At 66.2% G+C, this 217,671-nt stretch carries 168 protein-coding genes, 1 tRNA gene and 1 pseudogene (1 of these 170 running past the window's edge); 82 read left to right on the top strand and 88 right to left on the bottom strand.

Features of this window, described 5'->3' with window-relative positions:
- Window positions 1-131, top strand: a pseudogene (locus ACFFJK_RS16495) (IS481 family transposase); the annotation flags it as partial.
- A gap of 102 nt (window positions 132-233) precedes the next feature.
- On the opposite strand, the gene ACFFJK_RS16490 reads toward ACFFJK_RS16495, so the two are convergent.
- Both ACFFJK_RS16490 and ACFFJK_RS16485 read right to left on the bottom strand, forming a co-directional pair.
- Window positions 234-1,466 (bottom strand): Ea47 family protein, encoded by a 1,233-nt coding sequence (locus tag ACFFJK_RS16490; RefSeq protein WP_379680557.1) that lies wholly within the window; start codon window positions 1,464-1,466, stop codon window positions 234-236.
- 62 nt (window positions 1,467-1,528) lie between these two features.
- Entirely contained in the window at window positions 1,529-2,197 is a 669-nt protein-coding gene (locus ACFFJK_RS16485; RefSeq protein ID WP_379680555.1) for a hypothetical protein, read from the bottom strand.
- A 695-nt stretch (window positions 2,198-2,892) separates the two neighbouring features.
- Here ACFFJK_RS16485 and ACFFJK_RS16480 point away from each other — a divergent pair.
- Complete coding sequence (locus tag ACFFJK_RS16480) at window positions 2,893-3,780, top strand: hypothetical protein (protein ID WP_379680554.1); 888 nt, start codon at window positions 2,893-2,895, stop codon at window positions 3,778-3,780.
- Between the two features lie 136 nt (window positions 3,781-3,916).
- Here the strand turns inward: ACFFJK_RS16480 and ACFFJK_RS16475 are convergent, their stop codons facing one another.
- The 13 genes from ACFFJK_RS16475 to ACFFJK_RS16415 all read right to left on the bottom strand — a co-directional run bounded on the left by ACFFJK_RS16475 (window position 3,917) and on the right by ACFFJK_RS16415 (window position 20,167).
- Window positions 3,917-4,579, bottom strand: coding sequence for a hypothetical protein (locus ACFFJK_RS16475; protein WP_379680553.1), 663 nt, complete (start codon window positions 4,577-4,579; stop codon window positions 3,917-3,919).
- Window positions 4,580-4,590: 11 nt separating this feature from the next.
- A complete protein-coding gene (locus tag ACFFJK_RS16470; RefSeq protein ID WP_379680552.1) occupies window positions 4,591-5,076 on the bottom strand; it encodes a hypothetical protein in 486 nt (161 codons plus the stop codon).
- Window positions 5,073-6,047 (bottom strand): 3D domain-containing protein, encoded by a 975-nt coding sequence (locus ACFFJK_RS16465; RefSeq protein WP_379680551.1) that lies wholly within the window; start codon window positions 6,045-6,047, stop codon window positions 5,073-5,075. The genes ACFFJK_RS16470 and ACFFJK_RS16465 overlap by 4 nt, the downstream gene beginning before the upstream one ends.
- Before the next feature lie 9 nt (window positions 6,048-6,056).
- The gene (locus tag ACFFJK_RS16460; RefSeq protein ID WP_379680550.1) at window positions 6,057-6,608 is read right to left on the bottom strand and encodes a PAAR domain-containing protein; all 552 of its coding nucleotides are present in this window, start codon (window positions 6,606-6,608) and stop codon (window positions 6,057-6,059) included.
- A gap of 225 nt (window positions 6,609-6,833) precedes the next feature.
- Window positions 6,834-7,946 (bottom strand): HAF repeat-containing protein, encoded by a 1,113-nt coding sequence (locus tag ACFFJK_RS16455; RefSeq protein ID WP_379680549.1) that lies wholly within the window; start codon window positions 7,944-7,946, stop codon window positions 6,834-6,836.
- Between the two features lie 272 nt (window positions 7,947-8,218).
- Window positions 8,219-9,292 carry an HAF repeat-containing protein gene (locus ACFFJK_RS16450; RefSeq protein ID WP_379680547.1) on the bottom strand — a complete coding sequence of 358 codons (1,074 nt, stop codon included), beginning with the start codon at window positions 9,290-9,292 and terminating at the stop codon, window positions 8,219-8,221.
- Between the two features lie 196 nt (window positions 9,293-9,488).
- Window positions 9,489-10,646, bottom strand: coding sequence for an HAF repeat-containing protein (locus ACFFJK_RS16445; RefSeq protein WP_379680546.1), 1,158 nt, complete (start codon window positions 10,644-10,646; stop codon window positions 9,489-9,491).
- A 557-nt stretch (window positions 10,647-11,203) separates the two neighbouring features.
- Entirely contained in the window at window positions 11,204-11,515 is a 312-nt protein-coding gene (locus tag ACFFJK_RS16440; protein ID WP_379680545.1) for a hypothetical protein, read from the bottom strand.
- Window positions 11,479-12,498, bottom strand: coding sequence for a ribonuclease Z (locus ACFFJK_RS16435; RefSeq protein WP_379680544.1), 1,020 nt, complete (start codon window positions 12,496-12,498; stop codon window positions 11,479-11,481). The genes ACFFJK_RS16440 and ACFFJK_RS16435 overlap by 37 nt, the downstream gene beginning before the upstream one ends.
- Before the next feature lie 101 nt (window positions 12,499-12,599).
- A complete protein-coding gene (locus ACFFJK_RS16430; RefSeq protein ID WP_379680543.1) occupies window positions 12,600-15,548 on the bottom strand; it encodes a TonB-dependent receptor in 2,949 nt (982 codons plus the stop codon).
- A gap of 158 nt (window positions 15,549-15,706) precedes the next feature.
- The gene (locus ACFFJK_RS16425; protein WP_379680541.1) at window positions 15,707-17,515 is read right to left on the bottom strand and encodes a glycoside hydrolase family 28 protein; all 1,809 of its coding nucleotides are present in this window, start codon (window positions 17,513-17,515) and stop codon (window positions 15,707-15,709) included.
- Window positions 17,516-17,525: 10 nt separating this feature from the next.
- Window positions 17,526-18,728 (bottom strand): BT3233 family polysaccharide utilization protein, encoded by a 1,203-nt coding sequence (locus tag ACFFJK_RS16420; RefSeq protein ID WP_379680539.1) that lies wholly within the window; start codon window positions 18,726-18,728, stop codon window positions 17,526-17,528.
- A gap of 23 nt (window positions 18,729-18,751) precedes the next feature.
- Entirely contained in the window at window positions 18,752-20,167 is a 1,416-nt protein-coding gene (locus tag ACFFJK_RS16415; RefSeq protein WP_379680538.1) for a glycoside hydrolase family 88/105 protein, read from the bottom strand.
- Between the two features lie 176 nt (window positions 20,168-20,343).
- On the opposite strand from ACFFJK_RS16415, the gene garD reads away from it, so the two are divergent.
- From garD to ACFFJK_RS16375, 8 genes are all read left to right on the top strand, one after another.
- A complete protein-coding gene (gene garD / locus ACFFJK_RS16410; RefSeq protein ID WP_379680536.1) occupies window positions 20,344-21,885 on the top strand; it encodes a galactarate dehydratase in 1,542 nt (513 codons plus the stop codon).
- Window positions 21,886-21,983: 98 nt separating this feature from the next.
- Window positions 21,984-22,802 (top strand): NAD-dependent epimerase/dehydratase family protein, encoded by an 819-nt coding sequence (locus ACFFJK_RS16405; protein ID WP_379680535.1) that lies wholly within the window; start codon window positions 21,984-21,986, stop codon window positions 22,800-22,802.
- A gap of 24 nt (window positions 22,803-22,826) precedes the next feature.
- Window positions 22,827-23,702, top strand: a complete 876-nt coding sequence (locus ACFFJK_RS16400) for an aldose 1-epimerase (RefSeq protein WP_379680534.1) — start codon at window positions 22,827-22,829, stop codon at window positions 23,700-23,702.
- Entirely contained in the window at window positions 23,699-26,131 is a 2,433-nt protein-coding gene (locus ACFFJK_RS16395) for a family 43 glycosylhydrolase (protein ID WP_379680533.1), read from the top strand. The genes ACFFJK_RS16400 and ACFFJK_RS16395 overlap by 4 nt, the downstream gene beginning before the upstream one ends.
- Window positions 26,132-26,288: 157 nt before the next feature.
- A complete protein-coding gene (locus ACFFJK_RS16390) occupies window positions 26,289-27,323 on the top strand; it encodes a Kelch repeat-containing protein (protein ID WP_379680532.1) in 1,035 nt (344 codons plus the stop codon).
- Window positions 27,324-27,839: 516 nt separating this feature from the next.
- Entirely contained in the window at window positions 27,840-28,280 is a 441-nt protein-coding gene (locus ACFFJK_RS16385; RefSeq protein WP_379680530.1) for a hypothetical protein, read from the top strand.
- 610 nt (window positions 28,281-28,890) lie between these two features.
- On the top strand, window positions 28,891-29,124 hold the full coding sequence (locus ACFFJK_RS16380) for a hypothetical protein (protein WP_379680529.1): 234 nt from the start codon (window positions 28,891-28,893) through the stop codon (window positions 29,122-29,124).
- Window positions 29,125-29,349: 225 nt separating this feature from the next.
- Window positions 29,350-29,796, top strand: a complete 447-nt coding sequence (locus tag ACFFJK_RS16375) for a hypothetical protein (protein ID WP_379680527.1) — start codon at window positions 29,350-29,352, stop codon at window positions 29,794-29,796.
- Between the two features lie 113 nt (window positions 29,797-29,909).
- Here ACFFJK_RS16375 and ACFFJK_RS16370 read toward each other — a convergent pair whose 3' ends face one another.
- Window positions 29,910-30,350, bottom strand: a complete 441-nt coding sequence (locus tag ACFFJK_RS16370; protein WP_379680526.1) for an ASCH domain-containing protein — start codon at window positions 30,348-30,350, stop codon at window positions 29,910-29,912.
- A 35-nt stretch (window positions 30,351-30,385) separates the two neighbouring features.
- Here ACFFJK_RS16370 and ACFFJK_RS16365 point away from each other — a divergent pair, with 35 nt between their 5' ends.
- Window positions 30,386-31,318, top strand: coding sequence for an SMP-30/gluconolactonase/LRE family protein (locus ACFFJK_RS16365; protein ID WP_379680524.1), 933 nt, complete (start codon window positions 30,386-30,388; stop codon window positions 31,316-31,318).
- 33 nt (window positions 31,319-31,351) lie between these two features.
- Here the strand turns inward: ACFFJK_RS16365 and ACFFJK_RS16360 are convergent, their stop codons facing one another.
- From ACFFJK_RS16360 to ACFFJK_RS16330, 7 genes are all read right to left on the bottom strand, one after another.
- Window positions 31,352-33,199: a glycoside hydrolase family 28 protein gene (locus tag ACFFJK_RS16360; RefSeq protein WP_379680523.1), complete on the bottom strand. Its 1,848-nt coding sequence runs from the start codon at window positions 33,197-33,199 to the stop codon at window positions 31,352-31,354.
- A gap of 12 nt (window positions 33,200-33,211) precedes the next feature.
- Window positions 33,212-34,375: a pectate lyase family protein gene (locus tag ACFFJK_RS16355; protein WP_379680522.1), complete on the bottom strand. Its 1,164-nt coding sequence runs from the start codon at window positions 34,373-34,375 to the stop codon at window positions 33,212-33,214.
- A 116-nt stretch (window positions 34,376-34,491) separates the two neighbouring features.
- Window positions 34,492-37,317 carry a TonB-dependent receptor plug domain-containing protein gene (locus ACFFJK_RS16350; protein WP_379680521.1) on the bottom strand — a complete coding sequence of 942 codons (2,826 nt, stop codon included), beginning with the start codon at window positions 37,315-37,317 and terminating at the stop codon, window positions 34,492-34,494.
- Window positions 37,318-37,700: 383 nt separating this feature from the next.
- The gene (locus ACFFJK_RS16345) at window positions 37,701-38,399 is read right to left on the bottom strand and encodes a FadR/GntR family transcriptional regulator (protein WP_379680519.1); all 699 of its coding nucleotides are present in this window, start codon (window positions 38,397-38,399) and stop codon (window positions 37,701-37,703) included.
- 221 nt (window positions 38,400-38,620) lie between these two features.
- Window positions 38,621-39,046: a BlaI/MecI/CopY family transcriptional regulator gene (locus ACFFJK_RS16340; RefSeq protein WP_379680518.1), complete on the bottom strand. Its 426-nt coding sequence runs from the start codon at window positions 39,044-39,046 to the stop codon at window positions 38,621-38,623.
- Between the two features lie 105 nt (window positions 39,047-39,151).
- Entirely contained in the window at window positions 39,152-42,325 is a 3,174-nt protein-coding gene (locus tag ACFFJK_RS16335; protein WP_379680517.1) for a pectinesterase family protein, read from the bottom strand.
- Window positions 42,322-43,053 carry a rhamnogalacturonan acetylesterase gene (locus tag ACFFJK_RS16330; RefSeq protein WP_379680515.1) on the bottom strand — a complete coding sequence of 244 codons (732 nt, stop codon included), beginning with the start codon at window positions 43,051-43,053 and terminating at the stop codon, window positions 42,322-42,324. The genes ACFFJK_RS16335 and ACFFJK_RS16330 overlap by 4 nt, the downstream gene beginning before the upstream one ends.
- Window positions 43,054-43,281: 228 nt before the next feature.
- Between ACFFJK_RS16330 and ACFFJK_RS16325 the strand changes: the two genes are divergently transcribed.
- The 6 genes from ACFFJK_RS16325 (at window position 43,282) to ACFFJK_RS16300 (ending at window position 49,687) form a co-directional block, all read left to right on the top strand.
- On the top strand, window positions 43,282-44,010 hold the full coding sequence (locus tag ACFFJK_RS16325; RefSeq protein ID WP_379680513.1) for a FadR/GntR family transcriptional regulator: 729 nt from the start codon (window positions 43,282-43,284) through the stop codon (window positions 44,008-44,010).
- A 151-nt stretch (window positions 44,011-44,161) separates the two neighbouring features.
- Window positions 44,162-45,079, top strand: coding sequence for a 5-dehydro-4-deoxyglucarate dehydratase (gene kdgD, locus ACFFJK_RS16320; protein ID WP_379680512.1), 918 nt, complete (start codon window positions 44,162-44,164; stop codon window positions 45,077-45,079).
- A 3-nt stretch (window positions 45,080-45,082) separates the two neighbouring features.
- Complete coding sequence (locus tag ACFFJK_RS16315; RefSeq protein WP_379680511.1) at window positions 45,083-46,660, top strand: aldehyde dehydrogenase (NADP(+)); 1,578 nt, start codon at window positions 45,083-45,085, stop codon at window positions 46,658-46,660.
- A 99-nt stretch (window positions 46,661-46,759) separates the two neighbouring features.
- Window positions 46,760-48,187: an MFS transporter gene (locus ACFFJK_RS16310; protein ID WP_379680509.1), complete on the top strand. Its 1,428-nt coding sequence runs from the start codon at window positions 46,760-46,762 to the stop codon at window positions 48,185-48,187.
- A gap of 5 nt (window positions 48,188-48,192) precedes the next feature.
- Window positions 48,193-49,071, top strand: a complete 879-nt coding sequence (locus ACFFJK_RS16305; RefSeq protein ID WP_379680507.1) for an SMP-30/gluconolactonase/LRE family protein — start codon at window positions 48,193-48,195, stop codon at window positions 49,069-49,071.
- Between the two features lie 202 nt (window positions 49,072-49,273).
- Complete coding sequence (locus ACFFJK_RS16300; protein ID WP_379680505.1) at window positions 49,274-49,687, top strand: hypothetical protein; 414 nt, start codon at window positions 49,274-49,276, stop codon at window positions 49,685-49,687.
- A gap of 50 nt (window positions 49,688-49,737) precedes the next feature.
- Here ACFFJK_RS16300 and ACFFJK_RS16295 read toward each other — a convergent pair whose 3' ends face one another.
- Window positions 49,738-50,121 (bottom strand): YbaN family protein, encoded by a 384-nt coding sequence (locus tag ACFFJK_RS16295; RefSeq protein ID WP_379680503.1) that lies wholly within the window; start codon window positions 50,119-50,121, stop codon window positions 49,738-49,740.
- Between the two features lie 209 nt (window positions 50,122-50,330).
- Here ACFFJK_RS16295 and ACFFJK_RS16290 point away from each other — a divergent pair, with 209 nt between their 5' ends.
- Entirely contained in the window at window positions 50,331-50,819 is a 489-nt protein-coding gene (locus ACFFJK_RS16290; protein WP_379680501.1) for a hypothetical protein, read from the top strand.
- Window positions 50,820-50,837: 18 nt separating this feature from the next.
- Here the strand turns inward: ACFFJK_RS16290 and ACFFJK_RS16285 are convergent, their stop codons facing one another.
- Both ACFFJK_RS16285 and ACFFJK_RS16280 read right to left on the bottom strand, forming a co-directional pair.
- Window positions 50,838-52,127 (bottom strand): cytochrome P450, encoded by a 1,290-nt coding sequence (locus tag ACFFJK_RS16285; RefSeq protein ID WP_379680500.1) that lies wholly within the window; start codon window positions 52,125-52,127, stop codon window positions 50,838-50,840.
- A gap of 90 nt (window positions 52,128-52,217) precedes the next feature.
- Complete coding sequence (locus ACFFJK_RS16280; RefSeq protein ID WP_379680498.1) at window positions 52,218-54,533, bottom strand: CHASE domain-containing protein; 2,316 nt, start codon at window positions 54,531-54,533, stop codon at window positions 52,218-52,220.
- A gap of 194 nt (window positions 54,534-54,727) precedes the next feature.
- Here ACFFJK_RS16280 and ACFFJK_RS16275 point away from each other — a divergent pair, with 194 nt between their 5' ends.
- The 4 genes from ACFFJK_RS16275 (at window position 54,728) to ACFFJK_RS16260 (ending at window position 58,558) form a co-directional block, all read left to right on the top strand.
- Window positions 54,728-55,162, top strand: coding sequence for a hypothetical protein (locus ACFFJK_RS16275; RefSeq protein ID WP_379680496.1), 435 nt, complete (start codon window positions 54,728-54,730; stop codon window positions 55,160-55,162).
- Between the two features lie 76 nt (window positions 55,163-55,238).
- Window positions 55,239-55,859 (top strand): LON peptidase substrate-binding domain-containing protein, encoded by a 621-nt coding sequence (locus ACFFJK_RS16270; protein ID WP_379680494.1) that lies wholly within the window; start codon window positions 55,239-55,241, stop codon window positions 55,857-55,859.
- Window positions 55,860-55,891: 32 nt separating this feature from the next.
- On the top strand, window positions 55,892-56,653 hold the full coding sequence (locus ACFFJK_RS16265) for an anti-sigma factor family protein (RefSeq protein WP_379680493.1): 762 nt from the start codon (window positions 55,892-55,894) through the stop codon (window positions 56,651-56,653).
- Window positions 56,654-56,980: 327 nt separating this feature from the next.
- Entirely contained in the window at window positions 56,981-58,558 is a 1,578-nt protein-coding gene (locus tag ACFFJK_RS16260; RefSeq protein WP_379680492.1) for a DEAD/DEAH box helicase, read from the top strand.
- A gap of 127 nt (window positions 58,559-58,685) precedes the next feature.
- Here the strand turns inward: ACFFJK_RS16260 and ACFFJK_RS16255 are convergent, their stop codons facing one another.
- The 14 genes from ACFFJK_RS16255 to ACFFJK_RS16190 form a co-directional block, all read right to left on the bottom strand.
- The gene (locus tag ACFFJK_RS16255) at window positions 58,686-60,371 is read right to left on the bottom strand and encodes a response regulator (protein ID WP_379680490.1); all 1,686 of its coding nucleotides are present in this window, start codon (window positions 60,369-60,371) and stop codon (window positions 58,686-58,688) included.
- Window positions 60,372-60,532: 161 nt separating this feature from the next.
- Window positions 60,533-62,635: a DUF7024 domain-containing protein gene (locus tag ACFFJK_RS16250; protein WP_379680488.1), complete on the bottom strand. Its 2,103-nt coding sequence runs from the start codon at window positions 62,633-62,635 to the stop codon at window positions 60,533-60,535.
- A 28-nt stretch (window positions 62,636-62,663) separates the two neighbouring features.
- Window positions 62,664-63,041, bottom strand: a complete 378-nt coding sequence (locus tag ACFFJK_RS16245) for a GtrA family protein (protein ID WP_379680486.1) — start codon at window positions 63,039-63,041, stop codon at window positions 62,664-62,666.
- 4 nt (window positions 63,042-63,045) lie between these two features.
- A complete protein-coding gene (locus tag ACFFJK_RS16240) occupies window positions 63,046-64,086 on the bottom strand; it encodes a glycosyltransferase family 2 protein (RefSeq protein WP_379680485.1) in 1,041 nt (346 codons plus the stop codon).
- Window positions 64,083-66,008 (bottom strand): hypothetical protein, encoded by a 1,926-nt coding sequence (locus ACFFJK_RS16235; protein ID WP_379680484.1) that lies wholly within the window; start codon window positions 66,006-66,008, stop codon window positions 64,083-64,085. Before ACFFJK_RS16235 ends, ACFFJK_RS16240 begins: the two co-directional genes overlap by 4 nt.
- 7 nt (window positions 66,009-66,015) lie before the next feature.
- Window positions 66,016-67,503, bottom strand: coding sequence for a UbiA family prenyltransferase (locus ACFFJK_RS16230; RefSeq protein WP_379680482.1), 1,488 nt, complete (start codon window positions 67,501-67,503; stop codon window positions 66,016-66,018).
- A complete protein-coding gene (locus tag ACFFJK_RS16225; protein WP_379680481.1) occupies window positions 67,497-71,819 on the bottom strand; it encodes a glycosyltransferase in 4,323 nt (1,440 codons plus the stop codon). Before ACFFJK_RS16225 ends, ACFFJK_RS16230 begins: the two co-directional genes overlap by 7 nt.
- Window positions 71,820-71,821: 2 nt before the next feature.
- On the bottom strand, window positions 71,822-73,102 hold the full coding sequence (locus ACFFJK_RS16220; protein WP_379680480.1) for an FkbM family methyltransferase: 1,281 nt from the start codon (window positions 73,100-73,102) through the stop codon (window positions 71,822-71,824).
- Complete coding sequence (locus ACFFJK_RS16215) at window positions 73,099-74,334, bottom strand: ABC transporter ATP-binding protein (RefSeq protein WP_379680479.1); 1,236 nt, start codon at window positions 74,332-74,334, stop codon at window positions 73,099-73,101. Before ACFFJK_RS16215 ends, ACFFJK_RS16220 begins: the two co-directional genes overlap by 4 nt.
- Window positions 74,334-75,134, bottom strand: coding sequence for an ABC transporter permease (locus ACFFJK_RS16210; RefSeq protein WP_379680477.1), 801 nt, complete (start codon window positions 75,132-75,134; stop codon window positions 74,334-74,336). Before ACFFJK_RS16210 ends, ACFFJK_RS16215 begins: the two co-directional genes overlap by 1 nt.
- 228 nt (window positions 75,135-75,362) lie before the next feature.
- Window positions 75,363-76,115, bottom strand: a complete 753-nt coding sequence (locus ACFFJK_RS16205; protein WP_379680476.1) for a Crp/Fnr family transcriptional regulator — start codon at window positions 76,113-76,115, stop codon at window positions 75,363-75,365.
- 18 nt (window positions 76,116-76,133) lie between these two features.
- Window positions 76,134-76,460, bottom strand: coding sequence for a VanZ family protein (locus ACFFJK_RS16200; RefSeq protein ID WP_379680475.1), 327 nt, complete (start codon window positions 76,458-76,460; stop codon window positions 76,134-76,136).
- Between the two features lie 45 nt (window positions 76,461-76,505).
- Window positions 76,506-77,771, bottom strand: a complete 1,266-nt coding sequence (locus ACFFJK_RS16195; RefSeq protein ID WP_379680474.1) for a tetratricopeptide repeat protein — start codon at window positions 77,769-77,771, stop codon at window positions 76,506-76,508.
- Window positions 77,768-79,639 carry a CHASE2 domain-containing protein gene (locus ACFFJK_RS16190; RefSeq protein WP_379680473.1) on the bottom strand — a complete coding sequence of 624 codons (1,872 nt, stop codon included), beginning with the start codon at window positions 79,637-79,639 and terminating at the stop codon, window positions 77,768-77,770. The genes ACFFJK_RS16195 and ACFFJK_RS16190 overlap by 4 nt, the downstream gene beginning before the upstream one ends.
- A gap of 337 nt (window positions 79,640-79,976) precedes the next feature.
- Between ACFFJK_RS16190 and ACFFJK_RS16185 the strand changes: the two genes are divergently transcribed.
- The 6 genes from ACFFJK_RS16185 to ACFFJK_RS16160 all read left to right on the top strand — a co-directional run bounded on the left by ACFFJK_RS16185 (window position 79,977) and on the right by ACFFJK_RS16160 (window position 89,152).
- Window positions 79,977-81,296 carry a FecR family protein gene (locus tag ACFFJK_RS16185; protein ID WP_379680472.1) on the top strand — a complete coding sequence of 440 codons (1,320 nt, stop codon included), beginning with the start codon at window positions 79,977-79,979 and terminating at the stop codon, window positions 81,294-81,296.
- Between the two features lie 369 nt (window positions 81,297-81,665).
- Window positions 81,666-83,645 (top strand): DUF4214 domain-containing protein, encoded by a 1,980-nt coding sequence (locus tag ACFFJK_RS16180; protein ID WP_379680471.1) that lies wholly within the window; start codon window positions 81,666-81,668, stop codon window positions 83,643-83,645.
- Window positions 83,646-83,880: 235 nt separating this feature from the next.
- Window positions 83,881-85,680, top strand: coding sequence for a type I secretion system permease/ATPase (locus ACFFJK_RS16175; protein ID WP_379680469.1), 1,800 nt, complete (start codon window positions 83,881-83,883; stop codon window positions 85,678-85,680).
- A complete protein-coding gene (locus tag ACFFJK_RS16170) occupies window positions 85,680-87,032 on the top strand; it encodes an HlyD family type I secretion periplasmic adaptor subunit (protein ID WP_379680468.1) in 1,353 nt (450 codons plus the stop codon). Before ACFFJK_RS16175 ends, ACFFJK_RS16170 begins: the two co-directional genes overlap by 1 nt.
- A 1-nt stretch (window position 87,033) precedes the next feature.
- Window positions 87,034-88,389: a TolC family outer membrane protein gene (locus ACFFJK_RS16165; protein ID WP_379680467.1), complete on the top strand. Its 1,356-nt coding sequence runs from the start codon at window positions 87,034-87,036 to the stop codon at window positions 88,387-88,389.
- A gap of 184 nt (window positions 88,390-88,573) precedes the next feature.
- Window positions 88,574-89,152 carry a DUF4214 domain-containing protein gene (locus tag ACFFJK_RS16160; RefSeq protein ID WP_379680465.1) on the top strand — a complete coding sequence of 193 codons (579 nt, stop codon included), beginning with the start codon at window positions 88,574-88,576 and terminating at the stop codon, window positions 89,150-89,152.
- Window positions 89,153-89,225: 73 nt separating this feature from the next.
- Here ACFFJK_RS16160 and ACFFJK_RS16155 read toward each other — a convergent pair whose 3' ends face one another.
- Entirely contained in the window at window positions 89,226-90,143 is a 918-nt protein-coding gene (locus ACFFJK_RS16155) for a sulfurtransferase (RefSeq protein ID WP_379680464.1), read from the bottom strand.
- Between the two features lie 132 nt (window positions 90,144-90,275).
- On the opposite strand from ACFFJK_RS16155, the gene ACFFJK_RS16150 reads away from it, so the two are divergent.
- From ACFFJK_RS16150 to dnaE, 3 genes are all read left to right on the top strand, one after another.
- Window positions 90,276-91,397, top strand: a complete 1,122-nt coding sequence (locus ACFFJK_RS16150) for an acyltransferase family protein (protein ID WP_379680462.1) — start codon at window positions 90,276-90,278, stop codon at window positions 91,395-91,397.
- A 224-nt stretch (window positions 91,398-91,621) separates the two neighbouring features.
- On the top strand, window positions 91,622-92,467 hold the full coding sequence (locus tag ACFFJK_RS16145; RefSeq protein WP_379680461.1) for a PEP-CTERM sorting domain-containing protein: 846 nt from the start codon (window positions 91,622-91,624) through the stop codon (window positions 92,465-92,467).
- A gap of 123 nt (window positions 92,468-92,590) precedes the next feature.
- Window positions 92,591-96,088 (top strand): DNA polymerase III subunit alpha, encoded by a 3,498-nt coding sequence (gene dnaE, locus ACFFJK_RS16140; protein ID WP_379680460.1) that lies wholly within the window; start codon window positions 92,591-92,593, stop codon window positions 96,086-96,088.
- 242 nt (window positions 96,089-96,330) lie between these two features.
- On the opposite strand, the gene ACFFJK_RS16135 is transcribed toward dnaE, so the two are convergent.
- The gene (locus ACFFJK_RS16135; protein ID WP_379680459.1) at window positions 96,331-97,413 is read right to left on the bottom strand and encodes a DUF5694 domain-containing protein; all 1,083 of its coding nucleotides are present in this window, start codon (window positions 97,411-97,413) and stop codon (window positions 96,331-96,333) included.
- 176 nt (window positions 97,414-97,589) lie between these two features.
- Between ACFFJK_RS16135 and ACFFJK_RS16130 the strand changes: the two genes are divergently transcribed.
- A complete protein-coding gene (locus ACFFJK_RS16130) occupies window positions 97,590-98,159 on the top strand; it encodes a DUF7010 family protein (protein ID WP_379680457.1) in 570 nt (189 codons plus the stop codon).
- A 36-nt stretch (window positions 98,160-98,195) separates the two neighbouring features.
- Here the strand turns inward: ACFFJK_RS16130 and ACFFJK_RS16125 are convergent, their stop codons facing one another.
- Complete coding sequence (locus ACFFJK_RS16125) at window positions 98,196-99,047, bottom strand: glycosyltransferase family 2 protein (RefSeq protein ID WP_379680456.1); 852 nt, start codon at window positions 99,045-99,047, stop codon at window positions 98,196-98,198.
- A gap of 121 nt (window positions 99,048-99,168) precedes the next feature.
- Between ACFFJK_RS16125 and ACFFJK_RS16120 the strand changes: the two genes are divergently transcribed.
- Together ACFFJK_RS16120 and msbA are read left to right on the top strand one after the other, a co-directional pair.
- Entirely contained in the window at window positions 99,169-100,479 is a 1,311-nt protein-coding gene (locus ACFFJK_RS16120) for an O-antigen ligase family protein (RefSeq protein WP_379680455.1), read from the top strand.
- Complete coding sequence (gene msbA, locus ACFFJK_RS16115) at window positions 100,439-102,196, top strand: lipid A export permease/ATP-binding protein MsbA (protein WP_379680454.1); 1,758 nt, start codon at window positions 100,439-100,441, stop codon at window positions 102,194-102,196. Before ACFFJK_RS16120 ends, msbA begins: the two co-directional genes overlap by 41 nt.
- A 192-nt stretch (window positions 102,197-102,388) precedes the next feature.
- Here msbA and ACFFJK_RS16110 read toward each other — a convergent pair whose 3' ends face one another.
- Window positions 102,389-104,644: an SDR family oxidoreductase gene (locus ACFFJK_RS16110; RefSeq protein ID WP_379680453.1), complete on the bottom strand. Its 2,256-nt coding sequence runs from the start codon at window positions 104,642-104,644 to the stop codon at window positions 102,389-102,391.
- A gap of 250 nt (window positions 104,645-104,894) precedes the next feature.
- On the opposite strand from ACFFJK_RS16110, the gene ACFFJK_RS16105 reads away from it, so the two are divergent.
- The 9 genes from ACFFJK_RS16105 to mnhG all read left to right on the top strand — a co-directional run bounded on the left by ACFFJK_RS16105 (window position 104,895) and on the right by mnhG (window position 111,866).
- Window positions 104,895-105,131 carry a hypothetical protein gene (locus ACFFJK_RS16105; protein WP_379680452.1) on the top strand — a complete coding sequence of 79 codons (237 nt, stop codon included), beginning with the start codon at window positions 104,895-104,897 and terminating at the stop codon, window positions 105,129-105,131.
- 203 nt (window positions 105,132-105,334) lie between these two features.
- Complete coding sequence (locus tag ACFFJK_RS16100; protein ID WP_379680451.1) at window positions 105,335-106,411, top strand: calcium/sodium antiporter; 1,077 nt, start codon at window positions 105,335-105,337, stop codon at window positions 106,409-106,411.
- A 31-nt stretch (window positions 106,412-106,442) separates the two neighbouring features.
- A complete protein-coding gene (gene mbhE / locus ACFFJK_RS16095; RefSeq protein WP_379680450.1) occupies window positions 106,443-108,692 on the top strand; it encodes a hydrogen gas-evolving membrane-bound hydrogenase subunit E in 2,250 nt (749 codons plus the stop codon).
- Entirely contained in the window at window positions 108,689-109,114 is a 426-nt protein-coding gene (locus tag ACFFJK_RS16090; protein WP_379680449.1) for an MnhB domain-containing protein, read from the top strand. The genes mbhE and ACFFJK_RS16090 overlap by 4 nt, the downstream gene beginning before the upstream one ends.
- Window positions 109,111-109,497 (top strand): sodium:proton antiporter, encoded by a 387-nt coding sequence (locus tag ACFFJK_RS16085; protein WP_379680448.1) that lies wholly within the window; start codon window positions 109,111-109,113, stop codon window positions 109,495-109,497. The genes ACFFJK_RS16090 and ACFFJK_RS16085 overlap by 4 nt, the downstream gene beginning before the upstream one ends.
- Window positions 109,494-110,990: a complex I subunit 5 family protein gene (locus ACFFJK_RS16080; RefSeq protein WP_379680447.1), complete on the top strand. Its 1,497-nt coding sequence runs from the start codon at window positions 109,494-109,496 to the stop codon at window positions 110,988-110,990. Before ACFFJK_RS16085 ends, ACFFJK_RS16080 begins: the two co-directional genes overlap by 4 nt.
- On the top strand, window positions 110,987-111,328 hold the full coding sequence (locus ACFFJK_RS16075; RefSeq protein ID WP_379680446.1) for a Na+/H+ antiporter subunit E: 342 nt from the start codon (window positions 110,987-110,989) through the stop codon (window positions 111,326-111,328). Before ACFFJK_RS16080 ends, ACFFJK_RS16075 begins: the two co-directional genes overlap by 4 nt.
- Window positions 111,325-111,591, top strand: coding sequence for an MrpF/PhaF family protein (locus tag ACFFJK_RS16070; RefSeq protein ID WP_379680445.1), 267 nt, complete (start codon window positions 111,325-111,327; stop codon window positions 111,589-111,591). Before ACFFJK_RS16075 ends, ACFFJK_RS16070 begins: the two co-directional genes overlap by 4 nt.
- Window positions 111,588-111,866, top strand: coding sequence for a monovalent cation/H(+) antiporter subunit G (gene mnhG, locus ACFFJK_RS16065; RefSeq protein ID WP_379680444.1), 279 nt, complete (start codon window positions 111,588-111,590; stop codon window positions 111,864-111,866). Before ACFFJK_RS16070 ends, mnhG begins: the two co-directional genes overlap by 4 nt.
- Here the strand turns inward: mnhG and ACFFJK_RS16060 are convergent.
- Together ACFFJK_RS16060 and ACFFJK_RS16055 are read right to left on the bottom strand one after the other, a co-directional pair.
- Window positions 111,863-113,380: a class I adenylate-forming enzyme family protein gene (locus tag ACFFJK_RS16060; RefSeq protein ID WP_379680443.1), complete on the bottom strand. Its 1,518-nt coding sequence runs from the start codon at window positions 113,378-113,380 to the stop codon at window positions 111,863-111,865. The genes mnhG and ACFFJK_RS16060 overlap by 4 nt on opposite strands.
- Before the next feature lie 10 nt (window positions 113,381-113,390).
- Window positions 113,391-114,491 carry a substrate-binding domain-containing protein gene (locus ACFFJK_RS16055; RefSeq protein WP_379680442.1) on the bottom strand — a complete coding sequence of 367 codons (1,101 nt, stop codon included), beginning with the start codon at window positions 114,489-114,491 and terminating at the stop codon, window positions 113,391-113,393.
- A gap of 122 nt (window positions 114,492-114,613) precedes the next feature.
- Here ACFFJK_RS16055 and ACFFJK_RS16050 point away from each other — a divergent pair, with 122 nt between their 5' ends.
- The 7 genes from ACFFJK_RS16050 (at window position 114,614) to ACFFJK_RS16020 (ending at window position 123,969) form a co-directional block, all read left to right on the top strand.
- Window positions 114,614-116,257: an OFA family MFS transporter gene (locus tag ACFFJK_RS16050; protein ID WP_379680441.1), complete on the top strand. Its 1,644-nt coding sequence runs from the start codon at window positions 114,614-114,616 to the stop codon at window positions 116,255-116,257.
- A gap of 115 nt (window positions 116,258-116,372) precedes the next feature.
- Window positions 116,373-118,088: an NAD(P)H-dependent oxidoreductase subunit E gene (locus ACFFJK_RS16045; RefSeq protein WP_379680440.1), complete on the top strand. Its 1,716-nt coding sequence runs from the start codon at window positions 116,373-116,375 to the stop codon at window positions 118,086-118,088.
- Complete coding sequence (fdhF, locus tag ACFFJK_RS16040) at window positions 118,085-120,886, top strand: formate dehydrogenase subunit alpha (protein WP_379680439.1); 2,802 nt, start codon at window positions 118,085-118,087, stop codon at window positions 120,884-120,886. The genes ACFFJK_RS16045 and fdhF overlap by 4 nt, the downstream gene beginning before the upstream one ends.
- Window positions 120,883-121,770, top strand: a complete 888-nt coding sequence (locus ACFFJK_RS16035) for a formate dehydrogenase accessory sulfurtransferase FdhD (RefSeq protein ID WP_379680438.1) — start codon at window positions 120,883-120,885, stop codon at window positions 121,768-121,770. The genes fdhF and ACFFJK_RS16035 overlap by 4 nt, the downstream gene beginning before the upstream one ends.
- Entirely contained in the window at window positions 121,771-122,478 is a 708-nt protein-coding gene (locus ACFFJK_RS16030) for an ABC transporter permease (RefSeq protein ID WP_379680437.1), read from the top strand.
- Window positions 122,475-123,128, top strand: coding sequence for an energy-coupling factor ABC transporter ATP-binding protein (locus tag ACFFJK_RS16025; protein ID WP_379680436.1), 654 nt, complete (start codon window positions 122,475-122,477; stop codon window positions 123,126-123,128). Before ACFFJK_RS16030 ends, ACFFJK_RS16025 begins: the two co-directional genes overlap by 4 nt.
- A gap of 16 nt (window positions 123,129-123,144) precedes the next feature.
- A complete protein-coding gene (locus ACFFJK_RS16020; protein ID WP_379680435.1) occupies window positions 123,145-123,969 on the top strand; it encodes an ABC transporter substrate-binding protein in 825 nt (274 codons plus the stop codon).
- A gap of 23 nt (window positions 123,970-123,992) precedes the next feature.
- Here ACFFJK_RS16020 and ACFFJK_RS16015 read toward each other — a convergent pair whose 3' ends face one another.
- The 18 genes from ACFFJK_RS16015 to ACFFJK_RS15930 form a co-directional block, all read right to left on the bottom strand.
- On the bottom strand, window positions 123,993-124,631 hold the full coding sequence (locus tag ACFFJK_RS16015; protein ID WP_379680434.1) for a DsbA family oxidoreductase: 639 nt from the start codon (window positions 124,629-124,631) through the stop codon (window positions 123,993-123,995).
- A gap of 229 nt (window positions 124,632-124,860) precedes the next feature.
- Window positions 124,861-125,937, bottom strand: coding sequence for a glycoside hydrolase family 43 protein (locus ACFFJK_RS16010; RefSeq protein ID WP_379680433.1), 1,077 nt, complete (start codon window positions 125,935-125,937; stop codon window positions 124,861-124,863).
- 98 nt (window positions 125,938-126,035) lie between these two features.
- Entirely contained in the window at window positions 126,036-127,496 is a 1,461-nt protein-coding gene (locus ACFFJK_RS16005; RefSeq protein ID WP_379680432.1) for a DUF7125 family protein, read from the bottom strand.
- Between the two features lie 16 nt (window positions 127,497-127,512).
- Window positions 127,513-127,881, bottom strand: coding sequence for a hypothetical protein (locus ACFFJK_RS16000; protein WP_379680431.1), 369 nt, complete (start codon window positions 127,879-127,881; stop codon window positions 127,513-127,515).
- A gap of 111 nt (window positions 127,882-127,992) precedes the next feature.
- Window positions 127,993-128,865, bottom strand: a complete 873-nt coding sequence (locus ACFFJK_RS15995; protein WP_379680430.1) for a sensor histidine kinase — start codon at window positions 128,863-128,865, stop codon at window positions 127,993-127,995.
- Between the two features lie 191 nt (window positions 128,866-129,056).
- On the bottom strand, window positions 129,057-129,302 hold the full coding sequence (locus ACFFJK_RS15990; RefSeq protein ID WP_379680429.1) for a hypothetical protein: 246 nt from the start codon (window positions 129,300-129,302) through the stop codon (window positions 129,057-129,059).
- An 8-nt stretch (window positions 129,303-129,310) separates the two neighbouring features.
- Window positions 129,311-130,270, bottom strand: coding sequence for a CHAD domain-containing protein (locus ACFFJK_RS15985; RefSeq protein ID WP_379680427.1), 960 nt, complete (start codon window positions 130,268-130,270; stop codon window positions 129,311-129,313).
- Between the two features lie 117 nt (window positions 130,271-130,387).
- Window positions 130,388-131,125 carry a DUF8692 domain-containing protein gene (locus ACFFJK_RS15980; RefSeq protein WP_379680426.1) on the bottom strand — a complete coding sequence of 246 codons (738 nt, stop codon included), beginning with the start codon at window positions 131,123-131,125 and terminating at the stop codon, window positions 130,388-130,390.
- A gap of 172 nt (window positions 131,126-131,297) precedes the next feature.
- Window positions 131,298-132,770: a ribonuclease G gene (gene rng, locus ACFFJK_RS15975; protein ID WP_379680425.1), complete on the bottom strand. Its 1,473-nt coding sequence runs from the start codon at window positions 132,768-132,770 to the stop codon at window positions 131,298-131,300.
- A 180-nt stretch (window positions 132,771-132,950) separates the two neighbouring features.
- Window positions 132,951-133,568: a Maf family protein gene (locus ACFFJK_RS15970; RefSeq protein WP_379680424.1), complete on the bottom strand. Its 618-nt coding sequence runs from the start codon at window positions 133,566-133,568 to the stop codon at window positions 132,951-132,953.
- A 15-nt stretch (window positions 133,569-133,583) separates the two neighbouring features.
- Window positions 133,584-134,054 (bottom strand): 23S rRNA (pseudouridine(1915)-N(3))-methyltransferase RlmH, encoded by a 471-nt coding sequence (gene rlmH, locus ACFFJK_RS15965; protein ID WP_379680423.1) that lies wholly within the window; start codon window positions 134,052-134,054, stop codon window positions 133,584-133,586.
- 18 nt (window positions 134,055-134,072) lie between these two features.
- Complete coding sequence (gene rsfS / locus ACFFJK_RS15960; RefSeq protein WP_379680422.1) at window positions 134,073-134,759, bottom strand: ribosome silencing factor; 687 nt, start codon at window positions 134,757-134,759, stop codon at window positions 134,073-134,075.
- Window positions 134,759-135,454 (bottom strand): nicotinate (nicotinamide) nucleotide adenylyltransferase, encoded by a 696-nt coding sequence (nadD, locus tag ACFFJK_RS15955; protein WP_379680421.1) that lies wholly within the window; start codon window positions 135,452-135,454, stop codon window positions 134,759-134,761. The genes rsfS and nadD overlap by 1 nt, the downstream gene beginning before the upstream one ends.
- Window positions 135,451-136,362, bottom strand: coding sequence for an oxygen-dependent coproporphyrinogen oxidase (gene hemF, locus ACFFJK_RS15950; RefSeq protein ID WP_379680419.1), 912 nt, complete (start codon window positions 136,360-136,362; stop codon window positions 135,451-135,453). Before hemF ends, nadD begins: the two co-directional genes overlap by 4 nt.
- Before the next feature lie 153 nt (window positions 136,363-136,515).
- Complete coding sequence (purD, locus tag ACFFJK_RS15945) at window positions 136,516-137,781, bottom strand: phosphoribosylamine--glycine ligase (RefSeq protein ID WP_379680418.1); 1,266 nt, start codon at window positions 137,779-137,781, stop codon at window positions 136,516-136,518.
- 88 nt (window positions 137,782-137,869) lie between these two features.
- Window positions 137,870-138,595 carry a YebC/PmpR family DNA-binding transcriptional regulator gene (locus tag ACFFJK_RS15940; RefSeq protein WP_379680417.1) on the bottom strand — a complete coding sequence of 242 codons (726 nt, stop codon included), beginning with the start codon at window positions 138,593-138,595 and terminating at the stop codon, window positions 137,870-137,872.
- Between the two features lie 160 nt (window positions 138,596-138,755).
- On the bottom strand, window positions 138,756-139,544 hold the full coding sequence (locus ACFFJK_RS15935; RefSeq protein ID WP_379680416.1) for a copper chaperone: 789 nt from the start codon (window positions 139,542-139,544) through the stop codon (window positions 138,756-138,758).
- Entirely contained in the window at window positions 139,541-139,663 is a 123-nt protein-coding gene (locus ACFFJK_RS15930; protein WP_379680415.1) for a hypothetical protein, read from the bottom strand. Before ACFFJK_RS15930 ends, ACFFJK_RS15935 begins: the two co-directional genes overlap by 4 nt.
- A gap of 116 nt (window positions 139,664-139,779) precedes the next feature.
- On the opposite strand from ACFFJK_RS15930, the gene ACFFJK_RS15925 reads away from it, so the two are divergent.
- From ACFFJK_RS15925 to ACFFJK_RS15910, 4 genes are read left to right on the top strand one after another with little or no spacing between them, the layout of a single operon-like run.
- On the top strand, window positions 139,780-140,700 hold the full coding sequence (locus ACFFJK_RS15925; RefSeq protein ID WP_379680414.1) for a DMT family transporter: 921 nt from the start codon (window positions 139,780-139,782) through the stop codon (window positions 140,698-140,700).
- A complete protein-coding gene (locus ACFFJK_RS15920; RefSeq protein WP_379680413.1) occupies window positions 140,697-141,110 on the top strand; it encodes a methylglyoxal synthase in 414 nt (137 codons plus the stop codon). The genes ACFFJK_RS15925 and ACFFJK_RS15920 overlap by 4 nt, the downstream gene beginning before the upstream one ends.
- A 26-nt stretch (window positions 141,111-141,136) precedes the next feature.
- A complete protein-coding gene (locus tag ACFFJK_RS15915; protein WP_379680569.1) occupies window positions 141,137-142,111 on the top strand; it encodes a quinone oxidoreductase family protein in 975 nt (324 codons plus the stop codon).
- Complete coding sequence (locus ACFFJK_RS15910; protein WP_379680412.1) at window positions 142,108-142,263, top strand: hypothetical protein; 156 nt, start codon at window positions 142,108-142,110, stop codon at window positions 142,261-142,263. The genes ACFFJK_RS15915 and ACFFJK_RS15910 overlap by 4 nt, the downstream gene beginning before the upstream one ends.
- A 69-nt stretch (window positions 142,264-142,332) precedes the next feature.
- Here the strand turns inward: ACFFJK_RS15910 and ACFFJK_RS15905 are convergent, their stop codons facing one another.
- Entirely contained in the window at window positions 142,333-143,001 is a 669-nt protein-coding gene (locus ACFFJK_RS15905) for a DUF4136 domain-containing protein (RefSeq protein WP_379680411.1), read from the bottom strand.
- Window positions 143,002-143,222: 221 nt separating this feature from the next.
- Here ACFFJK_RS15905 and pepN point away from each other — a divergent pair, with 221 nt between their 5' ends.
- From pepN to ACFFJK_RS15890, 3 genes are all read left to right on the top strand, one after another.
- Window positions 143,223-145,871, top strand: coding sequence for an aminopeptidase N (gene pepN / locus ACFFJK_RS15900; RefSeq protein WP_379680410.1), 2,649 nt, complete (start codon window positions 143,223-143,225; stop codon window positions 145,869-145,871).
- A 29-nt stretch (window positions 145,872-145,900) separates the two neighbouring features.
- A complete protein-coding gene (locus tag ACFFJK_RS15895) occupies window positions 145,901-146,902 on the top strand; it encodes a class 1 fructose-bisphosphatase (protein ID WP_379680409.1) in 1,002 nt (333 codons plus the stop codon).
- A 100-nt stretch (window positions 146,903-147,002) separates the two neighbouring features.
- Window positions 147,003-147,078: transfer RNA gene (locus ACFFJK_RS15890), tRNA-Thr, on the top strand.
- Window positions 147,079-147,148: 70 nt separating this feature from the next.
- Here the strand turns inward: ACFFJK_RS15890 and ACFFJK_RS15885 are convergent.
- Window positions 147,149-148,357, bottom strand: a complete 1,209-nt coding sequence (locus tag ACFFJK_RS15885; RefSeq protein ID WP_379680408.1) for a DUF2325 domain-containing protein — start codon at window positions 148,355-148,357, stop codon at window positions 147,149-147,151.
- 484 nt (window positions 148,358-148,841) lie between these two features.
- Between ACFFJK_RS15885 and ACFFJK_RS15880 the strand changes: the two genes are divergently transcribed.
- Entirely contained in the window at window positions 148,842-149,732 is an 891-nt protein-coding gene (locus tag ACFFJK_RS15880; protein ID WP_379680407.1) for an ElaB/YgaM/YqjD family protein, read from the top strand.
- 180 nt (window positions 149,733-149,912) lie between these two features.
- Here ACFFJK_RS15880 and ACFFJK_RS15875 read toward each other — a convergent pair whose 3' ends face one another.
- Together ACFFJK_RS15875 and ACFFJK_RS15870 are read right to left on the bottom strand one after the other, a co-directional pair.
- Complete coding sequence (locus ACFFJK_RS15875; RefSeq protein ID WP_379680406.1) at window positions 149,913-153,035, bottom strand: efflux RND transporter permease subunit; 3,123 nt, start codon at window positions 153,033-153,035, stop codon at window positions 149,913-149,915.
- A gap of 13 nt (window positions 153,036-153,048) precedes the next feature.
- The gene (locus ACFFJK_RS15870) at window positions 153,049-154,212 is read right to left on the bottom strand and encodes an efflux RND transporter periplasmic adaptor subunit (protein ID WP_379680404.1); all 1,164 of its coding nucleotides are present in this window, start codon (window positions 154,210-154,212) and stop codon (window positions 153,049-153,051) included.
- A 272-nt stretch (window positions 154,213-154,484) separates the two neighbouring features.
- Between ACFFJK_RS15870 and ACFFJK_RS15865 the strand changes: the two genes are divergently transcribed.
- Complete coding sequence (locus ACFFJK_RS15865; protein ID WP_379680403.1) at window positions 154,485-155,582, top strand: DUF1800 family protein; 1,098 nt, start codon at window positions 154,485-154,487, stop codon at window positions 155,580-155,582.
- Between the two features lie 219 nt (window positions 155,583-155,801).
- Here the strand turns inward: ACFFJK_RS15865 and ACFFJK_RS15860 are convergent, their stop codons facing one another.
- From ACFFJK_RS15860 to ACFFJK_RS15815, 10 genes are all read right to left on the bottom strand, one after another.
- Window positions 155,802-156,557 (bottom strand): 2OG-Fe dioxygenase family protein, encoded by a 756-nt coding sequence (locus ACFFJK_RS15860; protein ID WP_379680402.1) that lies wholly within the window; start codon window positions 156,555-156,557, stop codon window positions 155,802-155,804.
- Window positions 156,558-156,607: 50 nt separating this feature from the next.
- Window positions 156,608-158,668: a TonB-dependent receptor gene (locus ACFFJK_RS15855; protein ID WP_379680401.1), complete on the bottom strand. Its 2,061-nt coding sequence runs from the start codon at window positions 158,666-158,668 to the stop codon at window positions 156,608-156,610.
- Complete coding sequence (locus tag ACFFJK_RS15850) at window positions 158,665-159,195, bottom strand: DUF6702 family protein (RefSeq protein WP_379680400.1); 531 nt, start codon at window positions 159,193-159,195, stop codon at window positions 158,665-158,667. The genes ACFFJK_RS15855 and ACFFJK_RS15850 overlap by 4 nt, the downstream gene beginning before the upstream one ends.
- Window positions 159,195-161,567: a M1 family metallopeptidase gene (locus tag ACFFJK_RS15845; RefSeq protein WP_379680398.1), complete on the bottom strand. Its 2,373-nt coding sequence runs from the start codon at window positions 161,565-161,567 to the stop codon at window positions 159,195-159,197. Before ACFFJK_RS15845 ends, ACFFJK_RS15850 begins: the two co-directional genes overlap by 1 nt.
- 121 nt (window positions 161,568-161,688) lie before the next feature.
- Window positions 161,689-162,282, bottom strand: a complete 594-nt coding sequence (locus ACFFJK_RS15840) for a helix-turn-helix transcriptional regulator (protein WP_379680397.1) — start codon at window positions 162,280-162,282, stop codon at window positions 161,689-161,691.
- Between the two features lie 2 nt (window positions 162,283-162,284).
- Window positions 162,285-163,565 (bottom strand): type II toxin-antitoxin system HipA family toxin, encoded by a 1,281-nt coding sequence (locus ACFFJK_RS15835; protein ID WP_379680396.1) that lies wholly within the window; start codon window positions 163,563-163,565, stop codon window positions 162,285-162,287.
- A gap of 120 nt (window positions 163,566-163,685) precedes the next feature.
- A complete protein-coding gene (locus ACFFJK_RS15830) occupies window positions 163,686-164,525 on the bottom strand; it encodes a phytanoyl-CoA dioxygenase family protein (protein ID WP_379680395.1) in 840 nt (279 codons plus the stop codon).
- A gap of 69 nt (window positions 164,526-164,594) precedes the next feature.
- Window positions 164,595-165,773: a GAF domain-containing sensor histidine kinase gene (locus ACFFJK_RS15825; protein WP_379680394.1), complete on the bottom strand. Its 1,179-nt coding sequence runs from the start codon at window positions 165,771-165,773 to the stop codon at window positions 164,595-164,597.
- 246 nt (window positions 165,774-166,019) lie between these two features.
- Window positions 166,020-166,442, bottom strand: coding sequence for a hypothetical protein (locus ACFFJK_RS15820; RefSeq protein ID WP_379680393.1), 423 nt, complete (start codon window positions 166,440-166,442; stop codon window positions 166,020-166,022).
- A 157-nt stretch (window positions 166,443-166,599) separates the two neighbouring features.
- Window positions 166,600-167,691, bottom strand: coding sequence for a hypothetical protein (locus ACFFJK_RS15815; protein ID WP_379680392.1), 1,092 nt, complete (start codon window positions 167,689-167,691; stop codon window positions 166,600-166,602).
- A gap of 201 nt (window positions 167,692-167,892) precedes the next feature.
- On the opposite strand from ACFFJK_RS15815, the gene ACFFJK_RS15810 reads away from it, so the two are divergent.
- From ACFFJK_RS15810 to ACFFJK_RS15785, 6 genes are all read left to right on the top strand, one after another.
- Window positions 167,893-169,416 carry a hypothetical protein gene (locus ACFFJK_RS15810; protein ID WP_379680391.1) on the top strand — a complete coding sequence of 508 codons (1,524 nt, stop codon included), beginning with the start codon at window positions 167,893-167,895 and terminating at the stop codon, window positions 169,414-169,416.
- 8 nt (window positions 169,417-169,424) lie between these two features.
- On the top strand, window positions 169,425-170,912 hold the full coding sequence (locus tag ACFFJK_RS15805) for a hypothetical protein (RefSeq protein ID WP_379680389.1): 1,488 nt from the start codon (window positions 169,425-169,427) through the stop codon (window positions 170,910-170,912).
- Between the two features lie 47 nt (window positions 170,913-170,959).
- The gene (locus ACFFJK_RS15800; RefSeq protein ID WP_379680388.1) at window positions 170,960-171,418 is read left to right on the top strand and encodes a hypothetical protein; all 459 of its coding nucleotides are present in this window, start codon (window positions 170,960-170,962) and stop codon (window positions 171,416-171,418) included.
- A 21-nt stretch (window positions 171,419-171,439) separates the two neighbouring features.
- On the top strand, window positions 171,440-175,114 hold the full coding sequence (locus ACFFJK_RS15795) for a tubulin-like doman-containing protein (protein ID WP_379680387.1): 3,675 nt from the start codon (window positions 171,440-171,442) through the stop codon (window positions 175,112-175,114).
- A complete protein-coding gene (locus ACFFJK_RS15790) occupies window positions 175,111-176,064 on the top strand; it encodes a hypothetical protein (RefSeq protein ID WP_379680386.1) in 954 nt (317 codons plus the stop codon). The genes ACFFJK_RS15795 and ACFFJK_RS15790 overlap by 4 nt, the downstream gene beginning before the upstream one ends.
- Window positions 176,065-176,144: 80 nt before the next feature.
- Entirely contained in the window at window positions 176,145-176,441 is a 297-nt protein-coding gene (locus ACFFJK_RS15785; protein ID WP_379680384.1) for a hypothetical protein, read from the top strand.
- A 70-nt stretch (window positions 176,442-176,511) separates the two neighbouring features.
- On the opposite strand, the gene ACFFJK_RS15780 is transcribed toward ACFFJK_RS15785, so the two are convergent.
- Window positions 176,512-178,548, bottom strand: coding sequence for a tetratricopeptide repeat-containing diguanylate cyclase (locus tag ACFFJK_RS15780; protein ID WP_379680383.1), 2,037 nt, complete (start codon window positions 178,546-178,548; stop codon window positions 176,512-176,514).
- 268 nt (window positions 178,549-178,816) lie between these two features.
- On the opposite strand from ACFFJK_RS15780, the gene ACFFJK_RS15775 reads away from it, so the two are divergent.
- Both ACFFJK_RS15775 and ACFFJK_RS15770 read left to right on the top strand, forming a co-directional pair.
- Window positions 178,817-179,569, top strand: coding sequence for a DUF2243 domain-containing protein (locus tag ACFFJK_RS15775; RefSeq protein WP_379680382.1), 753 nt, complete (start codon window positions 178,817-178,819; stop codon window positions 179,567-179,569).
- Between the two features lie 59 nt (window positions 179,570-179,628).
- Window positions 179,629-180,519 (top strand): hypothetical protein, encoded by an 891-nt coding sequence (locus tag ACFFJK_RS15770; protein ID WP_379680381.1) that lies wholly within the window; start codon window positions 179,629-179,631, stop codon window positions 180,517-180,519.
- 4 nt (window positions 180,520-180,523) lie between these two features.
- On the opposite strand, the gene ACFFJK_RS15765 is transcribed toward ACFFJK_RS15770, so the two are convergent.
- The 3 genes from ACFFJK_RS15765 to ACFFJK_RS15755 form a co-directional block, all read right to left on the bottom strand.
- A complete protein-coding gene (locus tag ACFFJK_RS15765) occupies window positions 180,524-182,314 on the bottom strand; it encodes an ABC transporter ATP-binding protein (RefSeq protein WP_379680380.1) in 1,791 nt (596 codons plus the stop codon).
- Window positions 182,304-184,055 (bottom strand): ABC transporter ATP-binding protein, encoded by a 1,752-nt coding sequence (locus ACFFJK_RS15760; protein WP_379680379.1) that lies wholly within the window; start codon window positions 184,053-184,055, stop codon window positions 182,304-182,306. Before ACFFJK_RS15760 ends, ACFFJK_RS15765 begins: the two co-directional genes overlap by 11 nt.
- Window positions 184,056-184,158: 103 nt before the next feature.
- Complete coding sequence (locus ACFFJK_RS15755; protein ID WP_379680377.1) at window positions 184,159-184,941, bottom strand: phasin family protein; 783 nt, start codon at window positions 184,939-184,941, stop codon at window positions 184,159-184,161.
- Window positions 184,942-185,151: 210 nt separating this feature from the next.
- Between ACFFJK_RS15755 and ACFFJK_RS15750 the strand changes: the two genes are divergently transcribed.
- From ACFFJK_RS15750 to ACFFJK_RS15735, 4 genes are all read left to right on the top strand, one after another.
- Window positions 185,152-186,444, top strand: coding sequence for an amidohydrolase family protein (locus ACFFJK_RS15750; protein WP_379680376.1), 1,293 nt, complete (start codon window positions 185,152-185,154; stop codon window positions 186,442-186,444).
- A gap of 63 nt (window positions 186,445-186,507) precedes the next feature.
- Complete coding sequence (locus ACFFJK_RS15745) at window positions 186,508-187,035, top strand: GNAT family N-acetyltransferase (RefSeq protein WP_379680374.1); 528 nt, start codon at window positions 186,508-186,510, stop codon at window positions 187,033-187,035.
- On the top strand, window positions 187,032-187,601 hold the full coding sequence (locus ACFFJK_RS15740; protein WP_379680373.1) for a GNAT family N-acetyltransferase: 570 nt from the start codon (window positions 187,032-187,034) through the stop codon (window positions 187,599-187,601). Before ACFFJK_RS15745 ends, ACFFJK_RS15740 begins: the two co-directional genes overlap by 4 nt.
- A gap of 94 nt (window positions 187,602-187,695) precedes the next feature.
- Window positions 187,696-188,685 carry a diacylglycerol/lipid kinase family protein gene (locus ACFFJK_RS15735; protein ID WP_379680372.1) on the top strand — a complete coding sequence of 330 codons (990 nt, stop codon included), beginning with the start codon at window positions 187,696-187,698 and terminating at the stop codon, window positions 188,683-188,685.
- 15 nt (window positions 188,686-188,700) lie between these two features.
- Here the strand turns inward: ACFFJK_RS15735 and ACFFJK_RS15730 are convergent, their stop codons facing one another.
- Both ACFFJK_RS15730 and ACFFJK_RS15725 read right to left on the bottom strand, forming a co-directional pair.
- On the bottom strand, window positions 188,701-191,604 hold the full coding sequence (locus ACFFJK_RS15730) for an MGH1-like glycoside hydrolase domain-containing protein (RefSeq protein ID WP_379680370.1): 2,904 nt from the start codon (window positions 191,602-191,604) through the stop codon (window positions 188,701-188,703).
- Window positions 191,601-193,520 (bottom strand): glycoside hydrolase family 13 protein, encoded by a 1,920-nt coding sequence (locus ACFFJK_RS15725; protein WP_379680369.1) that lies wholly within the window; start codon window positions 193,518-193,520, stop codon window positions 191,601-191,603. Before ACFFJK_RS15725 ends, ACFFJK_RS15730 begins: the two co-directional genes overlap by 4 nt.
- Before the next feature lie 540 nt (window positions 193,521-194,060).
- On the opposite strand from ACFFJK_RS15725, the gene ACFFJK_RS15720 reads away from it, so the two are divergent.
- Both ACFFJK_RS15720 and ACFFJK_RS15715 read left to right on the top strand, forming a co-directional pair.
- Window positions 194,061-196,739 (top strand): TonB-dependent receptor, encoded by a 2,679-nt coding sequence (locus ACFFJK_RS15720; protein ID WP_379680368.1) that lies wholly within the window; start codon window positions 194,061-194,063, stop codon window positions 196,737-196,739.
- 164 nt (window positions 196,740-196,903) lie between these two features.
- A complete protein-coding gene (locus ACFFJK_RS15715) occupies window positions 196,904-198,715 on the top strand; it encodes a DEAD/DEAH box helicase (protein WP_379680366.1) in 1,812 nt (603 codons plus the stop codon).
- A 218-nt stretch (window positions 198,716-198,933) separates the two neighbouring features.
- On the opposite strand, the gene ACFFJK_RS15710 is transcribed toward ACFFJK_RS15715, so the two are convergent.
- On the bottom strand, window positions 198,934-199,824 hold the full coding sequence (locus ACFFJK_RS15710) for an alpha/beta hydrolase (RefSeq protein WP_379680364.1): 891 nt from the start codon (window positions 199,822-199,824) through the stop codon (window positions 198,934-198,936).
- Window positions 199,825-200,056: 232 nt separating this feature from the next.
- On the opposite strand from ACFFJK_RS15710, the gene ACFFJK_RS15705 reads away from it, so the two are divergent.
- The 7 genes from ACFFJK_RS15705 (at window position 200,057) to ACFFJK_RS15675 (ending at window position 209,187) form a co-directional block, all read left to right on the top strand.
- The gene (locus ACFFJK_RS15705) at window positions 200,057-201,406 is read left to right on the top strand and encodes an MFS transporter (RefSeq protein WP_379680362.1); all 1,350 of its coding nucleotides are present in this window, start codon (window positions 200,057-200,059) and stop codon (window positions 201,404-201,406) included.
- Between the two features lie 99 nt (window positions 201,407-201,505).
- A complete protein-coding gene (locus tag ACFFJK_RS15700) occupies window positions 201,506-203,149 on the top strand; it encodes an alpha-D-glucose phosphate-specific phosphoglucomutase (RefSeq protein WP_379680360.1) in 1,644 nt (547 codons plus the stop codon).
- A gap of 29 nt (window positions 203,150-203,178) precedes the next feature.
- Window positions 203,179-204,891: an alpha-amylase family glycosyl hydrolase gene (locus ACFFJK_RS15695; RefSeq protein ID WP_379680359.1), complete on the top strand. Its 1,713-nt coding sequence runs from the start codon at window positions 203,179-203,181 to the stop codon at window positions 204,889-204,891.
- A gap of 174 nt (window positions 204,892-205,065) precedes the next feature.
- A complete protein-coding gene (locus ACFFJK_RS15690; protein ID WP_379680358.1) occupies window positions 205,066-206,097 on the top strand; it encodes an alpha/beta fold hydrolase in 1,032 nt (343 codons plus the stop codon).
- Window positions 206,098-206,227: 130 nt separating this feature from the next.
- Entirely contained in the window at window positions 206,228-208,093 is a 1,866-nt protein-coding gene (locus tag ACFFJK_RS15685) for a glucokinase (RefSeq protein WP_379680356.1), read from the top strand.
- Window positions 208,094-208,213: 120 nt separating this feature from the next.
- The gene (locus ACFFJK_RS15680; RefSeq protein ID WP_379680355.1) at window positions 208,214-208,771 is read left to right on the top strand and encodes a hypothetical protein; all 558 of its coding nucleotides are present in this window, start codon (window positions 208,214-208,216) and stop codon (window positions 208,769-208,771) included.
- A 101-nt stretch (window positions 208,772-208,872) separates the two neighbouring features.
- Window positions 208,873-209,187 carry a YciI family protein gene (locus ACFFJK_RS15675; protein ID WP_379680354.1) on the top strand — a complete coding sequence of 105 codons (315 nt, stop codon included), beginning with the start codon at window positions 208,873-208,875 and terminating at the stop codon, window positions 209,185-209,187.
- Between the two features lie 9 nt (window positions 209,188-209,196).
- Here ACFFJK_RS15675 and ACFFJK_RS15670 read toward each other — a convergent pair whose 3' ends face one another.
- Window positions 209,197-211,920, bottom strand: coding sequence for an alpha-1,6-glucosidase domain-containing protein (locus ACFFJK_RS15670; RefSeq protein WP_379680352.1), 2,724 nt, complete (start codon window positions 211,918-211,920; stop codon window positions 209,197-209,199).
- Window positions 211,921-212,069: 149 nt separating this feature from the next.
- Entirely contained in the window at window positions 212,070-213,653 is a 1,584-nt protein-coding gene (locus ACFFJK_RS15665; RefSeq protein WP_379680351.1) for a POT-type proton-dependent oligopeptide transporter, read from the bottom strand.
- Window positions 213,654-213,925: 272 nt separating this feature from the next.
- Between ACFFJK_RS15665 and ACFFJK_RS15660 the strand changes: the two genes are divergently transcribed.
- Together ACFFJK_RS15660 and ACFFJK_RS15655 are read left to right on the top strand one after the other, a co-directional pair.
- Entirely contained in the window at window positions 213,926-215,569 is a 1,644-nt protein-coding gene (locus ACFFJK_RS15660) for an alpha-glucosidase (RefSeq protein ID WP_379680350.1), read from the top strand.
- Complete coding sequence (locus tag ACFFJK_RS15655; RefSeq protein WP_379680349.1) at window positions 215,569-217,473, top strand: glucokinase; 1,905 nt, start codon at window positions 215,569-215,571, stop codon at window positions 217,471-217,473. The genes ACFFJK_RS15660 and ACFFJK_RS15655 overlap by 1 nt, the downstream gene beginning before the upstream one ends.
- Before the next feature lie 154 nt (window positions 217,474-217,627).
- Here ACFFJK_RS15655 and ACFFJK_RS15650 read toward each other — a convergent pair whose 3' ends face one another.
- Window positions 217,628-217,671 carry the 3' portion of an alpha/beta fold hydrolase gene (locus ACFFJK_RS15650; protein ID WP_379680348.1) on the bottom strand. The gene runs 856 nt beyond the window's last position, so the window shows 44 of its 900 coding nt (coding positions 857-900); its start codon lies off the right edge, out of view — the gene reads right to left on this strand; the stop codon is at window positions 217,628-217,630.

The following is a 217,671-nucleotide window of genomic DNA, read 5'->3' as shown; positions in this document are numbered from 1 at the left end:
TGTACAACCACCACATTCCGCAGCGCGCACTCGACGCGAAAACACCCATCCTCGCGCTCAAGGAATGGCAGCAGAAACGACCAGAATTATTCGTTAAACGCGTTTACGATCAAACGGGACTCGACAGCTAGTAAGTAGACGACGACACCTGATAATATTGCGCCAAAGCTGAATGTGGCCAGCTGTTTGAATATCCAGTCAATCTCTAATGGCATTGCTTTCCTATTCTGTATTTATGATTTAGGTCTCACAGACTTCATCGCTTCAATTAGCGGTGCGACAAAGAAGATCCTGCAAACATCGTCGTCATCCTTTTGAGTGCTTGATAAACTCAGCGCAGGCTTTTCGCTTTGATCTGAGCGAACAATATCCCAGTCCACTGCTTTAAGTTTTCCTGTGAAGTCCCCTGCAATCAACTGTAGTTGTTCACCAATTATGGGAAGGTCACGGATAGGTTTGTTTCCAGAATAATCTATCGATCTCACCCAAGATTCGGACACAAAGACGAAGGCAGCAGCTTTCATATATGCTGCACGTCTAGCTATATTGCGGGCAAAAATGAACTTGTCAGCTTGGTCGGCAAACTCGGTAGTTACAAAGTCAATCTGGTTCCAGCTGTCATCGAAAAGGAATAACATTGGCACATGATAGCCGTCATGGCTAAACGTGAAGTATGCCATTTTCGCTGCCTTTTCGACCAACGCATCTAACGATGTTGTCGTTGGCATAGACGCGATCTCATCTTTTAACGCATACAAGCTTGGAGATGGCTGAAAGTTAGCATCACTTTTCACTCGTACAGTCTGAAACTTCCCTATGTTGGGTTTTCCTATCTTTATGTATCGCGCACGTGATACATCGTTTGACATTGGATCAAGTAAAGACGGGTGGGGTATCGAAGCGTCTAGCTTGTCGTTAAGATTCGAAGCTAGCTTCTCGCACACTCGATATTGACTATTGTAGATAAAGGTCAAGGCTGATATCAACTCGTGCTCGGGGAGGCAGTTAGCTACCCAACGTCGTTCAATTTTCAAAACAGTCGCATCAAGTGTTCCTGGTGGCAGCGAGCTTTTAGCTAATTTCGCAATAGCGTTAATGTCGGCTTGCAGAAGAAACGGTCGGGGCGTCTCAATTTCTATGTCCTCATGAGCTAAGTGGGAGTAGATGACCGCAACATCCAAGCGGCTATACATGTCAAGATCACCCTCCTTCTCGATAGTGTTCCTCGCATCCTTAGCCCACTTCATTATCTCATCGTTCCCCCATGCGGTTACGACATGATCTTTGTACCAAGTTTCATATTCCGGTATATCAGCTTTATTCTTCTGGATAATAAACGTAACCGTTCTAGAGGTTTGTAGAAACTGGTTTGTATTCTGCCTGAAAAGGTCGGGTGAGAAATAAGTTTCACCACAATTCTGCAGTAGTCTCGCTAAGTCGCGAAGGCGGCGCTCCCATGGTCGCATTTTACTTCCTTACATGTTAACTTTGAGGAATGCCTGTAGTTGCAAGCAATTATTCTGCACTACTATCGTGTCAGACGATTGAGTTCATTTCCAATGCGGAAGATTGCGATCCCTTGACGATCATATTCATTAATCAAAAAGGTTTTGACCTCTTTAGGGCCATACACTCGGCCTTTGTGCTCAAACGCAACGAAGTCGTAACGGTTCCGTTCGCCCCCGGTTAGGTCAGCTTGAAATCGTGGCTGAACCACTGTCCGATGTTTTGACCGATTCGTCAGGTCTGCCAAATAAATAAATGACGCGTTTCCATTTAGCTCATCTATCAGAGGCGCCAAGCTCAAGTGTGGCGCTGACAATTTGATATCGTGAAAATAACCTTTCCATGACACTCCATTATTCAGCGAGAGCATGATTGCTGACCCAAGAATGTCAGATAACGAATGAAGAGCTTGGACTGCTCCCAGTGCATGTGCAGTAGCTTTGACGGAGATTTCGCTTATTCGAGTTTCATGGAAGCGGAAGATCTCCTTGGCTATCTCAATGGAGCTTCGACCTGAAACCACTTCGTCCTCTAACCGCTCAAACTCTTCGATATGGAATCTGGCATGCTTTAGGCGGAAGAAAATTGACTGTAAAATTTCCCAAAGCTCTAGTTCCTGCTTCTCCCCATAGCGCTGCCCTACATTAGTGCGCAACTCGCGTAAGTCCCAAGTATCGTTAGACACAGTCACTACTTGACCTCCCTATAAAATCTGTTGTTTGTTAGACCTGCGTTGCGAGTACCTACTCGAAGTGTTGAGCAGTCACCCGCTCAGCCCCTACATGGTTGGAGTGCAAGAGCAACGCTCTCCAGTGGATGCTTGTCTATCGGTTACTCGACAGGAGGAGTATAAAAGTTAATGCAGTCGGGAATGTCATAATTTTTGTGAGATATTTTTGAGGCCAAATGCACCGACAGGGAGGTAGGGGGCATCCCCGGGGGCGGGGGCCGACGAGCGAGCTCAACGCCTGCTCAATCGATGCTCAAGTAGAGAACTACGAACCTAGTTGCCTCAAGTGGCACTGCCAGCGTAAACTGTTGATCTGAAAGGGAAAGAGCAGCGGGAGCAAGGTGGCGCAAAGCGCTAACGACGCACTCATAATCCGTTGGTGCCCGGTTCGACTCCGGGAAGGCCTACCAATAAGATCATATACTTACGCTTGATTTGTGAGCTAGAGTAGTTCCGCAAAACGGCGTAAGTTCCGCAAACGTCCGTCGCTGCATCGGCCGCCATATCGTTGGCATGACCGGACTCGCGCCTCCTTCGTTCCTTTGTGCGTCCGAGCATTCAGTCCGCGGTAGTTGCCATTTGCCAATTGTGTGCTTAAATTCGATTAGCATGCTGGTCATGCGCATAGGACGGACAACATTCCAAGGGCAATCCAAATGACGTTTGCAGAGGCTAACAGCGTTACCACGATTATTGAGCGCGTCGCAAGCACGATCATACGCGGCTTAAAATGTTGGAAGGCCAGGCCGGTGACATCTGTTTCCCAGCGGTTCATCGTGTTATTCGAAGCCCATGGGGTACGTCGCAACCAAATCCCGCGCGTCCTTGGGCACGACCTGGCGCTGAGCGATCTCGTGGATGACGCCTCGCTTCTCGCGAAACTGACCGAGCCTGTGCTTGAATCGGCGTGTTCGCTATTCGGGGTACGGCGTGAATGGCTCGACGGGGAGGGGGAGGAGCCTTATGCCCGTCATGTCTTCTATAAGTATCCGGCCGACTTTCAGCAGTTTATTAAGGGATTGAAGGCCGCGCGCCCAAACGCGGAACTGACCGGCTACCTGGTCGTGCCCGAGAAGGGCGTTCCGGGAGACCAGGCGTTTTTGATACTGGCCGAAGCGGTCGCGGCGTCGGGAGATGTGCCGATTTATCGTTACCACGTCTGTGACACTTGGATCTTTGATTATTGGAAGTCCCGCGCTTATCTGACTGCTTGCGTCGCGATCGCCTGGAAGAACGACGTGTATGTCACTGGAAGATACGCGAACAAGCGCGAGCTTTCCATTCTAGCCGGAAGAGGGAGTCTGCCCGCGCCCGTGCTCGAACGGCTTGCGTCGCGCGGGAGGCGCTGGTACGCGGAGGACCTCGCTCTTCGCCCCGATCTTTATTTGCGCGGTCTGGATGCGGAAAGCAACGGATTCGGGGCGGCGTCGGCGCTCCGCCTGTGGCTGGAGCTGGACAACGAGGGATGGATGGACATAGGTATTGCAGGAAACGCGCGCTCCGCATTCGAAGCCGAGCTTGGGACATGCCGAGCCATCGAATAACTGGAGCGTCGTATAGGCTTCTGGAACGTAAAACCTCAGATGAGTTAGTAGGCGAAGGAAAAAAGGCCTGCTAGATATGTGCGCGACGCTCATGGAGTCACGCTAAAGCACTTTATTATCGGAAGCTTACCTATTTCTAAATCGTCAGCGCTTGATCATCGGCGGACCTTGTCTGGTAAACTGCGATCTCGAGTGATTGAAGTAAATCGCCCGGGAAAATCAAGTTATTACCTCGAGTGCCATATTTTTCCCAAAAAATTTCTTCGTCTAGATAGCATTCAAATGCTGCCAGTTCGACAGGCAATGGTGCAAGATATAGCCCTACACCATGCTTAGCTTTAACGAGCGCTCTTAAGTTAACAAGTGGGTCGGCTTGTATTTCGTGTATTGCTCGAAAGTATCCTGTCGGACGTCCACGCTCGTGTATGGCTAAATTATCGGGTTTTATGTCGAAGTATTTTAGAAGGGTATTGCTTCCAAGGCAGAAATAAAGTAAGCGATTGATAAACGAATCACGCACCAAATTAAAGCTTTGCGATATGTTGTCTAGGCGTTCAGCAGTGTAAGAGTTTAGCTGTACATTGATCTGTGATGTACCGAATTGCTTGAGTGAGCGTGCAATAAAGCGTTTTGCTGAGACCGACAGGCGCCTGCCATCCAACTCACGCTCCAAATAGGGAAGCTCACGATCGATGAGGTGGTTAAGAAACGAGTCCCTTTTCATGTGCAGAGTATCGAGTTGGGATTCGAACTCATGAAGAAGCGGAGTGAAAACCTTCAGAGTGACCTTCCGTCGCATTGGTAGCGCTCCTAGTCGTGATCGCTCGACCAATCCGGGCGTTTATCAAGCGGAACATTGGCCTGATCAAAGCTGGCAAGTTCCTTCAAGGTTGTAGCATCGTAGAGAATCTCCCGGCCTGCAAAACGCCTGCCGCCGCAGTCAATGGCAATTTGCTTGCCTCCCGCCCAGAACCAATAATCTCTTATGAAAGGCGTGCATTTAATGGAAATTTGCTTTCCCTTCCGGTAGATAGCGAGCTCTTCTGAGCCTGGTATATCGTCTCCATCTGCCTTCCATGCGTTCAACACGAGCCAAGCTACTGTTTCATTGTCGGGTGCTAGCTTAAGCAAGGCAGCGTTTCCTTTTGTTGTAACTTGCTGGCGTTTGCCTTCCCTAGTTATCAAATGAACGTTGTTCTTCTGGTCAAGATACACTTTTTTAAAAGCTTCAGCATCAGCTTGGACGGTGACGGTGGCAAGCAGGATAAAAAGTATGAGTTGATAGGTGGTTTTCATTTGGCGATTCCTAGATATTTGACGCGCCGTTGTGTGCCATTAATTCCGCCTCTTAGCCACGCTGTAACTACCGCTTTGCCTGAGCCGAGAAAATTATCTATATGGTATAGTTTGATTCCGCCGCCGGAGTCGTCCGCTACACGCTCGCCTAAACCATCGATTTCTACTCTGGCTTTCTTGGGAATTATTTTTCTGTCTACTGCGATCGAATAGTTTTCCTTGAGGTCGGCGTATGTTCCATGGATGCCTTTAGCATATGCGAATATAGCAGCGGATGGGTTTGCTAAACGTACAGGGCTACCTTTAGGGCTTTTCTCCCAGCCTCCAGGCTTATTGGCAAGGCGAATATACTTGCCTTCCGTAGTCGTTCCGGTTCCTTGCATGGCTACCCCAGCAGCCCCATAAAGGAAGTCTTCCTTATGCTTCTCCTTTAGGCCTTTTCCCTCGACCAACTGCCCGGAAAAATCGTTCTCATTGCAAACGTTATAGCCTGTGATGTGGAAGGGTGACTCGAACCATGCTTCCTGCAGCTTTAGACGAAAGTTGTTCATTGTTACGCCAGCAGTTGCAGCACTTAACTCAAGTTCGCCCGGCTCTCGCGTGACCAGAACGAAGGTAATCTCTCCTTGGCTGTTCGTTTTCCCGTTCGAATTGACTTTGTCGACATGTCGATTTGACTTGAGGGAAAATCTTTGTTCAGGCATAGGCTTCCCGTCCGACTTGCGAGTGAGCGTGGCCCTGATCTTGTGGTGGTACAGGACCTTGTTGTCTTCCGTGCGGGAGTTAGTCGTGATGATTGGCAGGGTGTCGCCGAACTCGTTTTTTTCCAAAGCGAGTGTGCAAACGCAGTTGTCGAGAGCCGGCGAAATGTGAACAGTTTTCTCTTCGCTCTGTTCTTGGGGTGTCGTGATCGCTGCTGTCCGAAGCAGCAGGGTTTTACCAGATGGCGATGTAATTGTGTCCGTGGCCATGTTGCGTCTCTACACGAAGATTTCGATTTGCTCGGCAGTTGCGGTCGCCGAGAGTAGATGGGTCCTGCCTTCAGCATCGGAAACGCCATGTTCTATCTCGCCAGATGCTCGACGGATTGCGTACTCGGTGTGAGCAATTGGCCTGCCAGTCTCGGCGTCCTGCAAGATGAACCTGTCGTCGAATTGCGGGGCCGTAGAGCTGGCTTCACTGGAATCTTGGTTACTAGTGGCGATCATTGGCGTAACGGCGGTTTCGCTCTTGCGCTGGGCCGCACCGCGCGCAGCTGAGCCACCGCCACCGTATTCCACAACATCGGTAAATTGGCTCGCGATGAGCACAGCGCCACACGCCGTTTTCATGCCAGCCAGGGCCACGCCCTTGCCGTAGAACGTTGTCGTGAGTGCGCCCTCGACAATCGGGAAGACCCCTTTGCATTTCGGACACTGGACCTTGTGTCCCATGTAAGCGATCGGCTTGCCCATGCAGATGTCGAAGGGTGAGCCTTCGATCACTTTGCCGCCGTGACTGGTCGAGTCCCCCATACGAATAATTTCGGGCATGCGATCCTCATTTGCTATTTATATTTCCTTCAAGAATAGATTGTTGAGAGGAATGGGAAACGGTTTTCCAATGGCGGTTGACATATGTCAAGCATTCTTCGCGACGGCAGGCAGTAGTGTTGGCGACCTTGCTTGCGCTTGAGCGACGGCACGATGAACCCGTTGCCTTGGGGGGCGAATGGCGCGACGCACTACCTTGCCATCGCGCCAGCCGACCTCACTGCTTCACTTCGTCTCACCCCCTGCATCGGCAGCCACTTCCGCCTCATCTTCAGCCTCGATATACGGCGTCCCCAACGCATGCGGACGAATCAGATCCAGCCGCACCGCGTACTCCACGCCGTTGCGCACGCCGCGCGCGGCGATCTGCCCGGCATCGTTGATCGCCACCGGGAAGCTGACGTTCCAGCCCGTGCGGCGGTCGATGAGGGCATTCAGGCTTTCCATCCGCCTGCCGCGATAGATGAAGCTGCCCAGGTGGTTGCTGTCGCCGACGACATGGCCATGGTTGTTGATGGCACGGCCGTTGCTGTACCGGTCCGCGCTGGGCGGGCTCCGGTCGATGTCGATCAGGCGGCCGTTGCTGTACAGGGTGGCCACCCGGTTGTGGAGGCCGGGCACCGACGAAGTGCCGGCGCCCTGGCCGCGATCGTTGATGGCATAACCATAATTCGGCGTGTAGCCGAAGTCGTCCAGCTGGCGCATCACGCCACGGGTCCAGATAAAGGCGTAGTACGGGATTTCCGGAAGGATGAACGTTGCGGACTGGCCGGTGATCTGGTTCCGGTTGTTGAGCGCCTCGGCGTTGGTGATGGCGTTCTCGAACGGCAGCGTGCCGATGTTCCGGTAGCTGCCGTTGGGAGCGCGCAGGTAGGAGAGCAGGCCGTCCCCGCTCGGGAGCCTGCCATGCGCGAGGATATATCCGGCATTGTTGATGTCCACGAAGCTGGTGGTGCGGCCGGGGATGGGATCGGGCAGGCGGAAGCTGCCCCGATAATAGACATAGCCGCGGACCTGGCCGGCGCCGGTCCTGTAGTTGCCGACCACCTCGCCCCTGTCGTTGATGGCTGTCGCCAGGCTGGACGTCGTGCCCGGCAGGATCAGGTTCCGTACACCGTTTCCGTAGTTGACGAAGCTGCGGGAGGTGGTGTCGCTGGTCGGGGTAAAGCCGACGACGGCGCCGGCCTGGTTCATGTCCGTGGGCTGGCTGCCCGCCGGGCCGACGATGGTCACCCGGTATTCGGGGTAGGCGGGGGCGGCGTTGGCCGCACCCAGTGTGAGCGAGAGCAGGAGCAGGGGAATGCGTGAAATGCGTGAACTACGATGGTGTGTTTGCATGACAACCTCCACAAATCGGCGGCAACTGGGCAAGCCGATGGCCGCCCGACGTCAGACGGAGCCCGCCGCCGAGGCTTCTTCCTACAACAACCTCCGACGCGCGCACGTGGCGACAGCGTCTGACACACTCAGACCAAGTCTCACACATTGCGTTCGATCTTTTGTTCCTGTGCTTGCCGTCCCCTGGCTCGCAGCTGCAGCAGGCCGGTCGAGCAGGCCGATCGGTTGGCGCGCGCATGCTCGCCCTCTGCGCGCCAACCGGTTTCACCGCTTCACTGCGTTTCACCCTCCACCATGGCAGCCGAATTCGCCGCATCGTCCGCCTCGATGTGCGGCGCCCCCAGGGCATGCGGACGGATCAGGTCCAGCCGTACCGTGTACGTCACGCCGTTGCGGGTGCCCGATGCCGCGATCTGCCCGGCATCGTTGATCGCCCGCGGGAAGGTGATGTTCCAGCCCGACCTGCGGTCGATCAGCGCGTTCAGGCTCTCCATCCGCCTGCCGCGGTAGACGAATGCGCCGAGCTGGTTGGCGCTGCCGACGGCATGGCCATGGTTGTTGATGGACTGGGCCGTGCTGTACCGGTAGTTGCCTGCCGGGCGCGTGTCGATGAGGGTCGGGCGGCCGTGGGTCCAGATGGTGGCCAGCGCCTCGCGGAAGGTTTCCGTGGACGTGTAGCCGGCGACCTGGCCGCGGTCGTTGATGTCCAGGCCATAGCTGGGCGTGTAGCCGAAGTCGCCCAGCTGGCGCATCACGCCGCGGGTCCAGACAAACGCGTAGAAGGGCGGTTCCGGCGAGATGAACGAGCCGGATTCGCCGGTAACCTGGTTCCGGTTGTTGAGCGCCTCGGCCTGGGTGACCGGGTTCTCGTACGGCAGCGCGCCGAGGTTCCGGTAGCTGCCGTTCGGCGCGCGCAGGTGGTTCGACGTCAGGATATACCCGGCATTGTTGATGTCCACGAAGCGGGTAGCTTGCCCGCCGACACCGGCGATCTGGCGGAAGCTGCCCCGGTGATACACATAGCCGCGCAGCTGGCCGCTCCTGGTCGTCCAGTTGCCGAGCACCTCGCCCCTGTCGTTGATGGCCACCGCCTGGTTCGAGGTGCCGCCCAGCAGGCCCAGGTCGACGGCGCCCCGGCCGTAGTTGACGAAGCTGCGGTAGGTGTCAATGCCGGTCGAGGTGATGCCGACGACGGCGCCGGCCTGGTTCATGTCGGTAGGCTGGCTGCCTGCCGGACCGACGATCGTCACCCGGTACTCGGCGTAGTTCGGGGCCGCATGGGCCAAGCCCAGCGTGAGCGACAGCAGGAACAGGGGAATGTGTGAAATACACTTGCGCGCTTGCATGACAACCTCCACAAATGGATGGCGACCGGGCAAGGCGATGGCTGCCGGTCGGCGGATTGCGCCCGCCATCAGGGCTTGTTTCGTACGACACCAGGCACGTGCGTCCCCGGCAACGGCGCCTGGCCTACTCAGACGCGGTATCGCGCCTTGCGTTCGGGCTTTCGGCCTTTCGGCGTTGCCGGGATTGCTCACCGCATCATTCCTGCGGTACCGGCTGCACCACCTCGCGTTCCTGCGCCTCGGCTTCCGCTGCCGCTGGCGCCGCCTGCCCGGCGAGCGCGGCATCTTCGTCGTCCGTCTCCAGCAGCGGCGCCGACAGCATGCTTGGGCGGATCAGGTCCAGCCGCACCGCGTACTGTACGCCCCTGCGGTAGGCCGTGGCCGCGATCTGGCCGGCATCGTTGATGGCGGCAGGGCGCCAGATGTCCCAGCCCAGCTTCGGGTCGATCAGCGCATTCAGGCTCTGCATCCGCCTGCCGCGGTAGATGAAGCCCGACAGGTGGTCGCTGGCACCCACGATATGGCCGTGGTTGTTGATGCCGAGACCCGTGCTGGAACGCTCCACGGTGTCGGGGCGCCCGTCGATGTTGACGAGGCGGCCGTTGTGGTACAGGAAGGCCACCCGGTTGCGAAAGCCCGTCGGCAGCGACATATAGCCGGTGATCTGGCCCCGGTCGTTGATGGCCAGCCCGCCGTTGGGCGTGAAGCCCAGGTCGCCGAGGTCGCGCATCACGCCCCTGCTCCAGACGAAGGCGCGCAGCGGCTGGTCCGGAAAGACCAGCGGGCCGGATTCGCCGGTGACCTGATTGCGATTGTTGAGCGCCAGGGCATGGTTCAGCGTCGGCTCGTCGAAGCGCAGGTTGCCGATGTCGGTGAACCTGCCCTTCGGGTCGCGCAGGAAGCTGCGCGACCCGTCGATGCTCAGCGCATCGCCGATCGCCGTGGCGTAGCCGTGGTTGTTGATGTCGGTGTACCGGGTATGCCTGCCGGGAATCACGCCGATGTCGCGCTGCTTGCCGGCGTAATGGATGAAGCCGCGCTGCTGGCCGGCCCTGGTGGTCCAGTGGCCGAGCACCTCGCCCTTGTCGTTGATGGCCACGGCCTCGCTGGCCCTGCCGCCCAGCGCGCCCAGGTCCACCAGGCCCTTGCCCCGGTTCAGGAAGCCACGCTGGCCGGCCCGGGACGGATAGATGCCGACCACCACGCCGGCCTTGTTGATATCGACGGCCGTGCTGTTGGCAGGGCCCATCACCGTTACCCGGTATTCGGCGTAGGGCGCGGCCGCCGCGGCCGCCGACATGGTGAACGACAGCAAGAGTAAGGAAAGACGCGAAACATGATCAAGCGCTTGCATGACACTCTCCACAAGACAGAAGCAGAAGACGGTTGGGCACGACGATGGCATCCCACCACCAGACAGACCCGCCACCACGGACTTTCCCTTGTACAGCGCGACAACACCTGCGAACACGGCGGCGGCAGGACGGCCCTGCAGGCCGCCGTCTGACGGCGTGCTTGTTCATTGCGCCTCGGCTTCGGTATCGGCGCCGGCCTGGCGGTAGATCGGGTCCGGCCGCACCGCGAAGCCGCATGCTGGGTTTTGCCGCATTGGCAGCGCAGAACGCCGATGTCATCAGGACAAGGGCTGAACTTTTTCGCATCCACATGGCAATCTCCTTGATGAAAAGGCTTGCGCCGGTGAGCGCGAGCCCATCGATCAAGGTACGCCGTCGATGCCCCGCTGGTTTGGCACCGCACAATGCAGATTGGGTGAAGCGGGCAGCGCATGCCGATTCGATCAGCATGCGGGCCGAATGTCAGGGCGGAAAGCGCGCCCGCGCGAGGGAGGTTCGGACGGTTGGCAATATCCTTGCTGCCGCCATCGTCGGCGGGTTCAGGTCCGCCGGCAAGCTATTGGCTTCGGCCGGCCTTGCGGCTCCTCAGCCAATCCCGCCCACCCGCATCCAGCGCCTTGGCGATCACCTCCGGCGGCAGGCTGTACACCGTCGCCCAAGTGGCGCGCCCGTCCGCGCTATTGGACGGAAAACTCACGGTCTCGATCGGCCAGTGGTACTTGCGCTTGAGCGCGCGGATGATGGCGGCCAGCGTGATGCGTCCGCGCATCGGCTCGGCGCCGGCCTGGTCTTCGTTGGAGAGCAGCACGGCCAGCACCGCGCCGCGCGCGGTCATGGGGCCGGGGAAGAGGGGGGATCGTTTTGCCATGGCCCGATTGTAGCCGGACGCGACTGGATGAGACGCAGCTTGCCTTCGCGGTCGAGCTGGTGGACGTCGAAATCGCGCGCCAGCACCAGGTTGCCTTCGTACTGCCCACGCGCTTCCCGGGCGATGTCGTCCAGGGTCAGCCCATTGCCGCGGTCCAGGTAGCGCGGGCTGAAATGCGTCAGCACCAGGTTCGGCACCCCCGCATCCTGCGCCACGCGCGCCACCATGGCCGCCGAGCTGTGCTGCGGCCCCGGCCCCACCTTCTGCAGGATTGCTTCCGTATAGGTCGCTTCATGCACCAGCACGTCAGCGGTCGCCGCCTCCGCGCCCAGCAGTTCCGGCGTGTCGTTGTCGCCGGCGATGACCACCTTGCGCGCGCGGCGCGGCGGCAGCAGGAAGGATTCGGCCAGCACCACCGTCCCATCCGGCAGCACGGCATCGCGCCCCTGCTGCAGTTCGCGCCAGGCCGGCCCGGAAGGCAGGCCGCTGGCGCGCAGCTTGCCGATGTCCAGCTTGCGCTCGACCGCCGCCTCCGTGAAGCTGTAGGCGTAGGATTCGATGCGGTGCGAGAGCGCCGTCGCGTGCACGGTAAAGTCCGGCAGCACCTGCGTCTGCGCCAGCCGCTCCAGTGGCACCCATTCGATCGGGTAGGGCAACTCGAGCTGGGTCGCCTCCATGATGCATTCGATCATGCCGCGCAGCGGCGCCGGGCCGACGATGGCCATGGGTTCGGTGCGGTTGAGCATGCCCGCGCTGGCCAGCAGGCCCGGCAGGCCGTAGCAGTGGTCCCCGTGCAGGTGGGTGATGAAGATGGCGCGCAGCGACATCGGCGAGAGCCGGGTACGCAGGATGCGGTGCTGGGTGCCTTCGGCGCAGTCGACCAGCGCCCAGTGCCGCGCGCCTTGCGTGCGGATCGCGGTGGCGGACATGTTGCGCGAGCGGGTGGGGACGCCGGACGAGGTGCCGAGAAAGTGGATCTCCATGGGTGTGCTGTCGCAGTCGAGGTGGGACCATTATCCCCAAAAAAGAAAAAAGCCCGCGCGAACGCGGGCTGAAGACCACAGGAGAGTAGAACAGGAAAAGATCAGAACTTGTAGCGCAGGCCGGCCAGGAACTCGCGGCCGGTGACGTTGTTCACCACCACGCTGTTGCGCGCGCGGCTGATGAACTGGTCGCTGGCTTCGTTGGTCAGGTTGATGCCTTCCAGGGTGAACTCCAGCTGGTCGCTCCACTTGTACGAGATCGACAGGTCGACGTTGAAGGTTTCGTTCTTGCCTTCGACGTCGTTGTTGTTCTGGCCCGGCACGCGGGTCAGGAAGGACGAGCGCTTGGCGCCCGAGACACGCGCGCTGAACTTGCCGTCGTCGTAGTACAGGGTGGCGTTCCACGACTTGGGCGACAGGTTCAGCAGGTCGTCGACGATGCGGTCGGTGCTGGTCGGCGAGATCGCGTATTCGATCTTCGAGCTTACCTTGGTGTAGTTCAGCACCGTGCCGAAGTTCTTGCCCCAGCCCGGCAGGAAGGTGAACGGCTGCTGGTAGTTCAGCTCGAAGCCCTTCAGCTTGCCGCCGTCGGTGTTGATCGGCGCCGTCACCGCGAAGATTTCCTCGCCGTTGAAGTTCGACGGCAGCAGCGACAGCGGCAGGCCGGTGTCGCGGAACGCCACGTTGTTGCGCAGGCTCTGGATGTAGGTGTCGATGTTCTTCTGGAACAGGCCCAGGCCCACGAAGGCGTTCTTGCCGAAGTAGTACTCGAAGCTGGAGTCGAAGGTCTTGGCGCGGAACGGCTTGAGCAGCGGGTTGCCGGTGTTGATCGTCAGCGTGCCGGTGGTGGCGATGGTGCCGCCCGGCGACAGGAAGCCCAGCTGCGGACGGGTCATCACCTTGGCCGCGCCGAAGCGGACGATGAAGTCGCGGGTCAGGTTGGCCGCGACGTTAAACGAGGGCAGGGTGTCCTTGTACTCGTGGTTCACCTTGACGGCGGTGCCGCCGCCGGCGGCCTGGTAGCCGATCGCTTCCAGCTCGGTCTTCACGTGGCGCACGCCGAAGTTGCCGCGCACCGGGATGTCCCACAGGTCGACCTTGAATTCGCCCATCAGGTAGAAGCCGGTGTCGCGCTCGGTGACGGTGCGGTTGTTGCCGCGCGCGTTGCCGTTGGTGATCGAGCTGAGGGTGAAGTCGCCCGGGCCGCCGGCGGGGCCGGCCTTGATGCAGTTGCAGTAGATGTCGTAGGCGCTGGCGATGGCGCCCAGGTTCGGGATCACCCAGCCGGTCACGTTACCGGCCGGCATATCGAGGCCCTTGCCGAAGCCGGTGATGGTGCTGGTCAGGTTGCTGCCAGCCGGCGGGGCGAAGATCGTGTCGCTCTGGTTGATGCGGCGGAACTCGTAGGTGTCCGACTCGTACTTCTTCTTGTTCAAGCCACCCTTGAAGGTGAGGTTGTCGCTGGCTTCCCAGGCCAGGTCGAACTGGCCGACGTCGTTGATGTTGGTCGCGCCTTGCGGACGGATGCGGATCTCGCTGGTGGTGGTGTTCGGCACCGTGGTCGGCTGGGCGCCGCTGGCCACCTGGGGCACGCCGATGATGCCGAGCGCGCCGTTGCTGGCCATCGGGTCGAACGGGTAGCCGATGATCGCCATGCGGTCGTTCTGGCGGAAGTCCAGGGTGTAGCCGTTGACGTTCAGGGCGTCGAGCGTGACGGTGGTCTGGACCGGGTTGCGGAACTTGGAATGGGCGCGGCCCACCTTGGCGCTCATGCTCCAGGTGTCGCTGATCTTGTGTTCCAGCGTCAGGGTCGGCTGGGTGAAGGTGGTGTTCAGTTCGTCGAAGCGCGATTCCGAGCGCACGTCCACGCCGTTGTAGCGGCCGTACAGCAGCGCCCCGTTCGGCGCGTACTGCGCCTCGAGCACGCTGATCTGCGGCTTGCCGCCCTGCGTGGCGCTGCGGCTGAACGAGATCGCTTCCAGGTAGTCTTCCTGGCGGGTCGCGTCCAGCTTCGAGTACAGCATGTCGAAGGTGAGCAGGGTGCCGCGCTGCGGGCGCCATTGCACCGAGGCGGTCAGGCCCAGGCGGTCCTGGTCATGGGTCAGGCGGCCATAGCGCGGCAGGCGCGGATGGAAGTTGGCCGGGTTGCTGGCCGCGTTGTAGGCGGCGACGTTCTCCGGGGTGTTCGGCAGGCGCGCCACGCCTTGCGCGGCCGGGCCGCAGGTGGTGGCGGTGGAGGTGGACGGGTTGGCGGCCATGCCTTGCGGCGCGCACCAGCCGCCCGACGAGGGGCCGTTATCCCAGCGCACCGTGCTGAAGCCGTCTTCCAGCACGCGGCGCTTCGAGAACGCGCCCGAGATCAAGACGCCCAGGGTGCGGTCCATGAAGGTGTTCGACAGCATGAAGGCCACGCGCGGGTCGATCTTTTCCGAGCCGTCGTTGTACTTGCCCTTGGCCGCGATGGTGGCGTTGAAGCCTTTCAGGTCGAACGGACGCAGGGTCTGCAGGTCGACGGTGGCGCCGAGCGAGCCTTCGTCGACGTCGGCCGAGGAGCTCTTGCGCACCGTGAGGGAGCTGAACAGCTCGGAGGCGAACACGTTGAAGTCGAAGCCGCGGCCGCGGTTGGTGCCGCCCGAGCTGTCGGTGCCGCCGGTGGTGGCCAGGCCTTCGATGCCGTTGATGCGCACCCGCGTAAAATCCTGGCCCAGGCCGCGCACCGTGATGTTGCGGCCTTCGCCGGCGTCGCGGTCGATCACCACGCCCGGCACGCGCTGCAGCGATTCGGCCAGGTTCGTGTCCGGGAACTTGCCCATGTCTTCGGACTTGATGACATCGACGATGCCGTTGTCTTCGCGCTTGGCGTTCAGCGCGCTCTCGAGCGAGGCGCGCAGGCCGGTCACCTGGACCGTCTGGATCTGCTGCGTTTCGGCCGGCGGCTGGGCCCCGGCCTGGGCATATGCCATGCCGATCGACAGGGCGGACACCGATGCGGTGCCGAGCAGGCATTTGGTGAGTTGACGTAAGGCGGCACGTTGCGTGTGTTGGTTCATGCTGTCTCCATGCGTTTTTATCCAGCGGCTGTTATAGGTGGACCTAGTTGAACTGGTCAGGCCGGTGCTGGAATTCTACGTCAATACGCATGGTTTTGGTCAGGCCAATTCAAATTAATCATTGAACTGGTCTGACCTCCGCCAAATGTGAGATTGCTTCAGGACAGCTTGGTGGTGTACTGCTTGCCGCCGATGGTGACGTTGTCGAGGGTGATGTCGGTGGCGTTGTGCATGAACCAGGGCTCGGCGGCGTTCTTCGGCGTGCCGAAGTCCGAGTCGCTGATGCGCACGCGGGTGATCGGCGGGATCCGGGTGCCGGCCGGGCCGTTGAAGCTCGACGCCACGGGGCCGAGCAGCACGAAGGCCTGGTAGCACGAGAACTTGCCCGAGCCGGTATCGACATTGCCGGTGCGGATGCCGCGGATGTCGATGTCCGAGACCTGCGGCGGACGGGTGCGCACCGCGTCGTCGCCCGGCACGTAGTCGCAGTCGATGGTGATGATCGCACCCGCGGTCGAGGCCACCGGCTTGGTGATTTCCGCAGTTGTCCCCACCTTCGCCGGCAGCGGCTTGTACATCATCGGTTCGATCCGCACGCCGTTCGGGATGGTCACGTCGCGCACGTACAGGTGGCGCAGGAAGCCGCCCCGGTTCATGTTGGTCTTGAGGCGGATCGCCGTGTTCAGCGGCTTCTTGGCCCAGTGCATGTTACGGAACTCGAGCTGCTGCGCGTAGACGTGCTCGATGCCGCCGGCCATCTCGCTGCCGAGGGTCACGCCGCCGTGGCCGCTGTGCATGATGCAGCGCTGGATCACGATGTTGCGGGTCGGGCCGTGCTGCGTGTCGAGGTTCTTGCCGGCCTTGATCGCGATGCAGTCGTCGCCGTTGTTGAAGGTGCAGTCCTCCACCAGCACGCCGTCGCAGGCTTCGGGGTCGAAGCCGTCGCTGTTCGGGCCCAGGCTTTCCATGTTCACGCCGCGCATGTGCAGGTCGCGGCAGTTCACCGGATGGTGCAGCCAGAACGGGGCGGCATTCACCTGGTAGCCCTGCAGCAGCACCTTGTTGCAGCCGATGAATTCGATCATGCAGGGACGCAGGTAGTGGCCGTGGCCGAACACGCGGCGCGCCACCGGCACGCCGGCTTCCGACAGCGCCGGCAGGTAGCGCGAATCGGTTTGCCAGCCTTCGCCCTGGATCAGGGCGCGCTGCGCAGCCGGCAGGTTCGGGGCGACCTTGTCGATCGGCGCGTTGCGCGGATTCGGTGCGATCTCGGTGCGGGTGCGTCCCGGCGTGCCGCGGCCTTTCCAGTCCCACCAGCATTCGTCCGGCTTGTTCTCGAAGGGCACGCCGCCCTGGCCGTTGAGGATGCTGGTCCAGTCGGCGCCGGTCAGGGCGATGTTGGTCTGGTTGTGTGCATAGACCATCGGCGAATAGTTCAGGACGTCGTTGCCCTGCCAGCGCGAGAGGGTCAGCTTGCCGTTGGGGCCGCAATCGAATTCGCCGTGGCGCGCATAGTGGTCCGGGTTGGTCGAGAAATGCACGCGCGCGCCGCTGGCCAGGTGCACGTGCACGTTCGAACGCAGCACGATCGGGCCGGCGCAGTACCAGTCGCCGGCGGGAATCACGACGCGCCCGCCGCCCTTGGCGTGGCAGGCCGCGATGGCGGCGGTGATGGCAGGGTAGCAATCGGTGGAACCCGGCGCCGGCGTGCGCACGGTTCCTTCGACCAGCGAGGCGACCTGGGCCTTCACCTCGACCATGTTGCTGGGACGGGCGCCGTAGGCGGTGATCGGAAAGTCCTCTTCGCGAAAGCGCAGCGGGGTGGCGAAGCGCGCGACGATGTCGGCGGCGCGGCGCCACGGGTCGCCGCTGGCGGGCGTGGCGCAACCCGTGCCGGCCAGCAGCAGGCTGGCGGCGGGAACGGTGCGCAACAGGGCGCGGCGGCGTGGCTGGAAGTGCATGCTCATCGTATCGTTCTCACTGCTTGCGTGCGAGGGTCACCCGCACCGGGTTGGCGGCACGCGCCGCGGTATCCTGCGCCAGGCGCTGCCATTGGGCGAGCGAGGTGATCTCGCCGGCGCGGCTCCAGGCGCCGCCGGCATAGTAGCGCACCGGCTTGCCGCTGCTGGCCTTGGCCAGGATCAGTTCGTTCAGGTTGTCCTGGGTGAAGCCTTCCGCGCCCGGCAGCACCACCGCGATGCCCATCGCGCCGTTGGTCTTCTGCTCGATCCACTGCAGCAGCACCGGGCCTTCGCGCTTGACCGTGATGACCGGGTCCTGGCCCTTGTCGCTCGGGTTCTTGTTCAGGCCCACCGCCACGGTGATCGGCTCGTTGCCTTCGTACTGGAAGGTGGAGTCGATGCGGTCCAGGTAGTGGCCGGCGTCCACGGTGAAGCGCTTGATCTCGCTGACCGGCTTGCCGGCCGCGTCCCAGGCGGCGTAGTGCAGCTCGAAGACGGCGCGCACCGGGCCGTTGGCCAGCACCTTCCACGAGGCGTAGTTCACGCTCGTGTACAGCTGCTTGCCGTCCCACACGCCGGTGCCGCCGGCGCCGCGCGACTTGCCGACCTGGTACATGTCCATGCCTTCACCCTGGTCCGTGTGGTAGTGGTCATGGCCCTTGTTGTACCAGCGGTCGACGATCGGATACGGTACCCGCTTGAACCACAGGTCCAGGCCGCTCGTCACCAGCACTTCCTTGGTCACGCCCGGCGGCGCCGGCGCCGCCAGGGCCGGGCCATAGGTGCGGTGCGCAACCTTGTCGTTCTCCCACGCGAAGTCGTCCAGGCGTTCCTGCACGTAGCGGGCGTAGGCCTTGGTCGGGAACACGGGCGCGACGGTGTCGATCTTCTCGACCGTGAAGCTGGCGCTCTTCTCGCCCGGCGCGAAGCTGTGCTGGAACAGCAGTTCGCCGTAGGCGATGCCCTCGTTCTTCGGGTCCTTGGCCAGCGGCGCGACGTTGGTCACCTGGAAGGGCAGCACGCGGCCCTTGGCGTCCTTGACGGCGATCTTCTGGATCAGGGCGCCCGGCAGGGCGGCATTGACGTCGCGCCACGGGATCGAGATCGTCTCGGACGGGCGGGCGATGGACAGGTCGTGCTGGACGGTCACTGCCAGTTTTTCGGCGGCGTAGGCATTCAGCGATGCAGCCAACGCCGCGGCTAGGATCAATCGTTTCATGGGTTCGCTCGGTGATGGACGCATCATTGCTGATGCTTGTTGTAGTCGGTCTTGACCCCTTTGGGCACGTAATGATACGTGCGAACCTTGTGCTGGATCTCGAAAGCCGGATTGTTCAACAGCTTGATGATCTCGGCACCGGCGAGCAGCATCGGGCCGTAACCGTGCAGCGCGTGCACGCTGGTAGGGCGGTTGTAGTAATAGACCATGTCGCTGGCCAGGGTGGTACCGACGCAGGTGCCTTCCACTTCACCCTTGGCGGTGATGCGGGTCGACAGGCCCACCCAGCCGGCCTGCGCGATCGAGCCGTAGGTCGTCGGGCTGATCCAGCCCTGGTTCACGGCGTGCGCGATCACATAGGTGAACATGGCGCTGGCCGAGGTCTCGAGGTAGGAGTCGTTCCGGTCCAGCATCTGGTGCCACAGGCCGGTGCCCGACTGCAGCTCGGCGATGCCCTTGATCGAGGCGCGCAGCTGGTTCAATACCGGCTCGTAGCCCGGGTGGTCCTTCGGCAGCACGTCGAGCAGGTCGGACATGGCCAGCACCGCCCAGCCGTTGGCGCGCGCCCAGTAGAAGCGTGGAGCGTCCGGGTGATTCGCGTGCCAGCCGTGGGTGTACAGGCCGTTCTGCGTGTTGAACAGGCGCTTGCTCATGCCCATGACATTATTGACGGCATCGTCGAAGTGCTTGCGGTCGCCCGTCAGGCGGCCCATCTCGGCCAGCAAGGGGATGCTCATGTACATGTCGTCGCCCCACAGCGACACTTCCTGCGGGCGCTTGCGCGCCATGGTGCCGTCCTCGAGGCGGAACTGCTTGTTGATCACCCAGTCACTGCAGGTGTCGATCATGGGCTTCAGGTCCGGGCCGACTTTGGCCAGGCGCGCGCGGATCAGGGCGGCGCACATCGAGCCGGAATCGTCCAGCGAATGCGGATCGAGGAAGCGCGCAAAGCTGTTGGCCCGATCGAGGCGGAACTTCTGTTCCTGGGCGCGGAAGTAGGGAAGGGTCTGGGAGAAGAACTGGAAGTGGCGCTGGCTCATCGCCGTGAAGCCCTTGTCGCCGGTCGCTTCGGCCGCCTTCAGGAGACCCGAGTGGACCACGCCCATTTCATACACCTGGATGCCGTAGTCGCCCTTGCTCGGCTCGAAGATCGCGTCGGCGTTCGGCGTCTTCAGGTCGGTGATCTGGTCGCCGGTTTTCTTGCTGATGATGCGGGTCGGCGTGGCGCTGTCCATGTAGGCGCGGATCGACTTGAGCTGGCTTGTTACTTCCGCCACGACCGGTTTCTTGTACGGGACCGGGTAGGTGCCTTCGGAATGGTCGTTCAGGTTCTTGTTGTCGGTATTGCGGTAGTGGCCGCCCTGTGCAAGGGCGGTGCCGCAGGCGAGGGTGCAGCCTAAAACGACAGCAATCGAGGCTGCCAGCATGGTCGTCTTCATATGTCTCCGGTGGCGTAATTGTTGGACTGATTCGTCTAACTGCTCTTTTACTACATATTCACAACGTATTGGTCAGGCCATTCTAATTTGGTCAGACCAAAATCGCAAGGTGGACTAGCCACCGCAAGAAATTGTATGGCATACTGAAAAAGAACCTACCAACAAGGCACCACACCATGAACCAGCAAGTTCCGCGCACCATTCGCATGCAAGCCAGCGACAACGTCGCGATCGTCGTCAACGACGGCGGACTGCCTGCGGGCACCGTCTTTCCGGACGGCATGGCGCTGCTCGAAGGCGTCCCGCAGGGCCACAAGGTGGCCCTGGTGGACCTGGCCGACGGCGATCCCGTCATCCGCTACGGCGTGACGATCGGCTACGCCAACGGCGCCATCCCGCGCGGCAGCTGGGTGTCGGAGCGCGTGCTGCGCATGCCGGCCGCCCGCTCGCTCGACGACCTGCCCGTCGGCACCCGCGCGGTGACGGATTACGCGCCGCTCGAAGGCTATACCTTCGAAGGCTACCGCAACAAGGACGGCTCGGTCGGCACCCGCAACATCATGGCCATCACCAGCACCGTGCAGTGCGTCTCGGGCGTGATCGACTACGCGGTCAAGCGCATCAAGGAAGAGCTGCTGCCGCGCTACCCGAACGTCGAGGACGTGGTCGCGCTCGAGCACGTGTACGGTTGCGGCGTGGCGATCGAAGCGCCCGGCGCCGACATCCCGATCCGCACCATCCGCAACCTCTCCAGGAACCCGAATTTCGGCGACAGCGTCATGGTCGTCAGCCTGGGCTGCGAAAAGCTGCCGCCGGCGCGCCTGTTCCCTGCCGGCGCCATCCCGATCGGCAACGGCGAACCGTCCGTCGTCACCCTGCAGGACCAGCAGCACGTCGGCTTCATGTCGATGATCGACAACCTCATGCAGACTGCCGAGCGGCACCTGCAGGAACTGAATGCTCGCCAGCGCGTCACCTGCCCGGCGTCCGACCTCGTGGTCGGCGTGCAGTGCGGCGGCAGCGACGCCTTCTCGGGCGTCACCGCCAACCCGGCCGTGGGCTTCGCCACCGACCTCCTGGTGCGCGCCGGCGCCGCCGTGATGTTCTCGGAAGTGACCGAAGTGCGCGACGGCATCGACCAGCTGACGTCCCGCGCCGCCACCCCGGAGATCGCCGAGGCGATGGTGCGCGAGATGCAGTGGTACGACGATTACCTGGTGCGCGGCGGCGTGGACCGCAGCGCCAACACCACGCCCGGCAACAAGAAGGGCGGCCTGTCGAATATCGTCGAAAAGGCGATGGGCTCGATCGTCAAGTCGGGCAGCACGGCCATCACCGGCGTGCTCTCGCCGGGCGAGAAGCTGCAGCAGAAAGGCCTGATCTACGCCGCCACCCCGGCCAGCGACTTCATCTGCGGCACGCTGCAGATGGCCGCCGGGATGAACGTGCACATCTTTACCACCGGCCGCGGCACGCCGTACGGCCTGGCCGCCGTCCCGGTGATCAAGGTGGCCACGCGCAACGACCTGGCCCAGCGCTGGCACGACCTGATGGACGTGAACGCGGGCCGCATCGCCAGCGGCGAAGCGACGATCGAAGACGTGGGCTGGGAACTGTTCCGCCTGATCCTCGACGTGGCCAGCGGCCGCAAGACCTGGGCCGAGCACTGGAAGCTGCATAATGCGCTGGCGCTGTTCAATCCGGCGCCGGTGACCTGAACGAATTTAACGTAGGGTGGTCGGCTCTGCCGACCGCGCGTACAAGGTATCGGTGCACGCCAGGGAGCAGGCCGAGATACGAACCAAGGAGTTGAGCAATGACCGAAGCAGCAAAAGGCAAACCCTTCAAACGCATCCTGCTGACCGGCGCGGCCGGCGGCCTGGGCAAGGTCCTGCGCGACCGCATCAAGCCGTGGGCGGAAGTCGTGCGCCTGTCCGACATCACCGACATGGGCGAAGCGCGCGAAGGCGAGGAAATCGTCCAGTGCGACCTGGCCGACAAGGAAGCGGTCATCAGATTGCTGGAGGGCGTGGACGCGGTGCTGCACTTCGGCGGCATCTCCACCGAGAAGCCCTTCGAGCCGATCATGCAGGCCAACATCCTGGGCGTGGCCAACCTGTACGAGGCCCTGCACAAGGCCGGCACCAAGCGCGTGATCTTCGCCAGCTCGAACCACGCCATCGGCTACCACCATGTGAACACCGTGCTGGACGCGAACTCGCCGACCCGCCCGGACAGCTACTACGGCCTGTCGAAGGTCTTCGGCGAACAGATCGCGCGCTACTACTACGACCGCTTCGGCATCGAGACCGTCTGCATCCGCATCGGCTCGAGCTTCCCGGAACCGGCCAACAAGCGCATGATGAGCACCTGGTTCTCGTACGACGACCTGACGGAAATGCTGCGCTGCTCGCTGTTCGCGCCGCGCGTCGGCCACACCATCGTGTACGGCATGTCGGACAACGACAGCGTCTGGTGGGACAACCGCCTGGCCTCGCACCTGGGCTACAAGCCGAAGGACAGCTCCTCGAAGTTCGCCCACCTGTTCCCGGATACCTCGGAATTCCCGGCCAAGGACGACGTCACCACCATGTACCAGGGCGGCAAGTTCCTGCTCGACGGCCCGCAGTACTAAGCCGATCCGATCCAGGCCAGGACAATGCTGCAACGGCTCACCCTGCGCAACGACAGCCTGCTGGCGCAGGTCGTGCCCGAGGTGGGCGGCGGCCTGGCGCGGCTGGACTGGCTGCGCGGGAGCGAGGCGCTGCCGCTGCTGCGGCCCTTGCCCGACGAGGTCGACGGCATGCCGCTCCCGGGGCAGTTGGCCTGCTTCCCCTTGCTGCCCTGGTCGAACCGCATGGCGCCATCGGGTTTCGAATTCGAGGGCCGGCGCCATGTCCCCACCCCCAACCGGGCAGGGGAGCCATGCCCGATCCACGGCGACGGCTGGCAGCAGCCGTGGCAGGTCGCCGCCCACTACGACACCTCCCTGATCCTGACGCTCGACCGGTGCAACGCGCAGCCGTTCTCCTATACCGCCGAGCTGCGCTACACGCTGGCGGGCGACGCGCTGGTGGTGGAGCTGGCCGTGCGCAATGCCGGCACGGCCGCGCTGCCGTTCGGGATCGGCCTGCACCCCTGGATGCCCGACCCGCAAGGCGCGCGCCTGCAGGCCGGCGCCCACAGCGTGTGGATGGCCGGCCCCGACAAGCTGCCGCTGCTGCGCCAGGACATTCCCGGCCACTGGCGTTTCGATAACCCTGCCGCACTTCCCGAAGATGGCGTCGACAATGTGTTCGACGGCTGGCACGGCACGGCGCGCATCTCCTGGCCCGGGCGCGGCGTTGCGCTGGAAATGCAGGCCGACATGGATTACTACATCCTCTACGTGCCGCCCGGCCGCGATTTCTTCTGCTTCGAGCCGGTCGACCATCCGATCAATGCGCACAACCTGCCGGGCTATCCTGGCCTGAGCGTGCTTGCACCGGGCGCCACGCTGCGCCGCCGCTGTACTTTCCGAGGGGAGACGCTGTGAAGGGAATTCCTGCCGCACTGCTGCTGTCGCTGGCCCTGCCGGCCATGGCGAATACGCCTTACAACGCCGAGACGACCTACCAGAAGCTCGTCCGCGACTATCCCTTCATCCGGATCGCCAGTGCCGAAGCGCCAGCGCCGGTGCAGGTGCGCAAGGACCTTGTCTACGCCCGGCGCGGCGAGCAGGCGCTGGCGCTGGACCTGTACCTGCCCGGCCCCTCGGCTAAGCCGGCGCCCCTGGTCGTGCTGGTGCACGGCGGCGGCTGGCGCAGCGGCGAGCGTGCCAACCTGGCGCCGCTGGCGGCGCGCCTGGCCGCGCGCGGCTATGCGGCCGCCACCGTCAGCTACCGGCTCTCGGGCCAGGCACGCTACCCGGCCGCGATCGACGATGTGACCGAGGCGGTGCGCTGGCTGCGCACGAACGCCGGCGGCTTCATGATCGACCCTGCGCGCGTGGCGATCGCGGGCGGCTCGGCCGGCGGCCAGATCGCGGCGCTGGTTGGCATGAAGCACCCGCAGGCGATCCGCGCCGTCGTCAACATCGACGGCCTGTCCGATTTCACCTCCGAGGAAGCACGCAAGCACGAGGACGACCCGGCCAAGAATTCGTCTTCCGCGGGCGCCTGGTTCGGCGGGCGCTATGCGGAGAAGACCGCGCTGTGGCGCGACGCGTCGCCGCTCACCCATGCCGGCAAGGACAGCCCGCCGGTGCTGTTCGTCACCAGCGGCGTGCCGCGCTTCTCGGTGGGGCGCGAGGCGATGGCGGCCAAGCTCGCCGCGCATGGCATCCATACCGACACCGTCGCGCTGCCGGGCACGCCGCACGCGTTCTGGCTGTTCGACCCATGGCTGGCGCCCACCGTCGATGCGATGGACGGCTTCCTGGCGCGCGTGTTCGGACCGATGCCCGTACGGGCGCCCTGGTCGCCCGACCTTGGCGACGGCCGCTACCGCAATCCCATCCTGCACGCGGACTATTCGGACCCGGACGTGATCCGCGTCGGCGACACCTATTACATGGTGTCGTCGAGCTTCGCCAACGCGCCCGGCCTGCCGCTGCTGACCTCGAAGGACATGGTCAACTGGGAGCTGACCGGCCACGCGCTGCCGCAGCTGGTCCCGGGCGCGCAATTTGCGACGCCCCAGCACGGCAAGGGCGTGTGGGCGCCGTGCCTGCGCTACCACGACGGCCGCTTCTGGATCTTCTATCCGGACCCGGACAACGGCGTGTACGTGACCACCGCCACCGATTTCAACGGCCCCTGGAGCGCGCCGCACCTGCTCCTGCCCGGCAAGGGCATCATCGATCCGACCCCGCTGTGGGATGACGACGGCAAGGCCTGGCTGATCCACGCCTGGGCCAAGAGCCGGGCCGGGTTCAACAACGTGCTGACCTTGCGCCGGATGGCCCCGGATGGCCGCAGCCTGCTGGACAAGGAAGGGAAGGTCGTCATCGACGGCGACAAGCTGCCCGGCTACCGCACCCTGGAAGGCCCGAAGCTGTACAAGGCGAACGGCTGGTACTACGTGTTCGCCCCCGCGGGAGGCGTCGAGCATGGCTGGCAGTCGGTGTTCCGCTCGCGCAGCATCGACGGCCCCTACGAGGCGCGCATCGTGATGGCGCAGGGCGCAACCGAGATCAACGGCCCGCACCAGGGGGCATGGGTGAAGACGCCGCAAGGAGCGGACTGGTTCTTCCACTTCCAGGACAAGCGCGCCTACGGCCGCATCGTGCACCTGCAGCCGATGCGCTGGGAAGATGGCTGGCCGCTGATCGGCGAGCCGTCCGGCACCCCCGGCACCGGCCAGCCGGTGCTGGAGCATGCCAAACCCGTTGCCGGGACCTTCCCGCAACGGGTGCCCCCGACGGGTGACGAATTCGACGGGAAGGTACTGGGCCCGCAATGGCAATGGGCGGCCAACCCGCAGCAGGCCTGGCATGCGCTCGACGCCAGGGCCGGCCACTTGCGCCTGTTCGCCCAGCCCGAGGCGCCGGTGCGCAGCCTGCCGTCGGTGCTGACCCAGAAGTTCCCGGGGCCGGCGTTCGGCGTCACCACGAAAGTCGAACTGCATGCGCAGCGCGACGGCGACCAGGCCGGGCTCGGCGTGATGGGCCTGGCCAGCAGCTGGTTCGGCTTGCGCCGCGTCGACGGCCAGCCGCGCATGGTGATGGTGAGCTGCGACCAGGCCGGCAAGTGCGCGCAGGAGCTGGGCGCCGTGCTGCCCGGCTTCACCGCGCACCTGCGCATGCATGTGACCGAAGGCGCCCGCGTCGCCTTCTCGTACAGCCCCGACGGTGTGCGTTACACGCAGATCGGCGCACCGTTCGATGCCGTCATGGGCCGCTGGGTCGGCTCGCAGGTCGGGCTGTTCGCCAGCGGCGCACCGGGCGCTTACGCCGACCTGGACTACGTGCGCATCACGCCTTGATCTCCCGGTCGGCCGGCAACATTCCGGCCGACCCTTTTCACTCCGGCTTCACCAAAGCTGTACGGTTTGCCGTCTCGCGCCTCCTGGCCGATGACGGTATAGTGGCGGGCATCCTGTCAACCTGTCCATCCGCTCAAGAAAAATCGAAGGAGAACCCTTGAATACCATTCTGCCGGCAGTGCTGGCCGTCGCGCTGGTCGCCATTCCCTATCAGGCTGCGGCACAGGCAGCCACCGACGCGGCGCCGGCCGTGCGCTGGTCGCGGACGGTCGACGCCACCGTGGCGCGGCAGGAGATCTATCCTGCCGTGCTCGATGGCCGGATCATCGTGGCGGGCGGCGTGCTCTCAGGGGCGCCGGGCTATACCGATCATGTCGAAGCCTACGATGTGAAAGCCGGCCGCTGGACCACGCTCGCGCCCCTGCCGGAAGGACGGCACCATATCGCCCTGGCCGAGGCCGGCGGCAGGATCTACGGCATCGGCGGCTTCTCCGGCGCCATCCCCGACTGGCGCGCCCATGCGACGGTGTTCGTCTACGACGCCCAGGCCAACCGGTGGTCGGCCGGCCCGTCCCTGCCGCAGGCACGGGCCGAAGGCGTGGTCGCCTCAATCAAGGGAACAATCTACTTCATCGGTGGACGCGTCCCGGCCAGCCCCGAAGCGAAGCACATCAGCGAGCACACGGATACGAATCGGGCCGAGGCGCTGGATGTGCGTTCGGGCCGCTGGGAGCGCATCCCCGATGCACCGAGCGCGCGCAACAGCGCAGCGGCGGCCGTCATCGACGACAAGATCTATGTGGTGGGCGGCCGCCAGATGGTCAAGCAGGCCGACGGCAGGCAGCGCCCGGTCAACGTGGCGACGCTGGAGGTCTACGACCCCGCCACCAGGCGCTGGGAGACCCGGGCCCCGATGCCGCAGGCCCAGGGCGGCCTGGCCGCGGCGGCCTACGGCGGCAAGCTGTATGCCTTCGGCGGCGAGCAGTTCGTCCCGACCAGCAAAGTGTTCGCCGAGGCCTGGGTCTACGATCCCAAAACGGACCGCTGGTCGGCCCTGCCGGCCATGCCGACCCCACGGCACGGACACGGCGCGGCCGTCGTCGGTAACCGCATCTTCCTGATGGGCGGCGGCGAAAAGGTGGGGGTGGGCGCCAGCCGGGTGCAGGAAGTGCTCGAGATATCGGGCAAGTAGCCTTTGAGCTTGGGCTCGAGGTTGTTCAGTTATTCAGCAAGATCGGCCAAAAGCCAATGCCAGTCATTTAGAGCGCCTAACCAAACCTCCATGGCTGCGTTGCACCGCCTCTCCGTACAGGCGTACTGTCTTCGGCGCTGCGCCTTGCCCTGAAAGGTTTGTTAGACGCTCTTGGTGGGTTCGTAGGGTGGGCGGCTCCACCCGACAGCATGAACGCCAGGCGCTCTGGAAGCCGCCCACGCGTTCAAACCACGGCGATGCTGCCTGCGCGGCGCTTCATGCACCTGTTGAACGCGTGGGCGGCGCTGGCGTGCCGGCTTGCTCGCGCGGTCGGTAGAGCCGCCCACCCTACGTGTCCTCGCGGTTCTCAAGTGACTGGCATCGGGCCAAGGGCAGCTTTCAGAGTGACAATCTGCGTGAATTGGATGGGTGCCGCCCTGTAGAATCGGCGGCGGTCTCTCCCAGCATCGAATGTCGCTCGCGCCGTGGTAATGCGAGTCAGCCCAATAGCGCACCATGCCCAAACACGTGAACATGTTCCTCGCCGCCGGCGCGCTGCTCAGCGCCAGCGCGGCAGTTCTTCATCTTCTGATGATCGTCGGCGGCCCGGACTGGTATCGCTTCTTCGGTGCCGGCGAACGTTTTGCCCGGGCAGCCGCGCAAGGAGACTATTACCCGGCCCTGGTCACGACCGGTATCGCAGCCGTACTGGGTGTGTGGTCCGTTTACGCGCTGGCAGGAGCGGGCGCGATTCACCGACTGCCGCTTCTCAGGCCTGTGCTGATCGTGATCACCACGATCTATGTCGTGCGCGGGCTGGCGTTTGCACCTGCGGTGCTCGCGCTGGGCGGCCAAGTGACGCCCTTCGTTCTCTGGAGTTCTGCCATTTGCCTTGGATTCGGCATTGTCCATCTGGTAGGACTGATCCAGCGTTGGCCTGCGCTTCGGACGACGTAATGCCGTTGGGTGGCTTCGGCTGCTTCACAGCGGCTCTGGCCGTTAACAAGGACTGGAACCGGCCAGAACCGGACTATCTGATCTGTACGACTGTACAGCTGGCCCAAGATAAAATGACAAATCAAAATCCATCCTTCCGTAGTTCGTGCTTTGAATTCACAACAACACTTCTGATCCTGGTTATTTCAGCATACCTAGCCGGGTTTGTTGTGGGAAGTCTCGGAGGATCTAGGGAGGCTTCGGGTGCTGGTGCGGTCGGAGCCGTGATGGCTGTCCTATGGACCCACAAGCACCGTAAAACGCGTAATCGCGACAAGACAGCTAACCTGCATCGCTAGGGCCGCTTTGGGGGCGGCAGCAGACGCTACGATGAGTCCCCTACCGGCCTATTGTGTTGAAAACCTCGTCTCTCGTGTTGGGCGGAAACGAAAGATCGATACCTCGACTGTGCAGAACGGCCACTATGGCACGAACGCGAGTCAGTCGGCCTGTCGACGCCACCGAAAATTTGCTATAAAAGTTGCTGTACGACTTTTTCAACACAATAGGCCAAAAGCAGACCTTAATACGGGAATGTCCTCTCTAGCGGTAACAGAATTGAGGCTGAAGCATGTTTAAGAAAATTAATTTCATTGCAATGCCGCTCTTGGTCGGTAGCGCTATGGGGATCGTGGCTGGTGGCGCGATCGTGCTGCTGGGAGAAATTTTGTCATTTGATTACAGCCCAACGCAAAAAATCTGGGCTTTCACCGGCTTTGTCATACTCGGCGTGCTATTCGGAATCGTTGACTCGATCCACCGCTTACTGACGTGGTTGCCACGTGGCGGAGGACGACAAGGATAACTGGTCTCTTAGGGATGTCCGCTCCGGGTCGAACCCAGACTGTCGCCTCAGCTCGCCGCACCACAGGAGATCTCGGTTTCGGCAACTCATCCGGTAGCCTGACCTCTGCCGACCGACCGCACTGGGGCCGGGAGCGGCCGTTGAGCAGGCGTGTAGGCAAAGAAACCAGTTCCGCCGTGACAATTCACGCAACTTTTGCCGGTACCGTCCGGTAGCGTGTCAGCGATGAAAACCCTCCATGCCCGTTTTACCTATCTGGCCGCGGCGATTTCCCTGGTCGGCGTTGCAATCCATGTTGCCGCCATTGCTGGCGGGCCGTCCTGGTATGCGTTCTTTGGCGCGCCGCCCCAGATCGAGGCCTCGGCGCAGGCCGGTACATGGCTGGCCCCCGTCTCCACGGCTGGCATTGCCGTGTTGATGGGTATCTGTGCCCTATACGCCTGTTCAGCGCTTGGTTTGGTGCGGCGCCTGCCCTTGCTGCGCACGATGCTGGCCGGCATGGCGGCGGTCTGTCTTCTTCGCGCGCTCATCCTTGTCCCGGTGGCGTTTATACGCCCTGAGCTGATCAATCTGTTTGAAATCGTTGCTGCCCTTACTTGGGGCGCCGCAGGGATTGGCTTCTGTGCCGGATTCCTGATGAGCAAGAGCCGGCTGGATGCCATGCCGGCCTGAAGCGTCTCGAACTGCTCGCTGCGCCTCTCGTCGCGCCCGCCGGCGTCCCGCACCAACCGATCAAGGTGTGCCGCCTCCACCGGCGCCGCGCATCCGGCCGACACCACCCTCACTCAACGGTACACGCATTCGAATCGTTGGAACACGATCGGCATGTCTGGCTGTGGTTCATACGCACTGTTCAGCAGTTCGCGGTGATAGTAAGCCCAGTGGGCCCGGTGCCACCACGCCAGCGACCCGTCTCCTTCGCCCTCTCGCCGTGCATGTTCCTCGGTGATCCGATCGAGCGGAATGATCTCGACGCCGGTAATCCGGATGATGCATTGGGCGATCCCTTCCCAATCCGTAATGACGTGCAGGTCGCCAGGCTGCGGGAGTGCTTCTCCATCCCGTTCGAACGACCAGAGAGATGGCGCGGTGGCACGCTTTCGGCCGCTGACAACCAGTCGCGCGCATTCGTCGGCGTCCTGCTTGTTATCGCAGAAATGCCAGCTCGAGATCGGTCGATCAGGCCGGCCACCAGCTATCCGGCTCGTCCGGAATTCCCGCCACATAAAAACGTGCGCCGGCCTTCGAGTATCATGTTCGCATGCATACTCAGCCAAAAATATTGTTTACCGCCACGCTTGCCGCCACGCTTCCCTTGATGGCGGAGAACAGCCTCGCGGCATCCTGCGGCGCGCCGCCTTCCGGCGAACTGAGGGCCGAACGCGTTGCCGCCGTCACGCCCTCGCGCGCCGAGCCCGGCTTGTACGAGGGGCCGGTATGGATTGGGGACGCGCTCTACTTTTCCGACTTCAGCTTCGCCAAGGGGTTTCCCTCCCGCGTACGCAAGCTGGCGGAGAACGGCACGGTGAGCACCGTGATCGAGGACAGCGGCAGCAACGGCCTGGCCGTGGACGCTGGCGGCAACCTTGTCGCCGCGAGCCACAAGGACAAGGCGCTGGTGCGCCATGACCGGGAAGGCAAGCATGTGCTTGCCGGCAGTTTCAAGGGGAACGTATTCAACTCGCCCAACGACCTCGCTGTCGCGCGCGACGGGTCGATCTACTTTACCGACCCCGGCTGGCAAAAGGCAGCCGCGCCCGGCGGACAGCCGGTGACGGGCATCTACCGCGTGGCGACAAGCGGCGAGGTGACGCTGGTGGACGGCACGCGCTCCAATCCCAACGGGATCGCGCTGTCGCCTGCCGGGGACGTGTTGTACGCGAATGCCGCCGATGGCTTGCTGATGGCCTATCCCATCGTCAAGGGCTTGCCGCAGGCCGGGCGCGTGCTGGTGAGCGGGCTGGAAGGAGCCGACGGCATGACGCTCGACTGCCACGGCAACCTGTACGTGACCGAGTATGGGGCGAAACGGGTACGCGTGTTCTCGCCACAGGGCAAGCCGTTGGCGACCATCCGGGTGGACGCCAACGTCACCAATGCGGCCTTCGGCGGCAAGGACGGCAAGACCTTGTACATGACCGGCGCGGGCGCGCTGTGGCGGCTGCCGCTGGCCGTGAGCGGCATGCCTTATTGAGTCACCCCGGCAGCTGTTTGTCCGGGGCGTCGCTTACGCCTGCAAGGTGGTGTTGTACACCTTGCCGCCGATGCGCACGTTGGTCAGCTTCACGTCGCGCACGTTGTAGAGGAACCAGGGCTGCTCCGCGTTCACCGGGGTGCCGAAGTCGCAGTCGGTGACGGTCACGTTGCGGATCGGCAGGATCTCGACCGGCTTGTCGCCGTTGTAGTCGTAAGCGACCGGGCCGAGCAGCAGCAGGGCCTGGTGGCACGAGCGCGGGCCGTCCTTGGTGGCGACGTTGCCGACCTTTACACCCGAAATGTGGATGTGCTCCACGACCGGCGGACGGGTACGCACGTTGTCGGCGTTCGGCGCATAGTCGCAGTCGAAGGTGATGACGCCGCCGGCGCCGGCCGCGACCGACTTCGGTTTGATCGGCGAGCCCGGGAGCGGCGTGTAGAACTGCGGCTTCAGGTTCACGCCGTTGGGCATGGTGACGTTGCGCACGTAGAAGTGGCGCAGGAAGCCGCCGCGGTTCATGTTGGTCTTGAGGCGAATCGCGATGTTCAGCGGATCGGTGGCCCAGTGCGCGTTGCGGAACTCGATGTCCTGCGCGTACACGTGCTGGATGCCGCCCGACATTTCGCTGCCCAGGGTCACGCCGCCGTGGCCGCTGTTCATGACGCACTTCTGGATCACCACGTTCTGGGTCGGGCCGAACTGGGTGTCGAGGTTCTTGCCGGCCTTGATCGCGATGCAGTCGTCGCCGCTGTTGAAGGTGCAGTCCTGCACCAGCACGGTGTTGCAGGCTTCCGGATCGAAGCCGTCGCTGTTCGGGCCCAGGCTGTTCATGTGCACGCCGCGGATCTCCAGCTTGCTGCAGTTGACCGGGTGGTGCTGCCAGAACGGCGCCTGGTTCAGCTCGTAGCCCTGCAGCAGGACGTTGGTGCAGCCGATGAATTCGACCATGCACGGGCGCAGGTAGTGGCCGCGGCCGAAGATGCGCTTGGCGGCCGGCACGCCGGCCTCCGACAGGGTCGGCAGGTAGGCTTCGTCGGTGCGCCACTTGTCGTTCTTGCCCTCCATCAGCGCGACCTGCGCATCATCGAGGTTCGGCGCGACAGCCCGGATCGAGGTCGGGTTAAGCGGATTCACGGCGATCTGCGTGCGCTGCGGGTTCGGGGTCTTTTGTGCGACGCCTTTGCGCTTGCCCTTCCAGTCCCACCAGGTCTCGCCGTCGGCGCGCGGCACGCCGCCCTGGCCGTCGATGATGCTGGTCCAGTCTTCGCCGGTCAGGGCGATGTTGGTCTGGCCGTAGGCGTAGACCATCGGCGAATAGTTCAGGCAGTCGTTGCTCTGCCAGCGCGAGATCACCAGCTTGCCCTTTGGACCGCAGTCGTAGTCGCCGTATTTGGCGAAGTCTTCGGGATCGTTGCTGAAGTAGACGTGGGCGCCCTTGGCCAGGTGCACGTTGACGTTCGATTTCAGGACGATCGGGCCCTTCACCAGCCAGTTACCGGCCGGGATCACGACCCGGCCGCCGCCCGCGGCGCTGCAGGCCGCGATGGCCGCCGCGATCGCGGCATAGCAGTCGGTGGCGCCCGGCGCCGGGGTGCTGACCTGGCCCTCTTCGTGGTCGGCCACATAGCCGGTCACCATGACCGCCTCGCAAGGCGCGGCGCCATAGGTGGTGATCAGGAAGTCGCGCTTGGGGAATACCAGCGGCTTCTTGAACTGGTCCATGATCTGTTGGGCGCGGCCCCAGGCCTGTGCCACGGGGTCGGCCTTGGCGCGGCCGGCCGCGGCCAGCGCCGGGCCGCTTGCCGCCAGTCCCGCCACCGATGCCGGAAGGGCCTGGAGCAGCGAGCGGCGGCGTGGGTTGATGTGCTTGGTTTTCATATCGTTTCCTTGTTATTTGCCGGCGCCGGCATGGGCCCGCACGTGGGCGGGGACGGCGTCGGCCGGGAGCGGCTTGAACGGGTAGGGGACGGCCCAGGCGACGGTGTCGCCGGGATTGCCGGTGTTGCTGCAGGCAGGCGCCAGCGCCGCGCCGTTCAGCAGCGAGCCGCTGTCGGTGAACAGGCCGGCATCCGCGCCGGAGGCGAACGGGCGAATCGCATCGAGGCAGGTGCGCGCGCCGGCGATCTCGAAGGCGTTGGCATGCGAGACGATGCGCGCCGCTTTTGCCACGCCGACGCTGTAGCCGTGCCGGTACACCGGGTGGCGGCGGTCGCCCACGTAGTAATTGTTGAACAGGTGGACCTGGCCGAAACGCACGCGCGGCGCGCGGCTGGCGACGTATTCGAACAGGTTGTTGCTGATGGTGACGCGCAGGCGGCCGGCATCCTGCACGGCCTTGTCGCTGGCGCCGATCAGCATGGTCTTGTCGTGCAGGGCGAAATGGTTGTACGAGACGGTCACGTAGTCGCTGGCATCGCTGATGTCGAGCGTGCCGTCGTGGCACTGCCGGGGCTTGCCGTTCTCGACGGGCAGGGTATCGTCCAGGACCGGCGCATCGGTGAAGCTGTTGCGGTCGATCCAGACGTGGGTCGAACCGGTGATCGAGATGCTGTCGAACTGCGCGTTCCAGTTGCCGTTCTTGCCGTCCGTCGGGTCCCAGCGGGGGGCGACGTCGCAGGGGTTGCGCAGGTTCAGGTTGCGGATGATGACCTGCGAGACCTTCGCCACCTTCAGGTGCGCGTTGACGAAGCCGGCGCCGGCGCCAATGCCGACCAGGGTGGTGTTGGCCGGAAGGGCTACCCGTCCGCGCCTGGCCTGGTCGGCCGTGCTGGCGAAGGGACGGCCCTCGCTCATGTCGATGACGCCCGCAACCTGGACGATCCGGCTGCCCTTGATGCCGGAACTTAAGGCGCTGCGCAGTTGCACGGCGTCGGTGACGGTGAAGACGTTAGCCGCCGCCGCATCGGCGCCGCCGCGGGTGCCGCCCGCCTGCGCGGCCCAGCCGTCGGGCGGCGCTTCCTGGCGGATCGGCAGGGAAGGGGAGACGTCGGCGGAAGCAGAAGCAGAAGCAGGCAGCACGCTCCACAGGAGCAGGGCGAAAGGAAAATGCTTCATGGGCGTGGATGCGTTGGCGGCACGCCGGCGCACCGCAGGGAGGAGGGCAGAAAACAACACGGGATGGATGGCATTCGACCAGTCCATCCCGTGTCAGGTACGCGTTGCTACTACGCTTAGAACGTGTAGTCCGCGCGTGCCGTGAAGGCACGGCCGATCGGCTTGGCGATGTTCTGCGCAAACACGACGCGCGAGGACAGGCGCTGGTTCGACAGCGGCGGATCGGTGTCGAACAGGTTGTTCACGCCGAGGCCGACCTTGAACTTCTTCGTGAACTTGTACGAGGTCGACAGGTTGTACACGCGGTACGGCGAGATCACGTTGTAGAACGGCTGACCCGGCTTCTGGGTCGGCAGGGCGTTGGTGTCTTCGTAGCTCGACGTGTACTGCTGCGTCAGCTGTGCGAAGAACGGGCCGTAGTTCCAGTTCACGCGCGCCTGGTGCTTCCACTTGAAGATGTACGTGTTGGCCGAGGTGGAGCCGGTGGACAGGGCGCCGATCCTGCCGACGCTGTCGACCCACGGGCTGCCGGCGTCGTTCTGGCCTTCGTACTTGTCGGTATAGGTGCCGTCCATCGAGAAGCCGAAGCGGCCCCAGTTCTTGGTCGGGTACGAGTAGTTCAGGCTCAGGTCGATACCCTGGGTCTTCAGGCCGCCCATGTTCAGGCGCGTCTTCGTGATGTACTGCAGCGTGCCGTCGGCATTACGCACGAACAGGTCCTGGTAGCGCGACAGGTTGTCGAAGATGACATCTTCGTTGATCTGCGCGATCGTGCCTTTCATGTCGATCTTCCAGAAATCGACGGTGGCGACGAAGTTCTTGACCGGCTCGATCACGAAGCCCACGGTGGTGGTCTTCGACTTTTCCGGTTGCAGCTCTGGATTGGCGCCGGTGAGCGTGGTCAGGCGCGTGTTGCAGACACGCTCGGCGTCGAGGCCGAGGCCGGCGAAGCGCGGGTCGGTGGTCAGGCTACCGGTGCCGGCCACGTTCGGGGTCGGGCTCGGGCACAGCAGCGGATCGTCCCAGAGCGAGGTCGACGTGGTCAGCGTGCGCGGGGTGCCGTACAGCTCGGGCAGGGTCGGGGCGCGGAAACCGGTGCTGACCGTACCGCGCACCATCAGCTGCTTCATCGGCTGGTAGCGGAAGCTGGCCTTCGGGTTGAAGGTCGAGCCGAAATCGCTGAAATGGTCGCCGCGCACCGCGAAGTTCAGGTTCAGTTCCTTCGTGACGGGGGCATCCAGTTCAGCATACAGGCCGGCAACCTTGCGCTGGCCGCTCGGGTTGTTGCCCGGCGAGCCGTTGACCCGCCAGACCACCTCGTCGCCGATCATGCGCGCGTCTTCCTCGTAGGTCTCGCGGTGCCAGTCGCCGCCCACGGCCAGGCCCAGCGAGCCGCCCGGCAGGTCCATCAGCGTGCGCGACAGGTTGAAGTCGACGCCGTAGTGGCGCACGTCGGCGGCGCGGAAGACCTCGCCGTCGGCCGAGATGCTTTCCAGGTAGGCGCGGCCGGCCTCGTCCTGCGCACCGAACGGGTTCAGGATGCCGTTGGCGACGCCAGCGTACACGCCCGGCGTGCGCACGAAGTTTTCCCTGAAGCCGCTGTCGCGGTGGCTGTAGCCGTAGGTTGCGCCGACACGGTAATCCCATTCCTTGATCTGGCCTTCGTCGGCCACCACCAGGCGGTGGTTGGTCTGCACGTCGTGCAGCTTGGCCGCGCCCAGTTCGTCCAGGCTCCAGGCGACGGCCAGGTCTTCGCCGTTCAGGCCGGCCACGGCCGGCACGCCGCCGCTGCCGCCCGGGTACCACTTGCTGGCCCGGGTGATCATCAGCGGGACGCGCGAGGCCGTCCGCACGTCATAGTTCGTGTTCGCACCGAACGGTTGCGGCGGGCTGATGGCGTCGATGTACGAGCGCGCCAGGTTCAGTTCCACCGTCAGCACCTTGCCTTCGCCGTGCGCCAGGCTGGCCTTGGTGAACAGGGTTACCTGCTGGTTCTCCGGCAGCAGTTGCGGGTAGATGGTCGGGTCGGCAACGCAGGTCCTGGCGCCGTTGGTGGCGGTGCGGGTCGAGGGAATCGAGGTCTGCGGCAGGCCCGGCGCCACGCAGCCGGTGGCGAAATACGGGTTGCCGGTGATGTTGGCGGAGCGGCCGTTGCGGTAGATCGTGAAGTTCGCAGGCGATGCCGAGCCGCCCGCGACGTTCGAGGTGAACGGGTTGCCGCCGAGCGCCGCCAGCTTGACCGGATCCCAGATGTGCGGACGGTCCTTCTGCATCAGCGACTCGCGGCGCTGGGCGCTGAACGCGGTGTAGACGTTCCAGCCGTCGCTCGACAGGTCGCCCTTGCCGGCGACGAGGGTCACGCGCTTCTGGTCGCCGCCGCCCGACTTTTGCGGCTGCACCGTGCTGGCGTGGATGCTCACGTCCTGGACCGATTTCTTGGTGATGAAGTTGACCACGCCGGCGATCGCATCGGTGCCGTACAGGGCCGAGGCGCCGTCGCGCAGCACTTCGACGCGCTCGATGGCGGCCATCGGGATGACGTCGACGTTGACCGAGCTGGCGCCCAGTGCTTCGTTGGCCAGGCGGCGGCCGTTGAGCAGCACCAGGGTACGGTTGGTGTTCAGGCCGCGCATGTTGATCATGGTGCCGCCGCCGCCGCCGCCAACCGGTTCGTTGGTCGCGGCGACGGTCAGGGCCACCGCGACTTCCGACATCGTGGTCAGGCCCTGGTTGGTCAGCTCTTCGGCTTTGTAGGTGGTCAGCGGCAGGGCGTTCTCGGTGGCGAGGCGCTTGATGGAGGAGCCGGTGACTTCGACGCGCTGCATCGGCGCTTCCTGCGCCATTGCGGTGTTGGTCAAGGCCAGCACCGCGACAGTGACTGCCGAAAGAAGGAAGCGCGGTTCGGCCAGGCGTGGTCCGGTGGTTGTGCGTTGGTGTTTCACTGCAAGTCTCCTGCGTGTGATCGTCAATTGGGTCCAGGTGTGCCCCTGGTTCGCTCGCGTCCAATGCAAAGCGCTGTCGCCGGTAGAAGCCGTGCCTGGAGTGCACCGGCGATGAAAAAGCTTCCCAGCAGTTGATTGGTATGTTGGCGATTCTACTTTGGTCTGACCAGTTTCGCAATCTGGACGTGCCAGTTATTTTGTGGCCTGTACAGATTGACAAAAGCGGCTGTGCCACTTTCGCAATATATTAATGAGCAGGGGAAATGAATGAGGCCGACTGGTAATGAGATCCGCTCATGACCGGAGCGAACGGGAGGGAAGCGCCCGTGGATGGGGCGGAAACGGCCGGGAAGCCGGCTGGCGCCGGCCCCGGTTGCATCGGATCAGCCGCGCGAGAAGGTGCGGGTGACGCGGTCGAGGTGGGCGCGCATGGCGGTGCGCGCGCCGGCCACATCGTGCGAAGCGATGGCGGCGAAGATGTTGCGGTGGTCGATCAGGGTCTGCTGGCGCAGTTCCTCGGTCTGGAAGTGCTCCTTCAGCTTGTGCCAGAGCGAGCCGCGCTGGCTCCACAGGTATTCGATCACGCCCACCATCGCGCTGTTGCCGGTGGCGCGCGCGATCGCCAGGTGGAAGTTGCGGTCGGCCGACTCGTTGCCGCTGCGGTCTTCGTGGTGCTGCTCCATCTCCTCCACCGCGCGCAAGATGGCGTCGATGGCCGAGTCGCTGGCGTGCTTCGCGGCCAGCGCGGCCACCTCGACCTCGATCAAGCGGCGCGCCGCCAGCACTTCGAAGGGGCCGGGGCCGGCCGTCGGCACCTCGGCCTGCGGCTTGGCCTGCTCGCTGACATACACCCCCGAGCCGCCGCGCACCTCGATCGTGCCGCCCAGCTCGAGCGCGATCAGGGCTTCGCGCAGCGAGGTGCGGCTGACGCCGAGCTTGGTGGCCAGCTCGCGCTCGGCCGGCAGGCGCTCGCCGGGCCGGATGTTCTCGGCGCGGATCAGCTCCTCGATCTTGGCCGATACCACCCGGTAGAGCCTCGGCTCATTGACGCTGGTGTCGTTCAGCGCAGCGGTTTTCTTCATTGCGGGCAGGTCCTGGATAGTTGGTGGCGATGCCAAAAGGATAGAATCTTAGTTTGGTCCAGGTAATGTTGCAAGTGGACCAACCAATTATATGTCAACAGTAGTGCAACACCGCCACAGGATGCGTGCCTGGACCTTCAGTAGGAGGTCGGGCCGCGCATGCGGGAGCCGCTGGCCTGTTGACGCGGCAAGGTGGGTGCGGGTACGGCGGCGAACATGCCTCACCGGCCGCCTTGCTGCAGATGGGGCGACTGCTTGTCCGGCGCGTCGTCCAGTTCGTCGAGCAGCTGGCGCAGTTCCTGGATATCCGCCGGCGCCAGCTTGCGCCGGCCGGCGACGTGCGCGACCAGCGGAGCGACGCGCCCGCCGAACAGGCGCTGCACCAGGCTCTCGCTTTCGCGGGCGAGCCAGGCGTCGCGCGCCAGCACGGGGTGGTAGAGGAAGCGCCGCCCGTCCTTCACGGCGGCGATCGCGCCCTTCTTGAGCAGGCGGTTGAGCAGGGTCTTGACGGTGGCGCTCTGCCAGTGCTGGCTTTCCGATAGGGCGACCACGATCTGCTCGGCCACGATGGGACCCGGCGCGCGCCACAGCACTTCCATCACGTGCGACTCGGCGTCGCTGATGTTGATCTTGGGAATATTAGACATGACATACCGTTTACAAACGTAATCGTAAAGAATGATTACATCTGTAAACGGTCGTGTCAAGCGTCCTGTGCCCCTTTATGCGCGCAGGGCAGGGGAGTCCTGCGATCAGGGCTGCGGATTCCAGCCGCGGCCCGCGAACACCGCCGCGCGGCTGGACAGGCGCGCGGCCTCTTCCTTGCTGAGCCGGGTGCCGCCGAAGCTGCGCGGCTGGCCATCCTCCGACTTGTTGCCGTATTCGCGAAAGCCGCCCTGCGCCGGGTTCGGCACCGGCTTGCGGTACCAGGCGTCGGCGGCGATGTGCGGCCCGACGCTGCATTCGATGAAGGCCACGTTGTCCCAGGTGTTGGCGGTGCCGGGCGAACGCGCGAAATAGGTGGCCCCGTTCGGCGGCAGGTTGCCCAGGGGGCCGGGGCCGCGCGTCAGGCGCGAGCGCAGGAAAATGAAGCCCGGCTCGTCCGGTCCCACGGTGCGCGCCTGCACGATGTAGCCGCCGCTGTTCGGGTTGGCGCTGTCGCCCACCGTGCGCAGCTCGCTGTCCTCGAACAGGGCCGCGCGGTTATTCCCCCAGACGAAGTCCACGTTGCCTTCGATGAGCGACTTGTAGAACCAGGCGTAGCCTTTCAGCTGCAGCGTGTCCTGTTCGCTGATGAAATGCGCGTTGCGCACCTGCAGGCGGCCCTGGTCGCTGTTGAAGTAGATCGCCTCGGCCTGGGCCGAGTGGCCGTCGCTGCGGCGCGTGCTGTTGTGCAGGGCGATGTCGCGGATCTCGAGCAGGTCGAGGTCCTGGGCCAGGAACAGCGAGCGCCCGCCGAGCACGCCGGCCGAACCGTCGGGCTGCCCGGTGCCCGAGCCCGGATTGCGCGTATCGCTGTTGGCGGCACGGACGATCGTCGCATCGCGGCTCTGGCCGCGCAGGGTCACGTTGTCCTTGTCGCGCAGGTACAGCAATTCCGGATAGACGCCGTCGCGCACGTTCACGGTCATCGCTTTTTCACGCGGCTGGGACATGACGTAGTCGAGCGCGGCCTGCACGGTGCGGAAGTCGGCGCGGCCGTCGTCGTCCACGGTCACGCTGTCGCCGACCGGCTTGTAGGGCGTGGTGCGGAAGGACCAGCGTGCGCCGGCGAATTCACCGGCCCCGCCGCCCGTGCGTACCAGCCCGGCATCGACCGCGGCCTCGTACTCCTGGCCGTATTCCAGTGCCTGCGGCAGGCTCACGCGCAGCTCCTTGCCGGTCACCTGGATCCGGTGCTGGCGCACCAGGCGCTGCTGTCCCTGCGGGCCGAGCGCGGTGATGGCTTCGCCGGGGCGCACCACGGCGACCAGCGTCCTGTCCTGGCCGCGCTTGCGGTAGACGCGCACGCTGCCCTGGCCGCTCAGGACCGGTTCGTCGGCGAAGACGAGGCGCAGCGGCGTATCCGGCGGTACGCCGCGCTCGCCGTTGGCCGGGTGGGCGGCGGTGGAAGGGGGGAGCGAGGCGGTGCCGGGCGCGGCAAAGGGCGCGCCCACGTCGACCGTGAAGATCGCTTGCGCCCATGGATCGTCCAGGCTGCGCACGGTGACGGCGGTGCGGCCGGGGGCATGCGGGGTCAGGCGCAGGGCGCCGTCTTGCACCTCGACGGCGGCGATGCGCGGATCGTCGGCGCTGGCCGTGATGCGCGACGCGCCGCCGACGCGCAGGGATTCAGGGGCGTCGCCGGCCTGCAGCGCGATGCGGTCGGCGCCGACGTGCACGGTCACGCGCTCGGGCGGCGCGCCGGCGGGGCCGCTGCGCAGGTCGAGCAGCATGTTGGCGCCGGCGTCCCAGGAGACCGGCTGCACGGCGGGCAGCGGCGGCGCCACCAGCCAGGTGGCGCGGTCCCCGTCGACGAACACGTTCAGCAGCTGGCCTTGCGGTCCCGGTTCGGCCGCATAACGCAGCACGATCGGGCCCGGCGGCGGCGCATTGCGGCGCACCTGCTTGATGCGCTTGATCTCACCGCCGCGCGATTCCAGCAGCTCCACCACCAGCACCTTGCCGCCCTCGGCCAGCTGCAGGCTCGCGCCCTGCCAGTTGCCGTCGGCGTCCTGGCGCGCGCGCAGCAGGAAGGTTTCGCCCGGCACCGGCACGATGCGCGCCTCGGCATAGCCGTCATCGCCGTCCCGCAGGGGGCGCGGACCGGCATTGTCGAGCACATGGCGGGGGACCTGCGCGGCCGGCAGCGCCGTGTAGCGGTAGGGCGGGCGCCAGCCGGCGTCGCCGGCGAACGGGCAGTCCGCCAGCGGACTGCCGTTCAACAGCGAGCCGCTGTCGGCGAAGATGCCGGGACTGGAGGCCGGGTCGCGCACGATCTGCTTGCAGGCGGTCGCCCCGGCGACCTCGAACGCGTTGGCATCCGAGATGATGCGCGACGCGTGGGCGGCGCCGATGCTGTAGCCGTGCCCGTACACCGGGCGCTTGCGCTCGCCCACGTAGTAGTTGTTCAGCAGGTGCACCTGGCCGTAGCGCACGCGCGGCGAGCGCTCGGCGACGTGTTCGAACAGGTTGCCTTGCAAGGTCACGCGCAGGCGGCCGGCGTCGCCGGTGGCGGCGTCGCCCGCGCCGATCAGCATGTTCTTTTCGTGCTCGGCGAAGCGGTTGTAGGTGACGCTGACGTAATCGGAGCCGCGCGTGATGTCGACGGCGCCGTCGTGGCACTGCTTGATCTTGCCATTCTCGACCGGCTGCTTGTCGTCGGTCTGGGGCGCGTCGGTGAAGCTGTTATGGTCGATCCAGACGTGGTGCGCGCCGGAGACGGTGATGCCGTCGAACTCGGAATTCCAGTTGCCCTTGGCGCCGTCGTGCGGATCCCAGACCGGGCCGACGTCGCAGGGATTGCTGATCGCGAGGTTGCGGACGATGACCTGTTCGACGTTCGCCACGATCAGGCTGCCGTTGACGAAGCCGGCGCCCGGCGCCACGCCGATCAGGGTGGTGTGCGACGGGATGCGCACGACGCCGCGCTGCGCCTGGTCCGCGGTATTGCGAAATGGCCGCCCTTCGGTCATGTCGATATTGGCGGCCACGCGCACGATGCGCGCCGGCGCCGGCGCGGCCAATGCCGCCAGCAGCTGGGCGCGGTCGCGCACCGTGAACACATGCTCCGGCCTGGCGAGGGCGCCGCCGCGCGTCCCGCCCGCCTGGGCGGCCCAGCCGTCGGCAGGGGCGTGCTGGCGCTCGGCGAGGGAAACGGCGGCGGCCGAGGCGTCGGCGAACGCGCCGGCCAGCGCCAGCGCAAGGACGGTGGCGCGCGCGTTCACGGTGCGCTCCGGATGGCTGCGGACAGGGCCGGGACCTTGCGCACGAGTTCCTGCGCCATGATGCCGGAGAAATGCTGCGCGCCTTGCGGCCCCAGGTGGGTGTAGTCGAAATTGTCGCCGCTGCGGGCCAGCTTGTCGGCTTCCTGCGGGCCCATGGCCTGCACGGCGGCGAGCGACAGGGCATTCAGGTCGACCAGCGGCGTCTTCGTCGTGCGCGCGATCTCGCGCACCGTGCCGGCCCAGGGGGCGAGGTCGTTATGCACGTAGCCATTCTTGAAGCTGCGCCGGGTCAGGGGCGTCACCAGCACCGGCACGGCGCCGAGCGCACGCGCTTCGTCCACGTAGCGCTTCATGTTGGCCGGGAATTCGGTGACGAAGTCGGTCGAGCGTCCCGGCTTGCCCGGCTGGTCGTTGTGGCCAAACTGGATCAGCACGTAGGTGGCGCGAAAGCCCGCGCGGTCGCGCAGCAGTGCCTGGACTTCGTCCCAGCGGCCTTCGGCACGGAAGCTGCCCGAACTGCGGCCGCCGCGCGCCAGGTTGTGGCAGGCCGTTTCCGGCGTGAGGCGCGCGCACAGGGCGTCGCCGTAGCCGGTGGTGCTGGCCATGGTGGAGTCGCCCACCAGGATGACGCGGTCGGGCAGGGCGGCGGCAGGCCCGGCAGGCGCGGCAACGGCGGCGCAGGACAGCATGGAGAGAAGCAGGGGGATCGAGCGGGCAGAACGCAGCATGGGCAGACTCCGGAAGTTTGCCCGATTCTATTTTGGCCTGACCAATTTATCAAGTGGTCAGGCCATTTGGACGGTCCAAGTGCCGAAACACGCTTCGCGTGACGTACTGGACGTGGCCTGGTGGGGACGCGGTTGTGAAAAAACAAAGATATCATGTCATAAGACATCGTACAACTACGTGCATACGCTATAATGGGGTTTCCATCCTTCCGCTTTCATCTTCACCTTATGGTTCCTACGCCACGCAAATCCCGCAACCTCGCCCAGGGCGTCGTCGAGCAGATCAGCAGCAGCATCCGCCAGGGGGTCCTCAAGCCGGGCGAAAAACTGCCGACCGAGTCGACGTTGATGTCGCAGCACGGCGTGAGCCGCACCGTGGTGCGCGAGGCGATCTCGCACCTGCAGGCGTCCGGCCTGGTGCAGACGCGCCACGGCATCGGCACCTTCGTGCTGGAGCGCCCGCAGTCGGGCCTGGGCATCGACGCCGAGAGCATCCTGACCCTGCGCGACGTGCTGTCGATCCTGGAACTGCGCATCGGCGTCGAGAGCGAAACGGCGGGCCTGGCGGCGGTGCGCCGCACCGACGAGCAGGTACGGGAGCTGGGCGACACGCTGGCCGAGATGCAGGAGGCGATGGCCGTCGGCAGGTCGGCCGCGGAGGCGGACAAGCGCTTCCACCTGCTCATCGCCCAATCCACCGGCAACCGTTATTTCGTCGACATCCTGGGGCAGCTGGGCAACACGATCATCCCGCGCGCGCGCCTGAACACGGCCGAACTCGAACAGGACAAGCCGGCCGACTTCAACGAGCGCGTCAGCCGCGAGCACGACGACATCTACCGCGCCATCGAGCGGCGCGACCCGGAGGCGGCGCGTGCGGCGATGCGCACCCATCTTTCCAACAGCCGCGAGCGCCTCGTCCAGGCGCAGCGCCGGATCGAATCCCTGATCAACTGAACACCTGTCCCGGCGCCGCCCCCTGCGGCGCCACTCTTCCAACAAAAAGCGAAGATTTTGCTTGCAGGGTCATCGGTTCAGTTGTACGATGACATACAACTGCTTCACAACGCTTGCTGTACCCCCCAATACCCTGTCCTGGAGACCCGCAATGAATCCGCTCGAATTACAAAAAGTCCTGTCGCACGGCCTGCTGTCCTTCCCGATCACCGACTTCAATGCCGAACTCGAATTCGACAAAGCCGGCTACCAGAAGCGCCTGGAATGGCTGGCACCGTACGGCGCGACCGCGCTGTTCGCCGCCGGTGGCACCGGCGAATACTTCTCGCTGCATGGCGAAGAGTACAGCCAGATCGTCAAGACCGCGGTCGACACCTGCGCCGGCACCGGCGTCGCGATCCTGGCAGGCTGCGGCGGCCCGACCCGCGCCGCCATCGCCCACGCACAGGAAGCCGAGCGCCAGGGCGCCCAGGGCCTGCTGCTGCTGCCGCACTACCTGACCGAATCGAACCAGGACGGCCTGATCGCCCACGTCGAAGCGGTGTGCCGCTCCGTGAAGATCGGCGTCGTGGTGTACAACCGCGCTGCCTGCCGCCTGAGCGCGGACTCGCTGGCCAAGCTGGCCGACCGCTGCCCGAACCTGATCGGCTTCAAGGACGGCATCGGCGACATCGAACTGATGGTCTCGATCTACCGCAAGATGGGCGACCGCTTCAGCTACCTGGGCGGCCTGCCGACCGCGGAAGTGTATGCCGGCGCTTACAAGGCACTGGGCACCCCGGTGTACTCGTCGGCCGTGTTCAACTTCGTGCCGCAGCTGGCGATGGACTTCTACAACGCCACCGCTTCGGGCGACACCGCCACCACCAACCGCCTGCTGGACGAGTTCTTCCTGCCGTACCTGGAAATCCGTAACCGCAAGGGCGGCTACGCGGTCAGCATCGTCAAGGCAGGCGCTCGCCTGGTCGGCCACAGCGCCGGTCCGGTGCGTCCGCCGCTGACCGACCTGACCCCGGCAGAAGACGAAATGCTGCTGGAACTGATCAAGAAACAAAAGAACCCGGTATAAGCCATGCAGATCACTGGTGACATGATCATCGGCAGCCAGCTCGTCCGCGGCAGCGCGGGCGAGGTGAAAGCCTACAACCCATCCACTCGCGCCGAGTTCGAGCCGGCCTTCGGCCAGGCGACGGGCGCCGACGTGGAACGCGCCTGCGAACTCGCGGCCGTGGCCTTCGACAAGTATCGCGCCCTGCCGCTGGAACAGCGCGCCCGCTTCCTGGAGGCGATCGCCGAGCAGGTGCTGGCTATCGGCGCGACCCTGATCGAACGCGCCCAGCAGGAAACCGGCTTGCCGCAAGCCCGCCTGGAAGGCGAGCGCATGCGCACCGTGAACCAGCTGCGCCTGTTCGCGAAAGTGGTCCGCGACGGGAACTTCCTGGGCGCGACCATCGACAGCGCGCTGCCGGAACGCACCCCGCCGCGTCCCGACCTGCGCCTGGCCAAGATCGGCCTCGGCCCGGTCGTGGTGTTCGGCGCCAGTAACTTCCCGCTGGCCTTCTCGGTCGCGGGCGGCGACACCGCCTCGGCCCTGGCAGCAGGCTGCCCGGTCATCGTCAAGGCACACGGCGCCCACCTCGGCACCTCGGAGCTGGTCGGCCGCGCCGTCCAGCGCGCCGCGATCGAGTGCGGGATGCCGGAAGGCGTGTTCTCGATGGTCTTCGGCGACGGACGTACCATCGGCCAGCAGCTGGTCAGCCACCCGGCCATCAAGGCGGTCGGCTTCACCGGTTCGCGCGGCGGCGGCACCGCGCTGATGCGCACCGCGGCTTCGCGTCCGGAACCGATCCCGGTCTACGCCGAGATGAGCAGCGTGAACCCGGTGTTCCTGCTCCCGGCTGCGCTGGAAGAGGGCGGCGCTACCCTGGCGAATGGCTTCGTCGATTCGCTGACCCTGGGCGTCGGCCAGTTCTGCACCAACCCTGGCCTGGTGTTCGCGGTCAAGGGCGCGGCACTGGATGCCTTCACTGCGGCGGCTACCACGGCGCTGGCAGGCAAGGGCGCCGGCACCATGCTGACCGCCGGCATCCATGAAGCCTACAACAGCGGTATCGCACGCTTCGGCGCCGCCAAGGGCCTGCGCCTGGTCGCCCAGGGCGGCACCGAAGGCATCGGCTGCGCCGCGCAGGCTGCGCTTTACGAGGTCGAGGCTGAGGACTTCATCGGCAACCCGGAGCTGCAGGACGAAATCTTCGGCCCGGCCGCGCTGGTGGTCCGTTTCGACAGCGAAGAGCAGATGCTGCAAGCGGCCGAACAGCTGCATGGCCAGCTGACCGCGACCGTGCACGTCAAGCCGGCCGACCATGCACTGGCTGCGAAGCTGCTGCCGGTCCTGGAGCGCAAGGCGGGCCGTGTGCTGTTCAACGGATTCCCGACCGGCGTCGAAGTGTCGCATGCGATGGTCCACGGCGGCCCGTTCCCAGCCACCAGCGACAGCCGCACCACCTCGGTGGGCGCCACGGCCATCGACCGCTTCCTGCGGCCGGTGTGCTACCAGAACGTGCCCCAGGGCTTGCTGCCGCAGGCACTTCGGGACGACAATCCACTGCGCCTTGCGCGTGTGCTGGACGGTGACCTGAAGGTCGCTTAGTAATCAGGGGGCGCAAGGTTCGACTTTGCGCCCCTTTTGACCGATTGAAGCACCAGCCGGAGGAGACGCCGGCTGTTTCGTTTGAAAAGAACTGATCCCATGAATCAGCAAGTCATGAGTGCAAATGCCAAGCAAGGCGCAGGGCAAGCCCCGCAACTCGCTTCGACGGTAGGCAAGTATCGCTGGACCATCTGTGCCCTGCTGTTCTTCGCCACCACCATCAACTACCTCGACCGCCAGGTCCTGAGCCTGCTGGCGCCGCTGCTTACCAAAGAATTCGGCTGGTCGAACACCGATTACGCCAACATCACGGCGGTCTTCCAGTTCGTCTACGCCATCTCGATGCTGTTTGCCGGCCGCGTGATCGACCGCATGGGCACCAAGCGCGCCTTCGTCCTGGCGATCGTCGTATGGTCGATCGGCGCCATCGCGCACGCCTACGCGATCGGTATCGGCAATGCCGTCAACAGCGTGTTCACCACCCTCGGCCTGGCTGCGGTGCCGGTCTCGATCGTGGGCTTCATGGTCGGCCGCGCGGTGCTGGCGATCGGCGAGGCGGGCAACTTCCCGGCCGCGATCAAGGCCACCGCCGAATACTTCCCCAAGCGCGAGCGCTCCTTCGCCACCGGCATCTTCAACTCCGGCGCCAACGTCGGCGCGATCCTGGCGCCGCTGACGGTGCCCCTGATCGCCGAGTACTATGGCTGGCAGATGGCCTTCATCGCGGTTGGCGCCATCGGCTTCGTGTGGATGGGCATCTGGATCTGGCTGTACGACACGCCGGACCGCCAGAAACGCCTCAGCGCAGGCGAACTGGCCTACATCAACAGCGACAGCGCGCCTGCGGACGCGGACCCGGCCGCGGCAGCGGCCAAGCCGAAGGCTTCGTGGTTCAAGCTGCTCGGCTACCGCCAGACCTGGGCCTTCGCCTTCGGCAAATTCATGACCGACGGCGTGTGGTGGTTCTTCCTGTTCTGGCTGCCGAAGTACATGTCGGCGCAGTACGGCCTCACGGGGCCGGAGATGGTCGTGCCGCTGGCGGTCCTGTACAGCATGACGATGGTGGGCAGTATCGGCGGCGGCTGGCTCCCGACCTGGTTCATCGACCGTGGTCACAGCGTCTACCATGGCCGCATGCGCGCCATGCTCACCATCGCCCTGTTCCCGCTGGTGGTGCTGCTGGCGCAGCCGCTCGGCTACCTGGGCTTCTGGATCCCGGTGATCCTGATCGGCATCGGCGCCTCGGCGCACCAGGCCTGGTCGGCCAACCTGTTCACCACCGTTTCCGACATGTTCCCGAAACACAGCGTCGGCTCGGTGGTCGGCATCGGCGGCATGGCCGGCGGCCTGGGCGGCGTGCTGCTCACCAAGCTGGGCGGCTGGCTGTTCGACTACTACGGCGCGCTGGGCAAGCTCGAGACCGGCTACCTGATCATGTTCTCGATCTGCGCGCTGGCCTACCTGGTCGCCTGGCTGGTGATGAAGGCCCTGGTGCCGGCACACCGCGAGATCACCGACCTGGGATGACAGGCATGCAAGTCGAGCGTATCGAAGGCGTGCACTGCGCCACCGGCGAATGCCCGGTGTGGCATGCCGGGCAGGAAGCGTGGTACTGGGTGGACATTCCGGCGCGCCGCATCTGGCGCCTGGACCATGCCAGCCGCGCGCTGCAGGTGTGGGAAGCGCCGGAAATGGTGGCCTGTATCGCCCCTGCCCGCGACGGCGGGCTGGTGGCGGGCATGGAAACCGGTATCTTCCACCTCGCCCTGGGCGACGACGGCCATGTCGGGGCAACCCGCCTGGCCGCGCCGCCGGCGGCCGAACTGGGCGAGGGCATGCGCTTCAACGACGGGCGCTGCGACCGCCAGGGACGGTTCTGGAGCGGCACCATGTTCATGGACATGGGCGCCGCGCGCGCGGTCGGCGGCCTGTACCGCTACAGCCGGGAAGGCGGATTGCACGGCCCGGTCGTGAGCGGCCTGCTGACGCAGAACGGGCTGGCCTGGTCGCCCGACGGGCGCACCATGTACCTGTCCGATTCGCATCCGCTCAAACGCACCGTGTGGGCCTTCGACTACGACGTCGAGACCGGCCTGCCGTCGAACCAGCGCGTGTTCCTCGACCTGAGCGCCCAGAAGGGCAGGCCGGACGGCGCCGCGGTCGATGCCGAGGGCTGCTACTGGACCTGCGCCAACGACGGCGGCCTGCTGCAGCGCTTCACGCCGCAAGGCAGGCTGGACCGCGAGTTCGCGCTGCCGATGGCCAAGCCCTCGATGTGCGCCTTCGGCGGCCCGGCGCTCGACGTGCTGCTGGTGACCTCGATCGATCCCGGCACCGGCGGCGACGCCGGCGCGGTGGTGATGCTGCGTCCCGGGGTGACGGGCGTGGCGGAAACCCTGTTCGCCGGCTGACACGGCGCGCCTGACCACACCATGGCGGCATGGCATCGCGCCGCCCCTCACGGGTTTTCAGGCGTTCTTACTCCTCTTTGATCGCGCTCAATACCTCCTTATGACCCGGCGCAGTGCCCGCACTCCAGCGGGCCTGCGTTGTCTGATTGGCAGGACGGCCGCCGTGGTGCGGCTGCCTCTGATCAATTCATGAGGAGAAATCATGCGCAAGTCTTGTCTACTGTCCTGTCTACCTGCTGCGGCGGCGTTCCTGCTCGCCGCCCCGCTGGCATCCGCCGCCCAGTGCGGCACGGGCAAGGTCACGGTGTCCGCCCAGCGCGGCAGTGCGGGCGGCGACGGCTTCATTGCCACAGGCGTCCAGCTCGCCAACGAAGTCGAGGGCAGCTATGCACTGTCGAACGGCCGGCGCCTCGAGCTCATCCACCTCGACCAGCGCGTGTACGCCGATTTCGGCAAATGGAGCCGTGTCGCGCTGGCAGAAGTCGGTCCCCACCGGTTTGCCTCACGCGACGGGGAAGTCCAGATGAGCTGGATGCCCGGCCCGCGCACCGACCAGATCCTGCTGAGCTATCCGGCCGACCACAGGGGGCGCTACAGGCCGGCTGGCACCTGCTGATCGGCCCGGCCCTGGCCACGTTGGCCACGCGTTGGCCATCGGACGGCGCCTCAAGCCTTGTTGGCGCGCCGTTCGAGCCGCAGCGTGGGCAGGAAGCGCCACAGGTAGATGCTGACGCAGGCCCCGGTCAATGCCAGCACGGCCGGCACCGCAAGCCCGTCGAAGCGGAACATCGCCGCCAGGAGCGATGTCCACAACAGCACGGTGGCGACGATCTTCGCCTTCAGTGGAATGCCGTGGCCCGCTTCGAAATTACGCAGGTACTCGCCGAACACACGGTGCGACAGCAGCCAGCGGTGCAGGCGTTCCGAGCCGCGCGCGAAGCACCACGAGGCCAGTAGCAGGAAAGGCGTGGTCGGCAGCAGCGGCAGGAAAATGCCGAGTACTCCCAGCACCACCGCGCAGGCACCTGCCACGTTGTAGAACAGTTTCATGCTGCCACTCTAGCACGCGTCCATATGGTCTTGCAGCATCGATGTGATGAAATAATATTTCAATTCGATGCTGTCCATGAAATAAAATTTCATCTTGGCGAGGGGGCATCCGGTCATGTATGTGCAGTGCATGATCGAACCCCAAAAGTCCCATAAGCAAACAAATATTGATAGCATGGGTTTCTTTTGCCGATTGCCGACAAGATAACATGCGTTATACCTTTGCCCTTGCTGCAGCCGCCCTATGGGCCAGCACCGCCTTTGCGGATGAGCCCGCAACCTGCTACGTTCCCAAGGATCCAACGGGGGATTTCGTGTCCGGGAAAGTGCAGCCTTTCGATGCCGACCCCCATACCGCTGCGCAGGTCGTACGCCTGCTGAACCAGGACAATCGCGCGAACGGCAGATGCTTCCACAAGTTTATCGAACGGGAGGGAGGGATGCCGAGCGCCGCCGGCATCCTGTATGGCGCGCGCGTTTCTCCTGCAGGCAAGGTAACCCAGGTGTCGGTACTGGGGACCCGGGAGATCAACGACGCCATGCTCATGGCTTGCCTGGCGCGCAGCATTTGCCAATGGGAGCTGAAAGCCAGCGCGGACGGCAAGGAACGGCTGCTTCGCTTGCCGCCACAGTACACGAATGAACGTTCCGTGAGGCCAGAGCTGCGCACAGAGCCCTTCTCGAACCTCGGCAGGTAGCGCGGCGGCCGATGCCGTTCAGCGCACCGGCGCCGCCACGTCGATGAGAAAGCGGCTCGCCGGCATGGTCGGCATGCGCGACAGGCTGATCGTCAGGTCCTGGCGCGGCACCTGGTACACCACTTCCGAGGCCAGCAGGTGCAGGGCCGATTTCACCAGGTCGACCGTCATCGCCTCGCCCGGGCAGCGGTGTCCGGTGAGGTAGTCGCCTGCGCCCTGCGGCACCAGGTCGAAGGCGTCGCTCTGCCAGCGGGCGAAGCGCTCGGGCTTGAAGCGCTGCGGCTCGGGCCAGATCGCCGGATCGTGGTTGGTGCCGTACATGTCGAACAGCACCCAGGTGCCTTCGTCGAAGTGCAGGCCGCGCCAGTCGAAGGCGTTGAGCACCCGTCCCCCGACCGCCGGGAAGAACGGGTAGTAGCGCCGCACTTCCTGCGCGAACATGGTCAGCGTGGCGTCGTCGCCTGTGGCGATGCGCGGACGCCATTCCGGGAACTCGTGCATTGCCTGCGCGCCGAAAATGATGAAGCGCGCCACCGCCACCACCGGGCGCAGGACGTTGATCAGTTCATTCGCGGCGATGTCGACCGGCAGCGGCTGCTCGTCGCGGTCGCGGTGGCGGGCGATCACGGCCAGCGGGCTTTCCGGCGGCGGTGCGGTGCGGCCGCCGCGCACCGCCTGGATCAGGTTCTTGGCCCAGTGTTCGGTGCGGCTGCGCAGCACCAGGCCCTGCAGCGTGCGCCGGATTGCATTGCCGGCGCCATCGATCATGGCCGAAAACTCCCGGGTCAGGCGCGGGTGGTCGATGTCGGCGGCCGGGATGCCGGCCCAGCGCCAGGCCGCCGCGCACAGCACGCTCTCGGCCTCGTCGAACAGCACGACGCGTTTCTGCCCGGGCCAGCGCGCGAAACGGGCGCGCCATTCCTCGGTAGCGATCGTGACCATGCGCGCGCGGTCGGCCGGCGTCTGCAGCGACATCATCATCGCCTTGCGGTGCCGGTGGTCTTCGCCGTCGAGGGTCTGGGCGCTGCCGAAGTCCTGCAGCAGCATCAGGGTGGTCGGCGGAATCGCCCCGCGCCGCGTGAAGCGCCCCGGCTGCCAGAACATGCGCGCGGCTTCCGGGCCGCTCACGCAGATCGCGCGCCGCCCCATCAGGCGGGTGGTGAACACGTCGGACCCGAGCTCGTTGCAGCGGCGCTGGAAGAAGGGGTAACCCTCGGACAGCAGCTTGAGGGTGCTGTCGAATGCCTTCGTGTGCGGCACGCCGTGTTCGACCGGAATGGGGAGGGACTGCTTGTGGGAAACAGACACTCTGGGCTCCTGAAGAGAATTCGGGCTACCCAATGTAGCACGCAGCCTTGCGCGCACGATTTATACAGGAGTCGCTCGGACGAGCTGCGATTACGAGTGTGGCGTGGCCGCCCCGTGGCCTGCAGTCACCTGCGCCGTTGCCAGATGGCGGGGTAAATAGATCGTCACCGTGGTGCCTGTGCCGGGCTCGCTCTCCAGGCGGATGTCGCCGCCGCTCTGGCGCGCGAAGCCGTGCGCCATCGACAGGCCGAGGCCGGTGCCCTTGCCTTCGGGCTTGGTGGTGAAGAAAGGTTCGAAGGCGCGCTCGGCCACGTCCGGCGGCATGCCGTGTCCGGTGTCGGTGACGGCGACCGTGACGTAATCGCCCGGCGCCAGGTCGCCTCCCTCTCCACCTTCGCCTTCGCCGACCGTCGCGTTGCCCAGCGCCAGCGTGATGCGCCCATTGCCGTCCGTCCCCTTGCCGATCGCGTCGCGCGCATTGATGACGAGGTTCAGCAGCACGTTCTCGAGCTGGTTCGGATCCACCAGGGTCGGCCACAGGTCGGGCGGGGCGGTGCGCTCGACCGTGATGCTGTCGCCGGCGGCGCGCAGCACCAGGCTGTCCATGCGTTCCAGCAGCTCGGCGACGTTGACCACGGTGGGATGCAGCGGCTGGCGCCGTGCGAAGGCCAGCAACTGGCCGGCCAGCTTGCTGCCGCGCTCGACCGCGTCGAGGATGCTGAGCAGGCGCTTGCGCTTCGGGTTGTCGGTATTATCGGCGCGCAGCATCAGCTGCACGTTGGCGCTGATGATATGCAGGATGTTGTTGAAATCATGCGCCACGCCGCCGGTCAGCTTGCCCACCGCTTCCAGCTTCTGCGAGCGCAGCAATGCCTGGCGCGCTTCGTCGAGCCGCTGCTGGCGACGCTGCTCGCGCGCTTCCGCTTCCTTGCGCTGGGTGATGTCTCGCACGAAAGCGGTGGCGCCGAACCCGTCGCCGATCGGCAGTCCTGCCACGGTCAGCTCGACCGGGATGGCGCGGCCGTGGCGGTCCAGTACCTCGAGCTCGGTCGGCGCGCCCAGCATCGCGCAGCGGCCGCCGGCGGCGAATGCGGCAAAGCCGGTGCAAAAGTGCGCGCGCCGCTGTTCCGGCAGCAATTGTGCCGCGTCGCGTCCGATGGCTTCGTGCGCGCTCCAGCCGAACAGCCGGGTCGCCTGGGCATTCCAGTCCGTGATCCGGCCCTGCCTGTCGAGTGCGAGGAAGGCATCGGGGGCGTTCTCGAGGATGACCCCGATGCGCTGACGCTCGGAGGCGACCTGGTCGTGCGACTGGCGCAGCTCCAGTGTCATCGCCTGCGCCAGCTGCAGCGCGCGGCGCCGCTCGCTGGCCAGCAGCCAGACCACGAAGCTGAGCAGGATGCTCAGGCTGACGCCGGTGACCGCGACCAGCAGCGGGCGCGTGGTGTCGAGGCTGGCTTCCAGCGCCGGGCTGGAGCGCATCGTTACCGTCCAGGTGCGCCCGCCCGGCAGGATCTGGGAGCTGGCCGTGAGGCGGGCGGGCCGGGCGCGGCCGGCAGCCGAAGCGTCTCCCGAGCGGTAGAGCAGGGTGGCGTCGCCTTGCGCTTCGCCATCGTGGATTTCGATGTCGAGATCGGTCGAATGGGCGCCGCCCAGGCCCTGCATCAAATCGCTCATCCGGAACGGCGCATAGACCCAGCCGACGATGGCCGCGCGGCGCTGGTCGACGGTGCCGGTCAACTGGCCGGCGCGATATACGGGCAGGTACATCAGGACGCCGGGCTGCTGGGCCGCCGCGCCTTCCTGCACCAGCACCACCTTGCCGCTCAGCGCCGCCTGTCCGGTATCGCGGGCGCGTTCCATGGCGGCGCGGCGCACCGGTTCGCTGAACATGTCGAAACCGAAGGCGCGCAGGTTGCGCCCGCCGAAGGGCTCGATGTGGGTGATGGCGCTGGTGGCCGGACCGGGCCCCGTCCACTGCACCGCATAGTCGGGGAAGCCTTCGCGCCGGACCGCCGCTTCGTGTGCCGCCAGCCGGCCGGGCGGGATGATGGAGGCGATGCCGAGTGCCTCCAGGCCCGGGAAGGACTGGTCCAGCCGCAGCACGCGGTAGTATTCCTCCCAGTCGCGCCGGTCGATCTCGACCGTGCCGCGCAGGTAGCCGCGGGCGCCGCGCAGCACCTGCTCGTACACCGCCATGCGCCGGCTGATGCTGTACACCATGTCGCGCGTGCGATAGTCAAAAGTTTCCTGCAGCTGCGCCTGGGCGGTGCGGCGGGCGCTCGACCAGGCCGTATACGTCGCCACCAGCGTCACCAGCAGCACCAGCATCGCCAGCAGCAGCGGCAACTGCCCGGAACCAGGCAGGGGGATACGGCTGCTTGAAGCGGATGGCGGGGACTGCTGCATATTCTTGTACGCGCGGCGGGGGCCGTGGGGCAGGTTGATCGGAATCGCGCGGAAAACCAGTAGGATACGCATCCTTGTTGTGCTGGGGCGCACGACTTTGCGCGTTTGGCAACAGCATTATCTCCTAAAATTGACTCAATGCAACATTCTCACGTGAATTCATTCTGGGCGCATGCTTCGGCGCCCTGTGCTGCATGACACTGCCTCCGGCCCTGCGCCGGCACTGGCCGCTGGCGGCGCTGGCGGGCGCGCTGCTCCTGGCCCTGCTATGGGGGGCGCTGGCCCCGCTGCGTGGCGCCAGCCACGAAGTACCGGTGGAGATCGGGCCCGGCGCCGCGGGCCCGTCCACCGTGCGCCTGACGCTGGGCGTGCAGGATGTGCTGCTGGTGCGCAACCGCACCGGCGCGCCGCTCGTGTTCGGCCCGGTGCAACTGGCGCCCGGCGCCGAGTTCCGCCTGCCGGTGGAAGAAGCCGGCGAGCAGGCCATTCCCTGCCCGGCGCTCGCGGGCGGGGTGCTGCGCGTGCGCGTGGTGGCGGCGCCGGACCCGGGCATCGGGCGCCTGCGCTGGCGGCTCGCCAATGCCGGCCATGCGTTGCGGACGCTGCCGCTGCGCGGTCCGGAGGAGTGAACGCCGGCCTGCGCGGCCCGGCCCCGCGCGCGCAATCGTGCTCCCGTCCCCGCTGCGATTCTGTCATCATGGGATCATGTCGACGATTTCCATGCCCTTGTTCCCGCTTAGCACGGTACTGTTTCCGGACGGGGTACTGCCGCTGCAAGTGTTCGAGGTTCGCTACCTCGACATGATCAGCCGCTGCCTGACGGACGACACGCCGTTCGGGGTGGTGCTGCTCACGCAGGGGCATGAGGTGCGCCAGCCGGACGGCGAGCCCGAGCGTTTCGTGGCAGCGGGCACGATCGCCTCGGTCACCGAAACCACCACCACCACGCCCGGCCTGCTGCAGGTGATGTGCCGCGGCGGTTCGCGCTTCACGGTGCTGACCGCTGAACAGCGCCTGAACGGGCTGTGGATGGCCGAGGCCGAACTGGTCGAGGACGACCATACGGTGCGCGTGCCGTCCGAACTGCAAGGGGCGGCCGACGCGCTCGACCGCGTGCTGGCCTCGCTGCACGACGTGCCCCAGCACCGCTGGCCGGTGCAGCCGCCGTTCCGCCTCGACGACTGCGGCTGGGTCGCGAACCGCTGGTGCGAACTGTTGCCGCTGCCAAACCGGCAGAAACACAATATGCTCATGCTCGACAACCCCGTGATCCGCCTCGAACTGCTGCACGATGTCCTGGACGAACACGGCTTGATCACTTCGTAGCGCATTTTCGTAGCCTTTTACCTGTCGCGGCCATGAAATTCTCGGACGACCTCTTGATCGCGTACATCAACGGTGAGCTGGCCGAGCCGGCGCGCGCGGCGGTGGAGCGGGCCATGAACGCCGATCCGGTGCTGGCCGCCCGCATCGCGCAGCACCGCCGGGAGCATGCCGGCCTGGGCCGCTCCCGGATGTTCAGCGTCTCGGCCAACGGCCACGACGGCGCCAGCCACAGCCAGCGCCACGCGCCTACGCCAGGCGCCAAGGTGGTCCACCTCGACGCCATCCGTCCCGGCCGCGCGTTTCCGCCGCCGCAGCCGCCCCGGCAGGATCCCGGCTGGACCCGGCGCCACTGGCTGGCGGTCGCGGCCGCGCTGGTGGCGGGGGCGGTAGGCGGCGCCCTCGGCTGGCAGCAGATGCGGCCCGATGCCGGTGTCGTCACGCTCATGGCCAGCGACGGCGCGCTGGTGGCGCGCGGCAAGCTGGTGGAAGCACTGGGCGGCCAACTGGCCAGCCCCGGTCCCTCCGAAACCGGCGTGCGTATCGGCGTCACCTTCGTCTCGAAGGACGGCAGCTATTGCCGCAGCTTCGTGGTCGATACCACCGCCGGCCTGGCCTGTCGCGCCGGCGGACGCTGGACGATCCCGGTGCTGGCCCAGGCCCGCCCCGGCGCCGCCTGGCTCGACGGCAGCGTGCTGCCGCCCGCGGTGCAGGCGGCGATCGACGCGCGCATCGTCGGCGCCACCCTCGACCCGACCGCCGAGCGCGCCGCCCAGCAGCGCGGCTGGAAACCCTGATGTGCGGGCCACATGCACGCGCTCGCGATTTCGCCATTGCCATGAACAACTGCCCCCGAAACAGGACGTTATATACAGGGGGGTGGATTTCAGGTATCGTGTAGCCCGCTAAAGTGCCTCTACGTCCGCGTGCCGCAACGTCGGTGCCTCCGCGGCAAATGCGGTCCGGTGTCCGGCCCGCCGTCCCATCTGGAAGTTTCCCGCGCAGGCCGGCCCGTGCCCGCAGGCGCCGCCGTAGAGCTGAACGAAATACCGGGTACTCCGAAAAACGGTTGCCAGTGCGACGCACGGCAGGTTTTTCCAGGTACTTTACTGTCCAACAAGAATATGTCTGATACCCAGAACACTCCAGCCAGCGCCGAACCGGTCGCGAGCGCGAACGCGATTGTGAACGCCGAGGCTGCACCGGTCGATGCTGCACCCGTCGAAAAAATTGCCGCTGACGAAGCGCCGACCGTGCGCTTCACCGACCTCGGCCTGGCGCCGGAAATCCTGCGCGCGCTGACCGACCAGGGTTACGAGCACCCGACCCCGATCCAGGCCAAGGCGATCCCGCTCGTGCTGCAGGGCCGCGACGTCATGGGCGCCGCCCAGACCGGCACCGGCAAGACCGCCGGCTTCTCGCTGCCGATCATCCAGCTCCTGATGGCCCACGCCAACAGCAGCATGTCGCCGGCACGCCACCCGGTGCGCGCCCTGGTGCTGACCCCGACCCGCGAACTGGCGGTGCAGGTGGCCGACAACGTCAAGGCCTACGCCAAGCACACGCCGCTGCGTTCCACCGTCGTGTTCGGCGGCATGGACATGAAGGGCCAGACCACCGTCCTGAAGGGCGGCGTCGAGATCGTCATCGCCACGCCGGGCCGCCTGCTCGACCACATCGAGCAGAAGAACATCAGCCTGGGCCAGGTGCAGATGCTGGTCATGGACGAAGCCGACCGCATGCTCGACATGGGCTTCCTGCCCGACCTGCAACGCATCATCAACCTGCTGCCGAAGCAGCGCCAGAACCTGATGTTCTCGGCCACCTTCTCGCCGGAGATCAAGAAGCTGGCCAACAGTTTCCTGAACAGCCCGGTGCTGATCGAAGTGGCGCGCAGCAACGCCACCGCCGACAAGGTCACGCAAATCGTCTACAAGGTCGACGAGGAGCTCAAGCGCGACGTGGTCGAACACATCATCCGCGAGCGCAAGCTGAAGCAGGTGATCGTGTTCTCGAACACCAAGATCGGCGCTTCGCGCCTGTCGCGCCACCTCGAGCAGAAGGGCATCAAGGCCTCGGCGATCCACGGCGACAAGACCCAGCAGGAGCGCATGGCCGCCCTCGAGGCCTTCAAGCAGGGCTCGGTCGAGGTGCTGGTGGCGACCGACGTGGCCGCGCGCGGCCTCGACATCTCGGACCTGCCGTGCGTGATCAACTTCGACCTGCCATACAACGCCGAAGACTACGTGCACCGCATCGGCCGCACCGGCCGCGCCGGCGCCTCGGGCGACGCGCTGTCGGTGTACTCGGACAAGGACGAGCGCCTGCTGGTCGACATCGAAAAGCTGATCAAGCAGACCATCCCGCGCGGCGAGCTGGCCGGTTTCGTGGCGCCTTCGGCACGTCCGCGCGAAGGCTATCGTGAAGGTGGGCGCGAAGGCGGCCGCGACGGCGAACGCCGCGGCCGCCGCGACGAGACCGGCGCGCCGGGCCGCTCGGGCGAACGCGGCGAGCGCCCTGCGCGCAGCGCCGGCTACAGCCCGGCGCCGCGCCGCGAGAAGGTCGACCCGTGGTTCCTCAAGCCCTACGAGCCGTCGAGTGCCGCCCGCAAGGAAACCGTGGCGCCGGCGCCGGCGGCGGCCAAGCCGGCCAAGCAGAAGCTCGCCTTCCTGCTCGGCGGCGGCCCGCGCTCGAACGCCTGACAGCTTTTCGTGGGGCGGGCGCCTTTGCCGCCCGCGCGTTCAAACGACGCCGGATCGGCCCGAGCGGCGCTTCATCCACTGACGACCACTGCGCGAGTCGGGAGACTCGCCCAGCCTGCGAAACCGGTCACGCCGCGCGTTTCGTACGCAGCGCCGCATGCACCCGGTCCAGCAGGACCTGGTGGTGGTAGGGCTTGGCCAGCACGTCCAGCGCCTGGCCGCGCGAGCCGCGCGCCGGCAGCTCGTCCATGTAGCCGGTGGTCACGAGCACCGGCATGTCGGGCCGCTTGGCGTGCACCTGCTCGATCAGCTGCAGGCCGTTCATCCCGCCAGGCATGATCACGTCGGTGAACAGCAGGTCCACCGGCTGCGTTTCCAGCAGCGCGAGAGCGTGTTCTCCGCTCGGCGCCGACACCACGTCGTAGTCGGCCGCCGACAGCATGGCCTCGGCCAGTTCGCGCACGTCGTCGTTGTCTTCCACCACCATGATGCGGCACTTGCGGCCCTCCGGCGGCGTGGCCGTCTCGACCCCGGCGTCCTCGTGGCGGGCCTGCTTGGACACCGGGAAGATCATGCGTACCCTGGTGCCGCGTCCCACTTCGCTGTCGATCTCGAGCCGGCCATGTGATTGCTGCACGAAGCCGTGCACCATCGCCAGCCCGAGCCCGGTGCCCAGCCCCTTGGTCGTGAAGAAGGGCTCGGTGGCGCGCCGGATCACGTCCGGCGGCATGCCTTCGCCTTCGTCCTGCACGCAGACGGCGACATAGTCTCCCGGCGGCAGCTTGTTGGCGCTGCGCCGCGCCGAGCTGACGACAGCGGTGCCGACCGTGACCACGCCCCCTTGCGGCATCGCGTCGCGCGCATTGATTACCACGTTCAGCAGGGCCATCTCGAGGTAGGTCGGGTCGAGCGTGCATGCGGGCAGGCCGGGCTTCAGGTCCAGCCGCAGCTCGACTTTCTCGCCCAGGGTGCGCACCAGCATGTCGGAGAACTCGACCACCAGGGCATTGAGGCTGACGTTCTTCTGCTCGAGCCGCTGCTTGCGTGCAAAGCTCAGCAGCTGCTGGGTAAGCTTGCCTGCTTGCATCGTTGCCCGCTGGGCGCGGCGGATCGGCTCGGCTGCTGCCGGGCTGCCCTTGCTGGTCAGGAGGGCCAGCTCGAGGTTGCCGTTGATGACCTGCAGCAGGTTGTTGAAATCGTGGGCCATGCCCGCCGACAGCTGGCCGATCGCCTCCATCTTCTGGGCCTGCAGGTTCGAATCCTGCAGGCTGCGGCGCTCGGTGATGTCCATCTGCGAGGCAAAGAAATACAGCAGCGTGCCGTCCTGGTCGAAGATGGGCCCGATGAACAGGGCATTCCAGAACGGTTCGCCGTCGGCCTTGTAGTTCAGGATGTCCACCGCCACCGCGCGCTGTTCGCGCAGCGCGTTGCGGACCTCGGCCACGGTGGCGCGGTCGGTGTCGGGGCCCTGCAGTAAACGGCAGTTGTGGCCGATGACGTCCTTGTCCTCGTAGCCGGTCAGGTCGAAGAAGGCGCCGTTGGCAAAGACGATGGGATTGTCTTCCTGGTTGGGGTCGGTGACGACCATCGGCATGCGCGTCATCTCGACGGCGGCGAAGAAGATATTGCCGCGGTCCTCGATGCCGGATCGGCCGATGTAGCCGGCCTGCCAGTGCTTGACGCCGGGATTGCCGAGCGGGGAATAGGCATTGCCCTCGACTTCCCCTTGCGCCTGCACACCCGTGCTCTGCCCGCCGCCCTGGACATCCTGCGGCATGTTAGCGTGTTCGTTCTTGTCCGATCCCGTTGCCATCGAGCGAATCCCTGAGAAGCACGGCGGTGGGCCGTGACCTGCCCGCCGCGTGGAAGCGGACCGGGCATGGGCTCACTCTACCCGCCGTACCGTGAGCACTCCGTTCGCGATTTCACACAGTACGGAACGCGTTTGTGGCAGGTCAAATTTTCCACCGTCTATTACTCGACTGGGGTTTCGATGCGGAGCCCCTCCAGCGAAATGCCGAGCAGGCGGGTGTCCACGGAATTTTCGAGATCGCTTGGCCGCTGCGGCTCCGGCACGTCGATGACCAGCGTCTGCTGGCGACCGTCGGTATCCAGCTGGAGCACGACTTCGCGGGGTTCCCAGCCCAGGCGGAAACGCGTTTCGGCCGTGCCCGCGCGCAACACGAAGGGCAGGCCCGTATTGGCGCCGAACGCACCTGCACGCAGTACGACCACCAGGCGCTGCGGCAGTGGCCGGGAGAAATGCAGTACGACGCGACTGCCTTCGGACCAGCGTCCCCAGCTTTCCACATTCGAGAGGCCTTCGGCATGCTCGATCAGCCTGCCCGGCGCCGGCGCGGTATTGAAGGCAAACTCGCCGACGACCGTGCGCGCCTGGCGCGGCAGCTTCACGATCGCGAAGGCTTCGTTCGCGATTGCCGGGACCAGGCCCTGCGGCAGCGCGTGGCCGCCGACGGCCACCAGCCAGCGCGCCTGCGAGGGCAGGCGGTAGGACTCGACCGCTGCGCCGTCCGGCAGGTCGAGCAGGATCATCTCCTTGTGGTCCAGGTAGAACTGGGTGCGGAACAGGTCGGCCCCGTTGGCGACGATCATGGTTGCGCTGCGATCGGCTGGCGGGATCAGGTCGCGCGCGGCCAGCCCTGCGCGGTCGGCCGGACTGGCCACCGCCAGCTGTGCCAGATAAGCGCGCACCTGCCCGTCCGCAATGAGTAGCGCCAGCGGCAGTACAAGGACAAGGAAGCCCCATGCGGCCGCACGGCGGTGGCGCAGCCACAGCACCAGCAGCAGCGCGTGCACGGCGAACAGGGTCGCAACCGGAATAGGGTGGTACACCAGCGCCGTGAACTCCGGGCTGTCGGTAAGGCGCACGTCATATTCAGGCAGCCAGAACCAGGCGGCCGCCAGCAGTGCGCCCAGCGCCAGGACAATGACGGCCTGCAATACGGCGCGCCGTCCGGGCAGCGTGCGGGTTGCCGCAGCGCCGACGATCAGGAGCAGCGGAATGGCAAAGGTATAGTAGCGCGAGTGCAGGCGCAGGCCTTCGTTCGGCCCGTCCGAGGCGATCGAGGCGGTGTACAGCACGGCCAGGCCGAGCGCCGAGCCGAAGGCCAGTCCCGTGAACACGCACAGGGGGCCAAGCGGATTGGCTTCACGGTGGGTCGCGCGCCGCGGCAGGGCGGCCAGCAGCGCGGCCAGCGGGAAGGCCAGCATCACGCTCAGCGCCATGGCATGGCCACGCGCGCTGATCCACACCGGCAGCAGTCGCGACAGCAAGGTGTGGCGGGAGGCCGAGTCGGCGCCGCCCTGGTAGAAGGCGCCGAACAGCGTGACGCCGGCTTCCCCGGCCAGCAGGTAGCCGAGCACCACTTTCACTGCCGCGGCGCTTGCTGCGGCAAGCAGCGCGGCGCCCAGGCCAGGGGCAAGCCAGGGGGCGCCGGCGGGGCCGGCGGTCCCGGCCGCGCGCCACCAGCTGGCGTAGACGAGGAACAGGCATAGCGCGGGCAGCAGGAAGACCGCATGGACTTTCACCAGGCTCATCAGTCCAAGCACAATGCCCGCCGCGAGTGCGTGCCGGTAGGGCGGCCAGGCCAGGCCGGCCAGCGCAACCCAGGCCAGGACGGCGAAACCGAAGAAATACATCGTCTCCGGCATGAAATACGTGGTGTACAGGTTCAGCGGCGCCAGCAGCGACAGCAGGGTGACGGCGCAGGCCAGCGGCGCCGGCGCCACGCGCCGCGCAACCAGGTACAGGAAGGGGGCGGCGCCGACGTGGAACAGGGCGTTGCCGATCCGGACGCAATCGAGGAAGTCGGGCCCGCAGGCGTTGGTGGCGCTGAACACCAGCAGGTACAGGTAGGACGGCAGCACGGCTTCGGACAGCGGTTCCAGGCGCGCCATCTTGCTGTAATACCACTCGTCGACGAAGACTCCCGGGTAGAGCCCGAGCGTACGCTGGATGAGATACCAGCCGATCAGTGCCATGCCGGCGGCGAGGACCAGGCCCCAGATGCGCGAACGGTCCGCGCGCAATGATGTGGAAAGGGAAGTCGGGGTCATGTCGTCGAAGAGGATGCGGCGCAGCGCATCACTTGAAGATCCAGTATTTGCCGAACAGGTAACCGTTTGCCGCCACCAGGGGCAGCGACAGGATCTTCCCGGCCAGCGGGTTGTCGAAGCCAAGCTCGGCCAGCGTCACGCAACCGAGTGTCAGCGCGTAGTTGAGACCGACCAGGCACAGGTAGCGTGTGAAGGCCGCCGGACTGGCCGCAGCGTTGAAGGTGACGCGGCTGTGGAAAGCGAAGCTGATCAGGAGCCCGACGACGAAGCCCGCGCTGGACGCCCAGGCCGAATGAAAACCTGTTACCAGCATCAGCTGCATCACGCCGATGTCGGCCAGCGCGCAGATGACTCCCCCGCTCACATAGACGGCGAATTGACGCCAATCGGGAGGGGTCTTGCCCATGCCGTCAGTCCTCCTTGCGCTTGAACCGGGTCCGCTTGTGCAGCGGGTGGCGCGGCACCGAGGCGATGTCGTAGGCCAGGAAGGCCAGGATCAGTTGCACGCCCATGATGACCGGCAGCGCCGCCAGCATCACCGTGCCGGCCGGGGTGGCGACGTCGCTGTGCGCCGATGCGATCCAGTGGCTCAGCCCGTAAACGGTGCCGAACAGCGTCAGCAGCACGCCCAGCGGCAGTTCCAGCGAGGCCAGCGACATGTTGCGCAGGTAGTAGTTGTAGAACAGGCGCTTGCCGAAGTTGCGCACATGCTTGGCGAAGAATTCGGTGACGACCTTCGAGATCTTCAGGTTGCTCACCTCGTCGCCGTACACGGCGTCCATCGGCACGTCGGTCACCACCGCGCCCAGGATGTTCAGGCGGAACAGCATGTCGGATTCGAAGAAGTAGCGTTTGCTGATCTTGTCGAACGGCAGGAAACGGGCGGCATCGGCATGGATCGCGGTATAGCCGTTGGTGGGGTCGAACAGGTCCCAGTAGCCCGACGACAGCTTGGTCATCAGGGACAGCACCGCATTGCCGAACAGGCGCAGCGGCGGCATCGAGCTGATGCGCTCGAGGTTGAAGAAGCGGTTGCCCTTGGTGTAGTCGGCTTCGCCGGCCAGGATCGGCGCAACGAAAGCCGGGATCAGGCTGCCGTCCATCTGGCCGTCGCCGTCGAGCTTGACCATCACTTTCGCACCGTCGGCAATCGCGGCGCGGTAGCCGGTCATCACGGCGCCGCCGACGCCCTGGTTCTCGGCATGCTCGAGCACGACCACGCGCGGGTCGCGGCAGTGTTCGCGTACGAAGGCGCCGCTGCCGTCCGGGCATCGGTCGTCGACGACGTAGATGCGTCCGACCTCGGGCCCGATGGCGGCGATCACACCCAGGATATGGCGCGTGACCTTGTAGCTCGGGATCACGACGGCAACCAGGTCGGCGGCGGGCGTGGACGGGGAAAGGACGTCGGCGTTCACGGCGTGTGCTGTAGGGGAGTGGGGGGCGTTCATGGCGTGGCGGGAAGCTGGCGCACGCTGACTTCGCGCAGGAAGAAAGCGAGGGGGCGCGGATCGCTCGCGCCGGGGGAGCGCGGCGTTTCGTGTTCGAGTTCGATGTCGAGGGCAGCGGCGCGTGCGCCCGGCGGCAGCGGCAGCGGCCCGGTGCCGTCGAGGGCATGCCAGCCGAGGTCGGCGCCGTTGACGACGATCCGGGTACGCCGGTTCGGATCCAGGTAGTGGCCGGTCACGAGCAGCGACTGCACCGGCGCGCCGTCCACGCGCACCCGCAGGCGCGAACGCGCGCCGTTCGACCATACGCCGTTCCATCCGGGGCCGTTCGCCTCCAGCCGGTTCCAGCCCTCGGACAGGACAATGGCGCTGCCGGCTTGCAGGTCCTCGAAGCCGAAGCTGCGCTGGACGTAGTTGCCGGCCACGCAGCGCAGCGGGCCGTCGATGTAGCGCCAGCCGCGGGTGGTCGCAACGGACGGCAGGTCGGGCGCGAGGGCGCCGCCGCGGCCGCACAGTTGCTCGTCGAGATGCGCATTGGCGGCGTTGACCAGGGTTTTCATGGGCACGCCGTCGGCGCCGCGCAGGGTGTAGACCTGGTCCGGCCGGATGTAGTCGTCGTGACGGCCGGCGCGTTCGGCGAAGATTTCCGGCTCCGGGTGATACAGCTGGGGCGCGCGCGCCAGCAGCAGCCGGGCGGCCGGGCTGAACTCCACATAACCGTAGCTGGCCGCATGCGCCATGGCCGACGCCTGCAGCGCCAGCATGCCGCCCACCAGCGCGCGCGGCCACTGCGCCAGGCGGCGCAGCAGTACGAACAGCGCGAACAGCAAGGGCATGGAGGCCCAGAACGCATAGCGCATCACCCCGGCCGCCCCCGAATTCCAGTTCAGGACGGCCATCGCCGGCACCGCCAGCGCCAGCGTGAACAGGACGGCAATCGCCAGTACGCCGAGGTGCCCGCGCTGCCCCCGGCACCACCACAAGGACAGCAGCAGCACCAGCAGCAGGCCCGGGATCCCGATGACCATGCCCTGGTTCAGGTCGAAGTAGAACGAGACCAGGCGCGTGGTGCTGATCAGGGTTGGGTCGGAAAACAGCTTGGCGATGATGTTCGGTACGCCGAACTGCCACAGGTTGAACAGCGGCGGCAGCGCGAACAGCGCCATGCCGGCCGCCAGGCCGAGCACGGTGCGCGGCGCAAGCAGGGCGCGCAGGTTGGCCAGCAGATCCTGTTGCCGGTCGTAGTCGAGCCACAGCTTGAACAAGGGGGCGAAGCCGAAGAAGAACAGGATGGTCGGGTTCTGCTGCGTGGCAAGCCCGGCCAGCAGGCTGCCGGCCACCGGTGCGCCGCTCGTGAAGAACAGCAGGCCGCCCAGCAGCGCGGCAGCGCTCACGCATTCCGGACTGGTCCAGCGCAGGTAGAGCGCGCCGCCGCACAGCATGAACAGCGCCAGCCCGATCCAGGCCCGGGCCTCGGAGCGGAAGAAGCGACGCAGCGCCAGGCCGAGGACGAACACGGCTGCGGCGTTCACCACCTGGAACGCCTTGAACGGCGGGATGCCGAGCGCCTCGAACAGCTTGAACGGCGCCGCCGCCAGCAGGGAGTAGCCGAAGAAATGCACCGCGAAGACATCGCCGTCGCGTCCGCGGACGAACGCGGCATACAGCTTCTCGTCGTTGTTGCGCATGCCCTGTTCGAGCAGGTCGAAGGGTTCGGTCAACATCCCTGGCAGCAGTGCGCGCACACGAGCGATGTCTTCGAGGCGGATGTCGGGCGTGCCGTGGTCGGCGATCCCCACGGTGTTGACCGTGTACTCGACGACGTCGCCGTTGTACATCGGCTTGAACAGCGCCACCAGGGCTGCCAGCACCAGCGCCAGCAGGACCGGGAAGCGCCAACTCGAGGAAGGATGGGTAATGGGCATGATCGGTTCAGTAGGAGGCAAGGGTGGCCAGCGCAACGCAGCACGCCACCACCACCAGGCTGACCTTGTCCTTGCTGACATACAGCACGGGGTCTTCGTTGACCTGGCCGCGGAACGACAGCACCCACAGGCGGCCGAGCCAGAACACCAGCAGCGGCAGGATGCCGGCCAGCCATTCCGGCGTACGGTAGAGGTCGAGCACGTTGTCCGAATTAAAGTAGAGCATGAAGATCAGCACCGAGATGAAGGCGCTGTTGATGCCCATGATGCCGATCGGCGCCTTGTCGCCGGTCATGTAGCCGCGTCCGCGCGTCTTTTCCTTGCCCTGGCGGTGCAGGTTGAACAGTTCGCTGTGGCGCTTCAGCAGCGCCAGGCTCAGGAAGATGAAGAAGGAAAAGGCGAGCAGCCAGAACGAGGGCGCGATGCCGGTGGCGGCGCTGCCGCCCAGGATCCGCAGGCTGTACAGGATGGCCAGTGCGACGATGTCGACCATCAGCAGGCGCTTCAGGTACACCGAATAGGCGACGGTGCTGACGAAGTATACGGCGACCGCCAGCAGCAGCAGCGGGTTGAAGGCCGCGCACAGCGCGATCGCGCCGAAGGCCAGCAGCGGACTGGCGAGCAGCGCCACCGGCAGGGGCAGCGCGCCCGAGGCGATCGGGCGCTTGTGCTTGGTCGGATGGACGCGGTCGTCCTGGGCGTCGAGCGCGTCGTTGAGCAGGTAGGCGCTCGATGCGCACAGCGAGAACGCGAGGAAGGCCAGCAGCGACGCGGTGAAGGTCGGCAGGTCGAGATCGTGGCCGGCCAGCATCGGCACGAACACCAGCAGGTTCTTGAGCCACTGGCGCGGGCGCAGCGCCTTGAACAGCGCCCGCGCCAGGCCGCCGCGCACGCTGCCCGAGTGCACCGTGCTGCGGCCGTCGCGCAGGCGGAAGGGCTTGGCGGTGACCGACACCGGATGGGCGCAGTCCAGCCAGACCGGCAGGTCGGCGCGCGAATTGCCGACATAGTCGTAGCCGCGTGCGCCATACAGCTCGGCCAGGCGGCGCGCCTTGTTGTGCGAGGTGAGGTTGATGCCGTCGCCTGTCGCCAGCACCAGGTCGAACAGGCCCAGGTGAGCGGCAATCTGCTCGGCGAAGCGGCGCTGCGCGCCGGTGGCCAGCACGATGCTGCGTCCGCGCGCGCGCTCGGCCTCGACCAGGGCCAGTACTGTCTTGTCGTAGGGCAGGGCGGCGGGGTCGAGCTCGACTTCCTGTGCGAGGCGTTCCTTGAAGCCGGCCTTGCCGAGCAGCAGCCAGAAAGGCAGCAGCCAGGCGCGCAGGATGTTCTTCTTGAGGAACAGGACGATCGACTCCCACAGCAGGTCGGAGTGGATCAGGGTGCCGTCGAGGTCGACGACGAGCGGACGCAGTCCGCCGCCGGGGCTGCCTGCGCCGGCGGGACCGGCATGGGCGGCAGCATTGGCATTCGCATTCGCATTCGCATTGTCTAGCATGGCCGCTCTCCGTTACCGGTTTGGCCGGCGCCTGGCGGGAACAGCATGGCCACCAGCTCCGTGGCGTTGTCCGACCAGCTGCGCGCGGCGATGCCGGTGGAGGCAGGTGCCTGGCCGGCGTCGTGCAGCCGCAGCCAGTCCTGGATGGCGGCGGCCAGCGCCGCGCCCTTGGCGCCGCTGAAGTAATGGGCATGCGCTCCCGCGACTTCGCGGAACACCGGCAGGTCGCGCGCCAGCAGCGGCACGCCGTGGCGCGCCGCCTCGATCAACGGCAGGCCGAAGCCCTCGCCTTCGCTGGCGAACAGCAGGCAGGCGCCGGCCGCGTAGACCCGGTCCAGGTATTCGTCGCTGATGCCTTGCAGCCAGATCAGGCGGCGGCCCAGTTCGGGGTGCCTGCGCAGGCGCGCCACCAGCGCCGGAATGGTACGGCGCGCATTATCGGGCAAGCCCTTCCAGCCTTCGCTGCCGACGATCACCAGCCGTACCTGGTGGCCTTCGGCCCACAACTGCTCGAAGGCGTCGAGCGCCTGCGCGTGCCCCTTGCGCGGCTCGATGGTGCCGACCACCAGGAAGCTGGGCGCGGCCGCGATGCCAGCCAGTACCGCGTCGGCGTCGGGCGGCAGGCCGGTGCTGGGCTGCGAGGCGCTGATGTCGGCGCCGTGGTGCAGGACAGCGAATCGGGGAAGCCGTTCCAGGTCCTGGCGCCCCAGCCAGGCGCGGGTCTCGTCGGCCACGGCGGCGCTGATGCAGACGAGGACATCGGCTTCGCGCCCGATGCTGCGCAGCCAGTCGGCGAATTCCGGTTCGGCGCCGGGCGGGAAGAACTCGGGACGCAGCACCGGCAGGATGTCGTGCACCAGGAAGTGGATGCGCACCCCACGCTCGCGCCAGCGCGCGTACAGGCCCTGGCGCGCCGCTTCGGCCACCGCGCGCGGGAACACGTCGGGGCTGTAGAACACGTCGCCAAAAGTGACCGTGACTTCTTCGTCCTGCACGCCGTCGCCGACCGTGCCGACCAGGTCATGCAGGTAGCGCCGCGCATAACGGTAGTGCCAGTGGCCGCCTTCGTCGCTGAGGTAGACCGGCAGCACCTGGTAATCCTTGCCCTGGGTGCGCAGCAGCTCGAGCAACTGGGCCCGCACCACGCGCTGGATGCCGGTCTTGAGGTCTTCGCGCACCATGGCCGAGACGTCCACCAGCAACTGCGGCGCGATCCGGTCGGCGGCCACGCTGGCGTGGTGGCGGCCGTACAGCGTGGCCTCCATCAGCTGGCGCGCGCTTTGCTCCCAGGTCAGCCACGGCATGCCGCTGGAGGGCGGCGCCGTGCCGGCCGCGTGCAGCGCCAGCCATGCCTCGATGGCCGCCGCCAGGTCTTCCGGCGCCTTGCCGTCGAAGTAGAAGGCATGTTCGCCGGCCACTTCGCGGAACACCGGGATGCCGCGCGCGATGACGGGCAGGCCCTTCTGGGCCGCCTCGATCAGGGGCAGCCCGAAGCCCTCGCCCTCGGAAGCGGCCAGCAGCGCGGAACTGTGTTCGTATAGCTTCAGCAGCATTTCGTCGGACACGCCGTTGAACCAGAACAGCTGCCTGTCGCGCTGCGGATGGGACTTCAGGCGCTCGGCCAGCGCGTCCACCAGCCAGCCGTTCTTGCCGACGATGACGAGGTTGAGCGCCACACCCTTGGCCCACAGCAGTTCGCAGGCGGCCAGCGCCTGGGCCTGGCCTTTTCGCGGTTCCAGGGTACCCACCATCAGGAGGGTCGGCGCCTGGCGCAACGCCGCCAGCGCCTGCTCGGCGTTGTCGGGCAGGCCGCGGCTCGGGGCGCTCGCGTCGATGTCGGCGCCCAGGTGGAAGTGGGCCAGTTTGAGCGGCGTCATGCGCCGGTTCGGGCGCCCTGCCAGCCACTCGGCCAGCTCGTCGGCCACCGCGCGCGAGATCGTCACGACGCCGTCCGCCACCAGCGAGATGGTGTCGATGAAGTCGCCATAGTATTTCTGGGCGCCGAACGGGAAGCAGTCCGGCCGCAGCAGGGGCAGCAGGTCGTACACCGTGAACCAGACCGCGACGCCCTTGCGGCGCAGGGCCAGCAGCTGCGGCTGGTTCTGGGTGGTCATGTTGGTGGCCAAGTCGAGGCCCAGGAACAGGTCGCCGGCGCGCGCCTCGATCGGCGCATCCTCGAGCGCCAAGGGTGGTGTGTCGAGCATGCCGCAAGTGAAGCGGCGCGCGTAGCGGTAGCAGCGGTTGCCGCCTTCGCTGTACACCGGCTCGATCCGGTAGCCGGGCGGCGGCGCCTTGACCAGCGCCAGCACGATGCTGCGCACCACGCGCTGGATGCCGGTCTTGTGGTCGGCCTGGACCAGCGCCGAGATGTCGACCAGCAGCTGGCGCGGCGCGCTCGGCAGCGCATTGGCGGCCATCATGGAAGCGGTCTCGATCAGCGCCGCCTCGCCCGGTGGGCGCGGCGTGCCGGGCGCGCTCAGGTCGGCGAGCAAGCGGCGCCGCAGGGCGGGGCCGCTGGTGCGGGCAAAGGCTTCGATGGCCTGGACGTACAATGCGCCGACCGCAGCCGGCGCATGGTGGCGCGTGATGTGCTCGCGGCCCGCCCGGGACAGCGCGGCGCGCCGGGCCGGGTCGGCATGCAGGCTGGCCAGTGCGTCGGTCAATGCGGCCTCGTCGAACGCATCGGGCAGCATGCACAGCACGTCGGGCGGCAGGTCGGCGTTGGCGCCGTGGGCGTTGACGACGGCCGGCAGGCCGTGCATCAGGCAGTCGAGCACCGAGGCCGAGGTTTCGCCGCGGGTCTGGGTGCGCAGCTGCACCGCGCAGTCGCTGGCGGCCAGCCAGTCCTGGTAGGCGCCGGCGCTGACGAAGCCGGTGATGCGGATGCGGTCGCCGATGCCGCTGTCGGCGATGCGGCGCAGCAGGTCGATGCCGTAGGGGCCAGCGTCGTTGGCGCCGACGAACACCAGCCGGCAGCGCGGGTCGCCTGCCAGCGGCGAGGCCAGGAAGGCGTCCAGCAGGCGGTGGTTGAGCTTGGTTGCGCCCAGCATGCCGAAGCTGCTGACGATGTAGTCGTCCTCTCCCAGCGCCAGGCGCGCACGCGCGGCCCGGCGCGCCGCCGCCAGGTCGGCGTCGGGCGCCACCTGGCCGCGCAGCAGCGGGATGGTGCGCCAGCCGTCGGCGGCGCCCGGCCCGTACCACTGCTCGGCAAGGCGGCGCGAAAAATCGCTGTGGACGATGACGCCGGCGGCACGGTCCAGCACTTCCTTGTTGCACGGGAACTGCCAGATGGCCGGGTTGCGGCCCTCTTCGCGGTGCGCGCGCAGGCCGGTGTAGCCGTGCGACGCGTACAGCGCCTGCAGGAAGGCCTCGGGCACGTCGCCGTCGCGTTCCATGTTGTCCAGCACGCCGCTGAGGAAGAAGTCGTGCAGCACGACGGTGCCGGGATGGCGCCGCAGCAGCGCGAACATGTGCTTGTGCACGTTGGAATTGCCGAAGTGGTAGAGCACCCGGTCGTAGGCGGCGCCATGGCGCGCGAAGTAGGCGACGTCGCGCTGCGGAAAGCGCGCCAGGGACGCATCGGGCACAGCGCCCGGGGTGAGTACCAGCTCGACCGCGTAATGGCGCTCCAGTTCGAGCAGCAGTTCGGCGCTGTAGTCGGCGATGCCCGAGTGTTCCGGCGGCAGCGGCGATACCAGCGCCAGGCTCGGCTTCGATGCGGCACCGGCGGACGATGGGGCGCGCGATGCGGCGGACGCCGTTGCCGCCGCCGCTTCCAGCGCGCGCCAGAGGGCAGGCAGGTCATCGGCGCAGATGTCACATGCCGGCACCGGCGACAGCGCCGCACCGAGCCGGTGGGCAGCGTCGGCGTCCGGCGCCAGCACCAGGGCGGCCTGGCGCAGGAGGGCCTGCTGCGGCGGCCGTGCGGCCAGTGCGGCGGCGCTGTCGGCGACGCCCAGTGCATGGGGAATGGAAGGCGGCAGCCCCGCCGCGTCGGCGCCGGCCTGCCACATGGTCAGGATGAGGTCCGGCGCCAGCGAGGCAAGGAAATCCTTGCGCAGCGCGGCAGCGCTGTGGCGGCTCCAGGCATCGCTGCCTGCGGGCTGGGCATAGACGTGGAACTGCCCGGCCGGCAGCACGTCGTCGCAGGCTTGGCGCAGCACGTCGATGTCGGTCGGGTAGCGGCCGCTGACGGCTACGTGCACCTGCACCTGCCGGCGCTGGTCGCGCAGCAGGGCCAGGGCCAGGGTGCGCAGCATGGCCGTGTCCTGTGCCGGGGCGGCCTGCGGGGCGTGGAAGTCGATAATCAGGCGCATGTTCATTCCTTGTCCGGTTCGTAGGCGCGGCGCAGCTGCTCCAGGGCGTCGCGCGCCGATTGCGGCAGTTCACGCAGGGAATGGGGTACGGCCGGGCCAGCTGCGGCACCCTCGGCGACGGCCTGCTTGGCGGCGCTCAGGGTGCTGGCCACCAGGGCCTGCAGCCTGGGCGAGCGCATCACCACCGGCAGCACCGCGCGGCGCAGCGCCTCGCGCGAGGTCAGCCAGCGCAGGCCGCGGCGCGCGGCGCCCTTGGCCTTGCGCCGTGCAATCCCGGCCATGCTGTCCGGACCGCGCCGCGCGACGAAGCGCAGCGGGGCGGTGATGCGCCACGAGGTGCTGGCCAGCATGGCCAGCAGCCGCTGCTCCAGGTCCTTGCCCCAGGCGGCGGTGTCGTGCAGCTGGGCCGTCAGGGTCTGGGTCTGCACTTCCAGTTGCTGCGCTTGCAGTTCGCTGTCGCGCAGCTGCTGGCGCAACTGCCTGCATTGTTCCTCGAGCGCGTCGGCCTTGCGCGCCGCCTGTTCCAGCTCGGCGGCCCGTGCCCATGCCAGGGCCGAGTCGGCGCGCAGGCTGTCGATCTGCAGCCAGGCCTTGTCCAGGTGGTGCGGGATGAAATCGTCGAACACGTTCGGCTGGATGTCGAGCTGCGCCAGCAGCTCGGCGTGCTCCTCGGCCACATAGTAGCGGTTCAGGCCGTCGAACCAGGCATAGCGGTAGCCCTGGCCGAGCACCAGGTGTTCCCACGCCCCGTGGTTGGTGGCGCGGCTGTTCGGCAGCGTCGCCTCGATCACCAGCACCCAGGGGCGCCAGCGCGCGAAGTCCATCCCGCGCAGCACTTCGCCCTCGAAGCCTTCGACGTCGATCTTCAGGAAGTGGATCTCGCCGTGGACGTGCTCCTCGCACACCGAGGCCAGGGTGCGCACCGGGACGGTCAGCTCGGCGACTTCGTGCCCTTCGGCGCGATGCAGCTCGGCCACCGACTGCTCGGGCGAGGCCCAGCCGCGCACGGCCGGCACGTCGTACAGGGTCAGTTCGCCGTCGACGGCGCCGGCGGCGATCGCCAGGTTGACGTCGCGCGGGCGCTGCTCCAGGAAGGCCTGGTGGAAGGCGGGCAGCGGCTCGATGCTGATGCCGGTCCAGCCGGCGTCGTAGAAGGCCTTGGTGACCGAGTGCTCGACCGGGTCGTTGGCGCCGACGTCGATGTAGAAGCCGTTCGGGATGTGGCCGAGCGCGCGCCACAGCAGCACGTCCTCGGAATTCTGGGCGTAGGAGATGAAGCTCATGGGGATACAGTCATGCGTTGGATGTCGACGGCGGGGTCGAGCCAGGCCGAGCCCTCGAAGTGCGGGCGGCGCATGTTCATCACGGTGAATACCAGCGCCAGGTCGCGCCATTCGTAGTTGTTCACCAGGTGGGTCTCGGTGCTGACGATCGCGGTGGCGACCGAATACGTGCCGGGGCCGAGGTTCATCGGGAAGGCGAAGCGGTACACGACCTCTTCGCCGGCGGCGACGTCTTCCAGCGGCAGTTCTTTCAGGTGGGTGTTGGTGCCGTACATCGGCTGGCCAAGGCGGTCCTTGATCATGTAGCCGAGCACCATGCGCGGGATCGGCGCTTTCGTGCGCACCCGCACTTCCAGCGTCACGGCCGCGCCCACGTCCACCACCTCGACCCGTTCGCCGGATTCGTCGAGCAGGGCGATGTCGGCCACCGTCGCTTCGCCGGTGCCGGAAACGGTCTGCACCTTGCCGTCCTTCGTTTCGTTCAGGCGAACGGTTTCGTTTTCGCGTTCGGCGATCAGGGCATTGTAATAATCCATGATCTCTTCCGGCTTGCCTTCCCTGGCCAGGCGCCCGGCATCGAGCAGGATGGCGCGGTCGCACACCGACTGGATCGCCTGCTTGTCGTGCGAGACCAGCAGCAGGGTGGTGCCCTCCTGGCGGAACTGGCGGATGCGATCGAAACTTTTATGCTGGAAGTAGGCGTCGCCGACCGACAGCGCCTCGTCCACGATCAGGATGTCCGGGCGGCGCGCCGTGGCCACCGAGAACGCCACGCGCATCTGCATGCCGCTCGAGTACACGCGTACCGGCTGGTCCATGTAGTCGCCGATGTCGGCGAAGGCCTCGATCTGCGGCATCAGGGTCGTGATCTCGTCCACCGTCATGCCCAGCAGCTGGCCGGCCATATAGACGTTCTGGCGGCCGGTGAAGTCCGGGTGAAAACCCATGCCCAGTTCGAGCAGGGCGGCGACGCGGCCCTCCATCCAGACCGAGCCGGTGGTCGGCACCGTGGTGCCGGTGATCAGCTTGAGCAGGGTGCTCTTGCCCGCTCCGTTGATGCCGATCAGGCCGACGGCCTCGCCGGGCGAAACCTGGAAGTTGATATCGGTGAGCACCCACTTGAGCTTGTGGCGCGGACCGCGCTGCGGCAGCAGCCACTCGCCCAGGCGCGACCAGCGCGTCGGGTACTGTTTATAGGCCTTGCCCAGGCCGGAGACGACGATGCTGCCCATCAGAGTTCGTCCACCATTTCGCCGGCGCGCTTGCGGAACAGGCGCATGCCGAGGATGCACAGCAGCAGCGCGATCAGCGCCGCCGGGATCAGGGAAGGCCAGTCGGGCAGGCGGCCCTCGACCAGGATCGCCTGGTGGGCCTGGACCACGGGTGCCATCGGGTTGTAGACCAGGATCGGGCGCGCCGCTTCGGGCAGGATGCTGGCCGGGTAGACGATGGGCGTGAGCCAGAACCAGAACTGCATGGCGATCGTCACGAACTGGCCGACGTCGCGGAAGAAGACGTTGAGGATGCCGGTCACCATCCCCAAGCCGATGGCCAGCAGGACCTGCAGCAGCAGCACCGGGAGAATGGCGAAGAACACGGCGCCCGGGAAGTTGCCGCTCACGACAAGGAAAACGACGAACAGGCCGAAGATGATGCCGAAGTTGACCAGGGCATTGCACACGACGATGATCGGCAGGCAAATGCGCGGGAAGCTGATCTTCTTGATCAGGTTGGCCTGCTCCAGGAACATGTTCTGGCCCCGCGCGACGATCTCGGCGAACAGGCCCCATGTCAGGATGCCGGCGCACAGGTAGATCGAGTAAGCGACGCCCGAATCGTTCCCGGGCAGCTTGGCGCGCATGATCTCGGAAAAGATCACGGTGTACACGAGAATCATCGCGAGCGGGCTGAGCACCGACCAGACGGCGCCCAGCATGGCGTTCACGTATTTCGACTGGAATTCGCGCTTGACGCTGCCCAGCACGAAACCGCGGTAGGCCCACAGGCCCCGCAGCATCATTGGCGAGATCATGGCGCGGCCCGTACTGGGAGCGCACCGGTCAGGTACGTCAGGGTTGTCAACATATGGAATGGCTGAGCCGGATGAACCCGAAATTATACTTCATCCAACTACCGCACTCCGTTGTTACAGATGTAACATCTTGTCTGGAATCAACTATAAATTGTCAAAGTTTGTGAGGCGCGGCAAGGAGCGTACAAGACCCGGCCGTACGAGTGCGCTCAAGTCGGGGACCGGCAATCAGGTCCCCTGCGCCAGCCGCTGCAGCGCTTCCGGATCGAGAATGATCAAGCGGTGCGCGTCCTTCTGCACGATTCCCTGCTGCCCCAGCGTCAGCAGCGCCCGGGTCACGGTTTCGCGGCTGGTGTTGATCATGTTGGCGATGTCCTGGTGGGTCGGCAGGTTTTCCACCACGCGGCTGCCGTCCGGCCCTGGGGTCTGCTGCATCAGGGCGATATAGGTATAGATGCGGCGCGTCGTGTTGTTAATGCTGAGCAGCGCACGGAATTCGGAATCGCGCTGGATCTTCTGGGCCAGGTGGCCCAGCATCTTGCGCGCCACCGAGGGCGAGTGCGAGAACAGGTGCAGCGCGACCGCCGCCGGCAGGAAGGCGACCAGCACCTCGGTGGTCGCCACCACGGAAGCGGAGCGCGTCGAATCGTTGATGAGGGCGATCTCGCCGAAGAAGTCGCCGGCCGACAGCATGCGCAGGCCGACCGAGCGGCCGTCCTCGGTGATGTCGACCACCTGCAGGTGGCCCGACAGCAGGAACAGCAGGCCGTCGCCGCTGCCGCCCTTGTGCAGGACCACCGAGCGCTTCGGATAATGACGGAAGCGCAACTCGCCCTTGACCTTGATGAGCTCTTCGTCGGTCAGTTCGGACAGCAAGGGGATCTTGCGCAGGTGAACCTGGAGCTGGCGTTCTTGCACCTCCGGGACAGCAGCTTGCTCGGGCGGGTCGCGGTGTTGCGTCAGTTTGGCGGTAGAGCTCATCGATCCGTTCACGATTCGTCAAAAATGCCCTATTGCATAGGCAGGAAGGGCGACCGCGGCAATGCCTGCAGCGTTGGCAGCCAGGTCGCGCCAGCAGAAGCGCCGGTCGGGCACCAGGGATTGCAGGCATTCCACCAGCCAGCCGCCCACCAGCAGGCCGGCCAGCCACCATGCGGTCTCAACCCGCCCCTGGGCGACGCGCAGGGCGAGCAGCGTCAGGACGGCAAAGCCGGCGAAATGCAGGAACTTGTCGTTCGGGAGAGGGGGCAGCCAGCGGTTGGGCACCAGGCAACCCACTCCCAGTGCCGTTGCCGCGCAGGCAAACAGCAAACCATCAGATACCACCGGCAGACCTTCTCCTAATTGAACGGCAAGATTGTACAGCCGGACTCAAGGATAGTGCCACTGCCAGCTGAGTTGGAGCTGGCGATTGTTGTATTGGAAGATGCTGATGTTCTCCCGGTTGCGCACCATCCGTCCCTCGAGGATGACGGTATGGTTCTTGGCAGGTTGATAAGACAGCGCGGCGCGCAGTACCTGGGTGCGCTGGGCGCGTACCTGGTCGATCAGGAGCCCGGGCGAGTAAGGGGCGGCGCTGTCCCAGCGCTGGCGAGTCCAGGCGAGCTCGCCATTGGTGTCCCAGCCCAGCGGTTTGCGCAGCGATAGCGTCAGGTAGTTGCCATGGCGGTTGCCGCCGGGCCGGTCGCCGCGCGCGCGGTCGCTCAGCAGGCCGAGCGTGGCGCTGGCGCCCAGCGTGCCAGTCTGGTGCGACAACTGCGCGCGCGCCTCGAAGATGTCCGAATCGAAGTTGCTCAAGCTTTCGTATTCGGTATGGGTGGCGCTGCCGGTCAGGTGCAACTGGGTACGGACGGGCAGAGGCAGCGGCGGCGTCACCCGTGCCTGCAGTTGGGCCTGCTTTTGGTAGAGGCGGCCGCCCATGGTGGTGGCGCCGAACGAGCCGGTGGTGCGCACGGTCCAGGCCTTGATGCGCCAGGGCGATTCGATGCCGCCATACAATGCCCCGGTGTCGTAGGCACGCATGCGGTCGTAGCGGCGGGCCTGGAACTGCAGGAATCCCAGGCTGCCGTTGCTGCCGAGGCCGCGCATGTAGTCGCCGCCCAGCGTGGTGTAGCTGTCACGCCGGGGCAGGAAGTCTTCCAGCAGCGGCAGTACGATGTCGCCGTCCGGACCGGTAACGATGAAGGTCGAGTTGCTGGCGCCCTGGTTGACGTTGTCGTCATGGCCGCGGCCGATGTTGAGATTGAGCATACTTGCCGGCGGCAGGGGCTTGCAGCCGGTGTCGCGCGCCTCGCCGATCAGTTCGAGGATCGCGCGCGACGGCGCGAAGCGGGTCTCGACGGTGGCGAACAGACGTTCGGCCTCGTCGGCATTGCCGAGTCCGCACTGGATCAGCGCCAGGTCGATCAGGGCGCCTGCATGCTGCGGTGCATGTTCGATCAGCCGTTTCAACGTGTTCGAGGCGTCGGTCTTGCGGCCTTCGGACAGCGAATGCAGGGCTTCCTGGTAGAGCGTATCCTGCTTGGCATCGCTACCCGCCGCCGGCGCGGGCGGCGGGATCGAATCGGGGCCGGCGGCCTGGGCAAGCGCCCAGGCCGGCGCACAGGCCAGCAGCAGGGCAAGGATGCGGATGCTCATGTCTGCCGCTCCGAAGCGGCGGGCGCGGCCGGAGCGCGGGCAGCGGCGGGCGCGCCCGGATGGTGCATGCTGGTGTCGATGGTGTCCAGGGTATATAAAGGCGTTGGTTTTTCTTTTCCGCGCAGCAGGCGCTCGCCCAGGGTGACGAAGCGGTGGCGCCGCGCACGTTCGACGGCGCCGGGGCCGATGATGACGTTGTCGGGGAAATCGCGGGCAACCTGTTCGAGCCGGGCCGCCGTGTTGACGCTATCTCCGACCGCAGTATAAATGCTGCGGAACGACGTGCCAAAGTCGCCGGCCATGGCCAGGCCGCTTTCGATACCGATGCGCACACGCAGCGGCTTGTGGCCGGCCTGCTCGCGCCGCCGGCTCAGGGCGGCGACACGGCGGGTGATGTCGCGCGCGGCGTCCAGGGCCAGGTCGGCATGCTGCTCCAGCGGCAGCGGCGCTCCCCAGAAGGCCATCATGCCGTCGCCGGTATATTTGTCGAGCGTTCCCTGGCGTTCGATCACCGGGCCGGTCAGGCAATCCAGGAAATCGCGCGTCAGCTGCGCCGCCTCGGCCACCGGCAGCGCCTCGACCTGGCCGGTATAGCCCTCCATGTCGGCCACCAGGGTCGTCACGTCGCGCTGGCGCGGCCGCAGCGGATCCGGTTCCTTGCTACGCAGCAGCTCCTCGACCACGGCCGGGGCCACGTACTGGCGCAGCGTCTGCAGCAGGTGGCGCGAGCGCTGCTGCGCCTGCTGCCACTGGTAGGGCACGGCGACGGCCAGCATGAACAGGTTGGTCGCCAGCGGGCCGACCGGGGCGAAATCCGGATCGCGCGTGCTGGCGACATAGGCCAGCGCCAGCCACAGGGCCGAGCTGGCGGCAAGCAGGGCAACGCCGGCAGCGGCCGACAGGCGCGGGAACAGCAGCGTACACCCAAGCACCGAGGCGAGCGCGAACAGGCAGGCAAGCAGGCGCCCGGGCCAGGGCGCGGGCGCCTTGCCCTCGTGCCGGTCGAGCAGGGCCGACAGCACCGTCGCCTGCACGCCCAGGCCCGGGCGGCTGGCGGCCAGCGGCGTGGTGACCCGGTCGGCCATGCCGAGCGAGGATGATCCGACCACCGCCAGGCGCCCGTCGGCGCTGGACGGCACGATGCGCTGGGCCAGGATGTCGGCCGCGCTCACCACCGTATAGGCCGACCAGTCGCGGGGATAGGGTACGCGCATCAGCCCGTTGCCGTCGGCAATGCCGTCGAGCGCCAGCGGACCCTTGCCCGCACAGCAGTTGACCAGGGCAAGCGCCAGGGCCGGGTAGTGGCGGCCTTCGAATTCGGTGACCAGGGGCACCCGGCGCAGGGCGCCGTCGGGATCGGGGATGAAACCGATCGCGCCGATGTGGGGCGCCCGGGCCAGCGCCGGATAGTTGCCGACATAGCCGCTGGCGGGCACGCCGCTGCGGTAGGCCTGCGTGGCTCCGCCGAGCTGTCCATCGCGCAGCGGCTGCGGACGTTTCCCCGCGATGTCGAAGTCGAATGCCTGCGCCGGCACCACGGGGCCGTGCTGGGCCAGCAGCGCCAGGCGCGTGTCGCCGGGGCTGCCGCTGGCGGACGGCAGCACGATGTCGAGGGCAACGCCGCGCGCCGCGTACGTGGTGAGCAGGATCTCGGCCAGGTGGGCCAGGCGCTCGCGCGGCCAGGGCCATGGACCCAGTTCGGTCAAGGAGGCTTCGTCGATGTCCACCACCAGGATGCGCGGCTCCGGCGTATCCCCGGCCTGCAGGCGGAGGAAGGTATCGCGCAGGCGCTCGTTGGGCAGAAACAACAGGTCCGCATGGGCGTGGACAGCGCTTGCCTGGCCCTCGTGCAGGAACGACTGTCGCACCAGGTATCCATACTGTGACCATAAGGTCACAAGAAGGGCCAGCGCAGCAATGACCCAGCGTCCGCGGGGTCGGGCTTGTGATCTCGGTTCAGCCACGCTCGGCAGTGTACGGAGGTACTTTCAGTTAAAGAATAGCAGGAGTATAACGTACAGTTGCTGGCGCTAACGTACAGTTGCTGGCGCGCATTGTTTTCATTGAAAGACACTAGGCGAGATGATTATGAACCGGACTCGTCCTTTCCGATAGAATGTGATGCTTGTCACAGAACTGTTCGTGGCGTGCACGGTACAGTAGAAGGGAAAGGGGGCCATCTTGCGAACAATCTTATTAACTGCAGTGCTCGCCTGCGCGGCACAGGCTGTCCATGCGGCCGATGCAGGCAAGATCATCTTCGTTGCCGGCAATGCCAAGGCAGGCGAAGCCGTCGCGCGTGAAGGTGCGTCCGTGGCGGAAGGCCAGATGCTGAGCACCGGCAGCGACGGCTTCATCTACGTGAAAACCGTGGACAACGGATTGTTCATCCTGCGCCCGAACACCAGGGCGCGCATCGTCACCTATCACATCGACCAGAAGAATCCTGCCAATACCCGCATCAAGCTCGAACTGCTGAGCGGCGTGGCGCGCAGCAAGTCGGGCGAGGCGGTCAAGCTGGCGCGCCAGAACTTCCGTTTCAACACGCCGGTAGCGGCGATCGGCGTGCGCGGCACCGATTTCACCGTGTTCACCGACGACGAGACCTCGCGCGTGGCCGTGATTTCCGGCGGCGTGGTGGTCAGCGGCTTTGCCGGCGCCTGCCGTCCGGATGGCGCGGGCCCGTGCGAAGGCGAGGCCAGCCGCGAACTGAGCGCGGCCCAGCGCGGCCAGCTGCTGCAGGTGCGGCGCGGCCAGGCGGCCCCCCAGGTGCTGCCGAGCAGCCCGCTGTCGCCGGACCAGGTGTCGCCGCCGCGTGGCGACGAGCCGCTGGCCAAGACGGGTGGCGCCAGCGCCACCGCACCAGTCAGTGTCGGCGTGGAAGCCATGAAGAGCGCCGGGCTGAATACGGCGATCGAAAGGCTGGCGGGCAAGCCGGCGCCGGCGCCGAATCCGGGTCCAGTTCCGCCGGTTAGCACACCGCCTTCAACGGAAAAACCATCCACTCTGCCTGAAAGCACTGCGGAGTGGGGGCGCTGGCAGGCGGCGGCGGGTCGTCACGCGGCCATCAGCTTGTCGGAGGAGCGCAAGAAAAATGAATTGCTGGCACTGTCCGGGTATTTCGCGCTGTTCCGTTCCCCTGGGACGGAATATGTTGCGCCAAATAACGGATCGATCGGATTTTCCTTGCGCGGCAATGAAGCGTATGTCACGACAGAATACGGGTTCGGGAGTACGGTTGTAGCGCCGGCGACATTGTCGAATGGTTCTCTAAATGTTGACTTTGGCTTGCGGACCTTCAGTACTGGAATGGACGTGGCAACGGGCAGCGATGTTGTGCGTGTCACCGCCAATGGCACGGTAATGGGGGATGGGCGCCTGTATAGCAACGATGCGGAAGGCCGCTTCGGCATTCTCAATGTTCAGGGACTGCTGAGCAATGAGCGCGGCGGCAGTGCCGCGACCATTTTTGAGGGGCGGCTCGATGAAACGCGGACCGTGAACGGCGCTGCCACTTGGCGTTGAGCTGCTTACGCATCCCAGCAAACCCGGCTAGTCCGGGTTTTTTTATTTCTTTTGGATTCAGAAGTTGGGCAAGAATTCACAAAGGTGGGCAGTGGCACTTTCTAATCTTATAAGGAGTAGTAAATGCATATATCTGCCAGATCTTTGTAAATACCTATGATTTTTATTCGTAATGCGTAAAGAGCGCGAGGGATTGTATGAATTCTGTCGATTTTTAGAATAACTTTGTCGGCTTTGTGATGGCCGTCACATAAGGCCGAGCTCGCCTTCTGTCATCATGCAGTCCGTTGAGCTTACAGGCGTGCAAGAGCACTCCGCAATTTTGATTCAACATTTGATCGATCGATCTTTCTTTTTTTGGAGCAATAAATGGCAATCGTCACCGCGCACATCGCAGCTGTTCAGCAACTGTACGTCGCTTACTTCAACCGTCCGGCTGACTACGCTGGCCTGGAATACTGGACCAACGTTGTTGCAAACCAGAAGGGCTCGACCGCTCTGGTGTCGGCCGCTTTCGCTGCTGAAGCCGAATACAAGACCGAATACGCTGGCATGTCGAACGCCGACGTCGTCAACAAGATCTACCTGAACCTGTTTGGCCGTGCAGCTGAAGCCGAAGGCAAGGCATACTGGGCAGACCTGCTGGACAAGAAGCTGACCACCATCGATAAAGTCGTTGCTGAAATCGCCAAGGGCGCGCAGACCACCGACGCGGAAGCCTACGAAAACAAGGTGTCGGCCGCTACCGCCTTCACCGCAGCCCTGGACACCGCCGCCGAGCAGAAGGGCTACAGCGGCGCCGCTGCCAACGCACAAGCCAAGGCATTCATCACCAGCGTCACCACCGACGCATCGCTGGAAGCAGCAGTTGCTCCGGTCGCCCTGGCAACCACCGTCGGCAAGGTCGTTGCCGCAGGCACCCCATTCACCGTCGCTGGCGCCCTGGCTAACCTGGCAGCTGCCAACAAGGCCAAGGCTGACTTCCTGGTCACCGCCGATGGCGATGGCAAGGCCAACACCAACACCACCGATGCCAAGCTGGCTGAAGCAGTCACCACCGCAAGCACCAAAGTGCAGACCCTGCTGGGTACGCCTGCTGCTGGCGACGCTGTTGAGGCCATCTATGCAAGCGGTTCGGCTTCGGTCAAGGCTGCCCTGATCTCCGACCAGCAAGCTGCTAACGCCGAGGCCCTGGTCGAAGCGCAAGCTGCTGTCGTCACGGCAACCGGCAAAATCGCCCAGGTCGCAGGCCTGCAGTCGGCTATCGCCAACGCAACCGCTGCCAAGACCGCTGAAACCGCTGCCCTGGCAACCCAAAAGACCGCCGCTGTCGACCTGGCGTCGAAGCTGGCTGCTTACAACGCCACCAACGGCACCTCGGTGACCATGAACGTTGCGGCTGACGGCGGTGATGGTAACGGCACCGTGACTGGTCTGATCACCACCAACACTAGCGGCCAGCTGGTTCTGGCTACCGGCGTGACCGAGACGACCAATCCGGGCATCACCGCTCTGCTGAACGCTTCGATCGCCAAGGAAGCTGCTGACCTGAACGTGACCAAGGCAAGCAACCTGGTGACCGTGACCCAGAACACCGTGGACTACCTGGACACCACCGCTGCCGAAGTTGCCGAACTGGGCGCCCTGAAGGCCATGTTCGTCGAAGTGGAAGTTGCTGATGGCGCGCTGCCGACCGAAGCACAGATCGCCGAGCAACTGGCTATCTTCAAGGCCAAGGATGCTACTGCCAACAACAACGTGTACGAGGACTTCCTGGCTGCTGTGAATGCGTTCTACGACCAGCCGACCGCTGGTGAGAATCCACTGGCAGCGGCACTGGCCGATGCTAACAAGGCAGTCACGACCGCGAACGAGAACATCAAGAACTTCAACGAAGCCCTGGCCAAGCTGAAGAGCGCTGAAGCCCTGGTCACCCAAGGCGCTGCACTGGACGCCACCGTTGCCGCTGCAACTGAAGTGTTCACCTCGCGTAACTACACCATCCAGAACGTGGATGCCGTGTCGGAAATCGGTTCGTCGAACTCGGACATCTTCATGGCTGGCAAGGTCGACTCGACCATCAGCCTGTTCGGCCTGCAGGGCAATGACTCGCTGTTCATCGGTTCGGACTACACGCTGAACCGTGGCGCTCTGACCACCGGCAACAATGCGGTCCTGGAAGCGTTCGTGTCGCAAGTCGGCACCGACACCGTGATCAAACTGGAAAAGTCGGTCTTCGGTTCGAGCGCCGCAACTCCGGAAGTCGTGACCATCACCCTGGTCGGTATCGATGCAACCACGATCCAGCTGAACAACGGCATCATCACTTCGGGCGCCCCGGCTGCCTAACGATGGACTGAGCACGAAGCCCGATCAACGGGCTGATTGCTGAAGAACAAAACCCCACCTTCGTAAGAGGGTGGGGTTTTTCTTTGGATGATTCCCATATGCGACATAAAAGTTACTTTAATCGCAACAATATGTGATGTGCGTCACAAATATGAAGAGTTTTCGTTCATAATATACGTCGGATCAATTTCCTACCCGCAGCTACAGCGGGTCACCAGCAGTCAGCACCCTACACATGACGAAATTCTTAGACGAAAAAACTGAAATCGGTCGTGCGCTTCTCGCATTCAAGCGTACGTTCTGGACCATTGGTGTGTTCAGCGCCATCATCAACTTGATGATGCTGGTTCCCTCCTTGTACATGCTCCAGGTTTATGACCGGGTACTGGCGAGCCGTAATGAGATCACGCTGCTGATGTTAACGGTGCTGATGCTCGGGGCTTACCTGTTCATGGGCGGACTGGAAATCATCCGTTCCTTCGTATTGGTGCGCGTTGGAGCACGTTTCGACATGGTGCTCAACAAGCGTGTGTACACGGCATCGTTCGAACAGAACCTGAAACAGGCTGGTGGGAATGCCGGCCAAGCCCTGAATGATTTGACGAACCTGCGTCAGTTCTTGACTGGTAATGCACTATTCGCGTTCTTCGATGCTCCATGGTTCCCGATCTACCTGATCGTGATCTTCATGTTCAACCCAGCACTTGGCCTGTTTGCCTTGTGCGGCACCCTGGTTCTGATCGTACTTGCATACGTGAATGAGCGTGTAACCAAGCAGCCCTTGTCGGAAGCGAACACGATGGCGATCTCGGCCAGCACGCTGGCAACCAACAATTTACGCAACGCCGAGGTGATCGAGTCAATGGGTATGCTGCCCAACCTGATTGGTCGTTGGTTCAAGATGCACGGCAAGTTCCTGAACCTGCAAGCCGACGCCAGCCAGAAGGCCGGCACCATCGGTGCGGCCACGAAGTTCGTCCAGACTGCGCTTCAGTCGTTGGTCCTGGGTCTAGGCGCCTTGCTTGTGCTTGAAAACAAGATTACGCCAGGCATGATGATCGCCGCCTCGATCCTGGTTGGCCGTACTCTGGCGCCGGTGCAACAAGTGATCGGTGTCTGGAAGAGCTGGTCCAGCACGCGTAGCGCATACGATCGCCTGACCAAGCTGCTCGAAGCCAATCCGACCCGCCCAGCGGGCATGGCCCTACCAGCGCCCCAGGGTACCTTGACCCTGGAGGGCGTCACCGCCGCACCACCTGGCATGCGCAACCCGATTGTCAAGAATGTGACCTTCGGTATCGTGCCGGGCGACGTGCTAGGTGTGCTTGGCCCAAGTGGCTCGGGCAAATCGACCTTGGCGCGCCTGCTGGTCGGTGTATGGCCAGCCATGATGGGCAAAGTGCGACTCGACGGTGCCGATATCTACAGTTGGAACAAGGCAGAGCTGGGTCCGCACTTGGGTTATTTGCCGCAGGACATCGAACTGTTTGGCGGCACGGTCAGCGAAAACATCGCCCGTTTTGGTGAAGTAGATGCCGAGAAAGTGGTCCAGGCAGCAAAGCGTGCCGGGGTGCACGACATGATCTTGCACTTCCCGGAAGGCTATGACACCCAACTCGGTGACGGCGGTGCCGGCTTGTCTGGTGGGCAGAAACAGCGGATCGGCCTGGCGCGTGCGATGTACGGCGATCCTTCGCTCATCGTGCTCGATGAGCCGAATTCGAACCTCGACGACGCCGGCGAGCAGGCCCTGGTCGCGGCCGTGAACGATCTGCGCCAGCGCGGCAAGACGATCATCCTGATCACTCACCGTACCAGCATCATCGGCGTCACAACCAAGTTGCTTCTGATGCGCGATGGCGCGGTACACATGTTCGGCCCAACCGCGCAAGTGCTGGCGGCACTGCAGGAAGCAAACAACAAGGCGCTTCAGGCAGCTCAGGCTGCACAGGCTCAGGCAGCTGCGGCCCGGGCACAGCAGGCTGCGGCGGCCCCCGAGGGGCAGGCGCAGGTTACTAGCGGAGAGAGCAAATAATGAAGTTGTTAAAGAACGAAACGACGGAGGTCATTTCCCATGACGCCACGCCATTGGAAGTGAATACCGACGCGCGTGCCTACAGCCGCCTCGGCTGGATCATCGTCCTGCTCGGCGTGGGCGGCTTCCTGCTGTGGGCCTTGCTGGCGCCGCTCGACAAGGGCGTGCCCCTGAGCGGCACCGTGGCCAAGGAATCGAACCGCCAGGCGGTGCAGCACCAATCCGGAGGCACTGTCCAGGAAATCCTGGTGCGCAACGGCGATGTGGTCAAGGCTGGCCAGGTACTGGTGCGCATGAATGCCGTGATGGCCCAGGCCAGCGTCGAGGCCACCGAAAGCCAGTACCTGTCGGCGCTGTCAACCGAAGCGCGCCTGGCAGCCGAGCGCGACGGGCTCAAGAAGATCGTGTTCCCGGCGGAGCTGGAGCAGCGCCGCAACGAGCCGCGCGTGGCCGACCTGATCAGCCTGCAAAACTCGTTGTTCGCGTCGCGCCAGTCTTCTCTGCAGAACGAACTGGCTGTCCTGGACGAGAATATCGCCGGCCTGAAGCTGCAGATTCGCGGCCTCGAAGAGTCGCGCAACAGCAAGAAGGAGCAGGTCGGCTTCCTGAAAGAACAACTGGGTGGCATGCGCGACCTGGCCAAGGAAGGCTATGTGGCGCGCAACCGCCTGCTCGACCTGGAGCGGACCTACGCCCAGCTGGGCGGCGCGATCTCGGAAGACATCGGCAATATCGGACGCGCCCAGCGCCAGGTGACCGAGCTCACCTTGCGCAAAGCGCAGCGCACGCAGGACTACCAGAAGGAAGTGCGTACCCAGCTGTCCGAAGTGCAGCGCGAGGCGCAAAGCCAGGGCGCGCGCCTGCAGGCGCTGCGCTTCGAGCTGTCGAACGTCGAAGTCAAGGCGCCAGCCGACGGCACGGTGGTGGGCCTGGCGGTGTTTACCAATGGCGGCGTGGTGCAGCCCGGCTTCAAGATGATGGACATCGTGCCGACCGACGATCCGCTGGTGGTCGAAGGCCACCTGCCGACCAACCTGGTGGACAAGGTCCATCCGGGCCTGAAGGTCGAGCTGATGTTCTCGGCATTTAACGTCAACAAGACGCCCCATATCGAAGGCGAAGTCACCAACGTGGCGGCCGACCGCAACGTCGACGAGCGCACCGGCATGCCGTACTACGTCGTACACGTGAAGGTGACCCCGGCGGGGGCGAAGATGATTGCCGAGCACAAGATGGATATCCGCCCGGGCATGCCGGTGGAACTGTTCGTCAAGACCGGCGAGCGCACGATGATGAACTACCTGCTCAAGCCGCTCATCGACCGTGCTCAATCCTCGATGAGCGAGGACTGACATGCGCGCAATGAGCAAGGACCGCAAGATCAAGGCAATGCGGGCAGGCGTGCTGGGCATGTTGCTGGCGCTCGCCACCGGGGGCGCGGGCGCGGTGTCGCTGCAGCAGGCGTATGAGGCGGCCATCAGGAATGACCCCACCTTCCGCATGCGTTTCTATGAAAACGAGTCCGGCAAGGAAAACCGTATCCTCGGCCGCGCCGGCCTGCTGCCGCAGGTATCGGGCAGCTACTCCTATGGCAAGAACATTGCCGACCAGACGGCCCCGAACCTGTTCGGGCAGATGAGCACCCAGCACCCGCGCTATACCAGCCGCTCGTCCGTGGTCCAGTTGCGCCAGCCGTTGTTCAGCATGGACGCCATTGCGCGCTACCGCCAGGGCAAGGTGCAGACTGCACAGGCCGAGGAGAGCTATGAGGCCGGCATCGACGAGGTGTCGGTGCGCGTGGTCAGCGCCTATCTCGACGTGCTGTTCGCGCAGGACCAGCTGGCGCTGGCGCGCGTCCAGCGCGACGCCCACCTGGAAAACCAGAAGCTCAACCAGCGGCTGTTCCAGCGGGGAGAGGGTACCAGGACCGATATGCTCGAAACCCAGGCCCGGCTCGACGTGGCCGAGGCGGCACTGATCGAATCGCAGGACAACCTGGTGGCTGCCCGTAATACGCTGGAAGGCGTGATCGGGATGGATCCGGGCGAGCTGGACCGATTGGCGGATGATTTCCGTCCGCTTGCACTCGATCCAGTTTCCTTCGAGGACTGGCGCAAGCTCGCACTCGAGCGCAACAACATGCTGGCGGCCAGCCGCCTGGCCGTGGAAAACGCGCGCCTGGATATCAGCCGTGCCAGGGCCGGGCATTATCCACGCGTGGACTTCGTCGCGGCTTACAGCAAGAGCGACAGCGAATCGCTGACCAACCTGAACCAGCGCAATACGAACCGCCAACTCGGCGTCCAGGTCAATATTCCGATCTATCAGGGCGGAGCAATCAACGCCAGCACGCGCCAAGCGGCGGCGATCTATGGTCGTAGCCAGGCCGAATTGGATGCGCGTACCAATGAGATCCTGGTCGAGTTGCGAAAAGCCCACAGCCTTGTGACAAGCAGCGGGCGGAAAATCGAGGCATTGGTCAAGGCGGTCGAGTCCGGCAAGCAACTTATGATTGCAACTGAGCAATCAATCAAAGGCGGCGTGCGCATCAATCTCGACCTGCTCAACGCCCAGCAGCAACTGTTCGCCAGCCAGCGCGACCTGGCCCAGGCACGCTATTCCTACCTCGTGGGACTGATGCGCCTGCGTGCCGCCTCCGGTACCTTGCAGGCCGATGCGGTGCGCGAAATTGCAGCCTATTTTCGTTAACTAGGTTGTTAAACCCAAGCAAGCATTCCTATGTGAATGCTTGCTTCTCTTCACTTTCTCTAACTTCTGCTATCTTCTAGGAAATATCTCCTAAAAGCAATTATCTAGCGCACTCTTCAGTAAAATGCGCCGCGATTTTTTTTGTTGCGCTAATATCGATTTACCAATCTTAATGGAGGTCGACATGGCAGACGCAAACACCCTCGCAGTGCAGAAACTGTATATTGCTTATTTCAGCCGCCCGGCTGACGCTGCGGGTCTCGAATACTGGGTCAAGGCAGTCAACAGCAATCCGAACGCGCTTCAGGAAGCCTCGCGCGCATTCTCGACGTCGAAGGAGTACCGCGATACCTATGCGGGCTTCGACAACCGTGCCAAGGTCGCAGAGGTCTATGACAACCTGTTCAGCCGTCCAGGCGATGCCGCCGGTATCGATTACTGGACCAACCTGCTCAACAACAACCAGGTCACCATCGACAACATGGTGACCGAGATCGCCAACGGTGCCCAGGGCAACGACCGCGTGGCGTTCAACGGCAAAGTCTCGGCCGCCGCCGTCTTCACCGCGCGCCTCGACCAGCCGAACGAAAAGGCAGCCTACTCGGGCGCGGCGGCGAACAAGATTGCGATGGAATGGATCGCCACCATCAAGGACCTGCAGACGGGCGCGACCGCGAACGACCCGGGCGTGGTCGATAGCGTGATCGCCAAGATCGTGGGTAGTGCTTCGAGCGGTTTCGAGATCGACGGTCTGTATATCTAAGAACACGCGCGGACCTGGCGTCCGCGCATGCTGAAATATTATTTCAAACGCATTGCCGCGTTGAAAGAAAATTTCAGACTGGGTGTGCCGTGCTTGCTGCGTCGCCGCCGGCCCCTGCGTTCTCCGAGCGCGAGGATGCGGCCGGCGCGCAGTGCGGGCACGATACGCCAACCACGTAATCCGGCGACAATTGCTGGCGCGGCGTGACCACGGCGCGGCAGGCAAAACACTGCGCGGTTTCGGTCGGCTCGAGTTTCGGGTTGAGCGCGGTGCGGTAGTCGAACACGAAGCAGTCGCCGCTGTAATGGTCGCCGCCGACTTCCTCGAAATATTTCAGGATGCCGCCGTCGAGCTGGAACACGCGGTCGTAGCCGATGTTCTTCATGTGGATCGCCGCCTTTTCGCAGCGGATGCCGCCGGTGCAGAAGGTCACGACCGTCTTGCCGGCCAACTCGTCCTTGTGCTGGGCCGCCACTTCCGGAAACTCGGTGAACTTCTCGATGCGGTAGTCGAGCGTGTTGTCGAAGGTGCCGACATCCACCTCGAATGCATTGCGCGTTTCCATCATCACCACCGGCACGCCCTCGTCGTCATGTCCTTGGTCGAGCCAGCGCTTGAGCGTCTTCGGATCCACCGATGGGGCACGGCCGAGCTCGGGCTTGATGAGCGGCATGCGCATCGTGATGATTTCCTTCTTGATCTTCACCAGCATGCGCTTGTGCGATTGCTCGGTGGAGAGGCTTTCTTTCCACTCGAGGTCGGCCAGGCGCGCGTCGCTGCGTACCCAGGCCAGGTACTGGTCGATGTGCTCGCGCGTACCGGACAGGAACATGTTGATGCCTTCCGGCGTCAGCAGGACGGTTCCCTTCAGGCGCAGGTCGTTGCACAGCGCTTGGTGCTGCGGGCGCAGTTCTTCCAGGTTGTCGAGGGTGACGAACTTGTAGGCGGCGATATTGACGAAGCTTGGTACGGAGTTGGCTGCGGAAGACATGGCGGCAAGGCTGGTAAAGACAGGCCGACATTATAAAGGCAGATGGGCCTGTCCGCAGCGATAACGGTCGGCAATTACTATTACAATACGGGACTCCGTACAACAGGCCATGCTGCGCAGGCCGGCCCAGACATGCATTCACTGAACATCCAGTACAACCCGCGCATCGATCAGTTGCGCTGGCTTGCCGCGACCATCGTCTTCCTGTTTCACTTCCACCTCGAGTACCGCGGGGCCGGCGGCGCCGGGCTGAGCGGACCGTGGTGGGCGGTGATCACGGAAGGGCATACCGGCGTCGGCCTGTTCTTCACGCTGTCGGGCTTCCTGTTCATGCAGATCGCGCTGCACCAGCAGCAGGCGCAGCGGGAAATCCAGTACCGCGATTTCCTGCGCAACCGCATCCTGCGCATCGTGCCGCTCTACCTGGTGATCTTCCTGCTCGCCACCTCGATCAACCGCGACAAGTTCGCACCCCAGGATATCCTGTACCTGTTCGCTTCCAACCTCGGCCTGGCGCCCACCTCGGTCAGCCCGGTCACCGGGGCGGCCTGGACGATCTCGCTGGAATTCATGTTCTACCTGGTCTTCCCCTTCCTTGCCCGCTTCACGCTGGAGCGCGGCATCGCCTACCTGGGCGGCTGGCTGGTGCTGATGGCCTTCTTCAAGGTGGCCGCGTACCTGGTGAACGCCAACAGCACGCTGATGTATTTCAGTACCTGGGTCGGCCGCTTCGACCAGTTCCTGATCGGCATGGCGGCAGCGATGCTGTACGTCCGCTGGCGCCCGCAGCTGGCGCGCTACGCGCCACTGCTGCTGCTGGCCAGCATCGCCCTGGTGATGTGGAACACGGCCTGGATGCATCGCGTCGCCCCGTTCATGATGACGCCCAAATCCTCGTTCTGGATCTACTGGTCCTTCGTCGAAAGCGCCGGCTGGGCTGCCGTGATCCTGGCCTGGGTGTCGTTCAAGCCGCGCCTGCCCGGCATGGTCGAGCGGGCGCTGGGCCAGGGCGGGAAAATCAGCTTCTCGTTCTACCTGTTGCACATGGCCCTGCTGCACATCCTGTCCCAGCGCGTCGGTATCGTGAGTCCGACCGGCGTGCCGTGGCTGGACGTTGCCATCATGCTCGTGGTGACGTATGGGTTGACCTGGGCGCTTTCCACGCTGTGCTACCACATCGTCGAAGAGCCGTTCCTGCGCATGCGACGCAACTATGGCGCGAACAGGGCTGCCGCTCACGCGACCAGTCACTGATGGTGTCGGATTTTCTTACAGTGAATAAACGCGTAAAGCCGGGTTGCGCCTGTAAAACATGAGATACGGGGCTTGTGTACGCAACTATCCTGTCGGAAATTTTTACACATGGAATAAAAAGTTGAGCGAATAATAAATTAAATGCTTGAAATGAAAGAGAAAATACTCGCTGGCATCAATATTGCTTGTATTAAAGACATTGACTCTTTCTTTAAGGAATTCAAGTGAAAATTTCACATTCGTCTTTTGTTGCAGTTGCTCTGTTCTGCGGCGTTCAAAGTGCATCGGCAGGTGTCTTGGTCGCAAGTGATACCTTTGCCCCGGGCGCGAACAGCGCCAGCATCACCGCTTCTACCAGCGGGCAAGGCTGGCAATCCGGCTGGCAGACCGATGTCACGAAAAATCCGCAAAATACCGTACGTATCGCCACGCCTGCCGGTTCCACCACGGGCTCGATGCTCGAGTTCGCCGGCAATAGCGACAAAGCTGCCTTCCGCACCTTCGCCAATGCCCAGGAAGACAGTCTCCTGATCGATTTCAGGTTCGAGTACAGCGGTTCGCTGGTCAACAACAGCTTCATGGGCCTCTGGTTCGGCGACTGGGACGGCCCGAACATCGGTTTGAAGGCGAACTGCGGCACGGGCACGGAAAAGATCGGCAAGAACACCGTTGCCTGCACCAATGACCTGTTCGTCCGCATGGGCGGCACCGATGGCGTCTTCCTGCCTGTTAGCGATGTTGTCGCCGGCACCAGCTATCACCTCTTCGGGCACCTCTACAAGGATGGCGGCAGCAGCACCTACAACCGCTTCGATGCCTGGCTGAACCCGACCGCGGACGAGATGCAATCGCTCACCGGCTGGGATGCGCGCGCCACCTCCAGCGCAAAAGACGCCGAGAAGTTGACGAGCATCAGCACCATCGGTTTCCGCACCGTGAATCTCCCCGCCGGCACCACCGTGCGTGTGGACAACCTGAACGTCGCCCAGATTCCGGAACCGGGCAGCCTGTCGCTGATGGGCCTGGCGCTGGCAGGGCTGATCGCCTTCAGCCGCCGCAAGCGCAGCTGAGCCGTTCCCTGAGCGCACAAGCCTGGCTATACGCCAGGCTTTTTTCTTTGTCTAGTGCCTCAGTGCAACGCAAAACCTGGCATGCAACTTCATCCCGGTAGGTCGGCAAGGTAAAATGGCACGATGACTTCCCCGATCTTCACCCACCTCCGCGTCCACTCCGAATACTCGATCGTCGACGGCCTCGTGCGCATCGACGACATCGTGGGGGCCGCCGCCAAGGACAGGCAGCCGGCCCTGGCCGTGACCGACCTGGCCAACATGTTCTGCCTGGTGCGCTTCTACAAGGCGGCGCGCGGGAAGGGGATCAAGCCGATCGTCGGCGTCGACGCCTGGATCACCAACGACGACAACCGCGACAAGCCGTTTCGCCTGCTGATCCTGGCGAAGAACCGCACCGGCTACCTGCAGCTGTGCGATCTGCTGTCCAAGGCCTGGCTGACGAATCAATACAAGGGCCGCGCCGAGATCCGCGTCGAGTGGCTGGAAGCGCTGGCCACGTCGGTCTCGACGCTGGAGCCCGACACGCCGCAGGCCGACGCCCTGATCGTCCTGTCGGGCGCCTGCTTCGGCGACATCGGCCAGGCGATCGACAACGGCGATATCGAACGCGCCGAACGCGCCGCCGAGCGCTGGGCCCGGATCTTCCCGGGCCACTTCTACATCGAGATCCAGCGCGCCGGCCAGCCGAACCAGGAGCAGCAGGTGCGCCATTCGGTGGCGCTGGCGTCGCGCCTCGGGTTGCCGGTGGTGGCCACGCACCCGGTGCAGTTCCTGAACAAGGACGAGTACATCGCCCACGAAGCGCGCGTCTGCATCGCCGAAGGCGAGATGCTGGCCAACGCCAAGCGCGTGCGCCGCTTCAACGAAGAGATGTGCTTCAAGACGCAGGAAGAAATGGCGGCGCTGTTCCACGACCTGCCGGGCGCGCTCGCCAATTCGGTGGAGATCGCCAAGCGCTGCAACGTCACCCTCACGCTGGGCAAGCCCCAGCTGCCGGACTTCCCGACGCCGGATGGATTGAGCATCGACGACTTCCTGGTCCTTGAGACGAAAAAAGGCCTGGAAGAGCGCCTGGTGCAGCTCTACCCCGACCCGGAAGTGCGCGAGAAGGAGCGTCCGCGCTACGAGGCGCGCCTGCAGTTCGAGAACGAAACCATCATCAAGATGAAGTTCCCGGGCTACTTCCTGATCGTGGCGGAGTTCATCCAGTGGGGCAAGAACAACGGCGTGCCGATCGGTCCGGGCCGCGGCTCGGGCGCTGGCTCGCTGGTCGCGTACGCGCTGAAGATCACCGACCTCGACCCGCTGAAGTACAACCTGCTGTTCGAGCGCTTCCTGAACCCGGAACGCGTCTCGATGCCCGACTTCGACATCGACTTCTGCCAGGAGAAGCGCGAACTCGTGATCCAGCACGTAAAAGATTTGTATGGACGTGATGCAGTATCGCAGATCGCCACCTTCGGCACCATGGCCGCGAAAGGCGCGATCCGCGACGTTGGCCGCGTGCTCGACTTCGGCTACAACTTCTGCGACGGCATCTCCAAGCTGATTCCGTTCAAGCCGGGCAAGCAGGTCTCGATCGCCGAGGCGATCGAAGAGGAACCGCTGCTCAAGGAACGGCTCGACAACGAGGAAGAGGTCAAGCAGCTGCTCGACCTGGCCCAGCAGGTAGAGGGCATCACCCGCGGCATCGGCATGCACGCCGGCGGCGTGCTGATCGCGCCGGGCAAGCTCACCGATTTCTGCCCGCTGTACACCCAGGGCGGCGACGCCGGCGTCGTCTCGCAGTACGACAAGGACGACGTCGAAGCCGTCGGCCTGGTGAAGTTCGACTTCCTGGGCCTGACCACGCTCACCATCCTCGACCGCGCCGTGAACTACATCCGCGCGCTCGACCCGCAGGATGCCGACTTCAACCTGGAAACCCTGCCGCTGAACGACCGGCCGTCGTACAAGCTGCTGTCCGACGCCAAGACCGTCGCGATCTTCCAGCTTGAATCGCGCGGCATGCAGGGGATGCTGAAGGACGCGCGTCCCGACCGCTTCGAGGACATCATTGCGCTGGTGGCGCTGTACCGTCCGGGCCCGATGGACCTGATCCCCGACTTCTGCAAACGCAAGCACGGCGAGAAGTTCGACTATCCGGACCCGCGCACGGAGTCGATCCTGTCCGAGACCTACGGCATCATGGTCTACCAGGAGCAGGTGATGCAGATGGCGCAGATCGTCGGCGGCTACTCGCTGGGCGGCGCGGACATGCTGCGCCGCGCGATGGGCAAGAAGAAGGCCGAAGAGATGGCCGAGCACCGCGAGATCTTCCGCGCCGGCGCGGCCAAGGACGGCCTGTCGACGGAAAAGGCCGACGAGATCTTCGACCTGATGGAGAAGTTCGCGGGCTACGGCTTCAACAAGTCGCACGCGGCCGCGTACGCGCTGTTGTCCTACCACACGGCCTACCTCAAGGTGCACCACACCGCCGCGTTCATGGCAGCCAACATGTCGCTGGCCATGGAAGACACGGAAAAGATCAAGATCCTGGTCGAGGATGCGAAGGATGTCTGCAAGCTGACCATCCTGCCGCCGGACGTGAACGAATCGCAGTTCCGCTTCACGCCGGAAGGCCAGCCGCGCTCGGTGACGGGCAAGCAGGTCTCGAACATCCGCTACGGCCTGGGCGGCGTGAAGGGGGCGGGGCAGGGCGCGATCGAGGCGATCATCGCCGCACGGACCAGCGGCGGCAAGTTCAAGGACCTGTTCGACTTCTGCATGCGCGTGGACCGCAAGCAGATCAACCGCCGCACCATCGAATCCCTCATCCGGGCGGGCGCGATGGACGCATTCGGGGTTGACCGCTCCGTGCTGCTGGCTTCGGTCGGCTTTGCGATGGAAGCGGCCGGCCAGGCTGCGGCCGCCGCCAACCAGGTCAGCCTGTTCGGCGGCATTGACTCCGACCTGGTGGCCCCGCCGGAGTACGTCAAGGCGACCCCGTGGACCGATCGCCAGAAGCTGTCCGAAGAGAAGATCGCGCTCGGCTACTACCTGTCGGGCCACATGTTCGATTCGTACGCGGCCGAGGTGCGGCGCTTCGCCAAGACCAAGCTGAAGGACCTGGAGCCGTCGCGCGACCCGCGCATGCTGTGCGGCGTGATCACCGGCGTGCGCACCCAGATGACCCAGCGCGGCAAGATCCTGATCGTCTCGCTCGACGACAAGACCGGCGTGGTCGAGGTGACGGTCTACAGCGAGCTGCTGGAAGCGAACAAGAACATCTTCAAGGAAGACGAATTCCTGCTGGTGGTCGGCAAGGTGTCGGAAGACCGCTTCAACGGCGGCCTGCGCATCACGGCCGAGAAGGTGTACGACATCGCCGCGGCGCGCATCCAGTACGGCTTCAAGCTGGAGATGGATGTGTCCTGCGACATCAGTCCGGCCAAGCTGGCCGAGATCCTGCAGCCCTACCGCCAGCAGGACGGCCTGCCGGTCAGCCTGCGCATCCGGCCGCAGGGCGTCGAGGCTATCTTGCAGCTGGGCGACGACTGGCGCGTGGCGCCGTCGGATACGCTCAAGCAGCAGCTGGAGCTGGCGCTGGGGGCGAAGGATGTGGCGGTGGAGTATTAATTTGCGCTAAAGGCTTGCATGCGCGATTGGATTCCCGCCTTCGCGGGAATGACGGTCTCAGGGTTGTCTGGATAAACAGCGCTAGCGGTTCTCAAATTGGATTCCCGCCTTCGCGGGAATGACGGTCGTGGGGTTATCTGGATAAACAGCGCTAGCGGTGTTCAAACTACATCATTCAGCCCGTCGTTCCCGCGAAGGCGGGAACCCAAGTCTGGCGCGCGCACGAACGCGTGCTTGCACCCTCACCGCAACAAGGGTGCCGCATCCACCACCCGCACATCATGCATCTGGTGCAGGTAGGCCTCCAGGTAGCCCTTGTGCGAGGCCCCCACGATCACCAGCATGCGCATCCCCGGCCGCGCCGCCAGCACGTCGCGGATGTTGCCCGCCATGCGCAGGTTGCGCGTTTCCCAGTAGCCGATGTAGCGGCGACCGAAGCGTTGGGATGAGGACTCCTCGAGTGCCGCACCGAAGTCGCTGTCGAAGGCCAGTTGCGTGGCGCCGGGCGCATTGTCGGCACGGTACAGGGCCAGTACGCCTTCTGCAGTACCGATCTTCGCCTCCCGTGCCTTGATCGCCTCCATGCGACGCTTGAGGGCCGGGTTGTCCCAGGCTTTCGACATCGCTTCGCCGGCGGCTTTCCTGTCCACCGTCGGGCGGTCGGCGGTGTGGTCGTCCATCGGGTACACCCGCTCGTGGCCGAGCCGGGCCGCCAGGCGCGCGGCGATCAGGATGCTTTCGTCGCGTTTGTCCTTCAGCGTCTCCAGCCGTTCGACCAGCGTGGCATCCAGGCCGTCGCTGGCGCGCCGCTCAGCCTGCGGCAGCTGCAGCCATTGCACCAGCGCCGAGGCCTGCTCGCCGCCGGCGAGGAACAGGGCAGCCAGGCGGCGGCGCTGGCCGGCGGATGGATTGGCTGGCCAGGCCGCCAGCAGCGCCTCGGCCTGCGCGGTCGCTGCGGCCACATCCAGCCCGGTTGCCGCCTGCGCAGGCGCGGTGTCCGGGCAATAGATCGGGATCGAGTCCTTGTAGCGTCCCGGGTAGCGGCGCATGAAATCGCATTGCGTACCGGAGAGCTCCTCGATGGCGATGCCGTCCGGACGCCACCCCGCCAGGCGGTCCACGAGGGGACGCAGGTTGGCGGGGTCGAAGCTCTCCGGCAGTTGGGACAAGTGGGAGGTGCCGAGCACCAGCACCTCGTTGGCCGGTCCGGCGGCCGGGCCTTTCAGTTTGCTGGGGTCGAAATCCGGCCGGTAAGCCTGCGCGGCAGCTGCACCCGAGACGACTGCCGCAGCGAGAAATGCGAGAAATGCATATACGTGGCGCACCCTGGCGTCCTTTCCTGTCGGTTGGCACAAAGATCGATGCTCGCACGCGGGTGCGGGAGGGTCAATGCAGCTTGCATGGCATGCCCCGGAGGCGGCACGCGGTTTTGCTTTATCTAGGCCAATTGCCGTGCTACATTTGTATTTACATTACAAACATAATCAGGGGACATCACGCCATGCAAACGCTCGCCCAGCTCCGGGAGGATTTCGACAAACGCGCCAGGCGCTCCCTGTCCTTGCCGGCTGCCGGCCTGCTCGTCTGGTGCGTCGTCGGCGTGCTCGGGATGATCCTGCCGCCCAGGGCCGCGACATTCGCGCTGGTGTTCGCGACGGGCGCGATCTTTCCGCTGGCGATGGGCATTGCACGGCTGCGCGGCGAGCAGCTGATCGAGAACACCAACCCCCTGGCGAAGCTGATGTTCGTGTGTGTCGTGATGGTCAACCTGCTGTGGGCGGTGCATATCCCGCTCCTGATGCATGCGCCGCGGTTCGTCCCGCTCAGCCTGGGCATCGGACTCGGGCTGCACTGGATGGTCTATTCGTGGATCATCGCGCACCCGCTCGGCTACCGCCACGCCGTCCTGCGCACCATCGGCCTGCTGGCCGTTTGGTTTGCCTTCCCGGCGCATGCCGTCACCGCATCGGCCGCCGTCGTCGTCGCGGCCTATGCGATCACCCTGCTCGAGATGCGCGCCCGTCCAGGCATCGTGGCTGCTGCGCCGGGGCTCGACAGCGCGCGGGCCTGACGGCGTCCTGGGGTTGCCTGCCGCAGCCGTCAGCCGTCAGGGCGCGGGCATCACGAAGGGTGCCTCACCCTGGTGCTCGCGCAGCCCGCGCGTCGCCTGCGTGGTCTTGTTGGCGGCGCGTTCCAGCACCACTTTGCGGTTGCTCGATTCTTCATCCCGCCTGGCCTCGCGGTGCCACAGGTGCAGCACTTCGGTGGCGAAGGCCCCGTCCTTGCGCAGCACGCCCGCATGGAACAGGCGCACCACCAGGTCGGAATCCTCGTGCCCCCAGCCGACGAAACTCTCGTCGAAGCCGTTGACCTTCTCCAGGTCGCTGCGCCACACCGCCAGGTTGCAGCTCTTGATGCGGCGCCAGCTGAACTTTTTCCGTTCGCGTCCGGCGTCCGGAAGACGCAGCAGCAGCTGCAGCACCTTGTTGATGTCGCCGCGCAGGCGGTAGCGCAGCTTGTCCAGCAATCCCATGGCCGGCAGGTCGATCCTTTCAAGCAGCGCCTTCTGCGTCAGGGCAGGGCTGAGCAGGATGCGGCTGCCGGATACCAGGAAACCCGGCCGTGCCAGCGCGCGGTGGCGCGAGACGAAGTCGCGCTGCGGCACGCAGTCGCCGTCCAGGAAAATGATATAGTCGCCGGCTGCCGCCAGCGTGCCGCGGTTGCGGGCCATCGCGGCGCGGAAGCCCTCGTCCGGCTGCCACACGTGTTTCAAGGGCACCGGCGAGCGGGCGCGCAGGCGGGCGATGCTGTCCCGCGTGTTGGCAGTCGAGCCGTCATCAGCGATAATGATTTCAAAATTCTTGTCGTCCTGCATGAAACAGGCTTCCACGACCGCCTCCAGGGCGTCCGGGCGGTTGTACGTGGTAATCACGACAGAGATGGTCTGGTTTTGCTGCATGGGTATCCGCTCAGGTAAGACTCGGGTAAGACTCGGGTAAGGCACAGGTATCTGCCCGGTGGTCGCTCGGCGGCCGAAAGAGCGCGCTCAAGGTTGGCAAGAATATCCCACAAGAACATGAATGAACAATAATCAGACGAAAATCGGGGTGCCGATGCAGCGTTGGATCGGCTTCCTGGTTTTCCTGTTCCCTTTCCTCAGCCTCATTACCCCGTCCGGTATCGGTTTCAGCAGCGTCATCTTCGTGCTGGCCGCGCTCTGCGTGCCGCGCAAGGCGTGGGGCGCGCTGGCGCCGCACTGGCGCGAGATCCGCTGGGTGGTCGCGGCCTTCGCCTTCAATTTCCTGTTCGCCGCCGTGTGCGTATGGGCACGCCCCGAGACGCGCCTGGACTACCTCGACAACCCCTCGCGCATGCTGCTTGGCCTGAGCGCGGCCGCACTGGTGGTGCTGGCGCGCCCGCCGCGCGCCGTCTTGTGGTGGGGCGTGGTCGCGGGCGCCGTGTGCGCGCTGCCCTTCGTGGGCTACCAGCGCATCGTGCTCGGCGACCCCCGTCCCGGCGGCTGGCTCAACGCCATCACCTTCGGCGACATCGCGCTGTGCCTGGGCCTGGTGGCGCTGGCCGCGGCCATCGACTACCGCCACAGCACCCGCAAGGCCCTGCTGCCCGCGTTCGGCGCCGTGGCGGGGCTGGCGGCCACGGTCATGAGCGGCACGCGCGGCGGCTGGATCGCGCTGGTGCTGGCCGCGATCCTGTTCCTCACCTACGCGCGCCTGCTGCGCAGCCGGCGCGTGCGCCTGCTGCTGGTCGGCAGCTTCGCGCTGTTCGCCTCGACCTTCTTCATTCCCGCGTTCGGCGTGCAGCAACGGGTGGGCGAGGGCGTGCGCGACGTGCAGACCTGGCTCGACGGCGGCAGCGCATTCACCAACGTGGGCGTACGCCTCGAGCTATGGACGGGCGCCGCCCAGCTGATCGCGGAGCGCCCGCTGTTCGGGCTCGATCCGGAAACGGTGCGCGCCGGCCTGCGCCGGTTGGCCGCGGAAGGCAGGATCCAGGACGTCGTGCTGCCCTTCGAGCACCTGCACAACGACGCGCTGCAGGCATTGGCCACCGGCGGCGTCTTCGGCCTGCTGGCATGGATCGGCATCCTGGCGGCGCCGTTCGCCTTTTTCGCCCGCTCGCTCGGCCGCGGTGCGCACGCCGGCGCGCATGCCGGGGCGCCGATGCGGCAGCTCATGCCGCAGTTTGCGCCGGCGCTGGCCGGCATGCTCGTGGTGCTCAGTTACTTCAGCTTCGGCCTGACCGAAGTGATCTTCTGGTCCTTGAAAGGCAGCATGTTCTATGCGCTCATGGTGTTCTTGCTCATGGGCTTCTGCCTGACGGCGCAAGCCGATGCGGACAATCAATCTATGGAAAACAAGCGTGGAAAATAAGGTCATCGTCAAACGCCTGCTGGCGATCGTCAAGCCCTACCAGGGCCGTGCCTGGCTGGCACTGCTGTCGATGGCGCTCACCGCCGCCACCCAGCCGCTGCTGGGCAAGGCGCTGCAGCTCTTGATCGACCTCGGTTTCGAGGAAAAGGTGCCGTTCAGCCTGTGGTGGATTCCCGGCGTGCTGGTGTCGATCTTCATCCTGCGCGGCATCGGCACCTTCTCGACCGCCTACTTCAACAACTGGGTCACCAGCCGCGTGCTGAACGACCTGCGCGCGATGGTGTTCGACCGCGTCCTCAGGCTTCCGGTGGGGCGCTTCCACGAGGAGTCGACCGGCAAGATCATCAACACCGTCGTGGCCGAGGTGCGCCAGGTGGTGGACATGCTGCAGTCGGTGTTCGTGGCCTGCGTGCGCGATACCCTGGTGGTGATCGGCCTGCTCGGCACCCTGCTGTACCTGAACTGGCAGCTGACCCTGGTGGCGATCGTCGTGATCCCGCTGACCGCCGTGATCGTGCGCACCACCACCGGCCGCCTGCGCCGCCTGAACCGCGAGAACCAGCGCGTCACCGCCGAGCTGACCCAGGTGGTGGAAGAAGCCACGCGCGGCCACCAGGTGATCCGGGTGTTCTCGGGCGAGCGCTACGAGCGCGCGCGCTTTCATGCGCGCAGCGAAGCCCTGCGCGGTTTTTCGCAGCGCATGACGGTGGCGTTCGCCGCCACCACGCCGGTGACGCAAATTGCGACCTCGATGGCGCTGTCGCTGGTGGTGGTGCTGGCGATCCAGGCCAACATGACCCAGGGCGAGTTCGTCCAGTTCGTGACCATGATGCTGATGCTGCTCACGCCGCTCAAGTCGCTGGCCGAGGTGAACGGCCCGATGCAGCGCGGGATGACGGCGGCCGAGACGGTGTTCGGCATGATCGATTCGCCGGCCGAGCTGGACACCGGCACGCGCGAGCTGGGGCGCGCCCGGGGCCACCTGCGGCTGGAAAATGTCCGGTTCCGCTATCCGAACGCGGCCAACCTGGCGCTCGACGACGTGAGCCTGGACGTGCAGCCGGGCCAGACGGTGGCGCTGGTGGGCGTGTCCGGCGGCGGCAAGTCGACCTTCGTGAACCTGGTCACCCGGTTCTACGATCCGCAGGAGGGGCGCCTGCTGCTCGACGGGGTGCCCTACCCGGACGTCAAGCTGGCCAGTTTGCGCGCGCAACTGGCGATGGTGAGCCAGAACGTGGTGCTGTTCGACGACACGCTGGCCGCCAACATCGCCTATGGCGTGGAGAAGATCGACTACGAACGCCTGGCCGCGGCCGTGAAGGCGGCGCACCTGACGGACGTGGTGGCCAGGCTGGAAGACGGCGTGGAGACGCGCATCGGCGAGAACGGCATGCGCCTGTCCGGCGGCCAGCGCCAGCGCGTGGCGATCGCGCGCGCGATCTACAAGGACGCGCCGATCCTGATCCTGGACGAGGCCACCTCGGCGCTCGACAACGAATCCGAGCGCGCGGTGCAGGCGGCGCTGGACACACTCATGGCGGGCCGCACCACCATCGTGATCGCGCACCGCCTGTCGACCATCGAGCGGGCGGACCGGATCGTGGTGATGGAGCACGGGCGGATCGTCGAGCAGGGCACGCATGCGGAGCTGCTCGATGCGAACGGGATGTATGCGAATTTGTACCGCCTGCAGTTCGTGGCGGCGGATCAGTCGTAAGCTGCGGCTGCGCTGAAAAATTGGGTTCCCGCCTACGCGGGAACGACGTTCATAGGGTGCAGGCCGCAAAATCGACCGTAGCCAGCACCTTCAAGACCGTCATTGCCGCCACCGGCGGCAATGACTTCCCGCGAAGGTGGGAACAATGCCATTGGCATTGTTCGCCCCAAGTTGCTTTTAAGCTTTTAAACCTCAGCTCGCGTAATGGGCCGCTTCCCCCGGCTGCAGCTCGGTTTCCACGCCGTGCGCACGCTCCTGCACCGCTTCCACATACCGGCGCAGTGCATCGTCCAGTGACGGCAGCATCAGCGCGCGTTCGCTCGACAGCGCGCTGTACTCCGGCCGGCGTGCCACATGCCCGCAGCTCTCGCTCGAGACGATTTCCAGCTTCGACGCATCCACCCCGGCCGCGGCGCAGGCACGCTGGGCCAGCTCGCCCCAGGTCACGGCTTCGGCGTTGGTCAGGTGCCAGATGCCTTTTTCGCGGTCGATCAGCAGGTCGAGCGACACGTTCACCAGGTCCGGCACGTAGGTCGGCGAAACGGTCATGTCGCCCGCGGCCTGGAACGGCAGGCCGGCTTCCAGCGCATTGAGCGCCAGCGTGACGAAGTTGTGGCTGTCCCACGGTCCGAAGAACGCGCTGGTGCGGATCACCAGTGCCTGCGGGTCGGCGTCGAGCACGCGCTGTTCGGCTTCCACCTTGCTGCGTCCGTACACGCCCAGCGGGTTGACGGCATCGGACTCGACGTATGGCGTGCCCTTGGTGCCGTCGAACACCAGGTCGGTCGAGAAGGTCATGAAGCGCAGCTGGTGGCGGATGCAGGCCAGTGCCAGGATCGTCGGCCCCAGCGTGTTCTCGCGCATGCAGCGTTCAAGATCGCCTTCGGCTTCGTCGACGCGCACGTAGCCGCCCGCGTTGATGATCGCCCACGGCTTGTAGCGCTGGATGGCCGCTTCCACCGACTGCGGGTCGGTGATGTCCATCTCCTGGCGGCTCAGGACGTGGTACGCCAGGTTGCGCTTCTCGCAGATGCGGGCGTAGGCCGAACCGAGGGTGCCGGTGGCGCCGGTGATCAGGATCGGCTGCACCACGCTCGACTTGAACTGGCTGCGGATGGCGATGTCCGCCACCGCGGTACGGGTCGCGACCGGCTTGCACAGGAAGCGTCCCGGCCGGCGCCACCAGCCTTCGCCCTGCAGCACGGGGTTGGTCAGCGGGCGGTTGCTCGACAGTTCGCGCATCAGCGTGGCCACCGCCGTCGGGCGCGGCTCGCCGCCGCGCACGTCGAACGGACCGGGTTCGTAGTAGCCGCGGCATTCGGTGACAAGGCAGTTCCAGTCGTACGAACCGAGCAGGGCCCAGACCGTCACGGCGCGCACGTCGGCGCCTTGCTGGCGGGCGCTGCGGGCGGCATTCCAGATCTCCACCAGCCAGCGCATCTGGTCTTCGCGGTTGGCGTCGATGTGCGCTTCGGTGATGGCGATCGGCAGGCCGTAGCGCTCCCAGGTTTCCATCAGCAGCGGCGCGATGCCCGGCGTCGGCGTGGCCAGCACGCGCGGCGTCTCGATGTCGGCGTGGTGGATGCCGCGGTAGGTATGGCAGCGGTTCTCCGGATAGCGTTCCGGACGGTGGTCGAGCCAGCGCTCGCTGGTCGCGTAGTAGTTGACGCCGATGACGTCCGGCGGGCAGGGGTTGTCGCGGAACCAGAGCAGCTCTTCTTCCGTCGCGTTCGATTCGAGCAGGTAGGACCACAGGGCGTGGTTCTGGTCCACCTTCCCGCACATCAGGTCCCAGCCCAGCCAGCGGCGTTCGTTGAAGAACGTGACCAGTTCCTGCATCTCCGGCGTGCCGTAGGTCTTGGAGAGGTCGTCGGTGGCGACCAGCTTGGCATCGGGATTGACCTCGCGGATCGCGCGCATCGACAGCACCGTGGCGCGGCATTCGTTGATGAGGGCGCGCACGAAGGTGGATTCGTCGGTGCCGTGCGGGTACCAGACGCCTGCCAGGCCGGAGAAGCGCGCCGTGGTCAACGGTTCGTTGACCGGGGTGTAGTACTCGGCCCATGGGTAGCGACGTGCCACCGCGCCGGCGTACTCGGCGAGCTTTTCGGGGAAGGCGGGATCGACCAGGCTGGTGTCGCGCGGGCCGCTGCCATGGTGCAGCAGGCCGACGATCGGCGTCACGCCCAGTTCCTGCAGCGCCGGCAGGCGTTCGTCGGACCAGGACCAGTCGGCGGTGTCGATGCCGTCGGGTGCGGTGCGTTCCCACAGCACCGGATAGCGGACCGCCTTGATGCCCAGCGAGGCGAAGCGGTCGATGTCCTGCAGGCGTTCGGCATGGCCGTTGCGGTCCATCTGGCTGAAGTAGTTGTCGCGGACACGGTTGACCGTGCACTCAAGCCCGCCCCAGAGTTCGAGTTCGGTGGCGTTCGTCGGCTTGGTTTTCATCTGTGTGTTCATCTTTTGACCCGCGTTTTGTGAAGACAGGCTCCAGCCTAATTGGCGCCTGCGACGGGTTGTGTGAAGTAGCCCACATAAAAAGGCTTTTTCGGACAAGTCCTACTTTTTGTAGGCATCTTCTGCTCATCATGGGCTAATTGCTGTTATCGAGGAAATTTTTGTGTGCGTGGACCGCCTGCCGAGGTGTGCGCCGTCCGGCGAACGATCCGGCGACAATGGGGCAGGACAGGAGGATGCGATGTACATGGTGTATTGGACGATTGTCGAGCAGGACAGGTGCACGCCGCACGAGCGGTTGTTCGAGACCACCGAGATGGTGGAGGCGATGCAATACATGGAAGCGCTGCGCAAGCGCCAGCGCGAAGGCGAGGGGGTGCGCTTCATCACCATGTCGTCCGAACATCCGGACCTGGTCGGCCATCCCGGGGTCGATGTGACCGGTCCCGATTACAACTGGAAGAAGCGCCGCCGCTAGCAGGATGCGGTGGCTGCCACGCCGCCCGCGCGGCGTATCGTCGTGTCGTACGTACCGGTTACACAGGAGAGATATGTCCCCAGGTCTCATGACCCGTTCACAAGCTGATCGCCGCGGCACCCTCGTTGACTCGTCAAGGGGCGGGCCATGCCTGCATTGGGGGCAGCGGCCCGGCTCGCCCGGCATGCGAAGGAGACGCAACGATGGCAGTGCTCATGTTCTTGCTCGGACTTGCCTTGCTGGTCGTCGGCGCCGAGGCCCTGGTGCGCGGCGCTTCCCGGCTCGCGCTGTCGTTCGGCATCACTCCGCTCGTGGTGGGGCTGACCGTGGTCGCCTTCGGCACCGGTTCGCCGGAACTGGCCGTCAGCCTGCAATCGGCCGGTTCGGGGCGCACCGACCTGGCGCTGGGCAACGTCGTCGGCAGCAATATCTTCAATGTCCTGTTCATCCTCGGCGCCTCCGCCGTGATCGTGCCGCTGCTGGTGGCGCGGCAGGTTGTGCGGCAGGAAGTCCCGGTCATGATCGGCGTCTCGCTGCTGCTGTTCGCGCTGGCGGCCGATGGCCGCATCGGCCGGGCCGACGGGGTACTGATGCTGGGCCTGCTGCTGGCGTACACCTTCTTCCTGATCCGCCAGTCGCGGCGCCAGAACGGGGGCGGCGATGCCGGCCTGCCCGACGGGTTGTCCGCGGCGGCCGGCTGGGAGTCCCGCCTGCCGGTGCAGCTGCTGCTCATTGCCGCCGGCATCGGCCTGCTCGTGCTGGGCGCGACCTGGCTGGTGGACGCGGCGGTGACATTCGCGCAGTACCTCGGCGTCAGCGAGCTGGTCATCGGCCTGACCATCGTCGCGGCGGGCACCTCCTTGCCGGAGGTGGCCACATCCGTCGTGGCGGCGCTGCGCGGCCAGCGCGATATCGCGGTGGGCAATGTTGTCGGAAGCAATGTCTTCAATATCCTTGCCGTGCTGGGACTGGCTTCCGCCGTGAACCCGGCGGGGACGGCGGTCGCTCCCGCCATGCTCGCGTTCGACCTGCCCGTCATGATCGCGGTGGCCATCGCCTGCCTGCCCATCTTCTTCACCGGGAACCGGATCGGGCGCTGGGAAGGGGCGCTGTTCCTGGGGCTGTATGCGGCCTATATGGGGTACGTGCTGCTGGCCGCCCAGGAGCACGATGCGCTGCGGCCGTACAGCACCGTCATGCTGGCGGCGGTACTGCCCCTGGTCGGCCTGACGCTGGCGACCGTCGCCTGGCGCGAGTGGCGCCGGCGCCGCGGCACATGAGCGCGGCCTTGCCGGCAGGCGGAGGCGCGGCATGACGCAGGCAGCGCAGCCCATGGCGCGGCAGGCGGCATGGATCCGCCTGGCCTGGTTGCTTCCGCTCGCCCTGCTGATGGCGGCGGTCAGCCTGCCCGACGAAGCGGCCACCTGGGCCGTGTCGTGGGTGGCGCCGCTCGACATCCGCCTCGGCTTTGCCTCCGACGGCCTGGCGCGCCTGTTCCTGGTGCTCGTCTTCGGCGTCGGCGTGGCCGTCTTCGCCTATGCGCCCGGCTACCTGCACGGCCATCCCCGCACCGGCACCCTGATGGCGCTCCTGGTCACTTTCATGCTCGCCATGGCCGGGGCGATCCTGGCCGACGACCTGCTGCTGCTGTTGCTGTTCTGGGAGGCGACGAGCGTGCTGTCGTTCCTGCTGGTCGGCTTCGAGCACGACAAGCAGGAAAGCCGCGACAGCGCGCGCCAGGCGCTGCTGGTCACCGGCGCGGGCGGGCTCGCCCTGCTGGCCGGCATCGTCCTGATCCTGCTGGCCGCGCCGGGGCTGCGGCTGAGCGACTTGCCGCTCATCGAGCCCGCCGTGCGCGACGACCTGCGCTTCCAGGCGGGCGTGGCGCTGTGCCTGATCGGCGCCATGACCAAGTCCGCCCAGTTCCCCTTCCACTTCTGGCTGCCCGGGGCGATGGCCGCGCCGACCCCGGTCTCGGCCTACCTGCACTCCGCCACCATGGTCAATCTCGGTGTGTACGTCATGGCGCGCTTCGACGCCGCCATGGAGCCGGTCGCCTGGTGGGGCGGCACGCTGCTGGCGGTCGGCACGATCACCGCCCTGTGGGGTGTCCTGCAGGCGCCGCGCGAACGCGACCTGAAACGCATCCTGGCTTGGTCCACGGTGTCCGCGCTGGGCACCCTGACCGTGCTGATCGGCTTGCCCCACGAGCTGGGAGCGCTGGCGTTCACGGCCTTCCTGCTGGCGCATGCCCTGTACAAGGCGCCCTTGTTCTTCGTCGCCGGCAACGTCGACCATGCCACCGGAACGCGCATGATCGACCGGCTGGGCGGACTGCGCCGCGGCATGCCGCTGACCGCGCTGGCGGCCTTGCTGGCGGGCGTATCGATGGCCGGCCTGCCGGCCACCCTCGGCTTCGTCGCCAAGGACAGCATGAAAGCCGCCAAGGCGGTGACCGAGGTGATCTGGGTGGTCGAAGGGGTCAGCCTGCTGGTGAGCACGGTCGGCGTGGCCGTCGCCAGCGTGGCGGCGGTGCGCATCTTCTTCGGCACGCCAAGCCAGGACGCCGGCCATGCGCCGCACGAGGACGGATGGCGGCTCACCGCGCCGCCGCTGGCGCTGGCCGGCCTCGGGATCGCGTTCGGGCTGTTTCCCATGCTGGCCGAACCGCTGGTGGCGGATGCGGCCCGGGTGATCGCGCCGTCGCTTCGGCGCGCCGACGCGAGCCTGGAGACGGAAGGGCCGATGCAACTCGAGGGCTTCGCCGTCGCGTGGGCGATCGGCCTGGCTGTTTACGTCGGCTGGAGCCGGCTGGGCCGCTTCTTCGGCCGGCTGCGCTTCCTCGATGGTCCGGCCGCGACCTACGCCATGGTGCTGCGCTACCTGAAGCACGTGGCCGGCATCCTGACCCGCGGCATGCAGGCCGGGCGCCTGAGCCGCTACCTGGGCATGACGGCCACCGCCACGGTGCTGTTCGCGGCGCCCTGGGCGCTCGGGTTGACGTTTGCACCGCCGCAGGCGGCCGGGCTGGACGGCGCCGGCGTGGTGGTCGGCTGCGTCGCCGCCATCCTCGGCGCCGTGCTGGCGGCGCGCGCCCGCGACACGCTCCTGCGTTTGCTCGGCACCGGCGTGGTCGGCACCGGCAGCGCGCTGGTCTTCCTGTTCCGCGGCGCGCCCGACCTGGCGCTGACCCAGCTCGCCGTGGAGACCGTGTTCGTGGTCGTGGCCGCGGTCGCCCTGCGCCGCTACCGCCAGGGGCCGGACACCCACCCGGCCGGCTCGCGGCGGACCCGGGCCTGGCGCGCCGGCGTCGCCGTGGCCTTCGGCCTGCTGCTCGGCGCCGCGCTGCTGGCGCTGGCCGCCCAACCGTTCGACGACGCCATGACACGCTACTTCCTCGCGCAGAGCGTGCCGGAAGCCCATGGGCGCAACGTGGTCAACGTCATCCTCGTCGACTTCCGCGCCCTCGACACGTTCGGCGAGATCGCCGTCGTCATGCTGGCCGCCCTGGCGGCGTGGCCGCTGGCGCGCCGCGCACGCATCCGGAGACAAGGCCCATGAACCCGAACCGCTCGATCGTGCTGGAAACGGTCGTTTCACTTCTCTACTGGATCCTGCTGGCGGCAGCCCTGTGGCTGCTCCTGCGCGGCCACAATTCGCCCGGAGGCGGCTTCGTGGCCGCGCTGGTGGCGGTGGCGGCCACCGCGGCGCGGGCGCTGGTGTTCGGCACCGGGGCCGCGCGTGCCCGCCTGCCGCTCGGGCCGCTGGGCCTGAGCGCGCTGGGCCTGGCGCTGGCCGCGGCCAGCGGCCTGCCGGCACTGGCGCTCGGCCAGGCCTTCCTCACCCATTGGTGGGGCGAACTCGCGCTGGGCGGCATGGCGCTCAAGCTCTCCACCGTGCTGCTGTTCGACGTGGGAGTGGCCTTGTGCGTCTGGGGCGCCCTGGGCGGGTTCTGCCTGCGCTTGCTGGAGACGGTACGATGATCGAATGGATGATTGCGGCGGCTGTGGCGGTGGTGGCGGGAGCCGGCCTGTACCTGGCAACCTCGCGCGACTTGGTGTCGATCGCGGTGGGGCTGGCCTTGCTCGGCTCGGCGGTCAACCTGTTCGTGTTCGCGGCGGGGCGCCTGACCGGGGCGCCGCCGCCGCTGATCCCGGAAGGGGCGACGGCGCCGCTGGCCGCGGTGGCCAACCCGGTGCCGCAAGCCCTGGTGCTGACGGCGATCGTGATCGGGTTTGCCTTCGCCTGCTTCGGCATCGCGCTGGCGCTGGCGCTGGCCGCGTTCGACAAGCGCGCCGATGCCGATGCGCTGGAGCATGCCGAGCCGCCGCCGCGCCCTGACGGCGACCCCGGAGAGTTGCCATGAACGGCGCACTGGCCGTCGCACCGGTGCTGGTGCCGCTGCTGACGGCGGCGCTGACGGTGGCGCTGGCCCGGCGGCCGCGCCGCCAGCGCGCCGCCAGCATGGGCGGTGCGCTGGCGCTGTTCCTGTGCTGCGCCTGGCTGCTGCACGGCGCCATCGGCGGCAGCGAGACGGCGGTGCGCTTCGGCGGCTGGGCGGCGCCGTTCGCCATCGGCTTTCGTATCGACCGCGCCGCCGCCCTGATGCTGACCGTCAATTCGGTGCTGGCCCTGGCCGCCCTGGCGTATCCGGCGCGGGGCGGCGTGCTGGCCGCGCCGTCCGGCCCGCCGCTGGTGCACGGCCTGCTGGCCGGGGCCGGCGGCGCGTATGCCACCGCCGACCTGTTCAACCTGTACGTGTGGTTCGAAGTGATGCTGATCACCGCGCTCGGCCTGATCGTCGCCGGACGCAGGCCGGCGCATCTGGAGGCGGGACTGAAGTACCTCGTCCTGAACCTGTTCGGCACGGTCCTGCTGCTGGCCGCGGTAGGCGGGCTGTACGGCGTGACCGGCCAGCTCGACTACGGGGCGCTGGGCGCCGCGCTGTCCGATCACGGCGACGATCCGCTGGCCCTGTTCTTCGGCGCGCTGCTGCTCGTCGGCCTGCTCATCAAGATGGGCGCCTTTCCCTTCCTGTTCTGGCTGCCGGCCGCCTATCCGGCCTTGCCGCCGCCGGTGCTGGCGCTGTTCACCGCGCTGACCACGAAGGTCGGGGCCTATGTGGTGCTGCGGCTGCTCAATGAAGTCTTCCCTTCCGGGGCGCATGCGTATGCCCAGGGGCTGGGCTGGATCGCGGCGGCCACCATGCTCGCCGGGGTGATGGGCGCGGTGTACCACTACGACCTGCGCCGCATCCTGTCCTTCCATAGCGTGAGCCAGATGGGATACATCCTGCTGGCGGCGGCGCTGGGCGGCGTGGCCGGAATCGCGGCGGCCCTGTTCTTCAGCATCCACCACATCTTGGTCAAGGCCAACCTGTACCTGATCGGCGGCATGGTTGCCCGCAGCGGCGGCCACCACGACCTGCGCCGGATCGGCGGGCTGGCGCGCAGCGACCGGGCGCTGGCCGCCCTGTTCGCGCTGAGCGCGGCGGCGCTGGTCGGGATTCCGCCGCTGTCCGGGTTCTGGGCCAAGCTGCTGATCCTGCGCGAAGGTTTCGACCAGGAACGCCACCTGTGGATGGCGGTGGCCCTGTTCACGAGCAGCCTGACGCTGCTGTCGATGGCCAAGATCTGGATCGAGGCGTTCTGGAAACCGCACCCGGCGGCGCCGGCCGGCGCGCCTTCGGCCGCGTCGCCGGTCGCAGCCCCGCCCGCGCATCCACGCGGCGCATGGCTGGCCTGCGGCACGCTGTCGCTGCTGGCGCTGGCGATGGGCCTGCTGCCCGGGCCGCTGATCGATTTCCTGTACGCGGCCGCCGGGGCGATCGCGGCGCCGGCCGCGGGAGGCGCGCCATGAAGCGCGTCGCCGCCGCCTTTCTCATCCTGTGGCGCCTGCTCGTTGCGATCGTGCGCTCGGGCTGGCACATCTCGTGGCGCATCGTGCGCCCACAACGGCGCTTCGCCCCCGGATTCGCCGAGTACACCTTCGAGCCCATGGGGCCGGCCGCGACGACGGCGCTGGCCTGCCTGATCAGCCTGACCCCCGGGTCCACGGCGGTCGAGGTCGACGCCGCGGCCGGACGCATACGCCTGCACCTGCTCGATGCCGGCGCCAGCGAGGCGACGCTGGGCGAAATCCGCTCGCTGTTCGAAAGCGCCGTGCGGGCGCTGTTTGTAAAGGAAGGAAGACCATGACAATCCTGGCTGAAGTGTTTCTCGGGATGGCGCTGCTGCTGGTGCTGGAAGCGTTCCGGCGCCTGCCCGGGACCGCCAACCGGCTGGTGGCGGTGGACGTGCTCAGCGCCTGCGGCCTTGCCGGCTGCGTGGTGGCCGCCGCGCGCACCGGCCATACGGCATTCCTGGACGTGGCGCTCGGCTTCGCACTGATCGCGTTCGTGGCCACCGTGTGCTGGGCCTCGTCGCTGCGGGCCACGGCGTCGGAAAGGGACACGCCATGAGCATTCTCGGATGGGGGCTCATGATCCTGGGCGCCGCGCTGCTGGCGGTGGCGGCGCTCGGCCTGTTCCGGTTTCCGGATGCGTTGTCGCGGCAGCACGCGGCGACCAAGGCGGCGACGCTGGCCCTGGGCGTCATGCTGGCCGGACTGGCCGTCCTGCAGCCTTCCGGCGAATGGTGGATCCGGATCGCCCTGCTGATGGCGGTGCTTGCCCTGACCGTGCCGGTGGCCTCGCACGCGCTGGCAAGCGCGGCGGCGTCACGGTCGGATTCCTAGGCCGGCAAGCGCTGGCGCAGGCGGCTTTTCAGGATCTTGCCGTTGGGCGCGGCCGGCAGCGCATCGAGGAAGACGATGCGCGCCGGCCGCTTGTAGGGCGCCAGGCGCGGCCGCAGCCAGTCGCGCAGCGCATCGTCGCCGAGCGGCCCGGCCGCCTCGACAAAGGCGACCACTTCCTCGTCGCCCGCCGGCAGGGGCATGCCGACGACGGCCGACTGCAGCACGCGCGGGTGGGCGTTGAGCGCCGCCTCGACCTCGAGCGGGTAGACCTTGAACCCCCCGCGAATGATCAACTCCTTGATCCGCCCCAGCACGAACAGGGCGCCGTCGGCATCCCGGCGCGCCACGTCGCCGGTGGCCAGCCAGCCGCCACGCAGCGCCTGCGCGGTCTGCTGCGGGTCGCGGTAGTAACCCGCCATCACGTTCGGACCGCGCACCCATAGCTCGCCGGCGTCGCCCGGCGCGACATCCGTTCCCGCGGCGTCCACGATGCGCACGGCGACACCGGGAATCGGCAGGCCGACCGAGGTATCGGCGCGTGGCGCGTCGAGCCGGGTCTGGCTGACCGTGGGCGCGCTCTCGGTCAAGCCGTAACCGTTGTGCAGCGGCAGGCCGAGCAGGGCTTCGACGTCGCGCTTGAGCGCCGGGTCGAGCGGCGAACCGCCCGCGTAGCAGAAACGCAGGCGCGAGGGAATCGGTGCGTTCCGCGGCCCGGCCAGCGCCACCAGTTTCGCGTACATGGCGGGCACGCCCTGCACGATGCTCAGGACGCCGCCGCGGATCTGCGCCAGCAGGGCGTCGGCCGAAAAACGCGGCGCCAGGTGCAGGCAGGCCCCCGCGTACAGGGTGCCGAGCATGACCGATGCCAGGCCATACACGTGCGAGACCGGCAGCACGCCGCTCGCATGGTCGGAAGGCCGCAGGCCGCGCAGCGCGCTCGAGGTGGCGGCGACAAACAGCAGGTTGGCATGGGTCAGCATCACGCCCTTGGGCCGGCCGGTGGTGCCGGTGGTGTAGACCAGCGCGGCGACCTGGTCGCCGCCGGCCTGCACCGGTTCCGGCACGCAGGCCGCGTCCAGCGGGCCGGCCATCAGGCCGCCGGCCGCGCCGGCCGTGTCGACCGCGGCGGCGCCGTCGCGGGCGGCATGCGCCAGCGCATCGGGCGAAGCGCCGGTCGTGTACAGCACCCGGCGCGGCGTGCAGTGCGCCCGCACCGCCGCGATCTCATGCGCGCTCAGGCGCGCGTTGACGTTGATGCTCCAGGCGTCGAGGCTGGCGATGGCGAACAGCAGGGCGACCTGGGCCACGCAGTTCTCGCTCACCAGCATCACCCGGTCGCCGGGGCGCACGCCGAGCCCGCGCAGCCGTTCCGCGCAGGACTCGACTTCCTGCTGCAGCGCCGCATACGACCACGTACGCCCGGCTTCGGCGAGCGCGGGCGCGTGCGGCGTGCTCGCGGCGCGGTCGCTGACGATAGCGCTGATGCGCGTGGGAAGGGAAAAGGGATCGATCATCGAGGCTGCTTTATAACCGTTCCCGGGGATGACGGCAAGCCGACAACCCGAATGCCTCGGCAATCGACACCAGTTCGCCCGTGCCGCTGGCATCGTAACCGGGCAGGGCGGCCACCAGGCGCTGGTAGGACGGCTGGCGCATCATGCCGAGCAACTGGCGCATGGCCGGTTCGTCGACGGCGTCGCGGCGCAGCGCAAAGTAGTAATGCTCGCGTAGCAGGGGAATGAAGTCGAGCTTGAACTGGGCCGCCGCGGCACGCATGCCGACGCCGGCGTCGGCCATGCCGCTGGCGATGTACGCGGCCACCGCCGAGTGGGTGAACTCGGCGCTGTTGAAGCCATCGATCATGTCAGGGGACGGGCCGTCGGCTGCCAGCATCATCTCGAGCAGCATGCGGGTGCCGGAACCGGCCTGGCGGTTCACGAAGCGCACGCCGGGCCGCGCCAGGTCGGACAAGCCCTGCAGGCCGAGCGGATTGCCGCGCGCCGTGATCAATCCCTGTTCGCGTCCGGCGACGCGCACCAGGCAATGCTGGTCCGGGTCGAGCCAGCGAAGATACCAGGCCGCGGTTGGCGCTTCGAAGCGCCCGATCGGAATATGGAAACCGGCCAGGTCGCATTCGCGCCGCGCCAGGGCCGTCACTGCATCGGTGCTGGTGCGGTAGCGCGAATCGACCGGCAGGGTGTCGCGGTCGATGCAGTCCATCAGTGCCGCCACCGCGAAGCCATGGCTGGCATCCAGGCGCAGCGCGCGCAGCGTGCCGGCCGTGATGTGCGCCAGTTCCACCTCCAGTTCGGAGGCCAGGCTTTGCAGGGTTGGCGACAGCCGGGCTGCGATGCGGCGATCGGCCCAGACCAGCTTTTGCGCCAGCGGCGCGAGCAGCGTGCCGCGTCCGCGCCCGGTCTGGAGTAGCTGCTGGCCGAACAGCTTCTCGGCCGCACGCAGCAGCCCCCACGCGTAGCGGTAGGAGAGCTTGACCGACCTGGCCGCTTGCGCGATCGAGCCTGTGTCCTGGATGGACAACAGCAGGCCGAGCAGGTTGGCCATGTCGAGCGGCGGCTCGCCTTTCACGCTGATTTCCCAATGCGGACGGATATGAACGTTCAACATATGCTGAAAATAGCCTATTTATTGCAAAAAAACATCATGGTACGCTCGTTAAAACAATAAAAATCACCGCCGAAATATGCTTTTAAAAGCATATTCGATACTTATAAAAAAGGGGAGACAACATGGCTGGACTCGGTTTTCTGGATAAGGAGCACACCATCGCGGGGCCGCGCTTCAACCGCTGGCTGGTGCCGCCTGCGGCGCTGGCGATTCACCTGTGCATTGGCATGGCCTATGGCTTTTCGGTGTTCTGGCTGCCGCTGTCGAAGGCCATCGGCATCAGTGAGTCGCTCGCCTGTCCGGCAGAAATGGGCTTCATGGCACAGGTGTTCGCCACGACCTGCGACTGGAAGATTTCGATGCTGGGATGGATGTACACGCTGTTCTTCGTCTTCCTCGGCCTGGCGGCCTGGTTGTTCGGCGGCTGGCTCGAGCATGCGGGCCCGCGCAAGGCCGGGCTGGTGTCGGCGCTGTGCTGGTGTGGCGGCCTGGTGATCTCGGCGCTCGGCATCTACACGCACCAGATCTGGCTGATGTGGCTCGGCTCGGGCGTCATTGGCGGCATCGGCCTCGGCCTGGGCTACATTTCGCCTGTCTCGACCCTCATCAAATGGTTCCCCGACCGTCGCGGCATGGCAACCGGCATGGCGATCATGGGCTTCGGTGGAGGCGCGATGATCGGCGCGCCGCTGGCCGACCAGCTGATGAAGTATTTCGCCACCCCGACTTCGGTCGGCGTGTGGGAAACCTTCCTGGCGCTGGCCGCGATCTACTTCGTTTTCATGGTCGCCGGCGCCATGACTTACCGCGTGCCTGCCACGGGCTGGAAGCCTGAAGGCTGGACCCCGCCAAACGCGTCGGCCAATACCATGATCACGTCGCGTCATGTCCACGCCAGCCGCGTCTGGGGCATCCCGCAGTTCTGGCTGATCTGGGGAGTGCTGTTCCTGAACGTTTCGGCCGGTATCGGCATCTTGGGCATGGCCTCACCGTTGCTGCAGGAAGTATTTGGAGGGCGCCTGATCGGCGTCGACCTCGGCTTCAACGAGCTCGACGCAACACAGAAGGGCCAGATCGCGGCGATTGCCGCCGGCTTCACCGGCCTGTTGTCGCTGTTCAACATCGGAGGCCGTTTCGCCTGGGCATCGTGCTCCGACTACATCGGCCGCAAGGCAACCTACTTCGTCTTCCTGATCCTCGGTTTCATCTTGTACGCATCGATCCCGTCGATGGCGCATGCGGGACAGTTGGCCCTGTTCGTCGCCTTCATTTGCATTATCCTGTCGATGTACGGCGGCGGCTTCGCCACCGTGCCGGCCTACCTGGCCGACCTGTTCGGTACCCAGATGGTGGGGGCGATCCACGGTCGCCTGCTGACGGCGTGGGCCGCGGCGGGTGTGCTCGGCCCGATCTTGATCAATTACATCCGCGAATACCAGATCGCCAACGGCGTGCCCAAGGCGCAGGCCTACGACGTGACGATGTACGTGCTGGCGGGTCTGGTGGTGCTGGGCATCGTGCTGAACGCAATGATCCGCCCGGTGGCCGACAAGCACTTCATGACCGATACCGAGCTGGCCGCCGAGAAGAAGCTGGCGCAGGAACGGGACATCTCGGCCATGACCGGTACCCGCGTTGCCGGCCGCGGCGGTGCAGGAGCCGCCGCCAGCCCGGCGGTGGCGGCATTCGCCTGGGCGGCGGTCGGCCTGCCGCTCCTGCTGGGCGTGTGGATCACGCTGCAGAAGGCGTCGGTGCTGTTCAAGTAACGCCGCAATGATTGTCCCGGGTGCGCGTCCCGTATGCATGGGCAAGCGCGCATCCGGCAGGTACCGGGACAACACGATATCGAACCAACGCAACACTGAACAACTGGGACGAACCATGAACCACCCCATCATCCCGATCGCCGTCGCCGGCGCAACCCGCCAGCGCAAGCGCGAAGCGCCCAAGGGGCGTCGCGTCGATTCACAGGCGCTCGACGAGGTGCAGGCCCTGCTGGGCGCGCAGTCGCGCCAGCGCGATCTGTTGATCGAACACTTGCACAAGATCCAGGACCGCTTCGGTTGCCTGGCAAGCAGCCACCTGGCCGCGCTCGCGCAGGAAATGCGGCTGGCGCAGGCCGAGGTTTACGAGGTTGCCTCCTTCTATCACCATTTCGACATCGTGAAGGAAGGCGACGTTGCTCCGGCCACGCTGACGGTGCGCGTTTGCGCCGGCCTGTCGTGCGACATGGCGGGGGCGCGCGAGCTGCTGGACAGGCTTCCCGGGCTGCTGGGCCGTGAGGTGAGGGTGCTCGAAGCACCGTGCGTCGGCCGCTGCGAGGCAGCGCCGGTGGCGGTGGTCGGCCAGCGGGCAGTGGCGCATGCCACGCTCGGGAAAGTCCTGGCCAAGGTCGCTGCCGGGGAAACACGCGAGGTACTGACCGGCTACGCCGACTATGCGGCTTACCGCGAGGGCGGTGGCTACGCGCTGCTGCAGGCTTGCGTGGCCGGCCGGCATGAGGTCGAGCAGGTCATCGGTACGCTGGAAGGGTCGGGCCTGCGCGGCCTCGGCGGCGCGGGATTCCCGCTGGGCCGCAAGTGGCGCATCGTGCGTGCCGAGGCGGGTCCCCGACTCATGGCCGTCAACATCGACGAAGGCGAACCGGGCACCTTCAAGGACCGCGTCTACCTCGAGCGCGACCCGCACCGTTTCCTGGAGGGCGCCCTGATCGCAGCCTGGGCCGTTGGCATCGAGGCCATCTACATCTACCTGCGCGATGAATACCATGGCTGCCGCGCCATGCTGGAAGCCGAGCTGGACAAGCTGCGCGCGGATCCGCCAGTGGCGGACATGCCGCCGATTTACCTGCGGCGAGGCGCCGGCGCCTACATCTGCGGCGAAGAATCGGCGATGATCGAATCGATCGAAGGCAAGCGCGGCATGCCGCGCCTGCGCCCTCCCTACGTGGCCCAGGTGGGCCTGTTCGGGCGCCCGACACTGGAGCACAACTTCGAGTCGCTGCACTGGGTGCGCGAGATTCTCGAGCGCGGCGCCGACTGGTTTGCCGGCCATGGCCGCAATGGCCGGCGCGGCCTGCGTTCGTTCTCGGTGTCGGGCCGCGTGCGCGAGCCCGGCGTGAAGCTGGCCCCGGCCGGCATCACGATCGACGAGCTGATCGAGGAGTACTGCGGTGGCATGCAAGAGGGACACAGCTTCTACGCCTACCTGCCGGGTGGCGCCTCGGGCGGCATCCTGCCGGCCAGCATGGGCAACATTCCGCTCGACTTCGATACGCTGCAGCCCTACGGCTGCTTCATCGGTTCGGCCGCGGTCGTCGTGTTGTCCAACCAGGACAGCGCGGTCGCCGCCGCGCGCAACACGCTGGCCTTCTTCAAGGACGAGTCCTGCGGGCAGTGCACACCATGCCGCAACGGCACCGCCAAGGCGCTCGACCTGGTACGCCAGCCGGTGTGGGACACGGTCCTGCTGGGCGAATTGTCGCAGGTCATGCGCGACGCTTCGATCTGCGGCCTCGGCCAGGCTGCACCGAATCCCTTCGACTGCGTCATCAAATACTTCCCGCACGAATTGCAAAACTGCGTGGTGAAACCATGAATGCCCCCATCCCTGCCGTCTCATTCGAACTCAATGGCCGCACGGTCGACGCGCTGCCGCACGAAACCCTGATCGAGGTCGCCCAGCGCGAGGGCATCGACATTCCCCGCCTGTGCTACAAGGAAGGCATGGACGCGGTGGGCAACTGCCGTTCCTGCATGGTCGAGATCGACGGCGAGCGCGTGCTTGCGCCCTCGTGCTGCCGCAACCCGTCGCCCGGCATGAAGGTGAGCACCCACAGCCCGCGCGCCGTCGCGGCCCAGAAGATGGTGCTCGAACTCCTGCTGGCAGACATGCCGGAGGCCGAGTATACGCGCAGGAACGAAGTCGATATCTGGGCGGACAGGCTCGGTGTCGGCAAGCCGCGCTTCGCTCGAACCCGCCGGCAGCCGCAGCGCGACGATACCCACGCCGCGATCACCGTCAACCTCGACGCCTGCATCCAGTGCACGCGCTGCGTGCGTGCCTGCCGCGACGAACAGGTCAACGACGTGATCGGCCTGGCCTTCCGTGGGGAAAGCGCAAAGATCGTGTTCGACCAGGACGACCCGATGGGCGCCTCCACCTGCGTGGCCTGCGGCGAGTGCGTGCAGGCCTGCCCGACCGGCGCCCTGATGCCGGCGCGCGAGGTTGCATTGAGCGTTCCCGACAAGCAGGTCGATTCGGTCTGCCCGTACTGCGGCGTCGGTTGCCAGCTGACCTATAACGTCAAGGACAACCGCATCCTGTATGTCGAGGGGCGCAACGGCCCGGCCAACCTTGGCCGCCTGTGCGTCAAGGGCCGCTACGGCTTCGACTATGCGCATCATCCGCACCGCCTGACGAAACCGCTGATCCGCCGCGAAGGCGTGCCCAAGACCGGCGACTTCACGATGGACCCGGACCGCGTGCTGGACGTGTTCCGCGAAGCGAGCTGGGAAGAGGCGCTGGCGCTGGCCGGCGGCAAGCTGGCCGGCATCCGCGACCTGCACGGCGGCGTGGCGCTGGCCGGCTTCGGCTCGGCCAAGGGTAGCAACGAGGAGGCTTACCTGTTCCAGAAACTGGTCCGGACGGGCTTCGGCACCAACAACGTCGACCACTGTACCCGCTTGTGCCATGCCTCCTCGGTGTCGGCGCTGCTGGAAGGAATTGGCTCAGGCGCGGTGTCGAACCCGGTGATGGACGTGACGCGTGCCGAGGTCATCGTCGTGATCGGCGCCAACCCGACCGTCAATCATCCGGTGGCAGCGACCTGGATCAAGAATGCGGTCAGGTCGGGAGCCAAGCTGGTCGTGCTGGACCCGCGCCGCTCCGAGTTGGCCCGCCACGCGCACCGCTACCTGCAGTTCAAGCCCGATACCGACGTGGCCCTGCTCAATGCCATGATGCACGTGATCGTGACGGAAAAGCTGGTGGACGACGGCTTCATCGCCAGCCGCACCATTGGCTATGACGAGCTGGAAAGGAACGTCGCGGAGTACAGTCCCGAGGCCATGGCGCCGATCTGCGGCATCGACGCCGAGACCATCCGTTACGTGGCCCGCCTGTATGCCACTTCGCGGGGCTCGATGATCCTGTGGGGCATGGGAGTGTCGCAGCACGTGCACGGCACCGACAATGCGCGCTGCCTGATCGCCCTGAGCCTGATGACCGGCCAGATCGGGCGTCCCGGTACCGGCTTGCATCCGCTGCGCGGCCAGAACAATGTGCAGGGCGCGTCCGATGCCGGCCTCATTCCGATGATGCTGCCGGATTACCAACGTGTCGACAATCCGGCCGCACGTGCGCGTTTCGAGGCCGCTTGGGGCGCCACGCTCGACCCGAAGCCGGGCTTGACCGTGGTCGAGATCATGGATGCGATCGACGCCGGCCAGATCCGCGGCATGTACATCATGGGCGAGAACCCGGCCATGTCCGACCCCGATGCGAACCATGCGCGCGCCGCATTGGCCGCGCTGGAGCACCTGGTGGTACAGGACATCTTCCTGACCGAGACGGCGTATCTTGCCGATGTGATCCTGCCCGCATCCGCCTTCCCGGAAAAGACCGGCACCTTCACCAATACCGACCGCCTGGTGCAACTGGGCCGCCAGGCGATCGATCCGCCGGGCGAGGCCAGGCAGGACCTGTGGATCATCCAGCAGATGGCCAACCGCCTCGGCCTGCCGTGGAGTTATGGCCATGTGTCCGAGGTGTTCGACGAGATGCGCCGCACCATGGCCAGCATCGGCGGCATCACCTGGGAGCGCCTGGAGCGCAACGGCGCCGTGGTTTACCCCTGCATGAACGAGGGGGACATCGGCCAGCCGGTGGTGTTTACCGAAACCTTCCCGCGCGAAGGCGGCAAGGCGCGTTTCGTGCCGGCCGATATCATCCCTGCCGACGAGCGGCCCGACGGCGACTACCCGATGGTTTTGATCACGGGCCGCCAGCTCGAGCATTGGCACACGGGCAGCATGACGCGGCGCGCGACGGTGCTGGACGCGATCGAACCCGACCCGGTGGCGCTGGTGCACCCGCTCGACCTGGAGCGGATGGGTATCACTCCCGGCCAGGCGATCACGATCGCCTCGCGCCGCGGCGAAGTGGTCCTGTATGCGCGCGCCGACGACAGCTCGCCGGTCGGGGCGATTTTCGTCCCGTTCTGCTACTACGAGGCGGCGATCAACCGCCTTACCAATGCGGCGCTCGATCCCTTTGGCAAGATCCCGGAGTTCAAATATTGTGCCATCCGGGTGACCCCGGGCGGGGAGGTCGCGCCGCAAGGCAGCTATGGTGGCGGCCAAATCCTGGCCGGCATGGCACAATTGGCAACATGAACCGCCCAGAACCACCACGCTACCGGCCTGAACTTTCCGACGCGCGCGCGCGCCTCACGCACGAGGTGTGCGCGCTCGACGAACGCGGCCGCCGCTCGACCATCGCGATTCCCGCCGAACGCCCGCTCACGGTCTACGTGGACAAGCGCGAGATCGTCACCCTGATGACCCTTGGCGGCGCGCCCGAAGCGCTTACCCTCGGCTACCTGCGCAACCAGCGCCTGGTGCGCGCCATCGAGGACATCGTCTCGATCCAGGTGGACTGGGCGGTCGATGCGGTGGCGGTCGTCACCCGCAACGGCATCCTCGATGTCGAGGAGCGCACCGCGAAGAAGGTCGTCACCACCGGCTGCGGGCAGGGCTCGGTGTTCGGCGGCCTGATGGACGAGGTGGACCAGATCGCGTTGCCGAAGGATGCGCGCCTGGCGCAATCCGTCGTGTACCGCATCGTCGACACCATCCGCACCCAGCAGTCGATCTACAAGCAGGCCGGCTCGGTGCATGGCTGCGCGCTGTTCTCGCACGCGGGCGAGCTGCTGTATTTCGTCGAGGACGTCGGCCGCCACAACGCGGTGGACGCCATCGCCGGCCTGATGTGGCTCGACGGCCTGGCGGGCGAGGACAAGGTGTTCTACACCACCGGGCGCCTGACTTCCGAAATGGTCATCAAGGGCGCGCAGATGGGTATTCCTTTCCTGCTGTCGCGTTCCGGCACCACCCAGATGGGCCACATGGTGGCCGAGAAGGTCGGCATGTCGCTGCTGGCGCGCTGCAGCGGCAAGCATTTCCTGCTGCTGGCCGGGCACGAGCGCCTGGTGCTGGAGCCCGACCTGCTCGAACCCCTGAACGCGCCGTATCACGCCCACGCCCCACGGCCGGCCTGAATGTCCCTGCTCGACGCCATCGCGCACGCGTTTGCGCTGCTGTTCTCGGGCGACGAAGCCTTGTGGCGCATCGTCTGGGTGTCGGTCAAGACCAGCGTGCTCGGCCTGCTGCTGGCCGCGCCGCCGGCGATCCTGCTCGGCTATGTCATCGCCATGCACCGCTTCCCGGGGCGCAGGCTCGCCGTCTGGCTGGCGCAGGCGGCGCTGTCGCTGCCCACCGTCCTCATCGGCCTGCTCCTGTATCTGCTGCTGTCGCGGCGCGGGCCGATGGGCGGCCTGGAGTGGCTGTTCACCCAGCAGGGCGTGATCCTGGGCCAGATGATCATCGGCCTGCCGGTGCTGCTGGCCTTCACGCTGGCCGCCGTGCAGGCGGCCGATCCACGCTATGCCGAAACCGCCGTCGCCCTGGGCGCCTCGCGCTGGCGCGTGATGCTGACCGTGCTGCACGAGGCGCGCTACGGCGTCATGGCCGCCGTCATCAGCGGCTTCGGGCGGGTGATCTCGGAAGTGGGCTGCGCCCTGATGGTGGGCGGGAACATCGAAGGCCACACGCGCACCATCACCACAGCGATCGCACTCGAAACCAGCAAGGGCGAATTCGCGCAGGGCATCGCCCTGGGCATCGTGCTGGTGACGCTGGCGCTCCTGATGAACGGCGCGCTGGTGCTGCTGCAGGGCGAGGCCCATACGGCCGGAGGAAGGTGGTGAGCGTCCTTCTGGGCGTGCACGGCCTGCGCAAGCGCCATGGCGAGCGCACGCTGTTCGACATTGGGCAGCTGTCCATCGAGGCCGCCACCGCCTACGTGCTGACCGGCGTGAACGGGGCGGGGAAATCCACGCTGCTGCGCACGCTCGCCGGGCTGGAACGCTGCGACAGCTGCACGGTCGAATTCGATGGGCAGCGCCTGCCCCTGCACCCGTATCCGAAAGCGCTGCGCCGTGCTATCGTCTTCGTGCATCAGCATCCGATCATGTTCTCGACCAGCGTCTTCCATAACATTGCCTACGGCCTGCTGGCGCGCGGGGACAGCAGCCGCAGCGTGGCGCCGGTGGTCGAGGAAGCAATGGCCTGGGCCGGGGTGGCGCATTTGCGCGACACCGACCCTGCGCGTCTGTCGGGAGGCGAGAAGCAGCGCGTGGCGCTGGCGCGGGCCCGGGTATTGCAGCCGCGCCTGCTGTTGCTGGACGAGCCGACCGCCAACCTCGACGGCCCCGCCCGCGAACAGGTGATGGCCCTGATTCCCACCCTGCTCGACCGGGGCGGCAGCGTGGTGATGGCCTGCCACGACCGTGACCTGATCGGGCTTCCCGGCATTCACCGCCTGAAGCTGCGCGATGGGCGCCTCGAGTATCGTTGACAACAAGGAGATCCGCATGCAACGCCGACCCTTCACCGCCCTGCTGATCTGCGCCGCCGCATCGTGCAGCCTGCTCGCGCCGCTGGCGCAGGCGCAGGCCAGGAACGTCATCCGCCTGTCCACCACCACCAGCACCGAGAATTCGGGCCTGCTGAAGGCCTTGCTGCCGGCATTCGAAGCCAGGACCGGCGCCGAGGTGCACGTGATCTCGGTGGGCACCGGCAAGGCGCTGGAACTGGGCAAGAACGGCGACGTCGACGTGACGCTGGTGCACGCGCGCACGCTGGAAGACAAGTTCGTGCTTGAAGGCTGGGGCGTGGATCGCCGCGACGTGATGTACAACGACTTCATCGTGGTCGGCCCGGCGAACGACCCGGCCCGCATCAAGGGCGGCAAGGACGTGATCGCCGCGTTCCAGAAGATCGCCGCCAGCGGCACCCGGTTCATCTCGCGCGGCGACAACTCCGGCACCGACGTGATGGAGAAGGGCTACTGGCAGCAGGCGGGGACGAAGCCGGCGGGCGCCGGCTACGTCTCGGCGGGCCTGGGCATGGGCGAAGTGCTCAACATGGCCTCCGAAATGCGCGCCTATACCCTGACCGACCGCGCCACCTACGGCGCCTACAAGGCCAAGACCGGCCTGGCCGTGCTGGTGGAAGGCGACAAGCGCATGTTCAACCCCTACGGCATCATCGCGGTCAACCCGGCGAAGCACAAGGGCGTGAACTACCAGGGCGCGAAGCAGCTGATCGAGTGGATGACGTCGAGCGAAGGGCAGGCGCGCATCGCCGCCTTCAAGCCGGAAGGCGAGCAGTTGTTCTTCCCGACGGCAGCGAAGTAAGGATATGGCAGGGCCCGGTGGCCTCAGCGGGCCTGGCTGTCCAGGGCTTGCCTGAGCGCGGCTTCCATGGTCGCGTAGGGGACGGCGCCGCGCACCCCGAACGCTTGCTCCCACCCGGCGCCTGTCGGGCGCAAGACCATGATCGGCACCCCGGCGACGCCGAGCGAGTGGGCCAGTTGCTGGTCCTCGCGCACCGCGGCCGTGTAGCGCCCGCTCGCCAGGGCGTCGGCCAGGCCTTGCCGGTCGAGGCCATTCTCGAACCCGATATCGGCGAGGATGGCGGGGTCGCCGATGTCGCGGCCGTCCTCGAAAAAGGCGCGGAACAGGGCTTCGTGCATGGCGTCGAAGCGGCCTTGCTCGCGCGCGTACGCGACGGCTTCGAATGCCTGGCGACTGCGCGGCTGCACCGGCGGCAGCTTCAAGCGCATGCCGCGCTCGGCCGCCATCGGGTACACCGAGCGGTTCCAGGTCGTGTGGAGGTATTCGCCGTCCGGGTCGAGTGTCGGCTTCGGGTCCGGGCGCAGCTCGAAGGCGCGCCAGGTCACGTTCACCTGCCCGGCGTACTGTTCCTGCAGGCGCCGGATTGGCGGCAGCTCGAGGTAACAGAACGGGCAGACATAGTCGCTCCAGATGTCGATGCTGATGGGGGCGGGTGGGTTCATGGAACCATGCTACACCCTGGCCGCGCGGCGCCGCGCGCGAAAGGCGGCGCCGTACCGCACGCCCGTCAGTCGTAGAGGACCGTCGGGCGGGTGGCTCCACCAACCGATGCGGTCAGCCCGCGCCGCGGGCTGCCGCCCACGCGTTCAAACCGAATATGAACAGCCGCCCCATCTGCTCGAACGAATGCTGAACGCGAAGGGACTTGTGGGCGCCAGGAGCTTGCCCGCTTCACTGCTTGCCGGCAGCATCCGCCACCGGGCTGCCGAAGTCCGGCGTGCCGTCCGGCTTCCATGTAATGGCCTGCGCGCGCGTATGGCGGTTGGGGTCGCGCAGCGGATCGCCGGCGATGTCCCGGTACTGGCGTGCGTGGTAGACCATGATGTCGGTCTTGCCGTCGGGCGTGGTCGTGAAGGAATTGTGGCCGGGGCCGTACTGGCCGCTTGCCGGATCGCTCACGAAGACCGGCGTCGGGGATTTGGTCCACGAGGCCGCGTCGAGCAGGTTGGCGCCGGCCTTTGCCACCAGCATGCCGAGCGCGTAATTGGCGTCGGTGGCGCTGGCCGAGTAGGTCATGAAGACGCGGCCGTTTTTCACCAGGACGGCCGGTGCCTCGTTCACGTCCTGCTTGACCTTCTCCCATGGAAGCTCGGGCGTGGTCAGCAGGGTTGCCGGCCCGGTGATCGACAGCGGCGTATCCATTTTGGCGATGTACACCGCCGTCATGTGCCTGGTGGCGGTCGGAGGGCGCTGGGTCCACAGCAGGTAGCGCTGCCCGTCCAGCGCGAAGGTGGTCGCGTCCAGGGCGAACGACTCCCAGCCGGTTTTCAGCTGGCCCCGTTCCAGCCACTGGCCCTCGAGCGGATTCGCCGACGCGTTCTCGAGCACGTAGAGGCGGATGTCGAAGGGCGCGTCGGAGCGGCCGGCCGTGAAGTAGACATACCACTTGCCGTCGATCCGGTGCAGTTCCGGTGCCCAGATGTGCGTGGCCATCTCGCCGGACGCACGCTTGCGCCACACCACCTTCGTTTCGGCCTTGCCGAGCGCATTGAGGTCGCGGGTGCGGCGCAGTTCGATCCGGTCGTATTCGGGAACGGTGGCGGTGTAATAGTAGTAGCCGTCGGGCTGCAGGGTCACGTGCGGGTCGGCGCGCTGCAGCACCAGCGGGTTGGCGAACTGCGGCGTGGCCGCCGCATGGGCGGCTGTCGCCGCCAGGAGGGCGCACAGCGCCGCCGGCAGGCAGCGGCGGAAAGCAGGGAAGCAGGTATTGGCGGCAAGCGGCATCGGATTCCTTCTCGGGTCCATCATTCGAACCGCCATGGTAAAGAGATGCCCGGTATGCAACCAATCACTTTTTCGGGGCAAGCGATACCACTTTCTGCATGATGCAGTGCGGGAGGAACCGTTCAGCCGCCGCGCAACTGGGCATTGCCGAGCAGGACACCGTCATAGGGCGCCGCCGTGTCGCCGATCTCGATGCCGGTGTCGGTGATGGCGAAATCGCGCAGTTGACGGCTGTGCTTGCTGCCGCGCACCTTGACCACGCCGATCAGGGTGCGCAGCTCGCACTGCAACTCGACATAGCGCTGCACGATGACGGCATCGACCAGCACGCCGCTGCCGTAGGGGCTGAAGCGCAATTCGTGGAAGCGGTCTTCCATTTCGCTCGTCATTACGATGGTCACGCCCTTCGTGGCGAGCACGGCGGTCAGGCGGTAGAGCGAATCGCGGAAATCCTCGCGGTACTCGGGCGCCAGCGCCATCTCGAAACCCGACAGCGAGTCGAGCACCACGCGGGTGGCGCCGGTGCTGTCGATGCGCCCGATCAGCTCGTGCAGCATCTCGTCGGTGGACAGGTCGAGCGCGCGCACGCTCAGCATCGACACCCGGCCCGTGCTCACCAGGCGGTCGAGCTTCTCGTTCATCATCTGGGCCGGGCTACGCTCGAACAGGGCGATCACGCCGGTTTCGCCATTCGCCGCGCCGGCGGCCAGGAATTCGGTCGCCAGCATGGTCTTGCCCGAGCCGGTCGGGCCGACGATCAGCACCGTGTAGCCGGCCGGGATGCCGCCGTCCAGCATGTCGTCGAGTGTCGGTACGCCGGTGGACAGGCGCGGCGGGGGCAGCGGCACCGGCGGCCTGGCGCCGAGCGGCGCGGCTCCCGGCAGGATGCGCGCGAACACCTCGATGCCGTCGCGGTCGATGCGGAAGGGGTGCAGGCCGGGCCGCTGCTTCTGGCCGCGGATCTTGACCACCTGGATTTTGCGCGACATGGTGTTGCGCTGCACGTACTGGCTGAGCCAGATGATGCCGTCGGCCACCGTGAAGATCGGGTTGCGGTCGGCTTCGTTGTTCGTGTATTCGCCGATCAGGAAGCTGGTCGCCCGCCAGGTGGTCATGTGGGCCACCAGTTTCTGCACGAAGGTCTGCAGTTCCGCGATCTCGGTCTGCTCGCCGCGCGCGCCTTCGACGAAGGAGCGGAAGGAATCGATGAACACCAGCGCCGGCTTGTGGAGGCGCACCTGCTCCAGGATTTGCGCCAGCACGGCGTCGTAGTTGCCTTCCTCGACCTGGGGCGCGAGGCTGATGAATTCGATGCTGCTGCCGATCTTGTCGAAGTCGAAGAAACTGAACTGCTGCTGGTAGCGCAGCATCTTGACCGGCGGCTCGCCCATCGCCGTGAAGAACAAGGCCTTGCGGTCCGGCGCTGCCAGTCCGAACATGATCTGCTGGGCAAACGTCGTCTTGCCGCTGCCGGGGGCGCCACCGATGATGTTGAACGACAGCTCGGGCAAGCCTCCGCCGAGGATGGTATCGAGTCCGGGGACGCCCGTGGCGAGGCGGCGCAGGTCAAGTTTGTCGGTCATGACTGCATTCTCCTATCTATTCTTTTTGTGCGCCGTCCGGCAGGAAGACCGACCGCAGGAAGTGGTTGGCGAGCGTGTCGCCGATCAGGTAGGCCATCTCCGCCGTATAGGCCGCCAGCAGTGCGCGGTTGGCCGCCACCAGCTCGTCCGGCGCCCGGCCGTCCAGGCTGCGCACGAACAGCGCGAACGCCCGCTCCGCCGCGGGCGACACGGCAACCTGCGGCAGCCAGGGAAACGCATTCTGGTGAAGGGACAGCGTACGCGCGAACACCAGGTCGGTGCTCAGCGGGCCGATCAGGGGGATAAAGCGGTCGAACACCAGCCGCCAGACGCGGACGGCATCTTCGGTGCTGCCCGCGCTGCCGTCGGTTGTCAGGCGTGCCATGATCGTTTCAAGCAGCTCGGTCTGTATTGGCATGGCATTCAGGCATTGCTGCTTGGCCCGCTGACGAGGAAGCCTGCGTCCCGGCCGGGTGAAAAGGATGTGTTCAGGACATTATTCTAGCTGATCGGGGGAGCCGTGGAAGATCTTGCGCGGACTGTTCGAGGGGATCGCCAGCACGACACGGGTGCCTTGCCCGCGCGCACTGCCTACGCTGAGTTCACCACCGTGCGCGGCCACGCGTTCCTCCAGCCCCAACAGCCCATAGCTGCCCGGGTTGCGCGGCAGGGACGGATCGAAACCGATGCCGTTGTCGGCGATCGTCGTGACGAGCCGGCCGTCCCCGGCGGCGAGGTGCACGCTGACCCGGCTTGCCAGCGAATGGCGGAATACGTTGTTGAGGCATTCCTGCAGCACCCGGTACACCGTCAACAACGTTTCCTCGTCGAGGGCGAGGCTGTCGATGCCGGGGGCGGCATGGAGTTCGCAGGCAATACCGCTGGCGCGGGTGAACTTGCGCACTTCCGTCTCGAGGGTGGCCAGCAGGCCAAGCTCCAGGGCCGCAGGGCGCAGCTCGCCCAGCAGGTGCTTGACGGTGCGCAGCGTGATGTCCACGTTGTCGAGTGCGGCGCTGGCCCGGTCGTGCAGGCGGTGGTGATGCTTGGCAGTCTCCTGGTGGAGCAAAACGATGTCGATGCGCAAGGCCAGCAGGTTCTGGGCGAGCGAATCGTGGAGCTCGCACGAGATGCGCTTGCGTTCAGCTTCGCGGTTGGCCAGCTGGTGCGCAAGCAGCTCGTGCAGCGTCTGCTGGCTGGCGCGCAATGCATCTTCGGCACGCTTGCAGTCCAGAATTTTTTCCACCAGCGCCTGGTTTACCAGCATCTGCTCCTGGGTCAGGCGCAGCACCGTAGCGGCGACGGTATCGTCCTGCGCCTCAGGGAACTGGCTGTGCGCGTCCGCGTGGCGGCGCGATGGTTGTGTACGCATGTCAGGGAGCGGCTGGGGCGCCGCGTTGATGTTGACGTAGACAGCTGGCTCGTCAGACGCTAGAGCTATTGGGCCGGCAAGTCAAGGAAAAAGCGCTTGACGCCGACCTGCGTTCCCGGTTTCGCTTGGAGTCCACGCCGGGCCATTGGTTCACGCGCCGGCCCGCCGGGCACGGTTGACGGCGCGATACGTTACGCCGGGCCGAGGGCGTGGGCCAGGTTGGCGCGCGCGGCAGCCTCGAAGCGGCTGCGCATCGCGGGTGTCGCATAGAGGTCCTGCAGGCCCTGTGCCAGTGCGAGGCATTCCTCCAGGTGCTGCAGGGTGTGGTAATGGCGCTGCGGTTCGCGCCAGGCCGCCAGGAGTTGCGTGTAAAGGCCGTCGGACGCTGCGGCGCCCAGCATGCGCCACGCATCGTGCCAGGTGTCGTGCAGGAGCATCAACGGCGTCAGCGGCGGACCGGTTTCAGTCGGGCGATGCTGTCGAGGGCGTCCCGCAGCCCGTGGCTTTGCGCACTGGAGGCCCCGGCCACCCAGCCGCGTGCGAACGCTGCGTCGTGGGCATGGCCGCTGTTCTCCAGCACCGGCAGCAGCTTGCCTGCTACCGCCAGGTCGTTCAGGTGCCCCAGCCTGTCTTGCAGCGCCGACAGGCGTTTGACGTAGCGCTGTTGCTTCTTGGCGGGAAGCAGGTCGGCGAAGAACTCGGCCGCATACCGTGCCTTCTTGGCCGCGATGCGGACCCGGTGACGTGCGGGGGCATCGTTCTCGTCGAGCGCAGCGATGCGCTTGCGCAGGCGGCGTTGTGCCTTGCGCAGCAGCGGCACCATGCCGTCGCCGGCGCGCTGCGCCAAGAGGTGGTCCTTCGGCAACGGGCCGTCCGGACGCCACCCGCAGCCATGCAGCCAGCCGTCCAGTTGCTGCATCAGCTCCGTGAAGCGCGGTGAGTGCATTGCGGGCAACATGTCCCGGTGCAGGTTGCGCGCGCGTTCCGCCGCCGCGGCGCGCAGCGGCTCCGTGTTAATGCCCTGCATGCCGGCCAGCGTGGTGTCGGCCAGCACGTCCCAGTCGCGCGTCTCGCCCAGTTCGCCCGACAACCAGTCGAGGCCTTCCCGCAGTTCTGCGGGGAGGGGCGCGCTGTCGTCGAACATGCCGAGCAGGGCGCGCAGGCGCCGCAGTCCCACCCGCATCTGGTGCAGGCTTTCGGTATGTTGCGCCAGCACGCCGGGAACATTCGCCTCGATCTGGGCCATGCAGTTCAGGCCCATGCATTGCAGGGCCTCTTCCATGCGCATCTTGCGCTTGAGCCTTACCTTCTCGGCCTTGACCGCGGCGGGCGCTTCGCTTGGGGAATGGGCACGCAGGTGCGCCACGCCGGATGCCACGACCTTCGCTGTGCGTTCTGTGTTCATCGATGCTCCTTGCCTGTCATCGTCCGTTGGAGCCACTATACATCGGACCGCCTGAAAACCGGGCTCGTGTGACATCAGGATGACATCGTGCCGCTTCCGGTGGCGCAGCCGCCGGTGTTATTCGACTTGCGCCACAGGCATGGCCTGCATCCGCATGCCGGCGCTTACATGGAACTCGACCTTCCCGCTATTGGAAGCGATATGCCCCAGCAGCGCGTACACGAGCGCGGCCAGGCCGGTCATTTCCAGGCCTTCCTCGATGGTCGTCAGGAAGCTGTAGAACAGCGTGTAGCCATGCGCCTCCAGGTACTTGCCGTCGATGAGCTCCATGCCCAGGCACCCCGCCACGTACAGGCCGCCAGCAGCCAGCATCCGGCGGCGCGTGGCGGCCGGCAGCCGCCGCAGGAACCCCAGGAAGAACAGCGCCACGATGCAGACACCGGCAATGCCGGGCACGACCCAGCCGAAATACAGGTAGCCGAGGTCCTTGTTGCCCAGTAGTTCGCGCATGGGGGCGATCAGGCGCTCGTGCACCTGGAAGGCTTCGTCATAGGCGATGAACACGAAGCCGGCGCACAGCAGCCTCCAGTGGAAGCGCTCGCGCCGGTCCTTGCTTCCGGCTGCGATCACGGCCAGCAGCAGCGCACTGTACAAGGCGAGGATGACCGTGAAGAAGGTCGGGATGTTGCGCTCGCTGTCGACATCGAACAAGGGCACGAGGCCATCGAGCGGATGGGGGCCGACCTCATGGCGGAACACCTGGCCGGCCATGCTGGCGGCAAGCAGGAACGCGATGGCGGTGCCGAGGAACCACGCGGTCTTGTAGGCATCGACCGACACTTGATAGCTGTGCATGCATCCCCCCGTGTAGAACCGCGCCGGTGTTCCGGCTATGCTGCGGAACATTGCTCATCATTCGACAACAGAAGAGATACCACAGTTACCGGATGAAGGGCGTCCCATTGCCCCGCGTTGCGCGGACGATCGGCGGTATGCAGCCATGTGCTGCACCACGTTCACATCAGGATCACATCAGGATCACGTCGTACTGCTCCTGGTGGTAACCCTTCTCCACCTGCAGCGAGATCCGCTTGCCGATGAAGTCGCCCAGCATGGCCAGGTGCTGCGATTCCTCTTCCAGGAACAGGTCGATGACTTCCTGCGAGGCAACGATGCGGAATTCACGCGGGTTGAACTGCTTGGCTTCGCGCAGCAGTTCGCGCAGGATCTCGTAGCAGATCGTGCGCGAGGTCTTGACCTGCCCCTTGCCGCCGCAGGCCGGGCAGGGCTCGCACAGGATGTGGGCCAGCGACTCGCGCGTGCGCTTGCGCGTCATCTCGACCAGGCCCAGGGCCGAGAAGCCGCTCACCGACACCTTGGTGCGGTCGCGCGCCAGGGTCTTCTTGAGTTCCGCGAGCACGGCGTTGCGGTGCTCGTTGTTCTCCATGTCGATGAAGTCGAGGATGATGATGCCGCCCAGGTTGCGCAGGCGCAGCTGGCGCGCGATGGCGTGGGCCGCTTCCAGGTTGGTCTTGAAGATCGTGTCGGCGAAGTTGCGCCCGCCGACGTAGCCGCCGGTGTTGACGTCGATGGTGGTCATCGCCTCGGTCTGGTCGACGATCAGGTAGCCGCCGCTCTTCAGGTCCACGCGGCGGCCCAGCGCGCGCAGGATCTCTTCCTCGACGCCGTACAGGTCGAACAGCGGGCGCTCGCCGGTGTAGTGGGTCAGGCGCGCCAGCACGCTCGGGGTGTACACCTGCGCGAAATCGACCAGCATGTTGTAGTTCTCGCGCGAGTCCACCTGGATGGTGGCGGTCTCGTCGTGCACGAAGTCGCGCAGCACGCGCTGGGCCAGGTTCAGGTCCTGGTAGAGCAGGGAGGTGGGCGGCCGGGTGCGCGCGCCCTGGACGATGGCGGCCCAGGTCTTGCGCAGGTAGTCGACGTCGGCGGCGAGGTCGGCATCGAGCGCCTCCTCGGCCTGGGTGCGCACGATGTAGCCCCCCCTTTCTTCCTTGGGCAGCAGGTTCGTTAGACGGGTACGCAGCTGCTCGCGCTCGGCTTCCTTCTCGATCTTCTGCGAGATGCCGATGTGGTGGTCCTGCGGCAGGTAGACCAGCATGCGGCCGGCGATCGAGATCTGGGTCGACAGGCGCGCGCCCTTGGTGCCGATCGGGTCCTTGATGACCTGCACGGTCAGCACCTGGCCGTCGAACAGCAGCTTTTCGATGGGCGTGGGCGCGGCCAATGCGCCGTTGGGCCCCTCATGGTTGCGCGCTTCCCAGATGTCGGCCACGTGCAGGAAGGCCGCGCGCTCCAGGCCGATGTCGATGAAGGCCGACTGCATGCCCGGCAGGACGCGCACGACCTTGCCGAGATAGATATTCCCCGCCAACCCGCGCGTCAGGGTGCGCTCGATGTGCAGCTCCTGTACCGCGCCCTGCAGGACCAGCGCCACGCGCGTTTCCTGCGGGGTGATGTTGATGAGGATGTCTTCGTTCATGGCCGGCCGTGCAGTATTGTTCAGAGCGACATCATACACGCACGGGTGGTTCCCGGGACGGCCCGAAGCCGGTTTTCCGTAGGGTGGGCGGCTCCACCCGGCGGCATGGGCAGCGCGTACGTTCACGCCGCCCACGCGTTCAACCGAACGTGGCGTCGCCGCAATGCATGTGTAATGTAATCAGATGTTGTAGCCGGCCTTGCGCAGCAGGTTGGCCGTCTCGAACAGCGGCAGCCCCATGATGCCCGAATGGCTGCCCTCGATGTGCTCGACGAACAGCGCCGCCAGGCCCTGGATGCCGTAGCCGCCCGCCTTGTCGTAGGGTTCGGGCGTGGCGCAATAGGCCGTGATCTGGGCCGGGGTGAGCTTGGCGAAGCGCACGTTCGACACCTGGGTGACCTGTTCGGCGATACGGTCGGCGTGCACGGCGACCGAGGTCAGCACCTGGTGCGTGCGGCCGGACAGGCGCTCGAGCATGGCGACGGCTTCCTTGTTGTCGGCCGGCTTGCCGAGGATCTCGCCGTCGATCGTGACGGTGGTGTCGGCCGTCAGGACCGGACGCAGCGGCTGGCGCCGCATCTGCAGGATGTTCCAGGCAAACGCGCCTTTTTCCTTGGCGACGCGCGCCACGTAGGTGTGCGGGTCTTCGCCCGGCAGCACGTCTTCGCTGACGTCGGCGCCGCGAGCCGGGTCGCTGCGCAGCATCAGCAGTTCGAATTCCACCCCGACCTGGCGCAGCAGTTCGCGCCTGCGCGGGCTCTTCGAGGCGAGGTAGATTTTCTTGTCGGTGGGTTTCATGGGCGGGGCAGTGGGTCAGACGCGGTGGTACGGGTGGTTCTGGGTGATCGACCAGGCACGGTACAGCTGTTCCGCCAGCATGACCCGCACGATACCGTGTGGCAGCGTCATGCTGGAAATGCGGATCATGCCTTCGGCACGGGCCTTCAGTTGCGGGTCGAGCCCGTCTGCGCCGCCGATCAGGAAGGCCGTGTCGCGCCCGTCCTGCTGCCAGTTCTCCAGCATCTGCGACAGGCCGACGCTGGTGAGATCCTTGCCGCGCTCGTCCAGCGCGATGATCCGCACGCCTTTCGGCAGCACGGCTTCGATGCGCTCGCGCTCGAGCGCCATCGCGGTGGCGGCGGTCTTGCTGCCGGAGCGCTCGACCGGCTTGATTTCCTTGAGCACGATGCGCAGCTCGGGCGGCATGCGCTTCGTGTACTCGCCGAAGCCGGCCTCGATCCAGGCCGGCATCTTGTGCCCGACTGCGGCAATGATCAGTTGCATGGAAAGCCCGGGGAACGCTTACTCGGCGGCCTTCTTGACGCGGCGGATCACTTTTTTCACCGGTTCGGCGTCCGCAGGGGCGGCGGCTGCCTTCGTCGCGCGCTTCGGCGGCTTGGCCTTGGTGGCCTCGACGGCGGCGATCTCGGTCTTGCTCGGCGCAACCTTCACGGTCTTGCCGACCGGGGCCTTCTTGGCGGCCGGCTTCTTGGCGGCGGTGGTGGCGGTCTTGGCGGCCGCTTTCCTTGCGGCCGGCTTGCGCTCGTTGACCGGCTTGGCTTCCGGCTGGTCCTGGTTCGCAGCCAGGTGCTTCGACTTCGTCTTCGATTCGGCTGCTTCGGCGGCTTCCGGCGTCGACTTGCGCTTGGCGGCGCCCAGCTTCACCGGCTTTTCGCCCCAGATTTCTTCCAGGCGGTAGTACTGGCGGATGGCCGGCTGCATGATGTGGACGATCATGTCGCCCAGGTCCACCAGCACCCATTCGCCCGTGTCTTCGCCTTCGAGGCCGACCACGTCGCCGCCTGCTTCCTTGACCTTGTCGCGCACCGAGGCGGCCAGCGCCTTGGTCTGGCGGTTCGAGGTGCCCGAGGCGACCGCGATGCGGTCGAACAGGCTGGTCAGGTGCGTCGTGTCGAACAGGACGATGTCCTGGCCCTTGACGTCCTCGAGGGCGTCGACGACGAGCGTTTGCAGTTTCTTGATATCCATTAGCTTTTGTATAAGTTATGTTGTTGAATATAGTCTAGCACTTGGCGCGCAAGGAGCGCGCCAAGCTCAGTGTTCGTGTCCGGCTCCGCTGCGGCGCCCGCGTGTGGGCGCTGATGCAGGGTGTTCCGGACTTGGGTGGCGGAAATATCGACCGCCAGTGTATGCGCCAGGCATACCTTGCCATGCGGCGCAGCGCATACCTCGTCGGGCGTCGCCAGCCGGCCCGCGAGTGCCGAGGCCACCGCCTGCGGCAGCCTGTCCTGGTCCAGGGCATAACCGGGCCGTGCCGCAACGCCCAGGTTGCACAGCCCGAACAGCTCCTGCCAGTCGCGCCAGGTGTCGAGCTTCTGCAGCTGGTCGGCTCCCATCAGGAAGACAATCGAACTTGCTTCGCCCAGTTCCTTTCGCAGGCCGCGCAGGGTGTCGACCGTATAGGTCGGGGTGCCGCGCTCGATTTCCTGGGTATCGATCACGACCTGCGTCGTCCTGGCGAAGGGCTGGCCGGAGAAGGCCAGCTCGAGCATGGCAATGCGGTCGGCATCGCTCGCCTCCAGGCCGCTCTTCTGCCACGGCCTGGCGGGCAGGATACGCAGCTGGTCGGGCCGGAGCAGGGCGGCGAACAGCGCGGCCAGTGCCACGTGGCCGTGGTGCACGGGGTCAAAACTTCCGCCCAGCAGGGCGACGCAGCGGGTCACGACGCGAGCCAGTCCCGATGGGGCAGGAAGTCGGTGTACAGCGCAGCCTCCGGGCTGCCCGGCTCCGGATGCCAGTCGTAGCGCCATTTTACGATCGGCGGCATCGACATCAGGATCGCCTCGGTACGCCCGCCCGACTGCAGGCCGAACAGGGTGCCGCGGTCCCACACCAGGTTGAACTCGACATAGCGTCCGCGGCGGTAGGCCTGGAACTCGCGTTCGCGCTCGCCGAAGGGCTGGTCCTTGCGCGCCTTCACGATCGGCAGGTAGGCGTCCAGGAAGCGGTCGCCGACGCTTTTCACCATGGCGTAGGACTGGTCGAACCCCGCTTCGTTGAAGTCGTCGAAGAAGATGCCCCCCACGCCGCGCGCTTCCTTGCGGTGCTTCAGGTAGAAGTAGTCGTCGCACCACTTCTTGAAGCGCGGGTGCAGGTCCTCGCCATAGGGCGCCAGCGCATCGTGGCAGACCTGGTGGAAGTGGCGGGCATCTTCCTGGTTGCCGTAGTAGGGCGTCAGGTCCATGCCGCCGCCGAACCACCAGACCGGGTCCTTTCCTTCGGCCGTCGCTTCGAAGAAGCGCACATTCATGTGCACGGTCGGCGCGTAGGGGTTGCGCGGGTGCAGCACCAGCGACACGCCCATCGCTTCCCATGCCCGGCCAGCCAGTTCCGGACGCGCGGCCATGGCCGAGGGCGGCAGGCTGGCGCCCATCACGTGCGAGAAGTTTACGCCGCCGCGCTCGAAGACATTGCCTTCCTCGATCAGGCGCGAGATCCCGCCGCCGCCTTCCGGACGCTCCCAGGTGTCGCGCAGGAAGGGCTTGCCGTCGATGTCCTCGAGGGCCAGCACGATGCGGGACTGGAGGTCGAGCAGCCAGGCTTTGACGGCGGATGGGTTGGGGGTGGGCATGCGGGTGGGGTAGGGTGGAAAAATGGGCAGATTGTACACCGGTGCTGGGTGTGCTACGGATAACGGTGAAGGAGTGATTGGTGTTGCGCAACGAATTTGGGTTCCCGCCTTCGCGCGAAGGCGGGAACCCAATTAGCGTGCAGACCTACAGCCTTACTTCAGCCCGCGCCACCCGATATCCCGGCGATACTGCGCGCCGTTGAAGTGAATCTTCTCGACCGTCTCGTACGCCCGTTTCTGCGCCATCTTCACGCTGTCGCCCAGGCCCACGACGCACAGCACGCGGCCGCCGCTGGTCTGCAGGGCGCCGCCCACCTGCATGGTGCCGGCGTGGAAAGTCACGCATTCCGGCGTTTCAGGCGGGATGCCGTCGATGATGTCGCCCTTGCGCGGGCTGTCCGGATAGCCGGCGGCAGCCATCACGACGCCCACGGCGGTGCGGCGGTCCCATTCCAGTTCGACCGCATCGAGCGTGCCGTTGCAGGCGTGGTCCAGCACCGTGGCGAAATCGCTCTTCAGGCGTGCCATGATCGGCTGCGTTTCCGGGTCACCCATGCGGCAGTTGAATTCGAGCGTGCGCGGGTTGCCCTCGGCGTCGATCATCAGGCCGGCGTACAGGAAGCCGGTGAAGACGATGCCGTCCTTCGCCATGCCCTGGATGGTCGGGTTGATGATTTCGCGCATCACGCGCGCGTGCATCGACGGGGTCACGATCGGGGCAGGGGAGTAGGCGCCCATGCCGCCGGTGTTCGGGCCTTCGTCGTTGTCCTTCAGGCGCTTGTGGTCCTGGCTGGTGGCCAGCGCCAGCACGTTCTTGCCGTCGCACATGACGATGAAGCTCGCTTCTTCGCCGGCCAGGAATTCCTCGATCACGATGCGTGCGCCGGCGTCGCCGAAGGCGTTATCGGACAGCATGTGGTCGACGGCAGAATGAGCTTCAGCAAGTGTCATCGCCACCACCACGCCCTTGCCGGCGGCCAGGCCGTCGGCCTTGATGACGATCGGCGCGCCGTTCGCATCGATGTAGGCGTGGGCCTGGGCGGCGTCTGAAAAGCTCTGGTACTTCGCGGTCGGGATGCCGTGACGCTGCATGAAGGCCTTGGCGAAGTCCTTCGAGCTTTCCAGTTGCGCCGCCTCGCGCGTCGGACCGAAGATCTTGAGGCCGCGGGCGCGGAACAGGTTGACGATGCCGGCGGCCAGCGGCGCTTCCGGACCGACCAGGGTCAGGGCGACGCCTTCGGCCACCACGAAGTCGGCCAGCGCGGCGGGATCGGTGATCTCGACGTTCACCAGGCGCGAATCGACCGCGGTGCCGCCGTTACCCGGCGCGACGAAGATGGTCTGGACGCGCTCGGATTGCGCCAGTTTCCAGGACAGGGCGTGTTCACGGCCGCCAGAGCCGACTACGAGGATTTTCATACGGGCGCGTTCCTACTTGGTTGCTACGGGGGATCCGACTGGCGTTCCAGCCGGTTTTCAGCTTGACCGGCAGCTTACAGCTGCCGTCTTACTCTTCGATGACAGCGTTGGTATAGACGTCCTGGACGTCGTCCAGGTTTTCCAGCGCATCGAGGATCTTCTGCATCTTGAGGGCGTCTTCGCCGGCCAGCACGGTCTCGTTGTCCGGCTTCATGATGACTTCCGAGACCTCGGCCTTGAAACCGGCCTTTTCCAGCGCTTCCTTCACGCCCGCGTAGGCATAGGGGTCGCACAGCACTTCGAAGCCGCCTTCTTCATCGGCTACCACGTCGTCGGCGCCGGCTTCCAGCGCGGCTTCCATCAGCTTGTCTTCATCCACGCCCGGCGCGAACTGGAACTGGCCGACGTGCTTGAACATGAAGGCCACCGAGCCCTCGGTGCCCATGTTGCCGCCGTACTTGTTGAAGGCGTGGCGCACTTCGGCCACGGTACGCACGCGGTTGTCGGTGAGGCAGTCGACGATGATCGCCGCGCCGCCGATGCCGTAGCCTTCGTAGCGAATTTCTTCGTAGTTCGCCCCTTCGAGTTCGCCGGCGCCGCGCTGGATCGCGCGGGTGACGTTGTCCTTCGGCATATTGGCGTCGGCCGCCTTCTCGACCGCCAGGCGCAGGCGCGGGTTGGAAGCGATGTCGCTTCCGCCCATGCGTGCAGCCACGGTGATCTCCTTGATCAGGCGCGTCCAGATCTTGCCGCGCTTGGCGTCGGTGGCGGCCTTCTTATGCTTGATGTTGGCCCATTTGCTGTGTCCAGCCATGTCGAGAATTCCTTAGACGGTATGGGAAGCTCGAAAAACCTGCTGCGCGTTGCGCTACCGGCGCTCGCGACGGTTTTTTTTAAGCTTCCTGTATGCAAGAGTGGCCGACATTTTAACATAGGCCCCCCTTGCAAAATTGCCCAGGAAAGTTAACGACACGTCAGGGAAACAACAGTCGGGTCCCCCACGCCACCATCACCAGGCCCGTCACACAGGCCGCCAGTGGCCCTTCTTCCAGGCGCAACTCGGCCAGCAGCAGCATGCCCACCGCGGCGACCACCGCTGGATTGCCGGGGCCGCCGGCAAGGGGGAGCAGCAGCAGCAGCCAACAGCAGCCGAGGCAGCTTCGACCGTGCTCCGCACCCTGCCACAGGGCGCCGGCGAGCCCGGGGCTCCAGTCGGCCAGCACCCCGGCCAGTGGGGCCCGGCAGTACTGCAGGCAGGCATGCTTGGCCGGAGTCCACTGGTAGACGCCGGCGGCGACCAGTGCCAGCCCGGCCCCGGCCGGATGGCGGATCGCCAGGGAGGGGTCGAGCATGCCGGCGTCGTGCAGCGTCCAGTGGATGAGCGTAACCAGCGCGGCAAAACCGGTCCAGGACAGCAGGCAGCCGAGCGTGAACATGGCGGCGGCGGCGCGCGGCCAGCGCATGCCGGCACGGTGCCGTGCGACGCGCAGGTAGATGAAGGCCGCGCCGGCGGAGGCCGGCAGCATCAGGGCCACGCACAGGCCCGTCCACATCGCGAACACCAGCACCAGCTGTCCGGCGCGCAGCGGCGCAAACGGCGAGGCCGGCAGCACGCCGGCCATGTCGCGCGCCGGCAGCGGGGCGGGCGCATTGGCGCCCTGGAAGGCAAACCATGCCCCGCAGGCGCATACCAGCAGCGCCAGCCAGGCCAGCCCCAGCGTGACCGGCCGGCCGAGGCGTTCATCGACACCATACAGGCTCATTGCGAACCTCCGCGCAGGCGTACGCGTGGGCGCGACTGCGCCCGGATCTGCGTGCGCGTCTGGGATGGGTGGTTCCCTGCCAGGCGCGGCAGGCCGCCCTCGTTGGTCCGGTTCGTCATGCGTTCTCTCCTCGGTTGGTTGATGTGCGTTGTTCGACAACATTGCCGCCGCGCCGTTCTCGCAGCCTCTGCAGTCGCCTCCAGCGAACCCGGCCGTTCGCTCGTACAATCGGCGGATGAACCAAAGCGCCCCCGCCAATCCTGCTGCGCCTTTACCACGCGCGGCCCTCGTTACCGGCCTGTCGATCGCCGTCGCCGGCGCCGTCTTGTTCTCTACGAAGGCTGTTGTCGCCAAACTGCTGTACCGCTACCACATCGACGCGGTGACTTTGATCGCGTTCAGAATGCTGTTCTCGTTTCCGGTGTTTGCGGCCGTGGCCGTGTGGAAGATGCGGACCCAGCCGCCGCTGTCGACCCGCGACCGCTGGCGCATCGTGGGGCTGGGCCTGCTCGGCTACTACCTGTCGAGCTACCTCGACTTCCTCGGCCTGCAGCACATCTCGGTCGGGCTCGAGCGGCTGATCCTGTTCCTGACGCCGACTTTCGTCCTGCTCATCAACGTGGCGGTATTCAAGCGCCGCGTGAAGCCGGTGGAATGGGGGGCGCTGGGCCTGGCCTACTGCGGTATCGTGCTGGTGTTCGTGCACGACCTCGCAGGCGGCTCGGGCAGCGCCATCCTCGGTTCGCTGTTCGTGCTCGGCTCGGCCCTGGCCTATGCGTTCTACCTGCTCGGTTCGGGCGAGATGGTGCGCCGCATCGGCTCGCTGCGGCTGGTGGCCTACGCCATGTGCGTCTCGAGCGTGGCCTGCATCGCGCAGTTCTTCCTGCTGCGCCCGGCAAGCCTGCTGGTGCAGCCGGCGCCGGTTTACTGGCTGTCCCTCGCGAATGCGGTATTCTGTACGATCTTCCCCGTGTTTATGACCATGGCCGCGGTCCAGCGCATCGGCGCCGCGACCGCCTCGCAGGCCGGGATGATCGGTCCGGTGTCGACGCTGTTCCTCGGTGCGCTGCTCCTCGGCGAACCGGTGACGGCGGTGCAGCTGGCCGGCACCGGGCTCGTGCTTGTGGGGATCTACCTTCTCTCGCTAAAAACATGACGCCATCGACCACACCATCTCCGCCAAGACCCAGGATTGCGCTCATCGCGCACGACAAGAAGAAAGACGACATGATCAGCCTCGCCGGCGAGTACCTCGACTTCCTCAAAGGCTGCACGCTGTCGGCCACCGGCACCACCGGCGGGCGCCTGGCCAACGAGCTGGGCCTGGAGGTGGAGCGCAAGCAATCGGGGCCGGTGGGCGGCGACCTGCAGATCGGCGCCCAGCTGGTCGACGGCGGGATCGACTGCGTGATCTTCCTGCGCGACCCGATGACGCCGCAACCCCACGAGCCCGACATCAACGCGCTGGTGCGTGCCTGCGACGTGCACGACGTCGCCTGCGCCACCAACGTCTCGACCGCGCGCCTGGTGCTGTCGCAGCTGATGGCCGCACGCAGCCAATCGTGAAGGAGCCGCATGTGACCCCCCCTATGTTGGCAAAAGCCATCCGCATCGCCGCCAACGGCGGCCCGGAAGTCATGCAATACGTGGACGTCGAGGTTGGCGAACCGGGGCCGGGCGAGGCGCGCGTGCGCCACCACGCCGTCGGCCTGAACTTCATCGACGTCTACTTCCGCACCGGCCTGTATCCGCAAGCCCTGCCCGGCGGGCTGGGCCAGGAGGCGGCCGGCGTGGTCGAGGCGGTGGGCGAGGGCGTCGCCCATGTGGCGCCCGGCGACCGCGTGGTCTATGCGGGCGGCCCGAACGGCGCATACAGCCAGGCGCGCGTGATGCCGGCGCAGGGCCTGGTGCGCCTGCCCGATGCGATCCCGTTCGAGACTGCGGCCGCCATGATGCTGCAGGGCCTGACGGTGCAGTACCTGTTCAACCGTACGTACAAGCTGCAGCCGGGGCAGACCATCCTGTTCCATGCCGCGGCCGGCGGCGTCGGCCTGATCGCCTGCCAGTGGGCGCGCGCGCTGGGCGTGAACCTGATCGGTACCGTGGGCTCGGATGAGAAGGCCGCACTGGCGAAGGTGCACGGCGCCGCCCACGTCATCAACTACAACCGCGAGGACGTGGTGCAGCGCGTGCTGGAGATCACCGATGGCGCCAAGGTGCCGGTGGTGTACGACTCGGTCGGCAAGGACACCTTCACCCGCTCGCTCGACTGCCTGCAGCCGCTGGGGCTGATGGTCAGCTTCGGTAACGCGTCGGGCGCGGTGCCGCCGGTGGCGCTGTCCGAGCTGGCCTCGCGCGGCTCGCTGTTCCTGACGCGGCCGACGCTGGGTGCGTACGCGGCCAGGCGCGAGGACCTGGAGGCGATGGCGCTCGACCTGTTCGGCATGGTCGAAAGCGGCAAGATCACGGTCGAGGTCAAGCAGACCTTCCCGCTGGCCGAGGCCGCCGAGGCGCACCGTGCGCTCGAAGGGCGCCGCACGACCGGCTCGACGGTGCTGCTGCCATGAGGGACACCCATGACGAAGGCGGCAACGGCGACGGCGGCACGCCGTCCGGCCGCGACGGCGCACCGAAATTCGGCCGCCTGCTGCTCGTGCTGCTGTTCGCGCTCCTGATGGTGGTGGCGATCACCTTCGGCTCCGAGGCTTATTTCACCTGAATGCCGCTGCTGGGCATAAAAAAACGGGGCCGTTTTGAACTGGCCCCGTTCTCATGAGCGGCTGGCGAATCAGCCGTTGTTCTGCTTCAGCTCCACCCGGCGCGCCACGCCGGACGGCCCCGGGAAGCCCTCGAACGCACTTTGCACCAGCGCCGGCATCACCGCCGGGGTCGACATCTGGCGGCTGGTGTTGTGCACCGTCACGTCGAACAGGCGCTTGCCGTCGGTTGCCGACTTGATTCCGACTTGCAGCTCGCGGCGGTACCGGTGCTCGACCGAGACCTGGTAGGCCGGGCTCCAGAACGGATCATAGAACGGGCTGTACCAGCCACCCCAGTAAGGGCGGTGGAAGCCGCGGTGGCCGCGGTAGGCGAAGCGCGGGTGATACCGCGGGTGGTACATCGGGTGGTAGAACGGCGATGCGAACGGCGACATCAGCGGCTCCACCACGCGCACCGGCACCTCGGTGGTGGTGAAGCGCATCGACACCGTCAGCGCCGGCGTGGCGCCATTGGCGTCGCGAAAGCCCAGGCGCGCCAGCTGGCCGCGCACCATGTCCTGGTAGGCGCGCCATTCCAGCGTATCGTCTTCCGGTTTCGGCGTTTCGAATACGTAGCTCTTGTCCTCCATCTGCGCCGGCCACTGGTGGAAGGTCGTCACGTCGCTGCGGATCGTGGTGGCGCAGCCGGTCAGCAGCAGGGTGAACGCCGCTCCGGCGGCGATCATCAGGCGTTTCATGTCAGTCTCCCTCGTCAATACGGACTTTTCCGATCGTCTAGATTAGTTCTTGTTCAGCATTTTCGCAGATTAATTTACACGCGGTTACCACGCGCACATTCTGATACATGTGAAACGGATCGGGCGCCAAAAAATCTTGTTGGTAAAATAAGCACTTCAGTTGGTACTCGTTCAGTTTGCACCAAGCTACGCCTCTCAACCCATCCTTTGCGGATTTCCCTATGCGCACCGATACGCCCCAGACGATTTACCGGAGTGACTACATGCCGCCGAGCTACCTGGTCGATACCGTGGAACTCGGCTTCGACCTCGACCCCGCCCGCACCGTGGTGGCGAACCGCATGACGGTGCGCCGCAACCAGGACTGTGCCCACCAGCGCACGATCGAGCTCCATGGCGAGGACATCGAACTGGTGGCGCTGCGCATGAACGGCCGTGAACTGCAGAGCGGCGAATACATCATCGGCAACAACGTCTTGAGCATCCCGAATGCGCCGGAAGAAGCGACGCTCGAGATCGAAACCGTCTGCATCCCCGAGCAGAACACGACCCTCAGCGGCCTGTACACGTCGAATGGCAACTTCTTCACCCAGTGCGAAGCCGAAGGTTTCCGCCGTATCACTTATTTCCCGGATCGTCCGGACGTGATGGCGAAGTACACGGTGATGTTGCGTGCCGATAAGGAGCGTTATCCGGTGCTGCTGTCCAACGGCAACCTGATCGAGGAGGGCGATCTCGGCGACGGCCGCCACTACGCCAAGTGGGAAGATCCGTTCAAGAAGCCCTCCTACCTGTTCGCGCTGGTCGCCGCCCGTCTCGTGTGCCAAGAAGAGACTTTCCGCCTGCTTGATGGCCGCGACGCGCTGCTGCAGGTGTGGGTCGAGGAGGGCAACCTCGACAAGACCGACTATGCGATGCAGTCGCTCAAGCACAGCATCCGCTGGGACGAGGAGCGCTATGGCCTGGAACTCGACCTCGACCGCTTCATGATCGTCGCTACCAGCGACTTCAACATGGGCGCGATGGAAAACAAGGGCCTGAACATCTTCAACACCAAGTTCGTGCTGGCCAACCCGCGCGTGGCTACCGACATCGACTTCCAGGGCATCGAGGCGGTGGTGGCGCACGAATACTTCCACAACTGGACCGGCAACCGCGTCACCTGCCGCGATTGGTTCCAGCTGTCGCTCAAGGAAGGCCTGACGGTGTTCCGCGACCAGGAGTTTACTGCCGACATGATCGGCACCGAGCAAGGGCGCGCCGTCACCCGCATCGACCAGGTGCGCACCCTGCGCCAGGCCCAGTTCCCGGAAGACGCCGGCCCAATGGCGCACCCGGTGCGCCCGGACTCCTTCGTCGAGATCAACAATTTTTATACCGTCACCGTGTACGAGAAGGGCGCCGAGGTGGTGCGGATGTACCAGACCCTGCTGGGCCGTGAAGGCTTCCGCAAGGGCATGGACCTGTACTTCCAGCGCCATGACGGCCAGGCCGTCACCTGCGACGATTTCCGCAACGCGATGGCCGACGCCAACGGCCGCGACCTGACCCAGTTCGAGCGCTGGTACGACCAGGCCGGCACCCCGGTGCTGCGTTTCGAGACGCGCTACGACGAAGCGCAACAGACCTATACCCTGACGCTGTTCCAGTCCTGCCCGCCGACGCCGGGCCAGCCGGAGAAGCGTCCGTTCCACATTCCGGTCGCGGTCGGCCTGCTCGACCGCGAGGGCCGCGACATGCCGCTCACCGTGGACGGCAAGGAGATGGGCACCACCGCCGTGCTCGAACTGCTTGATGCCCAGCAGACCTTCGTGTTCGGCAACGTGAAGGAACAGCCGGTGCCGTCCGTGCTGCGCGACTTCTCGGCGCCCGTGATCCTGCAGCACGGTTACTGCGACAGCGACCTGCTGCACCTGTTTAACCACGACAGCGACCCGGTCAACCGCTGGGAAGCGGGGCAGCGCCTGGCCATGGGCCGCCTGCTCAAGCTCACCGGCGAGGCGCCGGCCTCGAACCGCCTGAGCCTGGACGACACCTTCATCGAGGCGATGCGCAGGGTGCTGGTCGACGAGACGCTCGACCCGGCCTTCCGCGAGCAGGCGCTGCTGCTGCCATCGGAAACCATGATCGCCGAGCAGCTCGACGTCGTCGATCCGCTGGCCGTGCACATGGCGCGCCAGTTCATGCGCGCCAATATCGGGGCCCGCCTGCGCAGCGAGCTGCTGGCGCAGTACGCCGCCAACCTGACGCCCGGCCCGTACAGCCCGGACGCGGTCTCCGCCGGCAAGCGCGCCCTGAAGAACCTGGCGCTGGCCTACCTGAACGCGGCGCCGGACGAGGAAACCATCCTGCTCGCCGTGCGCCAGTGCCGCGAGGCCGACAACATGACCGACCGCGTGGCGGCGCTGGGCGCGCTGATCCATGCGCGCGCCCCGGAAGCAGACAGCGAGCTGGCGCGCTTCTACGACGAATTCCAGGACGAGGCGCTGGTGGTGGACAAGTGGTTCGCCATCCAGGCCACCGCCCCGACCACCGACATCGCCAAGGTGCGCGAACTGATGCGCCACCCGGCCTTCAACCTGCGCAACCCGAACCGTGCACGCAGCCTGATCGCCAACTACTGCATGAACAACCCGGTCGAATTCCACGCGCCGAACGGCAGCGGCTACCTGTTCTGGGCCGAGCACGTGACCCTGCTCGACGGGCTCAACCCGCAGGTCGCCGCGCGCCTGGCCCGTGCCATGGACCGCTGGCGCCGTTATACCCCGGAACTGCAGCAGCACATGAAAACGGCGCTGCAGCAGGTGGCCGGGCAGCAGCGCCTGTCGAACGATGTGCGCGAGGTCGTCACGAAAGCACTCGCCAATTAAAAGAATCCAAACCAAACCAAAGGAAGTTCATGAAACGCGTCAGCCTTACGCAGTACCTGGTCGAGGAACAGCGCCTCCACCAGAACATCAACGCCGAACTGCGCCTCCTGATCGAGGTCGTGGCCCGTGCGTGCAAGCGCATCAGCTATTCGGTCAGCAAGGGTGCGCTCGGTGAAGTGCTCGGCAGCGCCGATACCGAGAATATCCAGGGCGAAGTGCAGAAGAAGCTCGACGTGATCTCGAACGAGATCCTGCTCGAGGCAAACGAGTGGGGCGGCCACCTGGCCGCCATGGCCTCGGAAGAAATGGAAACCATCCGCCAGATCCCGAGCCGCTACCCGAAAGGCGAGTTCCTGCTGCTGTTCGACCCGCTCGACGGCTCGTCGAACATCGACGTCAACGTTTCGATCGGCACCATCTTCTCGGTGCTCAAGGCGCCGGAAGGCATGGCGGAACCGACCGAGCAGGACTTCCTGCAGCCGGGTGTCCAGCAGGTGGCGGCCGGCTACGCCGTCTATGGCCCGCAGACGATGCTGGTGCTCACCACCGGCAACGGTGTCCAGTGCTTCACCCTGGACCGCGAAATGGGTTCCTGGGTGCTGACCCAGAGCGACATGCAGATTCCGGAAACGACCAAGGAATTCGCGATCAACATGTCGAACAAGCGCCACTGGCACGCGCCGGTGCAGCGCTACGTGGACGAGATGCTGCTCGGCAGCACCGGCCCGCGCGGCAAGGACTTCAATATGCGCTGGATCGCCTCGATGGTGGCCGACGTGCACCGCATCCTGAACCGCGGCGGCATCTTCATGTACCCGGCCGACATGCGCGACCCGTCCCAACCCGGCAAGCTGCGCCTGATGTACGAAGCCAACCCGATGGCGATGATCGTCGAGCAGGCCGGCGGCGCCGCCACCGATGGCGTCGGGCGCATCATGGACATCCAGCCGGCCAAGCTGCACCAGCGCGTGCCGGTGTTCCTCGGTTCGAAGTCGGAAGTCGAGCTGGTCACCCGCTATCATGCGGAGTGAGTGATTTTTTGGCATTCATTGCGAAATTGCCGAGCCGGACTAGCAAGTTGGCGAAGTTGTTTGCTAGAATACGGCTCTTCGTCGGGTTCGCCCACGTAGAGCCGCTGTAGCTCAGTCGGTAGAGCAGCGCATTCGTAATGCGAAGGTCACCAGTTCGATTCCGGTCAGCGGCACCAGATCCTGAAAGCCCGTGTCCCCCCAAGGACACGGGCTTTTGCTTTTGGCGCTTTTCGGTTCTTGGCCCGGCTAGGCCGGCGCCGCCGCGTCCTGCAGCCCGCGCACCAGGCTCGACACGCTCGGGTTGTCGATGAAGATGCAGCGCTTGCCGGTGCGCTTGCAATGGTCCTTGACGCGCCAGTAGGCATGGTGGCTGATGCAGCCGGTCTGGCAGATGACCAGGTCGGCCGCCGCCAGGCTGGCGTCGAGCTGGCCGGCGCTGTCCTCCAGCCCGCCGTCGTGGTGCGCGAACTGCGCGCCGGCACGCTCGATCGCGTTGCGGTAGACGGGCACGCTGCCGCTGCGTCCACCCACGCACAGCACGCTCCGGTTGAACAGCCGGACCGGCGCCTCGGCCGGCTCGGGCGGCGTTGCCGGACGCGCCGGCATCGCGCCTCCCGCCGCCGCTTGTGCCACGCCTGCCGCGCCTGCCGCGCCTGCCGCGAGGGCGGCATCGCGCTCTTCCTTCAGCGCTGCCAGTTGCGCGCGCAGGGCCTGCTCGCGCGATTCCAGCTGCGCCACCCGGTTGGCCAGGCGCGTGCGCGCCTCCAGCTCCGGCACGCTTGCCTGCAGCTGCGCCAGCTCGCAGCGCAGGTTGTGGATGTCGGTGTCCTTGGCAATCGTTGCCGCGCGCGCCGCCATCGACTGCCGTTCGTGGCGCTCGGCCTGCGCGGCCTTTTCCTCCTGCAACGCTTGGCAACGTACCTGGAGACGGGACAGTTCGCGCGCGAGCCGGCCGTTCTCGGCCATCGCAGCCTTGTACTTCTCCATGTCGGCCCGCACGCAGGCGCCGGCCTGGTGCTGCACCATGTGGATGTCGCGGCACATCCGTTGCTCCAGGCCGGGCGTGCAGCGCGGATGCGTCAGGCCGGCCCAGAAGGCGCCCGGCACATTGCCGGCCGCGACGGCCGCCGCCCACAGCCGTGCCACCGCTTCCTCGGATTTCGCCGCACGGAAGCGGGAAACCTCGGCGGCATAACGCCGCTCCAGTTCTTTCTGGATGGCTTCCGACAGCGGGTTGCGCAGCGCGCACTCGCTGACCGCGCCGACATGGATGTCATAGTCGTCATGCAGCAGCCGGCCTCCCGTCACCCGCTCCACCAGCCGGCGCAGCGCCTGCAGGGGCAGGGCCACGCCGACCAGCGGGCAATGGCTGTTCTGGGAAAGCTCCCAGACCCGCCGCCTGCGCGAGCACTGAGGTTCGACGTTTTCCGGGAAGGCAGCATGTTTGTCGCACATTCGGGCATCCTTTCTGCTCGCTGACAGGTGAAACAGGCACGCACCAGTCCGGCCTGCCGCATTAAATGATAATGATTATCATTTGCATTCTATCGCAGATCCACACGAAGGCAAGCGAATTCCACAGGCGACTATGTTCGGTGGATGACATGACTCTGTTAGTCAACGCACGGTCCGGACCACTGAACCATTGTATTTTTTGTATCGCGACGCAGTTTCCGATACTGCGCGCGATTCGGACCGCCACAGGCGACCGCCCCAGCAGCGACGACGATTGCGTCAGCGCTAACGGTGGAACTTTTGCGCTGGCTTTAGTTCACGACGATGAAGGCGTGACCTAAGGCAAGAAACAAAGTGCTGCCTTGATATAGCGCAGGCCATTCTCGTCCCTTCATTCTGTTTCAGGCGGAATCGAGGAAGAATGTGGTGATAGTCGAGTATCGGTCTACTTCGCGTTGGTCTACATTTTTACGAGGGATACATTATGGATAATCAGAAATCTACCGAGGGAAAAGGCAGCGACGCAGGCGCAGGTTCGAGCATCGGTAAAAGCCAGTCGTCCGGGCTGAACCAGGGCAGCGGTGTTTCGGGCAGCAGCCAGAGCAGCTCGTCGGGCAGCCTCGGCAGCGCCAACGCCTCGCCGAGCACTGCCAAGCCGGCTACCGGCAGCAGCAGCGGCGCCATCGGCGGCACCAGCAACGCCGGCAGCCAGCAGAGCAGCACCCAGAGCTCGGGCAACCTGGGCAGCAGCGGCCTGGGCGGCAGCCAGCAGAGCGGCTCGAGCGGCTCGAGCGGCTCCAGCGCAGCCGGCAGCAGCGGTTCGATGGGCTCGAGCGCAGCGGGCAGCAGCGGCAGCATGAACGGCACCAGCGGCGGCAACAGCGCACTGGGTTCGAGCGGCAGCAGCTCCGGCAGCACCACCGGCAGCAGCTCGGGCACCACCGTGAGCAGCAGCGGCAGCATGGGCGGCGCCAGCGCGCAATCCGACATGTCGTCCGGCGGCGGCGACTCGCAATCGCAGGGCGGCATCAAGGCTGCCATGCAGAACGTGTCCCCGGACAAGCTGCACCAGAAGATCGACCAGGTCGCGCAAGGTGCGCAGCCGCTGGTCGACCGCCTGGTCAGCACCGCACACGCAGGCGTCGACCGCCTGACCGGCATGCTGAGCGGCGCCTCGGAAAGCCTGGGCCAGCGCAAGGGCCAGCTGGGCGAGACCTACGAAACCTACTCGACCAAGAGCACCGAGTACGTCAAGACCAACCCGGGCACCGCTCTGCTGGTCGCCGCCGGCGTCGGCTTCCTGCTGGCCAAGCTGATGAGCAGCAACGACACCGAGCGTCGTGAGTATCGCTACTACCGCGACTATCGCGACTGATCGGCTTTCGCCATCAATAAAAAACCCGGCAGGCTTTGGCCTGGCCGGGTTTTTTTACGACTTTCGTACGGTGGCCGGCTTCGCCGGCCGCGCGTTCAAACGGACTTTGCTCCGCTCGGCTGCTCTTCCGTTCAGGCAGCAGCTGGACGCGCGGTCGGCATGGCCGACCACCCTACAGACTTACTTCACCGGATCCGGCGCCGGCTCCTTCACCGCCGCCTGCGCCTGCTTGCGGCGCAGGCGGCCCATCTGGCGCTTCATGAAGTGCTCGAAGTCGTCCACATAGGTGAACACGGCCGGCACCACCAGCAGGCTGAGCAGCGTGGAGGTGATCAGCCCGCCAATGACGGCGATCGCCATCGGCGAGCGGAAGGCCGGGTCGCCCGACAGGCCCAGCGCCAGCGGCAGCATGCCGGCGCCCATGGCGATGGTCGTCATCACGATCGGGCGCGAACGCTTGTGGCAGGCGTCGACCAGGGCGTCGAAGCGGTTCATGCCGGCCTGGCGCGCCAGGATCGCATAGTCCACCAGCAGGATCGAGTTCTTCGTCACGATCCCCATCAGCATGATCAGGCCGATCATGGTCGGCATCGACAGCGCATTATGGGTGAGCAGCAGGGCCACGAAGGCGCCGCCGATCGACAGCGGCAGCGCGGCCAGGATCGTCACCGGCTGCATGAAGTCGTTGAACAGCAGCACCAGCACGCCATAGATGCACAGCACGCCGATGGTCATGGCGACGCCGAAGCTGGCGAACAGGGTCTGCATCTCTTGCGCGTCGCCCAGTTCCGCGATCTGCACCGAGGGCGGCAGGTTCTTGAACACCGGCAGGGCGCGCGCTTCGTTGTTCACCTCGCCCAGCGAACGGCCCTGCAGCTCGACATCCAGCGTCACCTGGCGGCTGCGGTTGAGGCGGTCGATCTGGGCCGGGCCGCTCTCCATCGTGATGGTCGCGACGTTCGCCAGCAGCACCGGGCCGCGTGCGCCCGGTACGCTCAAGCGCCCGATGGCGTCGAGGTCGGCGCGCACGGCATCCGGCAGCTTGACGCGGATCGGCACCTGGCGCTCGGCCAGGTTCATCTTGGCCAGCGCGATGTCGTAGTCGCCGGCCGTCGCCACACGCACCGTTTCGCCGATCGCGGCGGCGGTCACGCCCAGGTCGGCGGCACGCGCGAAGTCCGGGCGTACGATGATTTCGGGGCGCACCAGCGAGGCGCTGGAACTGACGTTGCCGATATTCTGCAGCGTGCGCAGCTCGCGCTCGGCCTGGCGCGCCGTCGCCACCAGGGCTTGCGGGTCTTCGCTGCGCAGCACCAGCTGCATCTTGGTGCCGGTATCGTTGGCGCCGACGTTGAAGCGCGCCCCCGGAATCTGCGCCATCTTCCCGCGCAGCCTGCGCTCGATATCGGATATGCCGGCGTCGCGCTCGCTGCGCTCGATGGTGGTCACGGTCAGCACCGCGCGGCGCGCCTCGGCCGCGGCGCCCGGGGCGAAGGCGTCGCCGCTGGAGCCGCCACCGATCGAGCTGAACACGTGCCGCACTTCCGGCACGCTCATCGCCGCCACCCGCGCCTGCTCGGCGATCGTGTGCGTTTCGGCCAGCGTGGAGCCCGGCGGCAGCTCGACCGTGACCTGGGTCTGCGAGCGGTCGCCCGGCGGCACGAAGCCGGTCGGCAGCAGCGGCACCAGCAACAGCGACCCCACAAAGAACAGTCCCGAGGCGATCGCCGTCAGGCCGCGGTGGCGCAGGCACCATTTCATCGCGGCCATGTAGCGGCGCATCAGTGGCCCGTCCTTTTCCTCGCCATGGTGCTTGGCGGGCTTGAGCAGGTAGGCCGCCATCATCGGCGTCAGGAGGCGCGCGACCACCAGCGAAGCCAGGATGGCCAGCACCGCGGTCCAGCCGAACTGCTTGAAGAACTTGCCGGCGATGCCGCCCATGAAGGCGGTCGGCAGGAACACCGCGACCAGCGCGAACGTGGTGGCGATCACCGCCATCCCGATTTCGTCGGCGGCTTCGAGCGCTGCCTCCATCGGGGATTTGCCCATGCGCAGGTGGCGCGAGATGTTCTCGATCTCGACGATGGCGTCGTCCACCAGTACCCCGATCACCAGGGCCAGCGACAGCAGCGTGACCATGTTCAGCGTGTAGCCGAACAGGTACATGCCCAGGAAAGCGGGAATCACCGACAAGGGCAGCGCGGCGGCGGCGACCAGCGTGGCGCGCCAGTCGCGCAGGAACCACCACACCACCAGCACCGCCAGCACGGCGCCTTCGTACAGCATCTTCATCGAGGCGTCGAAGTTTTCCTGCACCGGGGCCGAGTTGTCGACCACCGGGCGCAGCACCACGTTCGGGTGCGCCTTCTGCAGCTCTTCGACGGCGGCACGCGCGCCTTGGGCGACATCCACTTCACCCGCGCCGCGGGTGCGGAACACCTCGAAGCCGACGACCTTGCGCCCGTCGTACTCGGCGATCGCGCGCGGTTCGGCCACGGTATCGCTCACGGTGGCCACCTGCTCGAGCTTCACGTGGCGCCCGTCCGGCAGCGGGATGTCCATCTGCGCCAGTTCCTGTGCCGATCCCGCGGTGGCGATGGTGCGCACCGACTGCTCGGCGCCTCCCACGTCGCCGCGTCCGCCGGATGCTTCGCGCTGCACGTTGCGCAACTGGCGCGACACGTCCAGCGCCGACACCCGCAAGGCCGCCATGCGGGCGTCGTCGAGTTCGATCCGGACTTCGCGGCTGACGCCGCCGACGCGCTTGACCGCACCCACTCCCGGCACGGCCAGCAGGCGCTTGGCCACGTCGTTGTCGACGAACCAGCTCAGTTCCTGGTCGTCCATGGCGCTGCCCGCGCCCGGCGCGGGGCTGGCGATGAAGGTCGCCACCACGCGCCCGGCGGTGGCGGCCTTGGTCACGCTCGGATCGCGCAGCTCGGGAGGCAGGTCGGCGCGTACCCGCGCCACGGCGTCGCGCACGTCATTGACCGCTTCGCCCAGGTCCTTCTCGAGGATGAACTCGACGGTGATGGTGGCCACGCCGTCGAGCACATTGGTGTAGATGTTCTTGACCCCTTGCAGGGTCGCGACCGAATCCTCGATCTTGCGTGCGACTTCCGTCTCGAGCTGGGCCGGCGCCGCGCCTTCCAGCGTGGCCGAGACGGTCACGAAGGGCAGCTCGATGTCGGGGAAGTCCTGGACCTTGTTGGCATTGAAGGCGAGCAGCCCTGCGAAGGTCAGCAGGACGAACAGCATGATCGCCGGGATCGGGTTGCGGATCGATAAAGCGGAAAAGTTCATGAACGTGCTCCGTTCAGCGCGCGGCCTGGCGCTGGGCCGCCGCCGCTGGCGCCGGTGCCGCCGGCGCAGGCACGTTGCGGACCAGGTCCCCATCGTTCAGGAAGCCCGCGCCGCTGACCACGATCGGCGTGCCGGCGGCCAGTCCGTCCACGATCTCGACCCGGTCGCCCAGGCGGCGGCCGGTGCTCACCTTCATCTGGCTGACACGGTTGTCGCGGTTGAGGCGGAACACGTAGCTGAAGCCGTCGCGCACGGCGATGGCCTGCTGCGGCACGGTCAGGGCGTTCGATGTGCCCAGCTCGAAGCGGCCGCTGGCGAACATGCCGGCCTTGAGCGGGGCATTGGCCGACAGCGACGGCGGCAGGTCCACATAGACCAGCGCGATCCGGGTCTGCGGGTCGACCGTCGGCGCGACGGTACGCACCTTGCCGCTGATCTCGCTGCCGCTGGCGGCGCGCACCGCGGCGCGCATGCCGGGCTTGATGCGCCCCAGGTCGGCGGAGGTGACCTCGGCGCGCCATTCCAGGCGGCCCTGGCGGATCATGCGGAACAGCTCGGTGCCGGGGCCGACCACGGCGCCGACGGTGGCGCTGCGCGCCGAGATGATGCCGCTGTCCGGCGCCACCACGGTGGCATGGCCCAGGCGCAGCTGCTGCTGGGCCAGGGTCGCCTTGGCGGCGCTGACGCGCGCGTTGGCGGTGCGCTCGGCGGTGAGCAGCTGGGTGACCTGCTGCTCGCTCAGGGCGCCGGAACTGCGCAGGGCGCGGGCGCGGTTGGCGTCCGCCTTGGCGGCGCTGGCATTCGCCTGCGCTTCCTGCAGCGCGGCGCGTGCCTGCTCGACGTCGGCGCGCACGGTCTCGCTGGCGAACACGGCAAGGGTTTCCCCCTTCTTGACGACGTCGCCCACGTTGACGCGCACCTCGCTCAGGCGCAGGCCGTTCGATTCGCTGCCGATCACGGCTTCCTGCCAGGCGGCGACGCTGCCGTTGGCGGTCAGGGCGATCGGCAGGCTGGTGGTGGATGGCTGGCCGGTGGTCACCGTCAGCGCCGGTGTCGGCGCGGCAGGTTTCTCATCCTTGGCGGTAGCACGGCCGGAGACGGCGGCCGCGACGGCGATACAGAGCACCGCGGCGGCGGCAAGCAGGGTGACGGGGGGAAGACGGCGGAGGGTAGGCATATTCTTCGATAAGCTTCGGGTTAAGCTGTGAAGTGTAGCGCAGTTGCAATTCTGTGCGCGCACTTCGTGGTGCACGATTGGTACATCATCGCAGCGCATCGTTGCGGCAGGATCGGTGCAGATCCAGCGCAGATCCGGTGCGCAAGCCGGCTATGCAAGCCGGCTATATAAGGGGCCGCTCCCGTCGTGTTCCCAGGGGCGCTTACAAACATTTACCAAGCCGGCTGCGCGGCTTGCCTGCGCAGGTATATAAAGTGCTCATGCGACCGCTCATGCTCTTCTTCCGTGCCGCACTGGCGCTGCTTGTCCTGTCCATGCCCCTGCATGCGCGGGCCGAGGAGGCGGCGGACGCGCGCCAGGCGCTGCACCTGCTGAACCGGCTGGGTTACGGTCCCGCACCGGGGGATGTGGCGCGCGTGCAGGCCATGGGGCCACGCGCCTATGTCGACAGCCGGCTCGCCCAACTGGACGGCAAACCCGTATTGCCTCCATGGCTAGGTGCACGGCTGCGCGAGCTGGAGGAGATGCAGGCTGGCGAAAGCGGCGCCGGCGCCGACGCGCTGGCGCGTGAAGAGCGCCTGCTGCGCGCCATCGCCAGTCCGCGCCAGCTCGAGGAAGTGCTGCTTGGCTTCTGGCTGGGCCATTTCGGCATCACGGCAGGGGAAGGCATGGCCCCGGCCGTCATCGCCGCCATCGAACGCCAGGCCCTGCGCCCGCAGCTGTTCGGCCGCTACAGCGCGCTGCGCGCGGCGGTGATGCGGCATCCGGCCATGCACGGGCGGCCGGTCGGCGGCGAACGCGAGGCGCGCCGCGCGCTGGCCCGGTATTTCGTGTCGCGGCCGACCGCGGCGCTGGAGCGTTCGCTGGCGCGCACATGGGAGCGCTCGGGCGGCGACCAGCGCACGGTCCTGCGGGCGTTGCTCGGCAGCCCGGACTTCCTGGCGCCGCTCGACGCGGGCAGCAGGGAAAAAGACGCGTTCCGTTTCGTCGTGTCGGCGGTGCGGATGTCGGGCCTGCACGTGGAGAATGCGGCGCCGCTCGTGGACGTGCTGGAACGGGCAGGCACGCCGGTGTACGGCCTTGGCGGGCCGATGACGGCGGCGGCCCGTGCGGATTTCGTCGCCAGGCTCGGCAACGGACGCTTGCCGCTGGCGCTTGCCCCGCCGCGCCCGCACCGCCAGGCCTCGTCCGCGCCTCCCATGCGGGTAGGCGTCGAGGGCGACATGGGGGGAATGGTTGCCCAGCCGGGGCCGGTACTGACCGACGCGCCGACGCCCGCGGCCGCCGCAATGGCTGCGGCGCGCAGCCGGCCGGCCGACGCGGAGCGCCTGGTGGGCATGCTGATGGACGACGCGTTCCTGCGCTATTGATGTTTCTGTTGCGGCGCAGCAAACCATCTTGGATATGCCCGGTTCTGGAAACGCTCCCGTGCCGAATTGGAGACAGTAGTTCTACGGTATTGCGGCGCACAAAAAGTTGCGATATATTGGAACTGTCTCCTCCAGTTTCTCCGAAATTGGATTATCGCCCGCCAGCCGCAAGGTTCGCGGGCGCTTTTTTTTGCACTCGCCGGTACTCGTTCTGCAGGCTCAGGCCGGCACGTCGGCGCCCTGGAACGACCCGGCGCGCCAGGTCAGCACCAGGGTATCGCGGTGCCCGTGCGCGTCCAGCGGCTGGATCGGAGTCGATTCGTGGATGACGGCGGCATCGTCGAGCAGCAGCAGGGTCCAGGGTTCCAGCATCGTGAAGCGCTTGCCCGCCGGGCCCTCGGCTTCGAAGACCCGCGTTTCCCCGCCCTTGATGCCGGTACGCCCGATGAGGATCACGGCGACGAAATCGACGCCGTCGCGGTGCGCGCCTTCAGGCGTCGGGCGACCAATGCCGTCAGCGGTATCGATGCGGAACTGGTGCGCCTCGACGAACCAGGTCTGGCGCCCGCGGACCCTCGAGCAGACTTCGCCGAGGGAGCGCAGCAGGCGGCCCCAGGCCGGGTTGGCGACGGTGCCGGGTTCGATCGGCTCGAACAGGCGGTGCATGCCGCCGTGCAGGGCGTTGTACTCGACCGGCTGCCAGTGCGCGCGGTGCGGCGTCTGCACCAGCGCGTGGCCGCCGTCGTCGCTTTCGTGAATGAAGCAGGAATGGCGGCGGCGCCGGTAGCGGCCGCCGTCCTTCAGGTAGTTGTCGAGTTCGAGCCGGTCCCAGCTCGGCACGAGCGACTGCAGCTCGTCCAGGGAGCAGCCCGCGAGGCGGGCCACGTCTTGGGGACGCAGGAGGGCGTAGCCCTCGCTGCGCATGGTGTCCGCCAGCTGCGACGGATCGGTGTAGGGAAGTTCACGGGTAGTCATCCGGTTAGCGTAGCATTTTTCCACGTAACCGGCCTGACCGTGGCCAATTCCTACCAGGTCTTGACGAGGGTGAGGCGGAACGAACGCGGCTCGATCGGGTGGAAGTGGATGTCCTCGACGGCGTCCGCTTCGCTGGCGAGGCGCGACGCATAGTAGTAGTCGATCGCCGAGTCGCGCCGGTTGGTCAGGTTGAAGCCTTCCAGCTCCAGCCGCATGTCCTTGCCGATCCGATAGGCTGCGCGGCCGTTGAGCGTGACGCTGGGCTGCGAGCGCACGCTGTTGTCCTCGATGAGCGGACGCGGGCCGAAGTAGCGCAGGCGCAGGGCGCCCGACCATGGGCCGGCACGGTCCACCGTCAGGCCGAGCTGGGCGACGCCTTCGACGGCGCCGGGAATGCGATCGCCCGCAGGATTGCCGCCGCGCGAACGGGCATGCGCATAGGCCGCGTCGAAGTTCACCGACAGCCAGCGGTTGGCCCGATAGCTGTTCGACAGCTCGACGCCGTAGCGGCGGCTCGGGTCGCCCGCCTCGGTATTGCCCGCGTCGCCGATGTAGGTGAGTTCGGAATCGAAGTCCAGGCGGTACACCGACACCGTGGTTTCCATCTGCGGGATCGCCACCGTGCGCAGGCCCAGTTCCATGCCGCGCGAGCGCACCAGGCCCGGCGTACGGTCGACCGGCTCGAGCGTCTTCGGATCCACGCTGGCCACGGTACCGCGCGCGTCGTTGCTGTGGAAACCGTGGCCATAGTTCGCATACAGCTCGGTGTGCTGCCAGGGGCCGTAGGCGATGCTCAGCGCGGGCGTCGCCAGGGTGTCGTGGGCGCGGCCGGTGTTCTCCGGACGGTCGCTGTCGACGCGGAAAGCGTAGCGGTTGGCGCGCACGCCGACCACGGTGCGCAGCGCCTCGCTCCACTTGGTGGCATGTTCGAGATACACGGCGCCGCTGGTTTCGACGATGTGGTCCTCGCGCGTGGTGGCCAGGCGGCGGCGCGCCCGGGTGTCATGCAGGCCGTTGAAGATGTTGTCGTTCTGGAGCTGGAAGCCGACCGTCATGTCCGAGGCCATCGCGCCGTCCGCGCTCTTCCACGCGTGCCAGGTATGGCTGCCGTCCAGGCCCGTCGTCACCCGGCGGTCCGGCTGGCTGAACTGGTCGCCGTTGGCCGGGTCATTCAGGAAATAGGTGAAGTTCGAATACAGGTCGCCCCGGTTGCGGATCACATAGGCGGACAGGCCCGTGGCCGACTCCTGGGTCGTGCGGCGCCAGCTGCCCGAGATGCTGCTGCGCTCGGCCTCGCCGCCGTCGCTCGGGTCGATGGTGTCGAATCGCCCCAGCTGGCCGCCTGTCACGGCGCGTAGCGGGATCTGGTCGCTGGCGTTCCAGTGCCCGCGGTAGTGCATCGCGGTGACATGCCAGCCGTTGTTTGAATAGCCGCGGCTGTAGCGCAGCACGGCATTGACCTTGCGGTAGCCGTCCGGCCGCGTCCACGGGCCGTCGTTCTTCATCAGCTCCAGCGCGTACAGCAGGTTGCCGCCCGCCGCTTCGGGGGAGCCGGCCAGCACCGTGCGCGCGTAGCGGTCCTGGCCCAGCGTGAGCGAGGCCATCGGCGCCAGCAGCCGGTTGGCGTAGGTGAGCGAAGCCTTGCCGGCCGAGGAAAAGTCGCCGTCCGTGACCGAGTAGGGGCCCTTGCGGTAGTCGAGGCGGGTGACCAGTTCCGGGATCAGGAAGTTCAGGTCGGTCCAGCCCTGGCCGTGCGCGTGGCTGCGCTGGTTGACCGGCATGCCGTCGACCCAGGTGGCGAGGTCGGTGCCGTGGTCGAGGTTGAAGCCGCGCAGGTAGAACTGGTTGGCCTTGCCTTCGCCACTGTGCTGGCTGGCGATCAGGCCGGGCGTGGCTTCCAGCAGCTCGCCGGGGCGGTATACGGTGCGGTTTTCCAGCTCCCTGGCGCCGACGCTGCCCGAACTGGCGGAGTCGGTCATGCCGATCTGGCTGGTGCGCGAGCCCTCGACGAGGACGCGCTGCAGGACGAAGTCGTCGGCCGTGCTCGAGGCGTGGAAGAACAGTGCGGCGAGGGCAAAAGGAATCGGGCGAAGGGCGGGGCGAAGCGTCATGGGGCGGAGTGTGGAGTAACCGGGTGCGCCGGCTGTTCCAGCGCGGCGGCGGTAAAGGTGAGCGAGCGGATCGTGCCCGCGTCGTTGAGGTTGACGGTGTTGACCTGGTCCGGCAGGAAGTCGACCAGCACGCCCTGGCGGATGGTGGCGGTCTTCGACAGCGGCGCGTTCTCGAGTTCCTGGTAGATGACCACGCTCTGGGCGTCGATCGTCATGCCGATCCAGCGCACCGGCAGGCGCGCATTGTCGCTGCCCTTGAGCCAGAAGTGCCGGTCGATGTACTTGCGCAGCACTTCCTGGTCTTCCGGATCGCTCAGGTCGAACTGGCGCTGGTAGGCGTTCATCAGGAGCGCTTCGATGTCGTGCGCCATGTAGGTGTGGATGATCTCCGTGCTGTTGGTGCGCGGGTTGAAGGCGACCTCGGTGATCCCGGCGTGGAAGCGGTGCGCTCCGGCCGCCGCGCTCAGGCACAGGAGCGCGGCGGCGAGCACCGCCTTGATGTTGAACATGCGACGGTGCGGCATCATCATTGCGCCTTGTCGGCTTGCGCCGGCTGCTGCGCGGCCGGTTGCTTGAGCCTGGTATTAAAGTCGCGCATCAGGTTGGCCGGATCGCGGTTGGTCTTGAACAGCTCCAGGCGCGAAGGCGTCGCCCTGGCCGGCCACGCGTTGTTGCTCACGTCGATGTCGGCGGTTTCCCAGAACGGGTCCTGGACCAGGCCGACGATCGGCTCGTCCGTGATGAACAGTTTCGTGACTTTCGTCGGCGAATAGCGCCATACCTCGGCCGGGATGCGCTCGATGTATTTCTTGCCGCTCTTGAGCTCGATCTCGACGATCAAGGGCATGACCAGACCGCCCTTGTTCGAGAAGTCCACCAGGTACAGGTGCTTGCCTTCTTTCAGCAGCGCCTTTTCCCAGTCTTCCAGGCCTTCCATGGTCTCGGCGAACTGGTTGCGGTCCTTGTTGGTGACCGTGAAGTCGTCGTTCTCGTTGTAGAAGTCCTTCAGTTCGGGGTGGGCGTCGACGCGGCGCGGCATCCCCTTGTTGCGCTGGTCGGTGATCGAGATCGGCTCGGCCTGCTTGCGGGCGCGAGCCCAGGCCTTTTCGATTTCCGGGTCCTTGGTGCTGATCGTGTATTCGGTCACGCCGTCGACGCTGATGTCCACGGCGTCGGTGGTGTAGAACCAGCCGCGCCAGAACCAGTCCAGGTCCGTGCCGGAAGCGTCTTCCATGGTGCGGAAGAAGTCGGCCGGGGTCGGGCGCTTGAATTTCCAGCGCTCGGCGTATTCCTTGAAGGCGAAGTCGAACAGTTCGCGGCCGAGGATGGTCTCGCGCAGGATGTTCAGGGCCGTGGCCGGTTTGGCGTAGGCGTTGTTGCCGAACTGGAGGATCGACTCCGAGTTCGTCATGATCGGCACCTGGTTACGACTCTTCATGTAGTCGGTGATCGTGCGCGGTTCGCCGCGCATCTCCGGCCAGTTCTCTTCCCAGGCTTCCTGGGCGAGCGCCTGCAGGAAGGAGTTCAGGCCTTCGTCCATCCAGGTCCACTGGCGCTCGTCCGAGTTGACGATCATCGGGAAGTAGTTGTGGCCCACTTCATGGATGATCACGCCGATCAGGCCGTACTTGGTGCGCTTGGAGTAGGTGAGTTCGCCGGTCTTCTTGTCCTTGACCGGACGAGGGCCGTTGAAGGTGATCATCGGGTATTCCATGCCGCCCACCGGACCATTCACCGAGATCGAAGTCGGGTACGGGTAGTCGAACGAGTACTTGTTGTACTGCTCGATGGTGTGGACGATGGCCTGGGTCGAGTAGCGCTCCCACAGCGGGTTGCCTTCCTTCGGGTAGTAGGACATGGCCATCACGTCGACGTTGCCCGACTTGATGCCCTGTGCGTCCCAAATGAACTTGCGGCTGGAGGCGAACGCGAAGTCGCGCACGTTTTTCGCCTTGAAGTGCCAGGTCTTGGTGGCGGTGGCGCGTTGCTTCTCGGCGGCCTCCGCTTCGGCCTGGGTGACGATGATGACCGGCTTCTTCGCCGTGCGCGCCTGGCGCAGGCGCTCGCGCTGGGTGGCGCTCAGGACTTCGCCCGGGTTCTGCAGCTCGCCGGTGGAGGCGACGATGTGGTCCGACGGGACGGTGATGCGCACGTCGTAGTCGCCGAACTCCAGCGTAAATTCGCCCGAGCCCAGGAACTGCTTGTGCTGCCAGCCGTAGACGTCATAGTAGGCCGCCATGCGCGGGAACCACTGGGCGATCTCGAACAGGTCGTTGTTGTCCTCGAACTTCTCGTAGCCCGAACGGCCGCCGAGCACCTTCTGCTCGTTGATGTTGTAATGCCAATCGAGGCTGAACGACACCCGTGCGCCCGGTTTCAGCGGTTGCGGCAGGTCGATGCGCATCATGGTGCGGTTGATGACGTAGCTGAGCGGACGGCCGCCGCTGTCGCGCACATCGCGCACGTTGAAGCCGCCTTCGAAGGTACGCGCTTCCAGCAGGGTGCGGATGGCGTCGAACTTCACGCCCTGTTCCGGCGAGCGTGCCTGCCATGCCTCGCGCGATGGCAGCGTGGCCGAGGTGCGCGCATCCGAATTCGGCTTGTAGATGTTCTGGTCGAGTTGCAGCCAGAGGTACTTCAGCGTGTCGGGGGAATTGTTGTAATACGTGATCGTGCCCGAGCCGGTGAGGGCGCGCTTGTTCTCGTCGAGCGTGGCGCGCATCGTGTAGTCGGCGCGCTGCTGCCAATAGGCGTGGCCCGGTGCGCCCGACGCGGTGCGGACCGCGCCCGGCGTCGGCAGCAGTTCGTCGAGCTGCCGGAATTTGTCGTCGAAAGGTGCGGCTGCAAAAGCGGAGGCGCTGAGGCACAGCGCTGCCAGCCCGATGGGCAGACGGATCATATTTCCCCTGGATTTTGTAATTGGAATAGGAAAAAGAATTCTAGCTTTACCTAATAACAATTGTTCGGGGGAATTGTAAAAAAGCTGATACATGAGGCACACGTATCAGCCCTCGAGTATTTCAGCGGGCGGGTGTTCGCTTTCTCTTGCGAGCTGGCGCAGCTGCGACGCCAGGATCCTCAGATTGCCTTTCCAGCAACGGGTCGGTTCTGGAGTAGGCCTCGATCGTTCTGTCCAATGTCTCGCGAACTGCTTCAGAAATCCCTTCCATAAAGATCTTCCGGGCTATCTCTTGGATAGCGTCAGGTGTCGCCATTTCTTGGAGTTGCCGCAGGATTTCACTGCGGCCTATAGTGGCCTTGATGTCTACTGGAGAATGCGTCGCAGGCAAGTTTACCGACGCCGTGATGGAGTGTGGCCCGCCAGCAACCGGCGCGGTGCGATTGATGGGTACGAAACCGACCTGCAAGCCAAAGAATTCGCCGATGCGGTTCAGTGTTGCTACTGTCGGGTTCCCCTGGCCAAGCTCGATCGCCTTGATGACCCGCGCGCTCACCTCACGGTGGCGCGCGAATTCTTCCTGGGTCATGCCGGCAATCGCGCGCATCTCGCGTACGCCTTCGGTGAGCGACAGCTCCGCCGCAGCGGCCGACGCCAGCAGCCGGTTGCGCCGTTCGCGGGCCTGCGCCTTGTCCATCGGTCTTCGTTTGCTCATGACTACCTCAATGCCAGAAGTTGGGTACGCTGCGCTTCGATGCTGGGCGTGACGAAATCGACGATGTCCGCGTCGACGCCGGCCTCGCGCATGCATTCGGCCAACGTAGTCAACTGCTCACCGAAGCCGACGAGCGCCTCGACGAGCTGCCGGCGCTCCTGCAGAGGCAAATCGAGCTGTGGCAAGACGTCTTCCCAGCGTTGCAGCTCCTTGCCCGATTCGGGGTGGTACCAGCGCGCGGCGCGCGTGATGCCTTCCGGGTCCAGGTACATCGGCGCAAAGTCGAACAGGGGCGTGATGCGGGTGACCCCATCGACGGTATGCACGGCCGTGTTGCGAGCATGGTTGTCCGGATTGCGCATCGCCAGGTTGAGCACATCGCGCCGGATGAACTCGATGGTCTCTTCGACGGGATCATCCACCAGGCGCCGGATCGCCGCCAGCAGCTGGAACTGGTTGGCCTGGATGCCGAAACCGGCCAGGCCGGCAAGCGAAGCGGCACTCTCCTGGTGGAAGCGCTGCACGCGGCCATCCTGCGCCCGCCGGTCGAAGCGTGGGATGAACAGCATGTCCTCGCGCAGGAACGGCAGATCGAAACTGCGGATGCCGAAGCGGCACGCCACTTCCATGTAGCGCGCTTCATTGCGCAGCACCTTGCGGTCGGCTTCGGAGGAAGCGCGGGGGCGCTTGACGATGTAGTGGCGCCGGGCCAGGCCGTCAGCCAGCGCCGCATCCGGATACCATTTTCCGTCCTGCGCCTCGGTCAGCAGGTATTTCGGCGCAACGCCCTGGATGCCGGTTCCGCCCGTCGCCAGCATGCCGTGCACCATCATCGCCTCATGAAAATCGGGCGCACGTGCCAGCAACTCGTCGAAAGCAAAACCGCCGGCAGCCAGGCCATGGCGTTCGACATGCTGCTCGAAATAGTGCACCGCCTCCCGGATGCGCAGCCGCCCGATGGGGTTGAACGCGCCGGCGCACAGCAGCGGCAGGTCGGACGCCTGCGCGTCGGGCAGTTGGAGGCGGTCGAGCAGGAACCTGCGTCCGTTGCCTTGCGGGACCAAGTCGTACAGGAAGGCGGGCCAGGCCTGCAGGACGTGGCGATTCGCGTCCACCGGCAAGGCCAATGAGACCGGCAACGGCGTGCCGCCGAACGCGTAGTCCAGGTCGTACTCGAACACGCAGTTGTTCGCGCGGAAGCCGTTGCGCACCACGTCCGAAAAGCTGGCTTGCGCGGCTTCCAGCCATTCGCCTTCGTGAAAAATCTCGATGTGACAGTCCATGCTCCCGGCTTTCACGCACGTTTATCTGCTAACGATAGCACTAAAAGTGCGTTAAAAGATACCGGAATGAGTATATCAAACCATGGAAGGCCTGACTTCGCGCCTTGTCTGCGGCCGTGCTCAATCGAAGCCGCGTACCGGAAAGCCGGCATCGCGCTGGATCCAGTTGCGCGGCGAATAGGCCGTGCGGGCATCGGTGGCGTGCAGCGTGAACGCGTGGCGCGACACCGGCGAGCGGTTGGGGGCGCTGTAGTGAGGCAGCAGGCCGTGGAAGCAGACCAGGGTGCCGGCCTTGGCTTCCAGCGGGACCGCAGTGCTGTCGTCCGGCCAGGGCGTGGCGTCGAGCTTTTCCATCGTGATGCGCTCGCCCTCGCGAATAAAACGTTCGCGCAGCGGGCCGCGGTGCCCGCCCGGCTCGGCCCACAGGCAGCCGTTGTCCACGGTCGCGTCTTCCAGCGCGAACCAGAAGGTCGTGACCGATATCGGATCGCTGTCGAAGAAGGTGGCGTCCTGGTGCCAGCGCACCTCGCCGCCGATGCCGGGCTGCTTGAAGATGTACATCGACTGCCAGACCTGCGGCTGTTCCAGCCCAAGGTCGCGCGCCACGGCGGCCAGTTTCGGATCGCGCGTGAAGCGCTCGAACACCGGGTCGAGGTCGTGCATGGCGTGGCCGATCTTGTTGATCGACAGTGCCTTGGCCTGGCGCAGCCGGCCGTCTGGACCGAAGGCTTCTTCTTCGAAGAAGCAGCGCACCGTGTTGTCCGAACCGAGGAACCAGGCGTCGCTGGCGCGTTCCTGGTCCTTCGTCGTGAAGACGGCGCGTGATTCGTTGGGGTCGAAGGCGTCGACGATTTCCTCGGCGCGGCAGCGCAGTGCGGCGATTTCTTCCAGGCTCTTGAAGCCGGGGATGACGATGAAGCCGTCGCGCTGGTACTGTGCGCGCTGTTCAGGGGTAAGCATGGCGGGCAGGGCGGGCAAAAAGGCCATTGTAGCCTCAGGCACGCCGCCCTTGGTCATTCTCGACCACACTCAGGCAGCCGGCATCGTGAACGTGAAGGCGGTAACCCCGCCGCCGGAGGTGGCGACGACCCGGCCCCGGTGGCCGCGTGCGATCTGGTCGACGATGTACAGGCCGAGCCCGAGTCCTTCGCTGCCGTGGCGCGATGCGGCGCGCCAGTAGGGCTTGAACAGCTGGGCCAGCACCTCGGCGGGCAGGTCGCGGCCGCCGTTGGCGACACTGAGCGTGAAGATGCCCCCGTCCACGAAGGCATCCACCCGGACCGGGGCATCGGCGGCGCCGTGCACCAGCGCGTTCTTGAGCAGGTTGGAGAGCAGTTGCGACAGGCGGTCGGGATCGCAGCGCAGCGCCATTCCCGGCGCGATCCTGGTGTCGACCGCCCGTTCGGGATGGACGTCGCGCAGCTCGTCGACTACCTGGCGCAGGAACAGGTCGGCCTCGGGCTCGAGCCGCAGGCCGAGTGCAATGCCGCCGCCCATGCGTCCGCGCGTGAAATCGACCACGTCGTCCACCAGGGCCGCCATGCGCGTCGTGCTGCGGCGGATGCGGCGCGCGATGTCGCGTGTGGCCGCGTCCTGGTGCTTCAGCAGGAGGAGCTCGGCGCCCGACCGGATCGCGCCCAGCGGCGTGCGCAGGTCGTGTCCGAGGACCGCGATGAACTGTTCGCGCAGTTCGGCCGTCTCGCGTTCGTCGAGCAGGGCGGCGCGCGTCTGGTACAGCGAGCGTTCCACGTCCAGCTGCTTCGCGATCAGCTCGGCGAACAGGGTGAGCGTCGATACGGTGGTGGCATCGCTCAGGCGCTTTGGCGCGGGGTCGAGACCGCACAGTGTGCCGAAATACTCACCGTCCGGGCGGAAGATCGGGATCGAGAAGTAGCTCTGGAAGCCGTAGATGCGCGGTGTGTGGTGGTCGCAGTAGCGCGTGCTGTCGCGGACGCTGTCGATGACGATGGCTTCGCCGCTGTCGCGCACTTCCTCGCACAGGGTGGTGGTCACGTCCAGGGCGCCCCCCGGCTTGAGGCCGAATTCGAGCCGGTCGAGCACCGCGCAGGCGGTCCAGGACGATTCGGTCACGTGGGCGATGCAGACAAAGCCGAGGCCGGTCAGCGCGGCAACGGTTTCGAGGATCTTCGGCACCGCGCCGATTGCCTGGATTTCATCGACCCGGGGAGAAAGGTCGTCTGCCATCATTGCCCCACCGGTACAGTTAACGGAGCGTCATGGTAGCACTGTTGACTCATCGGGCGTCAACTGCGGTTACAAATCCTTTTCTACCGTATTTGCCGATCATTGCCCGTCCTGGTACTTCTGCGCGGCGGCGCAGTGCGGCGATCTCGTCCAGGCTCTTGAAGGCGGGGGCAGGCAGGCACGAAGGCCATTGCAGCTTGCGCTGGCTGCCTGCTCGCGCTTCCAAATGGTAATGGCAGTGGCACCCGGTTAAAGCGGTTCCTCGTGTGCGATCGTGAGACCTCCGTCGTTCGCAGGCAGCCAAACCGCGCCGGTATCGGAACTGACGTCGAAAAAGCCTACCTTGTGTTTTGCTGCCAGCCGATGCAACGCCGAATAGGCTTGTTCGGCCTTGTCCCACGAGAACGTAATATAAATGTGATGCGGGCCGATGCTGTAGTCCGCAAGTGACGATTCATCATCCGGTAACTCGTCTGATGCAAAGGGTCCGTTCATTGCCGGGAAGCTTGCAATGATGTCCTTGTAAAGCTGCGCCAGCGCCGGTGCGGTGATGCCTGGATCGTCGCCGGCATGCGTCTCCTCGTCATCGGTCTGGGCATCGTACCAATCCAGGAATGCGTTTCTGTCGCTTGGGGCAGCCTCCGGCGAAAATACCATCAGGTCGTAGCTCATGATGTAGATTTCCCTTCGATAAGATTATAAAGGTGTGCAAAACACCGATGGCATCCTCAGCCTGTCGCGTCGCCAGCCTGAGGCCTGCGGCTGGCGATCGTGGTTCCAGTTGACGCCAGCGAGTAGCTTTACCGGCACCCGGTCAGACCGGGTAGCTTCAGGATAAGTGGGAGCGCTCGCCCATGGAGAACTGGCCGACTGTCCAGCGCCCGTCCTCGTACACGCGTTCATCGCCCAGGTACACCGCGTCCGTCACCGCGAACACGTCGATATGGTAGCGCGCATCCTTGCGCTTGAAGCCGGGTTTCGGGTACACGCCGTGCTTGGCGCCGAGCGACAGGTGGATGCCGCACATGCGCTCGTAGGTGCCGATGTCGTCCACCCGGCGCTCGCGGGTGAAGGCGCGGTTCAGGCCGAAGCCCAGTTCGCGCACCCAGACTTCGCCTTCGTCCGCGGTGATGTTGTCCAGCACCTGCTGGAAGGCCGGGGTGGCGTTCTCGGTGCCCACCACGCGCCCGCGCTCGATGATGAGCGTGACCGGCACCTCCGGGTGGTTGGAGCGGTAGTTGGTGTCGCCGAAGACGTGCACCTGCACCCGGCCGTGCACCGCTTCCAGGTCGCGCGCCTCGGTGAACACCTCGCCGATCGGGAACTGGCCGCCCACGTTGTGCATCTCGCTGTAGTCGCCCACGTTCAGCTTGGCCGGCTCGAAGGGCGACGCGAAGTGCAGCGTTTCGCCGCCGCCCACCACCCGCGCGTGCGGCGCCGCGTCGATGCGCGACTTCAATGCGCGCCCGGTGCCGCGGAAGTAGGCCGGGTCGTAGGCCAGCGCCTCGATATAGTGCTCCGACTGCGGTCCCGGCATGCGCGACAGGTGCACGTGCTCGACCACCTTCAACCCGAGCTTGAACAGCTCGACCCGCACACGGAAGCCATCGAGGCGGAAGTTGGTGGACTGCACCAGTACCACCAGGTCCTTCGGCATCATGGCGCGAAAGGCTGCCAGCACGGCGTCCGGCGTGGCCGCGTCGAAGTCGATGAAGGTCGCGCCGGGCAGGTTGCGGCGGTAGCCCTCGGCCAGTGCGCGCGCCAGGGGCGTGCGCTCGTCATATACCACCAGCGCGGCATGGTGCGGGCGGTGTTCGATGGCGTGCGTGAGCACGTCGCGCAGGTGCGTGCTTGCTTCGTCGATGGCGCGGGCAGGCAGGTCCTCGGCTTGCGGGAGGGCGGGGGAAACAGGGGTATGCATGGCAAAGGGAAAGGAGGAAATCCAGCGTCATTATACGGATGCCCGCCAAAAGTTCCCCACTTCAGTCCGTTATCGGCTCACCTGTTGAGCTGTGCGGTGTCAGCGCGTGCTACCCCGTGAACGGCGCGCCGCGCGGCAGGTCGCGGCGCTATTATTTGAGCAACAACAACAGCCTCGACAGGCTGTGTTTCGATAAATCAAATGATGGCACTACAGGGCGAGGGCGAATTGGCATACCGATGGGAAACGCCTGCCAGTGTCTGGCAGGAAGACGAGCGTAGCGGGCAGTTCCAGCTGCTGGCAACCGAAGGGTTGGGCCGCATCGACTGGCAGGGCCAGGCGCACGGCCGCCTGCCCGATGTCGCGCGCCTGCTCGGCGCCTCGCTGCCCACCGCCTGCGAGTGCGCGCCCATTTACCCCGAAGGCTTTGCGTTCTGTCCCAACTGCGGCCGCCCCTTGCTGCGCCTGAGCGGTTCGCCATCCCGCCAGCCCGGCTGGTGGGGACCGGAGGGCGACGCCATGCTGCCGCGCCATGTGCCGCATGGCTTGCCGGTCACCTCATTGCCGCTGGGTGATAGTCTCGAAGAACGTCCTGCGGCGCCCCACGTCGGCCGCTGCGATGTGACCATGCCGGTGCCGCCGAATTCCACCTGCGTTTTCGCGGCTTCCCACTATGGCTTTCCCGAGCAGCGCCTGCTGGCGCTGGCGCACACCCGCGGCGTGCTGCAGTACTGGGACCCGCTGGCCGGACTGTGGCACGTGATGACGCCGGACGAAGGTGCCGCCAGCCTGACCTTCACCGCGTCGAGCTATGCCTGGCTGCCGGTGCTGGAACCGCGCCGCGGCGAGGTGGCCATCGTGCCTGCCGCCGGCGGCCTGCTGCGGCTGTGGATCAACCCGGTCAGCGAAACCTACCGCACCGAGCCGGTGCTGGATGCGCCTGTCGTGGCGGCGCCGGGCGCCATGCGCCGGCATATCGCCTGCCTCGTCCGTCCGGAAGGGGCGGGCGTGCGCCTGTGGAGCGCGCGGGCGGATTTCGCCGAAGTCGAGGAATATGCCTGCCCGGACGTGCCGGATGCGGGCTGGTCGCGCCCGATCGGCTATGACGGCCGCCTGTTCTGGCTGCATGAGCAGGGACAGCTCGCCTGGCGCCCGGGCGAGGCGCCGCGCTTCACGCCGTGGCCGCCGGGCTGGCAGCCGCGCCTGGAATTCGGCGGCCCGACCCAGAGCCGCGACGGCCGCCTGTGGCACATCGGCCATGACGGCCAGGGGTATTCCTTCCTCGAGATCGGCAGCGAACGGCCGCAAGGCGCCCCGATCGACGGCGCGCGCCTGGGCTTTGCCAACTTCCTGTTCCGGCGCGGCCACCCGGTGCTGGACGAGCCCTGGTCCGGCGAGCACGTGGAAGACCTGAACCAGGACGAAACCCTGGTGCTGCCGCTGCTGCGCGCCTTCAACAACAACCGCAGCCAGCCGAGCGGGTTGGTGCTGCGCTTCCACAAGTACACCGGCCGCGCGGAGGAGGCGCTGCACGCCCGTGCGAATGGACGCGTTCTGGCCCGCACCACCGTGGAGTGGATCGGGCGCCGCAACGTGATCCTCGACGAGGTGGTGCGCCTGTCGCGGCCGCTCGAATGCGTGCCCCTCGTGTATGCGGGCTGCCTGTGGCTGCACCACCCCGACTGGAACCAGATGCGTGGCTGGCGCCTGGAAGAGCTGTCGTGATGGGGGCCGTGTTCCGACAACTGGCTGCCGCGTTCTGGCTGCTGCTGGCCTGCACGGCCGGGGTGGGCGCGACCCCGCACGTCTTCCTGGTGCAGAACTCGGGCTGGATGGAGCCGTTCTACAGCGATCCCCGATCGCCCTTCAAGCCGCTGGTGGGGGCGCTCGCCGGCGCCGTCGTGCAACCGGGCGACGCGCTGGTGCTGGCCGCCTTCAACCAGTCCCTGCCCGGGGCGCCTTCGCCGAAGGCGCTGCTGTCGATGAAGGCGGACAAGGAGGGCGCCGTGCGCAGCCGCGTCGACGGCGCGCTGGCGCAGCTCGACACGGCGCGCAAGCCGAACAGCACGGCGCTGGCCGACACCGACCTGGGCGAAGCGGTGCAGGCCGCCGTCAAGACGGCCCTGGGCGGCAAGCCGGGCATCGTCTGGCTCGTGACGAACAACCGCAACAGCCCGAACAACGACCAGGCCACGGCCGCGCGCAACCGCGAGTTCTATGAACTGATCCACCGCGGCGCGGCCATCGACAAGGTGGTGGCCTTCCCGCTGCGCATGCCGGTGCAGGGCAGGCACTACAGCGCCAACGGACTGATGGTGTACGCCTTCGCGGTGGGCAAGGAAGGCAGCCGCGCGCTCGACGGCCTGCTGGCGTCCGGGCGCATCGGCCAGGTCATCACCGAACAGCCGGCGCGCCTGAAACCGCTCGACCGCGACACCGTGCGCCTGGTGCCGGCCCAGGTCGAGGATGCGCCGGGCGTCGAGTTCTCGCAAGGGCCGGGCGGCGGCCTGCGCGCCGATGTCGCCCCCGATGCGCTCACGCCGCGGGCCAGCATCCGCTGGCAGCTCGAGAACGCGATGTACCCGTACACGATCACCTCGGCCTCGCTCAGCGCGCGCTCGGTGCTTGCCGGCGAGGACCGCAAGATCGAGCTGGCAAGCAGCCGCGTGAGCAACCTCGCACCCGGCAAGCCGGTGCCGCTCGGCTCGACCATGCGGCTGCCGGTGGCCCAGGTACCGGACAAGTGGTCGATGGCGGCGCTCGGTTCCGCCGGTTCCGCCTATGTGCTGCCGGGACGGATCGAACTGCACCTGGCGAACCAGCGCCTGGAGCTGTCGCAGGCCTTCCGCCAGCGCATGGCCGCGCTGTTCCCGGGCGATCCGCTGCCGGACATCTTCACGCCGCCAGCGACGGTCCAGGCATCGAACGCCGTGCTGCCGCTCGAGGTGCGGGTGCATTACGGCATGGGGCCGCTGCTGGCGCTGGGCGGCATCGTGTCGGCGCTGCTGGCCGCGCTGGGGGCTGCCGCGTATGCCTACGGCCGCCCGCGTGTCGCCCACGTGACCGTCGAGGACGAACTGCGCACGATGCGCGCGCGGCCCGGCACCACGCAACCGATCTACGACAGGACCGGCGCCCAGGTGGCGCAGCTCAAGACGACCCTGTTCGGCCACCAGTTGATCGACCTGCGTGAAGGCGCGCAGGTGCGGCTCGGCCGTTGAATCTGCTGTCCGGAACACTACCTAACAAGAACAAGGAAAGGAAAACCATGCAAGGCACCCAGTCACCGTCCGCTCCATCGCCCGCCGATCCCGGCTTCAAACTGCCGGAAGAATCGGCTTCGCCCCAGGATTCGCTGCCGCAGACCACGCCGGAAACGGCCGGCCGCCCGGTCGAGGTGGTGCCGGGGACGGCGACGGCACCGGTAGCGGCCACCGATACCTCGACGCGCGACCTGGCCATCGGTGCGGTGGTGTTCGTGATCCTGCTGGTGGTGTACTTTTTTGTCCGCAACGCCTTCGTGCACCACCTGGTGGTGCGCCGGGTGGCGCCCTCGTCGGCGGGCAGCGCCGGCTGGCTGCTGTTCGTCGGCCTGGGCTTCCTGTCGGCGGCCGCGGTACTGGCGATCATCAATGCCAGCAAATTCCTGACCTTCGCCGTCACCGGCCCGCTGGTGGCGGTGGGCCTGATCGCCCTGGTCGCGGCGCTGTTCATCGGCCGCCGCTAAGCATCGAGAAAAGAGAACGACATGGCTGATTTCCCCAACCCCGCGGCATTGAACGCCAAAGCGGAACTCAAGGTCGACCTGCGCCCGACGCTGTTCATCGGCGCCGGCGGCACCGGCATGGAAGTGATGATGCGTATCCGCCGCCGCATCCTGTCGGCGGTCTGGAACCGGAACAACCCCACGCGCGTGGAATCGATCGGCGACTTCCCGGTGGCGCGCTTCCTGCACTTCGACCTCGACAACAATGCCGTCATCGACGAAGGCAAGTCGCAGCGCACCGATCCCTGGTACGAATTGGTGAAGCTGGCCGACGAGGAGCGTCTGGTCGAGCCGCTCGACCTGCCGCAGTATCACGAGTCCGACGACAGCCTGGCGCGCTTCCCGCTGATCGAGAACTGGATGCCGCTGCGTCCCAAGAAGCTGCGTTCGCTCGGCATCGACCCGTCGAAAGGGGCGGGACAGATCCGTGCGCTGGCGCGGCTCTACCTGTTCGACAAGTACCCCAAGCTGCGCGGGCGCATCAAGGGCGCGCTGAACAGCCTGGGCAGCAACGCCGGCATCGAGCGCAAGGAGAACTACCAGCGCCTGGGCCTGCAGGTCGATACGTCCAAGTTCCGCATCGTCGTCATCGCCTCATGCGCGGGCGGCACCGGCGCCGGCAGCGCGCTCGACCTCGGCTGGCTGTCGAAGGCCATCGCGCGCCAGGAAGTCTCGGACAGCCAGGTCGACCTGGTGATGTTCATGCCGGGCGGGTTCGCCAAGGCCAACAAGGAACGCACCGAAGCCAACGCCTACGCCACCCTGATGGAACTGGAAACGGCGATGCGCGACATGAACGCCCGGGTGCACTGGATGGACCCGGACAGCATCACGGGCAGCGGCGCCCCGTTCGACGACGTGTACTTCGTCGACACCGCCAACCTCGCCAACAAGGCCACGTTGGACGTGAAGGACGTATACCAGATGGTGGCCGACACGCTGTTCGAGGATTTCGCCTCGGCCGATTTTGCCAACCGCAAGCGTTCGGTGGCGGTCAACCAGCAGCAGCACAAGCTGGGGCCGTACAACCCGCGCGTGCCCGAGCAGCGCTTCGGCGACATGCGCCTGTCCTACTCCAAGGCGTATTCGGCCTTCGGGCAGGCGGTGCTCGATACCCAGCAAAGCCTGCGCGACGACATCCGCGCCTACGAGCTGGCCGGGCTGATGGTCAAGGCCTTCTTCGGACTGGTCTCCACGGATGGAACGGCGGCACGCCGCGCCGGCGACCAGGAACGCGATACCTTCATGCGCGAGCAGATGGAGATGGCCGAGCGCCCCTTCGACGCCTTTCCGGATTTCCGCAAGGGCACGGTGGACGTCACGCCCTTCCCGGAATACGCGCTCACCAATACGCTGCTGCTCGACAGGGACGGGCGCTCGCTGCTCGAGCGCGTCGAGAGCAAGGTGCAGCTCGAGATGGACCGCATCATGGCGGCCTACGACATCAAGCTGTGGCGAGAGAAGGTGGCCGAGCTGCTGCCGCACCTGGAACGCGACGCCATCCGCGAGGCCGGCGCCACCGCCGAGACTAGCGAAGACCGCATCAAACGCCACACCGGCGAGCTGACGACGCGCCTGAAGACGCGTGCGCGCGATCGCCTGTACGCGCTGCTGGACGACCGCAAGCAGGGCGGGCTGGAATTCGTGCTGTCGCTGCTGGAGCAGGTCAAGGCGCGCCTGTTGCAGCGCGACCTGGCCAACGCCGAACGCAACGGCCGCCGCTACCGCGACATCCGGGACGCGCTGCGCACCCGCCAGGTCGAGGAATCGCTGAACAACCTGTCGCAGGCCGCCAGCCGCATGTTCGGCAAGGAAGCGCAGGGCCGCGAAGTGATGAACCACCTCAAGCGCGACATCGCCGACTACCTGCGCTTCCACCTGCTGGCGGTGGCGGCGGGACAGTCGATCGAGGTGATGCGCAACATGTCGGCCTGGCTGGGCGATCCGCAATCCACCGACGAGCAGGGCAATGCCCAGTGGAGCGGGATCGCCGGCGAATTCCAGGAGGGACGGCGCCAGGTGCAGGCGATGCTGCATGCGGCCGACCAGCGCATCAGCCAGCTGCGCGCCGATGCGCGCCAGGAGCACGCCACCTACATCAAGATCGCCAGCGACGTGCTGCCGCCGCCGGTGCGCCTGACGGGTGACGTCAGCGCCTGGGGCGAGGAGGTGCTGCTGGAATTCGGCGGTTCGGCACGGCTGTTCCCGCAGTTGGGCGACGAGCGCCTGCGCGCCGACCTGCTGCTCAAGCTGTTCCGGCGCGCGCAATTGCAGCTCTCGTCCCAGGAGCTGGAGCAGCCCGAACCCGTCGATCCGCTGCTCGAGCGCCTCTCGAGCATGAGTCCGCAGGAACGCCAGCGCGTGTTCGCCGAATGGATCCGCAGTGCCATGCCGTGGGTGAATGCGCGCTTCTCGGCCGAGTTCACGCCGGCGGCCGACCAGTTCAAGTGCTTCATCGGCGTGGGGGACGTCGGCGCCTGGCGCAAGATGGAAGCGGAGCTGCGCGCGGCGGTGCCCACCGGTTACTTCCATGGCGACCTGATCTCGATCGTCAACACCGGCATCGCCGGCCGGGCGGTGTGCTACGTGGAGCTGTCCGGCTACCCGATGACGGTGCTGCGCGGCCTGCCCACCTGGCGCGCCTCGTACCAGATCGAGAATCCGAAGATCCCGACCCACCTGCATTTCGACGCCACGCGCTTCCGCCACCCGCTGTCGCCCTCGATGGACGAGCTGAACCGCCTGGCCGACGACTACGAATGGTTCCTGCAGGCGATTGCCCTCGGCGTCATCCGCCGCAAGCCCGACCTGGGCGACCGCGAGGCTAGCTTCCAGCCGCGCGGCCAGTACCTGTTCGAGGTCGAGCCGGGATCGGGCGAGTGGCTCCAGATCGGCAACGAGTACGCGATCCGTTCCAACGGCCTGCCGCCGTACTACCGCGACCAGGTGATCGCCTCGGTGCGCCACCGGCTGGCCAATGTCGGGCCGCACCAGCTCGCGCTGCTGGCGGCGTTGATGCGGTATTACCAGCTGCGCGTCTACGAGCCGCGCCTCGAAGTCGACGAGACCGGCGCCCAATTGCCGTCGCCATCGCTGCCGAACATCACGGCGCGGCGGCTGTACGACGCCTGGATCCGCCGCGCCGCCGCGCTCGACCCGGCGCTGTCCCCAAGCCAGATCGAAACGGCATTGAGCAGCATTGCGCAATGGACCGAAACGGTGCCGGATTCGGCCAGCGACGCCTACAACTGGGAAGTCGAGCGCCCCGTGGACAAGCGCGTGATCCTGCCCGAATACCTGGCCAGCGACGAGCACGCGGCGATGGTGCTGGGGCGCCGGCCGGCAGGCGCAACCGTGGCCGATGCGGGCGCCGGGGTCGGCATGGCGCCCCCGGCCGCGCCCGTGCCCGTGATGCAGCCGCGCTACAAGCTGTTCCTGCAGGGTGCCCAGCGCGGACCGTACACGATCGAAGAGATCGCCCAGCAGGCGGCGCGCGGCGAGATCGATGCCACGACGCGCGCCTGGAACATGGCCTGGAACCCGAAGCTGGACAAGTGGAGCACGGTGGGGGCGCTGCCGGAACTGGCGGCAGTGCTGGGCGACGCCATTCCCGACCCCGATGACGCGGGCGGCGACGGCATTCCGGATCCCGAATGAAGGACGGCATGGTGCAAGACGAGGCCGTTTACCGCTGCATCGGCGCCCAGTGCGGGCGCCTGATGCCGAGGCGGGTGAATTACTGTCCCTGGTGCGGCACGGCCCAGCAGGCGGGGCAGCCCGCGGGCGTGCCGCCGCCGATGTTGGCGAAGCCGCCCGTGGCGCCGCCGCACGTGGGGCCGGCAGCGCCGGAGCCGGCGCAGGCCGCGCCACAGGCGCAGCTTACACCGCAAGCGCAGGCCCCCGCGCCCGGCCCGGGATCGATATCTACGGGCGCATCCACCGCAGCCGCATCCGCCACCGCAGCGGCGCCAGGCACGGCAAGCCCCTCCGCGGCCGCCCCGCGGAGCAGCGCGCCGGTGCCGCCCCCGCCGCCGCCTTCGCCTGCGTCGCCTGCCCCTCCGCCGGCCGGCGCCAGCCGGGCCGGCCCGGGACGCGGTATTCCACCGCCACCCGGCGTCGGCCCCGGCCGCGGCCCGGCCACGCCAGCCCGGCCGCCGCAGCGCGCCCCGATCCGCCTGCGCTGGTGGATCCTGGCACTGGGTGCATTGTGGATCATCTGGATGACGGTGCGCCCTTCGGGCTCGCGCATCGAGCGCCGCATGGACCGCGCCGTCGCGCTGGCCGTCGAATGCAAGGCAAGGGAAGCGCAGGACGAACTGATCGCGCTGCGCGGCACGCGCGCCACCCCCGAGCAGCTGCGCCAGGTGCAGACGTCGCTGAACAAGGCCGCCGCCGACTGCACGCGCGCCGAGCAGCGTGCCAGGGCCTGGGAGGACACCGCCGCCGACGTCAGGAAACTGCGGCGGGCGCGCTCCTACGACAAGGCGCTCGCCCGGCTGGCGACTTTCACCAAGCGCTGGGGCGAGGACGACGCGACGCGCAAGCTCAGGCAGGACATCAACGACGAGCGCCACCATCCGCTGGCCGACCCGACCCGTAACGAGTAGGGGAGGCGGACGCCCAACGGTCAGCCGCATTTTTCGCGGCAGGTGTATGCTGTCCGGCAAGCAGATAGCAGGAGGCAGACGTGAAGACACGCATGTTGGGCTCGCTGCTGGCGCTTGCCGTGCTGGCAGGCTGCAGCAACGACGAGGAAGCGATGGGCCCGGCGCAACGGGCCGGCAAGGCGCTGGACGACGCCGGCGCGAAGGTCTCGCGCCAGGTCGAGGATGAACTGGCCAAGGCCGACCGTGCCGCGGCCGAGGCGCGCGAGAAGGTCAGGAACGCCGCGCAGGAAGCCAGCCGTGGCCTGGACAAGGCGACCGAGGAGGTTGGCAAGAAGGTGGAAAAAGCCGGCGAGAAGATGCAACGAGCAGCGGAATGAGGCCGGCAGCCCGGCCCCATGGCGTTCGCTCGCCGTCGCGCTGACGACGGGTGGTCCAGCCGGGCCGGACCTACGCGCTGGCGCGCTGGTCTTCCCAGCCGTGCACGACCGACAGGTTCACCTTGCCGGCACGCCATGCCTGCTCCAGGTTCTGCTCGATCTCGTCGAGGCAGATCTGGGACGGATCGCCGAAGCCCTGGACCCCGTAGGCACGGTTGCGGCCATGGGCCTTGGCCAGGTACAGCGCCATGTCCACCACGTTGACCGCACGTTCCCATGGCAGCACCACGCCGCCGCAGCTGAGCGGGAAGGGGGCGAACCCGATCGACACGTTCACCGACAGGGTCTGTCCGCCATGCTGGATCGTGGTCGCCGAAATGCCGCTCAGGATGCGCTGCGCCACTTCGTCCAGGCCGCTGCGCGGGATCGTCGGCAGGAAGGCGATGAATTCCTCGCCGCCCCAGCGCACGATCATGTCGGTCTCGCGCAGGATGTCGCGCAGGCTGGCCGCCATCGCCATCAGCACCGCGTCGCCGGCTGCGTGGCCATGGGTGTCGTTGATGTGCTTGAAGTGGTCCACGTCCAGCAGGAACAATGCGCCGCATTGTTCGTGCGCCGCGGCGCGCTCCTGCGGCTGCGGCATGGCGCGCATGTACTCGAGGAAGTGGCGGCGGTTGTACAGCCCCGTGAGCGGGTCGCGCACGCTCTGCTGCTTGAGTTCCTTGTTCTTCGCGTACAACTGGGCGTTCGCATGCCGCACCTTGCGGTACAGCAGGCCGACCACGACCGACGCCAGGGCGAACACGGCGGCCAGCAGCCACCAGATGCGCTGCTGCAGGCGGTTTACTTCGTTTTCGCTGCGCAGCAATTCGATCTGGCGCTGCTTCTTCTCGGTGTCGTATTTTTCCTGCAGGTCGAGCACCGCCCGCTGGCGCCGCTTCTCGAACAACTCGTCCGAGATCTTGCGCTCGCGGTGGTAGGCGCGCAGCGCGCCCGGCAGGTCGCCGGCGCGCTCGAGCGCCTGGCCGTATTCGACCAGGACTGCCTGCAATTCCGGCTGGTCGCCCAGTTTTTCGTAGGCTGTCATGCCGGCTTCGATATGGCGCTTGCCCTCGGCCAGCCGCCCGGTAGCCAGGTAGGCCTGGCCCAGGTTCAGGCGCGCGGTCGCTTCCAGGCCGGCGTTGTTCAGCTTGCGTGCCGCGTCGATGGCTTGCTCGGCATACAGCGCGGCATTGCGGTAGTCGCGCATCTTCAGGTAGCAGTCCGACAGGTTCGCCAGCGAGTACGCGCCCATCGAATCGGCGCCGAGGCTGCGCTCGATCGCCAGGCTGTCGAGCAGTGCCTTCAGGCCGCGCTGGTACTGGCCGGTTTCGACCGCCAGGCCGTATTCGGCATGCTTGAGCGTGGCTATGCGGCCCGGGGAATTCGTTTTTTCCGCAGCCTTGACCGCTTCGGCAAGTGCTTCGAACCCTTTTTCGTACTCGCGCATGATCGTGTACAGCTCGATCAGGGCGTTGAGCGACATGACGATCTGGGTCGGGTCGCGGTGCTGGCGTGCCAGCGTGGCGGCTGCCTGCAGGCGCTCGAGCGCTTTCGGGAAATTGCCTTCTTCGGCCCAGGAGTCGCCCGCAGCAATGGTCGCACGCACCTTCAGGTCGATGTCGTCCGTCGTGTAGGCCAGCTGTTCCGCCTCCCAGGCGAGGCGGTGCGATTCGCCCAGCTGGGAACGGCGGGAGGCGAGATACGCCTTGCGCAGCAGGCCCTTGGCGAGCGCCACGTTGTTGTCGTGCTGGCGTCCCAATGCGACGAGCTCGTCTGCCACCGCGGCGGCCTCGTCGAGCTTGCCGACGCCGTCGTAGGCGTTCGACAGCTGGTTGAGGAACTCGATGCGCTGCCCCAGCGGCGCCGCCCGGCCATCCCGTTCCATCTGCTGCAGGAGGGGGAGGGCGCGCTCGGGGACATATTTGTTGAGTTCCCTTACCTCAGCCAACCGCTTGGCAAGCGGCGCCTGTTCGCCCGCGCCCGCGCCGGCAGCGGCAAGGCACAGCGCCATGGCGAACGCGAGGCGCCGGATACGCGGGAAGGCAGGATGAAATCGGGAAGGCATGGACGAGTTTCGGTGCGCCAGTCATTACATAGATGTTATCTAGAAACATTATATTCCTGTTGCAAACCGGAAATTCAATTTCTCTTCAATTGTCACAAAAACGACACAATTTTGTAATGGATGAGAAGTGTTCTCAAGCGCTGATGGCACGACACCGGCGACGGGTGCAACGGTTTCTTATCTGATTCGTTCCTTTGAGAATGGTGCATTCGCCTCCAAAAAGCAGGGCTATACTGGTCCGGTCTTGTCCTGACGCGAGGTGAATGCGATGTGGAACACACCGTGGGCCCGGTGGGGCGCCGTGCTCGGTTTTGCGCTTGGTGGTTTTTTTGACGGCATCCTGCTGCACCAGATCCTCCAGTGGCACCACCTGCTCAGCCTGGTGCCCGGCGTCGACGACCTGCGCCTGCAGGTATTGTGGGACGGCTGGTTTCACGCGTTGATGTACGTGATCGCGCTTGCGGGCCTGGCAGGGCTGTGGTGGCTGCACCGCCGGGGCACGGGGAACTGGGGCTGGCCCCTGGTCGGCGCCGTGCTGGTCGGCTTCGGCTTCTGGCACGTGCTCGATACCTTCCTGTCGCACTGGCTGCTGCAGATCCACCGCATCCGTATCGACAGCGACGATCCGCTGCTGTGGGATTTGCTCTGGCTGGCGTTGTTCGGCATCGTTCCGCTGGTGGCCGGCTGGCGCATGGGCCGCATGGGCGGTGGCCCGAAACTGCATGGTGCGGCGGCGATGCTGGTTCTGGGCCTGCTCACGTCCGGTGCCGGCGCCTGGGCCCTGGTCCCGCCGGCGCAGACCGGCTTCGCCACCGTGGTCTTCCAACCCGGCGCCGGTCCGCGCGAGGTGTTCGCCGCGCTCGACGCGCTCGACGCCAGGCTGGTGTGGAGCGACCGTGCCATGGGCGTGGTGGTGGTTGCGGTGCCGGAGGAACGGCGCTGGGGCTTTTACCGGCACGGCGCGCTGCTGGTGAGCGGGGCCGGCGTGCCGGCCGCCTGCTTCAACTGGAGCCGTGCCTGACACGCCGGCGCGGCGCCTCCTGATACCATGGCGGCAACCCCGAAGGAGCTGCCATCCCCATGCACATCCGTGACATTGCCATCGGCGTGGTGCTCGGCGCCGTGCTTGCCGGCGTCGTCGCGCTGACCATTCCGTCACCGGAACCGTTCGCCGTTCGCGCTCCTGCGCCGACGCCTGTCGGTCGATCCGCTCCTGTCCTGCCGCAGCAGCCTGCCGCCGCGGCCGCGCCGCCGGCGCCGGCGCCGACGCAGCATCCGTCCGGCCTGTGGCGCGACATTCATGCGAAGTACGTGCACGCGCAGAACCTGCGCATGTTCTTCTACGAGGCCATGCGCAAGCCGGGGGAAGGCGCCTATTTCTACGCGACGCGGGTCCTCGAGACCTGCCGGCGCGTACTGGACAAGACGCTCGAGGCACTGCCATCTCCGCGCCGCGAAGCTGCTGAAGAGCTGCTACGGCGTTGCGATTTCACTCCCGATGGGCTGGACGACGCGGAGCGCGAGCTGGACGCGGCCCGGCATCTCGACCTGGCGGCCGATCCGCTGCTGGGCAGCATGTTCGGCTACCTGGCCGCCGACGGGCCCGAGGGCAGGGCGCAGATGCTGCGCGAGGCATTCGAGCAGGGAAATCCTGACGTGATCGCCTCGCTCGTCGCGCCGGCCATCCAGGCGCGGGCGCCGGTACGGGACGAACAGGATTCCACCGCACGGGGCATCCCCTTCGGCGCTGCGCTCGTCGCCTGCCGCCTGGGCGCCGATTGCGGGCCAGGAGCGGTGAGCACGCTGGAATTGTGCATGCAGCTCGGCTGGTGCGCGGACAGCGTCCCCGCCGCCTTGCAGCAGGGCCTGGGCGTGCATTACCCCGCGCTCGACCGGCTCGCCAGGCAGGTCGTGGACGACATCCGGCGCCGCGATGCGCAGCGCCTGGTGCCGGCCCAGGAACGCGAGTAGCGAGCTACAACGCGATCTGCTGCAGCAGGTAGAGCCGCTGGTACAGGCCGCCCTCGATGCGCATCAGGTCGTCGTGCGAGCCGGCCTCGGTGATGCGGCCATGGTTCAGCACGACGATGCGGTCGGCCGCGCGAATGGTCGACAAGCGGTGCGCGATCGCGATGATGGTCACTTTCCCACGCAGTTCTTCCAGCGCTTCCTGCACGATCTGCTCGGTGGCGCTGTCGATGCGCGAGGTCGCTTCGTCCAGCAGCAGGATACGCGGCTCGCCCGCCAGGGCGCGCGCGATCGCCACCAGCTGTTTCTGGCCGGAGGACAGGCGCGAGCCGCCTTCGCCCAGCTGGGTCTCGTAGCCCTGTTCCAGGCTTGAAATGAAACCGTGCGCGTGGGCAGCGCGTGCCGCCGCCTCGATCCGGGCGAACGAAAGCCCGCGTCCCATGTCGATGTTCTCGCGCGCGGTCGCTGCCAGGATGAAGGGATCCTGCGGCACCAGGCCGACCTCGTTGCGGAAGCGCTCGTTGCCGATCGAGGCCAGCGGCAGGCCGCCGATCTCGATCTTGCCCTCGTCGGCGGTGTAATACCGCAGCAGCAGCGAGAGCAGGGTCGACTTGCCGCTGCCGGTATGGCCGACGATGCCGAAGAAGGCGCCTTGCGGGATGTCGAGCGACACGTCGTGCAGCACGCGCTGGCCCGGCACGTAGGCGAAGTTCACGTTGCGCACGCGCACCGCCGGCGCCTGCGGATCGAAAGCGGCCTGGTTGCCGATGCGGCCTTCGGCATGTTCGGCCGCGCCGGCCTCTTCGAGCAAGGTGGACACGCGCGCGGTGGCGACCACCGCCTGCTGCAGGCCGCTGAACTGCATGGTGATCTGGATCAGCGGCTCGACCACGCGCGCGATATAGCTGATGAAGGCGTACAGCACGCCCACTTCGACCGCGTTCATCTGGCGCTGGCCGAAGCCAAAGATGACGATGGTGAGCAGCACCACGTTGAGCAGGTCCAGCGCCGGACGCAGCAGGAAGGCGTTGGCCTTCAGTTCGGCCAGGCGCGCGGTGCGGTGCGCGCGGTTGGTGTGGAGGAAGCGCTCGCCGAAGCGGCCCTGCGCGTTGCTGGCTTGCAGGACGCTCATGCCGCCGATTGATTCGGCTATTTGGCCGTTGATGTCGCTGCGCAGGGCGCGCGCGCGCGTCACCGCCGGCGCCGACAGGCGCTGGTAGAGCCAGACGATGCCCACCACGGCCGGCACCAGGGCCAGCACCACCAGCATCAGGCGCCAGTCGAGCCAGGCCATTGCCGCCAACGTCCCCACCAGAACGATGGAGGAATCCAGCATCACGAACAACACCTGGATGTAGAGCGTCTTGACGGCTTCGGTGTCGTTGGTCACGCGGCTGACCAGCTGGCCGGTGATGGCGCGATCGAAGAAGGCCATCGGCAGGCGCAGCACGTGGCCGTAGACCCACTCGCGCAGGCGCCGCACCGAGCGCATTGCCAGCCCGGACAGGCGGATCAGCTGCAGGTAGCGGATCCACGAGGATACCCAGCCGGTCACCACCAGGCCGCCCAGCAGCAATGACATGCGGGTCCAGTCGAGGTTGCGGGCCAGGAGGTGGTCGTCGATCAGCGCCTTGCCCAGCAGGGGGCCAAGCACTTCCAGTGCCGCGGCGATGACCAGCCAGAACGTGGCGTGGTACAGGTGGCGGCGTTCCGGATCGGCGGCGCGGCGCAGCAGGCTTGCTGCCTGCCGCGCCTGGGCGCGCATGGCCTTGGGCTCGAGCTTCAGGTCAGTCTGCATCGATGCTGGCCTCCAGTTGTTGGTAGCGCCACTGGCTGGCATACCAGCCGTCCAGGGCGAGCAGTTCATCGTGGGTGCCCGATTCCGTGATGCGGCCCTCGCGCAGCACCACGATGTGGTCGGCCTTGCTGACTGCCGACAGGCGGTGGCTGGCGATGATCGCGGCGCGCTCGGGCCGGGCTGCGCGCAAGGCGTCCAGGTGTTCCAGGATGCGGGTTTCGGTGCCGGTATCCACCGCCGACAGCGCGTCGTCGAGCAGCAGCAGCGCACTGTCGGCCAGCAGGGCGCGCGCGATGGCCACGCGCTGGCGCTGGCCGCCCGACAGGGTGATGCCCTTCTCGCCCACCGGCGTGTCGTAGCCCTGCGGGAAGCGCAGGATGTCGTCGTGGATCGATGCCATCCTGGCCGCTTCCTCGACTTCGGCACGCGAGGCGCCGGGACGCGCCAGCGCGATGTTCTCGGCGATGGTGGCCGAGAACAGGAAGGATTCCTGCGGCACCCAGCTCATGGCCGCGCGCAGGGTCGCCAGCCGGTACGCTGCCAGGGGATGGCCGGCCCAGCTGACCGAGCCCGCCTGCGGCGTGGCCTGGCGCAGCAGCACGCGCAGCAAGGTCGACTTGCCGGCGCCGGTAGGGCCGACCAGGCCCAGGGTCCGGCCCGGCTCCACCGTCACCGAGACCTGGTCCAGCGCCGGCCGCTCGGCTTCGTGGTACGAGAAGGTGACCCGGTCGACCACGAGCGCGCCGCGCTCGATCTCTTCCAGCGTGCCCTCGTCCTCGACCGTGAGCGGGGCGTCGAGCAGCGGCTGCAGCCGCGCCAGGCCGGCGCGACCGCGCTCGATCAGCGACAGCACCCAGCCGGCTGCGAACATCGGCCAGATCAGCTGGCCCAGGTACATCGAGAAGCTGGTCAGGTCGCCCACGGTCAGTTCATTGTTCCAGACCAGGTAGCCGCCCAGGCCGAGCGTGAGGCCGGTGGCCGCGGTCAGGGTCAGGCCGACGGCCGGTTCGTAGGCCGCCTCCCAGCGCTGGGCATTCAGGCTGGCGGCGGCCGCGTTGCCGGCCAGCTCGCTGAACTGGCCGGCGCTGCGTGCTTCCAGGCCCAGGGCGCGCAGGGTGCGCACGCCCGACAGCGATTCCTGCACGTGGTCGTTGAGCGCCGAGAACCGTTTCAGGGCGTCGGCTTCGGCAAGGTGGACCTGGCTCGAGATGCGCCAGAACGCGAAGGCCATCAGCGGGAAGGGCAGCAGGGCGACAGCGGCCAGGCGCGGGTCGACGCCGAGGGTCATGATGCCGAGCACCATGACCAGGGTGAGGGTGCCGTCGAAACCGGCCAGCATCGCTTCGCCGGCGGCCATCTCGATGGCGTCGATGTCGTTGGTGGCCAGGGCCATCAGGTCGCCGGTGCGCTGGCGTTGGTAAAAGCCGGGTCCCTGGCTCGCCAGGCGCGCATACAGGCGCGTGCGCAGCTCGACACCGAGGTTGTAGGCGGCGGAATACAGGCGGATGCGCCAGCCCACGCGCAGCACGTAAATGGCCACGCCCAGGCCGAGCAGCTGGGCCAGCCCGAGCAGCAGGTCGTGCTGGTCGAGCCGGTTTGCCGCCAGGCCGTCGACCAGGGCGCCGACCTTGCGTGGAATGAGCACCGTGCAGACGGCGACGCCGGCCAGCATGAAGGCCGACGAGACATAGGCTGGCCAGTGCCGGCGGACGAAGCCGCCGATCAGCCTTGCGAGACTCATGCAGTGTTTCCTTGGAGATTGTGTGCCCGAAAAACAGCAAGCGGGCCGAAGCCCGCTAGTGTAGTCCGTTTGGCAATCAGGCGCAGGGAGCGCCGTGCTGCGTTTACTTCCTGCGCTTCGACGAAGGCGCAGCAACGTCGATTTTCGCTGCCAGCGCTTCGCCTTCGGTTGGCTCCACCGGCGCGGCGGCCGGGTGCGGGACGGCGGCGGCGCGGGCCGTGCCTTTGCCGACAGCCTTGGCGATGGCTTTCGGTTCGGCGACCGGCACCGGCGCCGGCTCGGCGATGGTTTCTGCTGCCGCCGCGGCAGGTTCCGCCACAGCCGCTGGGACCGGCTCGGCGACGACGACCGGTTCGGCCGCTGCCTCGGCAGGCGCGGCTGCCGCCGCGTCGGCCGGTGCGTCCGCCACCGGCGCCGCAGCAACAACGGGCTCGACCGCCACTTCGACGACGCGCGATTCGATGACGGCGGACTCGACCGCAGCCTCCTGCGCCGCCACGACCGGCTCGGCTGCCTGCGCGACCGTTTCCGCAGCCGCGTCGGCGAGCTGCGGCGCCGGTGCCAGGGCCGGCACCGAAGACCGTACGGCATACGACTGGACCCCGCCGGCAATGCCGAGCAGTTCGCGGCTGTAGGCGAACAGGCTGCGCACCTGTTCCTCGGCGTGGCCGCCGAGCGTCAGGAGGTCGCGCGGGTCGCGCGAGGCGATCAGGGTCTGGGCGGCGCGGGTCGAGCGTTCGACCGAATCGCGCGATGTCGCCAGGTTCAGGGCGACGACACGGCTGGCGTTGTCGAAAGCCTGGTTGGCGATGTTGTGGAAGAAATCAAACTGGGCTGCAACCTGGGCCTTGCGTACTGCGGAAAATTGCTCTGGAATGAAAGTCATGAGATTTCCTTGTCGGTCATTTATGGCGCGCTGCAATATCAGCTAGTGTAGCCATGAATTGCGCATGTTGCAAAGCACTTATTCCCGTGTGCGCCAGTATAAATATTGCAGTGCAGCATTACTGATGCGCATTGCATGACTTCCGTGCCCGGTTGGGCGACACTTGCCGCAAAATCGTTACAATCAGTGAAACACAACGGAGGAGCACGCATGGATCTCGTGATTCGCAACGCGACCTTGCCAGATGGCAATCGCGGCATCGACATCGGCATCGACGGCGGCCGCATCGTCGCCGTGGAACAGCGCCTGGCGGCCCAGGGCGCGCGCGAGATCGATGCCGGCGGCGACCTGGTGACCCCGCCGTTCGTGGATGCCCACTTCCACATGGATGCGGTGCTCAGCTATGGGTTGCCGCGCGTGAACCAGAGTGGCACCTTGTTGGAAGGCATCGGGCTGTGGGGCGAACTCAAGCCCCAGCTGTCGCAGGAGGCCCTGGTCGAGCGCGCCATGCGCTATTGCGACTGGGCGGTGGCGCGCGGCCTGCTGGCAATCCGCACCCACGTCGACATCTGCGACGACCGCCTGCTGGCGGTGGAAGCGCTGCTCGAGGTGCGCCGCCAGGTGGCCCCTTACCTGGACCTGCAGCTGGTCGCCTTCCCCCAGGATGGGATCCTGCGCAGCCCCACTGCCTTCGACAACCTGAAGCGCGCGATCGCCATGGGCGTGGACGTGGTCGGCGGCATCCCGCACTTCGAGCGCACCATGGCGCAGGGCGCCGAATCGGTGCGCCTGCTGTGCGAGTTCGCGGCGCAGCAGGGCCTGCGCGTGGACATGCACTGCGACGAGAGCGACGACCCGATGTCGCGCCACATCGAGACCCTGGCCTACGAGACCCAGCGCCTCGGCCTGCAGGGGCGGGTGGCCGGTTCGCACCTGACCTCGATGCACTCGATGGACAATTACTATGCGAGCAAGCTCATCCCCCTGATCGCCGAGAGCGGCGTGGCGGCGATCGCCAACCCGCTGATCAACATCACCCTGCAGGGGCGCCACGACACCTACCCGAAGCGGCGCGGCATGACGCGCGTGCCGGAACTGATGGCGGCCGGCGTGGACGTCGCCTTCGGCCACGACTGCGTGCTCGACCCCTGGTACGGCATGGGCTCGGGCGACATGCTGGAAGTGGCGCACATGGGGCTGCACGTGGCGCAGATGACGGGCCTGGAAGCGATGCAGCGGTGCTTCCTGGCGGTCACCGAGACCCCGGCGCGCATCCTCGGCCTGGAAGGGTATGGCCTGGCCCCGGGCTGCCATGCCGACCTGGTGATGCTCGACGCCGGGTCGCCGGTCGAGGCGATCCGCCTGCGCGCGCCGCGCAAGCTGGTGGTGCGCCGCGGCGCCGTGGTGGCCGAGGCGCCGTCCGCCCAGGCGACCCTGCACCTGCCGGGCCGGCCCGCCAGCACGGATTTCCGCCACACGCCGCAGGGTGCGCACAATACGTGAAAACCGCAACGATTTCGGGCTAGAATAGTCCGCTTTCAGCTTCGGCAAAAGCGTCCCACTACCGTGAAAGATATCCAGATCCGTCCCGCCGACGAGCAAGATTTCGAGTCGATGTGGAGCATCTTCTGCGCCCACGTCGTGGCCGGCGAAACCTATCCGTTCACCACGGCGACCTCGCGCGAGGCCGGCCATGCCTACTGGCTCGGGCCGGGCGTGAGCAGCTTCGTCGCGACCGCCGGCGGCGCGCGCGTGCTGGGCATGTACCGGCTGGTGCCGAACCAGGTCGGGCGCGGCCACCACGTAGCCAACGCCTCGTTCATGGTCAGCCCTTCGGCGCAAGGGGCCGGCGTGGGCCGCATGCTGGGCGAGCACTGCCTCGGCGAGGCGCGCCGCCAGGGCTTTCTCGCGATGCAGTTCAATCACGTGGTGAGCACCAACACCGCCGCCATCCGGCTCTGGAAAAAACTCGGTTTCTCGATCGTCGGCACCCTGCCCAAGGCCTACCGGCACAAGCGCCTGGGCTACGTGGACGCCTACGTCATGTACCAGTTGCTGCAGGACCCGGATCACTGGCCGACGGTCGACGCATGAGCGTGGCCGCGCCGGCGACTCCACCGGGAACGCTGCCGGACTTGGGGCGTACCGGGCGCCTGCGCCTGCGCCTGGTCGAGACGCGCGATGCCCCCGTCTACCTCGAGCTGCTCAACGATCCCGCCTTCATCGAGCACATCGGCGACCGTGGCGTGCGCACCATCGAGGCGGCCGTGAAGTCGATCGAAGAGGGCCCGGTGGCGATGCAGCGCGCGCGCGGCCACTCGATGTACATGGTGGAGCTGCTCGACGGCGGGGTGCCGCTCGGGCTGTGCGGCCTGATCAAGCGCGACGCGCTCGAGGACGTCGATATCGGCTATGCCTTCCTGTCGCGCCATCGCGGGCAGGGCTACGCATTCGAGGCCGCGCAGGCGGTGGTGGCGCATGCGCGGTCGCTCGGCATCCCGCGGCTGGCGGCCATCACCACGCCGGGCAACACCGCCTCGATCGCGCTGCTGCGCAAGCTCGGCATGCGTTTCGAAGGGGCAAGGGTACTGGCGGCGGGCGAGCCGGCCCTGAACCTGTACCGGATGGACCTGCTTCCCGCTCAGGTAGCACAGGGGTAGCGCACGCGTGGCGCACCGGTAACGCGGCGCGGCGCCCGCCGGTGGTAGGATTGCGTTGCAAATCGTCCACTCCCATTGACCGACCGAGCCTTCGATGCCGATCACCGAGCCGCGTCCCGACGCGCCGTTTTTCATTGTCCTCAATGCAGGGTCGGGCCATGCCGAAACCGACCTGCGCCGCTCGACCATCGAGCGCGTGCTGGCCGCCGCCAACCGAGCCTGCCACCTGGAACTGATCGACGACCCCTCGCGCCTGTCCACGATCGCGCGCGACATGGCGGCGCGCGCCAGGGCCGAGGACGGCATCCTGGTCGCGGCGGGCGGGGACGGCACCATCAACACGGTGGCGCACGAAGCCGTGCTGGCCGGCTGCACCTTCGGCGTGCTGCCGCAAGGAACCTTCAACTATTTCGGCCGCACCCACGGCATTCCGGAAGACCTGACCGAAGCCGTGTATTCCTTGCTGCGCGCCCACGTACGGCCGGTGCAGGTGGGACTGCTCAACAACAAGATCTTCCTCGTCAATGCCAGCGTCGGCCTGTATCCGAAGCTGCTCGAAGAACGCGAGCACGACAAGCGCCATTACGGCCGCAGCCGGGTGGTCGCCTTCTTCTCGGCGCTCAAGATCGCGCTGCGCCCGCACCGCCACCTGCGCATCACGCTGGAACTCGAGGGCAAGGAACGGCGTTTGCGCACAACAACTCTGTTTGTAGGAAACAATCGCCTGCAACTGGAACAGGTCGGCATGCGCGATGGCCTGATCGAGGCGGTGGAGGAGGGGCAACTGGTCGCGATCGCCCCACGCCCGATGGGCAAGCTGGGTCTGCTGACCCTGCTGGTGCGCGGCATGTTCGGGAAGCTGGGCAGCGCGGACGACGTCGAAGCCTTCGCCTTCAGGCGCCTGACCGTGCGCACGCCGGCCGTCTATGGCCGCAGGCGCATGAAGGTGGCAGCCGACGGCGAAGTGACGCAGATGGCGATGCCGCTCGAGTTCCGCGTGCTCGAAGGACGGCTCGCGCTGATGGTGCAGGGACCGTCGCGCAAGCAAGCACGGCCGGTCCCGAGCGAGGACGAAGCAGCCTGAGGGCCGCCGCGTCCGTCACCGCACCCGCAGCAGCCGTACCCCATGGATGTCGAACCGGTTCGATGGCCCCGTCAGGCCGCCCGCCGCGCTGAACGTGCTGTTGCTCTCGAGATAGCTCATGTTGTAGAAGTCGCTCATCTCGATGCGGTAGCGGCCAGCGTTCAGCCGTGCCGCCAGCGGCGTCGAATACACCGACGGGGTAGCGGCCTTGGACAGCGGGGCGTGCGGCAGCTGTACCACGCCCTCGGCCACGGTCCGGCCGGCGGCATCCTTCACGGCCAGCCATTTGACGCCGCCGCTGATCCCCAGGTTCACCTGGTTCGCCGCGTTGTGGTAGCGCACCTGCACCTGGTACGTGCCGGGCGCGGCCACGTCGATGCGCTCCACGGCGAAGCGGTCGCCCGGCTGGCCCCAGGCCGCCAGGTGCGGCGCCGCGAAGCGTGCGTTCGGCGGGCTCGGTTCCAGGTTCGAGACCGTGCGCGGGTCGGTTACCGGAATCTCGATGCCGGCATCGACGCAGCGCGGGATGCTGTGGTGGCTGCGGTTGCCCGTGGCGGCGAAACGCGCTTCCACGGCATAGCAGGCAGTGGCGCTTGCCGTGCGGTCGGTCCAGGCGCCGGCTGACAGGCCGTCGGCCACGCGCTTGCCGTCGCGGTACACGCTGTAGACCACGTCCTGCCCGGCGCCGCCCGGCGCGATGGCCAGCGTGGCCGCCCCGGCCCGGTACTGCAGCGCCGCGATGACCGGCTCGCGCGGGCCGAAGGTGGCGCCGTGCGGGGCATACGGATCGTCGTTCACCCGGCGGATGTCCTGTTGTCCCGGCACCAGCTTGCCGAGCACGATCTCGATGTCGTTGCGGGCGCCGAGCCGGTCGAGGCGGATCGTCCGCCCGGCGGGCTTGCCATCCACGAGGACGCGCTCGACCGCGTAGTAGCCGTCATCCCGGCTCGCCGCCGGCAGGCGCAGGCGCACGTCGATGCGCTTGCCGTGCAGGCGCAGGTCGTGCAGGGTGATGTCGTCGGCGGCGCCGAACATCTCGCGCCGCAGCCTGGCGGTCACGAAAGGCTGCAGCCTGATACCGTCGTCCGTCACCGAGACCCCGAACACGTTCTCGATCACCATCCCCAGGTAGGCTCCGACGGACCACAACTGGCGCCGCGAGTTGATCACCGGACCGATCAAGGATGGATTGCGTTCGTCGAGCAGCAGCGGCTGGCCGGAGAGCCACTCGAGGTTCTCCATGTTCGACATGTTCAGCGCCGCACCGCGCACCAGGGACTCGTAGGCGGCGTCGGCCACCGCCACGTTGCCCGCCTGCGCCGCGGCGCGCAGGCCGTAGCCGGTGACGAAGGGCCACAGCGCGCGGTTGTGGTACACCGGCATGTCCGGCTGCTGCGGCCAGATCACCGGCGCACCCATCGGGCCGTGCGGGTAGCGAGCCAGGATCGAGCGCGCCCGTTCGTCGTCCGCGATGCCGGTAATGATGGCCAGCGCCTGGCCCAGCCAGTCGAACTTGTGCATCGGCGCGCCGTCGAAGTGGCCGGCCGTCAGGCTGCTGTACATGCCGGCGTCCGGCAGCCACAGCTGCGCGTTGATGGCGCGCTTGAGGCTTGCTGCCCAAGCCTCGTAGCGGCGCGCGCGGGCGGGGTCGCCGTGCTCGCGCGCCAGGCGCGCGGCCAGGTTCAAGGCCTGGTAGTGGCCGACGTTGGTCGACAGCGCCTTGGCGCTGGACATCGAGGCCAGGTCGTTCGGGATCCACGCTGCATAGCTCTGGTCGCGCCAGTCGAGGAAGGACTGCTCGCCCATGTACAGGCCGGTTTCCCGGTCGAAGGCGGCGATGCGGTCGTTCTCGATGGTGTTCGACAGTGCCCGCAGCGCCCGTTTCGCGAACGGCGCGCGCTCGGAAGCGGCCAAGGTGCGCAGGGTTTCCTCGGCCGCGAAGGCCCAGGTGACGCGGTCGGTGCTGACCGGCCAGCTGCCGCCGCTGCCGGTGTCCTGCACGATCTGCAGGCCGTCCTCGCCGGCGCCACCCTTTCCGGCCACTTGCGGCGCGATCGGCAGGCCCTTGCGCCAGCCGGAGAGCTTGAAATCGAGCGAATTGCGCACCCGCTGTGGGTCGAGCAGGGCCAGGCCCAGGTCGGCCGCGTACGACAGGTCGCGCGTCCAGACGTAGTGCCACTTCTCGCCGGTGGCGAAACATTCGCAGGCGATTGCGGCGCCGCCGTTGTAGTTGCCGTCCCGGATCTGGCTGACCGAATCGAGGCGCATCTCGGCGCCGGCCAGGGCGAACAGCGCGTCGAAGGCCAGGTTGCCGGTGCGGATGCGCGGCAGGCCGCTCTGTTCGGCGTATTCGCTGTGCTGCGGACCGGGGTCGCGCAGGTTCATGGTCGTGGAGTGCGTATAGCGGCGCAGTTCGGAATCTACATCGGGCGACGAGAAGCGCGCCGTTTCCTGCCTGCCGTCCCAGGTCGGCCACTGCAGGGAAGCGGTGGCACGGCGGCCCGCATGCGGATCGGCGGCGGCGGCCGCCTGCGGCGTTTCCAGGCGCGCCACCCGCAGCAGCGGCGCCGCCGGATTGGAGGCGTCCACCGTGAAGCGGTAGGTGCCGGTCTGGCGCACGAACAGGTAGTCTTCCGGCCCCGGCTGGGTCTCCAGCCGGTAGGAGGTGCCGGGCGCCACCGTCACGCTTTGATTCGCGTCCGCCACCCATTCGTCGCCCCAGTCGCGGCTGCCGACCTTGAACGCGTGGTTGCCCGGGCTGACCAGGATGTCGGCTTCGTAGATGCCCTTGCCCTTGGGGGCGAGAAGGTTGTCCGTACCCCAGCCGTTGAAGCCGCCGCGGATGTACAGTTCCCTTTCCTGCGCAGCTGCCGAGAGGCAGGCCAGCAGGGCGGCGGTGGCGGCGAGGCGGCGCTTCATGGCGCGCGGTCCAGTTCAAGGATCACGCTTGCCTTTGCCGGCAGCCGCAGTTCCTTCGCCAGCTCGAAGCGCTTGCCGCTCAGGACGTCGACGCCGCCGGCCACGCCGCCCAGCATCTCGCGGAAGCGGCCGGTGTCGAGCACCATCTCCTTCGCGTTGTTGTTGAAGGCGACCATGACCGTCTTCTTGTCGCGCTCCTTATCGTCATAGCGGAAGTACACATACGTGTTGTCGCGCGGGCCGAAGTGCATCAGTTTGCCGTGATGGATGACCGGCTGGCCCTTGCGCCAGTTGGCGAGCTTGCGCACCAGTTCCTGCGCGGCGCGCTGCTGGCTGCTCAAGCCCTTGCCCGTGAAGGCATCGACCCGGTCGCCGGCCCAGCCGCCGGGGAAGTCGCTGCGGTAGCTGACGTCGTTGCGCTCCTTCGTGGCGCTGGTCATCAGGATCTCGTCGCCCACGTAGAACTGGGGAATGCGCGGCATCGTCATCAGGAACACCATGGCCATGCGGTACTTGTCGAAGTCTTCGCCGGTCACGCTCCAGATGCGCGACATGTCGTGGTTCCCCGGGAACAGCACCAGGTTGCCCGGCTCCGGGTACAGGTAGTCGAGCGACAGCGTCTCGTACACGTCGGTGAACACGTTGCCGCCCGCATGGCCGTTCCCCTTGTCGGCCAGGGCAGTGCGCATCGCTTCGGCCACCGGGAAGTCCATCAGGCTCGGGGTGGAGGCGCGGTAGCCGTCGAAGTTGTCCTTGCCGCGCTGCCAGCGCGCCACCACCGGCACCAGCTTGCTCCATTCTTCGCCGACCATGTTCAGCTTCGGGTATTCCGCCATCAGGCGCCGCGTGTACTCGGACAGGAAGGCGCTGTCCGAATAGCCGAAGGTGTCGATGCGCAGGCCCGACAGCCCGGCGTACTCGATCCACCAGATGTTGTTCTGGATGAGGTAGTTCGCCACCAGCGGGTTGCTCTGGTTCAGGTCGGGCATGCTCTCGACGAACCAGCCGCGCTGGAAGTTGTCGGCGTCTTCCTTCGATGCATACGGGTCCTGCACCGCCGTGCGGTGGTGGTGGGTGGGCACGAACTTGCCGCCGTAGTTGACCCAGTCCGGCGTCGGCAGGTCTTTCATCCACCAGTGGGCGCTGCCGATATGCGACAGCACCACGTCCTGGATCAGGCCGATGCCGCGCTTCTTCGCCTCGACCGACAGGCGGCGGAAGTCCTCGTTGCTGCCGTAGCGCGGGTCGATGCGGTAATGGTCGGTGGCCGCATAGCCGTGGTACGAGTAGGCCGGCATGTCGTTCTCGACCAGCGGCGTCGGCCACAGCTGGGTAAAGCCCATGCCGGCAATGTAGTCGAGCTTGTCGATCATGCCCTGGATGTCGCCGCCGTGGCGTCCGGAGCCGTTGGCGCGGTTGGCCTTTTCCAGCGTGTCGGGCGTGCTGTCGTTGGAGGGGTCGCCGTTGGCGAAGCGGTCCGGCATCACCTGGTAGATGGCATCGCTGCTGTTGAAGCCGATGCGCTGGGCCGAGCCGGGCTCGCGCGCCAGCAGGCGGTAGGTGTAACTGGTTTCGCGCCCCGTTCCCTTGAACCGGATGTCGAAGGCGCCCGGCTTCGCGTCGTCGCCGATGACCAGGTCGATGAACAGGTAGTTCTTGCTGGGCACGCGGGTGACCGAGGCGATGCGCACGCCGGGGTAGGCGATGGCCGGCTCCAGTTCGGCGATGCGCTCGCCGTGAACCATCAATTGCAGGCCCTTGTGCCGCATGCCGGCCCACCAGAACGGCGGCTCCATGTGGGCGATCGCGGAAGCGGGCGCGGGAGCAGGGTGGCGGGCGGGCGACTGGCCGGCGGATTGGGCGTGGGCGGCAAGCGAAACCGTGCCGATCAGGAGGCTGGCGAGGAGGTGTCTCATGGTATTGGGGCGTCCCGACCGTCCGGTATGCGCGCTGGATAGCGAGTCGTAGTCAGACTACAGTTGCTGTGACTTACCCGGTGTCGTAAGAACTGCCGTGCTTTGTTGTGTTGCTCGAAGAATACTATAGAAGCGACTTTGCGCACAAACGCACGAATCTAGTCAAAGTACATATTTCTTATGGAAAATATAATTTCATTAGAGAATTTAACGCATACCGAAGGCCATGTGAGGGCGAAAAATGCACTGCAAGAGTGCATGTCCATTAACAAATGCCCCGAAAAAGATCATTTGTAGTCCGACTACAACTATCTATATGCATTTTTGTAGCCCAAATACAACGCAAAAACCGTGTTTCGCTGACCATTTTCTGAAAAACATGCCATTATCGTAGTGTCAAGCAACTCCCGTTGACAGTGCATCTAGTTTTAGTACAGAATCGTTGACAGAACGTTCAAAACCGTTTGCTTGAGGCTGCTGTGCTGCTGCCTGTCGCGCTGTAGTTTCGGGAAAAAACTATTCGTCTTTTTGAGGGGACAAATGAAAATCTTCGCAACCAAGCGCGCCGCTGAGCCGGTTCGCCTTGCATTCCAGCTGAGCCCGGTCGCTACCGGCTGCGCCATCTTCGTCGCCGCCATGGCCGGCAACGTCAATGCGCAGACTTCGGGCACGGGTACCAGCACCACGCCGACCATCGAAGGTCCTGTCACGACCGTGACCGTGACCGGTATCCGCCGCGCGATCGAAGACGCTATCGCCGTCAAGCGCGAGTCGACCGGCATTGTCGAAGCCATTTCCGCTGAAGACATCGGCAAGCTGCCGGATGTGTCGATCGCCGAATCGCTGGCCCGTCTGCCGGGCCTGTCGGCCCAGCGTGTCAACGGCCAGGCCCAGTCCATCAGCATCCGCGGCACCTCGGGCGACCTGTCGACCGCGCTGCTGAACGGCCGCGAGCAGGTCACCACCAGCTCGGACCGCACCGTCGAATACGATCAGTACCCGTCGGAACTGATCAACGCCGTCACCGTGTACAAGACCTCGGACGCTGGTGTCATCGGCCAGGGCCTGTCGGGCACGGTCGACCTGCAGACCATCAAGCCGCTGTCGCTGCGCGAGCGCACCATCAGCGTCAACGTGCGCGGCGAGAAGAACTCGAAGGGTTCGATCAGTGCCGGCTCGCCCGACACCGGCAGCCGCGTCAGCGCGTCGTACATCGACCAGTTCGCAAACCGCACCATCGGTGTTGCCATCGGCTACGCCCGCCAGGACAAGCCGAACGTCGGCGAGCAGTTCGAAACCTGGGACTGGGTCGATTCCGGCGGTAACCCGAACGTGAAAGTCCCGAAAGGCATCAAGGCCCTGGCCATTACCGGCGACCAGGTGCGCGACGGCCTGATGGGCGTGCTCGAATTCCGCCCGAACCGCAACTTCAGCTCGACCTTCGACGTGTACCACTCGCGCTTCGACCAGGAAGAGATCCGCCGCGGCATGGAAATCCCGCTGAAGGACGACGGCGACGTCACCTTCACCAACCGCCGCACTGTCAACGGCGTGATGGTCGAGGGTATCGCCAACAACGTCAATCCGGTCGTGCGTAACAACCGCATGACCCGCGAAGACAAGTTGACTGCCTTCGGCTGGAACAACCGCTTTACGTCGGGCGACTGGGTCGGCATCGTTGACGTCAGCCGTTCGAAGGCCGATCACCGTGAAGAGCTGGTCGAGATCAACGCCGGCCGCGCCGCCCGCCAGACCCTGGACTTCTCGTATGCGGGCGGTCAGATCCCGACCCTGGGCCTGACCGGCGTCTACGACGATCCGTCGCAGATCCGCATCGGCGGCCAGTTCGGCGAAGGCTACGTCAACGCGCCGCACATGACCGACGAGATGACGTCGGCCCGCGCCAGCATCGAGCGCAAGTTCGACAGCAACCTGTTCAGCAGCCTTGAGCTCGGCTTCAACGTCTCCAAGCGCGAAAAGGAAAAGCAGCACTTGGAAACCGGTTTCTCGAAGATCGGCGAAGGCAGCTTCGCGGCGAACGTCGTGAACGGTTCGCAGGACCTGTTCGGCCTGCCGAACACCCTGAGCTGGGACATCCCGGGCGTGCTGGGCCAGAACTTCGGCCCGTACACCCCGGCCATCCTGGTGCCATGGGGCGCCACCAAGAACTGGACCATCGAAGAGAAGGTCAAGACCGGTTACGCCAAGCTGAACATCGACACCGAACTGATGGCGATGCCACTGCGCGGTAACATCGGTATCCAGGTCGTCAAGACCGACCAGAGCTCGACCGCCAACACGCTGCGCGCCTGGCCGTTCGCCGACCTGGTGCCGCTGACCGACGGCAAGAAGTATACCGACTACCTGCCGAGCATGAACCTGGCCTGGAGCCTGCCTGAGCAGCAGTTCATCCGCTTCGGCGCCGGCAAGACCCTGGCACGCGCCAAGCTGAACCAGCTCAACGCCGCGCTGGAAGTCGGCCTGACCGCCCAGAGCACCGGTACCCCATGGGGCAGCGGCGGCAACGCCCAGCTCGATCCATGGCGCGCCAAGCAGGTCGACCTGTCGTACGAAAAGTACTTTGGCAACAAGGGCTATGTGTCGGTGGCAGGCTTCTACAAGGACCTGACTTCGTACATCTACACGGTGACGACGCCGCGTGACTTCTCCGAGTACCGCCTGGTTGGCGCCACCACGAACATCGGCACCATGACCCAGCCGCGCAACGGCGAAGGCGGCAGCATCGAGGGCCTCGAGCTGGCAGCGTCGGCTCCACTGGACATGATCCACCCGATGCTGAACGGCTTCGGCGTCACTGCCAACGCATCGTTCACCAACAGCGAGATCACGATCCTGGACCAGCGCTTCGCCGGCATGAACATCCCGCTGCCGGGTCTGTCGAAGCGCGTATTCAACGTGACCGCCTATTACGAGAACGAAGGCTTCTCGGCGCGCGTCAGCCAGCGCTATCGCAGCGACTTCGTCGGCGAGATCGGCGGCATCGGCGGTGCGACCGAGCTGACCTACGTGAAGGCCGACAAGGTCGTCGACCTGCAGCTGGGTTACGACTTCAAGTCGGTCAAGGGCCTGTCGGTGCTGTTCCAGGTGAACAACCTGACCGACACCGCCTTCCGCAGCTACGCCGGTACCGAAGACCGTCCGCGCGGCTACTCGAAGTACGGCCGCCAGATGCTGTTCGGCCTGAACTACAAGCTGTAATCTCCCGCTCGCCGCAACTTGCGGCGTGCACGAACCCTTGCAGGCAGCGATGCCTGCAAGGGCTTTTTGTTTTTTTACCGCCGGCGCGCACCGCGCCGTTTGCGCCGGCCTGCGGAGCGACAGTGTAAACTGGCGCTTTCGTACTTACCTATGAGCATTCCCCCATGTCTGACACCCCCCTCCCGACGTTTGCCGACCTGAATATTTCCGCGCCCGTACTGAAAGCGCTGAAGGAGGTCGGCTACGAAACGCCGTCGCCGATCCAGGCCGCGACCATTCCGCTGCTGCTGGCCAACCGTGACGTGCTCGGGCAGGCCCAGACCGGCACCGGCAAGACCGCCGCTTTTGCCTTGCCTATCTTGTCGCGCATCGACATCAAGCAGGCTTCCCCGCAGGCGCTGGTGCTGGCGCCGACGCGCGAGCTGGCGATCCAGGTGGCCGAGGCGTTCCAGAGCTACGCCGCCCACATCAAGGGTTTCCATGTGCTGCCGATCTACGGCGGCCAGAGCTACGGCCCGCAGCTGTCGGCGCTGCGCCGCGGCGTGCACGTGGTCGTCGCCACCCCCGGCCGCGTGATCGACCACATCGAAAAGGGATCGCTCGACCTCTCGATGCTCAAGACCCTTGTTCTGGACGAAGCCGACGAGATGCTGCGCATGGGCTTCATCGACGACGTCGAGCACATCCTGCAGCAGACCCCGCCGGAGCGCCAGACCACGCTGTTCTCGGCCACCATGCCGCCGGCCATCAAGCGCATCGCCAAGACCTACCTGCGCGACCCGGCCGAGGTGACGGTCGCCGCGAAAACCGGCACCGCGGAAAACATCACCCAGCGCTACTGGCTGGTGGCCGGCATGCAGAAGCTCGACGCGCTGACCCGCATCCTGGAAGCGGAGCCGTTCGACGGCATGATCATCTTCGCCCGCACCAAGCTCGGCACCGAGGAACTGGCGAGCAAGCTGCAGGCGCGCGGTTTCGCCGCCACCGCCATCAACGGCGACATGGCCCAGCAGCAGCGCGAGCGCACCATCGAACAGCTCAAGAACGGCAAGATCGACATCCTGGTGGCGACCGACGTGGCCGCGCGCGGGCTGGACGTGGAACGCATCAGCCACGTGATCAACTACGACGTGCCGTCGGACCCGGAAAGCTACACCCACCGCATCGGCCGCACCGGCCGGGCGGGGCGCAGTGGCGAGGCGATCCTGTTCATCACGCCGCGTGAGCGCGGCCTGCTCAAGGCCATCGAGCGCGCCACGCGCCAGCCGGTGTCGCCGCTGTCGCTGCCGACCGTGAAGGCAGTAAACGACGTGCGCATCGCCAAGTTCAAGGACCAGATCACCGAAACGCTGGCTGGCGGCGGCCTGGAGCAGTACCGCTCGCTGATCGAGGAGTACGAGCGTGAGCAGAACGTGCCGGCGGTCGACATCGCCGCGGCCCTGGCCAAGCTGGGCCGCGGCGACGTACCGCTGCTGCTGGAAAAGCCGGACCGCGAACCGCGCCCGGACTTCGCGCCACGCGAATCGGGCCGGGATGCCGGCGGCTGGGAGGATCGTCCTGCGCGTGCACCCCGTGAAATGCGCGAGCCGCGCGAGCCGGCCTTCAAGAAGGAGCGCGTGGTGCGCGAGCCGGAGCCGGGCATGGCGACCTTCCGCATCGAGGTCGGCCACCAGCACGGCGTCAAGCCGGGCAACATCGTCGGCGCCATCGCCAACGAAGCCAACATGCCGGCCAAGTACATGGGCCGCATCGAGATCTACGACGACTACAGCACGATCGACCTGCCGGACGACATGCCGCAGGACCTGGTCGACCACCTGAAAACCGTGTCGGTGGCGGGGCAGCAGCTGAACATGACCCGCGATGGCCAGGAAGAGCCGATGATCACGGCGCCGAAGAAGAAGAGCTTCGCAAAAGCGGGCGCCGACCGGCGCGTGGCGGAGAAGGGGACGAAGAAGCCGCACCGCAAGGGGTAAGCGGCGCTCGGTAGCTGAAGAAGCTCGATGCAATCGTAGCCACCTACCCCCGGCACGTCGCTCCCGCGGAGGCGGGAGCCCAATTTCTTGTGTGTACAGGTGCAGTCGAGCTGTTGCCGGGTGCACGTAAAACTGGATTCCCGCCTGCGCGGGAATGACGTGCGAACAGGTGCAACGCATGCAAGCTGATGGGCCGCTCAGCCAGCCTTGTTGTCACGCTATCTGTTGCCGGCGACCTTCGTTTCCTCTGCCGCAGGCGCAAACATCCACAGCAGCGCCTCGCGCAGCTCGCTCGCCCAGAACGCCTCGTTGTGCCCGGCCCCCGGCACGATCTTCAGCACCGTGTTCTGCGCCGGATGCCCGGTCTCGTACACCACCTGCGCCATGCGTTTCACATCCGCCACCATCTGCGGGCCTTCCTTCTCGCCCATCAGCAGGAAGACGCGCGCGTCCTTCGGCACCGGCTTGTGCGCCACGAAGCCGAATGCCGGCTGCGCGGTCCAGTAGGCCGGCGAGAACACGCCGGCCTTGCTGAACACTTCCGGGTACTGCGCCAGCGCGTAGTGCGAGGCCAGGCCGCCCATCGAGCTGCCCATGATCGCCGTATGCTCGCGGCCCGGCAGGGTGCGGTACCTGGCGTCGATGAGCGGCTTGAGGGTCTTGACGATGAATTCGGTGTATTCCTTGCCCTCGCCCGGGCCGAAGCGCTCGTTGTTCCAGGCGTTCAGTTCGGTCATGCGCTTGTCCTGGCCATTGTCGATGCCGACCACGATCAGTTCCAGCCTGCCTTCCTTCGCCAGCGCGTCGAGCGTCTCGTCCACCTTCCATTCGCCGGCGTACGCGGTGGCCGCGTCGAACAGGTTCTGGCCGTCGTGCATGTAGAGCACCGGATAGCGCTTGCCGGAGGCGGCATAGTTCGGCGGCAGGTACAGCCGCACCTGGCGCTTGCGGTCCAGGCCCGGCATCGGAAGGGGCTCACCCAGCAGGCTGACGCCGGGCAGGGCGGTCGATGCCTTCGGCGAGCTCGCCGGCTTGTCGGCGGCAAAGCCCGGCGCGCACAGCAAAGCGGCCAGGAGGAACGGAAGTGAAGCGTGGCGGAAAGGGCGCATGCATGGTCTCCTTGGTGGGTATTCTTTTGTTGTTTGACTACAGAGATGCTGCATTTACATACTCTGTTGTGGCGATTCTACTATGGCAGCTCTTCGATTGACACTCAGAAATCGCCATGTTATTTTGCTACAGATTCATTTGCTACATATTAAAGTAGGCTGTCCGTTGCCCGTGATTGGCCGGCCTGCTTCACACGAGAGCCCGGAAGTTCCGGGCCAGATTGGGGACATCATGGATATGCAAACCGGCGTGCTCAAGCCGCGCCTGTCGTTCTGGCAGCTCTGGAACATGAGCTTCGGCTTCTTCGGCATCCAGTTCGGCTTCGCACTGCAGAACGCCAACACCAGCCGTATCTTCTCGACGCTCGGCGCCGACCCCGACAACCTGGCCCTGTACTGGCTCGCCGCGCCGGTGACCGGCCTGCTGGTGCAGCCCATCATCGGCTACCTGAGCGACAACACCTGGCATCCGAAGTGGGGCCGCCGCCGTCCGTTCTTCTTCATCGGCGCCGTGCTCGCCGCGATCGCCCTGTTCCTGATGCCGAACTCGGTGGCCTTGTGGATGGCCGTGGCCGTGCTGTGGATGATGGATGCCGCCATCAACGTCTCGATGGAGCCGTTCCGCGCCTTCGTGGGCGACAAGCTCGACCCCTCGCAGCAGACCGCCGGCTATGCGATGCAGACCTTCTTCATCGGCTGCGGCGCGGTGATCGCCTCGCTCCTGCCGGCCTTCTTCGAGTCGATGGGCGTGTCGAACGAAGCGGTGGGCGGCATGATTCCCGACACCGTGCGCTACTCGTTCTACGCCGGCGGCACCATCTTCTTCCTGGCCGTGCTCTGGACCGTGCTGACCGCGACCGAACAGCCGCCTGCGGACATGGAAGCCTTCAACGCCGAGCGCAAGCATGCGCGCAGCTTCGGCGTGGCGCTGAAGGAAATCGTCGGCGGCTTCGGCAAGATGCCGAAGACCATGGTGCAGCTGGCCTTCGTGCAGTTCTTCACCTGGATCGCGCTGTTCGCGATGTGGATCTACACCGGCACCGCCATCGCCGACAACGTCTACGGCACCACCGACGCCCAGTCGTCGGCGTTCCAGGCCGCCGGCAGCTGGGTCGGCATCATGTTCGCGGTGTACAGCGGCGTCTCGGCGCTGGCCGCCTTCCTGCTGCCGGTGTTTGCGCGGGCGACCTCGCGCAAGACCGTGCACGCCACCTGCCTGACCATCGGCGGCCTGAGCCTGGCAAGCATTTACTTCATCACCGACCGCAACATGCTGATGCTGCCGATGATCGGCGTCGGCCTGGCCTGGGCCTCGATCCTGACCATGCCCTACGCGATCCTGGCGGGCTCGCTGCCGGCCAAGCGCATGGGTTATTTCATGGGCCTGTTCAACTTCTTCGTGGTGATCCCGCAGATCTGCAGCGGCCTGCTGCTGGGCGGCGTGACCAGGCACTTCTTCGGCGGCCACACCGTGCAGACCCTGGTGCTGGGCGGCGCCTGCATGCTGATCGCGGCCGTGCTGACCCTGTTCGTCACCGACCGGGCCGAACCGGTCAAGTCTGCCGTCAAGGCGGCAAGCTAAGCCTCGCGCGCCAGTGAATTCGCGCCTGTCGTATCGTAACGTTTTATCAACATCATTTCACATTGATGTTGCAACACGTTATCATGACAGGAGCGAGGCATGACCATCCAGACTGTCCCGACCACGCCGTTCGCCGGGCAACGCCCCGGCACTTCGGGCCTGCGCAAGAAAGTAACCGAGTTCCAGCAGCCGGGTTACCTCGAGAATTTTGTTGAAGCAATTTTTGCGACCCTGGGTGAAGGGGAGGGGCGCACCTTGGTCGTCGGCGGCGACGGCCGCTATTTCAACCGCGAAGCGATCCAGACCATCTTGCGCATGGCCGCCGCCCATGGCGTGGCGCGCATCCTGGTCGGCCGCGGCGGCATCCTGTCCACGCCGGCCGTGAGCTGCGTGATCCGCAAGCACGCCGCCTTCGGCGGCATCGTGCTCTCGGCCAGCCACAACCCGGGCGGCCCGGACGGCGACTTCGGCATCAAGTACAACATCGAGAACGGCGGCCCGGCGCCGGAAAAGATCACCGAGGCGATCTTCGCCAACACCCAGGCCCTGACTTCCTACCGCATCAGCGATGCCGGCCCCGTCGACCTCGACCAGGTGGGCAGGACCCGCCTCGAGAACATGGTGGTCGAAGTGATCGAGCCGGTGGCGGACTACGCCGAGCTGATGGCGCGCCTGTTCGACTTCGACGCCATCCGCGGCCTGTTCGCGGGCGGCTTCCGGATGCGCTTCGACGCCATGCACGCGGTCTCCGGCCCGTATGCGAAAGCCATCATCGAAGGCATGCTCGGGGCCCCCGCCGGCACCGTGGTCAACTGCGACCCGCTGGAAGACTTCGGCGGCGGCCACCCCGACCCGAACCCGGTCAACGCCGCCGACCTCATCGCGCACATGCGCGCACCCGATGCGCCGGACTTCGGCGCCGCCTCCGACGGCGACGGCGACCGCAACATGATCGTCGGCCGCAGCATCGACGTCACGCCCTCGGACAGCCTGGCCATCATCGCCGCCAACGCCACCGTGGCCCCGGGCTACGCGGGCGGCATCACCGGCATCGCCCGCTCGATGCCGACCTCCCAGGCGGCCGACCGCGTGGCCGAGGCGCTCGGCATTTCCTGCTTCGAGACCCCGACCGGCTGGAAGTACTTCGGCAACCTGATGGACGCCAACCTGGCCACGCTGTGCGGCGAAGAGAGCTACGGCACCGGTTCGCACCACATCCGCGAGAAGGACGGCCTGTGGGCCGTGCTGTTCTGGCTGAACCTGCTGGCGGCGCGCGCGAAGTCGGGCAACCCGTCCGTGGACGAGATCGTGCGCGAGCACTGGGCCCGTTTCGGCCGCAACTATTATTCGCGCCACGACTACGAAGCCGTGGACGCCACCGCCGCCGACCGCATGATGTCCGCGCTGCGCGAGAAGCTCCCTGAACTGGCAGGCCGGACGCTGGGGCGCTTCCGCGTCGCCGAGGCCGACGATTTCACCTACAACGATCCGGTCGACGGCTCGGTGGCGACGCGCCAGGGCATCCGCATCGCCATGGTGGACGGCTCGCGCATCGTGTTCCGCCTGTCCGGCACCGGCACCGAAGGCGCGACCATCCGCCTCTATCTCGAACGCTACGAAGCCGACCCTGCGCGCCATGACATCGGCACCCAGGAAGCCTTGTCCGAACTGATCGCCATCGCCGACAACGTATCCGAACTGCGCCAGCGCACCGGCCGGGAGAGCCCGACCGTGATCACCTGAACCTTCCACCCACCAACACAGGAACCTGCATGAAACTTCCCGTCCTCGCCGCCTCCATGCTGCTCGCCTTAGGTGCCGCGTCCAGTGCCGCGTCCAGTGCCGCATCCAGCGCCGCCGCACAAGCAGCCGCCCAGACCGCCGCCCAGCCGGCGGGCAAGCCCTTCATCTGGGAGAACGCGACCGTCTACTTCCTGCTGACGGACCGCTTCAACAACGGCGACAAGGCCAACGACCGGGCCTACGGCCGCAAGGACGACGCGGCCAAGCTGCGCGGCTTCATGGGCGGCGACCTGGCCGGCATCACGGCCAAGATCAAGGAAGGGTATTTCACGGACCTGGGCGTGAACGCGATCTGGCTCACGCCGCCGGTGGAGCAGATCCATGCGGCGACCGACGAGGGTACCGGCAAGACCTATGGCTTCCATGGCTACTGGGCCAAGGATTTCACCACCGTGGACGCCAACCTGGGCACCGAAGCGGACTTCCGCACCTTCGTGGACACCGCCCACGCCCACGGCATCCGCGTGATCCTGGACGTGGTGATGAACCATACCGGACCGGTCACCAAGCAGGATCCGGTGTGGCCGTCGAGCTGGGTGCGCACGGGTCCGAAGTGCACCTACAAGGATGCGCCGACCACCATCGACTGCACCCTGGTGGACAACCTGCCGGACATCCTCACCAACAGCAACAAGAACGTGGCGCTGCCGCCGTCGCTGGTGGCCAAATGGAAGAAGGAAGGCCGCTACGAGCGCGAAGTGAAGGAGCTGGACGACTTCTTCAAGCGCACCGGCTACCCGCGCGCACCGCGCTTCTACCTGGTCAAGTGGCATGCCGACTGGGTGCGCAAGTACGGCGTGGACGGCTTCCGCGCCGACACCGTCAAGCACACCGAGCCGGGCGTATGGAAGGAGCTGAAGCAGGAAGCCAGCCTGGCCTACGAGGAGTGGAAGCGCGCCAATCCGGCCAAGCGCGTGGGCAACCTGCCGTTCTTCATGACCTCCGAGGTCTACGGCTATTCGCTCAACCATGGCCGCAGCTACGACCTGGGCGGCGGCGTCAAGGTCGACTACCTGGCCAACGGTTTCGACAGCATGATCAACTTCAGCATGAAGACCGATGCCGCCGAGGGCTACGAGAAGCTGTTCTCGCATTATTCGAACGTGCTGCACGGCCCGATGAAAGGCTATTCGATACTCAACTACCTCAGCTCGCACGACGACGGCAGCCCGTTCGACCCGGCGCGCCTGCGGCCCTTCGAATCGGCCAACAAGCTGATGCTGGCGCCGGGATCGGCCCAGATCTTCTACGGCGACGAAACCGCGCGCCTGCTCAATATCGAAGGCGCCGAGGGCGATGCCAAGCTGCGTTCGTTCATGAACTGGGACGAGCTGGCGCAGAACGCGCAGCGCGACAACTACCGCGTGCTTGACGTGCGCGAGCACTGGGCCAAGCTGGGACGCTTCCGCGCCGCCCACCCGGCGGTGGGAGCGGGGGTGCACCAGATGCTCGCTTCCAATCCCTATACCTTCAAGCGCACCTGGGAGAAGGACGGGGTGAGCGATCGCGTGGTGGTGGCGCTCGATTTGCCGAACGACAAGGCGGTGCCGATCCCGGTGGCCGGCGTCTTCAACGACGGCCAGACCGTGCGTGACTGGTACTCGGGCAAGACCGCCGTGGTCAAGAACGGCAAGGTGGACTTCGGTACCCCGGCGCCGGTGGCCCTGATCGCGCAAGACTGAGCCGAGAGATTTCGTAGGGTGGGCGGGTCTCCGCCCACGCGTTCAAATCACGCATGCATTGATGCATCGCGCTTACTCAACCGTATGTTGAACGCGTGGGCGGCCAACGCGCGAACCGCCTTTCGGCTAGACTGGTCGTTCCGTCAACTCAGCATCTTCCAGCCCATGCCTGTCATGACACGATTCTGCCGCACCCTGCTGTGCGCCGCTTTCTCCCTCGCCGCCTTCCTCCCGGCACACGCCGCCGACGCACCTGCCAACGCATCTTCCAACGAGCCCGCCTACGGCCCGGAACTGGAAGGTTTCGCGTATCCCTATCCGGTCCAGCGCTTCCAGTTCAGCTCGCAAGGCGTCAAGCTGCAGATGGCCTACATGGACGTCAAGCCGGCCAAGCCGAACGGCCGCACCGTCGTTCTCATGCACGGCAAGAATTTCTGCGGCGCCACCTGGGAAGGCACGATCAAGGAACTGAGCGCGGCCGGCTACCGCGTGGTGGCGCCCGACCAGGTGGGCTTCTGCAAGTCGACCAAGCCGGCGCACTACCAGTACACCTTCCAGCAGCTGGCCGCGAACACGCGCGCGCTGCTCGATTCCATCGGCGTGAAGAACGCCATCATCATGGGTCACTCGACCGGCGGCATGCTGGCGGTGCGCTACGGCCTGCTGTACCCGCAGCAGTCCGAACAGCTGGTGCTGGTCAACCCGATCGGGCTGGAAGACTGGAAGGCGGTCGGCGTGCCTTCGCTGGGCGTCGACAAGTGGTACGAGCGCGAGCTGCAGACCACGGCCGAGCGTATCCGCAACTACGAGAAGGCGACCTACTACGTCAACACCTGGAAACCGGAATACGAGCCCTGGGTGCAGATGCTCGCTGGAATGTATCGCGGCCCCGGCAAGCAGATCGTGGCCTGGAACTCGGCCCTCCTGTACGACATGATCTACACCCAGCCCGTGGTGTACGAGTTCCCGCTGTTGAAAATGCCGGTGCTGCTGCTGATCGGCCTGAAGGACAACACCGCCATCGGCAAGGATGCCGCCCCGGCGGAGATCCGCCCGAAGCTGGGCAACTACCCGGAGCTGGCCAGGCAGACCGCGAAGAGCATCCCGAAGGCGACCCTGGTGAGCTTCCCGGAGATGGGTCACGCGCCGCAGATGCAGGACCCGGCGCAGTTCCACCGGGCGTTGCTGAAAGGCCTGGTGCGCTGACTGCGCGTCGCTTTGTCGTAGGGCGGTCGGCAAGCTGGCCACCCTACGGTGCAGCAGGCGTATTCTTGCCATTCGTTCAATGGTATCCTAGCGCGATCCGGGACAGGCGTCCCGCCTTCCTTGAATCGCGATGACCGTTGAACCCGAAACCGAACTGAAACCCTCCCGCGCCGCATTCGCCGACGGTCCACGCCTGCTGGCTGACATCGGCGCGACCCACGCGCGCTTCGGCCTGGAAACCGCACCCGGCGTGCTGCGCCAGGTTGCGGTGCTGCGCTGCGACGACTACAGCGGCATCGTGCCGCTGCTGCACGCCTACCTGGCGCAGGTGAACGGCGTGCGCATCAACCACGCCGCCTTTGCCCTGGCCAACCCGATCAGCGGCGACTATATTCGCATGACCAACCGCGACTGGCAGTTCTCGACCGACGAGGTGCGCCGCACGCTCGGCCTGTCGACGCTCCTGATCGTAAACGACTTCACGGCCCTGGCCATGGCGCTGCCCGGCTTCGCGCCGAAGGACCTGCTGCAGGTCGGCGGCGGCGCGCCGCAGAGCCATGCGGTGGCGGGCGTGCTGGGGCCCGGCACCGGCCTGGGCGTGTCGGGCGTGATCCCGACCATCGACGGCTTCGTGACGCTCGGCAGCGAAGGCGGCCACGTGAATTTTGCCCCAAGCGACGAGCGCGAGTTCGCGATCCTGCAGTACGCCTGGAAGGAATGGCCGCACGTGTCGAACGAGCGCCTGATCTCCGGCCCCGGCATCGAACTGATGTACCGCGCGCTGGCGCAGCGAAGCGGCGTGCAGGCGCCAGCGCGCAGCACCGCGGAGATTGTCAGCGGGGCCCTGGAGCAGAACGATGCGCTGTGCCTGGAAACCCTGGAAGTCTTCGCCGGCATGCTGGGCAGCGCGGCCGCCAACCTGGCGGTGACGCTGGGCGCCTTCGGCGGCATCTTCATCGGCGGCGGCATCGTGCCGCGCATCGCCGAATGGTTCGCCAGTTCGCCGTTCCGTGCGCGTTTCGAGGCCAAGGGACGCTTCACCGAATACATCGCGCAGATCCCGACCTACGTCATCATGACCCCGAACCCGGCGCTGCACGGCGTGTCGACGATCCTGTCCGAACACCTGCGCGGGCGCAGCGGCGCCAACACGCTGATGGACCGCGTCCAGCAGCTGCGCCACGAACTCTCGCCGGCCGAGCAGCGCGTCGCCGCGCTGGTGCTGGAACATCCGCGCAAGGTGCTGTCCGAGCCGATCGCCGAGATCGCGCGCCTGGCCGACGTGAGCCAGCCGACCGTGATCCGCTTCTGCCGCTCGCTCGGCTTCCAGGGCCTGGCCGAATTCAAGCTCAAGTTCGCCGGCAGCCTGACCGGGACCATCCCGGTGCGCCACAGCCAGGTGCGCATGAGCGACAGCACCCACGACCTGTCGGCGAAGGTCATCGACAACACGGTGTCGGCGATCCTGAAGTTCCGCGACCAGCTCGACGTGCACGCGATCGACCGCGCCATCGAGCTGCTGCGCCGCGCGCGCCGCGTCGAGTTCTACGCCATGGGCAATGCGCGGGCGGTGGCGCTGGACGGCCAGCACAAGTTCTTCCGCTTCCGCATCCCGGCCGCGCTGTACGGCGATTCGCACCTGTTCACGCTGGCCGCCGGCCTGCTGGGGCCGGGCGACGTGGTGATCGCGATCTCCACCGCAGGCCAGCTGCCCGAGCTGCTCGAAGCGGTCGAGACGGCGCGCGCGACCGGCGCCGACGTCATTGCCATCACCAGCAGCAAGTCGCAGCTGGCGAAGAAGGCCAGCGTGTGCCTGGCGGTGGACCACAGCGAAGACAGCACGACCTTCCTGTCGATGATCTCGCGCATCCTGCAGCTGCTCCTCATCGACATCATGTCGGTCGGGATTTCGCTTGGGGCGCAGGAGACGCAACATGGCGCGGCAGCCGAGGGCGATGCGCAGCGCAAGCTCCTGATCTCGCACCTCGACATCTAGACGGCGCCGCAGCAGGCCTGCGTGACCCGGGTTATAGTTCGTCCCGATGAATGACGACCTGTTGCGCAGCAGCAGGAGTTCCAGGGCGGATCACATGAAAAAGCAAGGCAGCAAAGGCCGATGAAGCAGCCGGTATCACAGCTTCGCATGCAGGTGTACATGGTCGCGGCCACGATTGTCCTGCATGGCACGACGATGGTGTTGAACGAGCTGTTCTTCCGACGCGCCGAGTTCTTGCAGGGCATCGGGTGGATCTACATTCCCGCCGGCACGCGCCTCCTGTGCACGCTGCTGTTCGGCGGGGCAGGGACCGTGGGCCTCCTGATTACCGGTTGGTTCGCCTGCTACTGGTATTACTTCCCGGGCGACGTGGCGCGCGCCTGGGCCGGCACCATCGCCGGCGCCGGCGGCCCGTATCTCATCTACCTGATCGCAAAGCGCAAGTATGGCCTGCAGGCTTCGCTCGGCAACCTGGATGCGCAGCGCCTGCTGGTTTGTGCCATCGGCTGCGCCATTGCCAGTCCCTTGCTGCACCACATCTGGTTCATGCTGCAAGACAACGGCGAAATGCTGGGATTCTTCGTGATGTTCGTGGGCGACCTGGCAGGTTCGCTGATCGTGCTCTACGCCGCCAAGATCCTCCTCGCAATGAGGGACGGACGATCGCGGACGACATAGGGAAGATTGTCCATAACGGGCGGCGGGCGTCCGCGAGCTGTGCGTCGTCCGCGCAGGGCTTCTGCTAAGGTTTTGCTGAACATTACCGCAGAGGAGCCGGCATGGAGCGATACCTGATCGTTTACCGCGGATCGACCGTCGACGAGTCGGAAGGCCCGCAGCACAATCCCGAACGCTGGGCGGCATGGTTCGACGCGCTCGGCGCGGCCCTCGTCGACCGCGGCAGCCTGGCGCACAACAGCGTCGAGGTGCCGAGCCGGTTGCGCGGCCCGAAACTCAACAGCACCTCGCTGTCGGGGTACTGTGTCATCGCCGCGGCAGATTTCAACGAGGCCGTCAGGCTGGCCGAGGAGTGCCCGGTCTTCGACGAAAAGGGATCGGTCGAGATCGCGCGCCTGCGCGATCCCGCATCCTGATCCCGCGGCTTATTCGGCCACGAACACGACGGCCGTACGCGGCGGCACCGTGAAGGCGCCGTCCGCGCTGTCGAAGCGCGCCTGCGTGGCGCGCTTGTCGGCCGCGCCTGCGGTAGTGTGCACCGGGTGCAGCTTCAGTCGCTTGCCGCGCAGCTGCTCGTCCGCCACGGTGTGCGCCACCTTGTCCACGTTCACCAGGTAGGTGACGCTGCCGAAGCGCGCGCCCGGATAGCCCTTGCCGTCGATCGAGGCCGCCAGCACGGTCGGCGTCTGGCTCGGCCCCGTATTGAAGAAGCGCAGGCGCTGCACGATGTCGTCGGTGGTGCGCATCCGGAACAGCGTCGAGCTCGCGCGGATGGCCAGCAGGTCGCGGAAGGCGTCGCGCGCAAAGGCAATGTCGGCGGGCTGCGGCTTGATCGCGGCGGCCTTGGCCAGGAAAGGCTTGAGCAGCGGCCAGTCCTTGCCGTTGTCGTCCGACTGCGGCAGGCCGGTACCGTAGTAATTGTCCTGGTAGGTCCAGTCGATGCGGTTGAACCAGTCGCCCGAATTGAAGCTGTTCTTGTCGAGCGACTTCGAGCGCAGCGTGTCGATGCCGGCGTGGTAATAGGCCACGCCCTGGCTGAAGGCGTTGATCGCCATGCCCAGCACCTGCACGCGCGCGCGGTCCGCGGTACTGGTATCCACCGGCAGCTTGAGCACGTTGATGTCGAACAGGGTCTGGTTGTCGTGGTTCTCGACATAGTTCACGACTTCGCCCGGCTGGCTCGCATAGCCTGCCGGCTGGTTGCCGTAGGCGATGTCTTCCAGCTTGCGGATGCTGCCGTCGATGGTCTGGAAGGAATACGGGCGCACCGAGCCGGCCAGGCCGACGCGGATCATGTCGGCAGTGCGCAGCAGCTCCACCCCCTTGTGCTCGCCGCCCAGCGCGTTCGGGTCGTACACCAGGCCATTGATGTAGCCCTGGCGGCGGATCATCGCTTCGCCCGAGTCGCCGGCCGAGCCGCCGCGCACGGCGTCGCGCGCGCGATCGCTGAAGGTGCCGATGCCCGAGCCGTTCAGCGACAGCTGCGACGCCTGCACGAAACGGGCGCCATCAAGCACTTCGCCGAAGTTCCAGCCCTCGCCGATCAGTTGCACATGGCGTCCGGCGGCCTTGTTGACGCGTTTTTGCAGGCGTTCCATGGCCTCGCGCGGCTGGTGGCCCATCAGGTCGAAACGGAAGGAATCGAGCTTGTAGTGGCGTGTCCACAGCTCGGCCGAATCGATCATCAGCCTGCCCATCATGAGGTTCTCGGTGGCCGTGTTGAAGCAGCAGGTCGACTGTTCGATGGCGCCGACGGCGTTCAGGCGGTGGTAGTAGCCCGGCACCACGCGGTCGAGCACCGACTTCTCGTCCTGGCCGGCGGTGAAGGTGTGGTTGTAGACCACGTCCACGCCCACGCGCAGGCCGGCGCGGTGCAGGTCCATCACCATCTGGCGGAATTCCAGGATGCGGCGTGCGCCGTCCGAGGGGTCGGACGCGTAGCTGCCTTCCAGCGCGTTGTAGTGGTAGGGGTCGTAGCCCCAATTGAAGCAGTCGGTATGGGCGGTCTTGCGGGTGAGGGCTTGCTGGGCCTCGCTGTCCGGCGCGCCGGAAGGCTGGGGCACGGCGCAGTCCTTTTCCGGCACGCTGCCCAGGTCGTACACCGGCAGCAGGTGGATGTCGGTCAGGCCGGCCTTCGCCAGCGCCTTCAGGTGGCGCATGCCGTTCGAGTTCGCTTCGCCGAAGGCCGTGTACTTGCCGCGTTTCTCCGCTGGCACGCTCGGATCGTTGATCGAGAAGTCGCGCACGTGCAGCTCGTAGATGACCATGTCGGTCTGCGCCTTGACCGTGTCCGGCGCGCGCGTGGCGTCCCAGCCCTTCGGCTTGAGGTGCGCGGCGCCGAGGTCGGCGATGTAGCTGCGCTTCGAATCGGTGTTGAAGCTGACCGAGTACGGGTCGGTGACCAGGTTGCGCACCAGGCCGGCGCCGTCGACGGCGACGTCCACCACGTACTTGTAGTAACTGCCGGACAGGTCGCGCGCCACTTGCGCATTCCATGCCCCGGTACGCTGGTCGAAGCGCATCGCGTGCACCGCGGTGGCGCGGCCATCGGCGCTGTCGTAGGTGCAGACGGCGGCCGTGCGCGCGGTCGGCGCCCACAGGCGGAAGCCCGTGCGGTTCTTCTTCGGCACGGCGCCCAGGTCGGGGAGGGTGCCGGCAGCCGCGTACAGGTCGTCGAGCGCGCCGGCCACCTGGATGCGCGTCGCGGCGCGCACCGTGCCGTCTCGGGCTTCCTGCACCAGCACCAGCTGGCCGCGGTGCAGCTCGCCCAGGCGCGGCAGGTCGGCCTTGCGCAGCGACAGCACCGGGCCGTCGCCGACCCACTTGAAGCGGGTGGCGGCTCCGGCCGGCACCTGTCCGGCAAAGGCGTCGAGGACGAGCGCGCCATCGGCGCCTTGCACTTTCGCGCCGGGCTGGGCAACGATCGCGGCATTGGCCGAGTGATACAGGCGATAGGTGGCGCCGGCATCCGCACCCGGCCATTTCACCAGGCTGCGGTCGAGCCAGACGGCGCGCGCGTCGAGCGTGGCGCCGGAAGCGTGCAGGATCTGCTGGAAGTCGTCGCTGTTGCAGGTTTCGAGGGGAACCGCGGCGTGGGCGGAGGAGGCGAAAGCGGCTGCCGCAAAGGCGATATGTCGAAGTCGGGTCATGTAGGGTGACGGCTCGTAGTCTGGGTCATTGGCCCGGACTACCCCACGCGGTCGCGCGGCGGCAGCCCTGCCAATGAAGTAGGGTCAGTCAAGGGTGGTTGAACGCGCGGACGGCATAGCCGTCCACCCTACGAACCACCGGTCAGGTATCAGGCGCGGTAGTGATCGACCATCTTGTAGCGCCTGGCGTACAGGCCGAAGGCCAGGGCCGCCACCATCGCGAAGCCGGCATAGAAGAACATCTGGAAGGCCATCAGTCCCATGCCGGAGCTCTCGATGTTCGCGATCACGCCTTCGTTCTTCACGCCCGCGTTCACGATCAGCACCCACAGGTTGCCGACAGTGACGGCGAGCGACCACAGCGCCATGATCACGCCCTTCATTGCGGCCGGGGCCTGGCTGTAGGCGAACTCGAGGCCGGTGGCCGAGACCAGCACCTCGCCCAGCGTCAGCAGGGCGTATGGCAGGATCTGCCAGGCGATCGACACGGCGTCGCCGGCGTCGAGCTGCAGCTGCAGCCAGCCGACGGCGATCCATGCCAGGGCCGAGAAGGCGATGCCGGCGGTCATGCGGCGCATCGCGGTCGGCTCGAGGCCCATCTTGCGCAGCAGCGGGAACAGCACGATGTTGTTGAACGGGATGAGCAGCATCACCAGCAGCGGGTTCAGCGCCTGCATCTGGGCCGGGAGCACGTTGAGGTTCATGCCCAGGAAGTCCACCTGCGTGGTCATGGCGCCCGCCTGCACGATCCAGGTCGAGGCCTTCTGGTCGAACAGCGACCAGAACGGGGTGACCAGGGCGAACACGATCAGGATGCGCAGCACGGCGCGCACGCCGTCGACGGCGACGTCCGGATGCGCGCCGCGTGCGCGCTCCAGCTGCATCGATGCGCCGATGCCCACCGAGGCGATCACCAGCACCAGCGCGGTGCAGGCGGAAATCACGAAGCCCCAGTTCGGAATCTGCAGCAGCGAGGCGAAAGCGCCGACCAGGCCGGCGACGGCGACGGCCAGGCCGGGGCGGCCCTGGCTTGCGCTATCGCGCGCCAGCAGGGCGGTGCGCACCACGCGCAGGAACGAATGCGGGTCGCGCGGCGCCGGGGGGACGTTGACGTACTTCTTGCGGCCGCTCCAGAACACCAGCGTGGCGATGAACATCAGGATGCCCGGGATGCCGAAGGCCACCGCCGGGCCGTAGTCGCGCAGGAACAGCGGCATCAAGAGCGAGGCGAAGAAGGAGCCGAAGTTGATGATCCAGTAGAAGGCGTCGAACACGATCTTCGCCTTGTCCTTGTTGGTCTGGTCGAACTGGTCGCCCATGAACGAGGACACCAGCGGCTTGATGCCGCCCGAACCGAGGGCGATCAGGAACAGGCCGAAGTAGAAGCCCTTGACGTTGTCTTCGAAGATGGCCAGGCAGGCGTGGCCGGCGCAGTACACGAGGCTGAGCCAGAGGATGGTGTTGTACTTGCCGAAGAAGCGGTCGGCCAGCCAGCCGCCCAGCAGCGGGAAGAAGTACACGCCGATGACGAAGGTGTGGAACACGTCCTTGGCTTCGCCGGTACGCATGTTCTCCGGCAGGAAGATCAGCAGGGTCGAGATCAGGAAGGGCGTCAGGATGTTGCGCATCCCGTAGAAGCTGAAGCGCTCGCAACCTTCGTTGGCGATGATGTAAGGGATCTGCGGCGGCATGCGGCCGGTGCTCTTTACCGCGGTCGTTGCTGGAGAAGTCATGGCTTCCTCGGAAAAACGAAACAGACGCGATCCTATGCCGAGGCCGAGTTACTTTGCAATAAAAATATCGCAGCGAAACAAAGGAGTTACAAATCGAAAACATGGGCAGCGTAGTTTAGCTACTTTTATGTGGCTTAAAGAAAACAGCTGTCGAACATAAGCGATTGAAATACAAGGAATAAGCGCTTATTTAAGCCCGAATTAGCCAATTGTAAAGTTCTGAGCCATCCTGTATATTGCCTAGAATTCTTCACTTTCCGGACGGACCCGCCATGACCCAGACTTCGAAGACCGACAACCCGAACTGGTGGAAAGAAGCCATCATCTACCAGGTGTATCCGCGCAGCTACCTCGACAGCAATGGCGACGGCGTCGGCGACCTGGCGGGCATTACCGAGAAGCTCGACTACATCGCGGGCCTGGGCGTGGACATCGTCTGGCTGTCGCCGTTCTTCAAGTCGCCGATGAAGGACTTCGGCTACGACATCGCCGACTACTGCGACGTCGATCCGCTGTTCGGCACCCTGGCCGATTTCGACCGGCTGATCGCGAAAGCGCACGGCCTGGGCCTGAAGATCATGATCGACCAGGTGATGTCGCACACCGCCGACACCCATCCCTGGTTCGTCGAAAGCCGCAGCAGCCGCGACAACCCGAAGTCGGACTGGTACGTGTGGGCCGACCCGCTGCCGGACGGCTGCCCGCCCAACAACTGGCTGTCGGTGTTCGGCGGCCCGGCCTGGCAATGGGACACCCGCCGCAAGCAGTACTACATGCACAACTTCCTGACCAGCCAGCCGCAGCTGAACTTCCACAACCCGGAGGTGCAGCAGGCCCACCTGGACGCGCAGCGCTTCTGGCTCGAGCGCGGCGTGGACGGCGTGCGCATGGATGCCTGCGTGTTCCACTTCCACGACCGCCAGCTGCGCAGCAACCCGCCGGCGCTGGTGCGCGACACCTCGACCGTCACGGACGTGAACCCGTACGGCATGCAGGCCCACATCTACGACAAGACGCAGCCGGAAAACATCGCCTTCCTGCAGAAGGTGCGTGCCCAGCTGGACGAATTCGGCGCGGTCTCGATCGGCGAAGTCAGCTCCGACGACGCGCTGGCGCAGATGGCCGAGTACACCGAGGGCGGCGACAAGCTGCACCTGGCCTACAGCTTCAACCTGCTCACGCCGGTCCATACCGCCGCCCACATCCGCAAGCAGGTCGAGGATTTCAACGAGCGCGTGAAGGACGGCTGGGCCTCGTGGTCGGTCAGCAACCACGACGCCATCCGCGTGGTGACCCGTTGGAGCGACGGCAGGCCGTCGCCGGCGCTGGGCAAGCTGGTGCTGGCGATGCAGCTCTCGCTCAAGGGGACGCCTTGCCTGTACCAGGGCGAAGAACTGGCGCTGGAAGAGGCCGATGTGCCGTTCGAGCTGCTGCAGGACCCGTACGGCATCACCTTCTGGCCCGAATTCAAGGGCCGCGACGGTTGCCGCACCCCGATGCCGTGGCAATCCGGCGCACCGAACGCCGGTTTCACGACCGGCACGCCGTGGCTGCCGGTGGCCGAACCGCACGTCGCGGTGGCGGTCGACCGCCAGGAAAGCGATCCGCAGTCGCCGCTGAACTTCGCGCGCCGCTTCATCGCCTGGCGCCGCACCATGCCGCAGCTCACCCGCGGCGACATCAGCTTCTTCGACGCACCGGAGCCGGTGCTGGCCCTGCGCCGCGACCTGCATGGCGCGGTCAGCGTGCTGGCCGCCTTCAACCTCGGGGCGGAACCGGTGAGCTTCGACTGGCCGCTCACCGGCCAGGCCAGCGCACTCGACGCGCAAGGACTGGAAGGCGCCGCCGCGGGCGGGCGCGTGACCCTGCCGCCGTACGGCGCCTGGTTCGGCAGCATCCCGGCGGACGCAAGATAATGGGAAGCCAGGGGGAAGCGCTGACGGAGAAACTGCGGTTCGCGGACAAGTCCGCACGCACGGCCTTCGCCGACGGCCCGCGCCTGCTGGCGGACATCGGCGCCACCCACGCGCGCTTCGCCCTGCAGACCGCACCCGGCGTCTTCAGTGCCGTGCGCGTGCTCAAGTGCGAGGACTTCGACGGCATCGTTCCGCTGCTGCGCCACTACCTGGCCGACCACGCCGGCATCCGCCTGCACCACGCGGCGCTGGCGGTGGCCAACCCGATCAGCGGCGACTTCGTCCGCATGACCAACCGCGACTGGCAGTTCTCCACCGACGCGGTGCGGCGCGAGCTGGGTTTGACCACGCTCCTGATCGTCAACGACTTCACCGCGCTGGCGATGGCCATTCCCGGCTTCGCCCGGGAAGACCTGATGCAGGTGGGGCAGGGCACGCCGGCCGCCAATGCCGTGGTCGGCGTGCTGGGACCGGGCACGGGCCTGGGCGTGTCGGGCGTGATCCCGACCGCCGACGGCTTCGTCACCCTCGGCAGCGAGGGCGGCCACGTGAATTTTGCCCCAAGCGACGAGCGCGAGTTCGCGATCCTGCAGTACGCCTGGCGCGAGTGGCAGCACGTGTCGAACGAGCGCCTGATTTCCGGCCCCGGCATGGAGATCATCTACCGCGCGCTGGCCGAGCGCAATGGCGCGGGTGGCCATGCCGTGCCCGCGCGCAAGGCGGCCGAGATCATTGCCGGCGCGCTGGACCAGCAAGATCCGCTGTGCCTCGAAACCCTCGAATGCTTCTGCGGCATGCTGGGTGGCGCCGCCGCGAACCTGGCGGTGACGCTGGGCGCCTTCGGCGGCATCTTCATCGGCGGCGGCATCGTGCCGCGCATGGGCGAGTGGTTCGCCACGTCTCCGTTCCGCGCGCGCTTCGAGGCCAAGGGGCGCTTTTCCAGTTACCTGGCCGAGATCCCGACCTACGTCATCACCACGCCCAACCCGGCCTTCCACGGCGTGGCGACCATCCTGGCCGAGCACCTGCGCGGCTACCTGGGCAACGGCGGCGGCGCCAACACGCTGATCGAGCGCATCACCCAGCTGCGCCACGAGTTGACGCCTGCCGAGCAGCGGGTGGCGGCGCTGGTGCTGGAACAGCCGCGCCTCGTGCTCAATGAGCCGATCGCCGAGATCGCGCGCCTGGCCGACGTGAGCCAGCCGACCGTGATCCGCTTCTGCCGTTCGCTCGGCTTCCAGGGCCTGGCCGACTTCAAGCTGAAGTTCGCCAGCAGCCTGACTGGCTCGATTCCCGTGCGCCACAGCCAGGTACGCACCAGCGACAGCACCCACGACCTGTCGGCCAAGGTCATCGACAACACGGTGTCGGCCATCCTGCGCTTTCGCGACCAGCTGGACGTGCGCGCGCTGGACCGCGCCATCGAACTGGTGAGCCGCGCCAAACGCGTCGAGTTCTTCGCGATGGGGAATTCACGCGCGGTGGCGCTGGACGGGCAGCACAAGTTCTTCCGCTTCCGCATTCCGACCTCGCTCTACGGCGATTCACACCTGTTCAAGCTGGCGGCCGAGCTGCTGCAGCCCGGCGACGTGGTGATCGCGGTATCGAATTCGGGCTGCATCGCCGAGCTGCTGGAGGCGGTGGACATCGCGCGCGCGGCCGGCGCCGACGTCATCGCGATCAGCAACAGCCAGTCGCCGCTGGCAAAGAAGGCGAGCGTGTGCCTGGCGGTCGACCATGCCGAGGACAGCACCAGCTTCCTGTCGATGATCTCGCGCATCCTGCAGCTGCTCCTGATCGACATCCTGGCGGTGGGGATCTCGGTGGACGGGCAGCATGGCGGCGCAGACCCGGCGCAGGGGAACGACCCGCGCAAGCTGCTCATTTCGCACCTGGACAGCTAGGGCCGTTTGACCGGGTTGCTGCGAGAAGTGGTTCGGGTTGCACCCTGGTCCCACAACAGTTGCATGTCGTTCCGGCGAAGGCCGGAACCCAAGTCTTGCTGGCGTTTCGGCGACGTACCCAACTTAGGCACCGGCCTTCGCCGGTGCGACGGTCTTACGGCTGGAGGGCTTGTCGACGCGAAGCCTGCGCCGCCTGCG

Origin of the sequence: Massilia consociata (assembly GCF_042432755.1) — a bacterium.
In the GTDB taxonomy this organism is placed as follows: Bacteria; Pseudomonadota; Gammaproteobacteria; order Burkholderiales; family Burkholderiaceae_D; genus Telluria; species Telluria consociata.
Note: the sequence above shows the minus strand (reverse complement) of the source record. Positions and strands in the feature narration are given on the sequence as shown.

Coding starts and splice junctions, on each gene's coding strand:
- ACFFJK_RS16130 (WP_379680457.1), top strand. CDS start 97,590: ATGCAAACGCTCGCCCAGCTCCGGGAGGATTTCGACAAACGCGCCAGG.
- ACFFJK_RS15765 (WP_379680380.1), bottom strand. CDS start 182,314: ATGCAGACTGACCTGAAGCTCGAGCCCAAGGCCATGCGCGCCCAGGCG.
- ACFFJK_RS16305 (WP_379680507.1), top strand. CDS start 48,193: ATGCAAGTCGAGCGTATCGAAGGCGTGCACTGCGCCACCGGCGAATGC.
- ACFFJK_RS16325 (WP_379680513.1), top strand. CDS start 43,282: ATGGTTCCTACGCCACGCAAATCCCGCAACCTCGCCCAGGGCGTCGTC.
- ACFFJK_RS16430 (WP_379680543.1), bottom strand. CDS start 15,548: ATGAACCAACACACGCAACGTGCCGCCTTACGTCAACTCACCAAATGC.
- ACFFJK_RS15930 (WP_379680415.1), bottom strand. CDS start 139,663: ATGACGAACCGGACCAACGAGGGCGGCCTGCCGCGCCTGGCAGGGAAC.
- ACFFJK_RS16315 (WP_379680511.1), top strand. CDS start 45,083: ATGCAGATCACTGGTGACATGATCATCGGCAGCCAGCTCGTCCGCGGC.
- ACFFJK_RS15835 (WP_379680396.1), bottom strand. CDS start 163,565: ATGGACTGTCACATCGAGATTTTTCACGAAGGCGAATGGCTGGAAGCC.
- ACFFJK_RS15875 (WP_379680406.1), bottom strand. CDS start 153,035: ATGAACTTTTCCGCTTTATCGATCCGCAACCCGATCCCGGCGATCATG.
- ACFFJK_RS15895 (WP_379680409.1), top strand. CDS start 145,901: ATGAAACGCGTCAGCCTTACGCAGTACCTGGTCGAGGAACAGCGCCTC.
- ACFFJK_RS15990 (WP_379680429.1), bottom strand. CDS start 129,302: ATGCTCCTGCACGACACCTGGCACGATGCGTGGCGCATGCTGGGCGCC.
- ACFFJK_RS16015 (WP_379680434.1), bottom strand. CDS start 124,631: ATGAACCCACCCGCCCCCATCAGCATCGACATCTGGAGCGACTATGTC.
- ACFFJK_RS16045 (WP_379680440.1), top strand. CDS start 116,373: ATGAACCACCCCATCATCCCGATCGCCGTCGCCGGCGCAACCCGCCAG.
- ACFFJK_RS16165 (WP_379680467.1), top strand. CDS start 87,034: ATGCGCGCAATGAGCAAGGACCGCAAGATCAAGGCAATGCGGGCAGGC.
- ACFFJK_RS15660 (WP_379680350.1), top strand. CDS start 213,926: ATGACCCAGACTTCGAAGACCGACAACCCGAACTGGTGGAAAGAAGCC.
- ACFFJK_RS16075 (WP_379680446.1), top strand. CDS start 110,987: ATGAAGCGCGTCGCCGCCGCCTTTCTCATCCTGTGGCGCCTGCTCGTT.
- dnaE (WP_379680460.1), top strand. CDS start 92,591: ATGACTTCCCCGATCTTCACCCACCTCCGCGTCCACTCCGAATACTCG.
- ACFFJK_RS16455 (WP_379680549.1), bottom strand. CDS start 7,946: ATGCAAACACACCATCGTAGTTCACGCATTTCACGCATTCCCCTGCTC.
- ACFFJK_RS16210 (WP_379680477.1), bottom strand. CDS start 75,134: ATGATCTCGCCAATGATGCTGCGGGGCCTGTGGGCCTACCGCGGTTTC.
- ACFFJK_RS16120 (WP_379680455.1), top strand. CDS start 99,169: ATGAACAATAATCAGACGAAAATCGGGGTGCCGATGCAGCGTTGGATC.
- ACFFJK_RS16050 (WP_379680441.1), top strand. CDS start 114,614: ATGGCTGGACTCGGTTTTCTGGATAAGGAGCACACCATCGCGGGGCCG.
- ACFFJK_RS15655 (WP_379680349.1), top strand. CDS start 215,569: ATGGGAAGCCAGGGGGAAGCGCTGACGGAGAAACTGCGGTTCGCGGAC.
- ACFFJK_RS15830 (WP_379680395.1), bottom strand. CDS start 164,525: ATGCTTACCCCTGAACAGCGCGCACAGTACCAGCGCGACGGCTTCATC.
- ACFFJK_RS16475 (WP_379680553.1), bottom strand. CDS start 4,579: ATGCGACGGAAGGTCACTCTGAAGGTTTTCACTCCGCTTCTTCATGAG.
- ACFFJK_RS16360 (WP_379680523.1), bottom strand. CDS start 33,199: ATGAAAACCAAGCACATCAACCCACGCCGCCGCTCGCTGCTCCAGGCC.
- ACFFJK_RS16125 (WP_379680456.1), bottom strand. CDS start 99,047: ATGCAGCAAAACCAGACCATCTCTGTCGTGATTACCACGTACAACCGC.
- ACFFJK_RS16235 (WP_379680484.1), bottom strand. CDS start 66,008: ATGCCCATTACCCATCCTTCCTCGAGTTGGCGCTTCCCGGTCCTGCTG.
- ACFFJK_RS16290 (WP_379680501.1), top strand. CDS start 50,331: ATGCGTTATACCTTTGCCCTTGCTGCAGCCGCCCTATGGGCCAGCACC.
- ACFFJK_RS15920 (WP_379680413.1), top strand. CDS start 140,697: ATGACGCCATCGACCACACCATCTCCGCCAAGACCCAGGATTGCGCTC.
- msbA (WP_379680454.1), top strand. CDS start 100,439: ATGCGGACAATCAATCTATGGAAAACAAGCGTGGAAAATAAGGTCATC.
- ACFFJK_RS15885 (WP_379680408.1), bottom strand. CDS start 148,357: ATGTGCGACAAACATGCTGCCTTCCCGGAAAACGTCGAACCTCAGTGC.
- ACFFJK_RS15685 (WP_379680356.1), top strand. CDS start 206,228: ATGACCGTTGAACCCGAAACCGAACTGAAACCCTCCCGCGCCGCATTC.
- ACFFJK_RS16205 (WP_379680476.1), bottom strand. CDS start 76,115: ATGAGCTCTACCGCCAAACTGACGCAACACCGCGACCCGCCCGAGCAA.
- ACFFJK_RS15825 (WP_379680394.1), bottom strand. CDS start 165,773: ATGATGGCAGACGACCTTTCTCCCCGGGTCGATGAAATCCAGGCAATC.
- ACFFJK_RS16415 (WP_379680538.1), bottom strand. CDS start 20,167: ATGAAGACGACCATGCTGGCAGCCTCGATTGCTGTCGTTTTAGGCTGC.
- ACFFJK_RS16240 (WP_379680485.1), bottom strand. CDS start 64,086: ATGAACGCCCCCCACTCCCCTACAGCACACGCCGTGAACGCCGACGTC.
- ACFFJK_RS16365 (WP_379680524.1), top strand. CDS start 30,386: ATGCATACTCAGCCAAAAATATTGTTTACCGCCACGCTTGCCGCCACG.
- ACFFJK_RS16175 (WP_379680469.1), top strand. CDS start 83,881: ATGACGAAATTCTTAGACGAAAAAACTGAAATCGGTCGTGCGCTTCTC.
- ACFFJK_RS15795 (WP_379680387.1), top strand. CDS start 171,440: ATGGCTGATTTCCCCAACCCCGCGGCATTGAACGCCAAAGCGGAACTC.
- ACFFJK_RS16385 (WP_379680530.1), top strand. CDS start 27,840: ATGCCCAAACACGTGAACATGTTCCTCGCCGCCGGCGCGCTGCTCAGC.
- ACFFJK_RS16330 (WP_379680515.1), bottom strand. CDS start 43,053: ATGCTGCGTTCTGCCCGCTCGATCCCCCTGCTTCTCTCCATGCTGTCC.
- ACFFJK_RS15815 (WP_379680392.1), bottom strand. CDS start 167,691: ATGCATACCCCTGTTTCCCCCGCCCTCCCGCAAGCCGAGGACCTGCCT.
- ACFFJK_RS16100 (WP_379680451.1), top strand. CDS start 105,335: ATGGCAGTGCTCATGTTCTTGCTCGGACTTGCCTTGCTGGTCGTCGGC.
- ACFFJK_RS16295 (WP_379680503.1), bottom strand. CDS start 50,121: ATGAAACTGTTCTACAACGTGGCAGGTGCCTGCGCGGTGGTGCTGGGA.
- ACFFJK_RS16010 (WP_379680433.1), bottom strand. CDS start 125,937: ATGATGGACCCGAGAAGGAATCCGATGCCGCTTGCCGCCAATACCTGC.
- ACFFJK_RS15800 (WP_379680388.1), top strand. CDS start 170,960: ATGCAAGGCACCCAGTCACCGTCCGCTCCATCGCCCGCCGATCCCGGC.
- ACFFJK_RS16275 (WP_379680496.1), top strand. CDS start 54,728: ATGACACTGCCTCCGGCCCTGCGCCGGCACTGGCCGCTGGCGGCGCTG.
- ACFFJK_RS15720 (WP_379680368.1), top strand. CDS start 194,061: ATGAAAATCTTCGCAACCAAGCGCGCCGCTGAGCCGGTTCGCCTTGCA.
- ACFFJK_RS16435 (WP_379680544.1), bottom strand. CDS start 12,498: ATGGAGATCCACTTTCTCGGCACCTCGTCCGGCGTCCCCACCCGCTCG.
- ACFFJK_RS15680 (WP_379680355.1), top strand. CDS start 208,214: ATGAAGCAGCCGGTATCACAGCTTCGCATGCAGGTGTACATGGTCGCG.
- ACFFJK_RS16080 (WP_379680447.1), top strand. CDS start 109,494: ATGAACGGCGCACTGGCCGTCGCACCGGTGCTGGTGCCGCTGCTGACG.
- ACFFJK_RS15970 (WP_379680424.1), bottom strand. CDS start 133,568: ATGAAACCCACCGACAAGAAAATCTACCTCGCCTCGAAGAGCCCGCGC.
- ACFFJK_RS15755 (WP_379680377.1), bottom strand. CDS start 184,941: ATGACTTTCATTCCAGAGCAATTTTCCGCAGTACGCAAGGCCCAGGTT.
- ACFFJK_RS15665 (WP_379680351.1), bottom strand. CDS start 213,653: ATGACTTCTCCAGCAACGACCGCGGTAAAGAGCACCGGCCGCATGCCG.
- ACFFJK_RS16310 (WP_379680509.1), top strand. CDS start 46,760: ATGAATCAGCAAGTCATGAGTGCAAATGCCAAGCAAGGCGCAGGGCAA.
- pepN (WP_379680410.1), top strand. CDS start 143,223: ATGCGCACCGATACGCCCCAGACGATTTACCGGAGTGACTACATGCCG.
- ACFFJK_RS15925 (WP_379680414.1), top strand. CDS start 139,780: ATGAACCAAAGCGCCCCCGCCAATCCTGCTGCGCCTTTACCACGCGCG.
- ACFFJK_RS15850 (WP_379680400.1), bottom strand. CDS start 159,195: ATGATGCCGCACCGTCGCATGTTCAACATCAAGGCGGTGCTCGCCGCC.
- ACFFJK_RS15735 (WP_379680372.1), top strand. CDS start 187,696: ATGCCGATCACCGAGCCGCGTCCCGACGCGCCGTTTTTCATTGTCCTC.
- ACFFJK_RS16405 (WP_379680535.1), top strand. CDS start 21,984: ATGACCGAAGCAGCAAAAGGCAAACCCTTCAAACGCATCCTGCTGACC.
- fdhF (WP_379680439.1), top strand. CDS start 118,085: ATGAATGCCCCCATCCCTGCCGTCTCATTCGAACTCAATGGCCGCACG.
- ACFFJK_RS15870 (WP_379680404.1), bottom strand. CDS start 154,212: ATGCCTACCCTCCGCCGTCTTCCCCCCGTCACCCTGCTTGCCGCCGCC.
- ACFFJK_RS15705 (WP_379680362.1), top strand. CDS start 200,057: ATGGATATGCAAACCGGCGTGCTCAAGCCGCGCCTGTCGTTCTGGCAG.
- kdgD (WP_379680512.1), top strand. CDS start 44,162: ATGAATCCGCTCGAATTACAAAAAGTCCTGTCGCACGGCCTGCTGTCC.
- purD (WP_379680418.1), bottom strand. CDS start 137,781: ATGAAAATCCTCGTAGTCGGCTCTGGCGGCCGTGAACACGCCCTGTCC.
- ACFFJK_RS16020 (WP_379680435.1), top strand. CDS start 123,145: ATGCAACGCCGACCCTTCACCGCCCTGCTGATCTGCGCCGCCGCATCG.
- ACFFJK_RS15760 (WP_379680379.1), bottom strand. CDS start 184,055: ATGAGTCTCGCAAGGCTGATCGGCGGCTTCGTCCGCCGGCACTGGCCA.
- ACFFJK_RS16215 (WP_379680479.1), bottom strand. CDS start 74,334: ATGGGCAGCATCGTCGTCTCCGGCCTGGGCAAGGCCTATAAACAGTAC.
- ACFFJK_RS16220 (WP_379680480.1), bottom strand. CDS start 73,102: ATGAGCTTCATCTCCTACGCCCAGAATTCCGAGGACGTGCTGCTGTGG.
- garD (WP_379680536.1), top strand. CDS start 20,344: ATGAACCAGCAAGTTCCGCGCACCATTCGCATGCAAGCCAGCGACAAC.
- rsfS (WP_379680422.1), bottom strand. CDS start 134,759: ATGGATATCAAGAAACTGCAAACGCTCGTCGTCGACGCCCTCGAGGAC.
- ACFFJK_RS15820 (WP_379680393.1), bottom strand. CDS start 166,442: ATGAGCTACGACCTGATGGTATTTTCGCCGGAGGCTGCCCCAAGCGAC.
- ACFFJK_RS15690 (WP_379680358.1), top strand. CDS start 205,066: ATGACACGATTCTGCCGCACCCTGCTGTGCGCCGCTTTCTCCCTCGCC.
- ACFFJK_RS16245 (WP_379680486.1), bottom strand. CDS start 63,041: ATGGGCAAGACCCCTCCCGATTGGCGTCAATTCGCCGTCTATGTGAGC.
- ACFFJK_RS16195 (WP_379680474.1), bottom strand. CDS start 77,771: ATGAGCATCCGCATCCTTGCCCTGCTGCTGGCCTGTGCGCCGGCCTGG.
- mbhE (WP_379680450.1), top strand. CDS start 106,443: ATGACGCAGGCAGCGCAGCCCATGGCGCGGCAGGCGGCATGGATCCGC.
- ACFFJK_RS16375 (WP_379680527.1), top strand. CDS start 29,350: ATGAAAACCCTCCATGCCCGTTTTACCTATCTGGCCGCGGCGATTTCC.
- ACFFJK_RS16180 (WP_379680471.1), top strand. CDS start 81,666: ATGGCAATCGTCACCGCGCACATCGCAGCTGTTCAGCAACTGTACGTC.
- ACFFJK_RS15855 (WP_379680401.1), bottom strand. CDS start 158,668: ATGACGCTTCGCCCCGCCCTTCGCCCGATTCCTTTTGCCCTCGCCGCA.
- ACFFJK_RS16400 (WP_379680534.1), top strand. CDS start 22,827: ATGCTGCAACGGCTCACCCTGCGCAACGACAGCCTGCTGGCGCAGGTC.
- ACFFJK_RS15910 (WP_379680412.1), top strand. CDS start 142,108: ATGAGGGACACCCATGACGAAGGCGGCAACGGCGACGGCGGCACGCCG.
- ACFFJK_RS16155 (WP_379680464.1), bottom strand. CDS start 90,143: ATGTCTTCCGCAGCCAACTCCGTACCAAGCTTCGTCAATATCGCCGCC.
- ACFFJK_RS15935 (WP_379680416.1), bottom strand. CDS start 139,544: ATGAGCCTGTATGGTGTCGATGAACGCCTCGGCCGGCCGGTCACGCTG.
- ACFFJK_RS15880 (WP_379680407.1), top strand. CDS start 148,842: ATGGATAATCAGAAATCTACCGAGGGAAAAGGCAGCGACGCAGGCGCA.
- ACFFJK_RS15730 (WP_379680370.1), bottom strand. CDS start 191,604: ATGAAGCGCCGCCTCGCCGCCACCGCCGCCCTGCTGGCCTGCCTCTCG.
- ACFFJK_RS16030 (WP_379680437.1), top strand. CDS start 121,771: ATGTCCCTGCTCGACGCCATCGCGCACGCGTTTGCGCTGCTGTTCTCG.
- hemF (WP_379680419.1), bottom strand. CDS start 136,362: ATGCCCACCCCCAACCCATCCGCCGTCAAAGCCTGGCTGCTCGACCTC.
- ACFFJK_RS16460 (WP_379680550.1), bottom strand. CDS start 6,608: ATGCCCGAAATTATTCGTATGGGGGACTCGACCAGTCACGGCGGCAAA.
- ACFFJK_RS15775 (WP_379680382.1), top strand. CDS start 178,817: ATGTGGAACACACCGTGGGCCCGGTGGGGCGCCGTGCTCGGTTTTGCG.
- ACFFJK_RS16450 (WP_379680547.1), bottom strand. CDS start 9,292: ATGCAAGCGCGCAAGTGTATTTCACACATTCCCCTGTTCCTGCTGTCG.
- ACFFJK_RS16160 (WP_379680465.1), top strand. CDS start 88,574: ATGGCAGACGCAAACACCCTCGCAGTGCAGAAACTGTATATTGCTTAT.
- ACFFJK_RS15750 (WP_379680376.1), top strand. CDS start 185,152: ATGGATCTCGTGATTCGCAACGCGACCTTGCCAGATGGCAATCGCGGC.
- ACFFJK_RS16085 (WP_379680448.1), top strand. CDS start 109,111: ATGATCGAATGGATGATTGCGGCGGCTGTGGCGGTGGTGGCGGGAGCC.
- ACFFJK_RS15985 (WP_379680427.1), bottom strand. CDS start 130,270: ATGAACACAGAACGCACAGCGAAGGTCGTGGCATCCGGCGTGGCGCAC.
- ACFFJK_RS15700 (WP_379680360.1), top strand. CDS start 201,506: ATGACCATCCAGACTGTCCCGACCACGCCGTTCGCCGGGCAACGCCCC.
- ACFFJK_RS16465 (WP_379680551.1), bottom strand. CDS start 6,047: ATGGCCACGGACACAATTACATCGCCATCTGGTAAAACCCTGCTGCTT.
- ACFFJK_RS15780 (WP_379680383.1), bottom strand. CDS start 178,548: ATGCCTTCCCGATTTCATCCTGCCTTCCCGCGTATCCGGCGCCTCGCG.
- ACFFJK_RS16055 (WP_379680442.1), bottom strand. CDS start 114,491: ATGTTGAACGTTCATATCCGTCCGCATTGGGAAATCAGCGTGAAAGGC.
- ACFFJK_RS16480 (WP_379680554.1), top strand. CDS start 2,893: ATGACGTTTGCAGAGGCTAACAGCGTTACCACGATTATTGAGCGCGTC.
- ACFFJK_RS16425 (WP_379680541.1), bottom strand. CDS start 17,515: ATGAGCATGCACTTCCAGCCACGCCGCCGCGCCCTGTTGCGCACCGTT.
- ACFFJK_RS16005 (WP_379680432.1), bottom strand. CDS start 127,496: ATGACCGACAAACTTGACCTGCGCCGCCTCGCCACGGGCGTCCCCGGA.
- ACFFJK_RS15905 (WP_379680411.1), bottom strand. CDS start 143,001: ATGAAACGCCTGATGATCGCCGCCGGAGCGGCGTTCACCCTGCTGCTG.
- ACFFJK_RS15670 (WP_379680352.1), bottom strand. CDS start 211,920: ATGACCCGACTTCGACATATCGCCTTTGCGGCAGCCGCTTTCGCCTCC.
- ACFFJK_RS15715 (WP_379680366.1), top strand. CDS start 196,904: ATGTCTGACACCCCCCTCCCGACGTTTGCCGACCTGAATATTTCCGCG.
- ACFFJK_RS16000 (WP_379680431.1), bottom strand. CDS start 127,881: ATGGCACGCCTGACAACCGACGGCAGCGCGGGCAGCACCGAAGATGCC.
- ACFFJK_RS15740 (WP_379680373.1), top strand. CDS start 187,032: ATGAGCGTGGCCGCGCCGGCGACTCCACCGGGAACGCTGCCGGACTTG.
- ACFFJK_RS15695 (WP_379680359.1), top strand. CDS start 203,179: ATGAAACTTCCCGTCCTCGCCGCCTCCATGCTGCTCGCCTTAGGTGCC.
- rlmH (WP_379680423.1), bottom strand. CDS start 134,054: ATGCAACTGATCATTGCCGCAGTCGGGCACAAGATGCCGGCCTGGATC.
- ACFFJK_RS16260 (WP_379680492.1), top strand. CDS start 56,981: ATGTCTGATACCCAGAACACTCCAGCCAGCGCCGAACCGGTCGCGAGC.
- ACFFJK_RS16345 (WP_379680519.1), bottom strand. CDS start 38,399: ATGAAGAAAACCGCTGCGCTGAACGACACCAGCGTCAATGAGCCGAGG.
- ACFFJK_RS16230 (WP_379680482.1), bottom strand. CDS start 67,503: ATGCTAGACAATGCGAATGCGAATGCGAATGCCAATGCTGCCGCCCAT.
- ACFFJK_RS15940 (WP_379680417.1), bottom strand. CDS start 138,595: ATGGCTGGACACAGCAAATGGGCCAACATCAAGCATAAGAAGGCCGCC.
- ACFFJK_RS15980 (WP_379680426.1), bottom strand. CDS start 131,125: ATGCACAGCTATCAAGTGTCGGTCGATGCCTACAAGACCGCGTGGTTC.
- ACFFJK_RS16490 (WP_379680557.1), bottom strand. CDS start 1,466: ATGCGACCATGGGAGCGCCGCCTTCGCGACTTAGCGAGACTACTGCAG.
- ACFFJK_RS16225 (WP_379680481.1), bottom strand. CDS start 71,819: ATGCGCCTGATTATCGACTTCCACGCCCCGCAGGCCGCCCCGGCACAG.
- ACFFJK_RS16340 (WP_379680518.1), bottom strand. CDS start 39,046: ATGTCTAATATTCCCAAGATCAACATCAGCGACGCCGAGTCGCACGTG.
- ACFFJK_RS15995 (WP_379680430.1), bottom strand. CDS start 128,865: ATGCGTACACAACCATCGCGCCGCCACGCGGACGCGCACAGCCAGTTC.
- ACFFJK_RS16060 (WP_379680443.1), bottom strand. CDS start 113,380: ATGATCGATCCCTTTTCCCTTCCCACGCGCATCAGCGCTATCGTCAGC.
- ACFFJK_RS16445 (WP_379680546.1), bottom strand. CDS start 10,646: ATGCAAGCGCTTGATCATGTTTCGCGTCTTTCCTTACTCTTGCTGTCG.
- ACFFJK_RS16110 (WP_379680453.1), bottom strand. CDS start 104,644: ATGAAAACCAAGCCGACGAACGCCACCGAACTCGAACTCTGGGGCGGG.
- ACFFJK_RS15845 (WP_379680398.1), bottom strand. CDS start 161,567: ATGATCCGTCTGCCCATCGGGCTGGCAGCGCTGTGCCTCAGCGCCTCC.
- ACFFJK_RS15840 (WP_379680397.1), bottom strand. CDS start 162,282: ATGAGCAAACGAAGACCGATGGACAAGGCGCAGGCCCGCGAACGGCGC.
- ACFFJK_RS16370 (WP_379680526.1), bottom strand. CDS start 30,350: ATGTGGCGGGAATTCCGGACGAGCCGGATAGCTGGTGGCCGGCCTGAT.
- ACFFJK_RS16255 (WP_379680490.1), bottom strand. CDS start 60,371: ATGGCAACGGGATCGGACAAGAACGAACACGCTAACATGCCGCAGGAT.
- ACFFJK_RS16270 (WP_379680494.1), top strand. CDS start 55,239: ATGTCGACGATTTCCATGCCCTTGTTCCCGCTTAGCACGGTACTGTTT.
- ACFFJK_RS16420 (WP_379680539.1), bottom strand. CDS start 18,728: ATGAAACGATTGATCCTAGCCGCGGCGTTGGCTGCATCGCTGAATGCC.
- ACFFJK_RS16035 (WP_379680438.1), top strand. CDS start 120,883: ATGAACCGCCCAGAACCACCACGCTACCGGCCTGAACTTTCCGACGCG.
- ACFFJK_RS16250 (WP_379680488.1), bottom strand. CDS start 62,635: ATGACCCCGACTTCCCTTTCCACATCATTGCGCGCGGACCGTTCGCGC.
- ACFFJK_RS15860 (WP_379680402.1), bottom strand. CDS start 156,557: ATGACTACCCGTGAACTTCCCTACACCGATCCGTCGCAGCTGGCGGAC.
- ACFFJK_RS15710 (WP_379680364.1), bottom strand. CDS start 199,824: ATGCGCCCTTTCCGCCACGCTTCACTTCCGTTCCTCCTGGCCGCTTTG.
- ACFFJK_RS15725 (WP_379680369.1), bottom strand. CDS start 193,520: ATGAGACACCTCCTCGCCAGCCTCCTGATCGGCACGGTTTCGCTTGCC.
- ACFFJK_RS15790 (WP_379680386.1), top strand. CDS start 175,111: ATGAAGGACGGCATGGTGCAAGACGAGGCCGTTTACCGCTGCATCGGC.
- ACFFJK_RS16440 (WP_379680545.1), bottom strand. CDS start 11,515: ATGGCAAAACGATCCCCCCTCTTCCCCGGCCCCATGACCGCGCGCGGC.
- ACFFJK_RS16170 (WP_379680468.1), top strand. CDS start 85,680: ATGAAGTTGTTAAAGAACGAAACGACGGAGGTCATTTCCCATGACGCC.
- ACFFJK_RS16070 (WP_379680445.1), top strand. CDS start 111,325: ATGACAATCCTGGCTGAAGTGTTTCTCGGGATGGCGCTGCTGCTGGTG.
- ACFFJK_RS16470 (WP_379680552.1), bottom strand. CDS start 5,076: ATGAAAACCACCTATCAACTCATACTTTTTATCCTGCTTGCCACCGTC.
- ACFFJK_RS16355 (WP_379680522.1), bottom strand. CDS start 34,375: ATGAAGCATTTTCCTTTCGCCCTGCTCCTGTGGAGCGTGCTGCCTGCT.
- ACFFJK_RS15865 (WP_379680403.1), top strand. CDS start 154,485: ATGCTCTTCTTCCGTGCCGCACTGGCGCTGCTTGTCCTGTCCATGCCC.
- ACFFJK_RS16150 (WP_379680462.1), top strand. CDS start 90,276: ATGCATTCACTGAACATCCAGTACAACCCGCGCATCGATCAGTTGCGC.
- ACFFJK_RS16280 (WP_379680498.1), bottom strand. CDS start 54,533: ATGCAGCAGTCCCCGCCATCCGCTTCAAGCAGCCGTATCCCCCTGCCT.
- ACFFJK_RS16380 (WP_379680529.1), top strand. CDS start 28,891: ATGTTTAAGAAAATTAATTTCATTGCAATGCCGCTCTTGGTCGGTAGC.
- ACFFJK_RS15770 (WP_379680381.1), top strand. CDS start 179,629: ATGCACATCCGTGACATTGCCATCGGCGTGGTGCTCGGCGCCGTGCTT.
- ACFFJK_RS16300 (WP_379680505.1), top strand. CDS start 49,274: ATGCGCAAGTCTTGTCTACTGTCCTGTCTACCTGCTGCGGCGGCGTTC.
- ACFFJK_RS16090 (WP_379680449.1), top strand. CDS start 108,689: ATGAACCCGAACCGCTCGATCGTGCTGGAAACGGTCGTTTCACTTCTC.
- mnhG (WP_379680444.1), top strand. CDS start 111,588: ATGAGCATTCTCGGATGGGGGCTCATGATCCTGGGCGCCGCGCTGCTG.
- ACFFJK_RS15810 (WP_379680391.1), top strand. CDS start 167,893: ATGATGGCACTACAGGGCGAGGGCGAATTGGCATACCGATGGGAAACG.
- rng (WP_379680425.1), bottom strand. CDS start 132,770: ATGAACGAAGACATCCTCATCAACATCACCCCGCAGGAAACGCGCGTG.
- ACFFJK_RS16265 (WP_379680493.1), top strand. CDS start 55,892: ATGAAATTCTCGGACGACCTCTTGATCGCGTACATCAACGGTGAGCTG.
- ACFFJK_RS16105 (WP_379680452.1), top strand. CDS start 104,895: ATGTACATGGTGTATTGGACGATTGTCGAGCAGGACAGGTGCACGCCG.
- ACFFJK_RS15675 (WP_379680354.1), top strand. CDS start 208,873: ATGGAGCGATACCTGATCGTTTACCGCGGATCGACCGTCGACGAGTCG.